This is a genomic window from Luteimonas sp. S4-F44, assembly GCF_022637415.1.
Taxonomy (GTDB): Bacteria; Pseudomonadota; Gammaproteobacteria; order Xanthomonadales; family Xanthomonadaceae; genus Luteimonas.
Window position 1 is genome coordinate 1,983,662 of record NZ_CP093340.1, and the last position, 226,325, is coordinate 2,209,986.

Consider the following 226,325-nt stretch of genomic DNA (forward strand, 5'->3'; position numbering starts at 1 on the left):
ACCCGCCCATTCTAGGCCTTCCGACCGGCGACGGCAGCCAACCGCACGCACCGCCGGCGCAACGACCCGGCCCCGCGCGGCACCAATCCACCAGGCGTATCCTTGGCGGCTTCCGGCTGCAGCCTACGGCTGGCGCCGATCCACCACGTCCCGTTCTGATGACCGACACCCCGAACGACCCCGCCGCCGCGCTGCGCAGCCGCCTCGACGCGGTGCGCGCGCGCATCCAAGATGCCTGCCATGCCGCCGGACGCGACCCGGCGCAGGTGCGCCTGCTACCGGTCAGCAAGACCGTCGACGAGACGCGGCTGCGCCTGGCGCACGCGATCGGCCTGCGAGAGCTGGGCGAGAACAAGGTGCAGGAAGCGCTGGGCAAGGCCGAGGCAATGGCCGATCTCGACGACCTGCGCTGGGTGCTGATCGGCCATCTGCAGACCAACAAGGCCAAGTATGTCGCGCGCTTTGCCAGCGAGTTCCAGGCGCTCGACAGCCTTCGGGTCGCCGAGGCGCTCGACCGCCAGTTGCAGGCCAAGGGGCGCGCGCTCGACGTACTGGTCCAGGTCAACACCTCGGCCGAGCCGAGCAAGTTCGGCCTGGCGCCCGACGAAGTCGCAGGCTTCGTGCGGCAATTGGGTGCGTTCTCGTCACTGCGCGTGCGCGGCCTGATGACACTGGCCTTGTTCTCGCCCGATCCGGCGCTGGTGCGCCCGTGCTTCGTGCGCCTGCGCACATTGCGCGACCGGCTCCGCCAGGAGGCGCCGGCGGGCGTGGCAATGGACGAGCTGTCGATGGGCATGTCCGGGGATTTCGCACTGGCGATCGCCGAGGGCGCGACCACGGTGCGTGTGGGCACGGCGATCTTCGGCAACCGCGGCCTGCCCGACAGCCATTACTGGCCGGGGCTCGCCTCCTCGGCGCAGGCGCGATGAGCGCTCTGCTCCATGCGCCGGCGGTTGGCACCCGCATCATCGACGTGGTGTCGGTGCAGTCGCAGGTCGTCTACGGCAGTGTCGGCAACAGCATTGCAGTGCCGGTGCTGCAGGCGCTCGGGCTGCAGGTGGCGCCGGTGCCGACCGTCGTGTTCGGCAACACGCCGCACTATCCGACGATGCATGGCGCGCCTTTGCCGCTGGACTGGTTCGAGGGCCTGCTCGAGGACCTGGAGGCGCGCGAGGTGGTCACCCGCGCACGGCATCTGCTGGTCGGCTATCTCGGCTCGCCGGCCCAGGGCTTGGCGCTGGCGGCCTGGCTGGATCGCATGCGCGTGCGCAACCCGGCGCTGCGGATGCAGATCGACCCGGTCATCGGCGACCACGACACCGGCATCTACACCGATCCGGCCCTTGTCCCTGTCTGGCGCGATCACTTGCTGCCGCGCGCCCACGGCCTGACCCCGAACCACTTCGAGCTCGAGCAACTCGCCGGCCGTCCGCTGCGCACGCTCCACGACTGCGCACAGGCTGCGACCGATTTGCTCGGCCCGGTCACCGAATGGGTCGTGGTCACCAGCGCCGCGCCCGAGACCTGCCCGCCCGGCGTGGTGCAGGTCCTCGCGGTCTCGGCGCAGTGCTGGGAGACGTTCGAGCATCCCGCGGTCGCGCATGCGGTCAAAGGCACCGGCGACATGTTCGCCGCACTGGTCGGCGGCCGGATGATGACCGGAGTCGCGCTCGGCGATGCCGTGCGCCGCGCCTGCGACGACGTGGTCGCGGTGCTGCGGCATGTCCAGGCGCAGGGCTGGCAGGAACTGGCGCTGCCGCGCGACATCGGACGGCGCCTGGGCTGAGCGACGCGGCCCCAAGTCGATGCGCCGCCCTGCACGGCGCGCAGTCGTGCACGGCTCCTCGGCACTTCCGGCATCGCATTGGCTTCGCGCTGCGCGATCTGTCGCCGCCCGAGCCGATGGAACGCCGCCTCTCAACACGTGCCCGAACACTGGAAGGCGCCGCGCTCGGCGCGCAGCTGGTGTGCGCGTGGGGTTACCGCGGCCGCCGTGCTGTGGCCGACGTCGACACCCGCCGCCGACCTCGCCATGCGAGCCGCGCATGACGCAACGCTCACCTGCGCGCTGCGCTGCTCGCGGCCTGCGCGCCGGTTCGCAGACGCCGCGACGCGCGCGTCCGATCCGCCCCAGTCAGATCGAGCGTGTGGCCTCGGTGTGCTGCGGCGCCTGCAGCGGCTGATCGCGAGCCTGCGCCGCCGCTGGGGGCACTTCGCGCCTCCGGCATGATCGGGATGCGCAGGGCATGCCACCGCGTCGACGCCGTCGGCGCGACAATGGGCCATGTCCGCCTCCACTCCCGCCCCGGCTTCGGCCAAGCCCCACCGCACCGACGGCCGCCCCACCCTGCGCGAGCGCTTCGACGCGATGCGCAATCTGCGGCCGTTCCTGCGCATGATCTGGCAGACCAGTCGGCCGCTGACCCTCGCCAGCCTCGGCCTGCGCCTAGTGCGCGCGTTCCTGCCGGTGGCGATGCTCTACGTCGGCAAGCTGATCATCGACGAAGCCATCCGCGTCGTTGGCCTGGATGGCGGCTTCACGACCCTGGCCCAGGCCTGGTCGAGCGGCGCGCTCGATACGCTCGCCGGGCTGCTGGCGCTGGAGTTCGCGCTGGCGATCGGCTCGGACCTGCTCGGGCGGTTGGTCAGCTACGCCGACAGCTTGTTGTCGGAACTGTTCACCAACGCCACCAGCGTCCGGCTGATGGAGCATGCGGCGACGCTCGACCTCGAGGACTTCGAGGACCCCGAACTCCAGGACAAGCTCGACCGTGCCCGCCGCCAGACGATGGGCCGCATGAACCTGATGGGCCAGCTGTTCGGCCAGGTGCAGGATGCGATCACCGTCGCCAGCTTCGCGGTCGGCCTGCTGGTCTACGCGCCCTGGCTGATCCTGCTGCTGGCCGTTGCGCTGGTGCCGGCCTTCATCGGCGAGTCGCATTTCAACGCACTGGGCTATTCGCTCAACTTCCAGTGGACGCCCGAACGCCGGCAACTGGAGTACGTGCGCCAGAGCGGGGCCAGCGTCGAGACGGCGAAGGAAGTGAAGATCTTCGGCCTGCACCGGTTCCTGATCGACCGCTACCGCACGCTTGCCGACCGGTTCTTCCTCGCCAACCGCGCGCTCGCCAGGCGCCGGGCGCTGTGGGGCACATTGCTGGCCGCACTCGGGTCGCTGGGCTACTACGTCGCCTACGGCTACATCGCCTGGCGCACGGTCCGCGGCGACTTCAGCATCGGCGACCTGACGTTCCTGGCCGGCAGCTTCCTGCGTCTGCGCCAGCTGCTTGAAGGCCTGCTGGTCGGCTTCTCGCAGGTCGCCGGCCAGGCCCTGTACCTGGACGACCTGTTCTCGTTCTTCGCGATCGAACCGGAGATCGCCTCGCCGCGTGATCCGGTCCCGTTCCCGCAGCCGATCCGCCAGGGCTTCACGTTCGAGAATGTGGGCTTCCGCTATCCGGGCAGCGAGCGCTGGGCAGTCCGGCACCTCGATTTCACCCTGCACGCCGGCGAAGTCCTGGCGCTGGTGGGCGAGAACGGCGCCGGCAAGACCACGCTGGTCAAGCTGCTGGCACGCCTCTACGACCCCGACGAGGGGCGGATCCTGCTCGACGGCCACGACCTGCGCGACTACGACCTCGACGCGCTGCGCGCCAACACCGGCGTGATCTTCCAGGACTTCGTGCGCTATCACCTGACCGCCGGTGAGAACATCGGCGTGGGGCGGATCGAGGCGATGGACGATGACGCACGGATCGCCGATGCCGCGCGCCGGGCGATGGCCGATGAGATCATCGCCGGTCTGCCCGACGGCTACGACCAGGTCATCGGCCGGCGTTTCCGCAACGGCGTCGACCTGTCGGGCGGCCAGTGGCAGAAGATCGCGATCGCACGCGCCTACATGCGCGAGGCCCAGGTTATGATCCTCGACGAACCGACCGCCGCGCTCGATGCGCGCAGCGAGTATGAGGTGTTCCGCCGCTTCAAGGAGCTGTCGCACCAGCGCACCGCGGTGTTGATCTCGCACCGGTTCTCCAGCGTGCGCATGGCCGACCGCATCCTGGTGCTTGAGCAGGGCCGGATCGAAGCCAGCGGCTCGCACGCCGAGCTGATGGCCCAGGGCGGCCGCTACGCCGAGTTGTTCGAGCTGCAGGCCGCGGGCTACCGCTGACGCGGCGGGCGGTCGAAACGGCGCACGTCGCCCGCCGCCGCTGCCGTGAGACGGCGTTGACGCGGCGCTGCGTAGGCTGCCCGCATCAACGGAGTTCCGCGATGACCGATACCCGCCAGGCGCTTGCGCGCAACGCGCAGATCCTGCGTTTCCTGATGAAGTACCGCAAGGCCGGCGTGCTGACCGGCTTTGACCTGGACGCGACCACGACCGAGGTCGACGAGGCCGACGTGGTCGGCCAACCGGAAGCCTTCGTCAACGATCTTGAGGCGCTCGGCCCGACCTTCATCAAGATCGGCCAGGCGCTGTCGACGCGTCCGGACATGGTGCCGCCGGCTTATCTCGCCGCGCTGGAGCGGATGCAGGACGACGTCGCGCCGGTGCCGTTCCAGGTGATCCATGCCGCGGTCGAGGACGCGCTGGGCGTGCGCATCAACAAGGTCTTCGACGGCTTCGACGAGACCCCGCTGGGCAGTGCCTCGCTGGCGCAGGTGCATCGCGCGACGCTGCGCGACGGCCGCGCCGTTGCAGTCAAGGTGCAGCGTCCGGGCATCGTGGAGCAGATCCGCGACGACCTCGACACCCTCGCGCGGTTGGCCGGCGGCATCGACCGGGTGACCGATCTGGGCCGCCGCCTGCGCTTCGCCGACTGGGTGCACGAATTCCGGCGCGCGTTGCTGGCCGAGCTCGACTACCGTGTCGAGGCCGAGAATCTCGACCGCTTCGACGCGCATTTCGCCGCCTATCCCTCGCTGTTCGTGCCCAAGCCGATCTGGGACCTGACCCGGCCGCGGCTGCTGACGATGGAGCTGGTCGAAGGCACCAAGGTCACCTCGATCAGCGGTCTGCAGCGCACCGAGCGCGACATGGCGCCGCTGGCGACCGCGCTGCTGCACGGCTATCTCGACCAGGTGTTCGTGCACGGCGAGATCCACGCCGACCCGCATCCGGGCAACCTGCTCTACACCCGCGACGGCCGTCTGGCCCTGCTCGACCTGGGCATGGTCGCGCACGTGCCGCCACGCACTCGCGAGCGCCTGCTCAAGTTGTTATTCGCCGCGGTCGACGGCCGCGGCGAACAGGTCGCCGCCGAAGGCATCGCGATGGGCACGCGCCTGGAGGATTTCGACGAGGAGCGCTACTACCGCGATGTCGGCCAACTGGTCGCGCGCTACGCTGCACAGTCGGGCGCCACCGGCCAGACCGAGGGCCGGCTGGTGCTCGACCTGGTCCGGCTGGCCACCGCCTGCGGTCTGCGCACCGCGCCGGAGATGAGCCTGCTGGGCAAGACCCTGCTGCACCTCGAATCGGTCGTGCGCACGCTGGCGCCCGACATGGACATGAAGCGCGTCGTCGAGGCACACCTCAACGACATGATGCGCCAGCGCCTGCGCAAGTCGCTCTCGCCGGCCAACCTCGCCAGCGAGATGATGGACCTGCAGGAGCTGGTCCGCGAGGCGCCGCGCAAGGTGTCCAACGTGCTGTCGCTGCTGGCCGAGAACCGCTTGCGCGTGCGCCTGACCGGGCTCGAGGAATCGCATCTGCTCGAGAGCCTGCACAAGATCGCCAACCGCATCGCCGCCGGCGTGGTCACCGCCGCGCTGATCCTCGCCTCGGCGCTGATGATGGACAACCCCGGCGGGCCGCGGTTGTTCGGCTATCCGGCGATCGCGCTGCTGCTGTTCCTGACTGGCGCGGGCCTGGGCATCGCGATCGTGCTCAGTGCCTTGCTCGGCGACCGTCGCGCGCGTCCGAACGAGGAAAGCGGGCCGCACTAGCCGCGGCCCGCATCTTCGCGTGCGCCAACTGCGACCGTATGTCGCAGATGAGAACCGGTCTCATCGCTCTGTTAAGATGGGCGGCTCCGCGCCTCGCCTTGCCTTCTATGTCCTCCGCCTTTGGTTCCGAAACGGTGCTCGACGTCCGCCACTGGACGGACGCGTACTTCAGCTTCACCACGACCCGCGACGACGGCTTCCGTTTCGACAACGGTCAGTTCGTGATGATCGGCCTGCAGGTCGAGGGCAAGCCGTTGCTGCGCGCCTACTCGATCGCCAGCGCGAACTGGGAGGAGCAGCTCGAGTTCTTCAGCATCAAGGTCGACAACGGCCCGTTGACTTCGCGCCTGCAGCACATCCAGCCGGGCGACCAGATCCTGGTCGGCCGCAAGCCAACCGGCACGCTGTTGATCCACGACCTTCACCCTGGCCGCAACCTGTATCTGTTGGGCACGGGCACCGGCTTTGCGCCGTGGCTGTCGGTGATCAAGGATCCGGAGACCTACGAGCGCTTCGAGAAGGTGATCGTCACCCACGGCGTGCGCTCGGCCCAGGACCTGGCCTATCGCGACTACATCGTCAACGAGCTGCCGCGCCACGAGTTCCTTGGCGAGCAGATTTCGCGCCAGTTGCTGTACTACCCGGCCGTCACCCGCGAGGACTTCACGTTCGACGGCCACAGCCACCGCGGCCGGCTGACCGAGCTGCTCGACAGCGGTCGCATGGCCGCCGACCTCGGCCTGGCGCCGCTCGACCCGGCCTTTGATCGCGCGATGATCTGCGGCAGTCCGCAGATGCTGACCGACTTCCGCGGCCTGCTCGATGCCCGCGGCTTCGAGGCCGCGCCGCGGATCGGCACGCCGGGGCAGTACGTGTTCGAGCGCGCCTTCGTCGAGAAATAAGGTCGGGCGGCGCGCGCGCAGGCGTTCACCGCCCGCACGGACGACCGCGCTCAGCGCCGCGCGGGGCTCGCGTCTTCGTCCAGGATCGTCTCGATCCGCCCGCGCAAGGCGTCCGGCGCCGTCGACGGCGCATAGCGCGCCCGTACGCAGCCGTCGCGACCGACCAGGAACTTGGTGAAGTTCCACTTGATCCGCCGGGTGCCCAGCAGGCCGCGCTTCTGTCCGCGCAGCCAGGCCCACAGCGGATGCGCATTCGGGCCGTTGACCTCGACCTTGGCGAACATCGGAAAGTCGACCGCATAGTTGAGCGCACAGAAGTTGCGGATGGCGTCTGCGTCGCCGGGCTCCTGGTGGCCGAACTGATCGCAAGGAAAGCCGAGCACCACCAGCCCCCGGTCGCGGTAGTCCTGCCACAGCCCTTGCAGGCCGGCGTACTGCGGCGTGAACCCGCAGCGCGAGGCGACATTGACGATCAGCAGCACGCGATCGGCGAAATCCGACAGCGGCTGGTCGGCGCCATCGAGCGTGCGGGCAGTGAAATCGTGGACCGTGGTCATGGCGGTGACCGATGGAAAGGTGGTCCGCAGTCTGCCGCAGATCCAGGGTCGACGTCGTCGGGGAAGGTGTCGCATCGGCTGATCGCCATCACGCACCACGCGAACAGTGGCCCGCATCCCGTTGAATGGACTGCGCAAGTCCAGTGTGGACTTCCGGCATGGTCATCGCGATGCCCGATGGGCTAGCCTAGGCGGTCACGTCACCCGGAGAGTCACCCTTGCTCAAGCACCCGCTTGCCGCCGCACTGTGTGCGGCCCTCGCCGTGTCCGCCCTGCCCGTCTTCGCCCAGTCCTCGGACACCGCCGCGGCCGCGCCTGCGGCAAGCGCCCAGCGCCCGGCGGACAATCCGCTGTTCGTGGAGAGCACGCTCGACCTGCGCTACCCGCGCTTCGACCTGATCCAGGACGCGCACTTCGGCCCCGCATTCGACGCCGGCATGGCTGAGAACCTGCGCGAGATCGAGGCGATCGCCAACAATCCCGAGCCACCGACCTTCGACAACACGATCGTCGCGCTGGAGAAGTCGGGCGAGCTGCTGTCGCGCGCACGCCGGATCTTCGGCAACCTCAACGGCACCGACACCAACGACACGCGCAAGCAGATCGACGCCGACTATGCGCCGAAGTTCGCCGCACACCGTGACGCGATCATGCTCAATCCCAAGCTCTTCGCCCGCGTCGACACGCTGTACAAGAACGTCGGCTCGCTCGGTCTGGACGCCGAGGGCCAGCGTCTGGTCGAGCGCTACCACACCATGTTCGTCCGCGCCGGCGCCAATCTGAGCGACGCGCAGAAGGAGCAGATGCGGCGCATCAACGCCGAGTCGGCCAAGCTCTCGACGACCTTCAGCCAGAACGTGCTCAACGAGGTCAACGACTCGGCCGTCGTGGTCGACACCGTGGCCGAGCTCGACGGCCTGAGCGACGCACAGATCGCCGCCGCGGCCGAAGCCGCCAAGTCGCGCGGACTCGAAGGCAAGTACGTCATCACCCTGCTCAACACCACCGGCCAGCCGCCGCTGCCGCAGATCAACAACCGCGCGCTGCGCGAGCGTATCCACAAGGCCTCGGTCGCACGCGGCAGCCGTGGCAACCAGTACGACAACACCGGCGTGATCGCCCAGATCCTGAAGCTGCGCGCCGAGCGCGCCAACCTGATGGGCTACCCGAACCAGGCCGCCTTCATCCTCGAAGATTCGACCGCAGGCACCGTCGAGGCCGTCAACGGTATGCTCGGCCAGCTGGCGCCAGCCGCCGTCGCCAACGCCAAGCGCGAAGCCGCCGAACTGCAGGCGATGATCGACCGCGAGCAGGCGGCCAAGGGCGAGCCCACATTCCAGCTCGAACCGTGGGACTGGGCCTACTACTCGGAGAAGGTCCGGCAGGACAAGTACAGCTTCGACGATGCGCAGCTCAAGCCCTACTTCGAGATGAAAAACGTGCTCGAGAACGGCGTGTTCTTCGCCGCGACCAAGCTCTACGGCATCACGTTCAAGGAACGCACCGACCTGCCCAAGTACCACCCCGACACCTGGACCTACGACGTCTTCAACGAGGACGGCAGCCAGCTGGCGATCTTCATCTACGACCCCTACGCGCGCCCGTCCAAGCGCGGTGGCGCGTGGATGAACTCCTACGTCTCGCAGTCCGAGCTCGACGGCACGCTGACGGTCACCGCCAACCACCAGAACATCCCCAAGCCGCAGGCCGGCCAGCCGACGCTGCTGACCTGGGATGAGGTGACCACGATGTTCCACGAGTTCGGCCATGCGCTGCACGGCATGTTCTCGGACGTGAAGTACCCGTTCTTCAGCGGGACCAGCGTGCCGCGCGACTTCGTCGAGTTCCCCTCGCAGGTCAATGAGATGTGGGCCGACTGGCCGGAAGTGCTGGCCAACTACGCCAAGGACTACCGCACCGGCGCGCCGATGCCGGCCGAACTGCTGCAGAAGGTGCAGGCCGCCGCCAAGTTCAACCAGGGCTTCGCGACCACCGAATACCTGGGCTCGGCGATGCTCGACCAGTACCTGCACCAGTTGCCGGCCGACCAGCTGCCGGAGGCGTCCGAGGTCATGACGACCGAAGCCGCCGCGCTCAAGGCCGCCGGCCTGGACTACCCGCCGGTGCCGCCGCGCTATCGCACGCCGTACTTCAGCCACATCAACGGCGGCTACGCGGCCGGCTACTACGCCTACATCTGGTCGGAAGTGCTGGACGCCAACACCGTGCAGTGGATCGAGCAGAACGGCGGCCTGACCCGCGCCAACGGCGATCGCTTCCGCAGCACCCTGCTCTCGCGAGGCGGTAGCAAGGACGCCAAGCAGCTGTTCGTGGATTTCACCGGCCACGAGCCGCAGATCCAGCCCCTGCTGATCAAGCGCGGCCTGGCGCCCGATCCGAAGGACGCGACCAACTGATCGCGCACCGCGACGCTTGACCAGAACGCCCGGCCCCGCGCCGGGCGTTCTTCTTTTTGGCCCACCCCAATACGGGATGGGCGCTGCGCTTCGGATAGACAGCGGCCTGCCAGCCGAAAGCCGCTCTCCCCTCGGTCAAGGCCGCTTCGCGGTCCGGCTCGCACGGCGTTCGCGCGGATGCACGGCACGCACGAGACCGAACGCGTGCGACTTCTTCCAGCGCATGGCTTGGCCGCTCTAGTTGAAGGCAGTGATCGAAACGGCCCCGGCAGCGGACTGCTGGCCGGTGGCCGCGTCAAGCGCGCCATGGATGGTGCGCGCCCAAGTCAAGGCAGGATGCCTTGCCGAGGGGGGAGCGGCTTCCGGCCAGCAGGCCGCTGCCCATCCGAAGCGGACTCGTAACACCGTACTTAATAGAAGGGCCCTGGTTCTTGGCACCTCGTTCAAGGACAGGTTTTTCAGGCGAAGCCACTTCACGCGTGAGCGCGCCACCTACGCAGAGCAGAAGCCCGGAGTAGCATGGCCGCATGTCCGCGATCCGTCTCGACGCCACCCAAGCCACCGACGCCCCCGAACGCCTGCGCGACTGGCTCGACGGATTCCGCCGCGTCTTCGTGCTCACCGGCGCCGGCATCAGCACAGGCTCGGGCATTCCCGACTACCGCGATACCGACGGCGCCTGGAAGCGCCCCGCGCCCGTCACCTGGCAGGCCTTCACCGGCGACCCCGCGATCTACCGCCGCTATTGGGCACGCAGCTTCGTCGGCTGGCCGCGATTCTCCATTGCCCGCCCCAACGCCGCGCATCGGACACTGGCCGCCCTCGGCAATGCCGGCCCGATCACGACACTGCTGACCCAGAACGTCGACGGCCTGCACCAGGCCGCCGGCAGCCGCTCGGTGATTGATCTGCACGGCCGGCTCGACCGCGTCGTCTGCCTGGGCTGCGGTGCCACGATGCCGCGCGATGCGCTGCAGCCCAGGCTCGTCGCCGACAACCCCGGCTGGCATCCCGGCGCGGCCGCGATGGCCCCCGATGGCGACGCCGACATCGCCGCCGAGTCGGAATCCGTCTTCATGCCGCCACGGTGCCTGCACTGCGACGGCCTGCTCAAACCCGATGTGGTGTTCTTCGGCGAGAACGTGCCGAAGGCGCGCGTGCAGGCGGCAAGGACGGCCCTGGCGGCAAGCGATGCGATGCTCGTCATCGGCTCGTCGCTGATGGTCTACTCGGGCTTTCGTTTCGCGAAAATGGCCCACGAGGCGGGCCTGTCGCTGGCGATCCTCAACCGCGGCGTCACACGCGCCGACCCACTGGCGACCTTGCGGCTCGATGCCGAGATCGGCAGTACGCTGGGCGCCCTCGCGCGCGAAGTCTCAGCCGGCGACGAATAGATCGCGATACGCCGGCGCCACATGCGGCACCAGCACCGAGGCCGGCACCTCGACGGTCTGCACGCCGTCCGAGTATGGCCCGACCTGGTAGGGCGGAAACACGAAGCGCAGCCCTGCCAGTTTGCCGCCCGGGCCGGCGATCGGCTCGAACTGCTGGAAGTTGGCCACATCCGGCCGCGCGCCTTCGTCGATCATCCGGCCTGCGGTCTGCATCATCCGACTGCGCTCGGCGGGTTCGAGCTCGTCGGCGTCGATGCGCTGGGACAACGCGGCATGCAGTTGCTCGCGCACGTAATCCGAAATCGCCTGCCAGTCGCCCGCGCCGACGACAAGTTCGTCGGCGGTGAGCAACCGCTCCTCCCGGACGAGCCAGAAGAAGCGCGCGATGATCGGGTTGTCGTGCGCGCCCCCGGTGTAGCTGCCGCCATCGGCGGCGATGGCGAGCACGCGCGGGGTGTCGAGCAGCGTGGTGAAACTCAGCGACAGATCGTAGGTCACGCCCGGCTGCAGCTCGGCGCCTGGCAATGCCTGCTTGAGCTCGTCGCGCGCCGCCTGGGCAAAGCGATGCAATTCGGCGGCAAGCCCCGGGTACTTGTTGGCTTCGGGCGGGTAGCTGATGCCGACGATGTAGCGCGGGTCCATCTCGACCACATCCTCGAGCTTGACCGGCACTTCGGCCAACGGCTGCACCGCTTCGGGATCGGCCCCGGCCGATCCGGCCGCCGGCTGCGCCGGCACGGGCGCCTCGCGCTGGCAGGCCAGCAGCAACAGCGGCAATACGCACAGCACCATCCGTCTCATCATCGATCCTCGGGCCGCCCACGCGGCGTGGAGCTCACGAAACGCTAACGACATCGACGTGGCCTTGTCGTGAACGACGGGCGCCAGGCCGACGCATACGAAAAAGCCCCGGACGTTACCGTCCGGGGCCGGATCTCGCAGACGCTGCGGGCGATTAGATCGCCTGCACCTCGTCAGCCTGCAGGCCCTTCTGGCCCTGCACAACCTTGAAGGAGACCTTCTGGCCTTCCTGCAGCGACTTGAAGCCGGTGCCCTGGATCGAGCGGAAGTGGACGAACAGGTCCTGGCCGCTTTCCGGGGTGATGAAGCCGAAGCCCTTGGCATCGTTGAACCACTTGACGGTTCCGGTCTGGCGCTCTGACATGGTGTTACTCCTTGAAGCAGTGTGGTCATTGGAACACGACGTCCGGCGTTGTTTGGATGGCCGGCTGCCGCGACTGTCTAGCAAGGGGTAACGCGAAAGCGATGGAGCGGATCGTCCCGACCGGAAAGCCCGGCCGTCTTGAGATTGGATCTACCGCATCGGAGCCACGATGTACCGTGATCCCGCCTTGAACAGTCCGCGCACGATACCGCAATTATCGACCGAAATGTGAATAGGGGGACGACGGTGTCGCCCTTCCCCTTGGGCCCAAGGGTGCGGCCGATACTGCCCAGCGTCACATGGCGCAACGCCGGTCATACCGGTGCGGACGTGGGAGGGCGAACACCGCCGGACCAGCGAGCGGGCGGTCAGTCCGTCGCCGCACGACGATCGCGCTTGCCCTGGTTCTTGCGGTCGCGCGTACTGCTGCTGCCATGGATCGAGGCCTGCCGGCTTTCGGCGGCGTGCAGCTCCAGCGCCTTGGCCCGGGCCTGCGGCGACTGGAATCCCGGCGTCGCCGACGCTGCGCCGTCATTGCCGATCTCCTCCCAAGGCTTGGCTGCGCGCGCCTGCGCTTCGTGCTGCTCCAACAGCTGTCGCGTGTTGTCGAGTGCGCGCTCGGGCGAAATGCGCGCTCGGCGCTGCGATTTGCGCGCGGGCGCCGCCGGCTTGTCCTCAGACGCCGACTTCCGTGCCGCAGGCGTGGTCGCCTTGCGCGACCGGGCCGATGCCGACTTGGCGGGGACCTTGCCGACGGCGGCCGATGTCGTCGCAGACGCTGTACGCCGGGACGTGGCCGACTTCGCCGCGGTCTTGGCTGTCTTGGCTGTCTTAGCAGTCTTGGCGGTCTTGGCAGTCTTCGTCCGCGAGCCTGTCGAACCGGCGACAGTCACCGACTTGGTGGCTGACTTGGCGGCCGGCTTGCGTGCGCTCGACGCGCTCCTCGTCTTCGTCTTCGCCGACTGACGTGCCGCCGTCGCCGCCGCCTTGGCCGCCTTCGTGTTGTCCTTCTGGCGAGTTTCGAAGCGGCTCAGGATGTCGGCGAGCAGTTCGGCCTTCTCGCCGGTGCGCGCATTCGCCTGCCCGGTCCGCCCGGTCTTGCTGCCGGTGGACTTGCGCGAGGCCAGACGCTGGCGCTTCTCCAGATCGCGCGCACGATCCCGCGCGGTGCGCGCGCGGGTCACCAGCTTGGCGAGTTGAGCGTCGCTCAGGCCGCGTACTGCGTTGGCACGGCTAGCGTCGTACAACCCCATCTCGGTCTTGTTGAGCAGGCTAGTGGCTTTCGCTCGGGTCACGGCCATGGACACGCACTCCATTTGTTGGAAGTGCTTGCAGGGATACCACGCCTCGCATGCAAGGCTGGTGAGCGCGGACGCGACCCGCGTCCCGCACTCGCCGCTAGAAGAACGACGGCGACATCAGGCGATCGACGAAACTGCCGAGCACGCGCGGCTCCATCATCACGGTGAACAACACGCCATAGCCCGCCCCCCACAGGTGGGCACTGTGATTGATATTGTCGCCGCCGCGGCGGTCCATCCAGATGCTGTAGCCGACATAGCACACGCCGAACACGATCGCTGGCATCGGGATGAAAAACACCAGCAGCATCGACCACGGGCTGAGCAGGATGGATGCGAACAGCACCGCCGACACCGCGCCCGAGGCGCCCAGGCTGCGGTAGTGCGGGTCGCGCCGGTGACGCAGATAGGTCGGCAGGATCGCGACCAGGATCGCCGACAGGTAGAACATCAGAAAGCCGACCGGCCCGATATACGGCGCGAATGCGCGCTCGATCCCGCCGCCGAAAAAGAACAGCGTGAGCATGTTGAAGATCAGGTGCTGCCAGTCGGCATGGATGAAGCCATGCGTCAGCAGCCGGTCGTACTGGCGATAACGGTCGACCGCCGGCGGCCACAGGATCAGCCGGGCGAGCAGCTGCGGCTTCTCGAACGCCTGCCACGACACCACGGCGGTGACGACGATCAGCAGCAGCGTGACGGGAGCGAGGTTCATCGGGCGGGCTTCCGGAAGGAGGAATCAGGCGACACGGTAGTGGTCCTGCATGGGATAGCGCCGTGCATAGGCCGCGAACGCCAAGGCCGCCAGGAACGCGAATCCGGCGAAGAAGAACATCAGGAAGGCGTTCTCGCTCAGCCCCGATGAGGCAATGTACGCGGTCACCGCCTCGTTGCGCACGCTGGCATTGGTCAGCAGCACCCACAGGCTGCCGAAGGTGCTGGTCAGGTACCAGAACGCCATGATCACGCCCTTCATCGCCTGCGGCGCCTGGCTGTAGGCGAACTCCAGCGCGGTCGCCGACACCAGCACCTCGCCGAAGGTCAGCAGCAGGTAGGGCAGCGACTGCCAGGCCAGCGAGACCTGCTCGCCACCGTCGATCCACAACTGGATCGCGCCAGCGGCGATCCACGCCACGCCCGAGAACGCGATGCCCCAACCCATGCGGCGCAGCGGCGTTACCGACAGCCCCATCGCGCGCAGCGCCGGATACAGCACCAGGTTGTTGAACGGGATCAGCAGCATCACCAGCAACGGGTTGAGCGCCTGCATCTGCGCCGCGTCCTGGATCAGCCAGCTCGGCCACCACCAAGCCGCGTGCGGGATCACCATCTCGCGACCCTGGATGATCCAGGTCGAGGCCTTCTGGTCGAACAGCGACCAAAACGGCGTGACCAGCGCGAACACGATCAGGATCCGCAGCACCGCGCGCACGCCATCGACCGCGGCATCGGGGTGTGAGCCGCGCGCCCGCTCGAGCTGCATCGAAGCGCCGACGCCGCCGGCTGCGATGATCACACCCAGCGCCAGGCAGGCCGAGATCACGAAGTTGAAGGACTCGGCCCAGGCCGGCGACACCACGCCCACCGCCGACAGCGCCCACAGCACCAGCAGCAGCACCGCGACCGCGATGCCGAACAGCGCGACCAGCAGACCAGGGCGGCCTGCGCCTGGGCGCTCGGCGCGCAGCGCGGTCTTGACCACCTCGAAGAAGGCGTGCGGATCGCGACCGGCCGGGGGCACGTCGACGTAGCGCCGACGCCCGAGCCAGAACACGAATGTGGCGATGAACATCAGGATGCCGGGGATGCCGAAGGCGACCGCCGGCCCGAAATGGCGCAGGAACAGCGGCGCCAGCAGCGACGCGAAGAACGAACCGAAGTTGATGATCCAGTAGAACGCGTCGAAGACCAGCTTGGCCTTGTCCTTGTTGCTCTGGTCGAACTGGTCGCCGCAGAACGAGACCACCAGCGGCTTGATGCCGCCCGAGCCGAGCGCGATCAGGAACAGACCGGTATAGAACCCCGCAGCGTTGTTCTCGAACAGCGCCAGGCACGCATGACCGGCGCAGTAGATCAGCGAGAACCACAGGATGGTGTGGTACTTGCCGAAGAACCGGTCGGACAACCACCCGCCCAGCAGCGGAAAGAAGTACACGCCGATCACGAACATGTGGAAGATGTCCTTGGCCGCGCCGTCGCGCTGCGGCCCCTCGGGCAGGTAGGCCAGCAGCACCGAACTGATCAGGAACGGCACCAGGATGTTGCGCATGCCGTAGAAGCTGAAACGCTCGCAGGCTTCGTTGCCGATGATGTAGGAGATCTGGCGGGGCATGCGGCCCGCAGTGGTCTGGACGGTCGTCATCGGCGCGTCGAAGGCAGTCTGGGAACCCCACAGCCTACCCGATCCTCGCGCCCGGCCCGCGACTGCCATGCCGGCCGAACGAGGGCAAGTGCCGGGCGCTGGGCCATCAATCTCGATACCGCCCTTGGGGGCGTGCGCCCAGCCGGGCATCATGCACAGTCGCTCTTTTTCCGGACCGCCGCCATGTTCCGCCGCCCGCTCCTGCCGCTGTTACTCGCCGCCGCACTCGCCGTGCCACTGTCGTCCACGGCCAAGACCGACGATCCGCGCATCACCGTGTCCGAGCGCAGCGGATTCATCGAGACCGGCCGCTATGATGAGGTCGTGCGCCTGTGCGCCACCTTCGCCCGCCTGCATCCCGATGCGGTGCGCTGCACGCAGTTCGGCACCACGCCCGAAGGCCGGCCGATGCAGGCACTGATCGTCAGCCGCAGCGGCATCCTCGACCCTGCCCAGGCGCGCGCGCAGGGCATCCCGGTCGTACTGATCCAGGGCGGTATCCATGCCGGCGAGATCGACGGCAAGGACGCCGGTTTTCTGGCGCTGCGCCAGGTGCTCGACGGCGACGCCGCGCCCGGCGCGCTCGACGCGCTGGTCTGGGTGTTCGTGCCGGTGTTCAGCGCCGATGGTCACGAACGCTTCGCGGCCTGGAACCGGCCCAATCAGCGCGGCCCGCGCGAGATGGGCTGGCGCACCACGGCGCAGAACTACAACCTCAACCGCGACTACGCCAAGGCGGATGCGCCGGAGATGCAGGCGATGCTGGCGCTGGTCGAGGCCTGGGATCCGATCGCCTACGTCGACCTGCATGCGACCAACGGCGCGCAATTCGAGCACGACATCGCGGTGCAGGTCGAGCCGGTGCATTCGGGCGATGCGCAGATGCGCAATGCGGGACGCGCATTCCGCGATGCGGTCATCGACGACCTCGCGCGCCAAGGCGCGCTGCCGCTGCCCTATTACCCGTCGTTCGTCGAATCCGACAATCCGGCCTCGGGTTTCGAGGACGGCGTATCGCCGCCGCGCTTCTCGACCGGCTACTTCCCGCTGCGCAACCGGGTGGCGATGCTGATCGAGACCCACTCGTGGAAACCCTACCCGGTCCGCGTGGCCTTGACCCGCAACACCGTGATCTCGGTGCTCGAACAGATCGCCCGCCATGGTCGCGACTGGAGGCGCGTGGCGGCCGACGCCGACACCCGCGCCGCCGCACTCGGCGGCACCCCGCTGCCGCTGGACTGGCAGGCCACACCACGCGCGCGAATGGTCGACTTCCGCGGCTACGCCTACACCCGCACGCGGTCGGAAGTCTCGGGCGCGCTGATGACGCGCTATGACGAGACCACGCCACAGATCTGGCGGGTGCCGCTGCGCGACGAGATCGTGCCGTCGCTGACCGTCACGTTGCCGCGCGCAGGCTATATCGTGCCCGCCGCCCACGCGACCAGCGTCGCCCAGGCGCTCGACCGCCATGGCATCACCTATTCAACGCTCACGCGCGCCCATCCCCAGCTCGCCGTCGACACCTTCCGCGCCGAGCGCACCGCGTTCGGCACCGCCCCAGTCGAGGGCCACCAGCGGCTCACGCTCGAGGGCCGCTGGCGCGCCGAGCCGCAGGACATCGGTGCCGGCGCGCTGTACGTGCCGATCGCGCAGCCAAAGGCGCGTCTGGTCGCCGCACTGCTCGAGCCGCAGGCGCCCGACTCGATGGCCGCCTGGGGTCGCTTCAACACCCACTTCGAGCGCAAGGAGTACATGGAGGACTACGTCGCCGAAGCGGTCGCGCGCGAGATGCTGGCCGCCGACCCGGCGCTCGCCGAGGATTTCCGCACCCGGCTGCGCGACGATCCGGCCTTCGCCGCGGACCCGAACGCGCGCCTGACGTACTTCTACCGTCGACACAGCGCCTGGGATGCGCGCTACAACCTCTACCCCGTCGTCCGTACCGACGTCGCCCCCGAATGACCGGAGCCGCCATGTCCCCATTGTCCCGCCTGATGCGTCATTGCCTGCCCGCAGCGTTGTCGCTGCTCGTCCTCGCCGCCTGCACCGGCACCGGCGGCGCGAAGCCCGAACCGGCACCGCCGCGCACGCTCGACGTGGTCACGCTCAACATCTACCACGACAAGGCCGACTGGCCGAAGCGGCTGCCGCTGATCGTCGAGCAGTTGCGCGCGCTCGATCCCGACATCATCGCTCTGCAGGAAGTGCTGCAGACCGAGGCCCTGCACAACCAGGCGCAGACCATCGCCACCGAACTCGGCTATACGGTGCAGTTCGTCTCCACCGATCCGGCCGACCAGGCGCACCGTTACGGCAACGCCCTGCTCACCCGGCTGCCCGTCAAGGCGCAGGACTGGCACCGGCTGCAGCCGCACGACGACTCGCGCAGCATCGGCCACGCGCGCCTCGAGCTCGATGGCCGCCCGCTCGATGTCTACTTCACCCATCTGCACTGGACCCTGGAGGGCGGCGCGATCCGCGCAGTGCAGGTCGCCGACGCGCTGGACTTCGTGGCGCGTACGTCTGGGGATGTGCCGTCGCTGATCCTGGGCGATTTCAATTCACCGGCCAGCGCACCCGAGTTCGCGGCGCTGCGCGCACGCTACATCGACGCCTATGGCGCGCAGCACCCGGAGGCCGACGGCGCCGGCGTGACCACGCTCAACCCGCACTTCTTCGACTACCGCTCGCGGATCGACCTGGTGTTCGCGCAGCAGGGCCGGTTTGAGATCGAGGACGCGCGGGTGGTGCTCGACACACCGGACGCCGAGGGCACCTGGCCGTCCGACCACTTCGGCACCTGGGTCCGGCTGCGCCTGCGCCCGTGACCGCCGCCAGCCGAGCATTGCGCCCCCATTGCGCCGAAGGCGCGCATGCTGGGCGGCATCAACGCCGTGGAGTCCATCCGATGTCCCCGACCCGTCCGCTCCCGTTGCTTGCCCGCATCGCTGCCGCAGCGCTCCCCGTGGCCCTGCTCGGCGCCTGCCAGACCCCCGCCCCGACCGTCGCCGCAGGAGCACCGCCGATGACCGACAGCGTGCCGCAGCCATCGCTCACCCTGCAGGGCGAGGCCGTCTACTTCGAGAAGATCCTGATGCCCGAAGGGTCCCGGCTCGATGTCCGCCTGGTCGACCCTGCCCGCACGGGCGAGGCGCGCGTGCTGGCCGAACGCAGCACGACCGTCGGCGCCGGGCCTTACGAGTTCGCGCTCGACGTGCCACGCGCGCGCCTGACGGGCGCGGTCGCGCTGGAGATCGTCGTATGGATGCCCGACGGCACCGTGCGCTTCCGCACCGAGGATGCCGTGCCGGTCGCGATCGATCCGTCCAGCGCCGGCCTGCACGTCGGCCGCGTCCGGCTGCATCACGTCCAGCCGTAAAGCGATGCCGGACACGAGCTGCGCGCCGCCTGACCGGCGGCGGCCTCGCCACCGGCGCCCCTGCTGCATGCGTTCGCCCTACCCGGCGCGCGCGACACGGCCTCGCGCGCCCCCGCGTCGCAATGACGACGCGACTGCCGCGCGTTACTCGAAGCTGCCGATCGAGTCGTGCGAGAGGTTGTCGAAGCGGGTGTACTCGCCGAAGAACTTCAGCTTCACCGACCCCGTCGGGCCGCTTCGCTGCTTGCCGATGATGATCTCGGCCAGTCCCTTGTCCGGCGAAGTTTCCTTGTTGTAGTAGTCGTCGCGGTAGATGAAGATGATGATGTCGGCGTCCTGCTCGATGGCGCCCGACTCACGCAGGTCGGCCATCACCGGACGCTTGTCGGCGCGGGTTTCCAGCGAGCGGTTGAGCTGGGACAGCGCGATCACCGGCACGTTGAGCTCCTTGGCCAGGCCCTTGAGCGAGCGCGAGATCTCGGAGATCTCGGTCGCGCGGTTCTCGCTGTTGCCCGGCACTGACATCAGCTGCAGGTAATCGATCACCACCAGCCCCAGGTCGTGCTCGCGCTTGAGGCGGCGACACTTGGCGCGCAGCACGTCCGGACCCAGGCCCGGGGTGTCGTCGATGAAGATCTTGGTCTCCTTGAGCATGCGGATCGCACTGCTCACCCGGCTCCAGTCCTCGTCCTCGAGCTGGCCGGTGCGCAGGCGCGTCGCATTGACCCGGCCATTGGAGGAAATCAGGCGCAGCGCGAGCTGGCTGGCTGACATTTCCATCGAGAACACGCCGACCGCCTTCTTGGTCTTGATCGCCGCGTACTCGGCGATGTTGAGCGCGAACGTCGTCTTGCCCATCGCCGGGCGCGCGGCCAGGATGATCAGGTCGGTCGGCTGCAGGCCGGCGGTCATCTCGTCGAACTCGGTGTAGCCGGTTGGCAGACCGGTGACGCCGCCGCCGTTGTTGTAGCGGGTCTGCAGCACGTCGAAGGCATCGGCCATCGCCTTGTTGATCGCGGTGAAGTCGCTGCGCCCCTGGGCACCGGCCTCGGCGATCTTGAACACCTGCTGCTCGGCCTTGGCCAGGATCTCGCTGCTGTCACGGCCCTCGGGCTGGAAACCGTCGTTGACGATCTCGGTACCGACATCGATCAGCTGACGCAGGATCGCCTTGTCGCGCACGATCTCGGCGTAGGCGCGGATATTGGCGGCCGACGGCGTCGTGCTCGCCAACTCGCCCAGATACGCGCCGCCAGCGACCAGCTCCGACAGCCCGTTGGACTCGAACCACTCGCCCAGCGTCACCGCATCGAACGGCTTGTTCTTCTCGGCCAGTTCCTGGATCGCGGCGTAGATCTTCTGGTGATCGCGCCGGTAGAAATCCTCAGACACCAGCAGGTCGGCGATGCGGTCATAGGCATCGGGCACCAGCATGAGGCCGCCGAGCACGGCCTGCTCGGCCTCGACCGACTGCGGCGGGATGCGCAGTTGTTCGACGCGCGCATCGGCACGGTGGTCATTGCGGTACTCGGGACGTGCGGACATGGCGGTCGACTTCAGAAAGAACGGACTACGGCGAGTGACATGCTAGAGCGCGGGCCTGTGGACACGCGACCCCATAACCTGTGGATAAGCCTAACGATGCGCAGCTTCACAGCGGGTTATCTCGCGGACTGAGACGACTTCTTCGGAGGCTGCGAGTGCCCGGCCGGGATTGCTCCTCGGCTCGGTCAGTCATCCCTGACTGACTCGCCGCCGCGGACCATCCATGGTCCGCTCTCCGCAACGCCCGGCCGAGCCCTCGCCCGCGATCCGGAACTTGGCCGCTCTGAAGCCGTGGAAGGCCTTCCACTGGGCGAAAGACTAGCCGCCCGAACACCAACCCGGTGCGCGCGCGCCCTCGTCGAGGCGCCACAGAAGTCGCACATCCGGACGCTCGCGAGCGGCGGACTGGCGGGCAGTGGCCGCGCCAAGCGCGCCATGGGTGAGCCCGCTCCGCTTGCGCGGCATGCCCGCGCGAGTGGGCGAACGCCCGGCGCGCTGCGCCGGGCCGGACCGATCCGCAAAGCGGAGCCGGCGCGCGCCCGAGTCAGGACAGGATGCCCTGACCGAGGGACAAGCGGCCACTGCCCGCCAGGCCACCGCCCAACCGAGGTCCGCCGTGGAGCTGCCACTAGCGAACAGTGGTTGGGCAAGCAGCCCAAACGAAAACGGGCGCCTTGCGGCGCCCGTCCAGGACCACCCGATCCGATGGATCAGGCAACCTCGCCTTCGATGATCACCTTGACCGTGGTCTCGGCGTCGGCGTGCAGATGCACGACCACCTCGTACTCACCGGTGTTGCGGAACGCGCCCTCACCGAGCACGACCTCCGACTTCTCGACCGGCGCGACCGCCTTGGTCAGCGCATCGGCGATCTCGCGCGGACCGACCGAACCGTACAGCTTGCCCTCGGTCGACGCGTTCGCGTAAACGGTCACGCTGGCACCTTCGAGCTTGGCCAGACGCGTCTGCGCCTCGTCGAACTGCGCCTTGGCCTTGGCCTCGTACTCGGCACGGCGGGTCTCGAACTCGGCCAGATTGGCCTCGGTCGCCGGCACAGCCTTGCCCTGGGGCACCAGATAGTTGCGGCCATAGCCCGGCTTGACGTTGACCTTGTCACCCAGATTGCCGAGGTTGGTGACCTTCTGCAGCAGAATCAGTTGCATGGTGTAACTCCGTATTCGTTAGCGGCGCCCAAGGCGCCGCAACGAGTGCTGTCCGAACCGGACGAAAATGATGGTGCAGAACGGTGTCGCCATCCGCTTTTTTTAAAGTCCGGCCACGGAGGGCCGGGCTTCGGCGGAGGGACCCGCCTACCTCACACGTTGTGGTTGTCGGTGTACGGGATCAGCGCCAGGAACCGGGCGCGCTTGACGGCCGTGGCCAGCTGGCGCTGGTAGCGCGATTTGGTGCCCGTGATGCGGCTGGGCACGATCTTGCCGTTCTCGGTCAGGTTCTGGCGCAGGGTGTTGAGATCCTTGTAATCGATCTCCTTGACGCCCTCGGCGGTGAACTTGCAGAACTTGCGGCGGCGGAAGAACTTGGACATGGACGTGCTCCTCAGGCGGCTTCGGCGTTGGTGTCGGGCTTGTCGGACTTGTCGCCGTCGGCATCGCCGCCGGTGGACTCGCCCTCGTCATCGCGACGACGACGCTCGCCACGCTCGGGCTTGTCGCCCTTGTCGTCCTTGTTCTTCATGATCAGCGACTGCTCGGTGTCGGCCTCTTCGCGGCGGATCACCAGGTGACGCAGCACGGCATCGTTGAAGCGGAACGCCTCGACGAGCTCGTCGAGACCGGCCTGGCCGACCTCGATGTTGAACAGCACGTAGTGGGCCTTGACCAGATTGTTGATCGGGTAGGCCAGCTGACGGCGACCCCAATCTTCCAGACGGTGGATGGTGCCCTCGGCGCCTTCGATCATCGACTTGTAACGCTCGATCATCGCGGGCACCTGCTCGCTCTGGTCCGGGTGGACCAGGAACACGACTTCGTAATGACGCATAGTGGTTTCCTTTCGGATATCGACCGCGCCGGTCGGCGGCGGCCCGGATAGCCCCCCGCGTGCGCGGTGGAGCAAGGGGTCTCCCGGCGCCTGGGCGCAGGGAGCCGGCAATTCTCACAGATTCGCCGCCCCTGGGCAAGCGCGGGACATGCGCAGGCGGGCCTGCGCACAGGTGCGACACTCGGTCGCAGCCCTGTCGCAGGCAGGCATGGTGAAATGGACCCCCGGCCACCGCGACAACGGAGCGCACCCCAGCGGACGCGCCCGAGTCGAGCCGCAGGCCCCTCCCCCGCCTCTCAATGCCCGGATGTTTCGGGCCCGGACGACCGCATCGTGCAGACCACCGCCCATCGCCGACATGACCGCGCGCCCCGCAGGGCGCACGGTCCGTGGCGGTCAGCGGACGGTTTCCAGTGTCCGGCTGAAGCCCAGCGCGACCAGCGTCACGACCGCGCCCGAGAGCAGGTAATAGCCCACGTACTCCAGCCCGAAGCGGCTGCACACGCCCAGCGCGACCAGCGGCGCGAAGCCCGCGCCCAGCAGCCAGGCGATGTCGGACGTGACCGCCGCACCGGTGTAGCGGTAGATGCTCTCGAAACGCGAAGCGATCGCATTGCTCGCCTGCCCCAGCGACAGCCCCAGCAGCGCGAAGCCCACGACGACGTATGTCGTGCGGCCGGCGGTCGTGTCGTCGCCCAGCAGATCGGACGCGAAGAAGCTGAAGATCGCGATCAGCACCGCCGCGATCGCCAGTTGCCCGCGGCGGCCGACACGGTCGGCCAGCAGGCCCGACAGCACGATGCCCACCCCACCGACCACCGCGCCCATCAGCAGGCTCTCAAGGAAATCGCCGGCGTCGTGATCGGTGTACAGCGTGGCCCAGCTGAGCGGGAAGATCGTCACCAGATGGAACATCGCATAGCTGGCCAGCGGGATCAGCGCACCGAGCAGCACCTGGCGCGGATGCGTGCGGATGGTCTCGCCGATCCGACGAGGCTGCAGTTCCTGCTGCCGGAACAACTGCACGAATTCCGGCGTGACCACCAGGCGCAGCCGCGCGAACAGCGCGACGACGTTCAGCGCCAGCGCCACGAAGAACGGGAAGCGCCAGCCCCAGGCCATGAAGTCCTCATGGCCCAGGAATCGGATGAACACCAGGAACATGCCCGCCGCGAGCATGAAGCCGAACGTCGCACCCAGCTGCGGCACCATGGCGTACCAGCCGCGGCGTTCGCTCGGCGCGCTGAGCGACAGCAGCGACGGCAGCCCGTCCCAGGCGCCGCCCCAGCCCAGGCCCTGGCCGAAGCGGAAGACCGCCAGCAGCACCGGCGCCAGCAGGCCGGCCTGGGCGTAGCTGGGCAGAAACGCGATCGCCATGGTCGAGCCGCACAGCAGGAACAGCGCCACGATCAGCTTCGCGGCCCGGCCGAAGTTGCGGTCGATGGCCATGAACACCGCCGAGCCGATCGGCCGGGCAATGAACGCCAGCGAGAAGATCGCGAACGACTTGAGCGTGGCCTGCACCGGGTCGCTGTCGGGAAAGAACAAGTAAGGGAAGACCATCACCGACGCGATGCCGTAAACGAAGAAGTCGAAGAACTCCGACGTTCGGCCCATCACGACCGGGAAGGCGATCTTTCCTGGCGAGATGTCCAGGTCGTCGGTTTCCGGCGCGTCGTCCAGCCCGGTGGTGGCTTGCTGTGCGGTTCCGCTCATCTGCGCGCTGTCTCCGGTCGTAATGGGGGATAATGCACCGCATTGTGAACCCCAAACGGGCCCACCACGCAAGGTGCGCAGCAGCACGCGCCCGCGCCCTGCCCTGATTCCACGCTAGCCGCCCAGACGTGGCGCTTCCGTCAAGCCGTTTTCCTTTATCAGTCGTCGATCTCCCGCCAATGAAATCCTTCCTCCGATTCTCGGTCCTGTTCGGGACTGCCCTGCTGCTGTCCGGCTGCGACTGGGTGCTCATGCGGCCGTCCGGCGACATCGCCGTGCAGCAGCGCGACCTGATCCTGCTGTCCACCGGCCTGATGCTGCTGGTCATCGTCCCGGTGATCTTCCTAACGTTCTTCTTCGCCTGGAAGTACCGCGCGTCGAACAAGGACGCCGAGTACGCGCCGGATTGGCACCACTCCACACGCCTGGAGCTGATCATCTGGTCGGCACCACTGGCGATCATCCTGGTACTGGGCACGGTGACCTGGATTGCCACCCACAAACTCGACCCCTATCGCCCGCTCGACCGGATCGACACGAACACGCCGATCGCCGAGGGCGTCGAGCCGCTGGTGGTCGAAGTGGTCGCGCTCGACTGGAAATGGCTGTTTCTCTATCCCGAGCAGGGCATCGCGACGGTCAACGAGCTCGCCGCGCCGGTGAACGTGCCGGTCGAGTTCAAGATCACCTCCGCGTCGATGATGAATTCGTTCTTCATCCCGGCGCTTGCCGGCCAGATCTACGCCATGGCCGGCATGGAGACCAAGCTCAACGCCGTGATCAACGCCGAAGGCGTCTACAAGGGCTTTTCCAGCAATTACAGCGGCGACGGCTTCTCGCACATGCACTTCGACTTCCACGGCATGAGCCAGGACGGCTTCGACGCCTGGGTGCGCAAGGTGCAGGCCGACCAGACCCCGCTGGGTCGCCAGGAGTATCTGGTGCTCGAGAAGCCGTCCGAGCGCGAGCCGGTGCGCTACTTCGGCAACGTCGACCCGGCGCTGTACGAGGCAATCCTCAACATGTGCGTGGCGCCGGGCTCGATGTGCGTCCACGAGATGATGCATATCGACCGCTCGGGCGGCGGCGGCGTCGACAGCCACGCCAACTATGCCCGCCTGCGCTACGACAACCGCCACGCAGACGAACCGGTGGCCGCGCCCGGCGCGACCTTCCCCGAGGCCGGTCGCGAGGCGCGCGGGGACGAGCCGCAGGGCCATCAGCCGCGGGCCGTCTCGCCCGGGGAGCCCACGCCGCAGCCGACACCGTCGAGCGAAGGCGCCGACGACAAGGGCGTGCAGCCGATCCCCCCGGGACAGGCGCCGCAGCAGCAAGGCGCGCCCGGCAAGCCGGACGACGACGGCGGCCCCTCGGGCCGCTGATCCCGGATCGCATCACCGAATTCAGTACGAGGCAGGAACCCCATGTCCGCACCCCAGGACCAGCTCAACTCACCGTGGCTCGGGCGTCTTTCGCTCGAGTCCCTGGCCTTCCTTCACGACCCGATCCTCGCGGCGACCTTCATCGGCACTGCGCTCGGCGGCATCGCGCTGCTCGTGCTCGTCACCCGATACCGCCTCTGGGGCTACCTGTGGAAGGAGTGGTTCACCAGCATCGACCACAAGAAGATCGGGATCATGTACTGCATCCTGGCGCTGGTGATGCTGCTGCGCGGCTTCTCCGACGCAGTGCTGATGCGCGCCCACCAGGCCTTGGCCTCGGGTGGCGGCGAGGGCTTCCTGCCCCCGCACCACTACGATCAGATCTTCACCGCGCACGGGGTGATCATGATCTTCTTCGTGGCGATGCCGCTGGTGACCGGCCTGATGAACTACATCGTGCCGCTGCAGATCGGCGCGCGCGATGTCTCGTTCCCGTTCCTCAACAACTTCAGCTTCTGGATGACCGCCGCCGGTGCGGTGCTGATCATGCTGTCGTTGTTCGTCGGTGAGTTCGCGCGGACCGGCTGGCTGGCCTACCCGCCGTTGTCGGGCGCCGACTACAGTCCAGGCGTCGGCATGGACTATTACCTATGGGGGCTCCAGGTCGCGGGTGTCGGCACGACGTTGTCGGGCATCAACCTGATCGTGACGATCGTCAAGATGCGCGCGCCGGGCATGAAGTACATGCGCATGCCGATCTTCACCTGGACCTCGCTGTGCACCAACATCCTGATCGTGGCGTCGTTCCCGATCCTGACCGCGACGCTGGCGCTGCTGACGATGGACCGCTACGTCGGCACCAACTTCTTCACCAACGACTTGGGCGGCAGCCCGATGATGTACGTGAACCTGATCTGGATCTGGGGCCATCCGGAGGTCTACATCCTGGTGCTGCCGGCATTCGGCATCTTCTCCGAGATCGTCTCGACGTACTGCGGCAAGCGGCTGTTCGGCTACACCTCGATGGTCTACGCGACCGCGGTGATCACGATCCTGTCGTACCTGGTGTGGCTGCACCACTTCTTCACGATGGGCTCGGGCGCAAGCGTCAACGCGTTCTTCGGCATCACCACGATGATCATCTCGATCCCGACGGGCGCGAAGATCTTCAATTGGCTGTTCACGATGTACAAGGGACGGATCCGCTTCGATGTCCCGATGCTGTGGACGATCGGCTTCATGTTCACCTTCGTCATCGGTGGCATGACCGGTGTGCTGCTCGCGGTGCCGCCGGCCGACTTCGTGCTGCACAACAGCCTGTTCCTGATCGCCCACTTCCATAACACCATCATCGGCGGCGTGGTCTTCGGCCTGTTCGCCGGCATGGTGTACTGGTTCCCGAAGGCGTTCGGCTTCAAGCTCGACGAGTTCTGGGGCAAGGTGTCGTTCTGGTGCTGGCTGACCGGCTTCTGGGTCGCGTTCACCCCGCTCTACATCATGGGCCTGATGGGCGTGACTCGCCGTCTGAGCCAGTTCGAGGACACCTCGCTGCACCTGTTCTTCGTGGTCGCGGCGATCGGCGCGGCGCTGGTCGCGGCCGGCATCGGCGCGTTCATCATGTCGATCGTCCAGGCTGTGCGGAAGCGCAAGGCGCTGCGCGACGTCACCGGCGATCCCTGGGACGGCCGGACGCTGGAGTGGTCGACCTCGTCGCCGCCGCCGGCCTACAACTTCGCCTTTACGCCGGTCGTCCATGAGATCGACGCCTGGGCGGACATGAAGCGCCACGGCTACAAGCGTCCGCTGGCCGGTTTCGTGCCGATCCACATGCCGCGCAATACCGGTGCGGGCGTGGTGCTTTCGGCGATCAGCGTCGCCCTGGCCTTCGGTCTGATCTGGCACATCTGGTGGCTGGCGGGCGTGTCGTTCGTGGCCCTGGTGGTCGCGGCGATCGCGCACACCTTCAACTACGACCGCGAGTACTACATCCCCGCCCAGGATGTGATCGACACCGAGGAACAACGCACGCGCGATCTCGCGCAGCAGGCGCTCTGACATGGCACATAGCATTCAATCCACATCCGGCGATACCGCCCGCGTCTACCACGTGATCGAAGACCCGCATGCCCATGACGGGCATGAGCATCACCCCGAGACCGGGACCAACCTCGGCTTCTGGATCTACCTGATGAGCGACTGCCTCATCTTCGCGATCCTGTTCGCCATTTACGCCGTGCTCGGCCGCAACTACGCGGCCGGCCCGTCGCCGGCCGACCTGTTCGATCTGAAGCTGATCCTGGTCGCGACGTTCATGCTGCTGTTCTCGTCGATCACCTACGGGTTCGCGATGCTGAACTCGTACAAGCAGAACATCCGCGGCACGATCGGCTGGCTGCTGGTGACCGGCCTGTTCGGCCTGGCATTCCTGGGTATCGAGCTCTACGAGTTCCACCATCTCGCCCACCTGGGCGCGACCCCGCAGCGCAGCGCGTTCCTGTCGTCATTCTTCACGCTGGTCGGCACACACGGCCTGCACGTGACGTTCGGCCTGATCTGGCTGGTGACCCTGGTGTTCCAGCTGCGCAAGCATGGGCTCAACGCCGCCAACCACCGCCGCCTGATGTGCCTGTCGATGTTCTGGCACTTCCTGGATGTGATCTGGATCGGCGTGTTCTCGTATGTGTATCTGATGGGAGTCGTGGGATGAGCACCGAAACCAACCACCACCCCGCCCACGAGGCGGCGCACGATGCGCACGGCCACGGCAGCATGCGCGACTATGTGATCGGCTTCGTGCTGTCGGTGATCCTCACCGTCATTCCGTTCTGGCTGGTCATGGGCGAAGTGATCGAGAGCCGCGTCTGGACGGTGGCGCTGATCATGGTGTTCGGCGCCATCCAGATCGTCGTGCACATGATCTACTTCCTGCACATGAACCGGAAATCGGAGGGCGGCTGGATTCTGATGTCGCTGCTGTTCACCGGCATCATCATCGTCATCGCGCTCGTCGGCTCGTTGTGGGTCATGTATCACCTCAACTACAACATGATGCCGATGTCGCCCGAGCAGATGCGCGTCGCGCCCTGACCACCTCCGACGCTCCGTCATGACTGCGCAACGCGCCCCGCAACGCCCGGCCCGACGCTGGGCGTTACTGGTGTTCCTGATCGCGGCCACTGCCGGCTTCATCGCGCTGGGCCTGTGGCAGGTCGAACGCTTGGGCTGGAAGCGCGGGCTGATCGCCCGGGTCGAGGCGCGGATCCATGCGGACCCTGTTGCCTTGCCGGCCGCGGCCGACTGGGCCGACCTCGATCCGGCCGATGCAGAGTACCGGCGGGTCACCGCCCGCGGGCGGCTGCTGCACGACCAGGAAGTCGCGGTCTACGCCTCCACCGAGCGCGGGCCGGGCTACTGGATCATGACCCCGATGGCGACCGCGGACGGGACGGTGTGGATCAACCGCGGCTACGTCGACACTGCGCATCGCCGGCGCGACAGCCGCGCCCGGGTGGACGCCGCAGATGTCGTCGAAGTGACCGGCCTACTGCGCCAGCCCGACCGCGCCGGCCTGTTCGTGCGCGCCAACGTGCCCGCCGAAGACCGCTGGTATGCGCGCATGCCAGCGGAGATGACCGCCGCGCGACGCGTCGCGGCGCCGGTGGCGCCGTTCTTCATCGACGCCCAGACCTCGATCGACGGCGCCAATTGGCCGGTGCCCGGACTGACGATCGTGCAGTTCCGCGACAACCACCTCAGCTATGCGCTGACCTGGTTCGGCATGGCGCTGCTGACGCTTCTGGCGATCGGTTTCGTTTGGCGCAACGAGTTCCGGCGCGGCGCGCCCGACACGGCCGCATAGCGGCACGGCTGCGACCCACCCGTCCGTCCCGACGGCCAAGGCCGCCGGTTCGATGCCGTCAGGTCTTGCCCGGATGATGTACCCCATGGCATCGACCTTCCAGGAAACATTCGGTCATCGATTCGGGCCTATGGGATCGTGCCCGTTGGACGGACACGGCCTTCGTGACCGGTCCGATCGGCATGCCGCCCGTGCTCGCGCTGACGTTCGGGCATCACGACGCGGCGCGATCCACATCGGCATCGTGCAAGGCATTCGCGATGCCGCCCCGGCGCACTATCGCCTGGTTCTGACATCGCTGCCACCGAGCGATGAGGAAAGATCCGTCGGAGGGGCCGTCGTCGTCGCGACCCGCTCGAAAGTCATGGAGTCGGAGACAGACCAGAACCTCTCCCGCTTCCTGTCCGCCTATCAACGGGAGGGGCGCTACCTACTCATTCCGGCGATCTTGCGCGACGCCAAGGCCCCCAACTTCCTGATGGATCTTGGCATTCTCAAGCGGGAATTGAGCATTGGGATGGGAAAGGACCTCCATCCGGACGATCTCAAATCCGCACTGTTGCGGCACCCATCGCCCTCAATCGACAGCGCAGACTCTGCAAGCGATGGCCCGGGGCGATAGCGCAACGTCCGCAGATCGCCGCCATGGCACCGGCCCCGGCCAACTCCATCAACGCGGCGCGACGTAGCCCCCAAGCACGCCACTGGGCGATAGCACCAGCTGCCAAAGCTGGATCAGCCGCGCGCGGAAGCTCGCCATCGACCCGGCGAGGTAGTAGCGCCACATGCGCCGGAAGCGCTCGTCGTAGCGTTCCGACAGCAACGGCCACGCCGCCTCGACGTTGTCGCGCCAGACCTGCAACGTGCGGTCGTAGTCCGCGCCGAAGTTGTGCCAGTCCTCGATCACGAAGCGGCCTTCGAGCGCGCGCGTCAGCTGCGCCGCCGAGGGCAGCATCGAGTTCGGGAAGATGTACTTCGCAATCCACGGATCGGTGTGCGTGCGGCTGGTATTGCCGCCGATGCTGTGCAGCAGGAACAAGCCGTCGTCCGCAAGGCAGCGGCGCGCGACGTCAAAATAGGTTTCGTAGTTCTTCACCCCGACGTGCTCGAACATACCGATCGACACGATGCGGTCGAACCGCTCGCCCAGTTCGCGATAGTCCTGCACGCGGATCTCGACCGGCAGCCCGTCGCACAGGAGGCTGGCGAACGCGGCCTGTTCGCGCGAGATGGTGATGCCGACGCCCGACGCACCGTAGCGCTCGGCCGCGAACTTCAGCATCTCGCCCCAGCCGCAGCCGATGTCGAGCAGGCGCATGCCCGGGCGCAGGCCGAGCTTACGGCAGCACAGATCGAGTTTCGCTTCCTGCGCGGCGTCCAGGTCGCCCGAATCACGCCAGTAGCCGCAGCTGTAGACCAGCCGCCTGCCGAGCATCGCGGCGTAGAGGTCGTTGCCGATGTCGTAATGACGCTCGCCGACGGCGTAGCTGCGCTGCCCACGCTGCAGGTTGAACAGGCGCGCCAGCACCGCGATGCGCAGGTCGGCGAAGCCGTGCACCTTGCGGTCGATCCCGGCGTCGAGCAGGCGAAACAGCAGTCCGTCGAGCGAGCCGGCGTCCCACCAGCCATCCATGTACGCCTCGCCCAGTGCCAGCGAGCCGCCTAACAGCACGCGCGCGGGCAGCCGGTCGTCGCAGACTTGCATGTCCCAGGCGCGATCGCCGTCGACGCGGACGTCCGCGTCCGAGAGCAGTTGCTCGAGCCGAGAGTGGAAACGATCGTCGCGCATGCCCCGGTTTCGCGCCGCCGGAGGCCAGGTTCCGGCATCTCGGGTCCAGTCTACTCCACGGCCGGAGAAGCGGAGAACAGAGTCCGCCACTTCGCGTCCAAGACCATCACGAGCGCCCCCGGAAGCCCGGAGCCTGAGCAGGCGCGGCGTCCGATGGGGCAAGATGAAGTCATCATGCCCCGTCAAGGCATGAAGCTCGCGAAACAACTTCATCACTTAAGGAGCGAGCGAGACGATATGTTCCCTATGACCTTTCATCCGCCCAGCGAAAATCGTCCACAACCGCACCGGTCACCAGTGGCGTCCAGGAATCCGTCCTCGAACTCCGACCAAGTCGCTTGGCGCAGCTCGCCACTGCGAACGAAGGTCAGCAGGATGAGATGACCAGACGCGAGACGTCAGGAGCCTTCCTGACACCCAATGACAAGAAAAGCCATTAATATTCAATAAATTACAGAATGACTAGGACTCAGTGTCACGATGTGAATCGTCCACGGTAAAGCTCTCGCCGCAGCCGCACTCGGCGGCCGCATTGGGGTTGCGGAACACGAACTCCTGGTTCAGTCCCTTCTGCGCGAAGTCGATCTCGGTCCCGTCGACCATCGGCTGGCTTTGCGCATCGACGTAGATCCGCACGCCGTCCTGCTCGGAAATCGCATCACCGGGCCGTTCCTCATGCGCCAGGTCGACGACGTAGCCCCAACCCGAACAGCCGGTCCTGGTCACGCCGAAGCGCAACCCCAGCGCATCGGGGCTGGCGGCGAGGAAACGGCGGGCCCGTTCGAGGGCGGCGGGAGCGAGTGCGATGGCCATGGAACGAGTGTACTCCTGCGGTCGACAGCGGCAGCTGAGCGGGCATCCGCGGCGTGGCGGCGGCACGGTAGACTGTGCAGCCATTCATCGGTGCGGATTCCCGGGATTCAAGGCATGACCACGACCAGCGTCCAACAGGCCCTCGCCGGCCATCTTCCCGAAGGCGGCGACGTCACCGTCCGTGGCTGGGTCCGCACCCGCCGCGATTCCAAGGCGGGCCTGAGCTTCGTCAACGTCAGCGACGGCTCGTGCTTTGCGCCGATCCAGGTCGTGGCGCCGCAGACGCTGGCCAACTACGAGTCGGAGATCCGGCGGCTGACCGCCGGCTGTTCGGTGATCGCCACTGGCACGCTGGTCCGCTCGCAGGGCCAGGGCCAGAGCTTCGAGATCCAGGCGCGCGAGATCGAGGTTGTGGGCTGGGTCGAGGACCCGGAAACCTATCCGATCCAGCCCAAGGCGCATTCGCTGGAATTCCTGCGCGAGGTCGCGCACCTGCGCCCGCGCACCAACCTGTTCGGCGCGGTCACCCGCATCCGCCACTGCCTGGCGCAGGCGGCGCATCGCTACTTCCACCAGAACGGCTACTACTGGATCAACACCCCCATCGTGACCACGTCCGATGCCGAGGGCGCGGGCCAGATGTTCCGGATCTCGACGCTGGATCTGGCCAACCTGCCGTTGCGCGACGGCAAGGTCGACTTCTCGCGCGACTTCTTCGGTAAGGAGGCGTTCCTGACTGTGTCGGGCCAGCTCAACGTCGAGGCGTTCTGCCTGGCGATGAGCAAGGTCTACACCTTCGGCCCGACGTTCCGCGCCGAGAACAGCCACACCACCCGCCATCTGGCCGAGTTCTGGATGATCGAGCCGGAGATCGCGTTCGCCGATCTGGCCGAGGATGCGCGCGTGGCCGAGGACTTCTTGAAGTTCCTGTTCCGTGCGGTGCTCGATGAGCGCGCCGACGATATGGCGTTCATCGCCGAGCGCGTGCAGAAGGACGCGGTCACACGCCTGGAAAAGTTCATCAATGCGCCGTTCGAGCGCATCGAGTACACCGAGGCGGTGGAGTTGTTGCGCAAGTCCGGGCAGAAGTTCGAGTTCCCGGTCGAATGGGGTCTGGACCTGCAGACCGAGCACGAGCGCTGGCTCACCGAGCAGCACGTCGGCCGGCCGGTCGTGGTGACCAACTACCCCGAGCACATCAAGGCGTTCTACATGCGCCTCAACGACGACGGCACGACCGTCGCGGCGATGGACGTGCTGGCGCCGGGCATCGGCGAGATCATCGGCGGCGCGCAGCGCGAGGAGCGGCTCGACGTGCTCGACGCGCGCATGGACCAGTTCGGTCTTGACCGCGAACACTACGGCTGGTACCGCGACTTCCGCCGCTACGGCACCGTCCCCCATGCCGGCTTCGGCCTGGGCTTCGAACGCCTGATCGTCTACGTCTGCGGCCTGTCCAACATCCGTGACGCGATCCCCTACCCCCGCGCACCGGGGCAGGCGGAGTACTGAGTACGGAGATCGAAGAGGCGTAGACCGTGCGTCTCAAGTCAATACCGGCCTCAGCACTCATTGAAGAGTGCTGAGGCCGCGCAACGCGTTGCCTTACTCGTCGACGCAACGCTCATTGCGCCAGCGACACGCCATGTTCAAGAGGCAAGACTGGCGATCGCGAATCCGCATGCAACTCATCTCTTGATCACTGGCGACGTCTGCAAGCAACTTGACGGGAGCCGCAAGCGAGGGCGAAACCAGCGCGACGGCCTCTGGCGCATTGCGGTCTTCGGTCGCGAGGCTGGAAGCCTGGACAGACGCAACCGTCAAGCCGGCGACAAGACACATCAGTGCGCCGGCCCATAATCTGATCCTCATACATCCTCCTTGAATGGTGTCCGAGGGTCATCCCTCCCATGCGACGCTAGTGCCGTGCGCGCGTCAAGGTCAAGCGCGATCTCCACGAACACATTATCCTTTCGCTGTGTCCACGTGCCGGAAGCGTCGTGATCCTCTTCCTCGCCCTGTGCTTCTTCGGCGTCGCGATCGGCGGGGTGACCGCGTTCGTGATCTTCTGGCCGCTGTCGCTGGTGCACCTGCGCGACCGCCATCCGCAGGTGCGGGCGCGGTTCGCGGAGGGCGCATTCTTGCAACCGGCTGCGCTGCGCTGGCTGCTGACCGGCGGCTACTACGAAGTCTCCGACCGCCAGTTCACCGGCTTGGCCACTCCGGCGCGGATTTCGTTGATCGTGATCCTCGGCGCACTGACCGCCTGTGCGGTGCTGTGGCTGTGGTCGATCGCCCCCTGACCTTGCAAGGACGTTTTTCGATGACCCGCGATGAGTGGTGGCTGGCGACAATCGGACGGACGGTGATCTGGGCGCGCCTGCGCGTGCTCGAGGCCGGCACCGCCGAAGTCTTTGACAGCGACGGCAATACCCTGCCCTACGACAGCGAGGACACCGCGCGCTCGATGCTGCTCGACGCCGAGTTCGTGGCCTGGGACGGTCTGGACGCCGAGGACGCGCTCGAGCGCGGTTTCGCGCCCGGCGAGATCGCCCCGCCGCGGGCCGAGGACGACACCCGGCTGCGCGACCACATGGTGCAGTCGCTGGGCGCGCGCGCCTGACCCGGCCCCGGCACGGCGGCCTCGACGTCGGACGCAAGCATCTCCGACCGTCGTTCTCGCTTGCATCCGGCGGCCACCATGGCAGCCTGTGGCCCGACCTCGTTCACTCACAGGAAGCCGCCCATGGACCTCGACCTGACCGGCCGCCACGCGCTCGTCTGCGGCGCCTCCGAAGGCATCGGACGCGCCACCGCGCATGAACTGGCGCTGCTGGGCGCCGGCGTGACGGTGCTCGCCCGGCGCGGCGAGGCGCTGCAGGCCGTGTGCGAATCGCTGCCGACGCCGGCGGGCCAGGCACACCAGGCGCTCGTCGCCGACATGGACGACCTGGAGGCCCTGCGGACCCGTCTGGAGACGCACGTCGCCACGGTTCCGGTCCAGATCCTGGTCAACAACACCGGCGGTCCGCCCGGGGGACCGGCGCATACCGCATCGGCCGACGCTTATCTGAGCGCATTCCGGCGCCATCTGCTCGCCGGGCAAGTCCTGGTCCAGACGCTGCTGCCGGGGATGCGCGCCGCCGGCTGGGGGCGGATCGTCAACGTGGTCTCGACCTCGGTGCGTGAGCCGATCATGGGCCTGGGCGTGTCCAACACCGTGCGCGGTGCGGTGGCCGGCTGGGCCAAGACGCTCTCCCGCGAACTGGCTGCGGACGGGATCACGGTCAACAACGTGCTGCCCGGTTACACGCGCACCCAGCGCATCGCGCAGATCGTGGCCGATCGCGCCGCACGCAGCGGCCAGTCCGAGGACGCGATCATCGCCGCGATGCGGGCCGCGGTGCCGGCCGGGCGTTTCGCCGAGCCCGAGGAGACCGCAGGGGTGATCGCCTTCCTCTGCTCGCCGGCCGCCGCTTACATCAACGGGGTCAGCCTGCCGGTGGACGGCGGGCGCATGGCCTCGATCTGAGCCACACAGACGCGCGCACGCGCCTTTACGCCAAGTCGGAGTCACGAGACCGCGACGCGCGGGCTGCTCCGATGCACACATGCCCGAAGGTCCGGAAACCCACGCCCTCGCCGACCGCCTATCGCAGTTGCTCGTCGACGAGACGCTGACCCGCGTGCGATTCGTCGATCCGGCGCTGCAGCGACGCCGCCGCCTGCTCGAAGGCCGCCGGGTACTGGCGGTCGAAGCCCGCGGCAAGGCACTGCTGACCGCTGTCGATGGCGGCTGGACCCTGTACACGCACAGTCACCTCTTCGGCTTCTGGCGGTTTGCCGACGCGCCCGAGGCCCTGCCCGGTGAAACCCGGCCGCGGGTGCTGCTGGTCACGGTGCGCGGCGTCGCCGCGCTCTATGCCGCGCCGTCGGTCTCGCTGTGGCGCACCGACGCGCTCGGCGAGCAGCCTTACCTCGCCAAGCTCGGCCCCGATGTGCTCGATCCGGCCGTCGACGCCAAGGCGCTGCTGGCGCACATGCGCGACCCGCGTTTCGGCAAGCGCACGCTGGCGGCGCTGCTGCTGGCGCAGGACTTCGCGGCGGGGATGGGCAACTACCTGCGCTCGGAGGTGCTGTTCCAGGCGCGGCTGTCGCCGCATCGCATCCTGCAGGATCTGACCGCCCGCGAGCGGCGGCGGCTGGCCAACGCGCTGCTCGACGTGCCCCGGCGCGCCTACCGCGCCAAGCTTGACGACGCGCTGCCACCCGGCAAGGACTACCTGGCACAGACCCGCGCGAGCTTCGGCTTCGCGGTGTTCGAGCGCGCCGGCGCACCCTGCCCGCGTGGCGACGGCACCATCGCCGAGATCCGCCTGGCCGACCGCCGGCTGTACTGGTGCCCAGGCTGCCAACATTGACCTCGATCCCGGCCTGCGACCACCGCCCCGGTCTCGGCGCGCACTCGGGTAAGCTTGCGCCATGCAGCGGCTGACCCACTGGATCGACGGCGCGGCACGGGACCCGGCGGCGGATCGCTGGTTGCCGGTGTACGCCCCCGCGACCGGCCGGGTGTACGCCGAGGTCGCCGCAGGCGATGCCGCCGACGTCGATCTCGCCCTGCAGGCCGCCGGACGCGCCGCCCCCGGCTGGGCGGCGCTGCCCAACAGCAGGCGCGCGGCCATGCTCGAGCGTCTGGCGTCGCTGCTCGAGGCCCGCAACGACGACGTCGCCCACGCCGAGTCCCTGGACGGCGGCAAACCGTTCGCACTGGCGCGCGACGCCGAGATTCCGCGCGCGGTCGCCAACCTGCGCTTCTTCGCACATGCGGCGACCCAGTTCGCCAGCGAATCGCACCATGGCGAGGTCGGCCTGCACTACACCCTGCGCCAGCCGCTGGGCACGGTCGCGACGATCTCGCCGTGGAACCTGCCGCTGTACCTGTTCACCTGGAAGATCGCGCCGGCGCTGGCGGCCGGCAACACGGTGGTCGCCAAGCCGTCGGAGATCACGCCCGCAACGGCGACGTTGCTGGCTGCGCTGTCGGCCGAGGCCGGATTGCCGCCGGGCGTGCTCAACCTCGTCCATGGCAGCGGCGCCGAGGTCGGCGAGGCGCTGGTCGTCGATCCGCGGGTGCGGGCGGTGTCGTTCACCGGCAGCACCGCGGTCGGGCGGCGAATCGGCACGCTTGCCGGCGGCCTGCTGAAGAAAACCTCGCTCGAGCTCGGCGGCAAGAACGCGACGCTGGTGTTCGCCGACAGCGACTGGGAAGACCGGCTCGATATCCTGGTGCGTTCGGCATTCCAGAACAGCGGCCAGATCTGCCTGTGCGGCTCTCGGATCCTGGTCGAACGGCGCATCGCGGTGCAGTTCGCCGAGCGCTTCGTCGCCGAGGCCTCGGCGCTCCGCATCGGCGACCCGATGGACCCGGACGTGCGCATGGGCCCGCTGGTGTCGCAGGCGCATTTCGACAAGGTCCTCGCCGCACTGCAGCGCGCCCGCGACGAAGGCGGCCGGGTGTTGTGCGGCGGCCACGCGCTCGACCGTCCCGGCTGGTTCGTCGCGCCGACGGTCATCGACGGCCTGGGTCCGGACTGCGCGACCAACCAGGAAGAAATCTTCGGGCCGGTAGTCACGCTGCAGACCTTCGACGACGACGCCGAGGCGCTCGCGCTCGCCAATGCCGGCAGCTACGGCCTGGCCGCCACGCTGTGGACCCGCGACCTGGCGCGTGCGCACCGCCTGGCGGCCGCGCTGCGCGCCGGCATGGTCTGGATCAACGGCTGGATGCTGCGCGACCTGCGCACCCCGTTCGGCGGCAGTGGCGATTCGGGGTTGGGCCGTGAAGGCGGGCTGGAGGCCATGCGCTTCTTCACAGAAGCGAAGAATATCGGCCTGTCTCTGGAATAATGTCGCGATGGGCGAACTCGACAACCTCCTGCAACGCAACCGTGACTGGGCAGAACGCGTCTCGCGCGACGACCCGGATTTCTTCCACCGGCTGTCCAGCCAGCAGACGCCGAAGTACCTGTGGATCGGCTGTTCCGACTCGCGGGTGCCGGCCAACCAGATCCTGGGGCTCGACCCCGGCGAGGTCTTCGTGCATCGCAATGTCGCCAACGTACTCTCGCACGGCGACCTCAACGCGCTGTCAGTGATCCAGTTCGCCGTCGATGTGCTCAAGGTCGAGCACATCCTGCTGGTCGGCCACTACGGCTGCGGCGGCGTCCAGGCCGCCCTCACCGGCACGCGGGTCGGCCTGGTCGACAATTGGCTGCGCCACGTCTCCGACCTCGCCTACAAGCATGAAGACCTGCTCGCATCGGTCCAGGACGAGACCCAGCGCCAGGCGCGGATGTGCGAGCTCAACGCGATCGAGCAGGCGCTCAACGTCTGTCAGACCACGGTGGTCCGCGATGCCTGGGCGCGTGGACAGCCGCTGGCGGTCCACGGCTGGGTGTACGCCCTGGGCGACGGCCGTGTGCGCGAACTGTCGATGGACGTGTCCGGCCCCGAGCAGATCACCCCCGCCTACCGCGCCGCCGTTGCCAAGGTCGCCGCGGTCGCCGCGCGTGGCGAGCGCGATGACTGACGCGGTCCACGCCGCCTCCGCGCCCTACCCGGTCGGGCGCTACCCGCATGCGCGTCGCGCCGGCGGCCTGCTGTTCCTGTCGGGCATCGGCCCGCGCGATCCGGCAACCGACGCGGTGCCGGGCAACGTGCTCGATGCCGATGGCCGGGTGGTCGCGCACGACATCGCAGCGCAGACCCGTGCCGTACTTGCCAACGTCCGCGCCGTGCTCCAGGCCAGCGGCGCGTGCTGGGAAGACCTGGTCGACGTGACCGTCTACCTGACCGACATGGCGGACTTCACCGCCTACAACGCGGTCTGGGCCGAGTATTTCCCCGACGCCGCCGCCGCGCCCTGCCGGACGACGCTCGGCATCGATGCACTGCCGACGCCGATCGCGATCGAAATGAAGTGTGTGGCGGCCATTGGCCGCCATCCCACGTCCCTCTCCCGCCCTGCGGGAGAGGGGGGGACCATTGGCGGAACCGATGGTGGGGTGAGGGCCACGGACGCCAACGCACCTGCATCCAAGAAGGAATAAGCCAATGATTCCGGGACCGATCAATCTGCAGGCCTGGATCGACGCGCATCGCGAACTGCTCAAACCGCCGGTCGGCAACAAGTGCATCCACGATGGCGACTTCATCGTGATGATCGTCGGCGGCCCCAATGCGCGGACCGACTACCACTACGACGAGGGTCCCGAGTGGTTCTTCCAGCTTGAGGGCGAGATGGTGCTGCGCATCCAGGAGGACGGCCGCCCACGCGACATCCCGGTCCGCGCCGGTGAGACCTTCCTGCTGCCGCCCAAGGTGCCGCATTCACCGCAACGCAGCGCAGGCTCGGTCGGCCTGGTGATCGAGCGAAAGCGTCTGCCGCACGAGCGCGACGGTCTGCTGTGGTTCTGCGAGCGCTGCAACCATAAGCTGTTCGAACACTACTTCACGCTGCACGACATCGAGCAGGACTTCCCGCCGGTGTTCGACCGCTTCTACGGCGCCATCGACCTGCGCACCTGCGAGGCCTGTGGGCACATCAACCCCAGGCCCGCGCGTTACGACCAGGCCGCCGGCCCAGCTGCGGGATGACCTGCGGCCTGCCGCGCCGCAGCGGGTGCACCTGACCGACAGTGCCTACAATCGGGCCATGCTGAAGATCGACATCCACGCCCACTACCTGCCGCGCGACTGGCCGGACCTGGCAGCCAAGTACGGCGAGGCGCGGTTTCCCGTCATCCACCACACCGCCGACGGGCGCCACCGGATCTACAAGGACGGGCGGTTCTTCCGCGAGATCTGGTCGCGGACCTGGGACGCGCGCGAGCGCATCGACGACTACGCGCGCTTCGGGGTGCAGGTCCAGGTGATCAGCACCGTGCCGGTGATGTTCGGCTACTGGGCCAAGCCCGCGCACGCGCTGGAACTGCACCAGTCGCTCAACGACCACATGGCCGCCACGGTCGCCGCCCATCCGCGGCACTACGCCGGCATCGGCACCGTGCCGCTGCAGTCGCCGCGGTTGGCGATCCAAGAGCTGGAACGCTGCGTCGATCAGCTCGGCCTGCAGGGCGTGCAGATCGGCAGCCACGTCGGCGACTGGAATCTCGACGCGCCGGAGCTGTTCCCGTTCTTCGAGGCCGCCGCCGACCTGGGCGCGGCGATCCTGGTCCACCCCTGGGACATGATGGGCAGCGAGTCGATGCCCAAGTATTGGCTGCCCTGGCTGGTCGGCATGCCGGCCGAACAGGCACGTGCGGCCTGTTGCCTGGTCTTTGGCGGCGTGCTCGAGCGGTTGCCGAAGCTCCGCATCTGCATGGCGCATGGCGGCGGCAGTTTCCCGTACACGATCGGGCGCATCGAGCACGGGTTCAACATGCGTCCGGATCTGGTCGCCACCGACAACCCGCACAATCCGCGCCGCTACCTCAAGCGGCTGTACTTCGACTCCTGGGTCGCCGACCCGCGGGCGCTGCAGTACCTGCTCGACACCTGCGGCGCGGACCGGGTGATGCTCGGTACCGACTATCCCTTCCCGCTCGGCGAACAGGAACCCGGCGCAGGGATCGAGCAGCTCGCGCTCGACGACGCGGCCCGCGCCCGGCTCTACCACGGCACCGCGCTCGATTGGCTGGACCTGCCGGCCAACCGCTTCGCCTGAGTCCCCCTTTTTCGCGTCGCTTCGCGCGACACCACCGGCTTGCCATGATGACCGATACCCACGCTCTGTTCACCGACGACTACGCCGCGACCGCCGACGCCGCCGACCCGCTCCGGCACTTTCGCGCGCAGTTCCACATGCCGCGCTTTGGCGAGGTCGAACAGGCCTACTTCGTCGGAAATTCGCTGGGCCTGCAGCCACGCGGCGCCCGCGCGCAGGTTGAGGACGTGCTCGAGAAGTGGGCGATGGAGGCGGTCGAAGGCCATTTCCGCGGCAACTCGCAATGGATGACCTACCACGCGCTGGTCGGCGCGCAGTTGGCCGAGGTCGTGGGCGCGCAACCGGAGGAAGTGGTCGCAATGAACTCGCTGACCGCGAACCTGCATTTTCTGATGGTCGGCTTCTACCGCCCGAGCACCGAACGCCCGGCGATCCTGATGGAAGCCGGCGCGTTTCCGTCCGACCGCTACGCGCTCGAATCGCAGGTCCGCTTCCACGGCTTCGACCCGGCGACCGACCTGATCGAAGTGCAGCCCGGCGCCGACGGCCTGTTCGGCATGGACGCGATCGCTGCGGCGATTTCCGAACACGGACACCGGCTGGCGCTGGTGCTGTGGCCCGGGGTCCAGTACCGCACCGGCGAGGCGTTCGACTTGGCGGAAATCGTGCGCCTGGGCCACGCGGCCGGCGCGGTGGTCGGCTTCGACCTGGCGCATGCCGCCGGCAACCTGCCGCTGCGGCTGCACGACAGCGACGCCGATTTCGCGGTGTGGTGCCACTACAAGTACCTCAACAGCGGCCCCGGCGCCGTGGCCGGTGCCTTCGTGCATGCGCGCCACGCCCATACCGATCGCCCGCGCTTCGCCGGCTGGTGGGGCCACGACGCGGCGACGCGCTTTCGCATGGGGCCGGACTTCCAGCCCACGCCCGGCGCCGAGGGCTGGCAGCTCAGCAATCCCCCGATCCTCGGCCTGGCACCGCTGCGGGCCTCGCTCGACCTGTTCACCGAGGCCGGCATGCCGGCGCTGCGCGCCAAGTCCGAGCGCCTGACCGGCTACCTGGAAGCGCTGATCAACGCGCAACTGGCGAACGTGCTCGAGATCGTCACGCCCGTCGATCCCGCACAACGCGGCGCCCAGCTGTCGCTGCGTGTGCGCGGCGGTCGCGAGCAGGGCCGCGCGCTGTTCGACTACCTGTCCGAACACGGTGTGCTCGGCGACTGGCGCGAGCCCGACGTGATCCGCATCTCACCCGCGCCGCTCTACAACCACCACGGCGACGTGTTGCGGTTCGTACGCGCGGTGATGCGCTGGCGCGACGCGTGAGCGGCGCGGCGCGCCAGCTGACCATCATCGGCGCAGGCCTGGCCGGCGCGCTGTTGGGCATCCTGCTCCGGCGCCGGGGCTGGGAGGTCGACCTGTACGAGAAGCGCGGCGATCCACGGCGGCTCGGTTACGCCGGCGGGCGTTCGATCAACCTGGCGCTGGCCGAGCGCGGCCGGCACGCGCTGCGCGCGGCCGATGCGGACGAGGCGGTGATGCGGCACGCGATCATGATGCGCGGGCGCATGGTGCACACCGGCGACGCCGACCCGCGGCTGCAACGCTATGGCCGCGACGATGGCGAGGTAATCTGGTCGGTGCATCGAGGCGATCTCAACGTCGTGCTGCTCGATCTGGCGCAGGCCGCCGGCACAAGATTGCATTTCGATGCCGGCCTGGAGGCGGTGAACTTCGACTCCCGGCACGCGGTGTTCCGCCATCCCACCACCGGCGAAACGCGCGAGGTCCCGTTCCAGGCGCTGGTCGGCGCCGACGGTGCCGGCTCGGCGCTGCGCGCGGCGATGCAGCGTGTGCGCGACCTCGGTGAGCGGGTCGATGTGCTCGATCACGGCTACAAGGAGCTGGAGATCCCCCCGTCAGCCGACGGCGGTTTCCGCATCGAGCCGCACGCACTGCACATCTGGCCGCGTGGCCACTACATGTGCATCGCCCTGCCCAACGACGAGCGCACCTTCACCGTCACGCTGTTCCTGCCGCACCGCGCAGGCGCCGACGGCGGCCCGGCGTTCGACCAGATCCACAATGTGGATGCGGCGCAGGCGTTCTTCGCGCGTGAATTCCCCGACGCGCTGGCGCTGATGCCCGAGTTCCGCGCGCACTGGGCCGCCAATCCGGTCGGCCAACTGGCGACGCTGTATCTCGACCGCTGGCATCTCGACGACCGCGCGGTGCTGCTGGGCGATGCCGCGCACGCGATGGTGCCGTTCCACGGCCAGGGCATGAACTGCGCGTTCGAAGACTGCGTGGCGCTGGCCGGTCAACTCGATGCGCATGCCGATACCGCCGACGCATTCGCCGCGTTCGAGGCGCAGCGCCGACCCGACGCCGCCGCGATCCAGCGCATGGCGCTCGACAACTACCTGGAGATGCGCGACCGGGTCGACGATGCCGACTACCTGCTGCAGCGCGAACTCGAGCTCGCCTTGCAGGCGCGCCACCCCGGCCGCTTCGTCCCGCACTACGCGATGGTGACCTTCATGCGCATTCCCTACTCGCTGGCGATGCACCGCACGGATCTGCAGCGCGGCATCCTCGAACGCGCGACGGTCGGCCACGCCGCCCTCGACACGCTGGACTGGCCGGCGATCGACGCCGAGGTGCACGCGCAGCTGACGCCGTTGGAGGACGCGCCCGCATGATCGTGCCACCCTCGCAACGGCTTGCAGCCACGAGGCGCCAGTCGCACCGCTTATGACCGATAGTGTTCTCTTCTACGATTGCGCCTCGACGAGCCCGCCACACCCAGTTGGAATAAGGCCGTCGCAACGGCTCGCAGCAACGAAGGGCCGATCGCACTGCCTATGACTGATAGTTTTCTCTTCTACGACTTGGAAACCTTCGGCGCCGACCCGCGCCGCAGCCGGATCGCCCAGTTCGCGGCGATCCGCACCGATGCCGATCTGGTGCAGATCGAGGACCCGATCGACTTCTTCGTGCGGCCGGCCGACGACCTGCTGCCCTCACCGGTCGCCACGCTGATCACCGGTATCACGCCGCAGCAGGCGCTACGCGACGGCCTGTCCGAGGCCGAGGCGTTTGCGCGGATCTTCGAGGAGATGGCGCGCCCGCGTACCTGCACACTGGGCTACAACTCGCTGCGCTTCGACGACGAGTTCGTCCGCTTCGGGCTGTTCCGCAACTTCCACGATCCCTACGAGCGCGAATGGCGGGGCGGCAACTGCCGCTGGGACCTGCTCGATGTGATGCGCTTGTGGCATGCGCTGCGTCCCGACGGGCTGGTCTGGCCCACGCGCGACGACGGCGCGACCTCGTTCAAGCTCGAGCATCTGGCCTTGGCCAACGACGTGCGCACCGGCGATGCCCACGAAGCGCTGTCGGACGTGCGTGCGCTGATCGGCCTGGCCCGGCGGATGCGCAGCGCCCAGCCGCGGCTGTGGGACTACGCCGCGAAACTCCGCGACAAGCGCCATGCGGCCGCGATGCTCGACCCGGTCGCGATGACCCCGGTGCTGCACGTGTCCCAGCGCTATCCAGCCTCGCGGCTGTGCGCAGCCCCGGTGCTGCCGCTGGCACGACACCCGACGATCGACAGCCGCATCGTGGTGTTCGATCTCGACGCCGAGCCCGATGCCCTGCTCGATCTCGACGCCGACACGATCGCCGCGCGCGTGTTCGTGCGCGGCGCCGACCTGCCCGAGGGGATCGCCCGCATCCCGCTCAAGGAAGTGCACTGCAACCGCTGCCCGGCCCTGGTCGCCTGGTCACACCTGCGTGCGGAGGATTTCGCGCGCCTGTCGATCGATCCGGCGCTCGTCGAGCGCCGCGCCGCGCAGCTGCGTGCGGCCGGCCCCGCACTCGCGGCGAAGATCCGCGCGGTCTTTGCGACCGAGCGCGCGCACGGGCCGTCGGATGCCGACGGCTCGCTGTACGACGGCTTCCTGGGCGACGGCGACCGCCGCCGTGTCGCCCGGGTCCGGGCCACGCCGCCGGCGCAGTTGCACGGGGCGGATTTCGGCTTCGAGGACCCGCGCCTGGACGAACTGCTGTTCCGCTACCGCGCCCGCAACTGGCCCGACACGCTGTCGCCAGACGAGCGCCACCGCTGGGACGAGTACCGTCGCCTGCGACTCGGCCCCGGGACGACCGCGTCCGAACAGGACTTCGACGACTACTTCACACAGATCGACGCCCTGCGCGTCGACCATGCGCAGACCCCCACGCACCTGGCCTTGCTCGACGCGCTCGTCGACTGGGGCCGTGGCCTGCATTCGCACCTCTACCCCACCTCCCCCGCATGACCGCCTACTTCAGCGAGAAGAGCTTCCGCTTTCTGCGCGCGCTCGCGCGCCACAACGACAAGGCCTGGTTCGAGGCCCACCGCAAGGACTACGAGGCGCATGTGCGCCAGCCGTTCCTGCGGCTGGTCGGCGACCTGCAGCCCGATATCGCTGCGATCAGCCCGCATTTCCGCGCTGACACCCGCACCGTCGGCGGCTCGCTGTTCCGCATCCATCGCGACGCCCGTTTCTCGCACGACAAGTCGCCGTACAAGACCTGGCAGGGCGCGCGGCTGTTCCACGAGCGGCGGCGGGAAGTCGCCGCTCCCTCGTTCTACGTGCACCTGGAACCGGGGGCGAGCTTCGTCGGCGCGGGACTCTGGCATCCCGAACCACACACGCAGCTTAAGGTGCGCCAGTTCATCCTGGAGAACCCCGGCGGCTGGAAGGCGGCTGCGCACGCACCCAAGTTACGGCGCCGCTTCGCACTCGACGACAGCCAGATGCTGGTCCGCCCGCCGCGCGGCTTTCCGGCCGACTTCGCCTACATCGACGATCTGCGCCATCGCAATTGGGCGTTCCTGCGACCGCTCGACGATGCGGTGATGGCCGGCCCTGGCCTGGACCGCACGATCGCCGCCGACCTCGCCGTACTGGCACCGTTCGTCGACTATCTGTGCGCGGCGCTGGACCTGGAGTTCTGAGCCTGGCACGGCAGTGTTCAGCCGCTCGGTGGCGTGCGGTCCCACAATGGCGACGCCCCCCTGCTCGGCCCGTGGCCCGATGAAGAAACTCGCCTGGCTGTCCGCCCTGATCGCCGCCCTGCTGCTGGCCTACACCGCGGCCGGGCCGTTTCTGACGATGCACGCCATCCGGGACGCGGTGCAACGCGAGGACTCCAGGGCGCTCTCCAAACAGGTGGATTTCCCGGCATTGCGCCAGAGCCTGCGTCTGCAGCTGTCCGACGCGCTGGTCCGACGTGCGGGTGTCGACGTGCAATCGAGCCTGCTCGGCGCGCTCGCGTTGCAGGCGGCTGGCGGCACCGTCGGCACGGGCGTGGACATGATGGTCACGCCGGTCGGACTGAGCGCGCTGATGCGCGGCCGACGGCTGTGGGACCTGTCGAGCGGCGCCACGCCGCCAGTCGGTGGGGAGCGCGCGCCGGCGTCCGACCCCCTGGCCGATGCGCATTGGCGCTATCACTCGCCGTCGCGCTTCACCGCGACCGTGCGCGACGAGTCCGGCCGGCCGATCGTCTTCGTGCTCACGCGCAAGGGCCTGCGCTGGCGGCTGTCGGACATCCAGTTGCCGCTGTAGGCCCGCCCCTTGGCGGCGACGCGTCGCACGGCTGCCCCCGGCCGCGGCGTGCGCTGTCTGTCTAACGGCCCGAAGGCTCGATGCGCCCGCCGCGACCCAACGGCGGGTGGTAGAGCAGCAGGTACACGCCGACCCCCCAGACCGAGGCCGCGGCCCAGCCGGCGAGGATGTCGGAGGGGTAATGCACGCCCAGATAGATGCGCGACAGCCCGACCATCGGCACGAACACTGCCATCGCCGCGATCGTCCACCAGCGCGCGCGCGTCGGCCAGGTCAGCAGCACCAGCACCAACGCCAGGGTCATCGAGCCCATCGCATGGCCGCTGGGAAAGCTGTAGGTCGCCTCGGGCGCGATCGACTCCCACAGGCTGGGCCGGTCACGCGCGAACAGCTGCTTGGTTCCCAGGTTCAGCAGCGCCGAGCCGCCGGTCGCCAAGGCTGCGAACAGGCCATCGCGCCAGCGCCGCAGCGCCAGCAGCAGCACGACCAGACCGATGTCGACCGGCACCACGCCGCGCGCATAGCCGATCTGCGAGAAGAACAGGAAGACCCGGTCGAAGCCGTCGCGCGCCATCTGGTTGGCGTACAGCAACAGCGGCTCATCGAACGGGATCGCCTCGGCCTCATGGACCTCGTCAGCCAGTTCCATGAAGCCCCACATCGGCAGCAGCACGCCGACAAACAGCAGCGTCAGCTTCCAGCCGTGCCGGCGCAGCAGGCCACCGGTTTCGTGCGCGGCCTCGCGCGCCAGCGCGTGGTCAGCCGCCATCGGCACCGCGACCGTAGGTCCGGTGCACGTAGTCGTCGACCAGTGCGACGAAGTCCTGGGCGATGTTTTCGCCGCGCAGCGTGACGGCCTTCTCGCCGTCGATGAACACCGGCGCCGAGGGCGCCTCGCCGGTCCCTGGCAGCGAAATGCCGATATTGGCGTGCCGCGACTCGCCGGGGCCGTTGACCACGCAGCCCATCACCGCGAGCGTCATGTTCTCAGCCCCCGGGTGGGTGATCTTCCACTCGGGCATCTTCTCGCGCACATGGTCCTGCACCACGCCGGCCAGTTCCTGGAAGAACTCCGAGGTCGTACGGCCGCAGCCCGGGCATGCCGTGACCATCGGCGTGAACGCGCGCAGGCCCATGGTCTGCAGCAGTTCCTGCGCGACCACGACTTCCTTGGTGCGCGATGCACCCGGTTCGGGGGTCAACGAGATGCGGATCGTGTCGCCGATGCCTTCCTGCATCAACAGCGCCAGCGCAGCGCTGGAGGCGACCATGCCCTTGCTGCCGATGCCGGCCTCGGTGAGCCCGAGGTGCAGCGCAAAATCGCAACGCGCCGACAGGTCGCGATAGACCGCGACCAGTTCCTGCACGCCGCTGACCTTGGCCGAGAGCACGATGCGATCGCGCCCCAGCCCTAAGTCCACGGCGCGTTCGGCCGAATCGACCGCCGAGCGGATCAACGCCTCGCGCAGCACGCGCCCCGCGTCCCAGGGCACGGCGCGGCGGGCATTTTCGTCCATCAGCGTCGCGGCGAGCGACTGGTCGAGCGAGCCCCAGTTCGCACCGATGCGCACTGGCTTGCCGTAGCGGATCGCGAACTCGATCAGCTGCGCGAACTGCAGGTCCTTCTTCTTGCCGAAGCCGACATTGCCCGGGTTGATCCGGTACTTGGCCAGCGCCTGCGCGCAGGCCGGCTCGCCGGCCAGCAGTTGGTGACCGTTATAGTGGAAGTCGCCGATGATCGGCACTTCGATGCCCTGCATCGCCAGCCGCTCGACGATCCGCGGCACCGCGGCGGCCGCCTCGGGCGTATTGACGGTGATGCGCACCAGTTCGGAACCGGCACGCCACAGCTCGCCGATCTGCCGCGCGGTGGACACCACGTCGGCAGTGTCGGTGTTGGTCATCGACTGCACGACCACTGGCGCATCGCCACCGACGGCGACGCCGCCGACCCGGACCTGGCGCGTGGCACGGCGCGGCGCGGGCCCGAACGGCGGCGCGGCCGTGGGTTCGGGACCGGGATCGGAAAACGTCGGGGCGTCGGGCTGGGCGGACATCCGCGCAGTTTACCGGCTTGGCCCGAGCGACGCTGACGCCAGCCGAAACGTGGTCGCAGCGCCGCCGCGATAGGCGCCCGCCCGCCGGTGCACTACGATGGCGGCCCATGCAGTCGCAACCCCCCGCCACCGCCCTGCTGCGCACCCTCTACGGCCTGCGCTGGGCGGCGGTGGGCGGGCAGTCGCTGACTATCCTGTGGGCGACACGCGGCTTCGACATGGGGCTGCCGGCCTGGCCGCTGTGGACCGCGGTGGCGGTGCTGGCGGTGTTCAACGTCGCCGTGTACCTGCGCCTGCGCAGCAGCCGCGACGCGGCACCGGCCGAAGCCTTCGCGCACGTGCTGGTCGATACCGCGGTGCTGACCTGGCTGGTCGCCTGGACCGGCGGCATCGCCAACCCCTTCGCCTCGCTGTTCCTGCTGCCGATCGCGCTGACGGCGATGGCGCTGCCGCCGGCCTGGGCGGTCGCCGCGGCGCTGTCGTGCGTGGGTGGCTACATGCTCTCGGTGCACTTCGGTCAACCCTTGCCCCACCTGCACGACCGGTTCGACTTGCACCTGGCCGGCATGGCGGTCAATTTCTTCGTCTCCGTGGCCCTGGTGCTGTACTTCCTGACCCGGCTGGCGAGCGCCCGCGACCGCCGGGAACGCGAACTTGGCGATCTGCGCGACCGCTTCGTCCGCAACGAGGGCATCCTCGCGCTCGCCACCCACGCCGCGTCGGTCGCCCACGAACTCAATACCCCGCTGGGCACGATGACGCTGGTGCTCGACGATGTCGACACCGCGTCCCTGCCCGCCACCACTGCCGAGGACATCGCGATGTTGCGACGGCTGGTGGACACCTGCCGCGATCGCGTGCGCTCGCTCGCCAACCCCGCCGACCCGGCCGCCAGCCGGCTGGTCGATATCGGTCGGGTGCTCGACCACTGGCAGCTGGTGCGCCCGACCGTGGTACTGATGCGCAGTGGCAACGTCGAGCCGCAACTGCGGGTGGACCGCACGATCGGCCACCTGCTGCTGGCGCTGCTCAACAACGCCGCCGATGCCAGTGCGGCCAACGGCAGCCAGCAGGTCGATCTGCGCCTGCAGCTCGACGACGGCATGCTCGATGGCGCGATCCGCGACTACGGCACCGGATTCGACGCCCAGGCGCCGTTCCTGCCGGTCCTGTTCCGCAGCGGCAAGCCCGACGGCCTCGGCGTCGGTCTGGCGCTGTCGCATGCGGCGATCGAACAACTGGGTGGCGAGCTCGACCTGGAGGAGGCGGACGGCGGCGGCGCAGTGCTGCACTTCCGCGTCCCGGTTGACGCGCGCCATGCCGACGCTACCAAGGAAACGACACGATGAAAGGCCTGCTGGTCGATGACGACACCCTGTATCTGGAAGCACTGCGGCGCGCTCTGACCCGCCGCGGAATCGACTGCGAAGTCGCACCCGACATCCCGACCGCGCTCGAACTCGCCGGACGCATCGCGCCCGACTTCGCGCTGGTCGATCTCAAGCTCGCCGATGCCTCCGGGCTGTCGTTGATCGAGCCGCTGCGCGCGATCCGCGCCGACATGCGCATCCTGCTGGTCACCGGCTATGCCAGCATCGCGACCGCGGTCGAGGCGATCAAGCGCGGCGCCGACGACTACCTACCCAAGCCGGTGTCGGCCGACACGTTGCTGCGAATCCTGCACAACACCGATCCGGTGCCGGCCGGCGCGACGAGCGACATCGACGATGGGCCGAGCGTCGAAAGTCCGACGATGATCCCGCTGCACCGCCTGGAATGGGAGCACATCCAGCAGGCGCTGGCTGAAACCGGCGGCAACATCTCCGCGACCGCGCGGCTGCTCGGCATGCATCGCAGGTCGCTGCAGCGCAAGCTCGCCAAGCGGCCCGGCCCGGAGCGGCGCCCGCTGTCGGAGTGAACCGGCGGCCGCGTGCCGCTATCGCCTCGAACCGACGCCGCTACGCGCGAGCCCTGCGTTCCGTGCGCGGATCAGTCGCCCGGCGAGGCCGCCAGCCGATAGACCGTCGATGCCCGCTGTTCGCCCTGCCAGGGATCGAACACGCGCACCTCCACCCGATGCGCGCCGACGGGCAGATCGGTCGCGAGCGCACCGCGCCACAGATGCGGCGACAGGTCCGCCTCCGGCGAGCGGTCGCGTCCGCGCAGGCCGTCGGCGAGATCGTCGCGCGCATTCTCGAGCACCAGCCGCGGGTCGGCGCGTTCGACCCGGCGCATCGGCCGCCAATCGCCGTCACCGATGCGGTATTCGACCCGCGTGTCCGGCTGGCCCATATAGACATTGGCGTAGACACCCCAAGCCGGATACGCGCCCTGGCGCAGCACGCGCGGCGCGTGCAGCGCCATCGCCGCGGTGCTGGCCGGCTCGTCGGCAGGCACACGCGCTGGGTGCCAGGCCAGCCGGTAACCGCCGTCGGCGTCGATGCGCAACGTGGCGAAGCCGTTCGGTGTGCCGTCGGCCATCGTCGCTGCCGGAATGCCATCGGCATCGGGCGCGCCGCTCCAGAACGCCCCGCTCGCCGCGCCGACGTTGTACTCGTGCAATAGCCTCGCGCCCTGCCAGCCCTGCGCCGCGCCGTGGCGCACGTGGCGCTGGGTGTGGCGGTGGCCGGAGAGCAGCAGCACGCGCGGGAATCGCGCCAGCAACCCGAACAGCCGCGCGCGGTCGGCACTGCGGATGGTCTCCGGCGCACCTTCGGCGGCGGTGTCGAACCACGGAATGTGCGCGCCGACAACCAGCAGCCGGTCAGTGCGGGCCCGCGCCAGATAGGCCTCGACGAACGCGAACTGGTCCTCGCGCAAGCCACCGACGTAGGCCGGACGCACGCCGGGCTGGTGGATGACGTTGTCGAGCATCAGGAAACTGGCCTGCGGCTCCTCCCAGGCATAGCTCTCGGGCCCGTAGACCGCACGATAGGACGCCGTCGAGCCGGGGTCATCGGCCGCCTCGACATCCAGGTCGTGGTTGCCCGGCACATGCAGCCACGGCACATCGAGCTGCGCGGTCGCGGCATTGATCGCCGGATACAGCGCCGGCACGTCGTTGCCGACATCGCCCAGCACCAGGCCGAGCGCCGCCGGTGCCCGCGCTGCCGCGGCAACCACGCTGCGCGCGTAATAGTCGACCTCCGCCTCGCGGCCGGCCTGCGGATCGGCGAATACCAGCACGTCCAGCGCATCGGCGGCCGGCGCCTGCGGGCGCAGCGCGAACCGGCAAGTGTCACCGCGGTCCGGCGACGCCCAGTGCCGCGGCAGCGCGCCGTCGCGAGCGAGCGCGTAGCCGGCCGGCTTGATGACGAAGGCCGAGCCACCGGCCAGGCCGCCGAATCGACCGTCGGCACCGGTCTCGACGATCCGCACGCCATCGGACACGCCGATGCCCGCGATGCCGGGCTCGTCCGCATCCTGTCGGCCGTCGCCGTTGCGGTCTTCGAACACGACGCCGGTGTCGCAGGCCAGAGCGGGCGCGGACGCCGCGCCCAGCAGCGCGAGCAGGACGGGCAACGGCAACAACGAACACGAGCGCGACATGGCGGACATCCGGCAGCATATAAGCGCGTCGATTATGCACCGCGCCCCTGACCGTCGATTCCGAACCGCCTCATCGCTGCAGGCGCAGCTGCGAATCGAAGCGACGGCGGCGGCCGTCGAGCGGATCGTCGAACGCCAACGACGCGGCGAGCAGCTGCAGCGCAGGCGCACCGTCGTCGACCTCGCGCAGAGCCGGATACCAGGGATCGTGCAGAATCGGCGCGCCGAGCGCGGCAAGATGCACGCGCAACTGGTGCTTGCGGCCGGTGACCGGCTCGAGCCGATAGCGCCAGCAATCGGGCATGCGCTCGCGCACGTCGATCCGGGTCTCGCTGTTGGGCGCGCCTGCGCATTCGCGCATGCGGAAGAACGGCACCCCGCGTTCGATCCGGCTGCGATGCACGTACGGGAACACCAGATCCGGCAACGGCGGCGCCAGCGCCTCGTAGCGTTTGTCGATGCGCCCCTCGCGGAACAGTGCTTGGTAGGCCGCGCGCGTTTCTGGCTCGGCCGAGAACAGCACCAGCCCGGCGGTTGCGCGATCGATCCGGTGCAGCGGCACCAGATGCGGGTTGTCCAGCCGTTCGATCAACCGGTGCAGCAAGGTCTGCCGGACGAAGCCGCCCGCCGGCACCACCGGCAGGTCGTGCGGCTTGTCGGCGATCACCAGATGCGCATCGACATGCACGATGCGCTCGATCGCCGCGACGACCGGCTCCTCATCGACCTCGCGGTAGTAGGCGATCTCCAGGCCCACGCGATAGGCCGCATCCGGCGCCAGCGGCATCGCATCGTCGGCCGCCAGCACCCGCCCGCGCGCGAAGCGCGATTCCCAGATCGGCCGCGGAATCTGCGGGAACCGCGCGCACAAGGCCTCGAGCACCGTGCGCCAGGGTCCGGGCGGCAGCTGCAACCGGCTTGCGGGCACGCCGTCGCACAGCGGCAGCGGCCGCCGCGTCATGCCCGCGTCCCGGACAGGATCATCGCGTCGGCAGCCCCATTTCCTCCAGCAGTGCCGGTGCCGGGTAGACCTTGGCCATCAACCATCGCATGTAGCGCATGTCGACATGGATAGCGCGCTTGGTGCGCGGGTCGAACCACCAGCTGGCACTGACCGACTCCCAGTTGCTGTCGAAGTTCAGCCCGACCAGCTCGCCACGGGCATCGAGCACCGGCGAGCCGGAGTTGCCGCCGGTGGTGTCGAGGTTGGTCAGGAAATTGACCGGCTGGCTGCCCAGCGTCGGCTCGTCGGTACCGGCGAAATCGCCGCGCGCGATCGCGTCGAGCAGCGGCGCCGGGGCGTCGAACGGCGTCTGGCCCGTGTGCTTTTCGACGATGCCGGCCACCGTGGTGACCGGCGCGTAGGCGACCGCGTCGCGCGGGGCCAGCGGTTCGACCCGCCCGAAGCTCACGCGCAAGGTGCCGTTGGCATCCGGATACACTGCCCGCCCTTGCGATGCCCGCCAGGCGACCAGGGCGCGCATGTAGGCCGGGCGCAGCCGCAGTTGCTCGCCCTCGCGGGTCTTGCGGGCGTCCTCGGCCTGCAGTTGCGCGGCGACCAGCGGCCCGGCCAGCGCGACCAGTGGATCGTCAGCCAGCGCCTGGGCGGCGCGCGCGGCCTCGAAGCGCGACAGCCGCTGCGCTTCCTCGCCCAGCGTGGTGCCCGCATAGAGCGCGTCGAGCGCGCTCGCCAGGGCGGCGGGCGTGCGTCCGAACGCCGCGTCAAACGCCGGCAGCCGCTGCGCGTCGGGCAACTGCTGGTAGCGGCCGAGCAGCACTGTCAGCAGCGCCTTCTCCCCTTCGGGCGCGTAGCGTCGCTGCGCCTGGCGCAGTACGCCTTCGATCAGCGCGTGGTCGCGCTGCTGGTAACCGCGCTCGCGCTGCGCGTCGGGCTTGGCCGACTCGATGCGCAGGCGCTCGAGCAGGAGCGCGCTGCGCAGCATCTGGGTCTGGCTGGCGATCAGCTCGAGCAGTTGCTCGCCCTCGCCGGCTGCGTTGCCCTGGGCCAGCACCATCTGCAGCGCCGCGATGTCGCGCGCGTCGTCGCCGCGGGTCGCGGCGAGCATCGCGTCCTCGTCGGCGCGGCGCTGGCGCACCGCATCGCTGCGCACCAGGCCTTCAAGTTCGCCGGCGGCGCGCTTGCGGCGGTTCTTCAATGTCTGCAACTGCGCAGCGTAGCGCGTGCGGACCTCGGCATCGTCGCGACCGACCGCCTCGACGGCCGCGATCAAGGCATCGAACACCGCGACCCGCTGCGGCAGCACCTGCCGGACCTGCGCGTCGAACTCGGCCGCCGTGCGATGGCGGAACGTCGTGCCCGGATAACCGGCGAGCATCGCGTAGTCACCGGCATGCAGGCCGTTGCGAGCGACCTGCAGATGCGCCGGCGGCGCGTAGGGCACATTGTCTGGACTGTAGTCGGCCGGACGCCCATCGCGCCCGACGTAGGCGCGCAGCAGCGTGAAGTCGCCGCTGTGCCGGGGCCACATGAAATTGTCGATCTCGTCGCCGTAGTTGCCGATCGCGCGCGGCGGTGCATACACCAGGCGCACGTCGCGCAGTTCCAGTTGCCGGATCAAGTAGAAGTCGCTGCCGTAATCCATGTTGGCGACGCTGCAACGGACCTCGTCCCCCTGTTCGCAATCGGCGACCAGGCGCTTGCCCGCCGCCTCGACCGCATCGTAGTAGGCGCGTCCGTCCAGACCGCGCGCCTCGGCGAGGACCTCGTCGGTCACCCGGTCGAAGCCGACGGTCACCAGCACGCGGAAATCCGGATTCGACGGACGCTCGTCGGCCCGGCCGTCGGCGATGAAGCCGGCGTCGATGATGTCGCGCTCGGGCCGGCTGTTGTACTGGATCACGCCGTAGGCGACGTGGTGATTGGTCAGCAGCAGGCCATCGCTGGAGACGAAGGCACCGGTGCCGCCGCCGACGCGGACCACTGCATTGAGCGGCGGGCGGGTCACGTCGGCCAGCGCCCGCGCGTCGCCGCGAAAACCGGCCTGGCGCATCTGCTGGGCGATGTCGGGCAATTGGCCCGGCAACCACATGCCCTCGTCGGCATGGGCGGCGGCGGACAACAACAGGCCGGCCGCGAGCGCGGCAGTCAGCGGGCGTTTGCAAGGCATGGCGAAGATCCAAAAAAGCGCACGACGGCACAGCCGGCGACCATAGCCAGCCCGGCGCCCGCCGACAACATCCATCGGTCGCGCTCGCGGTTAATGTGCCGTCAAGCGCAGCCGCCTGTGCGGTCACGTCCGCATCATAGGCCGCTTGCGAGCATGCGCGTCATGCCAGTCGCTCCCGATCCACGTCGCCCCCATTCCGAAACTTTTCTCACCCCGAGCACCCCGCCTGCGCTGCGGCTGCGCGAAGACGCTTGGGATCTGGTCGCTGCCGATGGCCCGGTCATCACGACCGCGATCCACGACGGTCACCTGCTGCGGCCTGCGTTGCACGACCGTGTCGCGCTCGATGAGGATGCGCGATGGCGCGAAGAGGACCCGCTGACCAGTCTGCTCGGACAGGTCGGCGATGTGCGCCTGCGTGTGCGCACGTCGCGCTTCGAAGTCGACCTCAACCGGCCGCGCGAACAGGCGATCTACGCCGCGCCCGAAGCCGCCTGGGGCCTGCAGGTCTGGGCGTCGCCACTGACCGAAGCCGAACGCGCAGCGTCGCTGGCGCTGTACGACCGCTTCTATGCGATGGTCGGCGAACTGATCGATCGCACGGTCGATCGCTGGGGCTGCGCCCTGTTGATTGACCTCCACAGCTACAACCATCGCCGCGATGGCGCCGACGCCGATCCGGCGCCCCAGGCCGACAATCCGGATATCGAGCTGGGCGTGACCACGCTCGACCACGCCCGCTGGGGCGGCACCGCGCGATGCTTCGCCAATGTGCTGCGCCGGCATCCGGTGCGCAGCGTGCTGCCCGACGTGCGCTGCAATGTGCGGTTCCCGACCGGTGGTCATTTCCCCGAGTGGGTCTACGCACACTGGGGAGACCGCGTCTGCACGATCTCGCCCGAGTACAAGAAGATCTTCATGGACGAGTGGAGCGGCCAGGTCGACATCCCCGCGCTCTATGCCCTGCGCGACGGGCTGCAGCAGGCCGTGGAGGCGGTCCGACCGGAGTTCCTGGCATGAGCGCCGAGGTCGTTGCGCGCGCCCTGCCACGGGCGCGCGCCCTGCCCCCGGTGGCCGCGCAGATCGATCAGACGCTCGCGGACATGGACGCGCAACTCGATTGGTTGATCGCGCTGTCGCCGCTCGACGGCGAGGCCTTGTGGCGCCAGTTCGATGCCAGCGGTCGGATGGTCGAACCCCCACTGCGCTATGTGGATCTGGAGACCGATCTGGCGGCGGCCCGCCGCACGCTCGATGCGCTGCCGATCGGCGAGGTCGCGCCGCCCGCACTGCAGGCGCTGCTGGCCGAGAAGCAACGCGAACTCAGCCGCATGATCGACCTGGTGCAGGCGCGCGACCAACCGGACTTCATCGCCGCCAGCATCGCCCTGTTCGGGGACGTCGAGCCCGACCTGCTGGCGCTGGCCCGACGCATCCTCATCGACGTGCCGGCGGGCGAGCCGCTGGTCGCCGATGCTGGCATCGACGAGGTCCGCGCCGCGGTCGAGGCGGAGATCGACTGGTATCGCGCGCAAGCGCCCGACTTCCATATTGAAGTCGTGGTCGATACCGACATCAGCTCGATGCTGATGGTGTCCCACGGCACGTTCTACATCGACGGCAACATCCGCCTGCCCCATGCGCGCGTCGATCCCTTGATCCAGCACGAGATCGGCACCCACGTGGTGACCCGTCACAACGGCCAGCAGCAGGCGCTGCGCCAGTTGCAGGTCGGCCTGGCGCAGTACGACCCGACCCAGGAAGGCCTGGGCGTGCTGGCCGAGTATCTCGCCGGCTACCTGCCCGGCGAACGCCTGCGCGTGCTCGCCGCGCGCGTCGTCGCCGCGGCGATGGCCGCCAACGGCGAAGGCCTGCCGGCAATCTTCGACCGGCTGCATACCCACCATGCGCTGCCGACCGACGATGCCTTCGATGTCGCGCTGCGTGCGCGTCGCGGTGGTGGCCTGACCAAGGATGCGGTCTATCTGCGCGGCGTGCGCGACCTGCTGGCCTACCTCGCCGCCGACGGTGAGTTCGATGCGCTGTTCCTGGGCAAGTTCGCCCTGTCGCAGCTGGACCTGCTCCAGACCCTGATCGACGACGGCTGGGTCGTGCCGCCCGCCCTGCTGCCCCACTACGCCGCCGCCGACGACTTTTCCACCCGCCTCGACGCGTGCCGCCGCACGCCGGTCGAATGCCTCCACCAGACCCACCGTCCCCCGGAATCCACCACACCATGAGCGCCAGCGAGCACGCCCCGATGCGATTGGGCTTCGTCGTCAACGACGTCGACACCGAACAGGACCACTACACCACCATTCGGCTCGCCCGGCAGGCGGTCCATCGCGGCCACCGGGTCGCGCTGATCGGACTGGGTGACTTCACCTACGATGCCGGTGGCACCATCCGTGCCTGCGCGCGGATTCCGCGCCTGGACCGCTACGAAGACGACCGCGTCCTGCTCGCCGACCTCCAGGGCCCCGAGCGCCAGACCGAACGGATCTCGGTGCAGGATCTGGATGTGCTGATGCTGCGCAGCGATCCGGCCGAAGAGCTGGTCGAGCGCCCCTGGGCACCGAGTAGCGCGCTGCTGTTCGCCCAGTTGGTGGCGCTGCACGATGTGCTCGTCGTCAACGACCCCACGCATCTGACCGACGCGTCCAACAAGACCTATTTCCAGCATTTTCCCGAAGACGTGCGCCCGGTCACCTGCATCAGCCGCGATGCCGAGGAGATCAAGTCGTTCATCGCCGCCCATGACGGGCGCGGCGTGATCAAGCCGCTGCAGGGCTCGGGTGGCCAGGGCGTGTTCGTCGTCGATGGCAACGGCACCGGCAACCTCAACCAGATGATCGACGCGGTAACCCGCGACGGCTACGCGATCGCGCAGGAATATCTGCCCGGCGCCAAGAACGGCGACCTGCGGCTGCTGATGCTCAATGGCCGGCCGCTGGAGGTCGATGGCACTTACGCCTGCATCCACCGCTACAACGACAGCGGCGACGCACGCAGCAACATCAGCGCCGGCGGCAAGTACGAGATGGCCGTGCCCGATGCCGATGCGCTGCGCCTAGCCGAACTGGTGGCGCCGAAGCTGATCCGCGACGGCATGTATTTCGTCGGTCTGGACATCGTCGGCGACAAGTTGATGGAAGTGAACGTCGACACTCCCGGTGGCATCAACATGGTCGAAGAACTGACTGGCCTGGACTTCAGCGGCGCGATCCTCGACGACCTGGAGCGCAAGCTGCGCCTGCGTCGCCATTACGGTCGGACGCTCGGCAACGCCGAACTGGCGATGCTTTAACACCTCGCGCCGAACGGTCACAGGACCGTGCGGCGCGTGCCGTCTAACGACAGCCGATCACCCCGGCGCCGGGCCTGCGGGCACCGGCGCGTCGCTGTGTCCCCGCACGATCCGGACCGGCACCGATTTCGCGGCCGGCACGTGGCTGTCGATCGCGTGGTGGGCGACCGGGATCAGCGGATTGCATTCGGGGTAATAGGCGGCGATGCACCCGGCCGGAATCAGATACGGCACCACGCGCAGCCCACCGACCTCGCGGCGGACACCATCGTCGACATCGGTGGCCAGCGCGATCTCCTCGCCCTCCTGGATGCCGAGCGCACGGATGTCCTCGGCGTTCATCAGCACGACGCGACGCGTCCCTTCGATCCCGCGGAACCGGTCGCGATAGCCGTAGACTGTGGTGTTGAACTGGTCGTTGCTGCGCACCGTCAGCAGCCGGTAGCGCCCCGGACGATCCTCAAATCCAGTCGCCGACAGCACCTCCGGCACGTGGAATTCGGCCTTGCCGCTTTCGGTCTGCCAGCGCCGCTCGCGCGCCGCGACCGGGCGCGGGAAACCGCCGGGCACGTGCAGCCGCGCGTTGAAATCCGGGAACTGCTCGGGATACGTCGCCTCGATCGCGTCGCGGACCTTGGCGTAGTCGTCCACCCAGGCCTGCCAAGGCACCTGCGATGCGTCCGCGACCGTCGCCAGCGCGATGCCGGCGACGATCGCCGGCTCCGAGCGCAGCTGCGCACTGGCCGGGCGACTCGTGCCGAACGAGGCATGGATGCAGGTGGTGCTGTCCTCGACGGTGACGCGCTGCGGGCCAGTCGCCTGCACATCCTCCTCGATCCGGCCCAGGCACGGCAGTAGCAGCGCGGTGCGACCGCACAGCAGATGGCTGCGGTTGAGCTTGGTGGCCACCTGCACCGTCAGTGCCATGTCGCCCCAGCGCGCCTCCAGCGGCCCGGTCTCGGGCGCGGCGCGTGCGAAGTTGCCGCCCAGCCCGATGAACGCATGGACCGAGCCGTCGAGAATGCCCTCGACGGTCGAGACCGTATCGCGGCCCTTCTTGCGCGGCGCCTGGAACCCATACTGCGCCTCGAGGCGGTCGAGCGGCACCAGCTCGGGCTTTTCGGAGATGCCGACGGTGCGCTGGCCCTGGACGTTGGAATGCCCGCGCACCGGGCAAATGCCGGCGCCCGGCCGGCCGACGTTGCCGCGCATCAGCGCCAGGTTGCACAGCATGCGGACGTTGTCGACGCCGTGGCGATGCTGGGTCAGCCCCATGCCGTAGATCAGGATGGTCGCCTTGGCCCGGGCGTAGACGCCGGCGGCGGCTTCCATATCGGCGCGCGACAGGCCCGATTCGCGCTCCAGGTCCGCCCAGTCGCTGGCGCGCAGCGACGCGGCGAACGCCTCGAAGCCGTGGGTGTGCTCGGCGATGAAGTCCACGTCGAGCACCCGCGGCTCGCCGGCGGCCACGGCGGCATCGTCGAGCGCCAATACGGCCTTGGCGATGCCCTGCAGCACCGACAGGTCGCTGCCGGCGCGCACCTGGAAGTAGGCATTACTGATGCGCGTCGACTGGCCGGTCGCCATCGCCAACGGCTCCTGCGGATTGGTGAACCGCTCCCAGCCGCGTTCGTACAGCGGGTTGAAGGTGATGATTTCCGCGCCGCGCCGGCTGGCGTCCTGCAGCGGGTGCAGCATGCGCGGGCTGTTGACGCCGACGTTCTGGCCAAACGACAGAATGCAGTCGCAGTGCTCGAAGTCGTCCAGCAGCACCGTGCCCACCGGCACGCCGATGCTCCGGGGCAGCCCCACCGACGTGCTCTCGTGACACATGTTGGAGCTGTCGGGCAGATTGTTGTTGCCGTACACCCGCGCCAGCAGTCCGTACATGTACGAGGTCTCCAGCGAGGCGCGGCCGGACGCGTAGAACACCACGCGCTCACGCTCGAGCGCACGCAGCTCACGGCCGATCAGCGCGAAGGCCTCGTCCCAGGCGATCGGGACGTAGCGATCGCGCTGCACGTCGTAGCGCATCGGCTCGACCAGCCGGCCTTGCGCTTCGAGATCGTAGTCGGCCCATTGCCGCAGTTCGGACACCGGGTGGGCCTCGAAGAACGCAGCGTCGGCGCGCGCTTCGTCGAGTTCCCACATCGTCGCCTTGGCGCCGTTCTCGCAGAACTCGAACGCGTGGGCCTCGGCCGGCTTGGCCCACGAGCAGCTCACGCAGGCGAAGCCGTCGACCTTGTTCTGTCGCGCCAGCTGCCGCGCGCCTTCGATGCTGGGGGCGTCGGGCCCCAGGCCGTACCGCGCCAGCGACTGGACCGAGCCCCAACCACCTGCGGGGCCTTCATAGCGGCCGATCCGGATCTGTGCCATCGTCCGTCCTTACGAGCGAATGACGTCGGACGCTAGCGCGTCAGCGCTCACGCATACGTGAACACATCGATGTGAACACGCGGATGTCACCCGGACAGCAGGTTGCCATGGCAGGCACGCCCTCAATCGGCAAGCTCCCAAAAGGCCCGGATCAACGGTTCGGCATCGTCCCAGGCCACCGAGTGATCGCGGCGCAGGCGCAGCCATCCGGCCTCCAAGCGCGCGGCGCACGCCTCCCAGGGGACCGAGCCCAGGTACTCGCGCGCCATCTGTCCATAGATGCAACACAGTTCGACATCATCGGTGTCCATACGACGCTCCTGTCGGTTGTGATCCTGCAGGTCGAGCCATCCGAGGCGGCCTGCCACGAGCCTGCGACGGCACGTTCCGATGGTCTGTGCGATACCGAACGTATTCATCTGACGTATGCGCGGTTTCGCACATACGACACCCCATTCAGCAACGAGAATCCATCGTTGACTGAACGTTTCGGATCCAAGTGCACCGCATGAACAGGAATGCGCCCTGGGCGCCCCTCAATGGACTGCTTCAGGACCTCCCGCCGGAGGTCTGCGATCGGATGGGCAAGGATTTGCAGTTGGTCGAACTGCCGGTGGGCAAGGTCCTGCATGAGGCCGGGGCGAACCGCTCCACGCTGTATTTCCCGCGCGAGGGCATCGTCTCGATCCTGTATGCACTGGAGAACGGCGACACCAGCGAAGTGGCGATGATCGGCAACGAGGGCGTCGTCGGTGCCGGCTTGCTGGCCGGCTCGCGCAGCGTGCCGCTGCGCGCTGTGGTCCAGGTCGGTGGCGAGGCACTCGCGCTTCGCGCCGAGCTCGCGCAACGCGAGTTCCAGCTCGGCGGCGCGTTCCAGGCCATCGTGCTGCGCTACATGCAGGCGCTGCTGACGCAGACGGCGATGACCGGGGTCTGCAATCGCCACCACACGGTGGACCGGCAGCTGTCTCGCTGGCTGTTGCTGGTCAACGACCGTATCGGCACGACCGAGATCAAGATGACGCAGGAGCAGATTGCACACCTGCTGGGCGTGCGCCGCGAGGGCGTGACCGAGGCCGCGCGCCGGCTGCAGGAGGAAGGGTGCATCCGCTATAGCCGCGGGCTGATCCAGGTCCTCGAACCGGCCTCGCTGCTCGACCGCGCCTGCGAGTGTTACGAGGTCATCCGTAGCGAGTACGACCGCCTGTTGCGCGAACCGCTGGAGTCCGAACGTTGAGGCTGGCCGTCCTCACCCGACCTTGGCCCGGCACTGCGCCATCATGCGGCCTCCCGACCGGAGGTTTTCAATGAGCCAGACGCCGCCGCGCATCCACGTCGCGCGCACCGAGATCGAGGCGCTCGAACGCAACATCGGCCTGCTCAATGACGAGGCCATCGTTCAGGTCATCCTCACCGACGGCACGCAGGTCGAAGGCGTGGTGTCGGCGCGCCCGACCTTGGAAACGTTCCGCACCGCCGCCGGCGACGAAGGCCACAACGCGCGGTTGCGGCTCGACGACCTGGAAGACCCGGCGGTGCCGCACTACGTCTGGGTCGGCGACATCGTCGCGATCGAACAGATCGGCAGCGCCTGATCCATCGGGTACGGGGCCCGCACGCTCAGCGAGCGTGGGGACCGGCGCTTGCGCCGCGTGAGGCCATCGAGTCGACGCTATTCGCACCACCAGCTCGCGCCGACACGGGCCGCCGCCGTCGTTCAGCATCTGCCGGCAGTGACCTTGCCGCAACGTCGGACGGCCGCGGCGGCGGCATCGATGCGGGCCTTGCACACCCGTGATGCGGCCCGTCGCCGTCGAGCGTCAACAACGCCGTCAGCGGAAACCGCGCGCCGGACATGTCGTCCTCGCAGCGCATGCGGCGGACGATGAGCACCACATCGCCCGCCTGATCGCGGGCCGCGATGCGCCGCCCATCCGCCGTCATCGACGACGATGCGTTCGCGAATCGGCGTGCCGGCCCATCGACTCCAGTGACCAGGACCGTGTCGCCCTCGATCCGGGCTTGCCAGAACGGCTCATTGGTCGATACGACGACATCGCCATCGAGGGCCGCGCCGTCGACCGTTACGGGCTCGCCACGCTCGCCGCCGCCGTCTGCCGCGACAGACGCGCCGGGACGCGCGGCAGTTTCGCCGCTCGGCTGGCAGGCGGCCAGCGAGACCGCGCCCAGCGCGAGGGAACAGACGAAGATTCGATGGATGCGCATGGCAGGCCTCGTGGGAATGGCCGCACGATGGTGCCCACCGGACTGTTCGCATCCGGTTACGGCGCCATTGACGCCTGCGCACTCGGCATTGACGCACGCCGGTCCACGATGGTGGCACGTCACGCCGGCCACGCCCGGCGGCTTTCGATCACGAACGAGGACTTGCCATGCGCCATGCCGCCCTGCCCGCCGCCTTGATCGGATTGGCGCTTGCCGCCTGTTCCAACGAGCGCGAGACATCCGCCCCGCCCGCATCGCCGCCCCCCGCCCCTGCGACGATGGAGGCACCGCCGCCCACCGGCTCGCTCGCCGCCCGCGAAGCGGAGAGTGCGCCACCATCGACGGTTCGCTATCGCTGCGGCGACCACACCTACACCGTCGCCTACGAGGATGACGGCGACACCGCGCTGATGCAGGTGGACGGCCGCACTCTGAGCTTGCGTACGACGCCGGCCGCGAGTGGTGCCCGCTACGCAGACGACGCGGGCAATGTGCTGTGGACCAAGGGGTCGGACGAGGCCGACATCACCGTCGACGGTGCACCGGCGCAGGCGTGCAGGACATCGGTGGAGGACGCTGGCTGATGCGGCACCCACGCTGTCTTCACACCCCACGCGCGGGGGACGGGTAGCCTGCGACACGCGCCTCCCCCCATGTCCGTCCCAGGTGTCCACACGCAAGGAGACGATCATGCGCCACGCCCCACCCCTGCTCATCGCAGTCCTGGGTTTCGCTTTCGCTGGCTGCTCGCCTGCCCAGGCGCCGGCCGACGACACCGTGCCGCCGCCTTCCCCTAATGCGGCGTCCGGGGCAATGACGCCGCCCGCCCCCGAAACCCCGTCCACTGACGCTGCACCCATCGCGCGCGTGGTGCATTACGACTGCGAAGGCACGCCGGTCGATGCGACCTTCGATGGTCGCGGTCAGGCCAGCATGGCCATCGACGGCGGCCATGTGGTGCTGCGTACCGCGAGCGACCCGGCAATGCAAGGCGCCCGTTACGCGGACGACCAGGGCACTGTGCTGTGGACCCGGGGCGCACACGACGCCATCCTGCTGCGCAACGGCCAGCCGGATCGCGTGTGCACCGGGACACCCGGCGCGTCCTGATCCTGACGGCTTGTGGGCTCGACGACGGGTTCACACACCACACCCCATGCGCCCCATCGCCCCGCACACGGCTTGCGTGCGGGGCGACCGCGCTCAATCTCGCTCGGCGTTGCGTGCGGCGATCGCGTCCAGCGCGGCCTGCAGCTGCGCGCGCGGCCACCACTGACCGCGCGCCATCACCCCGACCGGATCACGCGCGTGCGCCAGGTCTTCGCGCGGATCGCCGTCTAGCAGCAGCAGATCGGCACGTCGCCCCACCGCGATGGTGCCGAAGGCCTCTGGTGTGCCGAGCGCGCGCGCCGGATTGCGGGTGCCGGTGACCAGGACCTCGTAGGGCGTCAGGCCCGTGGCCTGCATCATGGTCATCTCGCGATGGAGCGAAAAGCCCGGCACGTTGAAGAATTGCGGCGCATCCGAGCCCAGCGCGATCGGCGCCCCACCGTCGTGCAGCGCCTTGAGCAGTTGCCGACGCAAAGCCACCAGTCGCGCGGCCGCCTCTGGTTGGAAGTCGGGGCGCTGGGCGTACTCGCGCTTGGCGCGCAGCCAGCGCGCGCGTTCGGTGGCAGGCATGTAGCGCATCTCCGGCCACGCGATCATGCGCTCGGGCGCCTCGGTCGAGGCCATGTGCTCAACCAGGCTCAGCGTCGGCACATTCCAGGTGCCGGCCGCAACCGTGCGGCGGACCGCCTCGTCGATGCGCGCCGGATCCACGCGGTCGATCCAGGCGCTGCCGAACCAGCCGGCCTGCGCATCGGCGATCGGCGCGCTGGGCACCAGGAACTCGACGTAGCGGTCGAGGTGATCGATCGACGCCTGGCCGGCCTCGAGTGCGGCCACCAGGCCGACCCCGGATGGGATATGCCCGGCGAACGGCAGGCCGAGCGCATCGGACGTACGCGCCATCGCCGGATAGGCGTCGGCGGGAATGCTGCCGAGCTTGATCAGTTGCGCGCCCGCAGCGTGGTGAGCACGCACCTCGGCCTCGACCGCGGCGATGTCCTCACCGCGTAGCCAGGGGCTGGCAACCACGAGCGTCGGTCCGGGCACCTCGCCCGCTTCGATCCGCGTGCGCAACGCCGGATGCGACGGATCCCCGGACATGTTGCGCACCAGGGTCACGCCATTGGCCAGATACAGCAGCAACGTGTCCTCGACCGCTTGCGGCCGATCCGCGCCGGGCACATGGCCATGCATCTCTGCCAGGCCCGGCATCAGCACCCGGCCGGTACCGTCGATGCGCTCGGCATCGGCCGGCACGTGCACCTGCGCCGACGGCGCAACCTCGACGATCTGGCCGTCGCGCACGACGACCGTGTGGTCCTCGAGCCGGCGATCGCGATCCATCGGCAGCACATCCACGCCGACGAAGGCGACCGTGCGCGCCGCGATGGGGGTGGACTCGACGGCCTGCGCGGCGCACGCAGCGAACGCGGTCGCCAACAACAGCGTCGGCAACCTCCGGCCGCGCCGGCTCATGGGTCCGGCGTCGCATGCATCGCGACATTGAGTTGGTCGATGACGATGATCCAGTCCGCATCCTCGAGCCGCTCCTCACGCAGCAACTGCGCCTGGGCGGGCGTCCAGAACGGCGCCTCCTCCAGTCGCACGGCGTCGGGCAACGGGGCATGGCGGGCAATGAAGGCGCGGATCGACGCTTCGTCATCAGGCAGCCCGAGCTGGGCGAAGAGTTCGGAGAACGGGTGCACGGTCGGGTCCACGGACATCCTCGGTCGGGCAAGCGGTGCACCTACCCTAGCGGCACCGGCGTCAACGTGACTTGAGTTCTAGCGAGCTTCGCTTGATTCGAAGTCTGGCTGCAGGCGTCCGCAGCGGCGGACTGACGGCCGGTAGCCGCGTCAAGCGCACCATGGATGGCGCGCGCCCGAGTCAAGACAGGATGCCTTGACCGAGGGGAAAGCGGCTTCCGGCTGGCAGGCCGCTGCCCATCCGAAGTGGAGTTCCCCTTCCCGCACTTAGGAGAAGAACCAAAAAAAACCGCCGGCAAGCCGGCGGTCATGGCACTGCGATCGACAGGGTCGTCAACTCGTCACTTTCTTGGCGACCGTCAGGCCGAGCACGAACAGCACGATGGCGATGATGATCGCTGCCCAGAACAGGAACTTGGCAATGCCCATCGAGGCACCGGCGACACCGCTGAACCCGAGGGCACCGGCGATTAGGCCGATGACGGCGAAAATAATGGCCCACTTGATCATGTCGTTCTCCATACGTCGGTAGTTGCACGACGTGGCATTCGTCGCGTCGGCGGACCGCAGTCTGTGACCGGGGCGGTGCGGCTGGCGTGAACGCGCCCCGCTGCCCTACGGTCGCGCCGTCCGGCGCCACAAGGCCATCGAGACCGCGGTCAGCCAGCCCAGGATCGACACCACCACGGTCTTCTGCGCCAACCCGCGCGGTGCGTCGCGCCAGAGCGCCAGCACCCAGATCGATGCGAAGCACAATAATGCCCACGGCAGCGCCCAGCGCGCGGTCGCACGCCAGGCGGCGTCGCCGCGCAGGCGGAAGGCCTGCAGCACCATGCCGGCGGTCGCGAACAGGAACGCGCCCTGCGCCGAAACGCCATGGATCAGGCCTTCGAGCGTGCTGTCGATGCCGGGTAGGTCCATCCAGGCGTAGGCGGTCGTCGCCAACGACAGTCCACCGAGCGCGAACAGCAGCAGCGGCGCCGTACTGCGCGCGCCCTCGCTGCTCGCCTGCCACAGCCCCCAGCCCAATGCGGCCATCCCGATCGCGAGCGCGACATACGCCGCCTGCAGCAACGGCCCCCAGTCGCCGATCAGATACAGGCTCAGCTGGCTGTGCACCGGATCGAGGTCGGGGCGCAGGCCATGCAGCGCGCTGGCGCTCGCGCCGAACGTCGCCAGGCTCACCAACGCCACCCGCGCGCAGGTCCGGGCACGGCGCTGGTCGATGGGCGTGTCTATGACGGCAGCGGGCTGGGACATGACAGAACGATCGCGCGGCGGGCCGCCATTCTAGGCGCGCCCCATCGTCACGCCGCGCGACGCTATGCCGGGCACGATGGGTGCTTCTGTCCGGCCGACCCGACCCGATGGCCGCCCACGCGACGATCGCAACCGCCACGCTGCCGCAAAGAGGTCGATCTGGTGTTGGTCGGCAGCGATCCCGATGCGGCGCATCTGGTCCACGCGGCCATTGAGGACCACGCCGAGCGGCTGGCCGGGGTGATCCGCTGCTTCCTCGCGCAACCCGAATGTGCCGGCGTCAAGCGGATCATCATCGGCGGCGGCTTCCCCGGCAACCGCACTGGCGCGTTGTCGGTGCGCCGTGCCGCGCGTCTGCTCAAGCTCGCGCGCGCAGTGGCGGCATGCCAATGATGCGCCCGATCGCGAGACCGCGATGACCCGGACCGCGGCGGTGCTCAACGGCCTGATCGCGCATGCACGCACACGCGATCTGCGACTGGCCCCGTTCGTCGCGGTGGCGGCCGGGCGAGATCGCGCCCGATGGCGCCATCCTGCACGGCGCACACAATTTGCCCGGCGACTGGGAGGCAGTCGATTTTCGGGTCGACGACGCGTTGCAGGCACGCCTGGACCGAATCGGCGGCCGCACGCCGCTGGTGCGATTGCACAACGACGCCGTCGTGCAGGGCCTGAGCGAGCGTCCGCGCATGCGCGGTGTGCGCGGGTGGGGCGTGCTGACGATTGGCACCGGTATGGGCAACGCCAGTTACACGAACCGGCGTTCCTGAACCGACCGGCCCATCGCCGACGGCTCCACAGACGGGCGGTGTTATGCTAGGCGCCGGGCCCTCGCCCATCCGTGCGTCCCGTGCGACCGCCTCGGCCGCCGCCTCGCTTCCCCCACGTGTGACCGCCCGCTCCGGGCGACGCTCCCCAGGAAGCGTGATGAACCGCTGCGTCCCCACCCCATTCGCGTCTGCCCCGATCCGCCGCCCGGTCTTGGACCGATGACCGCGCCTGATATCGACTGCGCGCGCTGCGACGCGGTCTGCTGCCGGTTGACGGTGGTGCTGCAGAGCGACGACGACGTACCCGCCCGGTTCGTCGACGTCACCGAGGCCGGCCTGCAGGTCATGGCCCGCGACGAGGAAGGCTGGTGCGTGGCGATCGATCCTGCGCGGATGTGCTGTTCGATCTACGACACCCGGCCCCAGATCTGCCGACGCTTCGAGATGGCCGGCCCCTACTGCCGCTCGGTCCGCGACGACTACGAAGATCGCGGACGACGCGGCATCCCCCTGGCGATGTACTGAAAGGAGCGTTCGATGTCCCGTACCAAGAAGACAGCGGCCCCGGCCGCAACGGCCACCCCGACAACGGCGTCGAGCACCGGCCACCTGTTCGCCGGCCCGCGCAAGCCCGGTGACCGCGGCGCGAGCGTGACCAGCGACCGGATCGCAGCCGACCTGGCGCGCTTCCGCGCGGCGGGCGGTCGGATCGAGGTGCTGGGTGTCACCCGGACGCTGATGCGCGTCGACGCCGAGGCACCGAAGGTCGCCGCCAGCGCGCCGAAGAAGGCCCGCGGCGGCTGAGGCCTGCACCCGGCCGCGATGCCGGGCGTGCGACCCTGCGGCCGATCTCGCCATGGAGGCCGCCATGTCCCTGACCCCACCCGTGCTGCCGTTTGATGCGTCGCCGCTGCGCGATCGCGTGGTCGCGATCACCGGCGGCGCGCAAGGCATCGGCCGCGGGATCGCCCAGGCGGTGCTCGGTGCCGGCGGTCGCGTGGCGATCGGCGACCTGGATCGCGACGCCGGCGTTGCCTGCCTGGCCGAGTGGGATGTCGGCGATCGCGCCTGTTTCTTCCCGCTCGATGTCGCCCGCGAGGCGTCGGTGCGCGGTTTCTTCGCCAAGGCCATCACGCGCCTAGGCGGCCTCGACGGCCTGGTCAACAATGCCGGACCGGCCGATCCGCACGTCTCGGACCTGACACGTCTGCCGTTGTCGCAGTGGCGGCGATTCCTCGACGCCCACCTCACCGGCGCCTTTCTGTGCTGCAAGTCCGCGCTGCCCGCGCTGCGCGCGCGACAGGGCGCAATCGTGTCGATCGCCTCCAGCCGCGTGCTCCAGTCCGAAGCCCACACCGAACCCTATGCGGCCGCCAAAGGCGGGCTGGTGGCGTTGACCCACGCCTTGGCGATCAGCGAAGGGCCCCGCGTGCGCGTCAATGCGATCAGCCCCGGTTGGATCGCGACCGACGACTGGCAGCGTCCCGCGGCGCGCCGTCGCCCGAAGCTGTCCAGGCGTGACCACGCGCAACATCCGGTCGGTCGGGTCGGCACGCCGGAGGACATCGGGGCCCTCGCGGTGTATCTGCTCTCGCCCGCGTCGGGGTTCGTGACCGGGCAGCACGTCGTCATCGACGGCGGCATGGGCCGCAAGATGCAGTACGCCTGAGCAACGACGCGAGCATCACGCGACGTGCCGGCGGCTGAACCACGATGCGCAAAAGTGTCGGGTTTCATGTGCGGTTGCCCGGAGTGCTGCAAGCATCGCAGCATCACCCCCGTGGAGATCGTCATGAACACGTTGCGCACACTTGCCTGTCTCGGCCTGTTTTCGCTGGCTGCGGCCGGAACCGCCCACGCCCAGCACTACGGCCCGCAGGACGAAGGGCGCCGTTTCAACGACGGCAGCCGCGTGGTCTGCAAGGATGTCGAAGTCCAGCGCAACAGCTCCGACCCCAATCGCATCGGCGGCACGGCCGCAGGCGCGGTCATCGGTGGTCTGCTCGGCAACCAGATCGGCGGCGGCAACGGCCGCAAGCTCGCGACCGTGGGCGGTGCCGTGGCCGGTGGCGCGATCGGCCGCAACGTCCAGGGCAACCGTCAGGAGACCCGCGGCGACCGCATTGTCGAAACGCGCTGCGATCGCGTCTATCGCTGAGTTCCACCTCGTCGCGCACGCACGCCGGCATCCCGTTTGGGGTGCCGGCTTTTCTTTGCGCCTGAAACGATCCTTTCCGTCCCGCGCGCTACCGTAGCGCGCGGCTGACGCCACACTTTCCCGGTTGCCGCATCGCGGCCTGTCTCTCTCTCTCAACCAGGAAAGCCCAGCATGTCCAGCAATCCGTTCCTCGAAACTTCGCGACGTCGCCGCAGCCAGTACAGCCTCGGGCGCAACCTTCCGATCTCGCAGCAGGCGACCACCGACCTCATCCAGGAAGCGGTGCGCCTGAGCCCGTCGTCGTTCAACTCGCAGAGCTCGCGGGCGGTGATCCTGTTCGGCGATCAGAGCCAGACGTTCTGGGACATCGTCAAGGACGCACTGCGCGCGATCGTGCCGGCCGACGGCTTCGCCGCCACCGAAGCGAAGATCGACAGCTTCGCCGCCGGTGCGGGCACGGTGCTGTTCTACGAGGACCAGGACGTGGTCCGCAGCCTGCAGCAGCAGTTCCCGCTGTATGCGGACAACTTCCCGGTGTGGTCCGAACATGCGAGTGCGATGGCGCAGTTCTCGGTCTGGACCGCGCTCGCCAATGCCGGCATCGGCGCCAGCCTGCAGCATTACAACCCGCTGCCCGATGCCGCAGTGGCTGCGCAGTGGTCGCTGCCGGCAAGCTGGACCTTGCGCGCGCAGATGCCGTTCGGCTCGAACGAAGCGCCGTTCGGCGACAAGGACCACATCGACGACGCCGTGCGGTTCCGCGTGCACGGCTGAGTCGCCACGCCGCGGCGCCGTCCGACGGCGCCGCGCCGGGCGCGCGCGATCGCCGCGGTGATCGCAACGCGGCGGGTATCGACCATCGTCCCAAGGCGTCGCATCGCCCATCCGGGGTATCTTCGACGGCTTTTCCGTGTTCCGGAGCCGCCCGCATGTTCCAGCGCGCCACGCGCCTGTCCGTTCGCCTGGTCGAACGCTACCTGCCCGACGCCTACGTCTTCGTACTGATCTTCACCGCGATCGCCGCCGCGGCTGCGCTCGCGATCGAACGCACGCCGCCCCTGGAGCTCGTGCGCCATTGGGGCAACGGCTTCTGGGAACTGCTGGGGTTCTCGATGCAGATGCTGCTGGTGCTGGTCACCGGCTTCATCCTCGCCCGGACGCCGCCGGTCGCGCGGCTACTCACCGCGCTGGCCTCGCGCTGCCGCACGCCGCGCAATGCGATCGTCGTGGTCACGTTGGTCGCGCTGGTCGCCAACTGGATCAACTGGGGCTTCGGACTGGTCATCGGTGCGCTGTTCGCGCGCGAGGTCGCCCGCCATGTGCGCGTGGACTATCGCCTGCTGGTCGCCAGTGCCTACTCTGGCTTCCTGGTCTGGCATGGGGGGCTGTCGGGGTCGATCCCGTTGACGATCGCGACCGAGGGCCACTTCCTGCAGGAGACGATGGGGCTGATCCCGACCAGCGAGACCATCTTCGCCCCGTTCAACCTGATGATCGTCGCGCTGCTGGCGATCGCGGTGCCGTTGATCAATCGCGCGATGACGCCCGACGACGACGAGGCGGTGCTCTTCTCGCCGCCCGACGACCCGGCGCCGCCGACGCTCGCGCACGACGCCACGCCGGCGGTGCGGCTCGAGCATGGCTGGATTCTGTCGCTGGCAATCGGCGCGTCCGGCCTGGTCTATCTGGTCGACCATTTCGCCACCGGCGGCGGTCTCAATCTCAACATCGTCAACTACGGCTTTCTGATGCTGGGCATCGTGCTGCATCGCACGCCTGCCCGATTGCTCGCCGCGCTGCAGGAGGCGATCAAAGGCGGTGCCGGCATTGTGGTGCAGTTCCCGTTCTACGCCGGCATCATGGCGATCCTGGTCGGCTCGGGACTGGCGACCACGTTGTCGGAGTGGTTCGTCTCGTTCGCGAGCGCGTCGACGCTGCCACTGTGGACGTTCCTGTCGGCCGGTCTGATCAATATGTTCGTGCCATCCGGCGGCGGCCAGTGGGCGGTGCAGGCGCCGGTGATGGTGCCCGCTGCGCAGGCGCTGGACGCCGACCTTGCGCGCGTGGCGATGGCGGTCGCCTGGGGCGATGCGTGGACCAGCATGCTGCAGCCATTCTTCGCGTTGCCGCTGCTGGCGATCGCGGGGCTGAAGATCAAGGACATCATGGGTTACTGCCTGATGCTGCTGTTCGCATCGGGCGTGATCATCGGCGCGGTGCTGCTGCTCGCCTGACGTCGGCGCCCCGCAGCAGGCCGGAACGGACACGACAAAGCCGCCGGGGATCGCCCGACGGCTTTGGGTCCGTCATCGTTGGTGAGCGGTCACCAGATTCGCACACGGTCCTCGGGCGCGATCCACAGCGCATCGCCCTCGCGCACGTCGAACGCGTCGTACCACGCATCGACATTGCGCAGCGGCGCGAACGCACGGATGTGGCCCGGCGAATGGGTGCCGTTGACCAGCTGCTGGCGCAGCGCATCGTCGCGCCACAGCGTGCGCCACACCTGCGCCCAGCCCATGAACAGCCGCTGCTCGCCGCTGAAGCCGTCGATCTGCGGCGCAGGGTTGCCGTCCAGCGAACGGCGGTAGGCCTCCAGCGCGATCGTGATGCCACCCAGGTCACCGATGTTTTCGCCCATCGCGACCTTGCCGTTGATATGCATGCCCGGCAGCTGCGGGAACGTATAGGCCTCGTACTGCGCGCCGAGCTTGGCCGCCTGCGCCTCGAACTTCGCCGCGTCCTCGGCCGTCCACCAGTCGCGCAGCACGCCCTCGCCGTCGGACTTGCGGCCCTGGTCGTCGAAGCCGTGGATGATTTCGTGGCCGATCACGCCGCCGATCGCGCCGTAGTTGACCGCCGGGTCGGCGTCGGGATCGAAGAACGGCGGCTGCAGGATCGCGGCCGGGAACACGATCTCGTTCTTGACCGAGTTGTAGTAGGCGTTGACCGTCTGCGGGGTCATGCCCCACTCGCCCTTGTCGACCTCCTTACCCAGACGGTTGCGGCGGTAGTCCCATTCGAACGCCATCGAGCGCTCGGCGTTGCCGAACACGTCGCCGGGCTCGACCACCAGGCCGCTGTAGTCGCGCCACTGGTCCGGGTGACCGATCTTCAGGCCGAACCCATCGAGCTTCCTGCGCGCCTCGGCCTTGGTCGCCGGGCCCATCCAGTCGAGCTGCTCGAGCCGCGCGCCCATCGCCACCTTCACGTTGGCGACCAGCGCGTCCATCTTGGCCTTGGCATCGGCCGGGAAGTACAGCGCGACGTAGTCGCGGCCGATCGCCTCGCCCATTGTGCTCTCGGCGAACGCCACGCCGCGCTTCCAGCGCTCCTGCTCCTCGGGCTGGCCGGACAGGAACTTGTTGCGGAACTCGAAGCGCGCATCGGAGAACGGCTTGGACAGCAGCGGCGCAGCGTTGTCGATGGTGTGGAACGCCTGCCAGGCCTGCAGCGTGGCGACGTCGGTCTGGCCGAAGATCGCGGCCAGTTTCGGAATCGCGGTGCTCTGGCGCACGACCGCGCGCGGTGCCTGCGGCACGCCGGCCGCGGCGAAGTACGTGGCCCAAGGGAAGCCCGGCGCGGTGGTCGCGAACGCCGACAGTTCGACCGGGTTGTAGGTCTTGTCGCGGTCGCGGCTCTCGGCGCGGGTCCAGTGCGCCTCGGCGATCTTGGTCTCCAGCGCGAGGATCGCTTCGGCATTCTGCTGCGGGTTCGCCCAGCCGCCCAGTTCGAGCATCTGCGCGATATAGGCCTGGTAGCGCTCGCGCTGCGGCGCGAAGGTCTCGCGCAGATACATCTCGCGATCGCCCAGACCCAGGCCCGACTGGCTCATGTACAGCGTGTAGCGGTCGGGGTCGCGCTGGTCGTCGGACACGCCCAGGCCGAAGAAGCTGCGACCGAAGTCGCCCTGGCTCTGGCCCATCAGCCGGGCCAGCGCGTCCTTGTCGCCGGCCGCGCGGATCGCGGCGAGCTTGGGCGCGAGCGGCTGGGCGCCCAGCGCGTCGATCGCGGCCTGGTCCATGAAGCCGGCATAGAGGGTGGCGACCTTGGCGCGGTCGGGATGCGCGGTGTCGGCCACGTCATAGCCCTCCACCAGCTGACGCACGCGCGCCTCCGACAGATCGCGCAGCACCAGGAATGCGCCGTAGCTCGACTTGTCGGACGGGATCTGCGTGGTCTTGGCCCAGTTGCCGCTCACGTAGCCGAAGAAGTCCTCACCCGGCCGCACCGAGGTGTCCATGCCGGCGGTGTCGATGCCCCAACTGCCCATGCGCTGCGCGGCGACGGGATCGCCCGAGGTGGAGGCGCCACCGGCGCCGGGCTCACTCGCAAACAAGGCCTGCAGCGTGCAGGTCTCCTCGAGACAGCGGTGATCGTGGGCAGCGGCGGTGGCCGCCATCGTCATCGCCACGGCGGTCGCCGCGGACAGCAGGGTCTTCTTCAAGCGCGATCTCCATCGAAACACGGTCGGAAAGCCGTCAACGGCGACTGCCTGGCGGCCAACTGCCAAGCATACCGGGCACGCTGCGGCCGCGCCCCGGCCATTGGTCACCCGCGTGCTCAGCCGCCAGCGAGCACGCGCACGGTCTGGGTCAGCCGATGCGTGGAACCGGGCGCCAGCGCGACGACATCCGGCCCGGCATTGGCCGCCTCCAGGCACAGAAAGCCGCGCCAGGCCTGACCGATGTCGTCCATGCGCGCGGCGGCCGTCGCGCCCGGATTCCAGACCACCAGCGACCGGCTGCCGGCGACGTCGAGCGCGATCCGGCGGCCCAGGCCTGGATCGTCGAGAACGTACCGCCCGGGCGCATCGGTGTAGATGTAGTCGCTGCGACCGGGGTCGCGTGGGTCGTCGAGCGTCCAGTCCCCGGCCTGCGCATGCGCGGCGTAGCCGTCGTTCTTGTCGAGATAGGTCAGTCCGTCGAGACCGCGGACGCGGACCTGGGCGACGTCGGAGACACGGAAGTAGGTATGCAGCGCCTGGGTGATCGCGACCGGACGCGCGCCGGTGTTGATGGTCGTCAGCGTCTGTTCCAGCGCCTGGCCGATGCGCAGCGTCATCCGCAGCTGCAGGCCCAGCTCCGGGAAATCCGGCGGTGCCAGTTCGATGGCGACACTGCCGTCGTCGGCACGCGAGGCCGCGAGCACGTGCCAGCGCACCGTGCGCACGAAGCCGTGCGCCGGCACTTCGCCGGTCTGCCCCTGCCGGCCAAAGTACGGCCACACCACCGGCGTGCCGCCGCGGATCGCGTCCGGTGGCCGCTTGAGCGACGGCGAGAGCCACAACGCATCGTCCTGGCCGGCCGGCACATAGGACAGCAGATGTCCGCCGTGCAGCGCGATCGCAGCCGTCGCCAACGGGGTCTCCACCACCAGCGCCTCGATGCCGGCATGACGTCCCAGCCGCAGGCCTTCGACATCGGGCAATGCGGGCGGCGCGATCGCTGTCGCCGCAGCGGCGAGAGCGGCCCGGTAGCCGCTGGGCACGGCGAACGCGGTCTCGGAGATGGACGGTGTCGTAGGCAAGGCGGTCTCCTGCGCCGGCCGCGGGTCGCGCGGCGTACTGCCGCCAGCGCATCCGGCGAGCAATCCGCAACACAGCACCAGCAAGCGAATCGGCATGGGGGGCAACGGGTGGAAAGTCGGATCGCCCAGCTTAGCCGGCTGCGTGCCGGACGTGCAGCGCAACGCGCGCCTGCGTGCGCAGCGGCCTGCCCTTGAAGCCGTGCGCACCGGCGCATCTGCGTGCTGCCGCGCAACATGCTCGCTCCATGCACGCTGGCGATTTCACCCGACGCAGACGCCAATCCGTGATCCCGTTCGCGGAACGCGACATCCCGGGTCCAAGGTGGCTGACAGCGCTGTCAAGCACACGCAGGCTCGGAGCCGGCCGTCCCCACCGCGCCGCTTCCCCTTTCGAAAGCAAGGAGTCCGTCATGGATCGCGTACGCCTGTTCGCCCTGCCGCTCGTCGCCTGCCTGGGCGCGGCCGCTACATTCGCCCCCGCCGCGCATGCCCAGACCCCCGTCTGGCAGGAGAACTTCGACGGCCCGTCGATCGACGGCAACACCTGGACCTACGACGTGGGCACGGGGTGCCAGATCGGCCTGTGTGGCTGGGGCAATGCCGAGATGCAGTACTACACCAGCCGCCCGGAGAACGCGCGCATCGAGAATGGCCGCCTGATCATCGAGGCACGCCGCGAAAACTTCGATGGCAGCCCGTTCACGTCCGCGCGACTGAAGACCGAGGGCCGTGTGCAGTTCAAGTACGGCACGCTCGAGGCGCGGATCAAGATCCCAGAGGCCGGCAACGGCGTGTGGCCGGCCTACTGGATGCTCGGTGCGGTCGGTGTGTGGCCGGCACGCGGCGAGATCGACATGATGGAGGCCGGCTCGGCGCAGGCCATCGCCGATGGCGTGGTCAATCGCCGGATCGGCGCGGCGGTGCACTGGGACTACAACGGCTCGTACGCCTCACACGCCACGGTCTACAACAGCCCGGTCGCGCTGCATGACGACTTCCATATCTACAAGCTGACCTGGGACCCGAACTTCATCCGCGTCTCGATCGACGGCCAGCAGTACTTCGAGTTCGACATCTCCGATGTCGAGGGGCCGCAGGTGCACGAGTTCCACGCCCCGCACTTCCTGCTGCTCAATATCGCCGTCGGCGGCACCTACACCGGCGTGCACACGCCGCAGGACGTCACCGCGCCGCTGCCCGGCCGCATGGAAGTCGACTGGATCCGGCTCTATCAGGACCATCCCGACAGCGAGCTGTACCTGGGCAGCAACAACGCCGCCCCCGCCGGCCAGTTCGGCGTGTACACCGAGCGCAGCGGCCTGGCCGGCGCTTTGGACTTCGGCAGCAACACCGACCTGTTTCTGTGGAACAACCTCACCCCGATCGCCGCCGCGCCGTACGAGGGCAGCGAGCTGATGGCCTTCCGCGCCAATCCCGGCAACTGGTTCGGGCTGGGCATCATCACCGACGTGCGCAACATGGGCGCCTACGCTGGCGGTAGTCTGAAGTTCCGCATGCGCACCGCCAGCCAGGCACCGTTCCGCGTCGGCATCAACACCTCGTTCGGCGACAGCTGGATTCCCTTCGCACCGGGCGGCCAGCAGTACGGCCTGGTCCGCGACGGCGCCTGGCACGAAGTCAGCATTCCGTTCTCCGCGTTCCACGATCTCGACCTGCACGCGGTCAAGCAGTTCTTCATGCTCGCCGGCGATGCGCCCGGCCAGCCGGTCGACCTGTTCATCGATGACGTCTACTATCAGAGCCCGTGATCGCAGCCGCGCGCACCGTCCACGGGCGGTGCGCGCGATGCCCTAGAACACCGACAGCCCGGTCATCCGCGTGAAGCGGTGCAGCGCATAGGCGCCGAGCAGCGAATTGCCCTTGTCGTCGAGCGGCGGCGACCACACGCACAGGCTGAGCACGTTGGGCACCACCGCGACGATGCCGCCGCCCACGCCGCTCTTGGCCGGCAGGCCGACGTGGAAGGCGAACTCGCCCGCAGCGTCGTAGGTGCCGCAGGTCATCATCACCGCATTGATCCGCGTGCTGCGCTCGATGCTGGTCACGCGTGTGCCTGTGCCCGGGCACACCCCACGACCGGCCAGGTAGCGCACGCTGCGCGCCAGATCCACGCAGTTCATGCGCAGCGCGCACTGGAAGAAGTACAGGTCGAGCACGGCGTCGACCTCGTTCTCGATGTTGCCGAAGCTGCGGATGAAGTTCGCGAGTGCGATGTTGCGATAACCGCTGCGCCGCTCCGAGGTCCAGATCTCCTCGTCGCGGCCGACCTCGGCATTGCCCGAGCGCTCGCGCATGAAGGCCAGCAGCGCGGCTTCCGGATCGTCGTAGTGCGACAGCAGCACATCGGCCACGACCAAGGCGCCGGCATTGATGAACGGATTACGCGGGATGCCGCACTCGTGTTCGAGCTGCACCAGCGAGTTGAACGGATCGCCCGACGGCTCGCGTCCGACCCGCTTCCACAATGCATCGCCGGCCGCGTCGAGGGCGAGCGTGAGCGTATGCACCTTGGAGATGCTCTGGATCGAGAACGGAACCTGGGCATCGCCGACGCTGTAGACGTCGCCGTCGAGCGTGGCGATCGCCATGCCGAAGCGCTCGCGCGGCACCGAGGCCAAGGCCGGAATGTAATCGGCAACCTTGCCCTCGCGCGCATCGAAACGCGCGCGCACCTCATCTTCGATCGTCGCCAGGATGCCGGGGAGGTCGTGACGCGAGAGGTCGTGCGGGTTCTGCGGCGGGCTGTGCATCGGCAGGCTCGTGGTGATGACGGACGGGCAGTCTGCGCATGGAGGCGTCAAGCGCGGGTCGCAGTGATTCAGCCACGCGCGCTTGATGCCGCAGCCGGCACACTGCAGGCCTCACCGCTTGGAGACGCCGCACGATGGGCATGCTGATCGAAGGCCGCTGGCATCGCGACGACGACGGACTGGTCGATGACGACGGACGCCTGGCCCGGCCGCAGACGCAGTTCCGCAACTGGATCACCGCCGATGGCCGCGCCGGCCCCACCGGCGAGGACGGGTTCGCCGCGCAGCCCGGCCGCTATCACCTCTACGTGGCACGCGCCTGCCCCTGGGCGCACCGCACAACCCTGTTCCGCGAGCTCAAGGGCCTGCAGGACAGCATCGGGCTGTCGGTCACCCACTGGCTGATGGCCGACGACGGCTGGACCTTCGCGCCGGGGCCAGGCGTCGTGCCCGACCAGGTCAACGGCGCGGACACGGTGTGGCAGCTCTACACCGCCGCCGATCCGCGCTACACCGGTCGGGTCAGCGTGCCGGTGCTGTGGGACACCCAGCGCGCCACCATCGTCAGCAACGAATCGGCCGACATCATCCGCATGTTCAACAGTGCCTTCGACGATGTCGGCGCGGCCGAAGGCGATTACTACCCGCCCGATCTGCGCGAGGAGATCGACACGGTCAATGCGCGCATCTACGACGGGCTCAACAACGGCGTCTACAAGGCGGGCTTCGCGACCCGCCAGGCGGCCTATGACGAGGCCGTCGAGGCGGTGTTCGCGACGCTCGACTGGCTGGAGCTGCGGCTGTCGGGCGAACAGTTCCTGTGCGGCCAGCAGCTGACCGAGGCCGACTGGCGGCTGTTCACCACGCTGCTGCGCTTCGACGCGGTCTACCACGGTCACTTCAAATGCAACCTGCGGCGGCTGATCGACTATCCCGCCCTGCTCGCCTACACCCAGCGGCTGTACCGCCACCCGGCGGTCGCGCCGACCGTCGACTTCGACCACATCAAACGGCATTACTACCAGAGCCACCGGCAGATCAATCCGACCGGCATCGTGCCCGCCGGACCGGTGCCGCCATTCGGGCGCTGACGCGGCCGACGTGTCGCGGCTACAGCGGCGGCGGCACGCAGCCGATCGCCGACAACGGCCCATGCAAAGCCGGCACCTGCATCAGCCACGGGCCGGCCAGCGTCAACAGGCCGGCCGCCAGTACCAGCGACGCCACCAGCGCGCGCAGCCGTGGGCGCTGCAACCAACGGCCCACGCGCTGGCCCGACCAGGTCAGCGGCAGCATCACCGGCAACGTGCCCAGGCCGAAGGCGGCCATCGTCAGCGCGCCGCCCGGCACACTGGCCTGCATCCAGGCCACCGTGAGCAGGCTCAGGCTGAGCCCGCAGGGCAACCAGCCCCACAACATTCCCAACGCGATCCGGCGCGGCGCCGTCTCGGCCGGCAACAGGCGTCGCTGCAGCGGCTGCAACCAGGCCCACAGGCGTGCTCCCGGCCGGCGCAGCAGGTCGAAGCCGCCGCGTCCGAACAGCCGCAGCGCCACCAGCACCAGCGCCGCGCCCAGCAACATGCGCAGCCCGAAGCCGATCCACGGGTTGCCGAACACGCCGACCAGCCCGTGGCCGAAGCCACCGACGATCGCACCGGCCAGCACATAGCCGCCCACGCGGCCCAGGTTGACCTGCAACGCATGCGGCCAGCCGCCGGCCGGCGATGCGGCCGAGAACCCGGTCGCGATGCCGCCGCACATCGCCGCGCAGTGCAGACCGCCGAGCAGGCCGCTGGTCAGCGCGGCCAGCACTACCAGCCAGTCAATCGGCACGCGGCCGGTCCTGCGGCGGTGCCGCCGGCGGCGCCTGCGTGGACCGCGCGCCCAGCAGGTGCCCGGCCTCGTCGCGGCCGTCGTCGTCGACCAGGATGTCGAGCGCCGGGGTATCCATGTCGTCGAACTGGCCGCGCCTGACCGCCCAGACGAAGGCGGCGATCGCGATGCCGAGCAGGACCAGGCTGATCGGCACCAGCAGCAGCAGACTTCTCATCTCGGTTCTCCGGTCGCCGGCACCCGCGTCAGGCGCAGCGCATTGGCGGTGACGAGCAGCGACGACAATGCCATGCCCAGCGCCGCCAGCCACGGCGTCACCAGTCCGGCCGCCGCCACCGGAATCGCCAGCAGGTTGTAGACCAGTGCCCAGCCCAGATTCTGCCGGATCACCCGCCTGGCGCGCCGCGCGACCGCGATCGTCGCCGGAATCCGCCGCAGGGTCGGCCCGGTGGTGACCAGATCGGCGGCGCGCTGGGCCAAGGACGCGCCCTCGCCCATCGCGATCGACACATCGGCGCCAGCCAGCACAGGCGCATCGTTGAGGCCGTCGCCGATCATCGCCACGGTGCGGCCCTCGGCCTGCAGCGCCCGCACCCGCGCCAGTTTGTCCTCGGGGGTCTGGCGCGCATGCGCATCTTCAATGCCCAGTCGCGTGCCCAGCGCCGTGACCGGCGCCTGCGCATCGCCGCTGGCCAGATGCAGCACCAGCCCCAGTTCGCGCAGGCCCTGCAGTGCGGCCGCCGCGTCCTCGCGCACGTGCTCGCGCAGCGTGAACCGGGCCATCGCGCGGCGGCCGTCGCCGAGCCACAGCGCGCCATCGTCCGCGCGTCCGGCGGCGAACGCCGCCTGGCCCAGCCGCCAGCGCACGCCTTCGACCGTGCCCTCCACGCCCTGCCCCGGCACCACCGCCATCGCGTCGGCGGTGGCGTCGGCCGCGACATGCGCGAAGGCCTGCGCGATCGGATGATTGGCGTCGCGTTCGAGCGCGGCCGCGATCCGCAGTGCCTGCGCCGGATCGAAGCCGTCGAGGCCGGTGACGTCGTCCAGTTCGGGGCGCGTGTCGGTCAATGTGCCGGTCTTGTCGAAGACCATATCGGTCGCGCTGGCGAGCGTTTCCAGCGCATCAGCCCGGGTCGCAAGCACCCCGAGCCGGGCCAGCGCGCCGTGCGCGGTGGCCAGCGCCGTGGGCACCGCCAGCGACAGCGCACAGGGGCAGCTGACCACCAGCAGCGCCAGCGTCACTTCGAACGCGCGCGCGGGGTCGTGGATGCGCCAGCCCACATACACCGCCAGCGCGGTCAGCAGCAGGCCGGCGACGAAGCGACTGCCGACGCCGTCGGCCAGACGCGCCAGGCGCGGCCGATGCGATTGCGCCTGTTCGACCAGCCGCGTCAGTTGCGAGAGCCGCGTGTCGACGCCGGTGCAGGTCACGCGGACCCGCACCGGCCACTCGCGGCAGACCGTGCCGGCGTACAGCGCTTCACCGGCGATGCGGCGCACCGGCGCCGACTCGCCGGTCAGCAGCGATTCCTCGAACACCGCCTCGCCATCAAGCAACACGCCGTCGGCGGGCAGGACATCGCCGGCCGCGACACAAACGATGTCGCCGGCGACGAGTTCGGCGGCCGGCACCGACTCGCGCATGCCGTCGGCGCGCTCGCGCACCGCCAGTGACGGCCGCGCGCGCGCCAGTGCATCGACCTGGGCGGTGGCGACGTTGCGCGCGCGTTGCTCGAGCATCCGCGCGGCCAGCAACAGGAATACGAACATCACCGCCGCGTCGTACCAGACGTGGGTGCCGCCGCGGATCGTCTCCCACAGGCTGGCCAGGTAGGCCAACAGGGTCGAGGTCGCGATCAGCGTGTCCATGCCGACGTGGCGCTGGCGCAGTTCGCGCGCCATGCCCGCCAGGAACGGCCAGCCGGCGTAGAACACCACCGGGGTCGACACCAGGAAGGTGATCCAGCGGAAGAAGTCGCGCGTGGCGAGCGGCATCTGCCGGTCGAAATCCAGGTACAACGCCTCGGCGAACATCATCGCCTGCAACGTGCCCAGCCCGGCGATGCCCAGGCGCAACAGCCAGCGCCGACGCTCGCGGACCCGGGCGCGCTCGCGCGCCTCGCCGCCGGCCAGGTACGGGCGATACCCCAGCGCGGCCAGCCGCTGCAGCACCTTCGAGAGCGCGGTCCGTGCCGGGTCCCAGGCGATGCGGATGCGGCCGGTCACCGCATTGGCGGTGACATCGAGCACACCGTCCTCGCGGCGCAGCGCGCTGTCGATCAACCACGCGCACGCGGCGCAGCGCATGCCGTCGGTCAGCAGGGTGAGCGCGCGTCCGCCGGGTACCGGGTTGGCGTGCTCGCGCAGCAGATCCTCGCGATCCCAGATCCCGAAGTCGATCGCCTCGTTGCCGACCGGTGCGGGCATCGCACTGCGCAGGCGGTAGTAATCGCCGAGATCGGCGTGACGGATCCACTGCGCCGCGGCCGCGCAGCCGTCGCAACAGAACGTCTGCGTGGCGCTATCGATCGGCGCCTGCACGGCATGCGCGGTCAGCGGTTCGCCGCAATGGAAGCAGCCCGCGGACGCGGGATGCGCAGTGGCGTTCACGTCTGCATCAGGGCTGCAGCGACGGCGCCAGACGGGCGGCGTGCTGCTGCTTGGGCAGGCGGCCTTGCAGGCGCCAGCTGCCATCCATGGGTGCCAGCTGCACGATCCAGTCGTGGCCATCGTCGATCGGCGTGGTCGAGCGCCAACCGGTCTGCGTCGGTACCAGTTCGAGCGTCAGGTCGTCCTCGGACTGGGTCGGATGCTGCAGCAGCAGCCGCAAGGTCGCCTCGCGCGGGAACTCGCCTGTTGCCGGGATCGCCTCGACCATCGTCTCGTCGATCCGCACGATCGCGCTCAGCCCCAATTGCCGCGCCTTCGCATCCGCGCCCAGATCGGTGGTCTGGATCTGCGACACACGGCGGACCTCGTCATTGACGACATCGTCGCCGCCGGTGCGGGCGGCGACGATCAACAGCCCCACGCCGGCGACGATGGAGGCCAGCGGCAGGCCGATGACCAGCCACATCACCGGGATCCGCCACAGCGGGCGCTTGTTGTCATTCATCACATCGGTCCAAAGAAACTGCTGTCGACTGTCTTGCGCGTGCCGTCGTCGTCCTCGACGACGAATCGCACCTCGTGGCGACCCCGCACACCCTCAGGTGCCACCAGCACCAGCGGGAACGAAACCACCTCTTCCGCACGCGCCGGCACGGCCTGGGCATTGTCGCGCAGTTCAATGCCCGGCGTCGGGGATTCGACCAGGATGCGGAACTCGCGCGCCGCGTCGGACTTGTTGACCAGCTTGAGCGTGTAGGCGTTCTCAGTACTGCCGTCGCCGGCTTCGCGGTAGAGCGCGTTGCGGTCGCGCAGCACTTCCACGATCAGATCGCTGCGGGTGCTTACACCGACCGCCCAGGCCACGCACAGCGCCACCAGCAGCGCGCCGTAGACGACGATGCGCGGGCGCAGCACCTTGGTGGCCTTGCCGTCGATCGCGTTCTGCGTGGAGTAGCGGATCAGACCACGCGGATAGCCCATCTTGTCCATGACGCCGTCACAGGCGTCGATGCAGGCGCCGCAGGCGATGCACTCGTACTGCAGGCCGTTGCGGATATCGATGCCGGTCGGACAGACCTGCACACAGATCGTGCAATCGATGCAGTCGCCCAGCGCCTCGGCAGCGAACTTGGGCAACGGTTCGATCGCGCCCAGATCGCCGTCCCAGGTGATGGTGCCGCGCGCCTGCGCGTTCTGGCTGGCGGCCGACGGGTGACGAACGGCGCGGAACACGTAATCGTAGGCGACCAGCTTGTCGAGCAGGCCACGGCCGCGCTCAAGCACACTGCCCAGGCCACGCTTGCGCGGACCGCGCGGTTCGCCGCGCATCGGGTCGTAGGCGATGATGAGGGTATTGCGGTCGAACATCGCGCTCTGGAAGCGCGCATAGGGGCACATGTACTTGCAGACCTGCTCACGCAGGAAACCGGCATTGCCCCAGGTGGCCAAGGCGTAGAACAGCACCCAGAACGTTTCCCAGCCGCCCCACGACAGCGTCGTCGCGCGCGCGCCCAGTTCGGTGATCGGGGTGAAGAAGCCGACGAAGGTGAACCCCGTCCACAGCGCGAACACCGCCCAGATCAGGTGCTTGCCGCCCTTGCGCATCACCTTCTCACCGGTCCAGGGACCGGCGTCGAGCTTCAGGCGCTTGGAGCGGTCGCCTTCGGTCCAGCGCTCCATCCACAGGAACACCTCGGTCCACACCGTCTGCGGACATGCATAGCCGCAGAACAGGCGCCCGGCGAGCGCGGTAAAGAAGAACAGCGCCAGCGCCGCGATGATCAGCAGCAGCGCCAGAAACAGGAAGTCCTGCGGCCAGAAGGTCAGGCCGAAGACATGGAACTTGCGTGCCGGCAGATCGAACAGCACCGCCTGGCGTCCATCCCAACGCAGCCACGGGAACACGTAGAACATGCCCAGCAACCAGAACACCGCGGTCACCCGCAACCGGTTGAGCCGGCCCGACACGTCGCGCGGGTAGACCTTGCGCTCGCTCTGATAGACAGAACCGCCGTCGTCGACGACTTCGAGCGGGATCGCGCCCGTCACGTCGCAGCTCCCGGATGCAGGACGATGGACGAGGAGAACTTGGGCTGGATGCGATTCATCTGGCTACCGATGGAGGTGCGACCGACGTGCGCGTTCGGTATGAGCGCTATTGTCCGCCTGGTTCAGGGCGTCGGAATGCGACCCGGTGTCGCAGCGCGGACAACGCCGCGCTACGCCGATGGCGGCCGCCGGCTCAGTCCGGCGACAACGGTCGGTTGAAGCGGCTCGCAGGCCGCAGAAGGATCCAAGTGAACAGGCTGGAAGCCGCAGTCGCCAGCCAGAACATGAAGAACCCGAGGGTGTATCCCAACTCACGCGACAGCGGCAGATCGGGGAAGGTCATGTCGCGAAGCGCGAGGGGATCGACGAGGGCGAAGAACACCATGGTGCACACGCCCGCCGCGAAGAAGCTCGGCCACAGAATCGCGCCCACCCGCTGCGCCAGCGGACGTGGCGGGTGGTCGAAGCGCGGTTCCGTAAAGTCCGTCATTGGCGTGCCGTGGTGTCCGCTGCCGGCTGATTGGACAACGACCAGACATAGGCCGCAACCAGGCGCGAGCGGGTCTCGCCCAGCAGGTCGCGGTGCGCGGGCATGACCCCGTGCCGCCCTTCGTTGATCGTCTGGCGGATGCTCTCGAGCGTGTTCGGATACAGGGTGTTGCGCGCCGTGAGGTTCGGGGCGCCCAACGCCTGGTTGCCCTTGCCGTCGACGCCATGGCAGGCCACGCACAGGCCCTGGAAGTGCTGCTCGCCGCGCGCCGCCATGTAGTCTGTGCTCAGCGTCTGCTCCAGATCCGGCGAACGCAGCGCCCGCACGTAGGCGGCCGTCTGGGTCACCGCGACATCGCCGCCGATCCCGGCCAGCACCGACCCCAGCGGCGGCATGATGCCCTGGCGGCCATCGAGTACCGTTTCCAGGATGCGCTCCGGCTCACCGCCCCAGTTCCAGACATCATCGGTCAGGTTCGGATAACCGGATGCGCCTTGCGCAGTCGAGCCGTGGCAGGCCGCACAGGTGTTGGCGAAGATCGAACGGCCCAGTTCCATCGCCCGCGGGTCGCCGGCCAACTGTGGCAGGGGCTTGCCGGCGAATGCACCGAAGGTCTCCTCGAGCTGTGCATCACGACGGGCCTTGTCGGCATCGTGCTCGCGCGCCGAGGTCCAGCCGCTGGTGCCTGCGAAATTGCCCAGGCCCGGATACCAGATCAGGTAGCCGATCGCGAACACCACCGTCAGGTAGAACAGGTTGATCCACCACTTGGGCAACGGCTTGTTGTACTCGGTGATGTCGCCGTCCCAGACATGGCTGGTGTCATCGGGCTTCGGGTCGCCGGGGCGGCGCCGCGACGTCCAGATCAGCAGCCAGACGCAGCCGACGATGTTCAGCGCCACGATGGCGATGACATACCACGACCAAGCGTTGCTCATGCCCCCTGCTCCTCGTCATCGTCCAGCGGCAGTTGCGCGGCTGCCTCGAATTCGGTTTTGCGCTTCGGGCTCCACGCCCAGACCCAGCCGCTGATGAAGCACAGCAGCAGGATCGCGGTGACGATTCCGGAAATCATTGGCTGTCCCCTCCCTTGGGAGCGTGGCGGCCGAGGCCCTGCAAGTAGGCGACCACGGCATCGAGTTCGGTCTTGCCCGACACGTCCTCGGCGGCCTGCGCCACCTGCTCGTCGGAGTAGGGATCGCCGAGGCGCTGCAGCGCGCGCATGCGACGGCTGACCTGTTCGCCGTCGAGCGTGGCCTTGGCCAGCCACGAGTACGCCGGCATGTTCGACTCGGGCACCACGTCGCGCGGGTTGTTCAGATGCACCCGGTGCCAGTCGTCGGAGTAGCGGCCACCGACGCGGGCCAGATCCGGCCCGGTCCGCTTGCTGCCCCACTGGAAGGGCCGGTCGTAGACCGACTCACCGGCCAGCGAGTAGTGCCCGTAGCGCTCGGACTCGAAGCGCAGCGTGCGCACCATCTGTGAGTGGCAGTTGTAGCAGCCCTCGCGGACGTAGACGTCGCGTCCGGCCAGCTCCAGCGCCGGGTACGGTTCCACCCCCGGCAGCGGCTCGATCGCCTCGGCCTGGTACATCAGCGGCACGATCTCGGCCAGACCGCCGAACGACACCGCCACCGCGATCAGCACCGCCATCAGGCCGACGTTCTTCTCGACCTTCTCGTGTGCGTTCTTGTTCTCGCCGCTCATGCCTGGCCTCCTGCGGAGACCTGCGCGGCCACCGGTGCGGGGGGGTGGGAGATGTCGGGCGGAAGCACCGGCTGGTCGGCCGTGACGACCTGACTCTGACGGTAGGTCTTCCAGAAGTTGTAGGCCATCAGCAGCATGCCCGACAGGACGACGATGCCGCCCAGCAGACGCACCAGGTAGTACGGATAGGTCGCGTTGAGGCCTTCGACGAAGCTGTAGGTCAGCGTGCCGTCCTCATTGGTGGCGCGCCACATCAGGCCCTGCATGACGCCGGCGATCCACATCGAGGCGATGTAGAGCACCACGCCCACGGTGTGCAGCCAGAAATGCAGGTCGATCCACTTGGTCGAGTACATCTCTTTGAGACCCAGCAGGCGCGGCATCAGCGCGTAGATCGAGCCGATCGAGATCATCGCCACCCAACCCAGCGCACCGGCGTGCACGTGGCCCACGGTCCAGTCGGTGTAGTGCGAGAGCGAGTTGACCGTCTTGATCGACATCATCGGCCCCTCGAACGTGGCGATCATGTAGAACGAGATCGCGACGATCAGGAACTTGAGGATCGGATCGGTCCGCAGCTTGTGCCACACGCCCGAGAGCGTCATCACGCCGTTGATCGCACCGCCCCAGCTGGGGGCCAGCAGGATCAGCGAGAACACCATGCCCAGCGACTGCGCCCAGTCCGGCAGCGCGGTGTACTGCAGATGGTGCGGGCCGGCCCACATGTAGACCGCGATCAGCGCCCAGAAGTGCACGATCGACAGCCGGTAGGAGTAGATCGGGCGGCCGGCCTGCTTGGGCACGTAGTAGTACATCATGCCCAGGAAGCCGGCGGTCAGGAAGAAGCCGACCGCGTTGTGGCCGTACCACCACTGCACCATCGCATCGACCGCGCCGCTGTAGACCGAGTAGGACTTCAGCGGACCGACCGGGATCGCGATGTTGTTGACGATGTGCAGCAGTGCCACGGCGATGATGAACGCCGCGAAGAACCAGTTCGCCACATAGATGTGCTTGACCCGGCGCTTGGCGATCGTGCCCAGGTAGAGCACCGCGTAGGCGACCCAGACCACGGTGATCAACAGGTCGATCGGCCACTCGAGCTCGGCGTACTCCTTGCCCTGGGTCAGGCCCAGCGGCAGGGTGATCGCCGCGGCGACGATGACCGCCTGCCAGCCCCAGAACACGAAGGCGGCGAGCTTGTCGGACAGCAACCGCACATGGCAGGTGCGCTGCACCACGTGCAGACTGGTCGCGAACAGCGCGCAGCCGCCGAACGCGAAGATCACCGCGTTGGTGTGCAGCGGGCGCAGACGGCCGTAGCTCAGCCACGGAATCTCGAAATTCAGCGCAGGCGCGTAGAGCTGGGCGGCGATGATCACCCCCACCAGCATGCCCACGATGCCCCAGACCACGGTCATCACCGCGAACTGGCGGACTACTTTGTCGTTATAGGTTTCAGTGATGGCGTGCATTCGCCGCCCCCTTTCTTGGATAGAGGAATGTTAGGCGCCCGTGATGCCGCTCCACCTTGATCTGAATCAAGGTGCCCCCTTAGGCAATGTGCCGTTCCACCATGCCGCGCTGACCGGCGAACATGAACGCGTCCAAATAGAGCGTCGATCTTTCGTTTGCCGGCGCTGCCCGCGCCGCCGGGCTGCGACCGATCAGCGCACCTGCCCAGAAACCGAGGATCTGGAGAGGGCCCTGCCGCTGATGGGTCCCGGCGGCGTCTCGGAACATGGGCACTGCCGACGCTGTTCAGCACACAATGGGCTTCTACCCGGGCGGCGTATGCCGGCTGGCCATGCCAATGCCGAGAATAGGGAGGTTCAATCGCATGAGGTCCTTCACCGCGCGGATTGCGCTTGCGCTACTGATTCCGCTTCCGGCCTTCTCCGCGGCGCCCCAGGCCCCCTCGGTCGCCGACAACTACGTCAGGGCCGCCCAGGTGCTCGATGCAACCTTGGCAGGCGCCGTCCGCAACGGCTCGGTCACCGCGCACTGGATCGAGGGCTCCCGCCGCTTCTGGTACCGCCGGGATGCGCAGGGCGGGATCGAGTACCGCATCGTCGATCCTGAAGCGCGCACATCCGAGCCTGCCTTCGATACCCGCAATCTGGATGCCGCCATGGCTGCATCGAACGGAGCACCGGTGCGCTACACCGTCGTGGACATCGCGCCGGCTGGGGACCGGGTGCAGGCCGAACTCGACGATGGCCGCCTGGCTGAGTGTTGGCTGCTCGATTTGCCGCGATGCACGCTTCGGGATGCGTTGCCGATCAACGAGCTGCCCTCGCCCTCCGGCGAGCGTACGCTTTACATCGCCGGACACGATCTGATGCTTCGCGAGGCCACCGGTGCGCGCAGGCTGACGCAGGACGGTGTCGCCCATTACGCATACGGCAAACTGCCGGATGCGTCGCAACGCGCGCTTGCGACACCGGCGCCCGTACCAGTGGGCGTCGCCTGGACGCCTGACGGCGCTCGCGTGTTCGGGATTCGTCTCGACGAGCGCCCTGTCACGCCTTACCCCTTCCTCGAATCGGTTCCCCGCGACGGCAGCGTCCGTCCCAAGCTCCACACGCTGCGCCTTGCGCTGCTCGGCGAAGCCCCACCCGCACAGGAGGTCTTCGTCATCGACGTGGCCACCGGGCAAAAGCGCGTCATCGATCTCGGCGAGGGATGGCGTCTACACGATGCGGATCTGGGATGGTCCCGCGATGCCCGCAGAACCTGGCGCATCGCGCATACCGCGGGATGGAAATCGATGGCACTGGTGGAGATCGACCTCGTCTCGGCACGCGTCCGGCGCATCATCGAGGAAACCGCCCCACGGACCAGCCTGCTACCGCACAGCATGCCCTTCATGCCGCCGAACGTCCGGATTCTCGAAGACAGTGGCGAAGCGATCTGGTTCTCCGAACGCGATGGTTGGGGGCACCTGCACCTTTACGATCTGGGCACCGGACGCCACAAACGGGCATTGACGCACGGCGACTGGGCCGTGCGCGACCTGATTGAGGTCGATCATCGTCATCGTGTGGCGTTCGTAACCGGCACCGGCCGCGAGCCTGGCCGCGATCCCTACCTCCGCCACCTCTACCGCGTCCCGCTGGACGGCGGCGAGCCCGTGCTGCTGACACCGGAAGATGCCGAACACGACATCCCCACGCCTAGCGCCACGCTGCTGCCTCCGAGTCCTGGAAGACGCGCCTTCTCGGCGGACTTCTCGGTGTTCATCGACAGTTGGTCCACGGTCGACACTCCGCCAGTCACGGTCCTGCGCAGGGCCGACGATGGCGAGATCATCATGCCTCTTGAGGTCGCCGACACTGAGGCCGTCCAGGCCGCCGGTTGGCGCGCACCTCGGCGTGTCTCCGCCCTCGCCGCGGACGGCGTGACCGAACTGTATGCCACAGTGTGGCTACCGCCGGGCTTCTCGCCGGAAAGTCGCTATCCGGTCATCCATGCCACGTACGGCGGCCCCTGGACGCTGAACGCGCCGCGCAGCTATCAAGAAGCCGTCTCGACATTCAACCCGGTATCGCGCGCGAGCCTGGCAGAGTTGGGCTTCATCGTGGTGACCATCGATGCGCGCGGCACGCGGGGGCGCTCACGCGCCTTCACCGACGTGGGCTACGGCGACTTCATCGGGCCCGCGATCGAGGACCATGTGGCGGTCATCCGTCAACTTGCTGAACAGTTTGGCGGCTTCGATCTCGACAGAGTGGGCGTCTACGGTCACTCGTTTGGTGGCTACGTGGCGGCGCGTTCGCTCCTGACCCGCCCCGATTTCTTCAAGGTCGCCGCGGCATCCGCCGGTCCGCATAACTACCAAGGTCTTTATGGCATGGAGCACCTGCTGGGGCTGGCAACGGACGGGACAGCGGCCGATCACTATCAGCATCTGGATAACGCCCACCTGGCGCACAGGCTGCGTGGGCGTCTTTTGCTGGCCTACGGGGATCTGGACGAGAGCGCCTATCCGGCCCTGACGCTTCAACTGGCGGCCGCACTGATCCAAGAGAACAAGCGGTTCGACCTGCTCTATCTGCCCAACCGGACCCACGACTTCTTCCGCACGGACACCTACTACACCCGGCGGCTCTGGGATCACTTCGTGGAACACCTGCAAGGCATAGAGCCCCCGTCGGATGTCGACCTGAATTGAGCCAGCCAAAACCGGGGTCAGAGTGCACTTCTCGGTGATCGAGAAATGCACTCTGACCCCGGTTCTGGGACCCGGTTTTGGGTGGGGCGGTACACTGGGGGCTCCTCCAACCACGAAGGCCCCATGGCAAAGCCCAATTACTCGTTCGAAAAACGCCAGCGCGAACTCGCCAAGAAGAAGAAAGACGAGAAGGACGCCAAGAAGCGCGCTGAGCGCGACGCGACCCGCAGCGACACGCCGGCCACGCCCGACGCCGCCGAGTGACCCCGCCGGCCGCGGATCCCGCGCGGATCTGGGTCGATGCCGACGCCTGCCCGGGCCCGGTCAAGGAGATCCTGTTCCGCGCCGCCGACCGCGCGCAGATCGCGGTCACGCTGGTCGCCAACCAGTGGCTGCGCACCCCATCCTCGCGCCACGTGCGCGCGCTTCAGGTCGAAGGCGGCCCCGATGCCGCTGACGATGCCATCGTCGCCCGCGTCACGGCCGGCGATCTGGTGGTGACCCAGGACATCCCGCTGGCCGCCCGTGTGCTCGCGCTGGGCGCGCAGGCCATCGACCCGCGCGGCCAGCCGTTCACGTCCGACAGCATCGCCGAGCGGCTGTCGATCCGCGACTTCATGGACGAACTGCGCGGCGCCGGCGTGCAGACCGGCGGGCCCACCGCGTTCCACGCCCGCGACCGCCAGGCGTTCGCCGGCCAGCTCGACCGATGGCTGGCCAGACGGCGCTGACCGGCCCCCCCCCCCTGATGCGTTACACCGAAGCGTCCGCGATGCCGTCGAGGGTGGCGACCGCAGCCGCCGGCAGCACCAGATCCGCGGCGGCCAGGTTCTCGCGCAGATGCGCGAGCGATGAGGTGCCGGGAATCAACAGCAGATTGGGCGCGCGGCGCAGCAGCCAGGCCAGCGCGACCTGCATCGGCGTCGCGCCCAACTCATCGGCAACCGCCGACAGCGTCGAGGACTGCAGCGGGGTGAATCCGCCCAGCGGGAAGAACGGCACGTAGGCGATGCCGTCGGCGGCCAACGTGTCGATCAGCGCGTCGTCGTCACGGTGCGCGATGTTGTACAGGTTCTGCACGCACACCACCTCGACCATCCCGCGCGCCTGCGCCACCTGGGTCGCAGTGACGTTGCTCAGGCCGATGTGCCGCACCAAGCCTTGCCGCTGCAGCTCGGCCAACACCGCAAGCGGTGCCTCGATCGAGCCTTCCGCCGGGCCGTGCGCGGACAGCATGATCCTGAGGTTGACCACGTCCAGCACGTCGAGGCCGAGATTGCGCAGGTTGTCGTGCACGGCCTGGGTCAGTGCATCGGCCGAGAACGCGGGCAGCCAGGAGGCGTCGTCGCCGCGACGGGCGCCGATCTTGGTCACGATCGTCAGATCGTTTGCATACGGATGCAGCGCCTCACGGATGAGCCGATTGGTCACATGCGGGCCGTAGAAATCGCTGGTGTCGATGTGGTCGACGCCCAGGGCGACCGCCTCACGCAGCACCGCAAGGGCGGCAGCGTGATCCTTCGGCGGTCCGAACACCCCCGGGCCGGCGAGCTGCATCGCGCCATAGCCCAGCCGCTTCACGCGGCGATCGCCCAGGCGGAAGGTACCAACGTTGTCGATCGGGGACATGCGGCGCGCTCGGGTCGGAAGGCGCCAGTATGCGCCGCTGGACGTGCTCGGCGACCGGATAGCGCTGGCGATACAGCCGTTCGGGCAAGTCGTGCAGCACCAGCGCCGGCACGAGAGTCCGCCGGTTCGGTCATGGCGCGGGAAGGCGTCTGCCCTTTCGCCTGGCGGGGAGACGGACCGGTGAGTCAAGCACGGCCTCGACACCGGAGGCGCTAGCCTGCCTGCATGCACACGCCCCGGTTGTGGACGATCGGCCATTCGACACGGCCGATCGAGGTCTTCATCGCCATGTTGCGCGCCGATGGCATCACCGCGCTGGTCGACGTCCGTCGCCATCCTGGCTCGCGCCGCCATCCGCATTTTTCCGCGCAGTCGCTCCTGCACAGCCTGCCCGAGGCAGGCATCGACTTCGTGCCGATGCCCGAACTGGGCGGTCGTCGTCAGGCCGTACGCGACTCGCCGCATACGGCCTGGCGCAACGCGGGTTTCCGCGGCTACGCCGACTACATGGACACCGCCGAGTACGCCCAGGCACGCGCACGGCTGATGGACCTGGCGCATGCGCAACGCACCGCCTGCATGTGCGCCGAAGCGATGTGGTGGAGTTGCCATCGCAGTCTGATTGCCGACGACTTCAAGGCCCGCGGCTGGGAGGTCGTGCATCTGATGGGACCGGGCAAATCGCAGCCGCATCCCTGGACCGCGGCCGCGCGCATCGTCGACGGACGACTGGATTACAGCGCGCCAGAGCCGCCGCAGGACGACTTGTTCGGGCGAGAAACGTAAAGCCTCGCCCCCACGCGGCGCGCCAGTCGCGCCGACCTCACCCGCAGGCGGGGGAGGTCATTCCGGCCTCGCACTCGGAGGAGGTCATCCCCGGACTTGCCAGTCCTTATCTCCGCAATCGGCACCGTAGCGACGTGTTCGCAAGCGCCCTCCCCGCCCAAAGGGCATTGCGCCCCTGATGGGGAGGGTTGGCGCGGGAGCGACGCACGCATCGCCCCCAAACTCGCCTCTGTGAATCCGGCTCAGGACGCGGGTTTCTGCAGCGCCTGGGCCTGCTCGAGGTGGCCGGCGATCGTCTTGCGCGTGCGCTCCAGGTGGCTGCGCACGTCCGCCGCGCTGGCCTGCGGGATCAGCTCGCGATCGAGCTTGTCCAGCGCGGCCTGATGGCCCTTGACCATCGCGTCGATCCACGCGGCCTCGAAGGCCTCGCCGCTGAGCCCGTCCAAACGCTGACGCTCGGTGTCGTGCTGGCGACGTTCCGCGGCCAGCGCCGGGTCGTCGGAGTCCGCGGCCTGCGGCGATGCCCCTGCGGTCCCGCTTGTGCCGTCGAGCAGCGCCTCAGTGGCCTGCATGCTGCGCTCATGGTCGGTGCGCAGTTGATCGGCGTACGCACGCGCGCGCTCGCCGACGCCCTTCTTCAGCGCGTCCTGGGCAGCTGCGATCTCGTGGCGATCGACCTCGATCACCGCGAGCAACGCCTTGCGATCCGCCGGTGCCAACGCACCCGCAGCGCCGGTTTGGGCCGCGCCCGGGGTCATCGTATCGGCAGGAACGGTGCCACTGGCCACGTGGCCCTCGGCGGGTGGTACGGCGGCGGACGGCGTCTCTGGTGTGGCGGCGGGCCGATGATCGTCGGTGCGCTCGCCGCATGCCGACAGGGCAAACGCGAGCGAAGCCACCAACAGGGTCGGACGAAGATTCATGGTCGCACTCCGTGAGAGGACAGGAAACGCGAGACTGGACGCCGCGCCCGCCGTAGACGGTGAAGCCGCGCGCCATCGCCACGGCACTTTCTTCGCACCCGCGTGCCTCGCCCCTGTTCATCTCGCGCCGCACGGTCAACGCAGCGCGCAGGCCTTACGCTCGCATCGCCCGCGCGGTTCTTGCCACGATGCACGCCCCGGCCCTGCATGGCGGCATCGCCTGGGCTAGCATCGTCTCGCCATGGCCCAGCCCGCCCCGCCCCTGCCAATCGCCATCCGCTCCTATGGCGCGAACAGCCAGGTCGATCGCCACGACTTCGCACAACTCGTGCTGCCGCTCGACGGCTGGCTGCACATGGACATCGCCGGGGCCGGGGCGCGGCTCGACCGCAATCTCGGCGCCTTTGTCGAGGTCGGCGCCCGGCACGACCAGATCAGCGATGCCGCGAATCGCTCGATCATCCTCGACCTGCACGCCGGTGAGCTCGACCCGCGCATCGCCGACTGTCTGGCGCGTCGGCCCTATGTCGCGCTGACCGCTGAAGCCCGCAGCCTCATCGACTACATGGAAGCGCTGACGCTGCGCAGCGGCGTGTCCGCGCACCGGCTCCGGTTATGGCTCCCGCTGCTGCTCGACACCTTGCTCGGCGCGCCGGCGCCGTCGCAAGCCCGGCTCGCGCCGCTGCTGGCAAAGATCGAGGCGCAGCCGGCGCGCGGATGGACCGCCGAGACGATGGCCGCGCAGGTCGGCGTGAGCGCCAGTCGTCTGCACGCGCTGTTCCAGCAGGAACTGGGCACCACGCCACGCGCCTGGTTGTCGGCCCTGCGGCTCGCGCGGGCCCGCGACCTGCTCGTGCGGACCGCGTTGCCGATCGCCGAGATCGCCTACTGCTGCGGTTACGCCGATCAGAGCGCGCTGACCCGTGCGATGCGGCGCGCAGACGACCAGACGCCCGCGCAACTCCGCCGGCAGACGCGCGGCTGAAAGACGCGAGTCCCGGCCCAGAGCCACGCGAGACCGGGTCAAGACGGCACTGTCGATCGCACCTATCGTGCGGCGCATGGACACGATGCACACGCGCCCGCGACACGACACCCTCACCGGCGTCACCTGCGGCGTCGGCGCCGGCGCGCTGTGGGGCCTGGTCTTCCTGGCGCCGGCCCTGGTGCGCGACTTCAGGCCGTTGGACCTGACCATCGGCCGCTACCTGTTCTACGGCCTATTCTCGATCCTGCTCATCGCACCGCACTGGACCCGGCTGGTCGGCCTGCTCGGGCGCAGGGAATGGCGCGGGTTGGTGGGGCTGGCGTTCACCGGCAACGTCCTCTATTACCTGCTGCTCGCGAGCGCGGTGCAGTTGGGCGGCATCGCGATGACCTCGCTGGTGATCGGCTTTCTGCCGGTCGCCGTCACCCTGGTCGGCAGCCGCGACCGCGGCGCAGTACCGCTGCGTCGGCTCACGCCGTCGTTGCTGCTGGCCGCAGCCGGGGTGTTGTGCATCGGCGGGCAGGCGCTGTTGATGCCAGCGGCGGAAACGATCGGGCGGCAACTGCTCGGGCTGGCGTGCGGCGTCGGCGCGCTGGCCGCGTGGACGTGCTTTGCGGTAAGCAATGCACGCTGGCTGACCCGGCTACAGCACGTCTCGGTCCACGAGTGGAACCTGCTCATCGGCGTGGTCACCTGCGGTTTGACCGCGCTGCTGCTGCCGTTGGCGTGGGCCCTGCCCCGCGTACCGCAGCCACCCTCGGCCTGGGCATTGCTGATCGGCGTGTCGGCCGGCGTGGCCTTGCTGGCGTCGATGGTCGGCAACGCACTGTGGAACCGCATGAGCCGGCTGCTGTCGCTGACCCTGGTCGGGCAGATGATCCTGTTCGAGACGCTGTTCGCCCTGCTCTACGGCTTCGTCTGGGAACGCCGCCTGCCCACGCTGCTGGAAGCCATCGCCTTCGTGCTGGTGGCGCTGAGCGTGGTCACGTGCCTCGCCGCGCATCGGGCGCCGCCGGCCGCGATCAGCGACGCGCCCGCCCGCTGAGCCGTCCTTAATGCCGGTCGCCGCGCCGCCGTAGGCGCCACGATGCCAGGGCGACCGCGACCACCCCGATCGCGGCCCCCGGCCACGCGCCCAGCGCCAGCGCAGCGCCCAGACCGACATACAGCGCCACGCCGCCGAGCATCACATCGACGCGCCGATCGGTCGCCGCCACATCGCGGTCGCGCCGCAGCTCGAAACGCACGACCAGTGCGATCAGCGGCGCGACCATCGTCACGCACAGCGCGATCCAGCCTGCGCGCCCGAGCCAGAAGCCCGGAGCGCCGGGCAGTCCGGCGTCGATCGGCAAGCCCAGCCGCTCACCCAGCCAGGCGGCCGGCAGCTCGGCGAGCTTGTGCCACAGGTACAACGGCATGCCGAGCGCGCCGAGCACCGCGATCGCCTTCGCCGACGCGCGGCCTGCGAGCACCCGCCGCGCCAGCGGCTCGCACAGCAGCACCAGGCCCACCTGCAGCCACATCACCCCGATCAGCGCCAGCGTGGGCGGCAACATGTTGTTACCGGCCAGCGTCACGCCTACCATCGCGACCGGATAGCCGGCGGCGATCGCCAGCGCCAGCCAGACCGCGCCGAGCAGCAGCAGACCGGCACCGGTCGCCGGGCCGCGGAAGCGCCCGCGCTTCCACGCGATACCCAACTGCTGCGGAATCAGCCACACCACCAGCATATTGAGCCAGGCGATGCCGGCAGGCCGCTCGGTCGCCAGCTGACCGAGTGTGCGCAGCGCACCGGTCGATGTCGCCCCGGCGCGGACCATGTCGAGAACGCCGGCCACCACGACCAGCGCTGCGACCGCGCGCAGGCCCAGACGCGCATCCAGGCGCAGACTCCAGGGCAGCAGCGCCTGCACAGTCAGCAGCATCAGCAGGAACCACAGGTGGATCGTCAGCGAGCCATCGAATACCGCCAACAGATGACCGCCCGACAGCCACGACAGCGCCGCGATCGCGGCGAGCACCACCAGGTAGGTCAACGTCGGCCGCGCCAGCCCCAGCGCCCGGCCTGCCCACCATTGCACCTGCGCGCCTTGCTCCGCCCGCCGGGCCACGCTGTCGGCACTGACCGCCGCCGAGACGAACACGAACAGCGGCACGACCTGCACGATCCAGGTCAGCCAACCGGCCGCATCCCAGGCCGCGAGCAGATGCTCGGTGTCGACCAGCACGCCGTCGACCATGCGCGGCAAGGTCGCGATCCAGTGCCCGAACACGACCAGTAGCAAGGCGCCAGCGCGCAGCGCATCCGGGTACGGGTCACGGGAAGACGGCGTCATCGGCGGCGCAGATCCTGGGCTCGGTACGCAGACGAGCATACCCGGGCACCGCGGCGCGAGGCGTCACGCCGGCCACGCACCGCCCGCGCGGAGGCGACCGGTGCCCGGCGCCGGGCACGCCGCCTACAATGCGCGCCCCTCGTCGCCCCCGGAGCTGCATGAACATCGTCGTCGTCGACGCCCTGAAGGCCTACATCGATCCGCTGACGCCCGACGAGCACGAGGCGTTGGAGCGCAGTCTGCTCACAGAGGGCTGCCGCGATGCCCTGGTGCTGTGGGGCAACGTGCTCGTCGACGGCCATAACCGCTATGGCATCTGCCAGAAGCACGGCATCCCATTCGAGACGGTGCAGAACACCCGTTTCAAGTCGATGGACGATGTCCATCTGTGGATGATCGAGCAGCACCTGGGCCGACGCAGCGTGTCGGACTACCAGCGCGGCGTGCTCGCGCTGCGCAAGCGCACGATCCTGGAGGCGCGCCAGCAGGCCCGGCTCGAATCGCCGCCGCCTGCGAGCGACGATGACGAAGCCGCCGCGCCCCAGGACGACGACCGTCCACCGTGGGACGACACGCCCGTACCCGCCACCCGCGCCGATCTGGCGCGCGAAGCCAGGCTCAGCGCCAACCAGGTCATGATGATCGAGCGCATCCACGCCCAGGCGACGCCCGAGGTGGTCGAAGCGCTGAAGGCCGGCGAGATCTCGATCAGCGCCGCCGCCGCGGTCGCCAGCCTGCCCGAGGACGAGCAACGCAGCGCAGCGCAAGCCGGCAAGGCCGAACTCAAGCAGGCCGCCAAGCGCGCGCGCGATGCGAAGAAGCGTCCGCGCACGCCCCGCGAAGGCGAGGACGGCGAGACCGCCGAGGGCGACGCTCCCGATGCGCGTGCACTGCAGCGGCGCGTCGATGCGCTCGAACGCGAGAACGCGCAACTGCGCGCCCAGGTCGAGACGCTGCAGGCGCAGTTGCTGCGCCTGCGCAGCTGAGCGCCGCGGCCGGCGCCGACGCGCTTTGCGGCCGCCTGCTCAGGCGGCCGCGATCGCACCGGGCAGCGGATGCCCGGCCAACCGCATCGCATACAGCGCCGCGCCGTGGTGCGGCGCGTAGCACGGCGCACGCAGCTCGAAGTCGCCCCCGGTCGCCTGCAAGGCCGCCGCCAGCGGTGCCTGCAGCAACGTGCCCGCACCGAAGGCACCGCCCGAGCAGGTCACCGGCACCCGGGCGGCGTCGCCGAAACCGAGGGCGCGGCGCACGGCATGGACGATCGCCGCCAGTTCCTGCCCCGCCCGCTCAAAGATCGCGCGCGCCGCCTCGTCGCCAGCCTCGGCCGCCTGGGCGACCTGCAACGACAGCTGCGCGATCCGGTCGCGCGTCAACGCCTGCGGACCGTAGATCCGCGCGCACAGATCGAGGTCATCGACGAGATCGAAATGCGCACGCAGCGCCGCATGCAAGGGCCCGCGCGGCAGCCGGCCGTCGCTCATACGCGAGAACGCGTTGAGGCCCTGGACCGCGATCCAGTACGCCGACCCCTCGTCGGAGAACACCTCGCCCCAGCCGCCGGCCCGCGCCTCGCGCCCCTGCCGCTGGCCGTAGGCGATCGAGCCGGTGCCCGCGACGATGTTGATGCCGTCCGCGCAGGCCAGCGATCCCGCCCAACCGCAGACCATGTCGTTGCCACAGCGATAGCGCTGATGGCCGAGCAGCGCTTCAGGCATCGCATCGAGCTGCGGCGTGGCCGCGTCGTCTTCGCCGTGCGCCGGCAGCCCGAAAAACGCGTAGGCGATCTGGCGCGGTGTCGCCTGTGCCTGCCGGGTGACCGCGTCGATGCCGTCGGCGAGCAGCGCACGTACGCCGTCGAGCCCGATCTGCGGGTGGTAGGCGGTGCCGCGCTGGACCTCGGCGTGTACGCCGCCTTCGGCATCGAGCAGCACGAAGCGGGTCTTGGTGCCGCCGCCATCGACACCCAGGTAGTAGGACGCGCCGCTCATGGCACCAGCGGGTACAGGCGCACGCCCTGGACGACCCGGTTCACCGTGCCCTGTGCGTTCGGGCTGTCGGGCCGCACGCCCAGCGCTCGCGAGGCGTGGAAGGCGAACAACTGCGCCACGGCGACATAGGGCCATAGCAGGTCGAGATCGTGGGCGCGTTCGAGCCCGGCCACGCACACCGCATCGCGCGCTGGCCCATGCGGCGCGGCGGCGGTGACTTCGATCACGCGTGCGGCCACGCCGTCGCCGCGCAGTTCGTCGAGCAGGTCGAGATCGTAGCGCCGGGTCAGCGGGTCGTTGGACACGAACACCACCACCAGCGTGCGCGCGGTGACGAAGGTCTTGGGGCCGTGGCGGAAGCCCATCGGCGATTCGAAGCAGGTTGCGATGGCGCCGTTGCTCAGTTCGCCCAGCTTGAGCGCGGCCTCGCGCGCCAGGCCTTTGAACAGCGCGCTGCCCAGATACACCACACGCTCGAACCCGCACAGCGCCAGCTCCTGGGTCAGTCCGCGCGCCTGCTGCAGTACGCCCTCGGTGGCGGCGGCGATCGCGGGCACGCGCGTCGCCAGTGTGTGCGGCCCGCTCAGCGCGGCCAGCGTCGCGAGCATCATGCAACTGAAGCTCGAGGTCATCGCGAAGCTCACATCGTGGGTTTCGGGCGGCAGCAGCAACGTCATCGACTGCCGCACCGCGACCCGGCCCAGCGCGCCGTCGGCGTTGCAGGTCACCACCAGATGGCGCACGTCGCCGACCAGCGCCTCGGCCAGTTTCACCGCCGCAACGCTCTCGGGGCTGTTGCCCGAACGCCCGAACGACACCAGCAGCAGCGGGCGCTCCGGATCGAGGTACAGCTGCGGCGCGCTGACCAGATCGGTCGTGGGCACCGCATCGACGCGCGCAGCGAGGCTGCGGTCGAGCCACGGCGCCAGGCATTCACCGATATAGGCCGAGGTGCCGGCGCCGGTCAGGATCACCCGCGCCGTCGGGTCGCCCGACACCGGCGCGATAAAGGCCGCAAGCGACTCGGCCATCTGCGCGACCAGCGCATGGGTGCGCACGAGCATGCGCGGCTGCTGCTCGATTTCGCGCGCGGTCCACAGCGCGCCGCTGGCGGCCAGGTCGGATTCGGGCAGGCCGAGAATGTCAGGGCTGGGCATCGGGGACGCAGGCATGGTGGTAGTCGTCGAGAGCGATGGCGATGTGGGCCATCACGAGGGCGGCGGGATCGAGCGGGGCGCGGTCGGCGCGCAGCGCACGCAGCGCCTGCGGCAGGTATTGGCCGACCAGCGGCATCGGCGGCGGGCTCTGGCGCAGGTTGGCGAACAACTGCTGGCAGGCCGCCTCGATCGCCGGGTCCGGCCAGTAGTAGCGGATGCGGTCGCTCAAGCTGTACTGCAGGTCGATCGTCAGCGCCTCGCCCTGGGCGTGGTAGTAGCGCTGCCAGTGGCCGGGCTCGGCGCGCATCCGCGCCAGGGCGGTCTCGCGCAGCTGCGCACGCCGGTCCGGCGCGATCCACTCGCGCTCGATCGCATCGAGCGCCCACAGCGCCTCGCGCAGCGCGAAGGTCAGGCCGGGACCGACCTTGAGGATCGCGAAGTGATCGCGCACCAGCGCGGCCAGCGCGTCCGGGGTCTGGTAGTCGGTCGAATGCGCCTCGAACACCAGGCCCTTGACCTGTTCGATCGCGGCGCTGAGCGCGCGCGCGGCCGCCGGCACGTAGTCGATGACCTGGTGGTGGTCGAACTCCACGCCCGGCTGCACCACCGAGGCGATCACCCGCGTCCACGCGGCCTGCAGGCCGGCGGCCGCGAACGCGTCGCGGTGGGCTTCGATCGTCGCCAGCGCGGCCTCGGGCGCGGTCACCGCCAGGCCCTCGATGGCCTCGGTCGCGCCGCCGGGCACCGGCACTTCGGTGCCGATCACATAGACCGGCGGCTCGCCGCCGGCCTGGGCATGCGCGGCCTCGGCCGCGCGGCACAGCCGCACCGCGCGTTCGACGATCGTCGCCTCGGGCAGCGGCACCGGATCGTCGGCGCAGGCCATCGAGCAGTCGAGGTGGAGCTTGCGGAAGCCCGCGGCGACGTAGGCGGCGACCATCGTTTCGGCCTTGGCCATCGCCGCCTCGGCCTCGAGCGCGGTCCAGGGATTGGGGCCCAGGTGGTCGCCGCCGAGCGCGATGCGCGCCGGGTCGACGCCGACCTTGCGCGCGATGTCGCCGACGAAGGCGACGAAGTCGGCCGGGGTCATGCCGGTATAGCCGCCATCCTGGTTGACCTGGTTGCAGGTCGCCTCGACCAGCACCAGCGGCAGGGCGTGGCGCCGGGCATGGCGCAGCGCGGCTTCCAGCACCAGGGGATGGGCGCAACAGATGGAGGGGATGCCGGCGGCGTCGCCACGCGTGTGGCGGGCGACCAACTCGAGCAGGGCGTGCATCGCGGTCCTCGTGTCGTCGGAAAGTGCGTCAGTCGGTCGAGGTCGGGCGTTCGGGCTCGAGCGCCAACAGCACCGAGGCGACCAGTGCCATCGCCAGCCCCACCAGCTTCAACGGCCCGGGCACCACGCCGGCCAGCAGCAACGACAGCGCGGCGGTGATCAAAGGGCCGCCGGCATTGGTCAACGGCGCGACGACGATCGCCTTGCCGTAGCGGAAGGCATAGACCAGGCACAACGCGCCGATCGCATTGAGCACCTGGATCGCAGCGACCAACCACGGCCCCTGCAGGCCGGTGGCGATCGGCTGGCCGAAGTCGGTCATCCGCCAGGCCACCGGGACCAGCGCCAGAGCGCCGATCATCATGTAGAAGAAGATGCTCTCGGCGCGCACCACGGTGTTGGCGCGCTTCATGAAATAGGCCTGCACGCCCCAGGCGAGCATGATCAGCAGCGACAGCACGAACCAACCCACACCCTCGCCTTCCGCGCTGCCCAGCGACAGATCCAGCAACGGCAGCGCCAGCAACGCCAGCACCACGCCGATCGCACCGACCCGTGTGGTGCGCTCGCGCAGCAGCGTGAACGACAGCGCGATCGTGATCACCGGCGACAGCGAGATGATCGGGAAGATGAAGTACGCCGGCCCGCCGGCCAGCGCCTTGAACAGCAGCATCTGGCCGCCGGCACCGAGCAGGCCGATCAGCAGCCCGTAGACGATCGCCCGTGGACTGCGGTCCACACGCCAGCCGTTGCGCCACAGCACGAACAGCGCCGGCGGCACCATCGTCAGCGCCCACACGCAGTACACCAGCGTTTCGGGAAATGCGGGGCTGGCGGTCAGGCCCGACAGCGCGCCCCACACGCCCCACAGCACCACCGTGGCCATCGCAAAGCCCAGCCAGGCGCGACCACCGGGCACCGCTGCGGCGACCGCGCTCATGCCGCGCCGTCCGGCGTGGCCTGCAGCAGCGCGAAGGTCTCGAACGGTACCGAGGCCAGCGTGTCGCTGCGTGCGTCGACCGTGCCAAGGTCAGTCCCGTCGAACAGGTTATGCACCCGATAGCGGCCCCGGCCGAGCCCACGCAGTTGCAGCGGGCCGTCCCAGCGCTCGGCGTAAAATGCGTAGTACAGCGCGCCGTCCTTGCCGATGACATGCGTCTCCGGCCGGTCGAAGCCGATGTCGTACAGCGTGCCCAGATAGTCGCCCTGGGGCAGCATGTGCGCGCGATACAGGTCGATCCACTTGCGCCACAAGGCTTCCTTGTCGGCGCCCAGCACCAGCCCGCCCGGCGGCATGTCGAGCTTCGGCTCGGGGATGTCCGCCGGCCATGTGAACTTGGTCGAGATCACCGCGCCGATGCCGACGCTGGACGCGAAATCCGCGCCGCCGTCCGCCAGTTCGACGTGGTCGCCGGCGTAGCTGCCGCGCTTGCCGATCAACGCCTTGATCGTCTTGCCCTTGTGGCGCACCTGCCACGACGACAGCGGATCGGACGAGGGGTACTGGTCGGTCGCCGGCAGATTGTGGAACGCGAACGCGGTGCCGCAGGGACACAGTTCGACCACCGCATCGGGGTTGGCCGCGTGCGCGGCGTCGTAGATCGCCTGCCAGAACGTCGCGACCCCTTCGCACGACTCCATCGGGTCGGCGTGGTGGTGCGCAGGGTTGTAGCAGGGCGCGACCGCATTGAGATGCTGGCCGTCAAGTTTGAGGCCCTCGAAACCCCATTCGCCGATGATCTTGGTCACCAGCGCGACGTAGAAATCGACCGTCGGCTGATAGCCCGGGCACTGGGTGAAGGCGTTCCACCAGGTCACGTTCTGGCTGGCGCCATCACGGTCGAGCAGCAACATGTCGGTGTGGCGGTAGAGCACTTCGCTGCCCGGATCGGCGGCCAGCGGCGCCAGCCACAGCCGCGGGCGCAGGCCCTGGGCCTTGATCGCCTGCACGAAGGCGATCATGTCCGCCTCGCCGCGCGGGAACTTGCGCGTGTCGATCTGCCAGTCGCCCTCGTTGGTCTGCCAACCGTCGTCAAGCACCACCCACTCCAGGCCCAGTTCCTTCACCTTCGGCAACGTGCCCAGCACCTGCTCGGTGGTGAAGTCGCGCTCATAGCCCCAGGCGCACCAGATCGGCGCGAACGCCGAGGCCGGCACCTCCGGCGCCGCGATGCCTTCGTCGGCCATCCAGCGGCTGTAGTGCTGCAGCACGCCGAAGTAATCGCCGGTGTGGACGGCCACAAAGCAGCGGTCGCTCTCCAGCGTCTCGCCTGGCGCCAGCGTGGCGGCGCGCGTGCTTTCGATCGCGATCTGCGCCCCGCCATCGGCATTGCGCACCACCGGCAGGTCGAGCAGCCGCGGCTTGGGCTCGACATGCCCCACCGCCAGCCCGATGTCCCGGCGCCAGATGTTGGCGACCGGCGTGCCGCCGCCGTAGTCCGAGGAATCCATCGCCAGCGTATTGCGCTGCGCGAAACCCTCGGTCAACGGCTGCACCCAGTCGCGACGGTCGGTGTGCGTGGCACCCGAGAAACTCCAGAAGCCGTCACCGGCGTCGGCCATCGCATGCGCCGCGTTGCGCCAACCGGCGACCTCCAGCGGCGTCTGGCCGCCATTGCGGTAGCGCGTGCGCAGCACCGCCAGCCCCGGATGGCGTTCATGGAAGCTCAGTTCCACCGTCTTTTCGATGCCTTGCGCCGAGCGGCCGCGCACCACGTGCCGCCGCCCCGGGCCATGGCGTCCACTGCGGACCCGCTCCACCCGCTCGTCGACGAACGCGAACTGTTCGATCGCGCTGCCGTCGGCGAGCAGCAGGGCCTCGCTGGCGTCGAAGCCGGTGATCGGCTCACCGCGCGCCAGCACCCGGCTGCGCAACGCCGCATCGAACTCGAGCGATAACAGGCTGTCGTGCGCGAGTGCGCGGACCTCTGCGGCGGTGGCTGGTGTGGCGGCCTGGACCAGCGGCAGTGCAGCGGCATAGGCCGCGGTGCCGGAGACGAGCTTGAGCACGGTACGACGTCGGACGGGCAGCATGTGCCGGGTTCTCCCCTTTCGTTCGGTTTCGCCGAGTCTGCGACAAAGCGGCCGGAGACCGCAACACATTTGTTTCGTTATGTGATAAAAAAGTTTCGCTATCGAACTGGAGATCGGCATGTCCATCCCGTCACGGCTTGCGGCGCTCGTCGCCGCCTGCGCGCTCGGCGCCTGCGCCGCCCCTCGCCCCGACACCGCCCCCACCGCGGCGCTCTATGCGATGGACGATTTCGCCGCGGTCCGCAAATTCGACGCCCATGTGCACGCCAACGCCGACTCGACCGCGTTTGTCGAGCAGGCGCGCGCCGACGGCTTCGAACTGCTGTCGATCAATGTCGACTATCCCGCATTCCCGCCGGTGGAGACCCAGCACACGATCGCACTGAAGCAGGCGGCCGCCGATCCCGCGCGGTTCCATTGGGCGGCGACTTTCCGCATGACCGGCTTCGACAGCCCCGGCTGGTCGGAGGCGGTCGGCGATGCGCTGGCGGCCGAGGTCGCGCGCGGCGCGCTCGCGGTCAAGATCTGGAAGAACGTCGGCATGGTGGAGACCGACGCGCAGGGCCGGCCGATCATGCTCGACCATCCCGCGCTGTCGCCGATTGCCGAACGCATCCGCGCGCTCGATGTTCCGCTGATCGGCCACCAGGGCGAGCCGCACAACTGCTGGCTGCCGCTCGAGGAGATGACCACCGACAACGACCGCGAGTACTTCGGCAACCATCCCGAGTACCACATGTATCTGCATCCCGAACAGCCCGGCTATGAGACCCACATGGCGGTCCGCGACCGCTTTCTGGACGCGCATCCGCAGTTGCGCTTCGTCGGCGCGCACATGGCCAGCCTGGAATGGGATGTCGACCGGCTCGCCGCCTTCCTCGACCGTTATCCCGCAGCCACGGTCGACCTCGCCGCGCGCATGGCCCAGGTGCAGTACCAGGCCGTGCGCGACCACGACAAGGTGCGCGCGTTCTTCATCGCCTACCAGGACCGCCTGCTCTACGGCACCGACCTGACCCAGGAGCCGGACACCGACCCCGACGCGTTCCGGCAGGCCGCGCATGCGACCTGGCGCTCGGACTGGATGTTCCTGGCGACGGCGCAGTCCCAGCGCATCGAGACCATCCGCGCCGACGTACGCGGACTGGCGCTGCCGCGCGAGGTGATCGACAAGGTGTACTACGCCAACGCGATGCGCGTGTTCGCCCCGCACCGGCGCTGAGCCGCGGGGCGCGGGTCAGGCCAGCAGCAGCTCGAAGCCGAGTTGCCGACTGGCCTCGCGCACGTCCTCAGGCGCCCCCGAATCGGTGATCAGCGTGTCCAGGTCCGCGACCGGCATGATGCGGTGCAGGCAGATGCGCCCGAACTTCGAACTGTCGGTGATCGCCACGACCTTGCGCGCAGCCTCGATCATCTTGCGGTTGAGCATCGCCTCGGGTTCGTAGTGGGTCGTGATCCCACGTTCCAGGTCGAAACCGTCGACCCCGAGAAACACCACATCCACGTGCAGGGCGTCGATCGCATCCACCGTCATGCCGCCGTAGAAGGCCATGTTCTTGCGGCGCAACTCGCCGCCCAGCATGACGATGTCGACGTTGTTCTTGGGCGTCAGCGCCGTCAGCACACCGAAGTCGTTGGTGACCACGGTCACCTGGATGTTGGGCAGCGCTTCTGCCAACTGGATGGCAGTGGTGCCCGAGTCGATCGCGATGGTGTCGCCGGCCTTGATCAGCGTTGCCGCCAGCCGACCGATGCGGCGCTTGGCGTCCAGGCGCTCGCTGCGCTTGACCTCATAGGCCGGCTCGGCCGCCGGGCCGCCGACCACGCTGCTGTCGATCGCGCCCCCGTAGGCCCGGGCCATGACCCCACGCTCTGCGAGGTAGCGCAGATCCTTGCGGACGGTCTGCACGCTGACCCCGAACAACTCGGCCAGCGAAGCAACCTGCACACTGCCGTGCTGACGCACCAGTTCGCTGATCCGCAACCTGCGCTGGCTGGTATCCCGGCTTCCTGACATGGACGTTCTCACAATGCGGCGGAGTATGCCCCTTTTCGTTAAATTTCGCCATTGAGCGAATAACGAAACATCGGGCCGAAGCGGCGATGATCGCAGGCGCCATGCGCTGCCGAATCAGCGCCGCCGAATTCCCAGAACATTCGTCCCAGCGCATGGCGCCGGCACACATCGCTCAGGCCAACACCGGCGCCAACAGGCGGAACACGCCTTCGTCGGCATCCAACTCGACCCGGCCGCCCACCGGCACGATGAACTGTTCGCGCACATGCCCGATCATCGCGCCGCGATAGGCCGGAATGCCCAGCGGCCGGACATGGTCCTCGAGGATCTGCGCCAGCGTCAGCGAGCCGTAGCCCGGCCCCGGGTCGCAGTCAGTGCACTGGCCGAAGATCAGGCCTGCGATCCGGTCGAGCGCGCCCATCAGCTTGAGCGTGCTGAGCATGCGGTCGATCCGGTACGGCGCTTCGTCCACGTCCTCCAGGAACAGGATCTTGCCGTCGAAGTCGGGCAGATACGGCGAGCCGGCGAGCGCGCTGAGCACGGTCAGATTGCCGCCGAACAGCGCGCCCTGGGCCCGCCCGCCGGTGATGGTCGTGGTGCGGTTGCGGCGCGGCACCAGCTCGTCGGCGTCGTCCACCGCATTGCGATAGACCATCGCATCGCGCGCGAAGAACAGCCGCCGGAACTGATCGGCGTTGAAGCGGTTCCAGCTGCCCGTGCCGTTGGGGCCGTGGAAGGTCACCAGCCCGGTGCGGGCGTGGATCGCGCTGTGCAGCGCGGTGATATCCGAGTAGCCCAGCAGCACCTTGGGATTGCGCGCGATCGTGTCGTAGTCGAGCAACGGCAGCAGCCGCGCGGCGCCCGAGCCGCCCCGCACGCAGATCACCGCCCGCACCTGGGGGTCGGCGAACATCGCATTGAGGTCCCCTGCCCGCTCGGCATCGGTACCGGCCAGATGACCGCGTCGGCCGGCGAAATGCGCACCGGTCTTGACCTTGAAGCCCAGCGCGCGCATCACCTCCTGCGCCAGTTCGAGGTCGAACGGCTCATCCACCGGCGACGACGGACTGATCAGGCCGACGGTGTCGCCGGGTCGCAGTGCGGGGGCGAGCAGCGCGCCGGCCGAAGCGGCCTGCGTCTGGGCGAGCGCATCCAGCGGCAACGCGGACGCCATCGCGGCCAGCGCAGCGTGGGTGAGGAAGTGTCGCCGGTCCATGTCGCACCTGTCGCTCAAGTGTTGCGGCAGACTAGCAACTTCTTCGGCAGTTCCGATTGCAACCCTTTGCGTGCCGATCTCGCCGAGCACGCGCTCGACGACGTTGGCGGTTGTCGAATGCCCCTGCGCCTCGCACAGGGTCGCGCCAGTCCGAACCCTCACGCTCGTGCCCATGCCGCGCCCGGCCCGCCTCCTGTTCCATATGCGACCGCATCAGCGCCACCTCGGCGCACACGCCCACGTCGACGTACGACATGCCCCGACGCATTGCGGCGCGGCATCGCGACGATATCGTCCGCCCGCTGCGGGCCGCCGATGCGCATATCGCTTGTCGGACCCGCGCTGCGTCAGTCGTCGACCGTGCAGCCCAGCGACACGCGCATGTGGATATAGCCGGTGGCCGGATCGACCCACTCGGCCAGCACCGTGAGCTCCTGGCCGGCCTGGCCCCAGTTGTTGTAGCACTGCTCGTAGGCCGCACGCTCGGCGTACTCGAGCGCTTCCTGCTGGGTCCGGCCATAGCCTTCGCCGACGACATCGTAATGATGGCGTGCGGCGAACGCCGCCGTGCTCGACAGCGCCGCCAGCAGCAGAACCCCGGTGATTGTCCGCGTCTTCATCCTGGTCTCCATTCGCTTGGGGGAGCCCGCATCATGCACGCGCTGCAAGACCAGGAGATTGAATGCGGGTGTCGCGCCGATGACAACGCCCGCCGCAGCGCGACCGGCTCGACACGTGGTTGCAGACCGAGCGCACAGTTTGCTGCCGACCACTGCATCGGCATCACATCAATGTCGGAAAAGGAGCGCTGGTTGGCATTCAGTCAGTGCATTCGCGCTTGACCGCAGTCGTTTGACCGCCCTAGGGTCGAAAGGCGCCGGGAACACGCGGCAGAGGCCTTGCGATCGCGGCGCGTCGTGTCCAGCAAGCCCGTTCCGGAGCAGGATGCCGGACGGCAATCGCAGTGTTCCGCGCCCAACGCATGCGTCGCCATTGGGCCATCGACATCGATCCGCGCGGTCGTGTCGGATCTCCTGGCGCATCACGCCCACTGCCCTGCGGCATGGGCGGCTGGGCGAGGCGGTCGCACTGCGTTGCCCTCGACATCGGCCCCGAGGCGGACCGCTGGGACGACCCACTTCGAATGCGCCAAGGAGGAAGCACCTATGCACACCCTGCACGCAGCGGTTCGCCGCACTCTCGCCCTCGCCCTGCTTTCGGCTGCTGCCGCAAGCGGCAGTGCCCTGGCCGCGCAACCCGGCCTGCCGAGTCTGGACCCTGGCATGGTCGCCGCGCTGGAACGCGACCTGGGCATGACCCAGGACCAGTACCGCGTGACCGTGGATACAGAACGCAAGGTGCCGGCGGCCGAAGCCGCGGCACGCCAGTTGTATGGCGACAGCTATGCCGGCACCTGGATCGAACACGATGCCGACGGGCATCCGCGTCTGGTGGTGGGTACCGCAGTGCAGGGCCGCCAGCGGTTGCCTGCGGTAGAAGGCGCCGATGTTCGCCAAGTGCGCTACAGCCTGTACGAGCTCGAGCAGGCGGTGCACGCGCTCGACCAGTCAGCCACCTCGCGGGTCATGCGTCGTCTCGACGGTGTGCAATCCTGGGGCGTCGACCTGCCCAACAACCGCGTCGTCGTCACCCTGTCGCCCGGCGCCGGCCGCACCGACGCGGTGATGGATTTCCTGGCGCGCAGCGATGTCGAGACCGGCGCGCTGCACTTCGAGGTATCCGAGCAGATCCCCTCCACGCTGATCAATATCTATGGCGGCATCCAGTACAACGGCTGCTCGATCGGCTTCCCGGTGACCCGCGGCAGCACCAAGGGCTTCGTGACCGCCGGCCATTGCGGCAGCGCGGGCACGGCCGTGCGCATCGGCGGCACGACCGTCGGCAGCTTCCAATCCAGCACGTTCCCGGGCTCCGACGCCGCGTGGGCCACCGTGCGTCAGCAGGACGCGTTGTTCGGTCGCGTGTGGCAGCACAGCGGCAGCAGCACCACGCCGGTCGTCGGCAGTGCGGAGGCGGCGGTCGGTTCGGCGGTGTGCCGCTCCGGCTATCGCACCGGTTGGCGCTGTGGCACGATCACCCGCACCAACGTCAGCGTGAACTACGCCCAGGGCACGGTGAATGGCTTGCGGGAATCCAACGCCTGTGCCGGCCAGGGCGATTCGGGCGGCTCGTGGATTTCTTCGGCGGGCCATGCGCAGGGCGTCACCTCGGGCGGCGCACTCGGCAGCGACGGCACCAATTGCGGCATCGCGCAGAATCAGCGCCGCAGCTGGTACCAACGGGTGACCCCGATGCTCAGCACCTACGGCGTCACCCTGGTCACGAACTGACGCGCGCGTGCGATGCTGCGCCCCGGTCCGCCGGGGTGCCGCGTTTGCGATACCGCAGATATCCGGCTCAGCGCGTTTCGTGCGCGCGCTCGAACGTGATGATGCTGCGCGTCTCGCCCTTGTCGGCCCAGTTGGGCATCAACCGCCACGGCGTGAGCACCTGCAGCCGATCGCCCTCCAGCTTGAACTGCCGACGCTGTTCGGTCCCGACCCATGCCGGGTTCCATGCGACATCCACCGCGGTGATCCAGGCATCGCCTTCGATCCGGTACCGGCCGGTGTAGGCGATTACGGTCTCCAGTAGACGCGCCTTTTCGCGCTCGCTTTCGCCCGGCTCGCGCCCCTGCGCGGTGAGCACGAACCACACCCGCCCCTCGGGCGAAAAGATCGTATAGCCCGTCGGCTTCTCGCCCATCGGCGGGAACAGCTCCCCGGTGGCCTTGACCTCCACCTCGTAGGACACCAACCGCCAGGTGCCTTGGATGGCCGATGCCGGGTTCGCAGGGCTGGCGTGGGTCATCGGGGCATCTCCTGGGGCGGGCTGCGACTGGGCATGGGCCGCCAACGGTGTGGCGATCGCGAACAGCAGCGGCGCAAGGGATACGAAACGCATGGCCGGTTTCTCCGTAACGAAGGGGTCGACGCCGCGATTTTGGCACTTCCCCGTCACTGTCAGTCGGCGACCGCGCCGCGCATGGCGCCGCGGCCCGACGATGCGCCATCCGCGGTTCTCGGCCGCCCTGCTCCGATGGATGGCGCTTCTGGGCTGTCATCGGGCACGCGCACGCCACCTTAACCTCGCTTTCCTACCCTGACGCCCGTCCACGACTCCGGGGCTCGACATCCCCGCACCGTCGTTCTTCCCACACGCCCGACAAGGAGATCGCTATGAGGCACGTGCCCGCCATGCTGTTCGCCGGTTGCCTGCTGGCCCTGAGCGCCCAGGCTGCCGCCGAGGTCGTCAACCTGACCAACAGCGCCGAAGGCGCCAATCGCGACGCCGGTATCGCCGCCGTCAAAGACAAGCTCCAGGCCGCCTGTACCGAGCGCAAGGGCACGCCGAATGCCGATTCGTTCGAGGTGGTGTTCGAGCGCACCAGCGAGAATCCCGACGTACCCAAGCCCTACTCCGTCGACGCCAAGATGCAGTGCGACCTGCCGTAAACCGGCGACGTCCGAAAGCCCCCCGCTCGGGCGGGTTTTTTCTTGTCCGCGCACGACAGCCGCCATACTGACGCCCGCCGTCCGTCCCACCGAGTGTCCGCATGCCCGCTTCTCCCGGCGCCGCCCGCACCGCTGCGCGCAGCGCCCCCGCCTTGCACCCGCGCAATCGCCATCAGGGCCGCTACGACTTTCCCAGGCTGGTCGCCGCCAGTCCAGAGCTTGCCGCCCACCTGCTGACCACCCCGCGCGGCGACACCAGCATCGCCTTCGACGACCCCGCCGCGGTGCGCGCGCTCAACCGCGCGATCCTGCGCAGCGATTACGGCATCGCGCATTGGGATCTGCCCGACGGCGCGCTGTGTCCGCCGATCCCCGGCCGCGCCGACTACCTGCATGGCCTGGCCGACCTGCTCGCCGCCTCCGGCGATGGCACGATCCCGCGCGGCGCCTCGGTGCGCGTCCTCGATGTCGGCATCGGCGCCAGCTGCATCTACCCGCTGCTCGGCCATGCCGAGTACGGCTGGCGCTTTGTCGGCAGCGACGTCGACGCCACCTCGCTGCAGGTCGCCACCGCGATCGTCCATGCCAACCGACTCGACAAGGCCATCGCGCTGCGCCACCAGTCGGCGCGCAACCGCATCTTCCAGACCATCGTGCACGCAGACGAGCGTTTCGACCTCACTTTGTGCAATCCGCCCTTCCATGCCTCCGCCGCCGAGGCCGCCGGCGCGCACCAGCGCAAGCGCCGCCAACTCGGCAAGGTGCCGCCCGCCGGGCGCGGGTCGTCGCCGGCCCCCAACTTCGGCGGTCACGACCACGAACTGTGGTGCCCGGGCGGCGAAGCCGAGTTCCTGCGCAAGATGGTCCGCGAAAGCGCCGGCATCGGCCGCCAGGTGCTGTGGTTCACCAGCCTCGTCGCGCGCGCCGAACACCTCTCGGGCCTGCGCCGGCAACTGCGCCAGGCCGAGGCCGTCGAGGTGCGCGAGGTCGCGATGGCCCAGGGCAGCAAGCAGAGCCGCTTCGTGGCCTGGACCTTCCACGACGCCGCCGGCCGTGCGCAGTGGCGAACCACCGGCCGGTCCTGACGCCGGCCGGCGCCTCCGGCGGCCGCGACCTGCGGCCCCGCTGAACTGCGGGCGCTCCCAACGCGCCACAGCCCCGCGCGCGGGTATAGTCCGGCGATACGGCGGGCGCGGTGCCCGCCGTCGAACGCAGGAGTGTCCATGGGTCTTGTGCAGGCAGTGAAAGGCGCGGTCGGCGGCGTGTTCGCGGACCAGTGGAAGGACTTCCTCACGGTGCCGGCGGGCCTGCCCCCGACCGCCGCGCTGTTCGCCGCCGTGCCCCAGGGCACCAACGCCGGGCGTGGGTCCAACACCCGCGGCTCGGACCACGTCATCACCAACGGCTCGAAGATCGTCGTGCCCGAGGGCTACGGCCTGCTGCTGATGCAGGACGGCGCGATCACCGGCTTCGTCGCCGAACCGGGCGGCTATGAGTGGCGCTCGGACGAGGTCAACTCGCAGTCGATCTTCGCCGGCGATGGCATCGTCAGCCCGCTGATCCGCCAGAGCTGGGAGCGCTTCAAGTTCGGCGGCCAACCCGGCGCCCAGCAGGCGGCGTTCTTCGTCTCGCTCAAGGAATTGCCGGACAACCGCTTCGGCACCCAGTCGGAGATCTACTGGGACGACGGCTTCCTCGGCACCCAGGTCGGCGCGATCACCCGAGGCTCCTACACGCTCAAGATCGTCGACCCGATCCTGTTCGTGAAGAACTTCGTGCCCGCCAGCTACCTGCAGCCGGGCCAGGTGTTCGACTTCACCGACATCGACAACGCCGCAGCCAGCCAACTGTTCAACGAGGTCGTCGGCTCGCTCGCCCCGGCCTTCAGCCTGTACACCAACGATCCGGCCAAGGGCAATCGCATCACCAAGCTCCAGCAGGATTCGCTGGGCTTCGCCCAGAGCCTGTCGGCCGCTGTGGAACAGGGCTATCAGTGGAAGTCAGACCGCGGGCTTGCGATCGTCAAGACCGCCATCGTCTCGATCGAGTACGACGCCAACACCCGCGAACTGCTCAAGACCGTGCAGCGCGCCGACGCGCTGGCCGGTACACGCGGCAATTCCAACCTGCAGGCCAGCGTCGCGCAGGGCATGCAATCAGCGGGCGAGCACGGCGGCGCCGCGGGCCTGGTCGGCCTGGGCATGGCCTCCGGCATGGCCGGCGGGCTCGGCAGTCTGCAGCAACCCGCCACGCCGCCTGCGGCCGCCGCTCCGGCGGCCGACGACCCGGTCTCCAAGCTCACCAAGGCCAAGGAGATGCTCGACCTCGGCCTGATCACCCAGGCCGACTACGACGCGCTCAAGGCCAAGGCACTGGGCCTGTAAGACCACCGGCGCCGCGCCCATGTCCGATCCCAAGCTGCCCCCGCCGTTACCGGCCCGGCCGGTCGACGGCCCGGGCTCGCCGCGCGATGTCCCGCCGCTGCCCGGGACGCATCCCATCGACCCGGCCACGCTGCCGGGCGCGATCCGCGACGAACTCGAGGCGCCCGACCCAGTCGCCATCGACACCGCGTCGGCCGAACTGCGCGACGGTATCAACCGTTGCCCCAAGTGCGGCTCGACCGATATCCGCCACAAGCCCGGCACCGACCTGCTCGTCTGCCAGTACTGCCGCAACGAATGGCATGGCGAGCGCGTGGAGGAAGTCTTCGGTTTCGGCGAAGGCATCGACACCCTGACCGGCACCGTCGTCGCCTCCGGCGCCCGCGACATCGCCGCCGACGCCGCGGCGCTGATGAGCTTCAAGTGTAGCGGCTGCGGCGCCGAGGTCACCATCAACACCGAAAACGCGATGACCGCGCGGTGCCACTGGTGTCGCCACGTGTTCGGCATCAACGAGCAGGTGCCCAACGGCGCCGTGCCCGACGCCGTGCTGCCATTCCACATCAAGAAGGACGATGCGGTCGCACGCATCCGCCAGTTCGTCGACAAGCGCCGGCTGTTCGCGCTCAAAGCATTCAAGGACCAGTTCAAGCCCGAGAATGTCATCGGCGTCTACCTGCCCTACATGATCGTCGATGCCCGGGCCAGCGCCGCGGTGGCCGGCGAAGGCGAGATCGAAACGCGCCGCTACACTCGCGGCACCGACAACAACAAGAAGACCTACTACGACGCCGACGTCTATCACGTCGAACGGCAGGTGGACTTCACCGTCGACGACCTGCCGCTGGAGTCCTCGGCCGAGCGCGGCAACCTGGATATCCAGGCCAACACCAACAACATCATCAACACGATCCTGCCGTTCGACACCAAGAATGCCGTGCGCTGGAACGCCTCGTACCTGAGCGGCTTCAGCTCCGAAAAGCGCAACCGCAACATCGAGCACCTGCGCCCGCGTCTGGAAGACCAGCTGCTGTCGATCGCCCGCGCCCAGGTCGAAGGCTCGGCGCGTCGCTACGACCGCGGTGTGCGCTGGGAACACGAGCGCCTGGACGTCCACGGCACGCGCTGGGTCTCGATGTACCTGCCGGTCTGGCTGTACTCCTATCACCAGCCCGGCAAGAACGGCGGCCTTCTGCACTACATCGCCGTCAACGGCCGTACCGGCGAGACCATGGGCAGCGTGCCCGTGCAGCAGTGGAAGCTGCTGCTGGCCGCGCTCACCGTCGGCACGATCCTCGAAGGCCTCGCCATCGCAGCCCTGGTGACCATGGCATGAGCGACGAGAACGGACTCTGGCTATTGCTCGCCGGCCCCGCCGGCGCCACCGCGCTGTACTGGGCGCTGTACCGCTACTACCGCAACACCGACAAGTCGCACGCCTTCGAGCGCGAGACCACCATCGAGGCAACGCCCGTCACCGGCACCGACACCAAGGTCGGCACGGTGAAAGGCACCCAGGCCACCCGCATCCGCGGCGACAACCTGCGCGACTACCGGGCGCGGGTGCGGCGGGTGGAGAGTGCGGACACAGGCACCGCGCAAGACGATCGACGCGACGCCCACGACTGATCCGCGACGGATGGCACAATCGGGGCATCCGCAGATCCGACCGGTCGGATCACGACCGGCCGGATCGCCGTCCCCTATCGCCGACCTGGCTGCGCCGACGCGCCCCCACCACGCGACGACGACACAGCGCTGCAGTCAGGGCTGCGATCGATCGCGCGGGTCGGCAATGATCCTGGCCGGACTTCCGTACAGCACCAGGACCTTGCTTCCCGGGGGCAACGCCGGATCGGCTCCCTGAACCACCGTCATGAGATTCCCGTTGCTGGTCTCGACGACGTACTCAATGCCGTGCTGCGTGGATGCACTGCGTTCGACAGCGGCACCTGCGATGGCGCCCACCACCAGCCCCCCGATCGCGCCGACAGCCCCGGCGGCATCGCTGCCCCCGATCTGAGACCCAGCAACGGCACCGGCCGCGCCACCGGCAGCCGCACCGCCCCCGCGCGAACCGTCGATGATGACCGTCCTTGCGCTGATGATGGTGCCTTCGGTCGTCCGGTTCACTTGGCCGACGCTACCGATCGAATAACTGTCAGGTCTGACGTTCGGCACGCAACCTGCCGTCATCAGCGCCATCGCGATCCAGGCCGCCTTCATGGCGACGATTCGGTCCGGGACGCTTCGGTCCGGCCTGACGGGAACATCGGCCGCGAGGCATCCACCGTTTCCAGCGCCTGCAGGAACTGCGTGATGTTGTTCTGGACGGACCGATTGATCGACTCGCGCGCCCGGATGACGCCCGCGAAGGCATACCCGGCAGGCACCACACCATCTGCGCTGATGTCCTGGGTATAGATGATCGCGCCGGTAGCGCGATCGATGAGCTCGTAGCGCGCGGTGGTCGAGGTCGTCATCGAGGCACCGAACGCCGGGATGTCCAGTTCGAGCACCTTGACCGACAGGCTGACCTTGCGAAGCGAGTTGTCATCGAACACGGCCATTCGATTCAGGGCTTCGGTGAGCGCGTTTTCCCACATCTGCGGAATCTCATGCTGCGCTCCCGCCGGGATCTTGCCCTTCGCCTCATCCGGACGCGCGAGCGTCACCGTGAGCGACCGCATGTCGGCATCGACCTTGTTCTGGCTGACCCCGACATTCGGAACCGAGAAATTGAGCGGCGGATTCGATGCACACCCGACGAGACCAAGCGCGATGAACATCGCGCCGACGAACTTCTTCATTGCTTCCCCCTGATTGCCGTGACCGGCGTGATTGATAGACCTAACGAACGGCGAGCGACAACAACGTCTCGCCGCCCACATCGAGCGTGTACTCGAAGTTCTGATGCATCCCGCCATAGCCGGTGTCGCCAGGCGCCTAGTTGGCACCGATGCTGAGCGTGTGCCGGCCACGTGGCAGCGGCGCGATCATCAGCCAATAGCCATCGGCGGCCGACAGCGCGGATGGCGCGTCGGGATCGAGCTGGAAGCAACCGTCGCTGGGCACACGCAATGCCCGGACATCGCCAACGGGCCGACCATCGAGCATCGCCACCGCGCTGCCAGTTGATCGTTGTTCACCGCCACCCAGCCTTGCGCCGGCGCACAGACCTCTTCTTCCACGGCACCGCTGCCCTGGAAGTACGTATTGATGACGGGGACCAGCAGATACTTGCCTTCAGGCACCACGCAGCGCCGCTTCGGCGTGAAACTGCCACCGGTGCCGGCGAGGAACCAGACCGGGCTGTCGGGATCCTGGCCCATGGCGCACCAGCGCCCGTCCGGATCGAGATACGGCGCGATCCACTTGCCCATGGCCCAGCGCCACCACCGGACGGTCCACTCTCCCTGACTCGTCCCGGCCACCATGCCCTCTACCAGCCGCGCATCGCGCAACGGCATCGGCTCGCCGGCAGCAGGCTCCACAGGAGCCGCCGCCACACTGCCCAGGCTAAAGATCGACGCGCACAGCGCCGCGAACAGCACCCCTAAACTCCGCATTCCCTTGCCCCCACCGGCATTTGCCGGACGGCGAAGTCTATCGCGTGGGCGCAGAATTGACGAGAGTGCTCGCAGACGTCGACACAGCGCGCAGCGTACATGCGTGCCCCAGTCGAACTGCCGGCATCGCGGCAACGGCGCGCTAAGGGCGCAAGCCGAGCGCGTCCAACCAGCGCAGGGCATCGTGCGTCCAACGGTCGCTGCCGGTGCCTTGTCGGCGCACACCGAACGCGTGCCCGCCCGTTTCGTACCGGATCAGCGTCACGTTCGCCCCCGCGTCACGCAGCGCCGTTTCGTAGACCTCGGAATATTCGACCGGATCGATTGGATCATCCTTCGCATGGATGAGCAGCGTCGGTGGCACCGCCGCGGACACCACGATGTCGGTATTGAGCGCACGGGCTGCCAGCGAGTCCGAGGGGCGCAGATTCTTGTGCGCCATGGTCATGTGCCCGGGATAGACCGGAATCGCGAAATCGGGCCGGAGGCGCATCCGATCCGCGCCGTCGACAGGTTCGTACGCGCGGGCCCCATAGGCGGTACTCGACAGGACCGCCAGATGACCGCCCGCGGAAAATCCCATGACGCCGATGCGATTCGGGTCGATACTCCAGGCCTCGGCGTTGTAGCGCACCAGCGACATCGCCCGTTGCGCGTCCTGCAGCGCCATCGGAATGGCGGGCGACTCATGCCGCTTCGTTTCGGGGTTCCAGTTGCAGCCCGTATTGGGCACGCGGTACTTCACCAGCACACAGGTGATGCCGGCATCGGTGAGCCACTTGCAGACATCCGAGCCGTACAACCCCAGCGCGCTTTTCGGCCCGATGCCCAGCCCCTTATAGCCGCCGCCCGGAAAGACCAGCACCGCAGCGCGCGACGAAGGAAGCGCAGGCCGGTAAACCAGCATGCTGGGATGAGTCAGCGCCCATGCCTCGTGCGCCAGCGCTTGGATGCCCGCCTGTAGCACGGGGGAGTCCTCCGGCCACAGGGAGATCTCGCGCCAATAAGCCATCGAGGGCTGGGCTGTCGGTGCATCGTCCGATGACGGTGTCTCGGGGGTGGGCTGCTTCGGTGTCGATTGGGCGATCACGGCCACCGGCAACACGCCCGAGGTGATCAGCATGGAGAGTCCAAGCAGGCCACTCATCATTCGACGCATCGTTCCACCCTAACGCTCCCGCGAGCGCAGATCTTGAGCGGTCACACTAGCGCGGCTCGGTGCCACCCTCAATCAGAGCCCGGCATAAGGCAATTCACGGGCACTGACACATGCAAGACAAGGCCATCAGGTGTTCTTTCGCGAAGGAAACTTAGGCCGGTTATGACGTTCCCGTCCCTTGACCTGTGCGTTTACGCTCTGCAAGCGATTCGGCTCGGTGGTGTTTGGCTATCAGGTTTGGCTACCTGGATCACCGCGGCGCCTCCCACCCATCGGTCATTCATCCGAACTGCGCCATTCAGCGCTCATGACAGCCGCCCCCGCCTCCTGCATGAATATCCCCAGCGTCACCGGCCCGACGCCCTTGAACGCGAGCAGGCGATGCTCGAAGTCTTCGCGGCTGCCGGCGGCCTCGGCAATGCCGAGGATGCGGCCATCGTAGTCGTCGATCAGCGTGCGGCACAGCAGCGAGAGACGGGTCGCGGTGGACTCGTCGTAGCGTCGGTAGCCGCCTTCGCCGAGCATCCGTACCAGTTGCGCATGGCTGCAGGCGCCGAGCTTGCGGGGCGTGTCCCGGCCGTGCACCTCGACGATCACCCGCCACGTCTCGGCTGCAATGCTCTGCGAGATGCGGTTGCCGAACAGGAAGCTGGCCAGGAACCACTTGAACAGGGCCGACTCGTCATGGGGTTTGATCTCGAAGCCGAGATCACGCGGCAGCAACTGGCGACGCATGCGTCCTCTTCTCCAGATGCGCGCTGGACGGGCCCAGGCGCTTGGTCACAGTTCGCCACGGCCGCTGCGAACCCGGCGCGGTGAGCGGTGCTTGGCGCTATGCTGCCCGACTCGCCTCGCACTGCCAGACATCATGTCCAACCGCGCACTTCGCCATGCCGCCCTGCTCTCCGTGTTGCTGCTTGCGGCGTGCGGCAGCCCGGCGCCCTACACCGGTGGCGATGTGACCGAGTTGCAGCGCATCGACATGACCGAGGGCGACGGCGCACCCGCGACAGCCGGCGACGACGTGGCCGTGCATTACACCGGCTGGCTCTACAACGAGAACGCGCCCGATAAGCGCGGGGCCAAGTTCGACAGTTCGCACGATCGCGGCCAGCCCTTCGTGTTCGAACTGGGCGCCGGCCGCGTGATCCGGGGCTGGGACGAAGGCGTCGCCGGCATGCGACCCGGCGGCACGCGGGAACTGCACATCCCAGCCTGGCTCGGCTACGGCGATAACGGCGCCGGCAAGGTGATCCCGCCGGGCGCATCGCTGGTGTTCGAGGTGGAGCTGTTGGAAATCCGACCACAGGGGAAGTAAGGCGGAACCTGATAGAGCCGGTGGCAGTTCAGAAGCTTTCAGTGCTTGCATCACGAGCCGCCTCCGGCCAGGACGCGCAGCGGGCGATCAATCGGCGGACACCCACGCCCTTGCGTCATCGCATCATTCCGGCCGCCCGTTCGCGCCCAGCATTGCGATAGCGCCGGCCAAACACGGTTCGAAGGCAACGCGCAGGCAGCAAGACATTAATGCCGTCTTCGCCGCCTCAAAGGCGGCCAATGTCGCGGCCAGCCAGTACAGCGCTGGTCAGGACCGCGTCTTCTCGAGCCTCGCCTTCAAATCCGCAAACGGGTTGGAGGTTGCCGCGGCGGGCACGTCCTCTGCATTGCGCGCGCTCACGCCCGTGTGGTCGAGTTGGCGGGCATGCTCGTTGTCGTGGCAGTAGATGCAGAGCAACTCCCAGTTGCTGCCATCGGGCGGATTGTCGTCGTGGTTGTGATTGCGGTGATGCACGGTCAGCTCGCGCAGGTTGGCGCGGGTGAACTCACGCGCACAGCGGCCGCAGATCCACGGGTACAGCTTCAACGCGCGCTCGCGGTACCCGTTGTTGCGCTGTTCGGCGCTGCGGCGGGCCTCGGCGACAATGCGGTCGAGCTTGGACGGGTCGGGTGTCGGCATGGGCAGAGTCTAGCGCCCCGTGACAGCAGCAGGTCCACGTGCCTGGGCACCACGACTTGTATCAGTCGGCGCCCTTCGCCGCGCGGCTTTCCGCAAACTCCGGAAAGGTTTCCGCGATCGAATCCTTGTCAGGCAGGATGTAAAACACGCCGCCCTTCTCGAACGTCGAGCGCACGACCTGCTCATAGAAGTCTGAAGAGACGTTGATGCACCCGTGGGTGACGCGGTTGTCGTCCGGCGAAGGTGAGGCCAGGCGTTCGGCACGTCGCTCGGCGGGCGTGCCACTCGCAGTCGGGTGCAGCGAGACCGCCGAATCGTAATCCACCCAGAGCACCCGCCCGGCGTCGATCGATGGACCATAACCGCCCACGAAGCGACCGGCAGGCGTGGTGCGATCGCGGCCCGGAATCTCACGCAGCGCAAGACCGGCGATGCCGGGCGCCGCATGGTCGCCGATCGCAGACCCGAACAGCCCGGGGGCTGCGCCACGCAGTCGGCCATCGCCGCCGAACACCAGGACCTGCGCGGCCGCCTTGTCGATCACCGCGAACGGATAGCCGTGGTTGTCATTGGCCGCGATGACCCAGCCCGCCAGCTCGATCACCATGTCCGAGACCTCTTGCCCAGGCGGAAGCTGGTCGACCGAAGCGGCAGGTGTCGTCACGGCATCTTCTGCGATGGCGACGCCCACACTCGCGGATGCCAACGCAAGCAGCAGCACACTGTGGAAGACCCGCCTTGCAGCGTGTGTGGACTGGGCCATGGGGCAACTCCTCGACAAGGACGGTGAAACACCGGGACCCGCGGCTCGCAGGCCCGCAGGTCCCGGTTCGATCAAATCAACCGCGCGGCGTGCGGCGCGGCGCCGTTTCGAGCTGCTGGACGCGACGCTCCATCTGATCCAGGCGCTGGTTGGCCTGCGTCGCGGACTGGTTGGCGGATTCCGCACTCTGGGCCGCACCCTGCACGCGCGAGTCCAGGGAGTCCAGGCGCGAGTCGATGCGTGCGAAGTCTTCCTTGTAGGTGGCGCAGCCACCCAGTGCCACGGAGGCGACGAGCGCCACGCCGATCACTTGCGCCGTTCTACGACGCTGAGGGGTGAGCAACATTCCGGTTCTCCTGCTTCGGGGGAGTCCGGAATATAGCGGCGTTCGTGCCGCTGGCACCGTGAGCCTTCAGGCGAGATTGGACTACGTAAATGGCGCGTGAAAGGCCGTTGATTTCCATATCTAGGGCTGCCCCTAGATGGCAGAAAGACCTTCTTATGCTGCGCCCATCAGACGTGATCTGACGAGCGAGGTCTGCATCCGCGTGTCTTCAACGTACCGGCGCCCGTGACGCACGGCAGCGCAATGCCTTTGCCGTTGACCAAGCGGCGGGACACCAAGCGACTGACGCAAACAGAAGCGAGTGAACTCAGACACCGATGCGGCCCGCAGCACGCAAGCGGCTGCGGACCGCGTTCGCTCAATGCAACTCGCTGCGATGGTCACGCCGCCGCTCGATGGCCCGACTCGCATTCACGTTGTACAGCGGTGGCCCCTCCCGGACCCGAAGCCCCGGCGCGGGCACTTCGTCGAGGGGTTGCGAGCCCACCTGCGGCATGCTTCATGAAGACAGCACCGGAGAGCCAAGGGTCGGACTTTGCTCTCCGGCGCTGCCGCAATCAGGCTCAAGTGTCACTCGGCAAGCGCGCGCCTCACGTTCTCGATCGCCTGTACCTGAAGGGGGTCGTTCGAATCCGCCACTTCAAGGAAATTCTCGAACCACCGCCTCGAAATGGGTTGACCCAGGGACTCACGACGCGACCAGTCCAAGATATGCGCGCGACCGTCGCGAGGATACTTCTCCAAAAGCGCATCGAGATACGGACTTGCCTTCGCCATTGCGTCTTCAGTAGGCAACCCGGCGTCGTACATCCACATCGTCACCAGTTCGCGCAGGACCACCTGCTCCTGGCTCGGGTCCTTCCGGGCCAGCTGATAGTGCGCTTCGGCAAGTTCAAACCGACCGATGTTGTAACTGGCTGCGGCAAGGAGATACTGGCCGTACGCATCGTCCGGGCTGCGCGCTACTGCATCCGCGGCCGTCGCGAATGCCCATTCGGGTTCCCCGCGCACGAGCCGACTTGCAACCTGTCGCGCCTGCCAGGGCGTCAACAGAGCAAAACGTTCACGTTGCAGAAGCAAAGCAAGGCCCTTGATCTCGTCTACGGACGTTCCGTCGGACCGATGAAAACTCAGCTGCGCCGCTCTTGCGAGCGCATCCTCATTCGACGCCATCCGGACGGCCTCGTCGATGACGTCCGCAGCGCCCTGCGTGTAGCGATCTTCTGCCATCTCGATACGCACCGCTTCGACGTAAGGCGCTGCGAGCTGGTTGGCCTGTAGCGGATACTTCTCCACATTCGATGCCAAAGTCTGCGCGTACTGCGCCATTGCCTGCAATGCCCCACCCCATCGCGGTTGTAACGCCCCCATGCGCGACAGCGCGACCTCGGCGCACGCTGGCCCTGCGAGCTGAGCTTGTGCGAATGCCCATGCCTCTAGATCCCTGTCGGACACTGCCTTCGCTATTTCCATCATGCCGATGTAGGCCTGCGTCAACGCAGGATCCAGTTCGATGGCCCGGCCATAGAGCTGTACAGCCTCGACGAAGTGGCTTTCCATCGCTTCGATCTGGGCAGGGGTGGTCTCCGACGCCCATGCTAAGCCTCGCGCCGCCCACCCCATTTTGGAGTGGTGGTGCCCGCGCATCATCACCGCAAACGCGCTATCAGGCGCGGCTTCGATCCATTGTGCCGTGAGCGCATCGCGCTCATCCTCCGGCAGCTTGGTCACGTCGTGGACAAACGTATGGATGCGCTCGGCCTCCTCGCGCTGCCCATGGCCCGCCGAGACCGCGGCGAGTTGCGCTTCAAGCACGTCTACCTGCCCGGCATCGAGCAGCGCCTTCGTCTGCGCGGGCGAAGGCGCATTGGCAAAGTGATAGTGACAATGCGCCGCTGCGTGACCGGAAGGCCAAGCGTTGTCTGGCAGATCGGGCCATGCCAGACAACGGGCAAGCGGGTCTTTCATCTGCCTCGCGGCGCGCACGGCGATCAGATAGTCGCGCCATGGCGCCCCTACACCCACAAACTGTTCGCCTTGCGGCTTGTCCGGTATTGCAGGCAGGTCCAGTACGGCGGCAGGCGCGCTACCGGCAGCCGTCACCAGAGCGCTGAGCAAGGCCACTGACCCAAATGTACGCCTGCGCTGGGAATCAAACAGCATCTTCGGCGCCGACGTAAAAAACACCTTGCTTTGCATGTCTACTCGCTTTATCAAAATTTCTCGGCTTTGTTATTACGAAACGTCGAAGAAGGCGCTTGGCTCCCCGACTTGGAGCTACTGACATAACCACTAACGCCAACCGGAACAAGAAGCCCGCCCCTACATTTCCGGTGTCGAAGCGCGCAGCACCTCCATCGCCGCATCCGCCTTGCGCTGCGACTCACGGACTTCGGCGAGCGTCGGCTTGGGCCGTGTGGCGTGCTCCACGCAACGATCTACAGTCGCGCCTGTGCGTGGGTCGCGTTCGATACAGAAGTTCTGAGCCGCGGGTACCAGCGCGATCGCAGCACGAGGTGGCGCGACCGACGGCGCCGCCTCGTAACGCGGTGGCGTAACGACAGCAGATCGACCGACGTTCTGGAGGCTCAGGTTCAAGTTCCGGCTCAGGCCTTGGATCACCTGATAGGCGACCAGCAACAGCAAGCAAAGCGCGATGAACTTCAACAGCAGCGCAATGCCGGTGGCTTTGGCATACGACTTCGCGGCCCTGCGTCCAGCAGGCACAGCGCGATTGAGCGCGGTATTCAGTAAGTGCTCGCCGACCTGGGCGGCCAGCGTGTCGGCGGTGCGGGTTGCGGCAGGCGGCGCGTCCGGCAGTGGGCCGAGCATGGCGCGGAGTTCGTCGCCGTCGATCAATTGGACGTGGCCATTGCGGACGGCAGCTTCAATCGCAGCGCGAGTGAACTCGCCGCTGGTCACGACAATGGCGCCGTCGGCCTTGGCGTTGACCATCACGCCAATTAATTGGTGCACATCGTTGTGAGGCACCTTGTAGGCATTCCAGTGCTTGACCTGCACCAGCAACAACCGCCCGTCGCGCCGCAGTTCTAGATCGACACCACCATCGAACCGGCCAGCCGACGCGCCCGTCCCCACGTGCGTGACCTGATAACCCGCGTTGCGGTAGTGCGCGGCGAGCAGATGCTCCAGCCGGTCCCACCGCACCCCAGTCAGCGCATCGTCGCGACGATGCGCCACCCGCTTCAATCCCTGTCGCATGCCGTCCCCCTGACTGGCCTACGTCACCGCTCGCGCGGTTTCATCCTAGATAAGTGAACCTGGAACGGTTAGCTACCACTCTGTTGAGCTCATGGAGCGGCAAGGGCTGAATAAGCGAGGTAATCGCCTCTCTCCTTCGGCGTGGTGAAGGCTGAGCCTGAGTAGGATACCGTCTCACTGCGCCAGCGCACAGGCAACGCCCAGCCACTGCAGCACCGCCCATCCCGCCGTGTTGACCCTGCCCGCGGTAGCGTCGGCGGCCCTTACATCCCCTAGTTCGCCATGACCCCACTCGACAAACCCCTCAAGCGCGAAGTGCAGATCGATGACGCGCCGTATGTGCTGACCATCGATCCCGACGGTCTGAAGCTCGTGCCCAAAGGCAAGCGCAAGGGCCTCGAACTGCGCTGGACAGAACTGGTCAGTGGCGATGCGGCGCTGGCCGCGGCGCTGCAAGCGTCGCTGGAAACGCGCTGAACGCCGATTTTCGGCCAAGAAGCTTACTTTTCGCGACGAGTACCCCCCTATCAGGCGACGAGCACGCCGCGGCGCGTGATAACGCCGCCGAGCTCATGGCGCGTACTGCGCCTCGCCATCCCCGAACGACCAGTTTTCCTTCTTGACTTCGACCAGGTTGATGAAAACATCCTCGGGGCGTAGACCGACCTGGGCGTGCAGGCCGTCGGCAATCGCGCGATACAACGCCCGCTTTTGCTCCAGGCTGCGGCCTTCACTCCAGGTGATCTGGATGGCGATGAAGTCATCGGTCCTCGCGATTCCAAGATAGCCCCGATCGAATACCAGGCCGTCCTCGTCATGTTCCTGGATGATCTGGAAGCGGTCGTCGCTGGGCACGCCCGCCCCAGCCAGCGCGTCCTGGACCGCCTGCCCCACCCGCTCGCGATACCCGGCGTCCTTGCCTTTACGCAGATCGATACGAACAAGCGGCATGGAGGCCTCCGGAAACCTTCGATGACAAGAGGTGGGAGTATGCGCTCGACGAGGTTCGGATGCGCTGTGCCCCGCCTGCAGCGCCGCAGGCGCGCCACCATGATCGCGGCGGATTGGGGATCGCCGACTTGGCCCATCGGCCGGTGCCATACGGGGTGACGTCTGGCCAATACCCCGCATCCGCGGGTGCCTCCGGCGCCCGCGCGCGAAGTGATTGCAAGCGACCAAAAACTGTGCCTAGACTGCCGGCGCGGATCGCGGCGCTTGCAGGGGAAAATGCGCAGACGCATCGGTTCGCGCTAAGACAGTTGGAACGCAACGGGTGTCGGCATGTCCCGCGGTTCTTTTTGCGGTCGTATCGGCGGCTTGCCCCGTTGTTCTCGATCTCATGACGACAAGGAGATAAGATCATGAAGCGTTTCGTGCGTTCGGTGCTGCGTACCGGGTCTGGCCGCCAGAAGGCCGTGTGGAAGTACGCTTACCTCTGGCCGAGTATCTATCTGGGCTGAGTCGCGCGTCGACACTGCGCCGCGCAGCTTCGTGCTGCGCGGCGTTTGTTTTATGGAGAAGGAGATCCATGCTCGACAAGCTCCCCGTCGTGGGCCGATTCCTGGGCGGCCGCGTCGCCGACGACGCCGGTTGGCGGCGCATGGAGGCATTGCTGCGCAAGTGCGAGCGCCGTCCGGTCTACCGCGCCTGGATCGGTGATGTGGTGGTCTGCGATGCTGCGCTGGCGCGCCGGGCCTTGCTCGACAGCGACAACTGGCTGGCGCGCGAGCCGAGCGTGTGGCAGTTCGGCGACAAACAGCGGGTGCCCGCCGCCACCGTCACCGAACTCAATCGCTGGCTGCACGGCGCGGCCGCCCGGCACGATGTCGATGCGGCAGCGCGTATCGCCGTTGTGGCGCTCGCGGCGGCATCGGGCGATCTGCATCGCGCCGCCCTGCTGGCCGCGCTCGACTCGGTCGCCGACATGCTGGGCTTCGACTGCAATCCCGAGTTGGCGGCTGCGGTCCGGGTGTACATCGGCGATGTCTTCCACGCCAAGCTCGTCCACGCGCACCTCGACGATGCGCAGATCGCACGCGCGCAGGGGCTGGCCTCGCGGGTCGCGGCCTTGCTTACCACCTGCGATGCCGAGCTGCCGGCGGTGCTGCGCAGCGATGGCGTCCTGAGCGGCGCGGCGCGCGGCGAGGTCTATCTGCACGCCGTGCTGTCGGTGGTCGGCGCCTCGGGGGTGATGCTGGCGTGGCTTGCGTGTGTCTTGCACATGGACACCGTGGCCGGCGTCGACACCTCAGCGGACAGCCGGGCGCAGGTGTTCACCTGCAAGCCCGAGCATGTCGCGCTGGAATTGCTGCGCCTGTGGCCACCGGCCTCGGCGCATGGTCGGCGCGTGCTCAAGGACCATCAGGTCGGGCCGGTCAAAGCGCTGCGCGATGACGACCTGGTGATTCCGGTGTTCGTGCTGCACCGGCATCGCGACGCCTGGCCCGATGCGCGCGCATTCGCGCCCCAGCGATGGCAAGAAGACCCGCGGCCGACGGCGTTCATGCCGTTCTCGGCGGGCCCGGGCGCCTGCATCGGCTCGCAGTTCGAGATCCGCTGGTTGGCGGCCGTGGTCCGGCATGCAGCCGCACTGGGCAGCTTGCAGCTCGTCAAGGTCGGCAGGTCGCCGTGCGCGAACACGATGTTCTCCCCGCCGCGATGCCGGCTCGAGGCGCCCTGAGCATCACTGGCCCGCGGTGCACGACGCGATGATGCGGCCCGCCCTCGCCTAACCTCGCGGCGGCGGGGTCTCCAGCGCCTCGCACAGTCGGTTGCGGCTGTCCTCTAGTCCGGACTCGGTGCGGTGGATGCGCACCGGGGCCCGGCCGTCGCGACGGCCGAGAATCCGGCACACCGTGGCCTGCAGGGTTTCGGGGTCGTTGTCGAAATCGCCGTGCCGGGTCGCCGCGCTGCCGTCGGCAACGGTGGCGGGCGGCTCGCGGGCCGGGGACTGGATCCAGTCCAGGCGATCGGTGGCCAGCAGGTCGCGGATGCCCGGATGGGCCTCGATGAAACGGGCCATGCCCAGCAACGGGGTGCCATGGCGATGCTCGCTGCGCACCCAGCTGCGCGCACGCACCTCGAAGGCGTGGGCCACGAGGTACAGCAGGGACTTGTTGTAGATGCGGGCGCAATGGTCGTCCTGCTCGGCGCGGTCGGTCAGCGTGAACAGCGCGCCGTGGCCGATGCGCTCACTCTGCAGTGCCGGCAGGAAGGTCTGCTCGAACAGGTCCATGGTCATCGCCGGCGCCCACAGCGTGAGGCTGGCGATGCGCTGGCCGATGCCCTGCATTGTGGCGGCCGGGCCGTCGGCGACGCGGCCCTCGGTGGTCAGCAGTTGCGCCAGTGGCGCAAGCAGCACGGCCCCGGCGCTGTGGCCGACCAGGTGCAGTTCGACGTCGGGGTCGGCCTGCATCCACTCGCCCAGGAGGCGTGCGACCTGGGCCGCGCCGCCGGCTTCGGTGATCGCATCGCCGCTGCGCACGACCGCATTGGTCGCCAGCAGCGCGTTCTCCTTCATCTCGTCCCACAGTGCCTTGCCGCCCAGTGCGCGGGCCAGCGGTTCGATGGTGTCGTCGACGCGGTCGAGCAGCAGGCCCTTGGCGCGGTCCATCAGGCCCTCGGTGCGCGGGCGCACGGCATCGCGCAACAGGTTGCCCAGCGTGCTCCAGAAGCCGGTCTTCCAGACGAAGCACAGCGGATAGACCTGCTGCGGCAGCATCAGTTCGCGCAGGTCGGCGACGCGCTGGATGGCGGCCTCCTCGGGCACCAGGCCGCCGTGTGCATAGAGCGCGATACGCTTCTTCGGCCAGTCGCGGGTGATGCGCGGAAGATCGTCGCGCACCAGGTGGCGCACGGCCTCCTGGCTGGTGCCGAAGCGGCCGGTCGTGCGCAGGCGACCATCGTTGCCGAGGCTGACGATGTGCGGGCGGAGGTCGGCCTGGGCGTAGCTGTTGGACTGGCGGGCCAGGAACGAATTGCTGGTGGCCGTGGCCTGCACGCGCTGCAGGCGCACCGGCACGGCCAGCCGCGCGACCCAGACATCGGTGCCGCGCTGCAGCCACTCGTCGTAGCTCACCCAGCCGTAGCCGCGTCGGCCCCAGCGCGTGCCCCAGGAATTCTGCAGCCAGAAGCCATCGCGGTCGTAGCCGACGATGGCGAACGCATGCCAGCCAGCGACCGGCTGCTCGGCCCAGGCGATGACGCCGGAGGCCGGCGGCACCAGCCAGCCGTCATGCACCGCCGCCGAGGCGTAGAGCACGCCGGCCTCGGCGAAGGCGGCGTGCATCGCCACCAGGTCCTTGTGGTTGACGCGGTAGTAGGCGCCGAGCGGGTGCTCCTGCGCGGCCCGGGCGCGTTCTTCGGTGTAGACCTCGTGCAACGGCCCGGAGCGGGCCGGCCAGCACTCCTCGGCGCAGACGCCATGGCGATGCCAGCCTTTCATCGCGCCGCGGCAGCTCGAGCCGCTGTAGTCCTCGCCTTCCCATTCGTCGTAGCGACGGGCCATGTCGTAGAGCATGCGCGTGCTCACGCGCCGGGTGACCGGTTCGGGCCGGCGGCGGCGCAGCAGCGTATGGGCCACGGTCGCCAGACCGTAGGCGGTGCAGGCGCCGTCGCTGCGCTGGTCGAGCACGGGGACCTTCAGCGAGAGGAAGTGCTCGAGCGGCATCTCCGAGGGCACGTCGACCAGCGTGGGCTCGAACATGCGGTCGCGGAAGTCGGCGGTGTCGGGCCGGGCGTCGAACAGCCGCGGCGTGGCCGCTGTCGTGCGCGGCGCCTTGCCGGTGCGGGGGGTCGTGGTCGCCATGCTGCCTCCTGCGTGCCTGCGTCGAACGCGGCCGGTGCCTGCCACCGGCCTTGGCGGATGCCCGCATGCAGTGTGCACCGGTTGCAGGTCGCCGTCGCGGCAGCGTGCGCGGAGGCTGTCGCAGGAGCCGCGACCGCTCAGTCCTTGACCAGGCCGCCGTCGACGACGAGGTTCTGGCCGGTCACAGCGCGGGCCCATGGCGAGGCGAAGAACAGCACCGCGTCGGCGAACTCGGCCGGGGTGGTCACGCGGCGCAGCGGCGTGCTGGCGGCGATCAGGTCGAACACGGCCTCGGGGGTCGCGGCGCTCGCATCGGTGGTCCGCAGCAATCCGCCGGACAGCATGTTCACGGTGATGCCGTGCGGGCCGAGGTCGGCGGCCATCGTACGCGTGAGCGAGAGCAGCGCGGCCTTGGCCGCGATGTAGTCGTGGTACGGGACGACCGGGTTCTGGAACAGGTTGGTGCCGATGTTGATCACGCGCCCGAAGCCGCGCTCGCGCATGCCGGGCACGGCGGACTGGATCGTATTCAGCGCCCCGCGCACGCTGCCCTCGAACTGCGCCGAGAACCGCGCCCACTCGATGGTCTCGCCCTGTGGGCGCGCATCGCCATCGAAGGCGAAATCGACGAGCGCATTGTTGGCCACGGTGGTCACCGGCGCACCGAACCGGGCGTGCGCCTGCTCGAACAATGTGGCGACCTGCGCCCGGTCGGTGACATCGGCCCGCAGCGCGAGCGCGCGTTCGGACCCGAACTCCTCCACCAGCGCCTGGGCGGCCGCGGCACTGCGGAAATGATTGACGACCACGCGCGCGCCCTGGCCGAGGAACGCGCGCACGATCGCGGCCCCCAAGCCACGCGCACCACCGGTGACGAGGACGATCTGGTCGGAGAGCGGGAGCGACATCGGCACATCCATCAAGGCGAGAACAGTCGGCAAGCATGCCATTGCTGGATGGGTTCGAGGCGCTGCTGGCCAGCCAACTCGGGCAATCAGTGACATCGGCCTCCGGCCTCTTGACGGGGCCTTGTGCACCTGCCCGTCCATGCCCGCGGCTCGCTTGCCACGCGACCTTCCCCCGGTATCCGGGCGTGTACGCGCTATTCGGGGGGGACACGATGGTCGCTTGATGGCGCCCCGCCTTTGTCCCCATGGCGGTGCCATGCGACTCTGTGCGCGCATCTTCCGCCAGCAGTCGCAGTGAGTACGAGCAAGTTGTCCGACGCGTCCTTGAGTTGGCGTCATGAAAGGAATGAACCATGCCGCGTTTCACCATCCTCGTGTACTCGGACTCACTCACCTGGGGGATCGTGCCCACGACAAGGCGCCGGCTTGCGTTCGATGATCGTTGGCCAGGGATTCTGGAGTTCGAGCTGAATGCTCTGGGACTCCCCAGGCCACGCGTGATCGAGGACTGCCTCAATGGTCGCAGGACTGCGTTCGACGATCCTTACAAGCCAGGAAGGCGTGCACTTGACGGTGTGCAACAAGTCATGGAGGCGCATGCGCCTCTCGATCTTCTTATATTGCTACTAGGCACTAACGACTTTCAGTCGATGCACCGGCACTCGCCATGGCATTCCGCTAGCGGTCTTGCGGCTGTCGTTTCTGCTGCGCGCCTGGCCCCTATCGAGCCCGGAATGCCCGTTCCGCCGATTCTGATCGTCGCCCCTCCGGCGTTGGATACCCCCCGCGGGCCGATCGCGCCGAAATTTGCCGGAGGAGATGTGGCTTCTGTCGGATTGGCCAGTGCTCTACGCCAGGTCGCTGATGAGTCCAACTGTTATTTCTTCGATGCGAATTCGGTGACGACCAGTAGTCGTATCGACGGGGTGCATCTCGATGCCGATCAGCATGCGCAACTGGGGCGCGCCCTGGCTCCGGTCGTCGCCTAGATCCTTCGTACAGGGCCGGCGACCAACAGCTGCGAGACGATCTGACGCCGTATCGCCTTCGAAGCAAACGAAGAAGCGCGAGAATCTCAACCTCACTGCGCTTCGCGTCGGCGACGTGCGCGGGCTCTTCGCGCTACTGATCGTATTCCTGTCGTTCCGGCGCAAGTTCAGGGATGCCGGAGCGTCTGCTCGAGGCCACGTTTGGCGACGCCTATCGGCGCTATCGCAATCGCACTGCGGCACTGATTCTGGGGGTCTGGTAACCGATTTGCCCGGATCATTGCGCCCGCGCGCGTCCAACGCCCGGACTCCTGCGCCAGACCTCGGCTTATGGCCGTGCGGCCTGCGCTTCTTGTGTGGCCCCCGCGTCTCCCGCTTCCCGCTTTGCCTGCGCCGCGATCTGCCCGTCGACCATCGCATCGAACGGGACGAGCAGCGCCTCGAAGCCGCCACCGGGCTCGAGCATGTCGAGCGCGGCGGCGATGGCCTCGACGGTCGCCAGTGCATTCGGCTCGCGGGCGCGGCGCACGCGGTAGCGCGATAGCCGGTCCGGCGCAAGCGCCAGGCGCGGCAGCGCTGCGAGCGCGGGGTTCAGGCGCAACAGGCGACGGGCCGTGCGCCAGGTGCCGTCCGGCACCACGAGCAGCGTCTGCGCGCCCTCGCCTGCCGCCGTCCAGGCCTCGGGATCGACAGCCGTTTCGCCCGGAAACAGCAGCAGCGCACGCACACCAGGCGCCTCGAGCCAGGCCGGCAGGTCGGCGAAGCGCTCGCCCACCCACACGGTGGCGCCGCGCAGACCAAGCACCGCCAGCCGTGCGGTGTTGAGTGGATGCGCGGCCTCGTCGGGATGCTGCAGCACGAGGACCCGGCTGCGACTGGGCAGATCGGGGATCCACGCGCACAGGCAATGCGAGACCGGGCGTAGGCAGCGGGGGCAACGGATGCGGGCCATGGCAAGAGGCGGCGTCATCGGTGAAACGTCGAGCGGACGCGCCGCCCGCCGTCTCAGTCCGGGATCGCCAGCGCCAGCGTCTCCTTGATTTCCTCCATCACGATGTAGCTGCGCGATTCGCGCACATGCGGCAGCGTCAGCAGGCTGCTGCCGAGCAGTTCGCGATAGGCGGCCATCTCCGGGATGCGCGCCTTGATCAGATAGTCGAAATCGCCTGACATCAGGTGACATTCGAGCACATTGGGCACGCGCAGGGCGGCGCGGCGGAATTCCTCGAAGATGTCGGCCGACTTGTAGGCCAAGCCGATCTGCACGAACACCAGCAGCCCGGCCTTCAACCGCGCGGGGTCGAGCCGGGCGTGATAGCCCTGGATGACGCCCTCGCGCTCGAGCCGGCGGACGCGTTCGGTGCACGGTGTGGTCGACAGCCCGACGCGCTCGCCGAGCTCGGTAAACGAGATGCGCGCATCCTCCTGCAGGATGCGCAGGATGCGCGCGTCGATGCGGTCGAGCGGGCGGCTGCGGGTGGTGCGCGGGACGGGCATGAAAACTCCGGGCAAGAGCGGCGCGCGGCAGGACAATCCGCCATGAACCACGCTTCAAAACAGCGGAATCGACTATCGAACCGCCACTATACTGCGCGGATTGCGTGCCGGCCGCGCCTTGCGCCGGCAAAATGTCTTGCGGAGTCGCGCACATGCGGGTGCTGGTGCTGGGGAGCGGTGTGATCGGCGTAACGAGCGCCTGGTATCTGGCGCGCGCCGGGTTCGAGGTGACGGTGGTCGACCGGGCGAGCGGCCCGGCCTGCGAGACCAGCCATGCCAACGCCGGCCAGATCTCGCCCGGCTACGCGTCGCCCTGGGCAGCGCCGGGCGTGCCGTTCAAGGCGATCCGCTGGTTGATGCAACGGCACGCGCCGCTGGCGATCCGACTCACCTCCGATCCGCAGCAGTACCTGTGGCTGGCGCAGATGCTGCGCAACTGCACCGCCGCGCGTTACGCGGTGAACAAGGAGCGCATGGTGCGGCTGGCCGAGTACAGCCGCGACTGCCTGGACGCCCTGCGCGCCGAGACCGGCATCGCCTACGAGGCGCGCCAGCTGGGCACACTGCAGGTGTTCCGCACCCAGGCGCAGCTCGACCACGCCGGCCGCGACACCGCGGTGCTCGACGAGGCCGGCGTGCCCTACGAACTGCTCGACCGCGCCGGCATTGCGCGCGTGGAGCCGGCGCTGGCCGGCGTCGCCGACCGCTTGACCGGCGCGCTGCGCCTGCCCGACGACCAGACCGGTGACTGTCGGCTGTTCACCGAGCGACTGACCGCACTGGCCGAGGACGAAGGCGTGACGTTCCGCTTCGGGCAGACGATCGAGCGCATCGAAGGCAGCGGCGACCGGATCGACGGCGTGCGCATCGATGGCCGCCTGGAGCGCTTCGACCGCTACGTGATGGCGCTGGGCAGCTGGTCGCCTGCCTTGCTGCGACCGCTGGGCCTGCACGTGCCGGTATACCCACTCAAGGGTTATTCGCTGACGATCCCGATCCGTGACCCGGCGATGGCGCCGGTGTCCACAGTGCTCGACGAAAGCTACAAGGTTGCGATCACCCGCTTCGACACCCGGATCCGTGTCGGCGGCATGGCCGAGGTCGCCGGCTTCGACATGCGACTGGATCCGCGTCGGCGCGCGACGCTGGAAAAAGTGGTCGGCGACCTGTATCCGCATGGCGGCGACCTCGCCGCGGCCGACTTCTGGACCGGCCTGAGGCCGGCCACGCCCGACGGCACGCCCGTGGTCGGTGCCACCCGCTACCGCAACCTGTTCCTCAACACCGGCCACGGCACGCTGGGCTGGACGATGGCCTGCGGCTCGGGCCGCTACCTGGCCGACCTGATGGCGATGCAGCCGACCGCGATCCGCAGCGACGGACTCGACCTCTCCCGCTACGGACATGCACGGGACACTGCGTCGCTGGCGGACACGCGCAGCGTCGCAGGCGCGACAATGGCTCGCTGATTTTCCCCGCAGCAAGGACACCCGCAATGCGCCCCGCTCGCGCGCTGATCGACCTCGAGGCTCTGCGCCACAACTACAGACTCGCCCGCCGCCTCGGCGGCGGCAAGGTCCTGGCGGTGATCAAGGCCGACGCCTACGGCCACGGCGCGGTGCGCTGCGCGCAGGCGCTGTCGAGCGAAGCCGATGGCTTCGCGGTCGCGTTCCTAGAAGAAGCGCTGGCGCTGCGTGAGGCCGGCATCACCGCGCCGATCCTGCTGCTCGAGGGCGTGCTCGCCGCCGACGAGCTGCCGTTGGTTGCCGAGCATGACCTGTGGATGGTCGTGCACGCGTCCTGGCAAGTCGAAGCGCTCGCGCGCACGACGGTGTCGCGGCCGCTGGACGTGTGGCTCAAGCTCGATTCGGGCATGCACCGCGTCGGCATCGATCCGGGCGCCTATGCCGCGACCTGGCAACGGCTGCGCGCGCTGTCGCAGGTCGGGCGTTTGCTGAAGATGACCCACTTCTCGCGCGCCGACGAGCCCGAACATGACCGCACGCGCGAGCAGATTGCCACGTTCGCCGCGGTCACCGCCGACCTGCCAGGCGAGACCAGTCTGTGCAACTCCCCCGCCCTGCTCGCCTGGCCGCAGGCGCGCGGCGACTGGGCGCGCGCGGGGCTGATGCTCTATGGCGCATCGCCGTTCGCGCCCGGGCATCCGGCCGCGGCGCAACTGCAGCCGGTGATGACGCTGCAATCGCAGGTCATCGCGGTGCGCGAGCTGCCGGCCGACGAACCCGTGGGTTACGGCGGGACTTTTGTGACGCCGCGGCCGACGCGCGTCGGCGTGGTGGCGATGGGCTACGCGGATGGCTACCCGCAGTTCGCCGCCACCGGCACGCCGGTTGCGATCGACGGGCGCCCGGGTCGGCTGATCGGCCGGGTGTCGATGGACATGCTCACCGTCGATCTGACCGAGCATCCGCAAGCGGGCGTCGGCAGCCAGGTCGAACTGTGGGGCCGCCAGGTCCCGGCCGGCGAGGTCGTCGCGCGCAGCCAGACGAGCGCGTACCGGCTGCTGTGCGGCGTCAGGCGCGTGCCGCTGGTGTCGATGGCGGAGACCTGACGGCGCCCCACCCGGCGCGCGATGCGCGCCGACCTCCCCCGCGGGCGGGAGAGGTGATCACGCGAGGCGTCCGTGCTTACGCAAATTGCGCTTCAGCCCTCGCACCCCAGCGCGCGGAGGGTGCCGCGGGCCTTGGCGCGGGTTTCGTCGAGTTCGCGCGCGGGGTCGGAGTCGGCGACGATGCCGGCGCCGGTGCGGAAGCGCGCGGTGTTGCCTTCGATCTCGGCGCTGCGGATCAGGATGTTGAGATCGAGATCGCCATCGCGGTTGAGCCAGCCCATCGCGCCGGTGTAGGCACCGCGGCCCTGCCCTTCGAGCTCGGCGATGATCTGCATGCAGCGGACCTTCGGGCAGCCGGTGATCGTGCCGCCGGGGAACACCGCGGCAATCGTCCGTCCCGGCGTCGCATCGGACCGCAACCGGCCACGGACGTTGCTGACGATGTGGTGCACATGCGCGTAGCTCTCCACGCACATCAGCTCGTCGACCTCGACGCTGCCGGCCACGCATACACGCCCCAGGTCGTTGCGCTCCAGGTCCACCAGCATCACATGCTCGGCGCGTTCCTTCGGGTGGCCCACCAGTTCCTGCACGCGGGCAAGGTCATCGTCGCCATCGAAGCGTGCGCGGGTGCCGGCGATTGGCCGGGTCTCGACGAGATCACCACGCACCGACACCAGACGCTCGGGCGAGGCACTGGCGACCGCCCAGCCCGCGCCCTGCAGCAAGCCGGCGAACGGTGCGGGATTGTGCTCGCGCAGGCGGGCGTAGAGCGCGGCGGGGTCGAGCGCGCCTTCGAAGCTGGCGCGCCAGCCGCGCGAGAGGTTGGCCTGGAACACGTCGCCGGCGGCGAGGTAGTCAAGCACGCGGCGCACGCCATCGGTGAAACGCGCCGGGGCGTCCTCGTCGAGCGCAATCGGTTCACGCCAGGCCGGCAACGGCGCAGCCGCTACCGAAGCTGCCTCTGTCAAGGCGTCGAGCAGCGCGGCGTGGCCGGGTTCGGCGACCGCGACGACCTCGCCGGTGGCATGGTCGCGCAGCACCGCGGCCGGACAGCGCCAGGCCATCGCGACCGGCAGATGGCCGACAGCGGCGGGCAGGTCCAACACCGGTTCGACCTGCGCGGCCAGTTCATAGCCCAGATACAGCGCCCAGCCGCCGCGGAACGGCCAGCGCGGTTCGTCGCGATCGATGCGTGCGGCGTGCCACTGCGCATCGAGAAGATCGAGAAACGCACCGTCGAGGTGGTGATCGTCGGCGTCGCGGGTGGTGCCGTCGGCGTCCAGTCGCAGCGAGGCGCCGTCGGTCGCCAGCAGCAGGTCCCAGCGCGATTGTGCGGTGCCGTGCGCGACCGACTGCAGCAGCAGCGGATGGCGCGCGGGCGCGGCGCGCTGCAGCGCGAGCAGGTCGGTGTCGGCGGGCAGCGGTCGAGTGATCAGCACGGGGGCGGCCGTCGCGGGTGAGGGTCAGGCGTCGAGTTCGGTCCAGCGCAAGTACGCGGCATCGAGCGCGTCCTGCGCCTCCTGCAACGCCTGGCCGTGCGCGGCGATCGCCGAGGGATCGCGCTGATAGAAGGCCGGCGTGTTCATCTCCTCGGTCATGCGCGCGATGACGCTCTCCAACTGCTCGATGCGACCGGGCAATTGCTCGAGTTCGCGCTGGTCCTTGTAGCTGCGCTTGCGCTTGGCTGCGACCGGCGCCTCGGCCACCGCCGGCGTCGAGGCGGCCTGCACGGCGCTCGCTGCGGATTTCGCCGCGAGCGTCGTCGCGGGCAGCGCCTCGCCCGGCTGCGGGCGCTGGCGCAGCCAGTCCTCGTAACCGCCGATGTACTCGCCGACGCGACCCTCGCCTTCCATCACCAGCGTCGAGGTGACCACGTTGTCGAGGAAGTCGCGGTCGTGGCTGACCAGCAGCAGCGTGCCCGGATACTCGCCCAGCAGTTCTTCGAGCAGTTCCAGCGTCTCGACGTCGAGGTCGTTGGTCGGTTCGTCCATCACCAGCAGGTTCGACGGCTGCGCGAACAGCTTGGCCAGCAGCAGACGGTTGCGCTCGCCGCCCGACAGGCGGGTGATCGGCGCCCGCGCGCGCTCGGGCGTGAACAGGAAATCCTGTAGATAGCCGATCACGTGCTTGCGGGTGCCGTTGATCTCGACGAAGTCCTGGCCCTCGGCCACGTTCTCCAACGCGTTCCAGTCCTCGCGCAACGTCGCGCGGTACTGGTCGAAGTACGCGATCTGCAGCTGCGTGCCCGCGCGCACCTCGCCGGTCTGCGGCTGCAGTTCGCCCAGCAGCAGTTTGAGCAGCGTGGTCTTGCCGGTGCCGTTGGCGCCGATCAGGCCGATGCGGTCGCCGCGGAAGATCGTGGTGGAGAAATCGCGGATCAGGGTGCGCTCGCCGAAGCCGAAGCTGATGTCCTTGAGCTCGACGACCTTCTTGCCGGAATTGCCGGCCGAGGCCGCGGCCATCCGTACGTTGCCGGTGAGATCGCGGCGCTGCGCGCGTTCGAGGCGCATCGCCTTGAGCCGGCGCACGCGGCCTTCGTCGCGGGTGCGGCGGGCCTTGATGCCCTGGCGGATCCACGCCTCTTCCTGCGCCAGCAGCTTGTCGAAACGCGCCTGCTCCTGCGCCTCGGCGTTGAGACGTTCTTCGCGGCGGCGCACGTAGTTGTCCCAGTCGCCGGGCCAGCTGGTCAGCTTGCCGCGGTCGATCTCGATGATCCGCGTCGCCAGCGAGCGCAGGAATCGGCGGTCATGGGTGACGAACACGATCGCGCCGGACCACTGCTTGAGGAAGCCTTCGAGCCAGTCGATCGCGGCGATGTCGAGATGATTGGTCGGTTCGTCGAGCAGCAGGATGTCCGGCGCCGAGACCACCGCGCGCGCCAGCAGCACGCGGCGCTTCATGCCGCCCGACAGCCGCGTGAATGCCGCATCGCCGTCGAGCTGCAGGCGTTCGAGGACCTCGGTCACGCGCTGGTCGATGCGCCAGCCGTCGAGGGCGTCGATGCGCGCCTGGACGTCGGCGAGTGCGTCGTAGTCCTCGGCGTGCAGCAGGCGGTGGTATTCAGCCAGCGCCGCGCCCGCCTCGCCCAAACCGCCGGCCACCACGTCGAAGATGCTGCCGTCGGCGCCCGCGGGCACTTCCTGCTCCAGGCGTGTCACGCGCACGCCCTGCTCGCGGCGGATCTCGCCGTCGTCGGGCTTCAGCTCGCCGTCGATCAGGCGCATCAGGGTGGACTTGCCGGCACCGTTGCGGCCGATCAGCGCGATCCGCTCGCCACGCTCGATCGCCAGCTCGACACCGTCCAGCAGCAAAGGGCCGCCGACGCTGTAGTCGACGGCATTCAAGGTCATCAAAGGCATCCGCACAGTGTAGCGGTCCGCGCCGCGGACCGGACCGCCGTCGCAGTCCTGGACATCGGACGCACCTGAAGCCGCGCCCTTAGGGTGATCCCTAGTTGGACCGGTGCCGGCACCGGGGTATCCAGAAGGCACCCCGGATCGCCCGCCCGCCTCGCAGCGCGATCCGCCCCCGAAGGAGACGTCGATGAACGCCATTTCCGCCGTCGGTCCGCAGACCGCCCTTCCCGCCTCCGATGCGCCCAGCGGGCGCGCGCTGACCGTCCAGCACGGCGATACGCTGTCCAGCCTGGCCGCGCAGCTCGGTGTGCCGCTCGACCGGCTGCTGGCAGCGAACCCGCAGGTGCTGAACCCGGATGTCATCTATCCCGGCGATGCCATCCACGTCCCCGGCGGCGCCACGCAGGCCGCGAGCGGCGCCGGTGGCAGCTACACCGTGCAGCCCGGCGACACGCTGTCGGGCATCGCCTCGGCCAATGGCACGAGCGTGCAGGCGCTGCTCGAGGCCAATCCGCAGATCCGCAATCCCGACCTGATCGGGGTCGGCGACCGGATCCAGTTGCCCGGCAGCAGCGGCGGCGGGACCGGCGGCGACGGGGCCGGCCCGGTCGAGGGCCCGGACCCGACCGCACCGCCGGCGACCGGCGGCGCGGGCGGGGTCACCGCGGCCGAATTGCAGCAGATCGTGCCCACGCTGGACACCGCGACGGCCGAAGCTGTCGCGCCGCACCTCAACGCCGCGATGGCCGAGGCCAATATCGACACACCGCAGCGCCAGGCGATGTTCATCGCCCAGTTGGCACACGAGAGCGGCGGCTTCCGTTACATGGAAGAGATCGCCAGCGGCGCGGCGTACGAAGGCCGCGCGGACCTGGGCAACACCCAGCCCGGCGACGGCGAGCGCTACAAGGGCCGCGGCTACATCCAGGTGACCGGCCGCGCCAACTACACCGAGGCCGGGCGCGCGCTGGGTCTGGACCTGGTCAACAATCCCGAGCTCGCCGCGCAGCCGGAGAATGCCGCACGCATCGCCGCCTGGTATTGGGAAAGCCGCGGCATCAACGCCGCCGCCGATGCCGGCGACTTCACCCAAGTCACGCGCCTGATCAATGGCGGCACCAATGGCCTGGCCGACCGCGAGGCCTACTACGCGCGCGCCAGTGCGATCCTGAACTGAGCCCCGCAACGCCACCGGTGATGGCCGGTGGCGTGCATGACGCTCGACAGCGGCGCGGTCGTCCGGTTGCACTTCGACCGGACTGACGCGCGGCGCCCGACACCGGACCGCGCGCGTCGCACTCAGGGAATCTCGAAGCCTGCCGGGTCGGTGGGGATGCCGGACCGCGCGAACAGTGCGGGCCCGATCTGCGAGACCACGTCACCGTCGCAACTGCGTTCGATCGGAGCGTCGCCAGCCGACGCAATCACCACACCCGCTTTTTCCCAGCCACGGCCGATGCCGGTGTACAGCGTATGCACCTGCCCCTGATGGTCGAATCGCAGGAACGCACCGCCGCCGCCCGAGTACATCAACGTGCCGCCACGAAATGCCTGCGACGGCGCGGTGTCGTCGGACGGATAGACCGCGGGTGGCGCCGCGCCCTGCGCTGCGCCGCTTCGGTAGGTCATGCGCGCGCCGTCGGGCGACCCGCACAGCGCATCGACGCCCGCCGAGTTGCGGCAGCCGAACACGACGGTCTCGCCGTCCGGACAGAATGGGGCGTTTTCCGGCGCCGTGACCGTGTCGCCGGTCGTGGCGGGCGGCGCAGCGGCGGTGGTGCGGGCGTCCGACGCCGGCGCAACGCCGGGGTCGGACGCAGCGCCCGGAGACGTCGGTGCACGATCTGCATCAGTGCACGCGGCGAGCAGCAGCAGCGAGAGCGCGGCGGCGAGCGGTTTCATGGGACCTCCAGGCAGTCAGAGACAAGGCCAGCCTGCCACGCCCGGTGTCGGCAGGCCGCGACCGCGGTCACGACCGGCGCCACATCCCCGCGCGACCACCCCGGCCAGCACGCGCCGTCAGGAGCTACACGACAGCATCGAGCAGCCCGGCTTGGTGCGCGCCCAGTCCGGGCGGCGGCCGGCGAAGGCGTCGCGACCCGGCTGATCATCAAAGGGGCGGCGCAACACGTCAAGCAACTCGGCGATACCCGTCGCGTCGCCACCTTCGGCGCGGTCGATCACCTGCTGGGCCAGGTAGTTGCGCGGCACATAGCGCGGATTGGCGACGTGCATGCGCGATCGTCGGTCCGCAGCGGGTTCGGCGCTGTCGGCCAGGCGCGCGGCATAGTCGCGCAGCCACGCAACCAGCCCCTCTTCGACCGCCGCGCGCCGCGCCGGGTCGTAGAACGCCTCGTCGATCGTATCGAGCGACGGCGCGGCGAGGTCGAGATCGGCCAGCCCGCGGAAGAACAGCGTCATGTCGACTTCGCCGGCCTGCAGCAGTCCGTGCAGGCGCTGCATCAGCGCGACGTCGCCCTCGCGCGTATCCGGCAGGCCGAGCTTGGCGGCGGTATTGCGGCGATCGGCGGCGCCGTAGGCGGCGACATAGGCGTCGAGCCCGGCCTGCAGCGGCGCGACCTCGCCGAACAGCGGCGCCAGCGCCTGCGCCAACCGGCCCAGGTTCCAGTGCGCGATGCGCGGCTGCCAGCCGAAGCGGTAGCGTCGGCCCTGGGCGTCGGTGGTATTGGGGGTCCAGTCCGGATCGTAGTCGTCGATCCAGCCGTAGGGACCGTAGTCGATCGTCAGGCCCAGGATCGACATGTTGTCGGTGTTCATGACGCCGTGCACGAAGCCCACACGCATCCAGCCGGCGATCATCGTCGCGGTGCGGGTGCAGACCTCGGCGAACCAGTCGCCGTAGCGCGTCTCGCCGTGGCCGGCCAGATGCGGGAAGTCGCGCGCGATCGTGAAGTCGGCCAGGCGCTTGAGCAGCGCGAGGTCCCCGCGCGCCGCCGGCAGTTCGAAATGCCCGAAACGCACGAACGACGGCGCGACCCGGCACACCACCGCGCCTGGCTCGGCGGCGGGATGGCCGTCATAGAACATGTCGCGCACGACCGCATCGCCGGTGGCCACCAGCGACAGCGCGCGGGTGGTCGGGATGCCCAGGTGATGCATCGCCTCGCTGCAGAGGAATTCGCGGATCGACGAGCGCAGCACCGCCCGCCCATCGGCCGTGCGCGAGTACGGCGTGGGGCCGGCGCCCTTGAGCTGCAACTCCCAGCGCTGGCCGTCGTCGGCGACGCCCTCGCCCAGCGTGATCGCGCGGCCATCGCCCAGCTGCCCGGCCCAATGGCCGAACTGGTGCCCGCCGTAGTTGCCCGCGTAGGGCATCATCCCCGGCGCCAGCGCATTGCCGCCGAAGACCTGCGCGAACGCTGGCGAGGCGACGGTGTCGGCATCGAAGCCCAGCGCCTGCGCCATTTCGGCCGAATGGGCGAGCAGGCGTGGCGCGGCGACCGGCGTCGGCAGCACCGGCGACCACAATGCGCCCTCGACCTGGCGTCGCCGGCTACCGGCCTCGGCATCGCCCGGCAGTTCGCGCGCGAAACGGTTGTCGAAGCGCAGGCCATGCGCCAGCACGACCTGCGGCAGGACCATCGCGCTCATCGCCCCAGCTCGTACGGACCACCGACCTCGAGCGCGCGCCGGTAGGCGGGCCGCGCATGGATCCGCTCGACGAAGTCGCGAATGCGAGGACCGACGTACTCCCCGGCGCGCGCCACCGCCGCCTCCAGCGGAAAGCTCATCTGGATGTCGGCCGCGCTGAAGCGCTCGCCGAGCAGCCACGGCTGCGCCTGCAGTTCGCGCTCGACGTAGCCAAGATGCGTCGCCAACTGCGGGCCGACGAAGGCCTTCATCGTCCGGTCGGCGATGCCGCGCGCGACCGGTCGCACGAAGAACGGCATCGGCGCGCTGCGCAGGCGCGCCATCACCAGGGTCAGCAACAGCGGCGGCATCGCCGAGCCTTCGGCGTAATGCAGCCATTGCCGGTAGCGCAGCCGCGCGTCCTCGTCGCCCGGTTCGGGCGAGAGCGTATGCGTGGGGTCGAAGCGTTCGACCAGGGTTTCGACGATTGCCCCCGACTCCACCAGCACGCGGCCGTCGAGCTCGACCACCGGCGACTTACCCAGCGGATGCACTGCGCGCAGCGACTCGGGGGCGAGCATCGTGCGGGCATCGCGCTGATAGCGCACGACCTCGTACGGTTGCCCCAATTCCTCGAGCAACCACAGCACGCGTTGGGAGCGGGAGTTGTTCAGGTGATGCACACGGATCGTCGCCATCGGGTCCTCTGCGTTCGGCTCGCGGTCACCATGATGGGCCAGGGCATGACAAGACGCAGAGAACCGGGGCGGCGTGCGCGCCGAGGGCCGGCAATCGCTGCACGGACCGCAGCCCGGCATGATCGAGCATGCCCTGATGCGCCTGCCGCGAATCCCGGGGCCATCGCGGGTTACACTATGCGGTTCCCCCGACCGGCACTGCGCCGGCGCTACGAGAGACCGCAGCATGAGCGCCGAGACGCCCATTCCCAACGCTTCCACCCCCAAGTTCACCGACCTCGCCCTGCCCGAGCCGCTGCTGCGCGCGCTGGCCGGCGTGGGGTACGAGTCGCCGTCGCCGATCCAGGCCGCGACCATTCCGCCGCTGCTCGAGGGCCGCGACGTGCTCGGCCAGGCCCAGACCGGCACTGGCAAGACCGCCGCGTTCGCGCTGCCGATCCTGGCGCGCATCGACCCGGCCGCCCGCAAGCCGCAGGCGCTGGTGCTCGCCCCGACCCGCGAGCTGGCGATCCAGGTCGCCGAGGCGTTCCAGAAGTACGCCGCGCATATGCCCGGCTTCCATGTGCTGCCGATCTACGGCGGCCAGGGCTACGCCCAGCAGTTATCGGCGCTCAAGCGCGGCGTGCAGGTGATCGTCGGCACGCCCGGCCGGGTGATCGACCATCTCGAGCGCGGCTCGTTGGACCTCTCCGAACTGCGCGCGCTGGTGCTCGACGAGGCCGACGAGATGCTGCGCATGGGCTTCATCGACGATGTCGAGGCCGTGCTGAAGAAGACGCCGGACTCGCGTCAGGTGGCGCTGTTCTCGGCGACGATGCCGACGCAGATCCGGCGCATCGCGCAGACCTATCTGCGCGAGCCGATCGAGATCGCGATCAAGGCGACCACCACGACCGCCGCCAACATCCGCCAGCGCTACTGGATGGTCAGCGGCACCAACAAGCTCGACGCGCTGACCCGGATCCTGGAAGCCGAGCCGTTCGACGCGATGATCATCTTCGCGCGCACCAAGCTGGCGACCGAAGAACTGGCCGAGAAGCTCTCGGCGCGCGGCCTGGCCGCGGCCGCGATCAACGGCGATCTCGACCAGAAGCAGCGCGAGAAGACCATCCAGCAACTCAAGGACGGTCGCATCGACGTGCTCGTCGCGACCGACGTCGCCGCGCGCGGGCTGGACGTGGAGCGCATTAGCCACGTGCTCAACTACGACATCCCCTACGACACCGAGAGCTACGTGCACCGGATCGGCCGCACCGGCCGCGCCGGGCGCAGCGGCGAGGCGATCCTGTTCGTGGCCCCGCGCGAGCGCGGCATGCTCGGCGCGATCGAGCGCGCGACCCGGCAGAAGATCGAGCAGATGCAGCTGCCGACGGTCGAGATCGTCAACGAGCGCCGCGTCGACCGCTTCCTGGAGAAGATCACCGGCGCGCTGGAGAGCCCGCAACTGGCGCAGTTCCGCGACCTGGTCGACCGCTACGAGCGCGAACACAACGTGCCCGCCGCCGAGATCGCCGCGGCCCTGGCCACGCTGGTCCAGGGCGACACGCCGCTGCTGCTCGACCCGCCGCGCAAGCCCGAAAAGCCGTTCGAGCGCGAGTTCGTCGAGCGGCCCGGCGGCCGCGAGGCCTCGCGCGCCGCACGCGAGCCGCGGGAACCGCGCGAGCCCCGCGCGCCGCGCGCCGACCAGGGTCCGCGCGAGCCCGACGTGGGCATGGAGACCTTCCGCATCGAAGTCGGCTATGTCCACGGCGTGCAGCCGGGCAACATCGTCGGCGCGATCGCCAACGAGGCCGACCTGGAAAGCCGCTACATCGGCCGGATCGACATCCGCGACGACTACAGCCTGGTCGACCTGCCCGAAGGCATGCCGCGCGAACTGCTCGAGCACCTGAAGAAAGTCCGCGTCGCCGGCCAGTCGATCCGCATGCGCCGCGCCGAGGATGCCGACATGGCCGCCGCGCCGCCGCGTACCGGCAAGCGTCCGTTTGCCGGCAAGCCGCCCGGCAAGCCCGGCTTCCGTCCCGGCGGCCCGCGCAAAGGCCCCCGCCGCGACTGACCCACATCAAAACCGGGGTCAGAGTCGAATTTCGCCTGACCTGCGCTCGACCCGGCGTTTCGTAGCGAAACTCGACTCTGACCCCGGTTTTAGATTTGCCTAGAATCGGGGGATGCCCCGCATTCTTGTCTTCCAGCATGTCGCCGCCGAACCGTTGGGGACGCTCGATCCGCTGATCCGCCGGCGTGGGCACCGGATCCGCTTCGTCAACTTCGAGCGCGAGCCCGATGCGCAGCCCAATGTCGACCGCTACCGCGGCCTGATCGTGCTGGGCGGTCCGATGAACGTCGAGGACCGGCATGCGCGGGCGCACCTGCTGACCGAGTTGCGCGCGATCGAGCGCATGCTCGAACTCGGCCGTCCGGTGCTGGGGATCTGCCTGGGCGCGCAGTTGCTGGCGCACGTGCTCGGCGCGCCGGTGCGGCGCATCGCGCGGCCGGAGATCGGCTGGTACCCGCTACGCAGCACCGAGGCCGGGCTCGGCGACCCCGTGCTCGCCCCGCTCGGCGCTGGCGCGCCGGTGTTCCAATGGCACGGCCGGCATTTCGAAATCCCCAGCAGCGCCGTGCACCTGGCGCGCACCGACAGTTGCGAGCAGCAGGCCTTCCGCTACGGCGACAACGCCTACGGGTTCCAGTTCCATCTGGAGATGGACGCGCCGCTGATCGAACGCTGGCTCGGGACGCCGGCCTATCGCGACGAACTCGCCACCGCCGGCCTGCCACACGATGCCGAGGCCATCCGCGCACTCACCGCCCAGCACATCGCGCCGATGCAGGCGCGTGCCGAAGCGGTGTTCAACACCTTCCTCGACCTCGTCGGCCGGCCCGACCGCCGCTTCGTGCTGCCGTCGCGGGAGTTCGGCTGAGCGGACACGACCGCGTGGAGATACCGGGCCGCCCCAGACGCGCCCCCATCCCAACCTTCCCGTAAAGGGTGCAATGCCCCGCTTCGCGGAGGAAGGCGCAGAGCGACTCCGTGCGTTATGGAAGGACGGTCAGGCTCGCACCTCCCCGCCTGCGTGGGAGGTCGACGCAATGCGCGTCGGATGGGGGCACCGGCGCGTCGCTTACAGCCGACCCCCGATCTCCGGCAACGACACGTCCGGCAGCCGCACCTCCGGCCCCAGCACGTGCCAGACCTCCGCCAGCGGCGGCCAGCCGAAGTATGGCGCCAGCCACCAGTAGGCCGCGACCAGGATCAACACGGTCACCAGCAGACGCAGCACCACGCCCGCGACCTTGAAGGCGAGCCAGATGCCGACGATGACCAGGACGAAGCCGAGCCAGCTCACGCGGCCTCCGCGCCGTCGTGCAGCGGGCGCAGCGCGGGATCGAGCGCGACGCGGTCGTCGAACACGAAGCAGCGGCCGTCGTAGCCGAAGCCACCCACGCGTTCGAAGTAACCCAGGATGCCGCCATCGAGTTGCAGCACGTTGTCCATGCCGTCGGCGCGCATCCACAGCGCCGCCTTCTCGCAGCGGATGCCGCCGGTGCAGAAGCTCACGACGGTCGCATCGCGCAGCCCGTCGCGGTGGGGCGCCAGCGCGTCGGGCAGTTCGGTGAAGTTGTCGATCGGCAGGGTCAGCGCGCCGGCGAAGCTGCCGTGGGCGACCTCCTCGCGGTTGCGCGTATCAAGCAGCACCAGCCGGCGGCCGGCATCGTCGTGACCCTGGGCGATCCAGCGCGCCAGGTCTTCGGGCGCGACGTCGGGCGCGCGTGCCGGTGCCGCCAGCGGCATCGCGTCGGGCCGGCGGAAGCTGATGATCTCGGGCTTGACCTTGACCTTCAGCCGCGCGAAGGGCACCGCCGCACTGCGGCTGCGCTTGATCTGCAGCGTGGCGAAGCGCGGGTCTGCGCGTACGCCGTCGACCAGCGTGTCGATGGCCTCGACGCGGCCGGCCAGGAACAGATTGATGCCCTCCGGCGCGACGAGCACTGTGCCGCGCAGGTCGCCGGCTTCGGCCAGTCCCCGCAGCCAGTCGGCGACGGCCGCCGGGTCGTCGATGGCGGCGAAGTGGTAGGCGGCGAGGTTGTCGATCATGGGCGCAATTGTAGCGGGGCCTGCCCTGGCCCCGGCGTCGACGCGCGCGCTTGCGAAAAACAGGTAGGGCGCGCGCGAATGAGCGAGCCGCCGAAGCGCCGGAGCGCGGCGTGTGCGCCGATCTCGGGGGCGAGACGTTCCGCCAGCGGCCCCATGCCCCCACCCCAGCCCTCCCCCGCGCCGCGGGGGAGGGAGCGCGATCGCCGTGGCGCGCAGCGGCTGCAGGACCGGCCGTCTCCGCGTCGCGGAGCGGGAGTGTGATCGCCATGGCGCGTGATGGCTGTGGGACAGCCCCCCCGCTCCTTACGGGGAGCGCCAATCCTAGGACCCGGGGCCCAAGCCGCCAGTACAGAAACACCGAACGTGAGGCGCGAGCTCAGCGCTCGTAGTGCTGCCGCACCAAGCGGTCGAACAGACGCACACCGAAGGCCGAGGCGCCGGCCGGGGTTGTCGACAGTTCGTTGCCGTCGCGCCAGGCCATACCGGCGATGTCCAGATGCGCCCAGGCGCGGCCCGGATCGATCCACTCGCCGATGAAGTGCGCCGCCGTGCCCGAACCCGGGCGGCCGCCACCGTTGCGCAGGTCGGCGATCGGCGATTCGAGCAGCTTGCCGTAGCCCGGATGCATCGGCATGCGCCAGACCGGCTCACCGGCGGCCTGGCCGGCGGCGGTCAACTGTGCGGCCAGCGCATCGTCGCGGGTGAACAGGCCGGCGTAGTCGTTGCCCAGCGCGGTGACGATCGCGCCGGTCAGCGTGGCGATGTCGACGATCACCCGCGGGTTGTCCTGACGCTGGACGTACCACAGCGCATCGACCAGCACCATGCGCCCTTCCGCGTCGGTGCTGATGATCTCGTAGGTCTTGCCGGACGCGGTACGCACCACGTCGCCGGGGCGCGCGGCGGTCCCAGAGGGCATGTTTTCGGCCAGCGCGGCAACGGCCACGGCGTTGACCTTCGCGTTGCGACCGGCGAGCGCGAGCACGGCGCCGGTCGCGCTGGCCGCGCCGGTCATGTCGTACTTCATGCGCCACATGTTCTCGCTGCCCTTGATCGAGATGCCGCCGGTGTCGAAGGTGATGCCCTTGCCGACGAATGCGACCGGGGCCTCGCCGCGCGCACCCCCGTGGTAGCGCACGACCATCAGCCGCGGCGGCCGCACACTGCCCTGCCCCACGGCCAGCAGGCTGCCCATGCCCAGCTTCTCCATCGCCGGCACGTCGAGCACCTCGATGCTGACGTTCGGCTTGCCGGCGAACGCCTCGCGCGTCCGCGCGACGAACACCTCTGGATACAGCACATTGGCCGGCTCGGTGACGAGGTCGCGCGCGAACGCCACACCCTCGGCCACCGCCTTCCAGTCGCCGTCCCAGTGGCGCGCGGCCTCGGCGCCGGCCGGGCTGCGCACGACCAGCGTGCCGGTGCCGGCTGCCTCGCTATCGCCACTGCTGCGGTACTTGTCGAAGCGGTACTGGCCCAGCGCGGCGCCGAATGCGAGTTGCGCGGCCGCGCCCGGTTCGGCGCCCTCCCACAGCACATCGACCTGCGGCGCCCGGCTGCGCGCGGCGAACCGTCCGACGAGGCCACCGACGTCCTCGATCCGGCGCGCATCGGGCGTGCCCGCACCGGTCCCGACCAGCAGCACGCGGTCGTAGCCGGCGATGCCCGGCAGGTCGAGCTGGCTGTCTGCCTTGCCGCTGAAGCCCGCCGCAGCGATGGCTCGCGAGAGTGCACCCTGGCTGGCGGCGTCGATCCGCGCGAACGCACCGTCGCGCGCGGCGCCCTCGGTCACTTCCGGGACCGCCAGCACCAGCGTGCCGCCGGCCGGGGCCTGGGCGCTGTCGAAGCGGATGTCGCGCTGCGCGGCGGCAGGCAGGGCGAACGTGGCGATCAGGCTCGCGAGCAGCAGCGGCTGCAGCGGTCGGGGTCGGCGCATGGAATCTCCGGAAAGCGATGGACGGGCCCGCACGCGCGGGCAACCGTCGACCTTAACAATCCCGGCGCACTCGACGCCGTGCCGATGGTCATGTCGGCCGGACCGCGCTCACGCTTTCGGCGCGCCGTCCTTCGTGAGATGGCGGCTGGCCCACATGTTGTCGACGAGATTGGGATAACGCCGGCCGTGCTCGTCGGCACGCTGCTGCGCCGCGTCCTTCTGCGCTGTGCTCAGCCGACCGCGGGCGGCTCGCGGCTTCGGATTCGGCCGCGTCCAGGGCTTGGTCTTGGGCTTGGGCTGCGCGCGGGTCGGTGTGCCGGACATGGCGATGCGCTCATCGGGTGCGAAGAATCGCCCGTCCCCGTCCGCCGGCAGCGATGCCGGCCAGGACGACGACGGGACAGCACGAGCTTGCAGCGCGCCGCGTCGCCCCGGCATGACGCGGACTCAGCGCGAGAGCATGTAGCCGGGCACCGCCATCAGCCCGATCAGCACCACGATCGCGACAACGATCAGCACCACCCGCACCGGATCGGCCCGCACGATGTCGGCGAAGGTCTCGGCGGTCCCCTCGCGCTCGGCCTGCGCCTGCGCGGCGCGCGCCTGCGTCTGGCGCTTGGCCTGGTAGTCGGCCATCAACGCCTTGGCGCGCGGCAGGTCGTCGTTGTCGCGCAGCCAGATCCCGCCCTGCGAGATCCCGAACGGGCTGGGCCGGGTCTGGTACCAGTCGATGCGCGCCTCGTCGAGGAAGGCGCGCACCTCGGCGGCCTCGTCTTCGGGCACGTAGCGCAGGTTGAGCAACAGTTTGGCCATGGCGATCGGAGAAAACGGAGACGGCGGCGCCGCCGCAGCGGCAGCGTGCAGCGATGATAGCCCGGCCTCAGCGCTTGGTCGTCACCGCACGGCGCAGATTGCGGCGCGCCTGGGCATCGAGCCGGGCATGGAAGCCGTCGTCGAGATACAGCCGGTCGCGCGCCAGCAGCGACTTGAGAAAGCGTCGACGGTTGAGCGCGTAGAGCCAGCGCGGCACGTGGCGGTACTCGGACGCGATGCCGCGGTCATAGACATCGAATGCGGCCGGCTCGGCGCCGAGGATCGCCATGTCGCAGTCGAGAAACCGCCGGGTATCGTCACCGTGCGCATCGGGCGGGAAGTCGTTCGGCGCGAGACTGCCGTGGCGCGCGGTGAGCTCGATCAGTTCGATCACGCGCGCGACGTCGACGCCCGCCTCGGGCAGCCAACGCGCGATCGCGTCGGCCGCCAGCTGCGCCGAACGTGCCTCGTTGTCGCTGCGGCCGGCCTCGTAGATCGCATCGTGATAGAGCACCGCCAGCCACACCTCGATCGGCTGCGCCCAGCCCTCGCCCGCGGCGACGGCGTCGTAGTGGCGCAACAGTTCGGCCACATGCGCGAGGTTGTGATAGGCGCGCGGCGGTGTGGCGTAGGCGGTCTCCAACGCCGCCCGCATTGGCGGCGGCAACGCGATCGGGGCCGGCCGGGTCATGTCGCCACCCGCCACGGCCGCACCACCAGCAATGCGCCGATGCCCACCAACACCGCGCCGACCACCCGCATCGCATCGATCGGACGCGGCTGCGAGAGCACGCCGAAGTGATCGACCAGCAACGAGCCGACCAGTTGTCCGGCCACGATCAGACAGATCATCCCAGCCGCACCTAGCCGCGGCACCAGCAAGGTGCCGCTGTACACGAACACCGCGCCGATCAGCCCGCCCAGCCACAGCCACGGCGGCAACGCGGCGAGTTCACGCAACGTCGGCCAGGGCGTGCGGCTGGCGGCCAGCGCCAGCCCGAGCGCGCAGGTACCGACAGCGAACGAGACGAAGGACGCGAACAGCGCCCCATGGGTCAGCGCACCCAGGCGCGCATTGAGCAATGCCTGCAGCGGCAACGCCATGCCCACGACCGCGGCGAGCGCGATGCTGGACCACAGCCAGATGTTCATGCGGGACTCCGGCACGGCGGCGGATCAGTCTACGTGCCGCGGCCGGCGTCTGCGCGCGCGCCTGTGGCCGGGCGGTCGCGCGGCAAGGCCAGCAGTGCGCCCAGACTCAACAGCGCCGCCACCGCGAGGTAGGCGCCGACCGCCTGCAGGCCAAAGCGCCCGCCCAGCCACGTCGCCAGGTACGGCGCGAGCGAAGCGCCGAAGATACCGGCCAGATTGAACGCCAGCGATGCGCCGGTGTAACGCACGGTGGCGGGGAACAGTTCGGCCAACAGCGTGCCGACCGGGCCATAGGTCAGGCCCATCAGCGCCAGGCCGAGCATCAGGAATGCGAGCGTGGCGCCGGGGCTGCCGGCGACGAACAACGGCGCAAAGCCCAGCAGGCCGAACAGCGCGATCGCGATGCTGGCCAGGATCATCGTGCGACGACGGCCGACGCGGTCGGCATACAGCGCCGATACCGGAATCGTCACGGCGAAGCACAGCACGCCGACCAGTTGCAGCAGCAGGAACTGCTCGCGGGTGTAATCGAGCTGCGCAGTGCCCCAGCTCAGCGCGAAGACCGTCATCAGGTAGAACAGCACGAAGGTCGCCAGTGCCAGCAGCGTGCCCAGCAGCACACCGCGCCCGTGCCGCAGCAACACTTCGCGCATCGGCAAGCGCACCCGCGCATGGCGGTCGAGCACGCGCTGGAAGTCGGGCGTTTCGGTGATGCGCAGGCGCACCCACAGACCGACGAGTACCAGCAGGGCGCTGGCCAGGAACGGAATGCGCCAGCCCCAGGCCAGGAACGCGGACTCGTCCATCAGCCGGCCGAGCAGCAGGAAGGTGGAGGTCGACAGGAAGAAGCCCAGCGGCGCGCCGAGCTGCGGAAACATGCCGTACCAGGCGCGCTTGCCGGGTGGCGCATTCTCGGTCGCGAGCAACACCGCCCCGCCCCACTCGCCACCCAGGCCCAGGCCCTGGCCGAAGCGGCACAGCGCGAGCGCGATCGGCGCGGCGATGCCGATCTGCGCGTGCGTGGGCAACAGGCCGATGACGACGGTGGAGATGCCCATCGTCAGCAATGCGGCGACGAGCGTGGCCTTGCGGCCGATCCGGTCGCCGTAGTGGCCGAAGACCGCCGAGCCGATCGGGCGGGCGATGAACGCCAACGCGAACGTGGCCAGCGACTGCAGCGTGGCCGCGGCCGGATCGGCGTCGGGAAAGAACAACGCCGGAAACACCAACACAGCGGCGGTGGCGTAGATGTAGAAGTCGAAGAACTCGATGGTGGTGCCGATCAGGCTGGCGAACAGCACACGGCCTTTCGAGTTGGGCGGTGTCGGGGACATGGCATAGACGACGCGGGGGGAGCCGGCATTCTGGACACGACGGGCCGTGGCTTGCAAAGGGATGGGCTGCGCGGCAGCCCCTCCCCCCGCGTGCAGGGGAAGTCGACACGCGCGGCGTGTCGGGTCGGGGCGCGGGCCCGCCCGACACGCCACCCGATCAGAACGTCGTGCGCAGCGACAGCGTGACGTTGCGCGGTTCACCGTAGAAGTTGCCGCGGCCGGTGGCCGAGATACGGGTGTAGTAGACCTTGTCGAACAGGTTACCGACGTTCAGGCGCACGGTCAGATTGTCCCGCACCCGGTAACCCACCAGCGCATCGAACACGGCATAGCCGCCCTGCCGCACGACGGTCGGTACGGCCGTCTCCGCAATGCCGCCCTCCACCGGCGAATACCAGTTCACGCCCGCCCCCAACTGCAGCCCCGCCAGCACGCCGGTGGTCACGTCGTAGTGCGTGAACAGCTTCAGGCCATGCTTGGGCGAGATCCGCGTGAACGGCCGGTTCTCGTTGGTGGTGTCCTTCGCATAGGCGTTGGTGTTGTAGGCGTAGCCGCCGAAGATCGACCAGTTGTCGGTGATGCGACCGTTGGCTTCGAGTTCGACGCCCTTCGATTCCACCTCGCCCTCGGCGACGTAGAAGCCCTCGTTGTCGGGATCGGGCTGCGCGCGGCCGACCTGGTCGATGCGGTAGGCGGCCGCGCTGAGCAGCAGGCGACCGTCCATCAGCGCGCCCTTGACGCCGCCCTCCCACTGCTCGCCGCGCGAGGGATCGATCAACCGGCCGTCGGCGGTGCGACTCTCCTGCGGTTGCAGGCTCTCGACGTAGCTGCCATAGGCCGTCCACTGCGTGCTCAACGCGTAGGTCAGGCCGGCGAACGGCGTGACTTCCGACGGCATCCGGTTCTCGGTCCACGGCCCCAGGCGCACCGGCTGCGGATTGCTCAGGCTGGGACGGTCGCGGGTGAAGCCGTCGCGCTGTTCGATCTGCCACTGGCTCAGGCGCGCGCCGGCCAACAGGTGCAGGTACTCGCTCAGGCTCAGGTTGGCGTGGCCGTACACGCCCCACTGGCGGGTCTTGCTCAGGCCGCCGCTGTTGGGCTGGTAGGCCGGGCGCGGGATCGCGGTATCGGGGTTGAACACGTCGATGCGCGCAAACGCGCTGTCGCGCCACTCGACGTAGCTGTAGTCGCTCTTCTGCAGATCGGCGCCGATCAGCACATCATGTTCGCGGCCGAACAGGTCGAACGCACCGCCGACATTGACATCGACACTGGTCCAGCGCTCAGTGGTGTCGCCGTAGTAGGCGATCTGGCTGACCCAGCCGTTGTCCGGCCGGACCGCCCCGTTGCCGACATAGGCGTAGTAGTTCTCGGACTCGTCGCGGGCGCGCTGGAACGTGACCTTGGCGCGCCAGTCCTCGCCCAGGCGCCAGTCGAGTTCGGCGAAGCCGACGAGGCTCTGGCTGTCGAGTGCGTTCCAGTCGGCGCCCAGGTAGGTGGACCGGCGGACCGGCAGCAGACCGCCGCCCACGTAGCCCGGCAGGCCGGTCTGGATCGGCGCCAGATAATCCTGGTAATGCGCACCGACGGTCAGCGTGGCGGCATCGCCCAGGTCCAGCGAGGTCACGCCATAGGCGACATAGCGCTCGCGGCGGCCGACGTCGTAGAACATGTCCGATTCGTGCGCCGACGCGGCGAAGCGGCCGCGCAGTTGCCCACCCTCGACCAGCGGTCCGCCGACATCGATCTCGGCGCGGGTGTTGTCCCAACTGCCGGCCAGCAGCGCGCCGCTGGCGTGGAAGGTGTGTTGCGGGCGCTTGCGCACGAGGTTGATCGCGCCGCCGGGCTGCGCTGCGCCGGAGAACAGGCTCGAGGCACCGCGTAGGACTTCGACGCTCTCGTATACGGTCAGGTCCGGACGCGGCCCCGGATAGCCGGTCGAGGGCACGCCATCGATGAGATAGGTGCTGATGTTGAACCCGCGCGAGATGTAGGTCTGCCCCTCGGAGCTGACGCCCGTCACCGTGATGCCGGGCGTCTGCATCAACGCGTCTTCAAGCGTGTAGAGATTGCGCAGTTCGATCTGCTCGCGCGAGATCACCGAGATCGTCTGCGGGATGTCCTTCAGGTCCACCGCCTGCTTGATCCCGGCCGCGTAGCGCGTGCCGTGCACGTCCACCTGATCGAGCGAAGTAGCATCCGCGTACCGGCCGCTGTCGTTGTCCTCGGCCTGCGCAAACAGTGGCGCGGCCGCCACGAGCATCCCGAGCGCCAGCGCCAATGGGCGGCGGGCCGGCGGCGCAGTGGCGGCGACGGCGCAGCCGAGCACGAGAGACGTGGTGGGGCGGACAGGTCGAGCGGTACAACGGGACATGGGGGTTCCTTGGACGACGGGCAAAAGGCGGCACGCGTCGCGCGCCAAAGCGACGCGACGGGTGGCAGGGAGGGCTGGCCGGTGCGAGCGGTCTCGCACGGGTGGCGACTGCGGCGGATCAGCGCGGTATACGTGCGCCGATACGAGAATGATTATCGTTCGTTAACGAGCTGTCAACGTTTCACTTCACTTCTAAGCGAACCCGCGCACGTAAGCCGGCAATCCGTCCCTGACCTGCCCGGCCGGCTGCAGGCGATCCGATCGTTGGCCGACGACTCGCACTTCGGCGTGCGCACGTGGACATGGCGCGCCGCTCGCCCGCATCTGGGCCAGGTGCTGGAAGCCGACCCCGTGAACCGCGTCGCCCTCCGGGCGATTGCGTCCGCCCGTCAGACCATCTCGCCTGTCCGCGCATTGCATCCGCGCAGGCGGACGCTGCCCCACAGCGCGAACAGCAGCACCGCGGCGCCCGCCACCCATCCCATGGTAAATCCGGCGCGCGTGCCGCTGTGATCGACGACCTGCCCGGACGCCGCCGCCCCCAGCGCCACGCCGATATTCAAGCCGGCCAGCAGCCACGTCATGCCTTCGGTCAATCGATGCGCGGGCACCACCCGCTCGATCAACGACATGGCCACGATCATCGTGGGTGCGAAGAAGAGTCCGGCAACGAAGACCGCGCCAGCGAGTGCGCCGATGCTGTCGACCAGCAGCAACGGCAACGTCGTCGCGGCCGTCGCCAGCCCGCCTGCCAGCAGTTGCCGATGCAGCGGCATCGGCACGCGCACGGCACCGAACAGCAATCCGGCCAGGCAGGAGCCAAAGGCGTAGGCCGACAGCACCAGGCTCGCGGCAGCGGGTTGGCCCATCTGCCCGGCGAACGCCACGCTGACGATATCCACCGTGCCGACGATGACGCCCATCGTCAGCATCAGCAGCGCCAGCAACCGCACCTCAGTCAGGCGGATCACCGATGCCGAACGATCATCGCCGCACGCCTGCCCGGCGGCTGGCGGCTCGGTGCCGCGCTGCACGACCAGAGCCGCCGTGCCCAGGGCCAGCAACAGCGCCGTCGCCAGCAGCCCGGCCTGGGGCCAGACGACCACCGCTAGGCCCACCGACAGCGGCGGCCCGGCGATGAAGACGACCTCGTCGAGCACCGTTTCCAGCGAGTACGCGGTCTGCAGCCGCGGCTGCCCACGATAGATCGCCGTCCAGCGCGCCCGCACCATCGCCGACATGCTCGGCATGCAGCCGGCCAGCAGCGCGCCAGGAAACAGGGCCCAGTCGGCGACGGGCCAGTGGGCGCCTGCGATCAGCAGCGCGAAGCCGGCAACGCTGATCGCGGTCGCGACCGGCAAGACGCGGTGCTGCCCGTACTGGTCCACCCACCTCGAGATCTGCGGCGACAGCAGCGCATAGGTCAGCACGAACGTCGCCGACACCGCGCCCGCGAGCGCATAGCTGCCGCGCAGTTGCGCCAGCATGGTGATGATGCCGATGCCGGCCATCGGCAACGGGAGTCGGGCCAGCGCTCCGGCCAGCACCAGTCCCCGGGTGCCGGGCGCGGCGAACAGGTCGACATAGGGATTGCGCACACGGGCCTCCTGGATGCGCTTGCCGCGGCCGAGCGGCAGGCAGACAATACATACGTCTCGTATGAATCGAATCGTAGATTCATACGCTCCGTATGTAAACACTGCTGTGCAGTCTCGAGGAGATGGCGATGGCGCGCCGCACCCGCGCGGAGATGGAGAAAACCCGAGCGGCCTTGCTGGCCGCCGCCCGCGACGCGTTCGCCCGCCATGGCTATGCCGAGGCGTCGATGGATGCGCTCACCGCTCAGGCCGACCTCACCCGGGGCGCGCTGTACCACCACTTCGGCGACAAGCCGGGCCTGTTGGCCGCCGTGGTCGCGCAGATCGATGCCGAGATGGACGCGCGCCTGCACGCGCTCTCCGCGGCGGCCGACACGCCCTGGACCGGACTCACCAGCCGCTGCCGCGCCTATCTGGAAATGGCCCTGGAGCCGGAGATCCAGCAGGTGGTGCTGCGCGATGCCCGGGTCGTGCTGGGCGGCGCATCGGCACAATCGCAGCGCGCGTGCATCGCATCGATGCAGGGCCTGCTCGAATCGCTGATGGCACAGGGCGTCGTCGCCACGACCGACCCGCAGGCGCTGGCTGCGCTGCTCCACGGCAGCCTGACCGAGGCTGCGTTCTGGATCGCGACTGGCGACGACGACGACAAGGCGCGACTGGCACGGAGTCTCGACGCGCTGGACCTGCTGTTGCGCGGGCTGTTACGCGTCGACCAAGGGCCGAGGGTGTAAGCGCTTGCGAACGCTGGGCGCGGACACAAAAAAGCCCCGGCACAAACCGGGGCTTCGAAGCAACGCTGTCAGCCGGTCCTAGACACCGGCCGAGACATCAGCCGCGATCCTTGAGTTCCTTGAGCGCGTGCTTGCGGGTGCGCAGTTCGTCATGGGTCGCACGGACCTCCGGCAACAGGCGGGTCACGACATCGCGCGCGGCCGGCGGCGTGTCGGCATCGCGGGCGGCTTCATCGAACGCCTCGAGCAGGCGGTCTTCCGACTCTTCCAGCTCGGCGACATAACCGTACTCCTTGTCGCCGAACGCGGCGCGGACCTTGCCGTAGAACTGCTGCAGGGTGCCGACCATCGTGCCCGAAGTCTCCGGCTTGCCGCCGACGGCCTGCACCGCGGCGCTCAGGTCGGTCACCAGCTGCGACTTGTGCGCGGCAATGCGCGAAAACAGTGTCTTGAGTTCGGCGTGATCGACCTTCTGCGCCGCCTCCTCATAGAAATCCTTGCCGTCGCGGGCGATCGCGATGAGGTCGTTGAGCGTATGCGCGGACTTGTTGGTCATCTGGGTCTCCGATCGAATGAGGGGATGGCGCGGCGCGATCAGGGTCGCGGGCCGCATCGTCCAGGCGGGCAATGACTGCGCGTGGCCGTGGAGCGATGGGACCTACCCTAGCCACGCGCTGGGCAAGGACACGTGACGCGCGAGCGACGATCTTGTGAAAGCGCGGCGTCCGACATGCGCGTGCGCTGCGGCGATATCCCGACCGGGACTGCGCCCTCCCGTCACCTCGGGATAGCGCCGTATCGATACCTCGCGCGCACTGAGCTGATGCGACGGAGCGAGCGAGTCCTGCTGGAACGCCCCGCGCGTCGATTGCCCACCACCATGGCCCCGGCCGAGACACGGCCGGGGCCTGCGTCTCAGCCTGCGGCGTCGGCCTTCGGCAGTGCGTAATCGAGTTGGTAGGCCGGCGGCTCGCCGCCCGGTCCGGTCAGGTAGTGGGTCATCCACTGCACCAGGCGCAGCGAGTAGTCGTAGCGCGAGGCGCCGCGGCTGTTGCCATGGCCTTCGCCGGGGTACAGCACCAGGCGCACCGGCGCTTGGCCGGCCAGCTTGAGATACCGGTAGAGCATGTAGGACTGCATCACCGGCACGCGCGGGTCGGCCTCGCCGTGCAGGATCAGCGTCGGCGTGCGCGACTTCTGCGCGTGGGTAATCGGGCTGGCCTGGCGGTACATCTCCGGGCTCTCCCACGGCCAGGTCTGCATGTGCACCTGGTACTGCTCGCGCGGGATGTCGCCGGTGGTGACCAGGCTGGCCTGGTCGGAGATGCCGACGAACATCACCGAAGCCGCGAAACGCTCGCTGTAGTACGTGGCGCCCCAGGCGCTGGCGTAGCCGCCGTAGGAGCCTCCGGTGATGCCGACCTTGTCGCGGTCCACCAGGCCGATGTCGACCAGGTGATCCACGCCGTCGACCAGGTCGTCGAACTCCTCCATGCCCGGCCGACCGTGGTCGAGCTTGGAGAACGCCACGCCGCGGCCGGTGCTGGCGCGGTAGTTGGGGAAGAACGCGGCGAAGCCTTGCGCGGCCAGCGTCTGCGCCGGCTGCGCGTAGCTGTTGAGCCAACCGTTGACGTTGTGCGATTCGGGGCCGCCATGGACGACCACCACCAGCGGCACCCGGGCATTGCCCCGACGCTCGAGCGGATGCACCAGCAGGCCTTCGAGTTCCAGGCCATCGCGTGCGGTGTAGCGCACGACCTCCTGCTGGGCCAGACGCACGTCGGCGAGCCACGGGTTGCTGTCGGTCAACCGCCGCGGCTCGGCGCTGCCGGCCGCCAGGTGGAAGATCTCGGAAGGATGCGCCGGCGTGCTGCCGACCAAGGCGACGTCGCCATTGCGCGCCACGCTCAGGCCCATGTGCACGGGGCCTGCGGCTGGCAGCAGCGTGCGCTGGCCGCTGCCGTCCACGGCGATCTCGGCCAGCCGGCTCTGCACGCCTTCCTGGCTCAGGAACACCAGCGTCGACGCATCGCGCCATGCCACGTTCCAGACATGGCCTTCGAGCCCGGGCAGCAGGTCGCGCTGCGCGCCGCCGGTCTTGCCGAGCACGGTCAGCCGGCCTTCGCTCGGGTCGTTGGCATCGGCGGCCGAAATGATCGCCAGGTGCTCGCCGTCCGGGCTCCAGGCGATCTCGCCGAGCTTGCCGGGGTTGTCCACACGGCCCAGTTCGCGGCCTTCGAGCGAATAGATGCGCACGCGCGCGTCGACCATCATGTCGTCGGTGAGCTGGCGCGGGGCCACGACCACCGCGAGCCGGTCGCCGGCCGGGCTCCAGCGCACGGTGCGCACGCTGCCTTCGATGGCGAGCTTGCGCGGCGATGCGCTACTGCCCAGTTCGGCGATCCACACCTCGACCGGGCGCCAGTCCTCCTCGTAGACCTTCTGCGAGAAGCCCTGCTCGCGCAGCTGCTTGCGCGCCGCATCCTCGGGCTGCGCGGCCAGCAGCACAGCGCGACGGCCGTCGGGCGAGAGATCGAAGCTGCTGATGTCGCCGGTCAGATGCGCGACCGCGGTGGATTCGCCGCCACGCAGCGGAATCGTGTACAGCCGCCGGGTCGCGTCGCCTTCGCGCTTGCTCAGGTACGCGATCGACTGGCCATCGGGCAGCCAGCGCGGCGCGGACACATCCACTTGCCCAGTCACGAACCCACGGTCATGGCCCGCACGATCGACCACGTGCAGCTCGCTGCGCGCCGGACCATCGGGGTCTTTGCCCAATGTACGCGGCACCGACAGGACGTAGGCCACTTCGCTGCCGTCGGGGCTGATCGCGGCCTGATTCGCGGCCCGCGTCTGCGCCACCTGTTCGAGCGTCATGCCCGCGCTCTGGCGGGCGGCGACGGCCGGCGTCGCGGTCGCCAGCACCAACGCGCAGGCGATCCCCATGATCCAACGTTGCATTCGGGTTCCCCGATCGAAAGACAGCCCCGGACTTTGACCGGCTTGGGCAAGGGGCGCAACGACGCGCGGGCCAAGCGGCATCAAGACGCCAGGCGCAGCCGCGCCTGTGCGCCGACACGCGTGGGATGCTGCGCGATCGCGTGCGGCGAGCAGCGCTCAGATGGCGCGCTTTCTAGTTCCTGCTGCTCGCCGTGCCGGCGGCCATCGTCCGGTGCCGCACCACACGCGCGGCGATACGCGCGAACACGTCCGGCAACAATGCGCGCACCGGGCCGGGCACCCGCGCCACCAGTGCCTCGGCCTCCAGTGCGGGCAGCGGGCCCCGCCACGCGAACGCGACCCGGTTGCTCATCTTCGGCTCGTCGACCACCAGCACCTGCGCCTGGCCGAAGGCCTGCCGCAGCCGGGCCACGTGGGTCTCGGGATCGCGCACGTACAGATTGCAGGCCAGCACGCCGTCGGCGGCCAGCGCGTCGCGACAGGCGTCGTAGAACGTCTGGCTCGACAACGCCGCGGGAATGCCGTGTTCGTCGTAGCCGTCGACCAACAACAGGTCGAAATGGGCCGGACGCGATGCGACGAACCGCGCCCCGTCATCGATCACGACCTGAAGCCGCGCATCGTCGGCCGGCACGCCGAACTCCGCGCGCAGCGCGACCACGTGCGGGTTGTTCTCGACCACCTCGATCCGCGTGCCCGGAAGATGGCGATAGGCGAACTTCGCCTGCGAGCCCCCGCCCAGGCCGATCATGCCCAGCATCGCCGGCGCCGGTTGCCACAGCAGCGCGGCGAACATCGTGCGCGTGTAGTCGACCAGCAGCCGATCGGGATCGCCGCTGACCATGCGGCTCTGCGTCTGTCGGCGCACGAACTGTAGCGAAGTGAAACCATCGTGCCGGCGCACGTAGGGCCGCTTGGGTGCGCCGCGGCCACGCCAGTGCGCCTGCCATCGTGCCCACCACGGCCGCATCCCAGTGTCGTCCCCCTGCCCCATGCCGGCGCTCAGCGGTTGGACCAGCCGTGCGGCACATGCCCGGCGGCGACGTGCGGCCGCGCCGAATCGATGTTGTGCTGCGAATCGTCGAAGAAGATGTCCGCCCCGAACGCATCCAGGAACGGCCCCTTCGGCCGGCCACCCAGGAACAAAGCCTCGTCCAGGCGCACGCCCCAGGCGCGCAAGGTGCGAATGACCCGCTCGTGCGCCGGCGCCGAGCGCGCGGTGACCAGGGCCGTGCGGATCGGTGCATCCTTGCCGGCCGGATACGCCGCCTGCAGGTCGTGCAGCGCCGCCAGGAACCCGCGGAACGGGCCGCCGGTCATTTCCTCGCGCGCACGCTCGCGCTCGTGTTTGTGGAACGCGTCCAGGCCGCCTTCCTGCGACAGCCGCTCGCCTTCGTCGCCGAAGATCACCGCATCGCCGTCGAATGCGATCCGCAACTGGTCGTTGCGATGCGCCGGCGCGCGCGCCGGAATGATCGTCGCCGCCGCGATGCCGTTCTCCAGCGCCCGCCGCACCGAATCGGGGTTGGCCGACAGGAACAACTGCGTGCCGAAGGGCTTGATGTAGGGCCAGGTCGGCTCGCCCGAGGTGAACGTCGCCCGGATGATCCCCAGGTTGTGGTGCTGGATCGAATTGAAGATCCGCAAGCCCGTATCGGCCGAATTGCGCGACAGCAGGATCACCTCCACGCGCGGCGCGTCGGGCGGCGCGTCCACGTTCAGCGCCAACAGCTTGCGGACCAAGGGAAACGCGATCCCCGGCTCCAGCACATCGTCCTCGTGCGCCCGCTGGTGCTCGGCGTAGGCATCGATCCCCTCGCTCTCGAACAGCGTGTGGCTGTCCTCGAGGTCGAACAAGGCCCGCGAGGAGATCGCGACGGTCAGCGTGGGGACGAAGGTGTCGGGCATGGCAGGGTCGTGAGCTCGAAGGGGACGGCGCCTCCGCGCCAGCGGGGATCGTCGGACCGGCGGCAGGACCGTGCCACCGAACCACACCGCGGGCCGACCGCGCATTATGCCAGCCCAGTGCTGTGCCCCGGCCCCGCCGCCCTACCCGCTTGCTTCCTGGGGACATGCCGCCCTGACGTGTCGGGATGGTGGGGCCTCGGATCGGCCCCCGCTCGCTCCGCTCAACGCGCACCGGCCGACAAGCCGGCGCGCGCGGCGCGCACACAGCGATCGTTTTCGCTGCACCGCATCATGAATGCTGGGCGTTTTCAGCCCGCAATCCGCACAAGCGTGACTGCCCTCGCATTCCGGACATTCGGCGTTGACAACGTTGTCTTGTAGGGGGCAGATGAGGCCCGAGATCCTCTTGTCCCGACCTTGTACCGGTTTCCGCCGCCCCCTGGCTTGCAGGAGGCGGCGGAAAGGGCATCCGGTCGGCGCTGCGCTCCGCTCTCGGTTCACCGACGGCGGCTGGGCGCCGGCTTCACTCGGCATCGGAAAGGGAGACTTCATCATGATGCATCGCAGACTCGCCGCACTGTCGCTGTGCCTGCTGGCTTCGGCCGGCATGGCCACCAGCGCACAGGCGCAAACCGCCGCTTGCGCCGGCGTTCCCGCGTGGAACGCCGGCACCATCTACAACCCGGGCGACCGCCTGACCTACCAGAGCCGGCTCTACGAGGCCCGCACCCAGATCTGGAACGCGGCCCCCGACTACTGCACGTCCTGCGGCTGGTACCAGGACCTGGGGTCCTGCAGCGGCGGCACCGCCAACCAGCCGCCGACCGTTTCGCTCACCGCCCCGGCCCAGGGCGCGACATTCGCCACCGGCGCCAACGTCACGATCTCTGCAAATGCCAATGACAACGATGGCACGATCGCCTCGGTGCAGTTCTTCCGCGGAGCGGTGTCGCTGGGGACCGATACCAGCGCGCCCTACTCGTTGACCTGGCAGAACGCGACCGCCGGCCAGCACGTGCTGACCGCCGTGGCCACCGACAACAAGGGCGCGACGACGACCTCCAGCGCGGTGACGATCACTGTCGGCGGCGGCACCGGCACGGACACCACGGCACCCAGCGTCCCGACCGGACTGCAGGCGACGCAACAGACAGCCGCCAGTATCACGCTGTCGTGGTCTGCCTCGACCGACAACGTCGGCGGCAGCGGCGTGGCCGGCTACGACGTCTATCGCAATGGCCAGATCGTCGGCTCCCCCACCGCGACCGGCTACACCGACAGCCCGCTGTCGGCCAATACCGCCTACACCTATCGGGTTCGCGCACGCGACCGCAGCGGCAACGCATCGGCGTCCTCGCCCGAGATCGTGGCGCGCACCGTGGCGGCCAACGCCGGCGGCGGGGAGAAGCGCGTGATCGGCTACTTCACCCAGTGGGGCATCTACGGCCGCAATTACCGCGTACGCGACATCGAAACCAGCGGTTCGGCCGCCCGGCTCACGCACATCAACTACGCGTTCGGCAACGTGCGCAACAACCGCTGCGAGGTTGGCGTCACCCAGCCGGCCGACCCGAACACCGGTGCTGGTGGTGATGCCTTCGCCGACTACACCAAGGCGTTCTCGGCTGCCGAGAGCGTCGACGGCGTGGCCGATACCTGGGATCAGTCCCTGCGCGGCAACTGGAACCAGTTGCGCAAGCTCAAAGCCCGCCACCCCGGGTTGAAGGTGCTGATCTCGCTGGGCGGATGGACTTGGTCGCGCGGGTTCTCGCAAGCCGCGCGGCCGGAAAACCGGCAGGCGTTCGTGGCCTCGTGCATCGATGCCTATATCCGCGGCAACCTGCCGGTGACCGATGGGGCGGGCGGCGCAGCGGCCGCGGCCGGCGTGTTCGACGGCATCGACATCGACTGGGAGTATCCAGTGGCCTGCGGAATCGACTGCGGCACCGCAGAGGACCGGCAGAACTTCACCGCACTGCTGGCCGAGTTCCGCCGCCAGCTCAACGCCGTGCGGCCGGGCTTGCTGCTGACGGTGGCCGTGGGTGCGGGCGTCGACAAGATCCGCGTCACCGACCCGAACCTCTACCACCCGTCGTTGGACTACATCAATGTGATGACCTACGACTTCCACGGCGGCTGGGAGCCGCGCACCAACCACCACACGGCACTGTTCGCATCCCCGAGTGACCCGTCCACGGGCGATGTGCGCCGGTACAACACCGACGACGCCATCCAGGCGTTCCTGGACCTGGGCGTGCCGGCGTCCAAGCTCAACCTCGGCATCGGCTACTACGGGCGCGGCTGGACCAACGTCCCCAATGCCAATAACGGGCTGTACCAGACAGGCACTGCGGCGCCGGGCACGTATGAAGCCGGCATCGAGGACTGGAAGGTGCTCAAGACGCTCGGCTGGCCGCGCTTCGTCGATTCGACCGCGCGCGCGCAGTGGATCTACAACGGCACGACGTTCTGGTCGTTCGATGATCCAGCGCTGATCGCCGAGAAGATGGCCTACGTGAAGGCGCAGGGCCTGGGCGGCGCGTTCTTCTGGGAGTTCAGCGGCGACGACAGCAGCGGCACGCTGACGCGGGCGATCGAGCAAGGCCTACGCTGAGGCTGCGTCCGGCGGGTCCAGGGACGGACCCGCCGCACACAAGGGGCGCACTGCGCGCCCCTGTGGCTCACGCCACAAACTGCTCGCTGAGGATGCGTTCCTCGAGATTGTGCTCGGGGTCGAACAGCAACGTCACCGTGCGCTCGGATTCGCGCACGGTGACCTGCACGACATCGCGGACCTCGTGCGAGTCGGCGGTCGCACTGACCGGCCGCTTGTAGGGGTCGAGCACGCGGAAGCGGACCTCGGTCTCGGCGCGCAGGATGGCGCCGCGCCAGCGGCGCGGACGGAACGGGGCGATCGGGGTCAGCGCGACGATGCCCGCGCCCAACGGCAGGATCGGACCGTGCGCGGAGAAGTTGTAGGCCGTGCTGCCGGCGGCGGTGGACAGGATCACGCCATCGCCGACCAGTTCCTCCAGGCGCGTGACGCCGTTGAGTTCGATGCGCATGTGCGCGGCCTGGCGCGTCTGGCGCAGCAGCGAGACCTCGTTATAGGCCAGCGACGAGACGGTGGCGCCGGACTCGGTCTCGGCCAGCATTTCCAGCGGGTGCAGCACCGCGGGCTGGGCTGCAGCGATGCGCGCCAGCAGGTCGCCCTGCCGGTGCTGGTTCATCAGAAAGCCCACCGTCCCCAGCTTCATGCCGTAGACCGGCTTGCCGAGATGGCCGTAGCGATGCAGCGTCTGCAACATGAAGCCGTCGCCGCCGAGCGGCACCAGGACGTCGGCGTCCGCCGGATCGCACTGGCCGTGTTCGGCGCCAAGCACCTGCAGCGCCTCCTGGGCATCGGCGGTCTGGCTGGCGACGAAGGCGAGGCGGGGCGTTGCGGTCATCGGCGGGCCGGTGCGGAAACGTCGGCGCGCAGCTTAGCGCAGGTCATGGGGTGGCGGGTCGATACCGCAGCAGCGGATCGATCCCGCCTATTGAAAGGGAGGGCGCCTGTGCGCCCTCCCGCTGGCCTCAGCTGCGCTGGACGAGCTGGGAGACGCGCTGCACCGCGACCGACACGGTCGGGTAGTCGAGCGTCTTCTGCGCGGCGAGTTCGGCCAGCATCGCCAGCGTGAAGCGCAGTGTCGGATCGTCGCGCTCGAGCCAGGTGCGCACCTTCTCCTCGGGCGTGTCGCCGGGCATCGCCAGCACCTGGCCGACGAGCAGGCGATGCTGCTGGCCGAGATCCTCGCGCAACACGCCGCGCGCTACCGCGTGCCAACGGCCGTCGACCTCGAGCGCGTCGATCTGCGCAGTCAGCCACGGCAGGTTGAGCGCTTCGCCGAGGCGGAAGTGCACGCGCGCGACGTCGATCGGCTTGCGCCGTGTCTCGCTGGCGACCTCGATGATGTCCCAGGCCGCTTCCAGGTACGGCAGTGCCGCAAGCTGCTCGGCCAGGTCTTCCGGCACGCCCTTCTCGCGCCAGGTCTGCAGGCTGGCGTCGTGTTCGGCACGCTGGCTGTCGGCGATGATCTGGCTGCCGATGCGGATGGCATGGAAGCCGTCGTGGTAGCGCGCCACGGCCGTGGTGATGTCCGGGATCGCACCGGCGCGCGCCAGCAGCCAGCGGGTGAAGGCGCGCTGCAGGTTCCAGATCACCTGCAGGGCGTCAACCTGCACCGACTCGGGCACGCTGCCGTCGAGCGCATCGATGCTGTTCCATAGCGCGCGCGCCTCGATCGTCTCGCGGGTGATCGTGAACGCCTTGGCGACCTCGCCGGGCGAGCGCCCGCTGTCTTCCTGCATGCGCAGCAGGAACGTCGCGCCCATGCGGTTGATCATCTGGTTGGTCACCGCGGTGGCGATGATCTCGCGCTTGAGGCGGTGCTGCTCCATGGTCGCGGCGTACTTCTTCTGCAGCGGCACGGGGAAGTAACGCTGCAGTTCGCGCGACAGGTACGGGTCTTCGGGGATGTCGGAGGCGAGCATCTGGTCGAAGGCGACGAGCTTGGAATACGACAGCAGCACCGCAAGCTCCGGCCGGGTCAGGCCCAGGCCCTTGGCTTTGCGCTCCGACAGCTCGGCGTCCGAAGGCAGGAACTCGATCTGGCGATCGAGCAGACCCTGCGCTTCGAGCGTGCGGATGAAGTGGCGCTTGGAGCCCAGCCGCGAGACGCTCATGCGCTCCATCAGGCTCAGCGCCTGGTTCTGGCGGTAGTTGTCCCACAACACCAACTCGGCGACCTCGTCGGTCATCGAGGCCAGCAGCTTGTTGCGCGCGGGCACCGTCAGCTTCTTGGCCTGCACCACGTCGTTGAGCAGAATCTTGATGTTGACCTCGTGGTCGGAGGTGTCCACGCCGGCGGAGTTGTCGATGAAGTCGGTGTTGAGCAGCACACCGGCCTGCGCGGCCTCGATGCGGCCGAGCTGGGTCATGCCCAGATTGCCACCCTCGCCCACGACCTTGCAGCGCAGCTCGCGGCCGTCGACGCGCAGCGCGTTGTTGGCGCGGTCGCCGACATCGGCGTGGCTCTCCGACGACGCCTTGACGTAGGTGCCGATGCCGCCGTTCCACAGCAGGTCGACCGGCGCGCGCAGGATCGCCGACATCAGCTCGTTGGGGCTGAGCGCGGCGGTGTCGCCGTCGATGCCCAATGCCTCACGCGCCTCCTTCGACAGCGGGATCGACTTGGCGCTGCGCGGCCACACGCCGCCGCCCTTGCCGATCAGCTTGGGGTCGTAGTCCGCCCAGCTCGAACGCGGCAGCGCGAACAGCCGCTTGCGCTCGGCGAACGAGACCGCGGCATCGGGTGCCGGATCGATGAACACATGGCGGTGGTCGAACGCCGCCACCAGCCGGATGTGCTCAGACAGCAGCATGCCGTTGCCGAACACGTCGCCGGACATGTCGCCGACGCCGACTGCGGTGAAGTCCTGGGTCTGCGAGTTGCGGCCCATCGCCCGGAAGTGGCGCTTGACCGATTCCCAAGCGCCGCGTGCGGTGATGCCCATGCCCTTGTGGTCGTAGCCGACCGAGCCGCCCGACGCGAACGCATCGTCGAGCCAGAAGCCGTGCTCGCGGGCGATGCCGTTGGCGATATCGGAAAACGTCGCGGTGCCCTTGTCCGCCGCGACGACCAGGTATGGGTCGTCGTCATCGTGACGGACCACGTCGCGCGGCGGCGCGATCTTGCCGTCGACGATGTTGTCGGTGATGTCGAGCAGGCCGTTGATGAACAGCGTGTAGCAGGCCACGCCTTCGGCGAACAGCGCGTCGCGGTCGCCGCCGGCCGGCGGGCGCTTGACAATGAAGCCACCCTTCGAGCCGACCGGCACGATGACGGTGTTCTTGACCATCTGTGCCTTGACCAGGCCCAGCACCTCGGTGCGGAAGTCCTCGCGGCGATCCGACCAGCGCAGACCGCCGCGCGCGACCGGGCCGAAGCGCAGGTGGATGCCTTCCACGCGCGGGCCGTAGACGAAGATCTCGCGGTACGGACGCGGCTTGGGCAGTTCGGGCACGCGCGCCGAATCGAACTTGAAGGCGATCGTGTCGCGCACCGCCCCTTCGCGGGTGCGCTGGTAGTAGCTGGTGCGCAGGGTCGCGTCGATCACGCCCAGGTAGCTGCGCAGGATGCGGTCCTCGTCGAGACTCGCGACGCGGTCGAGCAGCCCCTTGAGCGCGGTGCGGGCCGCATCGTATTGCGCGTCGCGGTCCTGCGCGCGGGCATCGAGCACCGGCTGCAGCAGCGCCAGCGTGGCCTCATCACCCGACAGCGCGCCGAGCTGGTCCGACAGCGCCTTGACGCCGGCGGCGACCTGCGCGCGGCTCTCGCGGCCGGTGGCCGGATCGAAGCGGGCCTCGAACACTTCCACCAGCAAACGTGCAAGCAGCGGATAGCGGCCGAGCGTATCTTCGACATAGGACTGCGAGAACGGCACGCCGACCTGCTGCAGGTACTTGCAGTACGCGCGCAGCATCGCCACCTGACGCCAGTCGAGATCGGCGGCGAGGATCAGCCGGTTGAAGCCGTCGTTCTCGGCGTCGCCGCGCCAGACCCGATCGAACGCTTCGGTGAACGCGGCCGCGCGCGCGTCGATGTCGACGTTGGCGGCCAAGGTCTCGACGAAGAAATCCTGAATGAACAGCGTGGTGCCGTCGACGGTCAGGCGCGTCGGGTTCTCGGCGATGACCCGCAGGCCGAGGTTCTCCATCACCGGCAACACGTCCGACAGCGGCAGGTGCTGGCCGCTGCGGTAGAGCTTGAAATGCAGCAGCACATCGCCGGCCGACGACGTGGCCTGGGTGTAGAAGCTCAGCTGCAACGCGCCGCTGGCCTGGGCGGCGGCGAGCTTCTCGACATCGGTCGCGGCCACGGCCGGCGATGCGAACTCGATATAGGCAGCCGACAGGCCGCGGCCCAGGTGACCGGCCAGACGCAGGCCTTCGCCCTCGCCGCGGCGGCGCACGAGTTCGTCGCGCAGGTCGTCGTGCCAGTTGCGCACGATCTTCTGCAGCGCCTGCTCGAGTGCGGCCTGGTCGACATCGCCCTGCACGCCCGCGCGCGGGCGCACGATCAGGTGCAGCTGCGCCAGCGGCGACTCGCCCAGCACCACATGCGCATCGACGTGGTCGGCCTGCATCGTCTCGCGCAGCATGTCCTCGACACGGTGGCGCACGTCGGTGTTGAAGCGGTCGCGCGGGATGTAGACCAGCACCGAGTAGAAGCGACCGTAGCGGTCGCGGCGCAGGAACAACCGGCTGCGCACGCGCTCCTGCAATCCCAGAATGCCGGTGCCCAGGCGGAACAGCTCATCGGGCGTGGACTGGAACAGCTCGTCGCGCGGCAGGGTCTCGAGCAGATGCTTGAGGGTCTTGCCGCTGTGGCCGGTCGGCTTGAGGCCGGACTCGCTCATCACGTGCTCGAACCGCTCGCGCACCAGCGGGATGTCCCACGGCCGGCGGGTGTAGGCGCTGGACGTGTACAGACCGAGGAAACGCTGCTCGCCGATCACCTGGCCTTTGGCGTCGTAGCGCAGCACGCCGATGTAGTCCATGTAGCCGGGACGATGCACGGTGGAACGGGCGCTGGTCTTGGTGAGGATCAGCGCATCGACCTCGCCCGCGCGCCGCAGCGCATCGGCACCGAGCTCGCTGAGCGGGCGCGACTTGACCGTGGCCGGCGTGCGCAGCAGGCCCAGGCCGCTGTCGGCGACCGGCTCGAGCACGCCGTCGGCGCCCTTGCGGCGCACCTTGTACTCGCGATAGCCGAAGAACGTGAAGTGGTCGCTGGCGGCCCAGCGCAGGAATTCCTGCGCCTCGCGCCGGTTGGCGTCGGCGACCGGCATCGGCCGGGCGACGAGATCGGCGGCGACCTCCTGCATCTTCTCGCGCATCTGGCCCCAGTCGGTCACGATCGCGCGCACGTCGTCGAGCACGCGGCGCACCACCTGTTCGATCTGCGCGCTCGCTTCGGGCGTCTGGCGATCGATCTCCAGATGCATCACCGATTCGGCGTCGCCCTCGCCCACGCCGGTCAAACGGCCGTTGCGGTCGCGCGCGATGTGCAGGACCGGGTGCCCCAGCACGTGCACGCCGATGCTGCGCTCGGCCAGCGCCATCGTGACCGAGTCGACCAGGAATGGCATATCGTCGTTGACGATCTGCAGCACGGTGTGCGGCGATTCCCAGCCGTGGCTGTCCTGGGCCGGATTGAACAGCCGCACATTGGCGGTGCCCGGCTTGCGACGCGCGGCGAACTCGAACAGGTCGGCGGCCAGCGCCGCCCAGCCATCGGCACTGTGCAGCGGAATTTCGTCCTCGGTCATGCGCCGGTAGAAGCCTTGCGCGAACGCATCGGCGCCGCGGGCCGCAGCCTTGCCAGTGCGACGCCGCACCGCCGCGAAGATCGGGTCCAGCAGGCTGGCGCCGGCGGGCCGGGACGGCGCCGGCATGACGCTGGCGTCGCCGCCCTGCGGCTTGGCGCGCTTGCGCGGTGCCGGGGTCGCGGCGGCCTTGCGTTTGGAGGAAGGGGTACCGGTCTTGCGGGATGTGCTCATGACGACGATAGGTCCGATGCAATGAGGCCCGCGTTCTCACGCGGGCCGACAGGGAACAAGAAAACGACGGATGGCGGGCTGCACGCAGTGCGGCTGGCGTCGGGGTCGGGGACGACGGAAGCGGCCGCGCAGCCGTCGGGGCGGCGCGGACCGGTGGAGCAAACGACGGGCTTGGGGCGACGGATCACGAGGGCGCTCAGCGCAGACCGGTCTCGTTGCGGGCGATGACCAGCCGCTGGATCTCCGAGGTGCCCTCGTAGATCTCGGTGATCTTGGCGTCACGGAAATAGCGCTCGATCGGCATTTCCTTCGAATAGCCCATGCCACCGTGGATCTGCAGCGCCTGGTGGGTGATCCACATCGCGGTCTCGGACGCGGTGAGCTTGGCGATTGCTGCCTCGTTGCCGAAGCGCTGGCCCTGGCCCTTCGTCCAGGCTGCGCGCAAGGTCAGCAGCAGCGCGGCATCGAGCCGGCACTTCATGTCGGCGATCTTGGCCTGGGTCATCTGGAACGCGCCGATCGGCTGGCCGAAGGCCTTGCGCTCCTTGACGTAGGCGATCGTGGCCTCGTACGCGGCGCGCGCAATGCCGATCGCCTGCGAGGCGATGCCGATGCGCCCGGCATCGAGCACGCCCATCGCGATCTTGAAGCCCTGCCCTTCTTCGCCCAGCACCTCGTCGGGCTGGACGACGTAGTCCTGGAACTCGATCTCGCAGGTGGCCGACGCGCGGATGCCGAGCTTGGGCTCGGTCTTGCCGCGGTGGAAGCCGGCGCGCTCGCCGTCGACCAGGAACGCGGTGACGCCGCGGGCGCCCTTGTCAGGCTCGGTCATCGCGAACAGTACGAAGTACTTGGCGACCGGGCCGGAGGTGATCCAGCTCTTCTTGCCGTTGACCACGAAGCTGCCGTCGGCCTGCTTGACGGCGCGGCACCGCATCGCGGTCGCATCCGATCCCGATTGCGGTTCGGTCAGCGCGAACGCACCGATCTCCCGGCCCTCGGCGATCGCCGCGACGTACTTGTGCTTCTGCGCCTCGGTGCCGTGGGTGAGGATGCCGTTGCAGAACAGCGAGTTGTTGACCGACATGATCGTCGAGTGCGCACCGTCGCCGGCGGCAATCTCGATCATCGCCAGTACGTAGGCGATCGGATCCATGCCCGCCCCGCCGTACTCGGTCGGCACCTCGATGCCCATCAGGCCGTTCTCGCCGAGCAACTGGATGTTCTCCAGCGGGAACTCGCCGGTGCGGTCGAAGTGCCCGGCGCTGGGCACGATTTTTTCCTGTGCGATCCGGCGCGCGACGTCCTGGATCATCAACTGCTCTTCGCTAAAACCGAACTCCACGGCCGCTCCGCTTCTGCACCAAGGTCAGCGGGCAATTGTAGCGACGAACGCATCCCGACTGTGGGAGCGGACATTGCGCACTGCAGCATGAACCGCCCCGAATCCGTCCAGGACCGAGGGCCAGGCCGCCGCGCCCGTCCAGATCGAGATGCCTCGCCGGGCGGGCCGCACGGAATGCACCGCCGTTGCTTGTGCCGGAACGCTGCGTTTGGCAAGGTACGGCGATTCGCGGGGCGCATCGGGAAAAGGGGGTATCGGCAGGGAGCCGCCCGTTCGTGTGCCCGACCGACCGTCCAACCCGGGGAACCCGATGCTCAAGAACCTGCTGATCACCAAGCCCATCCAGGCCCAACCGCATGTCGACGCCGGGGAGCCGGTCGAAGGCGGCCTGTCGGGCGAAGCCAGCTTCAAGCGCACGCTCACCGCCAAGCATCTGGTGATGCTCGGGCTCGGCGCGGTCATCGGCGCGGGCATCTTCGTGATCACCGGGACTGCGGCCGCGAACCACGCCGGGCCGGCGATCATGCTCAGCTTCGTCATCGCCGCCTTCGCCTGCGCGATGGCGGGGCTGTGCTACGCCGAGTTCGCGGCGATGATCCCCGCTTCGGGCAGCGCCTACAGCTACACCTACGCCACCCTCGGCGAGGCCCTGGCCTGGTTCGTCGGCTGGAGCCTGGTGCTCGAGTACCTGTTCGCGGCCTCGACGGTCGCGGTCGGCTGGTCGGGCTACACGGTCAGTTTCCTGGAGTCGTTCGGGCTCCATCTGCCCGCGGCGTTGACCCAGGCGCCGATCAACTTCTGTACCCACGAAGCCGCACAGGCCGGCGCCTGCGAGTTCGGCCGGTTCGTGCTGACCGGCGCGTTGTTCAATCTGCCGGCGCTGTTGATCGTCGGCGCAGTCGGCACGCTGTGCTACGTCGGCATCACCCAGTCGGCCACCGCCAACGCGATCATCGTCTCGATCAAGGTCGTGGTGATCCTGTTGCTGCTGGCGTTCGGCGCCCAGTACGTGAATGTCGACAACTGGCTGCCGTTCATTCCCGAGAACCAGGGCGGCGACCGCTTCGGTTGGGAGGGCGTGCTGCGCGGCGCCTCGATCGTGTTCTTCGCCTACATCGGCTTCGACGCGGTCTCGACCGCCGCCCAGGAGGTCAAGAACCCGCAGCGCGACATGCCGATCGGCATCCTCGGCTCGCTGGTGCTGTGCACCCTGATCTACATCGCGGTCTCCGCGGTGCTGACCGGCATGGTGCCCTACACCGCGCTCGGTACCGCCAAGCCGGTGGCGACCGCGCTGGAGGCCTACCCCGCCCTGGCCTGGCTCAAGATCCTGGTGGAGATCGGCGCGATCGCCGGCCTGACCACGGTGATCCTGGTGATGCTGATGGGCCAGCCGCGCATCTTCTTCTCGATGGCCCAGGACGGTCTGCTGCCGCGCTTCTTCGGCGCGGTCCACAAGCGCTTCCGCACCCCCCACAAGGGCACCGTGCTGGTCGCCGCGGTCGCCGCGGTCATGGCCGCGCTGCTGCCGATCCAGTTGCTGGGCGATGTGGTGTCGATGGGCACGCTGGTTGCGTTTGCGACCGTGTGCCTGGGCGTGATGGTGCTGCGGCGCACGCAGCCGGGGCTGCACCGCCCGTTCCGCACGCCGGCCGTCTATGTCGTCGGCACGCTGGGTGTCCTGGCGTGTCTGGGGCTGGTGGCGATCATGCCGATGCTCAACTGGATGGTGCTGCTGGGCTGGACGGTGATCGGCTTCACGATCTACTTCGCCTACGGCTACCGGCACAGCAAGCTGCGCAACGCTGAGTGACTTCCACGGCCCGCATCGCGCGGGCCGTGTCGTTTCCGCCCCGGCGCCGCGCGCCACTGCGAGATCCCGCGATGTCCATTCCCTCCACGGCCAGGAAGATCGGACCGGTGCTGGCGACGTTCATGGTCGCCAACAACATGATCGGCTCGGGCTTCTTTCTGCTACCGGCCACATTGGCGCGCTCGGGTGCGGTGACCGCACTGTCGTGGCTGCTCGGCACGCTACTGGCCGTCGCGCTGGGCGGCGCATTCGCGCGCCTGGCCCGCCAGTACCCGAACCTCGAATCGCCCGACGACTACATCCGCCCGACGCTGGGCCGCGACATGGGCTTTCTGGCCTCCACGCTGTACTGGCTGTCGTCGTGGATCGGCAACAACGCGATCGCGGTCGCTGCATTCGGCTACCTGATCATCCTGCTGCCGATCGACGCGACCCCAGTCGCGCAGGTCGTCGGCCAGGTCGTGCTGATCTGGTCGATGTTCGCGCTGAACCTGTTCGGGCCGCGCACCATCGCGCGGTTCCAGTCGTTCTGCGTGGTGTTCGGCCTGCTGCCGGTCGCCGCAATCCTGATCGCCGGTTGGGCGCACTTCGATCCCGACCTGTACCTGGCCGGCTGGAACGTCAGCGGGCAATCGGACGCGGCGGTCGCGATCGGCTCGCTGTCGGTGGTGTTCTGGGCGTTCATCGGCCTGGAGACCGGGGCGATGGTCGCCGGCGTCGTCCGCGACCCCGACCGCAACGTGCCGATCGCCACGCTCGGCGGCATCCTGCTGGCCGGCGTCGTCTACCTGGTCTCCTCGGTGCTGATGATGGGCATCGTGCCGGTCGCTGAACTCGCGCAGTCGAGCGCGCCATTTGCGATGGTCGCCGGGCAGATGTTCGGCGCCTGGGCAATCCCGGTGATCGCCGCGGCCGCCGCGCTCAAGGCCACCGGCACGCTCGGCGGCTGGATGCTGGTGACCGGCGAGTCGGGCGCGCGCGCCGCCCAGCGCGGCTTTCTGCCGGCCATCTTCGGCCGCCTGCTGCGCAATGGCGCGGCCGCCACCGGCCTGCTGTTCGTGGTGATCTCGATGACCGCGATCGCCCTGACCACCTTCTCCGACTCGGTGGCGGGCCAGTTCGAAACGATCATCAACATGGCGGTGACCCTGGTGGTGATGGCCTATGCCGCCGCGGGCCTGAGCCTGCTGCTGGGCAACCGGACGCATGTCTCGGGCACGCGCGAGCGTCTGCTTGGCATGGGCGCCCTGCTCGCCTGCGGGCTGCTGGTCTGGTCGACGCCGATCGAGACGCTGATGGGCGCGGCGATCATCGCGCTGCTGGCCTGGGCCGGCTATCGCGGCTTCGGCCGCCGCGCACGGCCGGAGGCCGCACCGTGACCGCACCCCGCAAGGACGACTACTGGTTTCCGGCCAAGTCCTTCGGCTGGGGGTGGGGCCTGCCGCGGCGCTGGCAGGGCTGGGCGGTGCTGGCGGTCTACGCGATCAGCGTCGTCGTCGTGCTGCTGCGGTTTCCGCCCCAGCGCGACCCGGCGGCTTTCTTCGGCTGCCTGTCGCTGGCTACCGCGCTGCTGATCGCGACCTGCGCGCTCAAGGGCGAGCCAGCGCGCTGGCGCTGGCATCGGTGAACGGGACGGCCGCGCGGTAGACTCTGCGCCATGCCCGATCCGACGCTCCCCTTCGATGCCCACCGCCTGCGCGAACTCGCTGGCGAGTTGATCGTCAACGTCCGCGAACTCGCCCAGGCCGGCTGGACGCCTGCGACCAGCAGCAACTTCTCGCAACGCCTCGACGACCGCCACGCGGCGATCACCGTGTCGGGGCGCGACAAGGGCCGGTTGCAGGAAGACGACATCATGGTCGTCGATTTCGACGGCCAGGCCGTCGGCAGTGACCATCGGCCATCGGCCGAGACGCTGCTGCACACCCAGCTCTACCGCCGCTTCCCCGAGATCGGCTGCGTCCTGCACACGCATTCGCCCAACCAGACCATCGCTTCGCGGCTGTACGCCGGCGCCGGACATGTGCGCATCGAAGGCTATGAACTGCTGAAGGCCTTCGCCGGCAATGCGACCCACGAGACCGCGATCGACGTGCCGGTGCTGCCCAACAGCCAGCACATGCCCACGCTCGCCGCGCAGGTCGAATGCCTGCTCGATGCCGGCCCGATGTGGGGTTACCTGATCGACGGCCACGGTCTGTATGCCTGGGGCCGCGACATGGCCGAGGCGCGCCGGCATCTGGAAGCCTTCGATTTCCTGCTGCACTGCGAGCTGGCGCTGCATCGTCTGCGCGGTCGCTGACCTCACGATCAACGTGCGCGTGGAACGCCTGCGTTCCGCGCCCGTCAACGCCGGCGTCGGGACCAGCTGCTAGTCTGGCGCGCTCCCCTCTCGCCCGAGTCAGACCGCCATGAGCCGCCTCCGCATCTTCGCCGACAACGCCCCCGACACGCCGCTGTTCGACAGCCGCGACGGCGAGGAGATCGCCCGCGAGCTCGGCAAGCTCGGCGCGACCTTCGAGCGCTGGGAAGCCGCGCAACCGGTCGCCGCCGGTGCCTCGCCCGAACAGGTGCTGGCCGCCTACAAGGCCGACATCGACCGCATCAGCGCCGAGCGCGGTTTCACGACGGTCGACGTCATCAGCATCGCGCCGGACAACCCCAATCGCGACGAGCTGCGCAAGAAATTTCTCGACGAACATCTGCACAAGGAAGACGAAGTCCGCTTCTTCGTCGACGGCTCGGGACTGTTCACGCTGCACGTCGAAGACAAGGTCTACGAGATCGAATGCGTCAAGGGCGACCTGATCAGCGTGCCGCACGGCGTGACCCACTGGTTCGACATGGGCCCGGAGCCGCGCTTTGTGGCGATCCGTTTCTTCCAGCAGCCCGACGGCTGGATCGGCCATTTCACCGGCTCGGACATCGCCCAGCAGTTCCCGCGCTACGAGCCGGGCGCGCGCGACTGACGCGCTTCCCGAAGGCCACCGTCGCCCCGACGCGCGGCAGCCGGTGGCATCATGCCGCGTCCGTTTTGTCCGGGTGAGCGCGCAGCGCTGCGGTCGCCGTCCAGGCGGACGCAATGCGAGTGAACGCCCGGCCAGGGATGGCCGGGGCGGTGCAAACGGCAGGCGCAGATGTCACGCCAGGGACGGCCTCCTTCCAACACGCGCGCCAGGAGCGACAAGTCGCATGATCCTCACCGACATCGAAGGCACCACCAGCAGCATCTCGTTCGTCAAGGATGTCCTTTTCCCCTATGCCCGCCGCGCCCTGCCCGGCTTCGTCGCCGCACATGGTCAAGATCCCGAGGTCCGGCGCTGGCTGGATGCGGTGGCGACCGAACACGGCGCGATGTGCGATGACGCGATGATCGTCGAGACGCTGCAAGGCTGGATCGACGAGGATCGCAAGCACACCGCACTCAAGGCCTTGCAAGGCAAGATCTGGGAAGCAGGCTACCGCGAGGCCGACTTCACCGCGCACATCTACCCCGACGCGGCGCAGGCCCTGCGCCGCTGGCATGCGGCCGGCGAACGCCTGGCGGTGTACTCGTCGGGCTCGGTGCCGGCGCAGAAGCTGTTCTTCGGCCACAGCGATGCCGGCGACCTCACCGGCCTGGTCTCGGCCTGGTTCGACACCGAGGTCGGCGGCAAGCGCGAAGCGGCGAGCTACACGCGCATTGCCGACGCGTTGCACGAGGCACCGGCGGCGATCGTGTTCCTGTCCGATGTCGTGGCCGAGCTCGACGCCGCACGCGAGGCCGGCCTGCGCACGGTGCTGGTCGACCGCCTCGACGATTACCCCGAACCGCGCGATGCCGCCGCCGCGAACGGCCACCGCCGCGTGACGTCGTTCGACGCGATCGATCCGGCGGCCTGATCGCCTTCGTCTTGCGTCGGCGTACTGCGCGACGCAAGCACGTCGGGGGACGTTTGTTCGCGGCGGAGATAGAGATCGGACCCGATCGCTCCACCTGCAATCGCCACGTCCGCAGACAGACGCAGTGTCGTGGTCACCGCGCCGCGCTGTAACGCGAGCAATTCTCATTCCGTCACGCGTTGCGTGCGCTCGCTAGAATCGCTGCGCGCCGCAAGCCCGCTATCGCCAGCCAGCCGCGCACGACCCGCCCGCCAGCCCTCGCTCGCCAGCCGGTCCTTTCAGAAGAACCCGCGCTTGCGCGGGTTTTTCGTTTCGATCGACTGCACGCTGATCACGCGACTGCGTGGACGCCGCCATTGCGACTGGCGCCGGGTGGCTGGCCGATGACGCGCTTGAACGCCCGGCTGAAAGCCGCCTGCGACGTATACCCCAGACGCTGCGCCACGGTCTCGATCGGCAGCCTATCCTCGACCAGCCACTGGTTGGCCAGGCGCATCCGCAGTTCGGTGGCATAGCGCAGCGGCGGCGTGCCGAGCGTGGCCTGGAAACGCTCGGCGAACACCGAACGCGAGGTGTGGCATTGCGCCGCCAGATCGGCCACGGTCCAGTCGCGCCCCGGCTGGCGATGCAGGGCCAAAATCGCGCGCGCCAGCCGGGGATCGCGCAACGCGGCCACCAGGCCCGACGCGTTGTCGCAGCCGCATTCCACCCACCCCCGCACGATCATCGCCGCCACTGCGTCGGCCAGCCGCGCGAGAATGCCTGAAAAGCCGATGCGCGCAGCGCAGACCTCGCGCTGCATGGCCGCCAAGATGGGCATGAGGTCGGGGTAACGTTGGCCTGTGGCGTCGACCCGCATGACCTCGGGCATCAGCCGTCCCAGTCCCTGCATGCCCCCCAGATCGAACTGCATGCAGCCGTGGAACAGGACGGTGCCGGACCCGGTGTCGGACCCGGTGCCGGTGCCAGTGCCGGAACAAGCGACCACCGCACCAACCGCCTCGCCGAGCGGAATGGCATCGAGACTGCCGATGTCCTGCGTCGCAACGTCGGGACCGGACAGCAACTGGTGGCGGCTGCCCTGGGGCAGAAACACGGCATTGCCGGCAGACAGCGGATGCAGTCCGCCGTCCGCGGTGCGCAGCGCGGCCGAGCCGACGGCCAGGAAATGAAAGTAGGCATGCCCGGGGCTGGCGACGAAATCCAGACCGAACGGCGCCATCGCCTGGATGCGGCGGTACTGCACCCCCCGCAGCCGTATCCCGGTCAGTAGTTCGCTGATCAGTTCGGACGAAAGCGCGAATGGATCCTGCGTCGACATGCTGGGGTTTTGATCAAAGATTCGAGACTGAGCATCATAGATCATCCAGAACCCCGTCCCTAGACTGCGCGCTGACCCGATTCCCCAGGAAAAGTGCGAAATGAGCAGTTGCAGTTGCGAGCCCCTGGCCGACGCCGGCCCGGAGGACGCGGTCCCGACCTCGCCGGCCTGGATGGCGGTGTTCTCGCTTGCGATGGGGGTATTCGGTCTGCTGACGGCCGAGTACCTGCCGGCCAGTCTGCTGACGCCGATGGCCGCCGAACTGGGCGTATCCAAGGCACTGGCTGGGCAGGCGGTGACAGTGACGGCGGTGGTGGCGCTGTTCTCCGGACTGCTGGTGCCGGGCCTGACGCGCGGCATCGATCGTCGGCGGGTCCTGTTGTGCTTTTCGATGCTGATGATCGCCTCCAACCTCCTGGTGGCGGTTTCGTCGAATCTCACGGTCCTGTTGCTGATGCGCATCCTGCTGGGCATCGCGCTGGGCGGCTTCTGGAGCATGGCGGCAGCGGTGGCGATGCGCCTGGTCCCGGCATCGCTGCTGCCCCGCGCGTTGTCGATCATCTTCAGCGGCATCGCCGTGGGGACCGTCGTCGCGGTGCCGCTGGGCAGTTACCTGAGCGGCCAGTACGGCTGGCGCACCGCCTTCGTGGCGGCCGCCGTGGTCGGCGTGGCGACCTTGATGTTCCAGTGGTTCACATTGCCGCCTTTGGCGCCGCACAGGCCCGCGCGGCTACGCACGGTGCTCGAGGTGCTGCTGCGGCCGGGCATCGCGGTAGGGATGCTGGGATGCGTGTTGGTGCATACCGGCCATTTCGCGCTGTTCACCTACGTCCGGCCATTCCTCGAAGGCAGCACCGGTGTCGGCGCGAACGGACTGGCGTTGATACTGCTGGGGTTCGGCGCGGCCAACTTCGCGGGCACTCTGCTCGCCGGACGACTGCTGGCACGACGCCCGCGCGCGACGTTGGTGGCGATGCCGGCGCTGATCGGCATCGCGGCCCTGGCCCTGGTCCTGCTGCCGGCCTCGCTCGCCGGACAGACAGTGCTGGTGGCCATCTGGGGCGTGGCGTTCGGCGGCGTACCGGTGGCCTGGTCGAACTGGGTGACGCGCGCGGTGCCCGACCAGGCGGAAAGCGCGGGCGGCATGGTCGTGGCCTCGGTGCAATCGGCGATCGCAGCGGGCGCGGCAACGGGCGGCGCGATCTTCGGCCTGGGCGGCGCCAACGCCGTGTTCGTCGCCGGAGGCGCGCTGATGCTCCTCGCCGCAGCGTTCATTGCGCTGCGGGTACGGGTGGACGCCGTCGCACCCGGCATGGACGCCCGAGCGCCGATGCATCTGTGAATCGCGCCCGATCCCCCTGCCGACGCGAACTACAGGGCAGTCAGTACGTACCGACCGTCGCAAGGACGGCTCGCGCGAACAGCGCGCCCCGCTCTGCTTGCCGGGGCGCGCGACCGGGCGGCGCGGTCAGTGACCGCCGTGCGTGCCGGCCTCTACTTCGCCGGCCAGCGGGCGGACCTCGAAGCGAACCTGCTGCGTAGGTGCGTGCTCGAAGTGCAGCGTCGCCTCGACCGTGGCGCCGGCGCGCAGCGGCTCGACCGGGTCGATGAACATCAGGTGGTAGCCACCGGGGCGCAGCTCGACGTCCGTGCCGGCGGCCAGCGGGACGCCGTCGGGCAGTTCGCGCATGCGCATCATGCCGCCGTCGTGGCGCATCTCATGGATCTCCACCGCAGCGGCGGCGGCGCTCTCCACCGACACCAGCCGGTCGTCGGCGGCGCTGCGCAGGGTCAGATAGCCACCGGCCACGGCCGCATTGGGCGGGGTCTCGCGGATCCAGGGGTCGGACACCGCGACCTGGGGGGCATCTGTCGCGGCCGCCGGCGCGGCGGCATCGGGCGACGAAGGCTGGCAGGCGGCCAGGGCCAGGGCGGTCAGGCCGACGGCAAGAAGACCGAAACGGGAATGGCGCATCCGAGTACTCCGCTGCGACGCCTGCGGCGCCTGGCCGGCCATTATCGCTGGCGACGCGTATCGCGCCTGCGACCGGGTGTCGCAGCCCCGCGCGCCGCATGCCGGTATCCTTGTGCGCATGCACGATTCCGCACGCGATGTCCTGACCCCGAGCCAGCTCAACACCCTCGCCCGCGGGCTGCTGGAGGACAGCTTTCCCCAGGTCGCGGTCGAGGGCGAGTTGTGCAACGTCTCGCGCCCGGCGTCGGGACACATGTACTTCACGCTCAAAGACGCGCGCGCCCAGGTGCGCTGCGCGCTGTTCCGGCAGAAGAGCCAGTGGCTGCGCTTCGTGCCGCGCGACGGCATGCTGGTGCGCGCGCGCGGCCGGGTGACGCTGTACGAGGCGCGCGGCGACTACCAGTTGATCCTCGACACGCTCGAGGAGGCCGGCGAAGGCGCGCTGCGCCGGGCGTTCGATGCGCTCAAGGCCCGCCTGCAGGCCGAAGGCCTGTTCGAGGCCGAGCGCAAGCGTCCGCTGCCGGTGTTTCCGCGGCGGTTGGGCGTGATCACCTCGCCCTCCGGCGCGGCGGTCCGCGACGTGCTCAGCGTGCTGGCGCGCCGGTTTCCGCTGCTCGACGTCGAGGTGCTGCCGACGCTGGTCCAGGGCGTCGATGCGCCGGCGCAGCTGCTGCGCACGCTGCAGCGCGCCGGCGAGAGCGGACGCTACGACGTGCTGCTGCTGACCCGCGGCGGCGGTTCACTCGAGGACCTCTGGGCGTTCAATGACGAGGCGCTGGCGCGCGCGGTGGCGGCCTCGCCGGTGCCGGTGGTCTCGGCCGTCGGCCACGAGACCGACTTCAGCCTGACCGACTTCGCGGCCGATCTGCGCGCGCCGACCCCGTCGGCCGCGGCCGAGCTGCTGACACCGGACCGCGCCGACCTGCTCGGACGCGTGCGCCAGCTGCAGCGTCAGATCGATACCGTGCAACTGCGCACGCTGCAGACCTGTGCCCAGCGGCTCGACCGCGCGGCGCTGCGCCTGCAGGCGACCCGGCCACAGGCGCGGCTCGACGCCCTGCGCCAGCGACAGGACGCGGCGCTGCGCAGGTTGCAGGCCGCCCATCGGCAGCAACTGCAACAACGCCAGACGCGGCTCCAGCATGCCGGCGCGGTGCTGCGCGCGGCCTCGCCGCAGCGCCGACTCGCCCAGCTGCACCAACGCCTCGATGCGCTGCAGGCGAGGCCCCAGGCCGCGGTGGCGCGGCGACTGCAGCGCGACGCGCTGCATCTGCGCGGGCTGGTGCGTTCGCTCGAAGCGGTGAGTCCGCTGGCCACGATCGCCCGCGGCTACAGCATCCTGCAGCACGACGACGGCCGCATCGTGCGCAGCACCGCGGACGCCGCGCCCGGCGACCGGCTCGATGCGCGTGTCGGCGATGGCACGCTGCGGGTCGAGGTGCAGTAGCGCGACGCGGTCCGCCGTCGCCCGGCGATCACGCCCGGGCTGGCACCATACCCGGCGATCTGTCGCTGGAGTACGCGGACTGATGACCAAGGCCTCCGACCTGTTCGTCTCGGCCCTGGAGGCCGAAGGCGTGACCCATGTCTTCGGCATTCCGGGCGAGGAGAACCTCGACCTGCTCGAATCGCTGCGCGCGTCGTCCATCGAACTGGTGCTCACCCGCCACGAGCAGGCCGCCGGCTTCATGGCCGCGACCTGGGGGCGGCTGACCGGGCAGGCCGGGGTCTGCCTGTCGACGCTGGGCCCCGGCGCGACCAACCTCGTCACGCCGGCCGCCTACGCCCAGTTGGGCGCGATGCCGATGTTGATGATCACCGGCCAGAAACCCATCCGCACCAGCAAGCAGGGGCATTTCCAGATCGTCGACGTGGTCGACATGATGCGGCCATTGACCAAGTCGACCCACCAACTGGTCTCCGCCGACGCCATCCCCGCGCGCGTGCGCGACGCGTTCCAGCGTGCGATGGAGGAACGTCCCGGCGCCACCCATCTCGAACTGCCGCAGGACATCGCCGGCGACGACACCGATGCGCGCCTGTTGCCCGCCCCCTACACGCGCCGACCGCTGGCCGAGCACAAGGCGATCGCGCATGCCGCGGAGGCGATTCGCAACGCCCGGCATCCGCTGCTGATGATCGGCGCCGGCGCCAACCGCAAGACCACCGCCAAGATGCTGCGGGCCTTCGTCGATCGGCTCGGCATCCCGTTCTTCAGCACCCAGATGGGCAAGGGCGTGCTGGACGAGACGCACCCGCTGTGGCTCGGCACGGCTGCGCTGTCGGATCACGATTTCGTGCACCGCGCGATCGATGCTGCCGACTGCATCGTCAACATAGGCCATGATGTCATCGAGAAACCGCCGTTCTTCATGCACCGCGGCCGGCGCACGGTGATCCACGTCAACTACGAAAGCGCCGTCGTCGATCAGGTGTACTTCCCGCAGATCGAGGTCGTCGGCGACATCGCCAACACGGTCTGGCAGCTGGCCGAGGCGCTGGATGCGCCGCAGCCACATTGGGACTTCACATTCTTCGATCGCGTGCGGACCGCGCTGTGCCGGAACATCGCCGAACTCGCCGCCGACGACCGTTTCCCCGTACACGTCCCGCACCTGGTCAAGACGCTGCGCGATGCGATCGACCCGCACGACATCGTCTGTCTCGACAACGGCCTCTACAAGCTGTGGTTCGCGCGCAACGACCGTTGTCGCGCGCCCAACACCCTGCTGCTGGACAACGCGCTGGCGACAATGGGCGCCGGCTTGCCCTCGGCGATTGCGGCCAGATTGGTACACGGCGACCGGAAGATCGTCGCCGTCTGCGGCGACGGCGGTTTCATGATGAATTCGCAGGAGCTCGAAACCGCGGTGCGCCTGGCGCTCGACCTGGTCGTCATCGTGCTGCGCGACGATGCCTACGGCATGATCAAGTGGAAACAGCGGCACGAGGATTATCCGGTGTACGGCATGGACTACGGCAATCCCGACTTCGTGCATTACGCGCGCAGCTACGGCGCGCGCGGCCACCGCCCCGCCAGCGCAGCCGCCTTCGCGCATGACCTGCGCACGGCGTTGGACACGCCGGGCGTGGATCTGATCGATCTGGCGATCGACTATCGCGACGACGACGCCCTGCTCAACACCGAGATTCCCGCGCGAAGCGCTGCGATCGACTGATCGGCGCCGCGTCCTTTTCCGCCTTCGACCCCGGAGCGCCCAATGGCCAAGCACAAGACCGCCCCCAAGACCGACGGGCTCGCCCGCCACTATCCCTACTACCTCGCCAATGTCGCGGTCGCCGCCAACACCGACCTCGAAGTCCGCGACAAGTACAGCGGCGCCGTCGCCACGCGCGTGGCGATGGGCGATGCCACCGCGATCCGCAAGGCGATCGTCGCCGCGCACAAGGCGCGCGAGGCGATGGCCGCCTTCGCACCCGACCAGCGCCGCGATGTACTCGAACACTGCGTGCGCCGATTCGAAGAGCGCGCCGAGGAGCTTGCGCTGGCGCTGTGCATCGAGGCCGGCAAGCCGATCAAGGACGCGCGCGGCGAAGTGACGCGCCTGATCGATACCTTCCGCATCGCCGCCGGCGAGGCGACCCGGCTAGATGGCGAGGTCGTCGAGTTGCAGATCTCGCCGCGCACCCGCGGCTATCGCGGCATGGTCAAGCGCGTGCCGGTGGGCGTGTGCAGCTTTATCACCCCGTTCAACTTCCCGTTGAACCTGGTCGCGCACAAGGTCGCGCCGGCGATCGCGGCCGGCTGCCCGTTCGTGCTCAAGCCCGCGGCCAAGACCCCGGTCGGCGCGCTGATCATCGGCGAGATCCTGGCCGAGACCGACCTGCCCAAGGGCGCGTTCTCGGTGATCCCCTGCAGCAACGAGGACGCCGCCGCGCTGACCGAGGATGCGCGCATCGCGCTGCTGAGCTTCACCGGCGGCCTGGTCGGCTGGGACCTGAAGGCACGCGCGGGCAAGAAAAAGGTCGTGCTGGAACTGGGCGGCAACGCCGCCTGCATCGTCGACGAGGACCCGGGCGCGAGTCTGGACCATGTGGTCGAGCGGCTGGTGTTCGGCGCCTACTACCAGTCCGGGCAGAGCTGCATCGGCGTCCAGCGCATCTATGCGCACCGCGCGATCCACGACGCGCTGCGACGCAAGCTCAAGAAGGCCGTTGGCGCACTGCGCATGGGCGATCCGCGCGACGAGGCCACGTTCATCGGTCCGGTGATCGACGCCGATGCGGCCGACCGCATCCAATCGTGGATCGAGGCCGCGCGCAAGGGCGGTGCCAAGGTCATCGCCGGCGGCAAGCGCGAGGGCAACCTGATCCCGGCCACGCTGCTGGAGAAGGTACCGCGCGATGCCGACCTGCAACGCAAGGAAGTGTTCGGCCCGGTCGCGCTGCTCGAACCGGTGGACAATTTCGACGAGGCGATCAGACGCGTGAACGACAGCGATTTCGGCCTGCAGGCCGGTGTGTTCACCGGCAACCTCGCCCACGCGATGCGCGCCTGGGACCGGATCGAAGCCGGCGGCGTGATCGTCGGCGACGTCCCGAGCTTCCGCGTCGACAACATGCCCTACGGCGGCATCAAGGACTCGGGTATCGGCCGCGAAGGCGTGCGCTACGCGATCCGCGACATGTGCGAGGACCGGCTGCTGGTGATCCGCGACCCCGTCTGAGTCGACCGTCGTCGCCGCCGTTGCAGAACGTCCGGCGCGCGCGGCCCGCTGGGCGCGGCAGACGCGCCGGCGCTAGCCGCCGCGCGCCGCCAGTACGCGTTCGACATCGCGCAGCGACAGTCCGCGCGCGCGCAGCAACACCAGCAGGTGATACAGCAGGTCGGCCCCCTCGCCCAGCAGTTCGTCGTCGCCTTGCGCGACCGCCGCGAGCGCGGTCTCCACGCCTTCCTCGCCGACCTTCTGTGCGATCCGGCGGATGCCGCCGTCGAACAGCCGCGTCGTGTAGCTGCCGTCCGGCCGCTCGCGTGCGCGCTGCGCGACCAGTGCATCCAGCTCGGCGAGCACGCCGCCGGGGGCGGACGGGAAACAGCTGGGTCGCTGCAGGTGGCAGGTCGGGCCCTGCGGCCTGGCCAGCACCAGCAGCGTGTCGGCGTCGCAGTCGGCATCGATGGCGACCAGTTCGAGCACATGGCCCGACTGCTCGCCCTTGGTCCACAGCCGCCCCTTGCTGCGGCTGAAGAACGTCACCTGGCCCAGCTGGCGCGTGGCATCGAGCGCGTCACGGTCCATGTAGCCGAGCATCAGCACGCGCAGCGTGTCGGCGTCCTGGACGATCGCCGGCAACAGGCCGTCCCCTTTGGTCCAGTCCAGTGCCGCCGGGTCGAAAGGAAGGTCGGTCATGGGATCGTCCTGGGGCACATTGGGGGGAGCGGCCGACGGGTCCTGGTGGCGAGGATCAGACATCGCGCACCGCCACGCCAGCCGTGCGCAGCTCGCGCTTGAGCTCGGGAATCGCGATACGGCCGCTGTGGAACACACTGGCGGCCAGGGTGCCGTCGACGTCGGCCTGGACAAACGCATCGATGAAATGCGCGGTCTCGCCCGCCCCGCCCGAGGCGACCAGCGGCACCTCGCACAACGCGCGCGCCTGGCGCAACTGCGCGATGTCGTAACCGCGGCGCACGCCGTCGTTGTCCATGCAGTTGAGCACGATCTCGCCGGCGCCCAGCCGCTGCGCCTCGACGATCCAGTCCAGAGTGCGCACCGCCAGCGCGCGGGTGCGGTCCGGATCGCCGGTGTGGCTGCGCACCCGCCATTGCCCGTCCGCTTCGCGGATCGAATCGATGCCCACGACCACGCACTGCACACCGAAGGCGTCCGCCAGTTCGGCGATCAGTGCCGGGCGCTCAAGCGCCGGGGTGTTGATCGAGATCTTGTCGGCGCCGGCATGCAGCACCGCACGCGCGGTGTCGACATCGCGGATGCCGCCGGCAACGCAGAACGGAATGTCGATCAGCCGCGACACCCGCTCAACCCAGCCACGGTCGACTGAACGGCCCTCTGGACTGGCGGAAATGTCGTAGAACACCAGTTCGTCGGCGCCGGCATCGCGATAGCGCAGCGCCAGCTCGGCGATGTCGCCCATGTCGACGTGATCGCGGAAGCGCACGCCTTTGACCACGCGGCCCTCGCGCACATCCAGGCACGGAATGATCCGCCGGCTCAGCATGCCAGTGCGTTCCGCAGTGCGAAGCGACCTTCCAGCAGTGCGCGACCGAGCACGATGCCGGCGCAGCCCTGCGCACGCGCCGCGGCGATGTCGTCCAGGGCGCGCACGCCCCCTGAGGCCTGCACCTGCAACGCCGGCGCCAGCGCGCGCAGGTGCGCGTACAGCGCGCTGTTGGGACCGGACAGCATGCCGTCGCGGGCGATGTCGGTGCTCAACAGATGGCGCAGCCCGGCCTGTGCGTAGTGCACCGCGAGCGTGTCGAGCGTGACCTCGGCGGTCTCGGTCCAGCCGTGCACCGGCAGGCGCCAGACGCCGTCGGCGTCCTGCCGTGTGTCGAGCGCGACGGTGATGCGCTCGGCGCCGAAGCGCGCGATCCAGCCGGTCACCGCATCGGCATCGCGCACCGCGAGCGACCCGACGACCACGCGAGCGGCGCCGGCCTCGAGGATGCGCGCGACGTCGTCAGCACTGCGCACACCACCGCCGGTCTGGACCTGCAGGCCGGTGGTCTGCCGGATGCGCGCCAGCAACGGCGCGAGCGTGAAGCCACCTGCGCGTGCGGCGTCGAGGTCGACCAGGTGCAGCCAGGTCGCGCCCGCGTCGGCGTAGGCCTGGATCTGGGCCAACGGATCGTCGCCGTAACGCGTCTCCCGTGCGTAGTCGCCCTGCGCCAGCCGGACCACGCGGCCGTCGCGGATGTCGATGGCGGGATAGACAGTGAAACCGCTCATGCGCGGACTCCGGAAACGAACGGCGGCGACAGGAAGTTGCGCAGCAACTGCGCGCCGACCGCCGCCGAGCGCTCGGGATGGAACTGCGCGCCGGCGACCAGGCCCCGCTGCACCGCGGCGGCGAACGGTTGGCCGTGATCGCAGGCCAGGATGCAGTCGTCGGTCACCGGCGCGGCATAGCTGTGCACGAAGAAGGCCTGCGCGTCGTTATCGATGCCGGTCCGCAGCGCGCTGTCCGCCCGTGGTTGCAGCCGGTTCCAGCCCATGTGCGGCACCCGGATCCCGGCCCCGCCGTGCAGCCGGGCGACGACACCGGGCAACAGGCCCAGGCCCTCGACATCGCCTTCCTGCGAGCGCTCGAACAGCAACTGCATGCCCACGCAGATGCCCAGCAGCGGCCGGTCCAGCGTGCGCAGGACCTCGACCAGATCGAGCGCCCGCAGCCGCGTCATGACCTGGGCCGCGGTCCCGACTCCGGGCAGGATCACGCGGTCGGCGCCGCGGATCGCCTCGGCGTCGGTGACCAGCGCAGCGGTCACGCCCAGGCGCTCGAATGCGTAGCGTACCGAACCGGTGTTGGCGCCGCCGGCATCGACGATCACCACACGCATCACAGCACACCTTTGGTGCTGGGCAGCGCGTCGCCGTCACGGCGCACCGCCTGGCCCAGCGCACGGGCAAAGGCCTTGAAGCAGGCCTCGACCTTGTGATGGTCGTTGTCGCCCTCGACCTTGAGGTGCAGGTTCAATGCGGCCGCGTCGCAGACCGAGCGGAAGAAGTGTTCGACCAGTTCGGTCGGCAGATCGCCGACGCGCTCGCGCCGGAAGGTGCCATCGAACACCAGGTACGGCCGGCCGCCGAAGTCGAGCGCGGCACTGGCGAGGGTCTCGTCCATCGGCAGTGTGAACCCGTAGCGCGCAATGCCGCGCTTGTCGCCGAGCGCTGCGCGCAGTGCCTGGCCGAGCGCGATGCCCACATCCTCGACCGTGTGGTGCTCGTCGATCTCCAGGTCGCCCTCGGCCTGCACGGTCAGCGCGATGCCGCCGTGCTTGCCGATCTGGTCGAGCATGTGATCGAAGAACGGCAAGCCGGTCGAGACCTGCGCATCACGCGCGGCATCGAGGTCGAGTTCGACCCGGATGCGCGTTTCGCGGGTGTTGCGCACGATGCGCGCCTGGCGCGGTGCATCGCTCAGCGCGTGCGCGATGCCGGGCCAGTCCCAGTCGCCGCCGAACTGCGGCGTGCGCAGCTTGAAACCGCGCACGCCCAGGTTGTCGGCGAACTGCAGGTCGGTATCGCGATCGCCGACCATCGCCGAGGCATCGAGATCGATGCCGCGGTCACGCAGGTAGTGCATCACCAGCCCAAGACCCGGCTTACGCGTGGGCGCGTTGTCGGCCGGCCAGCTGCAGTCGATCAGCACCTCACGGAATACGATGCCCTGGCTCTCGAAGATCTGCAGCATCAGGTCGTTGGGGCCGTCGAAACTGGCGCGCGGATAGGCGTCGGTGCCCAGGCCGTCCTGGTTGCTGACGATGACGAACTCGAAGCCCGCATCGCGCAGCCGTAGCAACGCCGGGATCACGCCGGGCACGAAACGCAGCTTCTCGTAGCCGTCGATCTGGTAGTCGGCCGGCTCCTCGATCAAGGTGCCGTCCCGATCGACGAACAGGATCTTGGTCCCACTCATGCTGCGATCTCCAATGCCTGCAACGCCTCGATCACGCGCGCGTTCTGCGCCGGCGTACCGACCGTGATGCGCAGCGCGTCGTCGAGTCCGGGGGCGGCGCGCTGGTCGCGCACGACGATGCCGGCGGCCAGCAGCGCCGCGAACGCGCGCGACGCATCGACAAAGCGCACCAGCAGGAAGTTGCCGGCCGACGGATACACCCGGCGCACACCCGGCGTCACGGCCAGCGCAGCCGCCAGGGCATCGCGCTCGGCGATCGTCTGCGCCACCCGCGTGCGGGTCTGCGCGAGCGCCGCGTCGGCCAGTCCAGCCAGCGCCAACTCCGCGCACGGCGTGGGCACCGGATACGGCGCCTGGCAGCACCGCAGCACCGCGATCAGCGCCGGGTCGCCGATCGCCACGCCGATCCGCGCCGCCGCCAGGCCATGCGCCTTCGACAGTGTCCGCAGCACGACCAGGTTGACGTGGGCGTCGAGCCGCGTGGTCGCCGACGGCGCGTCGGCGAACTCCACGTAGGCCTCGTCGACGACGACGAGCGCGCGCCCATCGAGTGCCGTGGCCAGCGCCGCGACGTCGGCAAGTGGCACCAGGCCGCCGGTCGGGTTCGACGGCGAGCACAGGAACACCAGCCGCGCGCTGCGCGCGAGCGCGCTCTCGCGCACGGCAGCGACATCGAGCGCGAAGCCGTCGACGGTATCGTGCAGCGGCACTTCGACGAACGGCGCACCCTGCAGCCGGGCGCTGACCGCGTACATGCCGAACACCGGCGGCGTGGCAAGCACCGCGTCGCGTCCGGGCACGCACAGCGCGCGCACCAACAGGTCGATCGCCTCGTCGCTGCCGCGGCCGATCAGCAGCCGCGACGTGTCCACGCCGTACAGCGCGGCGAGCCGGGCTTGCAGCGCCGGTGGCTGCGGCGCCGGATACCGCCGGCACTGGCCGTCGGCATCGCCGGGATTGGGCCACGGCGCCTCGTTGGCATTGAGCCAGACCTCGCCCTCAAGCGCCTGGGTCCGGGCCGAGGCGTAGCCGGAGAAGGCACGCAGGTCCTCGCGCACCAGATCGAGTACCGAGCTCATGCGCCCGCCCTCGCCAACCGCAGCGCGACCGCGTTGGCGTGCGCGTCCAGGCCTTCGGCGCGCGCCAGCGTCACCGCGTCCGGGCCGATAGCGCGAATGCCCGCGGCATCGGCCGCTTGCACGCTGACCAGGGTCTGGAAGCTCGACACACCGACCCCGCTCCAGGCGCGTGCGGCGCCGCCGGTCGGCAGCACATGGTTGGTGCCGCTGCAGTAGTCGCCCAGCGCTTCGGGCGTCCAGTCGCCGAGGAACACCGAGCCGGCGACCTCGACCCGGTCGAGCCAGTCGCGTGGCGCGCGCAGGGCCAGGATCAGATGCTCGGGCGCATAGCGGTTGCTGATGTCGAACGCGATGTCCAAGGTCGGCACCCGCAGCAGCCGCGAGCGCGCCAGCGCCCGACGCGCGATATCGGCGCGTGGCAGCGCCGCCAACTGGGCCGCCAGCTCGACACGCACGCGGCGCAGCAGCGCCTCGTCGTCGCACAGCAGCAGCACCTGCGAGTCCGGCCCATGCTCGGCCTGCGACAGCAGATCGGCGGCAATGAACGCCGCGTCGGCGCCCGCATCGGCGATCACCAGCACCTCCGACGGGCCGGCCGGCATGTCGATCGCGACCGTCCCCGACTGCGCCGCCTGCTGTTTGGCTTCGGTGACGAACGCATTGCCCGGTCCGAACAACTTGTCGCAGGCCGGCACCGAGGCGGTGCCGAAGGCCATCGCGGCGATCGCCTGTGCGCCGCCGAGCTTGAACACCCGGTGCACGCCGGTCAGCCGCGCGGCGACCAGCACCGTCGGATCGGCGCTGCCGTCCGGGCGCGGCGGCGTGCACAGCACGACCTCGCGGCAGCCGGCAAGGCGCGCCGGCACGCCGAGCATCAATGCGGTCGAGGGCAACGGCGCGGTGCCGGCCGGCACGTACAGTCCGACCCGCGGGATCGGCCGCACGATCCGCGCGCACTGCACGCCATCGGCGGTCTGCACCGCGTAGCCGGCAACCCTGCCCGCGGCATGGAAGCGTTCGATTCTTGCGGCGGCATTGGCCATCGCCTCGCGCAAGCGGGGTGAGACCTCGGCCTCGGCCGCGGCGAATTCATCGGCGCCGACCTCGAAATCGTCGAGCGCGACCCGGTCGAAGCGCTCGGTCAACGCGCGCAGCGCGGCGTCCCCGCGGGCCTGCACATCGTCAAACACCTCGGCGACGGCCGCGCGCGTCTGTACGGCGACGGTCTGCGTGGGGCGACGCAGCAGTTCGACCTGCGCCGCGGCGTCCGTGGCCGCCCAGTCGACGATTGCCGGGATCGCGCCGTCCAGCGAGGAAGGATCGGTTGCGTTCATGCCAGCATCCGCTCCACCGGCAGCACCATCAATCCGGCCGCGCCGGCCTGCTTGAGCGCCTCGAGCCGCGGCCAGGTCAGCTCGCCATGACACAGCACCTGCAGCGCGACCGTCTCGCTGCCGTCGACCTGCAGCAACGTCGGCGGTTCGGCGTCGGGCAGGAGCTTGAGCAGCGCATCGACGCCGTCGCGGCGCGACTGGAACATCAGCAGGCGGCTGTCGCGCAGCCGCATCACGCCATCGAGCCGGCGCAGCAGCAGGGCGGCCAGGTCGCCGCGCACATCGGAGAACGGCTGCACCGGGCCGGCCAGCACCGCCTCGCTGGTCATCAGCGTGACCGCGGGCTTGAGCTGGTTGGCGGTCAGTGTCGCGCCGCTGGACACCAGGTCGCAGATCACGTCGGCCTGGCCCAGCCGCGGCGCGATCTCGACCGAGCCTGACAGCGTGACGATGCTCGCCTGCACACCCTGCGCGTCGAGCCACTGCTGCAGCAGGCCGGGATAGCTGGTCGCGATGCGGCTGCCCTGCAGCTGCGCCGGGCCCGCCCAGTCCTGCGACTCGGGAATCGCGATGTCCAGCCGGCAGCCGCCGAAGCCGAGCGCACGGACCGCCTTGGAGACCTGTGGCAGACCGCGCAACGCGCGATCGGCCGCGACCTCATCGAGCACGTTGCGGCCGACGATGCCGTAATCGCAGACGCCATCGGCAAGCAGCCCGGGGATGTCGTCGTCGCGGACCAGCAATAGGTCGACCGGCAGCGTCTCGCCGTAGCAGAACAGCTTGTCGCGGCTCTCGCGCCACGACAGACCGCACGACGCGAGCAGTCCCCGCGCCGGCTCGCTGAGCCGACCGGACTTCTGGATCGCGATACGCAGGCGGTCGCGCGCGGCGCCGCCGGTGACAGGACTCATGGGGGAACCTCAGTGGGAATCGGGGGACGCGGGCGACGCGGCACGCGCCACCCGGCGCGCGGCGATCGCATAGCCGCCGGCGCCGCGGTCGAGCGTGCGCGCGACGCGGCCGACAGTGGTCACGCTGACGCCGGTGCGCTCGTGGATTTCGCGATACGGCACGCCCTGCTGCAGCAGCGGCACGACCCGCCAACGGTCGACCAGCGCCTCGAGCTCGGCCGGCGTGCACAGGTCGTCGAGGAACCGCGCGACCTCGTCAGCGGTCTTCAGCGCCGCGAACGCACGCGCCAGTGCCTGCAGCGAGGCGCTGGCTTCGTGGTCCGGCAGGGGTTCGGGGCGTTGCTTCACGGGTGTCGTTGAACGTATCAATGTAATAGCGTGCTAGTACATTACGCATTCCCGGCGCCAAGTCAACCGGGACGGCAACGCCAGACAGCGGCGATACAAGCGCGCACCGACGCGAGCGCCGCGGCGGCCCGCAGGCCGTCCGCAGAGGTCGTCAACCAGATTGCAGCGTTCCACCACCCTCGCCCGCCGATCCGCGAACATCCCGCATCGACCTTCCAGATCCGGAGGCACCATGCGCGAACGATTGCAGGCCCTGCTCGACGCCGGGCGCGATGACGCGCTGTTGCGCTTCGGGCTGGGCAATGCCTGCCTGCAGGCAGGCGACCCGGCCGCGGCCGCGACCCATCTGGCCGCCGCGACACGGCACGATCCGGACTATTCGGCGGCGTGGAAGCTGCTCGGCAAGGCCTTGCTGGCGCTGGGGCACGACGACGACGCCGAAACAGCGTGGCGCGTCGGGCGCAACGCCGCGGTGCGGCGCGGAGACGTGCAGTCGTCCAAGGAGATGAAAGTGTTCCTCCGGCGGATAGAACGCACACGGCATTCGAAGGCCTGATCACCCACCAAAAACAAAACCGGGGTCAGAGTGGATTTCTTCGAAGAAAATCCACTCTGACCCCGGTTCTCTTGTAAGGCGCGCGGTGCCATGACGTCGCGCGAGACAGGCGCGATCAGTCAGCGCGCGCGCGGGCCTGCATCCCCAGCCAGGCCATCGCGACACCCGAAAATGCGGCGATCGAGGACAGGAACACGCGCGTGGCGAGGAAGTCGGGGTTGTGGATCTTCTGCAGCGCGATGCGCGCGTAGACCGGCGACTCGAGCTTGACCACGCCCATGTAGAACAGGTGCCAAGCGTCGATGCCGACCGCGATCGCGAGCGCGCCCAGGCTGCTCCAGGCGATCGAATGCCCGTGCGCCCAGCGGTAGCGCGCGCCCAACCAATGGAACAGCAGGTAGCACAGCGCGCCGACCGCCATCGCGATCAGCGCGGCCTCCAGCACCCCGAGCCAGCCGAAGTGCAGCGGCAGGTTCACGCCGCAGGCCCGGTGGCCGGCACCCGCCAGCGCGGCAGCACGCCCAGCAGCTTACCGTCGGCGACCAGGCGCACCGCGACGGCGACCTCGCCGTCGAGCGCTCGGTCGCGGTCGAGGAACGGGATGGCCTCGCGGATGCGCGCATGCGCGTCGGCAACAATCGCGCCAGGGTGGAACGGCGCACATGCGGCCAGCTCGCCGCGCAGCGCCTCGACCTCGTCGAGAAATCCGGCGTGCGTGGCGCGGTCCTGCGCCGGGCCGCCCTGCACCTTCGTCGCCAGCGCCTGGGCATCGGCCCGACGCGCGAGATCGCGCGCAGCGTTGATCATGTCCATCCGCAGGTCCAGCGCCTGCGCCGCAGTGTAGAGCTCGAGTGCGAGCACCTTGCCCAGGTCGTCGGCCATCGCCAGCACGTGGCGCGCCTCGTTGGTGCCCATCGAAACATGGTCTTCGGCGTTGGCGCTGGTCGGCACCGAATACACGCTGGCAGGGTGCGCGCGGGTGGCCAGGTCGTTGACCAGCGCCGCCGCGGTGTACTGCACGATCATGAAACCCGATTCGGTGGCGTCTTCGTTGCCGATCAGGAATGCCGGCAGCCCGTCGTTGGTCGCCGGGTCGACGAGTTTGGCCAAGCGGCGCTCGGAGATCGACGCCAGCACCGGGATCGCCGCCTTGACGTAGCTCATCGCCAGTGCCAGTGGCATGCCGTGGAAATGGCCGGCCGAGATCACCTGCTGCTCGACGTGCTCGGCTTCGCGGCCGGGAAATACCAGCGGGTTGTCGGTGACCGCGTTGAGTTCGACGTCGAACACGCGCTTGGCCTGCTCGACCGCGTCGCGCACCGCGCCGTGCACCTGCGGGATGCAGCGCAGCGAATAGGCGTCCTGCGGCTGGTGCTTCTTGCCGCCGCGGAACGGCCGGAACCGGGCGTAGAACTTCTCGCGGCCGTGGCGCTGGTCGCTCGGCACCCAGTCCCAGCCGATGTCGAAGCGCAGCGCCTGGGCTTCTTCGGTGTCCCAACTCGACGGCAGCCACGGCCGGAACTTCGGCACCAGGTGATAGGCGATGTCGGCCAGCGTCGAGCCGTCGAGCAGTTCGCGCAGGTGCGCGGCGACCTCGATCTGGCCGGGGTGCGGACGCAACGCGTGGACATCGGCGTCGAACGCGCCGAGCCGGCCGGCGAAGGCATCAATGGTCATCGCCGCGGCAAGATCGGCGGTGTCGAGCAGCGCATCGAGCCGGTGCAGCGCCAGCACACCGGTGGCGAGCATTTGCGCGGTGCCGTTATTGAGCGCCAGGCCCTCCTTGTACGACAGCGTGACCGGTGCCAGGCCGGCGCGCCGCAGTGCCTCCGCGCCGGGCATGCGCTCGCCCTCGAAGAACGCTTCGCCGCCGCCCAGCAGCACGATCGCCAGGTGCGACAGCGGCGCCAGGTCGCCCGAGGCGCCGACCGAGCCGAGCCCCGGAACCACCGGCACGATGCCGGCGTTGAGCAGGTCGGCCAGCGCCTGCAGCGTCGCCACGCGGATGCCCGAATGGCCCTTGAGCAGCGTGTTGATGCGGATGCACAGCATCGCGCGCACCACCTCGGACGCCAGCGGCTCACCGACGCAGACCGCATGGGTGACGATGAGGTTGTGCTGCAGTTCCTCGTGCAACGCGCGGCCCGAGGGCGAGGCGCCCGGCAGATCGTCGCGCAGCGGGCGCGCGCCGAGCAGGCGGTCGGCATTGCTGCCAAAGCCGGTGGACACGCCGTAGATCGGTTCTTCGCGGCGCACCTGCTCGGCGAGGAAGTCGGCCGCGTTGGCCACCGCGCGCAGCGCCTGGTCGTCGAGTTCGACCGGCGCGCCGTGCGCGACGATCACCAGTTGCGCTCGGGTCAGCGAGCGGCCGTCAAGGCGGATGGCCTTCATCGGGTGGACTCCATGCAGGTCACCGTCGTGGTGACATGAGCAGCCGGGCATTCACCGAAGACACTGCCGCGGATGCCCAGTGGCGATGTCACAGTCTCGTCGAGGCGATGGCCGCCTCGGCAGCGGCGTTCGGCCTCGGCAGCGATATCGGCCAGCACCTCGGTCGGGTCGCCGGACGCCGCGCACTGGACACTCTCGACGCGATAGAGGCCGGGCGCAACACGCTCGAACCGGGTGCCGAACGGCGAGCAGGCAGCCAACGACAGAAGGGTCGGCAGCGACAGGGCCGCAGGCCCCAGCGACCGCAGGTTCATCGCATCGCCTGCCACTGCTCGCGCTCGACCAGCAGCGTGCGCGGCAGGTCGTCGTCGGCGACCTCGAACTGCTCGCCGCGGCGCAGGTCCTTGACCGCGACCACCCCGCGGGCCGCTTCCTCGTCCCCGCGGATCACCACAAAGCGGATGCCGGCGCGGTCGGCGTACTGCATCTGCTTGGCGAGCTTGCGCGGCTCGAGCTGGGTCTCGACGTTGAGCCCGGCGCTGCGCAAGCGCTGCGACAGCGCCAGCGCCGCCGGCAGACCGGCATCGTCGAACAGCGTCACCAGCACATCGACTGAGCTGTCGGCGGTCTGCACCAGACCCGCCTCGCGCAACTGCCAGAACAGCCGGGTGAGGCCGATCGAAATGCCCACGCCCGGCAGCTTGGACTTGGTGTAGTGGCTGGCGAGGTTGTCGTAGCGGCCGCCCGAGCAGATCGAACCGATCTGCGGATGCGCGTCGAGCACGGTCTCGTAGACCATGCCGGTGTAGTAATCGAGCCCGCGCGCGATCGACAGGTTCAGCGCGTAGCGCGACTCGGGCACGCCGAGCGCACGCAACTGGTCCAGCAACGCGCGCAGTTCGTCGCGCCCTTCTTCGAACAGCGGCGTGCCGGCGCCGAGCGCATCGAGCTTGGCCAGCGCATCGTCGTGGCCGGTGGAGCGCACGCGCGAGAACGCCAGCAGGCGCTCGACGACCGCATCCGACAGTCCGAACGCCTCGCCGGTCAGCGTCGCGCGCACTGCGTCCTCGCCCCGCTTGTCGAGCTTGTCGATCTCGCGCAGCACAGTCATCTGCTGCGCGTCGTCGATGCCCTGCCCTTCGAAATAGCCGCGCAGCAGCTTGCGGTGGTTGAGCTGGATCGTGAATTCGCCGATGTCGAGCGCGGCGAACACCGCACTGATCACCGCCGGCACCTCGGCGTCGTAGCGCGGCGACAGCGTGTCTTTGCCGATCACGTCGATGTCGCACTGGTAGAACTCGCGGAAACGCCCGCGCTGCGCGCGCTCGCCGCGGTAGACGCGCTGCATCTGGTAGCGGCGGAACGGGAACGCCAGATCGTGCTCGTGCTCGGCGACATAGCGCGCCAGCGGCACGGTCAGGTCGAAGCGCAGCGCCAGTTCGGGCAGGCCGTCGGCCTGCCCGCTTTCCGACGACTTGGCCAGCGCCCCGGTCGACTGCACGAAATAGACCTGCCGCTCGGTTTCGCCGCCCGATTTGGTCAGCAGCGACTCCGACAGTTCGAACACCGGCGTTTCGATCGGCAGGAACCCGAAGCCCTCGAACGTGCGGCGGATCGTGTCCAGCATGCGCTGGAATGCGATCTGGTCGCGCGGCAACAGTTCCATGACGCCGGGCGGGGTCCGGGGCTTGATCATGCGGGCAGCTCGTCGGTGGTGCGGAGGGAGAGCGCCATTCTAGGGCGTGTCGGCCTGCAGGTGCCCGTCGCGCAGCCACAGATGGCGGTCCGCCAGCCCCGGCGGCACCGCGCCGTGGGTGATCAGCAGCAGGCTGCGGCCATCGAGCAGATCGGGCAGTTCGCGCAGCAGCGCATCGGCGGTGTCGTGGTCCAGGCCCTCGGTGGGCTCGTCGAGCACCACCAGCGCAGCATCGCGCAGCAGTGCCCGGGCCAGCGCCAGCCGCCGCGCCTGCCCGCCGGACATCGTGATCCCGGCCTCGCCGACCCAGGCATCGAGCCCGCCCAGCGCGCGCGTCCAGTCGGCCAGCCGCACCCGCGCCAGCATCGCCCACAGCTGCGCGTCATCGGCCTGCGGCGCGCCGAAGACCAGGTTGTCGCGCACGCTGCCGGCGAAGACCGGAGCGTTCTGCGGCAACCAGGCGATCCGCGCGAACCAGTCGCGCTGGCGCACTGTGCGCAGGTCGACGTCGCCAAACGACAGCACGCCTGCATCGGGCTCGGCACTGCGCAGCAACAGCGCGGCCAGCGTGGACTTGCCGCCGCCGCTGTCGCCGCCGATCGTCACGCGCTCGCCCGGCGCGATCGAAAGCGTCAGGCCACGCAGCACCGGCCGGTCCTGGCCCGGCCAAGCGAAGGTCACGTCGTCGAACCGCAGCGCGCCGGCCGCCGGCAAGGCCACCGGCGCCGCGGGATCGACCACCATCGGCTCGGTGCCGGCCACCGCGTCGAGCCGCGCGATCGACGCGCGCGCGGCCAGCAACGCCTGCCACGCCAGGCCCGCCCCGGCCCAGGCCTCGAACAACCCAATCGCGAGGAAGAACAGCGCCGCTGCATGTGCAGCTGGCAATGTCCCGTCCAGTGTCGGCACAGCGACGATCCACAGCGTGCCGACCAGGCCGATACCGGTCGCCAGGCCGTGCCACAGGCCGGCATCGGCCAGCTGCCGTCGGCGCACGCGCTCGGCAGCGCCCACGGCCTTCGCCTCGCGAGCGACCCGGTCCAGCCAGCCATCGGCCACGCCCAGCGCCGCCAGATCGGCATGGCCGTCGTAGAGCTCGTGCAGGCGGGCGCGTAGTTCGGCGCGGCGCCGGGCCCGCTCGGCCTCGGCGGCCGAGCGCCCGCGCGCGACCAGCCACGGCACCCCGAGCCCGGTGGCCAGCGCGACCAGCGCCAGCCAGGCCGCGGTCGGCGAGTGCAGCCAGGCGGCGACGCCAAAGCCCGCCGCGCCAAGCGCGAGCAGCGCCAGCAGCGGGCCGGTGGCGCGCAGCAGCAGACCGTCCACCGCGTCGATGTCGCCCAGCAGCCGCGCCAGCAGGTCGCCGGTGCGCAGCCGCCCCAACTGGCCGGGCGTGAGTCGCAGCGCGCGCGCGAAGAACCAGCTGCGCAGGTCGCGGGCGATGCGCAGCATCGCGTCATGGCCGGCGAGCTTTTCGACATAGCGCGACGCGATGCGCGCGAAGGTCAGCGCCCGGATCCCGGCCGACGGGGTGAAGAAGTTGAAGCTGCCGAGGGTGCCGAAGGTCAGCGCGCTCGCGGCAATGAAGCCGCCCGACAGCCCCAGCAGCGCGACGCCGGACACCAGGGTCAGCGCCAGCAGGCCGATCGCCGCGGCCACGCGCCCGCGATGTCGCCGCAGCAGCGTACGGGTGCTCGCGATGTCGCGATCGGAGACCGCGCTCATCGCGTCGGCTCCACGGCGGGTTCGACCGAGGCCACCAGCGGCCCCGGCAAGCGCCAGACCGCATCGGCCCAGTCCATCACCGCCTGGCTGTGGGTGGCGACGATGACCGTGCAGTCCCGCAGCGAGGCGCCGAGTGCGGCGAGCAGGTCGGCTTCGGTCGCAGGATCGAGAAACGCCGTCGGTTCGTCGAGGAGCAGCAGCTGCGGACGTAATAGCAACGCGCGTGCCAGCGCCACACGGCGCGCCTGCCCGCCCGACAGCCCGAAGCCGTGTTCGCCGATGGGCGTGTGCAGGCCGTCGGGCAGGCGCGCGGCGAAACGCGTGACCTGCGCGATCTGCGCCGCCTCGCGCACCGCGGCATCGTCGGCCTGCGGCGCGCCGATGCGCAGGTTGTCGAGCAGGCTGCCCTGAAACAGCCACGGCCGTTGCCCGGCCAAGGCGATCCGAGTACCGGCCGGCACCTGGATACTCCCGGACTCGGGCGGTAGCCAGCCGGCGAGCGCGTCGAGCAGCGTGCTCTTGCCGCCGCCGCTGGGCGCAACGATCGCCAGCCGCTGCCCGGCCGGGATGTCGCGCGAGGCGCCGGCCAGCGCCGGCACCGCGGCGCCGGGATGACGCAGCGTGACCGCCTCGATCCGCACCGCCGGCGCACCGGTCGCGATCGGCGCCGGGTCGTCCATCGGCGCCGCATCGAGCGCGGGGCGGCTGTCGTCGAACGCGGCCTCGACCTCGGCGACTGCGGCCAGCGCGTTCGCACGATCGTGGTAATGCCCGGCCAACCGGCGCATCGGCCCATGGAACTCCGGTGCCAGCAGCAGGCAGAACAGCCCGGTCGCCAGTGTTGGGGGCGCGTCGCGCAGCGCGATCAGCCCCAGGTAGCTGAAGCCGAAATACAGCGCCACCAGCGCGACGCTGACCGAGGCGAAGAACTCGAGCACGGTCGAGGACAGAAAGGCGATGCGCAGCACGCGCATGCTGCGCACACGGATCGTTTCGGCGGCCTCGCCGACCTGCGCCAGTTCGGCCTCGCCGCGGCCATAGACGCGGATCAGGTCGAGCCCACGCAAGCGGTCGGTGAACTGCGCACCGGCCCTGGCGAGCGCCGACAGCTGCGCGCGACCCGCGGCTTCGGCGCGCATGCCGATCAGCGCCATGAAGAACGGCGCCAACGGCGCGGCCGCCAACAGCAACAGACCGACGATCCAGTCGGCGGCGAACACCGCGGCCAGCAGCACCGGCGGCACCAGCATCACCTCGGCGCGCGCGATCAGATAGCCGCCGAAGTACGGCGCGGCGGCATCGACATGACCGGTCGACAGCGCGACCAACTCGCCGCTGCGCCGCCCACGCAGCCACACCGGGCCACGCACGATCGCCGCACGCGCCAGCCCCACGCGCATGCGCGTCAGCGTGTCCTCGACCGCATCGGCGGCCGCACGCTGCCCGAGCCATCCCAGCAGCGTGCGCGCCAGCAACGTGACCGCCAGCAGCGCGAGCGGCGCACGCAGCGCACCTGGCCCGCGCCCATCGATCAGCGCCGCGTCCAGCCCCCAGGCGATCGCCGCGGCCTGCGGCACCAGCAGCCAGCCGGCAAGCACCTGGCTGGCCTGGGCGACGCGGTGACGCGACCGGCTCGGCAGCAGTTGCGCATCGAGCCATTGCAGGCGAAGACGACGAGGACCGGCACGGTCCTTCCCTTGCGGCGGCGAGGTCATGAATCGGAAACATCCAGCAGCGGATGACGGCGACCCATTGTCGGTATCGCGTCGTGCCCGCTATTATCGCAGCCCGCCGCGCCGACGACGCGACCGCCCTCCGCCCGGAAGCCGATTGCCCCGTCGAACACGACCCCCTTGCCCTGATGACCGGTGCATCGGTAGAATGCGCGGCTCACCTGTCGGGGTGTAGCTCAGTCTGGTAGAGCGCTACGTTCGGGACGTAGAGGTCGCAGGTTCGAATCCTGTCTCCCCGACCAATCTGGTGATCCGAAACCGGCCGTCGCGCCGGTTTTCGTCTATTGAAGGCCGTGCCCGGTTCGCGGCATGCGATGCCGCCCGCCATGACCTCCACGCCCCACCCCGCCCGTCCACCGATCGCCCTGCGCACGGTGCGCCTGGTCGTGCTGCTGGGCATCGCGCTGTCGGCCTTCAACCTGCGCACCGCGGTGACCTCGCTCACCCCACTGCTCGACCTGCTCGGCACGCAGTTCGGTTTCGGCTCGGCCACCGCTGGCGTGCTCGGCATGCTGCCCACCGCGGCCTTCGCCCTGTTCGGCGTGACCACACCGATGCTCGCGCGCCGCGTCGGCATCGAGCGCACCGCCTTGCTGGCGATGCTGCTCGCCACCGCCGGCCTGGCGCTGCGCTCATGCGCCGGCGGCGTGGGCCTGCTGATGGCCGGGTCGATCGTCGCGCTGGCCGGCATGGGCATCGGCAACGTGGTGCTGCCGCCGCTGGTCAAACGCTACTTCCCCGATCGGGTCGGTGCGGTCTCCACGCTCTATATCACCGTATTGCAGTTGGGCACGATGTTGCCCGCGCTGCTTGCCGTTCCGCTGGCCGAGGCCGCCGGTTGGCGCGTGGCGCTCGGCGCCTGGACCTTGACCGCGCTGGCTGCGGCGCTGCCGTGGGTGGGCCTGTTGGCGATGGCGCGCCGACGCGGCAGCGGCGTGCGCGTCGACGGCCCGTCCACCGCCCTGCCCAGTACGCCCGCCAGCGGGGTACGCGGCCGGGCGTGGCGCTCGCCGGTCGCCTGGGGCATGGCGATGATGTTCGGCACCACCTCGCTGATCACCTACGCGATGTTCACCTGGCTGCCGACCCTGCTCAGCGAGGCCGGCGCCTCGCCCGCGTTCGGCGGCACGATGGTGGCGTTGTTCTCTGCGCTCGGCCTGGTCGGTGCGCTGGGCATGCCGGCGCTCGCGGTGCGGGTGCGCAATCCGTTCGCGATCGTGCTGCTGTGCGCCTGCTGCCATATCGCGGCGTTCTCAGGCCTGCTGTTGGCGCCGATGGCCGCGCCGGTGCTGTGGGTGGTGCTACTGGGGCTGGGCCCGTCGACGTTCCCGCTGGCGCTGACGCTGATCAATCTGCGCACACGCACGCCGGCCGGTTCGGCCGCACTGTCGGGCTTCATGCAGGGCGTGGGCTACACGCTCAGTTGCGCCGGCCCGCTGCTGTTCGGCGTGCTGCACGGCGCGACCGGCGGCTGGCGCTGGCCGTTCGCGATGCTCTACGCCTTCGTCGCCGTGCTGCTGGTCGGCGGCTGGCTGGCCTGCAAGCCGCGCGCGCTCGAGGACAGCTGGTAACGGTGACGCGCGCCCGGCGCCGCCCTGCCATCAGCAGGTCCCGCCGAACAGCTGGAAGAGAACCCCCAAAGCGCTCAACTGACAGCGTCCCGTGTCCAGCAAGGCGAATCGCAACCATCGGCGCTCGCGGACGGCGACGGATACCTGCCTTTGCGCATCGCGCCGGCCGTGCCGCAGCGGCGACGCCGTGAACTTCTCGAGCGAGCCTCGTATCCTGCGCACTCACAATAGCGCAGCCGATTGCCATGCACGACACGCCCAGCCACGTCACCGGCCCCACCGATTTCCCCCTGCTCGAGGAGACCGTCGGCGCGATGCTCGCGCGCGTGGCGGCCCGGTACCCCGATCGCGAGGCGCTGGTCGTCCCGTCGCAATCGGTGCGGCTGCGCTACCGTGCATTCGATGCCGCGGTCACACGGCTGGCCGCCGGCCTGCTCGCGCTGGGGCTTGAACCAGGCGATCGCATCGGTATCTGGTCGCTCAACCGCGCCGAATGGGTGCTGATGCAGTTCGCGTCCGCGCGTGCCGGCCTGGTGCTGGTCAACATCAATCCCGCGTATCGCACCCACGAACTCGAGTACGCACTGACCCGGGTCGGCTGCCGCGCGCTGGTGCTGGCGCGCGCCTTCAAGACCTCCGACTACCTTGGCCTGCTGCGCGAGCTCGCACCCGAGCTTGACAGCGCGGCACCCGGCGCGCTGCATGCCGCCCGCTTGCCCGAGCTGCGGCATGTGTTGGTACTGGGTGACGGCGACGACGTGCCCGGCACGCTGCGCTTCGACGCCGTCGCCGCCTGCGACGACAGCGATGCGCACGCGCGGTTGGCGGCACTGCAGGACCAGCTGGCCCCGGACGATGCCATCAACATCCAGTTCACGTCCGGCACCACCGGTGCGCCGAAGGGCGCAACGCTGAGCCACCGCAACATCGTCAACAATGGCTGGTTCGTCGGCGAAGCAATGCGCCTGACCGCGACCGACCGACTGTGCATCCCGGTGCCGTTCTACCACTGCTTCGGCATGGTGCTGGGCAACCTGGCCTGCGTGACCCACGGGGCGTGCATGGTCGTGCCCGGCGAGGGCTTCGACCCGCTGACGACCCTGCAGACGGTCGAGCGCGAGCGCTGCACCGGCCTGCACGGCGTGCCGACGATGTTCATCGCCGAACTCGACCATCCACGCTTCGGCGAGTTCGACCTGTCGTCGCTGCGCACCGGGATCATGGCCGGCTCGCCCTGCCCGGTCGAGGTCATGAAGAAGGTCGTCGAGCGCATGCACATGACCGAGGTCACCATCGCCTACGGCATGACCGAGACCAGCCCGGTGAGCTTCCAGACCACGCCCGACGACCCGCTCGACCGGCGGGTCGATTCGGTCGGCCGGGTGCATCCGCATGTCGAGGTACGCATCGTCGACAAGGACGGCGCGGTGGTGCCGCGCGGGGAAACCGGCGAACTGCAGACCCGCGGTTATTCGGTTATGCGCGGCTACTGGGGCGAGCCGGCGCGCACCGCCGAGGTGCTCGACGCCGATGGCTGGATGCACACCGGCGACCTGGCCACGCTCGATGCCGACGGCTACTGCCGCATCGTTGGCCGGCTCAAGGACATGCTCATCCGCGGCGGCGAGAACATCTACCCGCGCGAGATCGAGGAATTCCTGCACACCCACCCGGCCGTGGCCGACGTCCAGGTGTTCGGCGTGCCCGACGCGCGCTTCGGCGAAGAGATCTGCGCGTGGATCCGCCTGGCCGACGGCGCCACCTCCACCGCGGATGAGATCCGCGCGTTCTGCCGCGGCCGCATCGCGCACTACAAGATTCCGCGCTACATCGACTTCGTCGACGGCTTCCCGATGACGATCACCGGCAAGGTGCAGAAGTACCGGATGCGCGAGATCGCCGCAGGCCAGCGCGCCACGTCGGACTGACTCCGCGCGCCGCGCTGTCCGCTACGGGCGCCGCACCTGCCCTGCGCCCTCGACCACGAAGCGCTCGATGGTCAGCGCCTCCAGGCCCATCGGTCCGTAGGCGTGCAGGCGCGTGGTCGAGATGCCGATCTCCGCGCCCAGGCCCAGCTCGCCGCCGTCGCTGAAGCGCGACGACGCATTGACCATCACCACCGCAGCACGCAGCGCGGCGACGAAGCGGGCGGCGTTGGCGTCATCGCGCGTGGCGATGACCTCGGTGTGGTCGGAACCGAAGCGTTGGATGTGCGCGAGGGCGTCGTCGAGCGAGTCGACCACGCGTGCGGCGATGATCAGGTCGAGAAACTCGGCGGCGTAGTCGTCCTCGCTCGCCTCCATGACATCGCCGGCCAGGGCGCGGATGCGTGCATCGCCGCGGACCTCGACGCCAGCCGCCTGCAGTGCCTGTACCGCGCGCGGCACGAACGTCGCAGCGATGTCGGCATGCACCAGCAAAGTCTCGAGCGCATTGCAGGCGCTGGGGCGGCTGGTCTTGCCGTCGATCAGCAGCCGCAATGCGACCTCGGGGTCGGCGCTGGCATCGACGAACAGATGGCACACGCCCTTGTAGTGTTTGATTACCGGCACCCGCGCGTGCTCGGCGACGAAGCGGATCAGCCCTTCGCCGCCGCGCGGGATGGCCAGATCGACGACGTCCACGAGCTGCAGCAGCGCAAGCATCGTCTCGCGTCGCAGGTCGGTCACCAGGGTCAACGCATCGGGACCGACGCCGTGCGCGGCGATCGCCTCGCGTAGCGCGGTGGCGATCGCGGTGTTGGAATGGATCGCCTCGCTGCCGCCGCGCAGGATCACGCCGTTGCCGGCCTTGATGCACAGCGCCGCGGCATCGGCGGTGACGTTCGGGCGCGCCTCGTAGATCATCGCGATCACGCCCAGCGGCACGCGCACCTTGCGCACGTGCAGGCCATTGGGGCGCACATCGTCACGGGTCACCTGCCCGACCGGATCGGGCAGCGCGGCGACCTCGCGGACCGCGGCCGACACGCCCGCCAGCCGCGCCGCGTCCAGGCGCAGCCGATCGAGCAACGCGCCGGTGGTGCCGCGCGCCTGGGCGGCGGCGACGTCCCGCGCATTGGCCGCGAGGATCGCCTCGGCATGCGCGTCGAGCGCATCGGCCATCGCGCGCAGCAGTGCATCGCGCGCGGCGGTGCGCAGGCCCGCCAAGGAACGGGCGGCATCGCGGCACGCCAGGGCCTGATCGCGGAGAGACTGCATGCCGGCTCCTGTGCCGAGGAAACAGGGCGTCACCGTAGCACCGCGACGGCGCCCGTGGGATGTGCGGCGCCCCTAGTCCAGCGTCGGCAAAGCGATCCGCGTCGGCTGCGCGGGCAGATACAGCAGCTCGAGCGTCCGCGCGCTCTCCACGCGCGCCAGCCGCAGCGGCGCGATCGCACGCTTGGCGACCACCGTGTGGGTGACGCCCGCACGGTCGACGAAGCGCAGGTGCAGGGCGATCACCGGCGCGTCGTTGATCACCGTGCCGGTGTGCTCGGCCGACAGCACCTCGGCCACCGCCGGCACGCCGCCGTAGCGCAGCTCGGCCGGCACGGTCGCCACATGGCGCCGCAGCACCCGGGCGACGAACACCAGCACCGCCACCAGCAACAGCACCGCGATGGCCAGCCCGAACTCGGCCTGACCATGCCCGAACATCTCCGACCACTCGCCGCCGGCCTGGTAATGGCGCAGCCGCAGGCGCCAGGCGCACAGGGCAGCGATGCCCAGCGGCAGCAGCGGCAAGGCCCAGACCCAGCGGGCCGGGCGCGAACGCCCGCCTTCGATGACCAGTTGCGGCGCGCGACGCGGGTCCGGCGCCAGCCGCACCGACAGGTGCGCACCGGGCGCGAACCGGCGCAGCTGCGGCCGGGTGTCGACCAGCGTCACCGCCTCCTGGATCCGATGGCCGCCCAGGTTGTCGAACGCCAAGGTCACCGTGGTCTCCGCGCCCGGCCCCGCGGTCGCCGCCAGCACCTCGGCCTCGCGACGCACGCCAGCGGTGGCGATCCGGCGCACGCGTCGCCAGTGTCGCAGCGGCCACACGGCAGCCCACACCGACGCCAGCACCACCAGCGCCATCGCCGCGAGCACCAACCCCAGTTCGATCATCGCGTCGCCTCCGGCGCCAGCGGCTGCGTGTCGCGTGTCCGCGCCAGGTAGCGCCAGCCGGTGCCGCGGCCCGGGTCCACCCGCAACAGCACATCCGAACGCGCATCGTCGCTGCGACCAGCGGCCAGCAGGGCGCCGTCGCGCGTGCGCCAGATCGCATCGAGCCGCTCCACGCCCAGCGCCAGCGTCCAGCTCACGACACCGTCCTCGCCGACCGCGCTGAGCAGTTGCGGCGCACCGCGCGCCGCGTCGCGGGCGTGCAGGACCAGACGATCGTGCCTAGCACCGACCGTCCACAGCGCATCGTCGGCCGCGAGCGGGGCACGCCGCAGCAGGCCACGCATTGCCCTGATATAAGCATTGCGCGCATCGCGCGCCTGCCGCGCACGCGCATCGGCCTGCTGCCGCTGCTCGCGGTAGGCCGCCATCGCGCGTCGGTAGTCCGCTTGCTCGTCGTGGAACCGGCGCAGCGCCGCCGGGAGCTGCGCGCGGTAACGCGCCCGTGCCTGCCGATAGGCGGCCTCGCTGGGGAAATCGGACGGCTCGCGCCCGAAATGCGGCATGCGCGGCGACTCGGGCGTCGGCACTTCGTCCTCGGCACCGACCTGCGAGAGCACCGTCTCGACGTCCAATGGCGCCCGCGCCGGGTCGCGCAGAAACACGCCGCGGATGAACACCGCCTCGCCCACAGGCGCAACACGGTTGGCCTCGGGCGATCGCCAATCCAGCCGCCCACGCAGCCATTGGCGGCGCGCATCGAGCATGTCGTCGCCGCTGCGCTCGCGCCCAGCGGCCAGCGCCTGCGCCTCGGCGGGTGCCGCCAGCAGCGTCCAGAGGCCGTCGGCGTCGACCGCGGCCGAGGCCAATGCCAATGCAGGCGCGGACGTGCTCGGCTGGGCCTCGTCGAACAGCGTCGCCGGATCGATCTCGTCTGCCGCCGTCGTCGCCAGCGTGTCGCCGTCGACGCGCCAGGCGCGGCCCTGCCCGTCGACGATCGCCAACTGTCCGGCCTGCACGTCGTAGTGCGCGCGTTGCACCGGCGAGGCCAGTGGGCCGTCCGGCGTCACCCGGCGGCCATCGGTCCGATCGAAGGCGTAAACCGCGTTGCGCCATGCGAATAGGTTGCGCTGCGATGCACCGAGCAATGTGCCGCGGCCCCAGTCGCGACCCTGCGCATCCTCGGCGTCCAGGCGACGGCTCCACAGCAGCCGGCCGTCGCGCATGTCGACGACTTGCGCGTACTGGCGCGAGCGGCTGCGCACGAGGCCGTTCTCGACCGCCTGTGCACGGGTGTCTTCGAGCACGAACGCCATCTGCGGTGCCTCGGTATCGTCGAGCAGCAGCGGGCCGGACTGGATCCGACTGTCGGCATGGCGCGACAGCATCCAGGCGATCAACAGCGGGATGCCGACGACCATCGCCAGGCCCAGGCCCACCGCCAGCACGGCCTTGCCCCGCTGGGCGCCGGTCATGTCAGCACCAGATCGTCGCGGTGGACGATGTTGCCGCCGTAGCTGTAGCCGAGCACCGACTCGATGTCGCGCGTGTGACGGCGCAACAGGCGCCGGATGTCGTCGGCCGAGTACTGGCTGACACCGCGCGCGATCGCGTCCTGGCCACCGCCATCGCGCGACACGATCTCGACCAGGTCGCCGCGGCGGAATGTCCCTTCGACCGCGACCACGCCACCGGGCAGCAGCGACGCCCCCTTCTCCACCAGCGCGTGGGCGGCGCCGGCGTCGACGACCAGTGCGCCAGGCTCGGCCGGCGCGTTGCGCAGCCAGTGCTTGCGCGCCGCCAGCCGCGTGCGCAGCGCATGGATGCGTGTCCCGGTCAGCCGGTCGTGGGCCAACGCCTCGAGCACATCGGCGCGACGGCCGTTGAACAGCACGGTCGCGATGCCGGCCGAGGCCGCGCGCTGGGCGGCTTCGAGCTTGGTGCGCATGCCGCCGGTGCCGACACTGCTGCCCGCACCGCCGGCGACCGCGAGCAGCGAGCCGCTCATCTGGGCGACCACCGGCATCGGCCGGGCAAACGGCTCCACCCGCGGGTCAGCGTCGTAGAGGCCATCGATATCGGTGGCGATGAACAACACGTCGGCATCGACCAGCGCGGCGACGATCGCAGCGAGGTTGTCGTTGTCGCCCAGCTTGAGTTCGTCCACCGACACGGTGTCGTTCTCGTTGACCACCGGCAATGCTCGGTGGCGCAGCAGCGCCTGCAACGTGGCGCGCGCATTGAGATAACGGCGACGATTGCGCAGGTCGTCGTGGGTCAGCAGCACCTGGGCGACGGGGCGCTCGAAGAAGCCCTGCCAGAACCCGGTCAGCCGGGCCTGGCCGAGCGCGGCCAACGCCTGGCGTTCGGCCATCGGTGCGCCCGGTTCACCGCCGGCCTGCAGGATCGCGCGGCCGGCGGCCACTGCCCCCGACGAGACCAGCACGACCTCGCGCCCGGCGGCATGCACGGCGCGCACGAAACCGGCGAGCGCGGCGGCGTACTGCGGCGACAGCCCGCCGCCATCGGCGGCCAGCAGACTGCTGCCCACCTTGAGCACCGCGCGGCGCCACGGCGGCAGCGCCTGCTCGGGAAAGGCCTCGGTGCGGGGAGCGGGCATGGGGCGCGGCTCAGCGTGTGTGCCATTCACGGACGACGAGATCGCTCGTGCGCTGCAGTGCGAGCGGATCGGCCGCGACGATGGCCTGGACATCCTCGAGCGAGGCGACATTGCGCAACACGTAAGCCCCACCGCTGCCGTCGCCGAAGCCGCCGGTCATCTCCAGCAGGCCGCGGGCGCGCAGGTCGTCGAGGAACGCCAGATGCGGCGCGATGACCGAGGGGTCGAAGTCGGGCCGCCGCATCGCCAGCACCAGGTAGCGCGTCGTCGTGCTCATGCGAGCGCCTCCCAGCGCGCGCGCAGACTGTCGAGCCGCAGATCGGCGGCGCCGCCCGGCGAAGTCCGTGCGGCCAGGCTGTCCTCGGGGGTGCGGCCCTGACCGGCGGTGTCGGCGCTGGCCGCAGCCGCTTGGTAGGCCTCGCGGAACGGCACGCCGGCGATCGCCGCCTCGACCGCAACATCGGTCGCGTACATGCCCGAATCGACCGCCGCGCGCAGCCGGTCTTCGCGCCACTCCAGATTCGCCAGCAAGGCCGGCAGCAGTTCCAGTGCCGCCAGGCCGCGACCGAACCCGTGGAAGATCGCGCCCTTGGAGCTCTGCAGGTCACGGTGGTAACCCGACGGCAGCGACAGCAGTTGTTCGATCTCGGTGCGCGCCGCCGCAACACTGGCATGCGTAGCGCGCATCAGCTCGACGACATCTGGATTGCGCTTGTTGGGCATGATCGAGCTGCCGGTGGTGTACTGCGCCGGCAGCGCGACGAAGCCGTATTCGGCGCTGGTGAACAGCGACAGGTCCCAGGCCAGGCGACGCAGGTCGAGCGTAGCGCTGCCCAGGGCTTCGAGCGCGGCGAGTTCGAACTTGCCGCGCGAGAGCTGCGCGTAGACCGGCGAGACCTGCAGCCGCGCAAAACCCAACGCGGCGGTCGTGTGATCCCGGTCAAGTGCCAGGTTGACGCCATAACCGGCCGCGGTGCCCAACGGATTGCAGTCGATCAGCGCCAGGGTGTCGGCCGCACGCACCGCATCGTCGATGAAGGCCTCCGCCCAGCCCGACCACCACATGCCGCCCGAGGACAGCACGGCGCGCTGGATGTGGGTGTAGCCGGGAATCGGCAGGTCGCGTTCGGCCTCGGCACGATCCAGCGCGATCTTCGCGACCTCGCGCGACAGCGCGGCCAGACGCGTCAGCTTGTCCTTGAGCCACAGACGGGTGGCGACCAGCACCTGGTCGTTGCGGCTGCGACCGGTGTGGATGCGCCGGCCGGCATCGCCCAGGCGCTCGGTCAGCCGCGACTCGATCGCCGAATGGCCGTCCTCGAAACGGTCATCGAGCACGAACACACCGCTGCGGAAGTCCTCAGCCAGCGTCGCCAGCTCGCGCTCCAGGCCGGCGAGTTCGTCGGCCGACAGGATGCCCACCCGCTGCAGGCCTTGTGCATGTGCGGCGCTGGCGGCGATGTCGTGCAGGAAAAACTCGCGGTCGAGGATCACGTCGTCGCCGGCCAGGAACGCCTGGATCTGGGTGTCGACGGCGACGCCGGGCTTCTGCCAGAGGAGATTGCTCATCGTAGTGCGTCTCGGAATGGACTTGTGAATCCCCGCACAGGCAGGTGCGGGCTTTTGCGAGGGATTCGCATCAATGAATTGCGGTCAGCTCATCGAATCCCAGCGCGCGGTTGAGATTCTGCATCGCCTGGGTCGCCGCGCCTTTGAGCAGATTGTCGAGCGTGGCGACCACGACCACGCGGCCATTGCCCTGGGCCATCGCGAAGCCACCGACCTGGGCACCGTGCTGGCCGGCGATGCGGCTCACCCACGGCGCCTCATCGACCACCTCGACCAGCGGCTCGCCCGCGTAGCGGGCCTCGAAACGCGCCTTGACCGCATCGCGCGACATCGGTGCGCGCAGCCACAGGTTCACGGTCATCGTGATGCCGCGGAAATGCGGTGCCACGTGCGGCATGAACTCGACCGGCACACCAAGCCGGGCGGAGACCTCGCGCTCGTGCACATGGCCGGTCAGTGCATAGGGCATCAGATTGTCGGCCAGCAGCGCGACATTGTTCTTGTCCGACGGCGTGGTGCCCGCGCCCGAGTAGCCGGACACGCCGAAACACTGCGGGGGGCCGGCGAGCTGATCGAGCAGCGGCGCGATCGCCAACTGCATCGCGGTGGCATAACAGCCGGGATTGCTGATGCGCCGTTGGCCGGCGTAGGTGTCGCGGGTCAGCTCCGGCAGGCCGTAGTACCAGGCCGGGTCGAAGCGGTAGTCGGCCGACAGGTCGACGATCACCGTCTCGGGCCGGGCCGCGTCGAGCGCGGCGACGAACGGCGCTGCCTTGCCGTTGGGCAGCGCCAGGATCACCGCATCGGCGCCCTTGGCCGCCACCGCGTCGGCATCGAGATTCTCGAAGCGCAGCGCACCCTGCCAGGCGTCGTTGTGGTCGGCCACGCGCTGGCCGTCGAGCTCGCGCGAGGACACGAACAGCAGTTCGAGCCCCGGATGCGCGGCGACGAGGCGGATCAGCTCGCTGCCGGTGTGGCCGCGCGCGCCGACGATACCGATGGTCTTCTTGTCCTTCATGTTGGAGTCCTCAGCCCGCCAGCGTGGCGGCGCGTGTTGCGCAATGGGCCACGCAGCGCTGGATCTGCTCGAAGCCGTCGAGGCCGTACCAGAACACCTTCCACTTCTCCTGCTTGATGCAGCCGTCGGACTCGGCGTAGTAGAAGATGTTGACCGGATTGTGGTGACGCGAACGCCAGAACAGCTGCGGCGTCTCCTCGCGCATCACCTGCCAGACCGCGCGCCCCAGGCCTTCGCCCTGGGCGTCGTCGAGCACGGCGAACTTGTCGAGATAGGTACTGCCCTCGGCGGCGCTCAGCACGACCGCGGCCCGGTAGTTCTCGCTGACGTAGGCGCGCAGCAGCGGCGTACGTTCGAAGTAATCGTCGGCCAGTGTGCGTCCGAAGCTCGACTCGATCAACGTGCGCAGCCGTGGCAGGTCGAGCGCGTCCCAGGAGGTGACGCGCAGCACGCGCTCGCCGCGCCGCACCAGCGTACCCGAGCCCTTGTGCGTGAACAGTTCCTTGGCCAGATCCGCAGGCCGGGTGATCGATACCGACGAGGCCAGCGGCAACCCTTCGAGCAGGTCCTTGATCTGCTCGATCTTGACCTTCATGCCGCCGTGCAGCCAAGGCTGCCGGATCAGGTGGTCGTACTCGGTCGACAGGTTGATCGAGTCGATGACCTTGCCGCTCTCATCGAGCAGACCGCCGGTGCCGGTCAGGAAGATGATCTTGTAAGGCTGCAGCGTGCGCACGAGTTCGTTGGCGGCGAAGTCGGCGTTGACGTTGAGGATCTGGCCCGAGGCGGTTTCGCCCAGGCTCGTGATCACCGGGATCGAACCGGCCTGCAGGCTGGCCTCGATCGGCGCCAGATTGACGCGCTCCACCTCGCCCACCAGGCCGTAGGTTTCGCGATCGAGGTAATGCGCCTCGAACACGCCGCCGGTGATCGAGGTCGCCCGCGCCCCGTTCTTCTGCAGCGCCTCGACCAGGCGCAGGTTCGCGGCCTGGAACACCCGGCGCACGATCGCCAGCGCTTCGGGCGTGGTCACGCGCAGGCCGTCGACGGTCGTCTTCTCGATCCCGGCCGCCGACAGTTCGGCGTCCAGCTGCGGGCCGGCGCCATGCAGCACGATCGGGGTCAAGCCGACCTCCTGCAGGAACGACAGCGACGAGGTCAGGTCGTCGAGTTCGTCGCGCAGCACCGCGCCGCCGACCTTGACCACGGCGAAGCGCTTGGCATCGAGCTGCGAGAAGCGCTTGAGGTACTGGCTGATCTCTTTCGCGCTGGCCATGCTCGAGAGCAGGCGCACGATGGTCTGGCGGGTCTGTTGGTGTGCGTGCATGGGTCTGGGCTTATGCTGTGCCGCGCACCGGGCGCGGACGGGAAGGAGGACGATCGGCCGCTGCGTCAGGTCGCGGCGGCGCGACGGTGCGGATCGGGTGACGCACTCATGTGCGCGAACCGCCGTCGATGACCCGGTACACCGCATCGGCGTAACGCTGCAGCTGGTCGAGGGTCACGAACTCGTCGGCGGTATGTGCCTGGGCGATGTCGCCCGGCCCGTACACCAACGCAGTATGACCGGCGGCCGAGAACAACGAGGCCTCGGTCCAGAAGTCCACCGCATTGCCGATCGGCAGGTCGAACGCATCGGCGATGTCGCGCGCGGCGAGCCGCCGCTCTTCGGCGCGGGCGACATCGCCGGACGGCAGGCTCGGCCCACGGAAGGTCTCCTCGAAATGCGCGGCCGCAGGCTCGGCAAAGCCGGCGAAGGTCGCCAGCAGCCCATCGACGTCCATCGACGGCAGCGGCCGGAATCCGAAGCGCAATTCGGCCTCGGGCGCGATCATGTTGGCCTTGATGCCGCCGTCGATCCGTCCGATGTTGAAGCGCAGACCGGTCAGCCCGCCGAAACGCTCGGCGTCGAGCGAGGCGACGTAGTCGAGCGCGCGATCGCCCCAGCGTACCGCCTGGTGCAGCGCGCTCGCGGCCGGGTCCTGGCGTCCGGAGGCGTGCCCGGCACGGCCGGCGAAGCGCATCAGCACCGAGCTGATACCGCGATGCGCCAGCACCGCCTCGCACTGCGTCGGCTCGGCGACCAGCACCGCGTCGAACGTCAGCCCACGCGCCAGGAACGCGGCGATACAACGCGGATCGTTGGCTTCTTCGTCGGACGAGAACAGGAAAGCCGCATCGCCGTCGCAGGCGTTGGCCGCAGCAATCAACGCCGCGGCCGCGCCCTTGATGTCGCAGACGCCCAGCCCGACCACGCGGTCGTCCAGGCGCCGCATCGTATGCGGATCGGCCGACCAGGCCGGCGAGTCGGGCACGGTATCCAGATGCACGTTGAACAGAACCTTCGGCGCGCCGCGCACCGCGTACAGGCTGACCGCACCCGCGCCGTGGTCGACCACCTCGACTGCGAAACTGGGCAGCTGCGCACGGATGTAGTCGAAAATGCCATCGGCGCCGATCGCGCGCGGCGGGTTGCGGGTGTCGAAGGCCACCAGCGCCTGCAGGTGATCGAGCGTGGAGGTGAGCAGATCGGTCATGGTCATCAGGCCACCGTGGTGGGGCTGCGATAGAGGTCGGGATGGGCGATTTCCATCAGCGTCTGCGGCCGTGCCGGCGCGGCGAAGCCGTACCGGGCGTACAGCGCATGCGCATCGGACGTGGCGAGCATGAAGCGGCGCAGGCCCTGCAGCTGCGGATGGGCCATGATCGCCGCCACCAGCTGCTTGCCGTAGCCGCGACCGCGATGCGCGTCGAGCACAAACACGTCGGCCAGGTAAGCGAAGGTCGCGCCGTCGGTGATCACCCGTGCGAACGCCACCTGCGATGCCCCCTCGACATAGCCACCGAAGCACAGCGAACCGGCGATCGCCCGCCGCACCGTCTCCAGCGGGATGCCGGGGGACCAATAGGCCTGCTCGCTGAGGAAGCGATGGATCAGCGTCAGATCCAGTTCCTGCTTGTCGGTGCTGATGCGCAGTGCGTGCATGAGGTCCATCACGACATTTCCATCTCCCATCGGGAGACGGTGCCCACGAAGGGGCGGATGAGGGGCGCCTCACGACACGTCGAGAAGCGCCTGGGTCGGTTCCGAAGGCTTACTGCAGTGCCCCCTCTCCCGGAGGGAGGGAGCCAACGTCAGCGGTTGACTTGCGCGAACAGCGTGGAGCTCATGCCGAACAACTTGATGAACCCTTCCGCCTCCTCGACGCCCCAGTCGGCCGACTGTGCATAAGTCGCACCCTTGGCGTTGAGGATGTGCGGCGACGCCACCGCCACCGCATCGACGCGGCCGCCGCGGGTCTCGAGCACGACCTCACCGGTCACGTTCGCCTGCGACGAGGTCAGGAACGCCTCGATGTCGGTCTTGAGCGGATCGTGGAAGAAGCCTTCGTACACCAGCTCGGTCCACTTGCGCGCGACCTCGGGCTTGAAGCGGTTCTGCTGCTTGGTCAGCACGGCGTCTTCGAGCGCGCGGTGCGCGGCCAGCAGCGAGATCAGACCCGGTGCCTCATAGACGATGCGGCCCTTGAGCCCGATCACAGTGTCGCCGGTGTAGACGCCGCGTCCCACGCCGTAGGGCGCAAACAGGGCGTTGAGCTTGGCCAGGATCTGCGCGCCCGGCAGCGTTTCGCCATCGAGGGCGACCGCCGTGCCCTGCTCGAAACGCAGCGTGACCTGCAGCGGCGCTTCCGGCCACTGCGCACGCGGCGCGCACCAGCCGCGCGCGCCCTCGCCCGGCGCCTCCCAGCGATCGATCTCGCCGCCGGACATGGTCACGCCCAGCAGGTTCTCGTTGATCGTGTAGGCCTGCTGCTTGGCGCGCACGCCAAACCCCCGTTCTTCCAGATACGCCTGTTCGTAGGCACGGGTCTGGGTGTGTTCTTTCTGGATCTCGCGGATCGGCGCCACGATGCGGTAATCGCCCTGCGCCTTGACCGCCAGGTCGAAGCGCACCTGATCGTTGCCCATGCCGGTGCAGCCGTGCGCGATCGCATTCGTGCCCAGTTCGGCGGCGCGCGCAAGCGCGGCATCGACAATCAGATACCGGTCCGACACCAGCAGCGGGTACTGGCCCTGGTAGGCCTCGCCGGCCCAGACGAAGGGCTTGACGAAGCCGTCCCAGATCGCCGGGCCCCCATCGATGGTGACGTGGCTGGCGACGCCCAGTTCGGCCGCACGCTGCTCGATGAACGCACGCTCTTCGGCATCCACGCCGCCGGTGTCGGCGAACACCGTGTGCACGGTCCAGCCCTGCTCTTTGAGGTAAGGCACGCAGAAGCTGGTGTCGAGGCCGCCTGAGAAGGCGAGGACGATGTCGCGGGAGGTGCTGGCGCTGGTCATGGGGCGTGGTCCGTGGAGAGGCGAAAAAGGGGTTGGATGAGGATGCGGCGCGGGTCAGCGCATCAGGGTCGCCATGACCGCCTTCTGCACATGCAGGCGGTTCTCGGCTTCATCGATGGCGATGCACTGTGGCGAGTCCATCACCGCGTCGGTCGCCTTGACGTTGCGCCGCAGCGGCAGACAGTGCGAGAACACGCCGTTGTTGGTCAGCGCCATCTTCGCCTCGTCGACGATGAAGTGCTGGTACTGGTCGCGGATCGGCTTCTCCGGCCCCCAGTTGCCGAAGAACGGCAGCGCGCCCCAGCTCTTGGCGTAGACCACGTCTGCGCCGGCGTAGGCACTGTCGATGTCGTGGCTGACGGCCAGCGAGCCGCCGCTCTCGACGACGTTCTGCCGGGCCCAGTCCATATAGCGCTCGTCGAGCACGTAGTCCGGCGTCGGGCACAGCAGGGTCACGTCCATGCCCAAGCGCGTGGCGATGGTCAGCGCCGAGTTGGCGACTGCGGTGTTGAGCGGCTTGGGGTGGTAGGTCCAGGTCAGCACGTACTTCTTGCCGCGCAGGTCGGTCGTGCCGAAGTGCTCCTGCAAGGCCAGCGCGTGCGCCAGTTCCTGGCAGGGATGGGTGATGGTCTCCATGTTGATGACCGGCACCGGCGAGTACTTGGCGAAGGACTTGAGCACGATGTCCTGGCGGTCGTACTGCCAGTCGACGAACTTCGGGAACGCGCGCACGCCGATCATGTCGACGTAGCGGCCCAGCACCCGCGCGACTTCGGCGATGTGCTCCTCGGTGTCGCCGTCCATCACCGTGCCCAGGTCGAACTCGATCGGCCAGGCGTCCTTGCCGGGCTGCAGCACGATGGCGTGGCCGCCGAGCTGGAACGCGCCGAGCTCGAAGCTGGTGCGCGTGCGCATCGACGGGTTGAAGAACACCAGCGCGATCGACTTGCCCTTGAGCGCGTCGCCAAGCCTCTCGCGCTTGAAGCGCGCAGCATCGGCCAGCACGGCGTCCAGGTCGGCGCGGCTCCAGTCCTGGGTGTTGAGGAAATGGCGGATGGCGGTCATCGGCAATGGGCTCGTGGGAAGGCGGGAAAGGAGTGGCCGGCGCGGAAACGAAAAAACCCGGCATGGGCCGGGTTTGGTCGGATACCGCGCGGACGCGCAGGCAGGTTCCGTCTAGCCCGGGAGGATGTGGGCTTGCGGTCGACGCGCGCGCGAGGTCATGCCCGACGCCATACGGGCGGAGGTCAGGATATCGGCGTCGGCGCGGCATGCGGTCATGGGCGCGCATCCTCGCACGCGCCGCGCTGCGCTGCAACAGGCGCGAGACCTCCCCCTCACCTGGGCTCGACGACCGGTGTCACCGAGACGCGCACGCGCAAGCGGTTGCCGGGATCGTAGGGCAGCCGGGAGCGGTACTTGACGCCTTTGTGCACGTAGTCGACGTCATAGGCGATCGGCCGGCGGAACTCGCGTTCGACCGGCACCATGCGGCAGTCGCCACCGGCCGAGCGGTCGACCTCCTCGACCTTGTCGTCGTCCGAACGCAGCACGTCCTTGACCGCCCCCACCACCCGGGCGAAGCCGCGACGCTGCGCCTCGGCCGTCACCGGCGTGGTCGCCTCGCAACGCTCGACCATGCTGGTGGCGCGCAACGTCTGGTACACCGGCTCGGCGCGCAGCACCTGGGCGTACTCGATGCGTGCGTTCTCGATCTGCTGCGGCGTCGGGGACACGGGCGGCGCCGATTGTGCGAACGCCGCCCCGGGCGCAGCCACGGCCAGCAGGGCCAGAACGGGCACCGGCATGGACGAGCGGCGGATTCGACGGGCGAGCGTGGGCACCGAACCAGTGTAGGCGCCCCCTGGCGACCGGGGCTGAATCCTCGCTGTCGTGATCCGGCCCGATTGGCCGGTGTCCAAAGGCTGTGGCGCGGCCTGTCACCGGCGGCGCCTCGCCGCTAGAATCGAGCGGTTATCCGGCGAGCGCGCAATGTCCCTGCACCTGTACAACAGCCTGAGCCGTCAGGTGGAGCCCTTCGCCCCACTCGACCCCGCGTGCCCGACGATGTACGTCTGCGGCCCCACCGTCTACAACTACGTGCACATCGGCAATGCCCGCGGCCCGGTCGTGTTCGGCGTGCTCGCCGACCTGCTGCGCCGGCGGTACGGCGCGCTGCGCTACGCGCGCAACATCACCGACGTGGACGACAAGATCAATGCCGCTGCGGCCGCCCAGGGCGTGCCGATCTCGGCGATCACCGACCGCTTCGTCGCCGCCTACCGCGAAGACATGGCCGCGCTCGGCGTCGCCCCGCCGGACATCGAACCGGCCGCGACCGCGCACATCGACAGCATCATCGCGATGATCGAATCGCTGATCGCCGCCGGTCACGCCTACGCCGCCGAAGGTCACGTGCTGTTCGCGGTCGACACCTTCGCCGGGTACGGCAAGCTCTCGCGCCGCGACCCCGACGACATGCTCGCCGGGGCCCGCATCGAAGTCGCACCCTACAAGCGCGGCCCCGGCGACTTCGTGCTGTGGAAGCCCTCGACCGATGCCCTGCCCGGCTGGGATTCGCCGTGGGGTCGCGGTCGCCCGGGCTGGCATATCGAGTGCTCGGCGATGGCGGCCGCGCATCTGGGCACCACGATCGACATCCACGCCGGCGGCGTCGACCTGCAGTTCCCGCACCACGAGAACGAGATCGCGCAGAGCGAATGCGCGCACGGCGGCGCACCGTTCGCGCGCGTGTGGCTGCACAACGGCATGCTGACCTTCGCCGGCAGCAAGATGTCCAAGTCGTTGGGCAACATCGAGCGCGTGCACGACCTGGTCCGCGCCCACCCGCCCGAGGCGCTGCGCTACGCGCTGCTGTCGGCGCACTACCGCCAGCCGCTGGACTGGTCGGACGCGCTGATCGAACAGTCGGTGCGGACGCTGGACCGGCTGTATGGGACGCTGCGCGATCTGGCCGACATCGATGCGACGCCGCGGATTCCCGAGGCAATCGAGCGTGTGCTTGACGAGGACCTCAACACGCCGGCGGCGCTGGCCGAGATCGCGCGGATCGCCGGCGAAGCCCGCAAGGCCGACGACGAGGCCACGCGCGCGGCGCTGAAGACCGAGCTACTCGGCGCCGGTCTCGCCCTGGGCCTGCTGCAGCAGGCGCCGGCCGACTGGTTCGCCCGCGGCGCCAGCGAAGACGACGACGCCCGCATCCAGGCCTTGATCGACGAACGCGTGGCCGCCAAGGCCGCCCGCGACTTCGCCCGCGCCGACGCCATCCGCGACCAGCTGGCCGCCGAACGCATCGTGCTCGAGGACACGCCGCAGGGCGTGCGGTGGAAGCGGGGCTGAGCTCAAGGAATACCGCATGCACAGAAGGCCCGCTTTCGCGGGCCTTCTGCTTTCCAATGCAACGCAGCGTCAGACCTTGCGGAACACCAGCGAACCGTTGGTGCCGCCGAAGCCGAACGAGTTCGACATCGCGTACTCGACCTGCACCTGCCGCGCGGTGTGCGGGACATAGTCGAGATCGCAGCCCTCGCCCGGATGGTCGAGGTTGATGGTCGGCGGAATGATGCCGGCGTGCAGCGCCATCGCCGAGAACACCGCTTCCACGCCGCCGGCCGCGCCGAGCAGGTGGCCGGTCATCGACTTGGTCGAGCTGACCATCACCTTGCCGGCCTGGTCGCCGAGCACGCTCTTGATGCCCATCGTCTCGGCCAGATCGCCGGCCGGCGTCGAGGTGCCGTGCGCGTTGATGTAGCCGATCTGCGAGGCGTCGATGCCGGCATCGGCGATCGCCGCGCGCATGCAGCGGGCGCCGCCCTCGCCGTTCTCGCTGGGCGCGGTCATGTGGTAGGCGTCGCCGCTCATGCCAAAACCGGCGACCTCGGCATAGATGCGCGCACCGCGCGCCTTGGCGCGCTCGTACTCTTCGAGCACCAGGATGCCAGCGCCATCACCCATGACGAAGCCGTCGCGGTCGCGATCCCACGGCCGCGAGGCCGCGGTCGGGTCGTCGTTGCGCGTGGACAGCGCCTTCATCGAGCAGAAACCGCCGACCGAGGTGGGCGTGGTCGCGAACTCGGCGCCGCCCGCGATCATCACGTCGGCATCGCCGTACTGGATCATGCGCATCGCCAGGCCGATGTTGTGGGTGGCCGTCGTGCACGCGGTGACCGCGGCGATGTTCGGTCCCTTGGCCCCGGTCATGATCGAGACCTGGCCGGAAATCATGTTGATGATCGTGCTGGGCACGTAGAACGGCGAGATCTTGCGCGGGCCGCCCTCGTGGTACTTGATCGCGGTCTCCTCGATGCCCTTCAGGCCACCGATGCCCGCGCCGATCGCCACGCCGATACGCTCGGCGTCCGCCTCACGGATCTCCAGCCCGGCATCGGCGATCGCCATCAGGCCGCCGGCCACGCCGTAGTGCACGAACGGGTCCATCTTCTTGATGTCTTTCGGTCCGATCCACTGCGCGGGATCGAAGCCCTTGACCTCGCCGGCGATGCGCGTGGCGAAGTTGGAGGCGTCGAAATGCGTGATCGGACCAATGCCCGAACGCCCGTTGACGATACCGTCCCAACTCGAAGCCAGGTCGTTGCCCAGCGGCGAGAGAATGCCGATGCCCGTGATGACGACGCGGCGCTTGGCCATGGTGAACTCCTGACGTGATGCGGCGCAGATCGCGGCCGCCGATACGCACGAGGCCGCAGTGCGGCCTCGTGACAGATTCGGATCGGGTAGCCGACCGGCGGACCGGTCGGCACCTGCGCGCACCGCGAAGCGGCGCGACACAGGACGCGGGCATCAGCCCTTGGCGTGTGCCTTGATGTAGTCGATCGCCTGCTGCACCGAGGTGATCTTCTCGGCTTCTTCGTCCGGGATCTCGCACTCGAACTCTTCTTCCAGCGCCATCACCAGCTCGACGGTATCCAGCGAGTCGGCGCCCAGGTCGTCGACGAACGAGGCGTTGTTGCTGACCTCGTCTTCCTTGACGCCCAGCTGCTCGATCACGATTTTCTTGACGCGCTCTTCGATGTTGCTCATAGGTCTTCTGCTCCGGGGAGGCGATTTGCGGTGGATAGTGTAAGGGAAAGCCGGGCAGCGGGCGCACCACCATCAAAGCCCTTGCCATTCAATGACTTGCCCTCGAAATCAGGACGACGGTGACGGCCGTCTCAGGGCATGTACATGCCGCCGTTGACATGCAGGGTTTCACCGGTGATGTAGGCGGCGGACGGGCCGGCCAGGAACGCCACCGCCTGCGCGATGTCGTTCGGCTCGCCCAGGCGGCCGAGCGCGATCTGCTCGGTCAGCGCGGCCTTGGAGGCCTCGGGCAGGTCGCGGGTCATGTCAGTGGCGATGAAGCCGGGCGCGACGACGTTGACCGTGACCCCGCGCGAACCGATCTCCTTGGCCAGCGACTTGCTGAAGGCGATGATCCCGGCCTTGGCTGCGGCGTAGTTGGCCTGGCCGGCGTTGCCGGTCACGCCGATCACCGAGGCGATGTTGACGATGCGGCCGCGGCGCGCCTTCATCATGCCGCGCATCACCGCCTTGGAGCTGCGGTAGACGCTGGTCAGATTGGTGTCGAGGATGGCCTGCCAGTCCTCGTCCTTCATGCGCATCAGCAGATTGTCGCGGGTGATCCCGGCGTTGTTGACGAGGATCGAGATCGCGCCGAACTCGGCGGCAATCGACTCGATCAGCGCCTCGATCGCGCCGGCCTGCGCCACGTCCAGCACACGGCCATGGCCGCCATGCGCGGCCAGACGCTCGCCGATCTTCGCAGCGCCGGCCTCGCTGGTCGCGGTGCCGATCACGGTCGCGCCCTGCGCGGCCAGGGTGTCGGCAATCGCGGCACCGATGCCGCGGCTGGCACCAGTGACGAGGGCGATCTCGCCCGAAAGCGTTGTGCTCATGGAATGCTCCGTAAAAAAGACGTCGGGGTGCGACGGATCTACAGCGGGGTCACGGATCGATCAGGCCAGCGGCGCGCAGCGCGATACCCCCCCTGCCCGCGATCCGCCGGCCGCCTGATCCGCCGCCCGGGGATCAGGCGGCCCAATCGGCCAGGGCGGCGTCGAAATCGGCCGGCTGGCCCAGCGCACGCGCCTCGATCGACTTGTCGATGCGCTTGACCAGGCCCGCCAACACCTTGCCCGGCCCGCACTCGGCGATGCGAGTGGTGCCGCGCGCGGCCAGCGCCTCGACGCAGCGCGTCCATTGCACCGGCAGGTAAAGCTGGCGCACCAACGCATCGCGGACCGCCGCGACCTCGTCGTGCACGGCCGCATCGACGTTCTGCACCACCGGCAGCGCAGGCGCCTGCCAGGCAATCGCGCTCATCGCGTCGGCCAGCCGGTCGGCGGCCTCGCGCATCAGCGGGGTATGCGACGGCACGCTGACGGCCAGCTTCACCACCTTGCGCACGCCGCGCTCGCCCAGCAGCGCGATCGCCCGGTCGACGGCGTCGGCATGTCCGCCAATCACCACCTGGCCCGGGGAATTGAAGTTGGCCGGCACCACCACCGAGGTGTCGGCAGACACGTCGCGGCACAGGGCCTCGACCATCGCATCCTCGGCGCCGATGACCGCGGCCATCGCACCGGTGCCGGCGGGCGCGGCGTCCTGCATCAGTTGACCACGCAGGCGCACCAGCCGCGCACCGTCGGCCAGCGACAGCGCATCGGCCGCGACCAGCGCGGTGTACTCGCCCAGGCTGTGGCCGGCGAGCACTGCCGGACGCGCGCCGCCACGCTGCTGCCACGCGCGCCACACCGCGACACCGGCGGCCAGCAGCGCCGGCTGGGTGAACTCGGTGCGTCCCAACTCGACCTCGGGCCCCTGCTGGGCCAGCGCCCACAGGTCCACGCCGGCACCATCGGAGGCTTCGGCGAACGTGTCGACCACGATCGGGTACTGCGCGGCCAGTTCGCCGAGCATGCCCAGCGACTGCGAGCCCTGCCCGGGAAACACGAATGCGAGGTGCGATGCGGTCACACGATCTTCCAGCGGAAAAAACCGGGGCGATGATAAGGGCCCGGGTACGACATTGTCTGTACTCAGGCGTATGCAGGACGGCGACGCGTGCGCGCGGTCACGCCCTGGGCGCAACAGCGCAGCGGCCAGTCAGCCGGCTCAGAACAACATCTGCAGTAGATCGATCTCACCGTCGTCGATCCAGTCCCACAGCACGAACGCCAGCACCAACAGCGGCAGCAGCGTCGCGGCATGCACCACGAGGATCGAGTGGGCGACATGCCGCGCAGAGCGCCCCAGCCACTGCATGCGCCGCGCCAGCCCCTCCAGGCGTCCCACCTGCCCGGCATGGCGTGCGACCTCGCCGGGCTCGCCGCGCAGCGCCGGCGCGAGCAGTTCGACCAACGCCTCGGTGCGCCCGTCGTAGTACTTGGCGATGCCGAAGGCGAACAGCAGCCAGTCGCGTGCCTGCGCCTGCGGCAGCGACATGACCTCGAGTGGATCTTCCTCGAAGTCGATGAAGCCCACGCGGCCGGCTTCGTCGATCGTAATGTTGCGCGGGACCATCTGCCCGAAATAGGCGCCCCGCGCATGCGCGTCGGAAATCGCGGCGATCACCTGCCGGGTCAGCGCATCGATCGTGGGCGCATCGCCATCGGCCGCACGCAGGCGCGCGGCCAGCGTGGTCCCGATGTCGCTGAGCAACAGCGTCGACTCGCCTTCCCCGAGCACCCGTGGCACGCGGATCCCCAACGCCTCGAGCTCGGCCAGGCGGCGCGACTCGATGGCCTTGGCTTCCTCACCGCCGGGATGCGGCGGCGGGCGCAGCGCATCGATTTCCAGCGCACGGACGATGGCGTCGAGCAGTCCGAGGGTCAGCTTGCGGCTGTCTCCGGCCTCGTAGGCTTTGAGCCAGGCCTCGCGCCCGGCGATGACGATCGATTGCACGCCCATGGCGGCATCCTCCATGCGATCGCAGCCGGTCCGCGCGGGCCGGACCGGTCACGCGCGCGCCACGATCTGCACTCAGTAGCGCAGCAGCGCCGAACCCCATGTGAATCCGCCGCCGAAGGCTTCCAGCAGCAGCAACTGGCCACGCTCGACGCGACCCGACCGCACCGCCTCGTCCAGCGCCAGCGGCACCGACCCCGACGAGGTGTTGCCATGCCGGTCCACGGTCACGACCACCCGGTCCATCGGCATCTCCAGCCGCTTGGCGGTCGCTTCGATGATGCGCAGGTTGGCCTGGTGCGGGATCAGCCAATCGATGTCATGGCGATCCAGGCGATTGGCGTGCAGCGCCTCGTCCACCGCTGAGTCCAGCGCCTTGACCGCGTACTTGAACACCTCGCTGCCGGCCATGCGGATGCGCACGCCGGCATTGGGCTCGTCGGGCTTGAAGCCGGCCGACACGCCGACCGGGTTCCACAGCAGTTCTTTCTTCGCACCATCGGCGTGCAGGTGGGTGCTGAGAATGCCGGTCTCGCGATCGGCTTTGAGCACCACC

At 69.1% G+C, this 226,325-nt stretch carries 213 protein-coding genes, 1 tRNA gene and 1 pseudogene (1 of these 215 cut by a window edge); 91 read left to right on the forward strand and 124 right to left on the reverse strand.

Annotated features, from left to right (window positions below):
• Positions 1–158: 158 nt before the first annotated feature.
• The 5 genes from MNO14_RS09065 (at position 159) to MNO14_RS09085 (ending at position 6,851) form a co-directional block, all read left to right on the forward strand.
• Positions 159–929: a YggS family pyridoxal phosphate-dependent enzyme gene (locus tag MNO14_RS09065; protein ID WP_241943440.1), complete on the forward strand. Its 771-nt coding sequence runs from the start codon at positions 159–161 to the stop codon at positions 927–929.
• Positions 926–1,786, forward strand: coding sequence for a pyridoxine/pyridoxal/pyridoxamine kinase (gene pdxK / locus MNO14_RS09070; RefSeq protein WP_241943441.1), 861 nt, complete (start codon positions 926–928; stop codon positions 1,784–1,786). Before MNO14_RS09065 ends, pdxK begins: the two co-directional genes overlap by 4 nt.
• Before the next feature lie 498 nt (positions 1,787–2,284).
• On the forward strand, positions 2,285–4,171 hold the full coding sequence (locus tag MNO14_RS09075; protein ID WP_241943442.1) for an ABC transporter ATP-binding protein: 1,887 nt from the start codon (positions 2,285–2,287) through the stop codon (positions 4,169–4,171).
• Between the two features lie 101 nt (positions 4,172–4,272).
• On the forward strand, positions 4,273–5,949 hold the full coding sequence (locus MNO14_RS09080; protein ID WP_241943443.1) for an AarF/UbiB family protein: 1,677 nt from the start codon (positions 4,273–4,275) through the stop codon (positions 5,947–5,949).
• A 107-nt stretch (positions 5,950–6,056) separates the two neighbouring features.
• Positions 6,057–6,851 carry a ferredoxin--NADP reductase gene (locus tag MNO14_RS09085; RefSeq protein WP_241943444.1) on the forward strand — a complete coding sequence of 265 codons (795 nt, stop codon included), beginning with the start codon at positions 6,057–6,059 and terminating at the stop codon, positions 6,849–6,851.
• 50 nt (positions 6,852–6,901) lie between these two features.
• On the opposite strand, the gene MNO14_RS09090 is transcribed toward MNO14_RS09085, so the two are convergent.
• Positions 6,902–7,408, reverse strand: coding sequence for a glutathione peroxidase (locus MNO14_RS09090; protein WP_241943445.1), 507 nt, complete (start codon positions 7,406–7,408; stop codon positions 6,902–6,904).
• Between the two features lie 263 nt (positions 7,409–7,671).
• Here MNO14_RS09090 and MNO14_RS09095 point away from each other — a divergent pair, with 263 nt between their 5' ends.
• Together MNO14_RS09095 and MNO14_RS09100 are read left to right on the forward strand one after the other, a co-directional pair.
• Positions 7,672–9,825, forward strand: coding sequence for a M3 family metallopeptidase (locus MNO14_RS09095; protein ID WP_241943446.1), 2,154 nt, complete (start codon positions 7,672–7,674; stop codon positions 9,823–9,825).
• 527 nt (positions 9,826–10,352) lie between these two features.
• Positions 10,353–11,219, forward strand: coding sequence for an NAD-dependent protein deacetylase (locus MNO14_RS09100; protein WP_241943447.1), 867 nt, complete (start codon positions 10,353–10,355; stop codon positions 11,217–11,219).
• On the opposite strand, the gene MNO14_RS09105 is transcribed toward MNO14_RS09100, so the two are convergent.
• The 5 genes from MNO14_RS09105 to MNO14_RS09125 form a co-directional block, all read right to left on the reverse strand.
• Entirely contained in the window at positions 11,202–12,074 is an 873-nt protein-coding gene (locus MNO14_RS09105; RefSeq protein WP_241943448.1) for a DUF3298 and DUF4163 domain-containing protein, read from the reverse strand. The two genes, MNO14_RS09100 and MNO14_RS09105, sit on opposite strands and share 18 nt — an antisense overlap.
• 100 nt (positions 12,075–12,174) lie before the next feature.
• Positions 12,175–12,384, reverse strand: a complete 210-nt coding sequence (locus tag MNO14_RS09110) for a cold-shock protein (RefSeq protein ID WP_047135789.1) — start codon at positions 12,382–12,384, stop codon at positions 12,175–12,177.
• Positions 12,385–12,752: 368 nt separating this feature from the next.
• Positions 12,753–13,568: a hypothetical protein gene (locus MNO14_RS09115; RefSeq protein ID WP_241943449.1), complete on the reverse strand. Its 816-nt coding sequence runs from the start codon at positions 13,566–13,568 to the stop codon at positions 12,753–12,755.
• Positions 13,569–13,782: 214 nt separating this feature from the next.
• Positions 13,783–14,400, reverse strand: a complete 618-nt coding sequence (locus MNO14_RS09120; RefSeq protein WP_241943450.1) for a rhomboid family intramembrane serine protease — start codon at positions 14,398–14,400, stop codon at positions 13,783–13,785.
• 24 nt (positions 14,401–14,424) lie between these two features.
• Positions 14,425–16,017: an oligopeptide:H+ symporter gene (locus MNO14_RS09125; protein ID WP_241943451.1), complete on the reverse strand. Its 1,593-nt coding sequence runs from the start codon at positions 16,015–16,017 to the stop codon at positions 14,425–14,427.
• 213 nt (positions 16,018–16,230) lie between these two features.
• On the opposite strand from MNO14_RS09125, the gene MNO14_RS09130 reads away from it, so the two are divergent.
• From MNO14_RS09130 to MNO14_RS09140, 3 genes are all read left to right on the forward strand, one after another.
• The gene (locus MNO14_RS09130; protein ID WP_241943452.1) at positions 16,231–18,012 is read left to right on the forward strand and encodes a M14 family metallopeptidase; all 1,782 of its coding nucleotides are present in this window, start codon (positions 16,231–16,233) and stop codon (positions 18,010–18,012) included.
• A gap of 11 nt (positions 18,013–18,023) precedes the next feature.
• Positions 18,024–18,878, forward strand: coding sequence for an endonuclease/exonuclease/phosphatase family protein (locus tag MNO14_RS09135; protein ID WP_241943453.1), 855 nt, complete (start codon positions 18,024–18,026; stop codon positions 18,876–18,878).
• Between the two features lie 80 nt (positions 18,879–18,958).
• Entirely contained in the window at positions 18,959–19,429 is a 471-nt protein-coding gene (locus tag MNO14_RS09140; RefSeq protein ID WP_241943454.1) for a YbaY family lipoprotein, read from the forward strand.
• Between the two features lie 144 nt (positions 19,430–19,573).
• Here MNO14_RS09140 and MNO14_RS09145 read toward each other — a convergent pair whose 3' ends face one another.
• The 5 genes from MNO14_RS09145 to MNO14_RS09165 all read right to left on the reverse strand — a co-directional run bounded on the left by MNO14_RS09145 (position 19,574) and on the right by MNO14_RS09165 (position 24,691).
• Entirely contained in the window at positions 19,574–20,974 is a 1,401-nt protein-coding gene (locus MNO14_RS09145) for a replicative DNA helicase (RefSeq protein WP_047135784.1), read from the reverse strand.
• Between the two features lie 710 nt (positions 20,975–21,684).
• Positions 21,685–22,137: a 50S ribosomal protein L9 gene (rplI, locus tag MNO14_RS09150; protein ID WP_241943455.1), complete on the reverse strand. Its 453-nt coding sequence runs from the start codon at positions 22,135–22,137 to the stop codon at positions 21,685–21,687.
• Between the two features lie 152 nt (positions 22,138–22,289).
• Positions 22,290–22,520 (reverse strand): 30S ribosomal protein S18, encoded by a 231-nt coding sequence (gene rpsR, locus MNO14_RS09155; protein WP_096208774.1) that lies wholly within the window; start codon positions 22,518–22,520, stop codon positions 22,290–22,292.
• 11 nt (positions 22,521–22,531) lie between these two features.
• On the reverse strand, positions 22,532–22,975 hold the full coding sequence (gene rpsF / locus MNO14_RS09160; RefSeq protein WP_183425435.1) for a 30S ribosomal protein S6: 444 nt from the start codon (positions 22,973–22,975) through the stop codon (positions 22,532–22,534).
• A gap of 396 nt (positions 22,976–23,371) precedes the next feature.
• Positions 23,372–24,691, reverse strand: a complete 1,320-nt coding sequence (locus MNO14_RS09165; protein WP_241943456.1) for an MFS transporter — start codon at positions 24,689–24,691, stop codon at positions 23,372–23,374.
• Between the two features lie 179 nt (positions 24,692–24,870).
• Here MNO14_RS09165 and cyoA point away from each other — a divergent pair, with 179 nt between their 5' ends.
• The 6 genes from cyoA to MNO14_RS09195 all read left to right on the forward strand — a co-directional run bounded on the left by cyoA (position 24,871) and on the right by MNO14_RS09195 (position 30,554).
• Positions 24,871–26,073 carry a ubiquinol oxidase subunit II gene (cyoA, locus tag MNO14_RS09170; protein ID WP_241943457.1) on the forward strand — a complete coding sequence of 401 codons (1,203 nt, stop codon included), beginning with the start codon at positions 24,871–24,873 and terminating at the stop codon, positions 26,071–26,073.
• A gap of 42 nt (positions 26,074–26,115) precedes the next feature.
• Positions 26,116–28,128: a cytochrome o ubiquinol oxidase subunit I gene (gene cyoB / locus MNO14_RS09175; protein WP_241943458.1), complete on the forward strand. Its 2,013-nt coding sequence runs from the start codon at positions 26,116–26,118 to the stop codon at positions 28,126–28,128.
• A 1-nt stretch (position 28,129) separates the two neighbouring features.
• Positions 28,130–28,780, forward strand: coding sequence for a cytochrome o ubiquinol oxidase subunit III (gene cyoC / locus MNO14_RS09180; RefSeq protein ID WP_241943459.1), 651 nt, complete (start codon positions 28,130–28,132; stop codon positions 28,778–28,780).
• Complete coding sequence (gene cyoD, locus MNO14_RS09185) at positions 28,777–29,160, forward strand: cytochrome o ubiquinol oxidase subunit IV (protein ID WP_183425440.1); 384 nt, start codon at positions 28,777–28,779, stop codon at positions 29,158–29,160. The genes cyoC and cyoD overlap by 4 nt, the downstream gene beginning before the upstream one ends.
• 19 nt (positions 29,161–29,179) lie before the next feature.
• Entirely contained in the window at positions 29,180–29,932 is a 753-nt protein-coding gene (locus tag MNO14_RS09190) for an SURF1 family protein (RefSeq protein ID WP_241943460.1), read from the forward strand.
• 85 nt (positions 29,933–30,017) lie between these two features.
• Complete coding sequence (locus MNO14_RS09195; RefSeq protein WP_241943461.1) at positions 30,018–30,554, forward strand: hypothetical protein; 537 nt, start codon at positions 30,018–30,020, stop codon at positions 30,552–30,554.
• Positions 30,555–30,602: 48 nt separating this feature from the next.
• On the opposite strand, the gene cfa is transcribed toward MNO14_RS09195, so the two are convergent.
• Positions 30,603–31,721, reverse strand: a complete 1,119-nt coding sequence (gene cfa, locus MNO14_RS09200; RefSeq protein WP_241943462.1) for a cyclopropane fatty acyl phospholipid synthase — start codon at positions 31,719–31,721, stop codon at positions 30,603–30,605.
• 462 nt (positions 31,722–32,183) lie between these two features.
• On the reverse strand, positions 32,184–32,534 hold the full coding sequence (locus MNO14_RS09205) for an iron-sulfur cluster assembly accessory protein (protein ID WP_241943463.1): 351 nt from the start codon (positions 32,532–32,534) through the stop codon (positions 32,184–32,186).
• 114 nt (positions 32,535–32,648) lie between these two features.
• Between MNO14_RS09205 and asnS the strand changes: the two genes are divergently transcribed.
• From asnS to MNO14_RS09280, 15 genes are all read left to right on the forward strand, one after another.
• Positions 32,649–34,046: an asparagine--tRNA ligase gene (gene asnS / locus MNO14_RS09210; protein ID WP_241943464.1), complete on the forward strand. Its 1,398-nt coding sequence runs from the start codon at positions 32,649–32,651 to the stop codon at positions 34,044–34,046.
• A gap of 488 nt (positions 34,047–34,534) precedes the next feature.
• Positions 34,535–34,837, forward strand: a complete 303-nt coding sequence (locus tag MNO14_RS09215; protein WP_241943465.1) for a hypothetical protein — start codon at positions 34,535–34,537, stop codon at positions 34,835–34,837.
• 20 nt (positions 34,838–34,857) lie between these two features.
• The gene (locus MNO14_RS09220) at positions 34,858–35,157 is read left to right on the forward strand and encodes a hypothetical protein (protein WP_241943466.1); all 300 of its coding nucleotides are present in this window, start codon (positions 34,858–34,860) and stop codon (positions 35,155–35,157) included.
• A gap of 123 nt (positions 35,158–35,280) precedes the next feature.
• Entirely contained in the window at positions 35,281–36,066 is a 786-nt protein-coding gene (locus tag MNO14_RS09225; RefSeq protein ID WP_241943467.1) for an SDR family oxidoreductase, read from the forward strand.
• A 79-nt stretch (positions 36,067–36,145) separates the two neighbouring features.
• A complete protein-coding gene (locus MNO14_RS09230) occupies positions 36,146–36,955 on the forward strand; it encodes a DNA-formamidopyrimidine glycosylase family protein (protein ID WP_241943468.1) in 810 nt (269 codons plus the stop codon).
• A 61-nt stretch (positions 36,956–37,016) separates the two neighbouring features.
• Positions 37,017–38,444: an aldehyde dehydrogenase gene (locus MNO14_RS09235; RefSeq protein ID WP_241943469.1), complete on the forward strand. Its 1,428-nt coding sequence runs from the start codon at positions 37,017–37,019 to the stop codon at positions 38,442–38,444.
• 7 nt (positions 38,445–38,451) lie between these two features.
• Positions 38,452–39,126, forward strand: coding sequence for a carbonate dehydratase (can, locus tag MNO14_RS09240; RefSeq protein WP_241943470.1), 675 nt, complete (start codon positions 38,452–38,454; stop codon positions 39,124–39,126).
• Entirely contained in the window at positions 39,107–39,646 is a 540-nt protein-coding gene (locus tag MNO14_RS09245) for a RidA family protein (protein ID WP_241943471.1), read from the forward strand. The genes can and MNO14_RS09245 overlap by 20 nt, the downstream gene beginning before the upstream one ends.
• A gap of 4 nt (positions 39,647–39,650) precedes the next feature.
• Positions 39,651–40,193 carry a 3-hydroxyanthranilate 3,4-dioxygenase gene (locus tag MNO14_RS09250; RefSeq protein ID WP_241943472.1) on the forward strand — a complete coding sequence of 181 codons (543 nt, stop codon included), beginning with the start codon at positions 39,651–39,653 and terminating at the stop codon, positions 40,191–40,193.
• Between the two features lie 58 nt (positions 40,194–40,251).
• Positions 40,252–41,262, forward strand: a complete 1,011-nt coding sequence (locus MNO14_RS09255; protein ID WP_241943473.1) for an amidohydrolase family protein — start codon at positions 40,252–40,254, stop codon at positions 41,260–41,262.
• A 47-nt stretch (positions 41,263–41,309) separates the two neighbouring features.
• Positions 41,310–42,587 carry a kynureninase gene (kynU, locus tag MNO14_RS09260; protein ID WP_241943474.1) on the forward strand — a complete coding sequence of 426 codons (1,278 nt, stop codon included), beginning with the start codon at positions 41,310–41,312 and terminating at the stop codon, positions 42,585–42,587.
• Positions 42,584–43,963, forward strand: coding sequence for an NAD(P)/FAD-dependent oxidoreductase (locus tag MNO14_RS09265; RefSeq protein ID WP_241943475.1), 1,380 nt, complete (start codon positions 42,584–42,586; stop codon positions 43,961–43,963). The genes kynU and MNO14_RS09265 overlap by 4 nt, the downstream gene beginning before the upstream one ends.
• A 162-nt stretch (positions 43,964–44,125) precedes the next feature.
• Positions 44,126–45,583 carry an exodeoxyribonuclease I gene (gene sbcB / locus MNO14_RS09270; RefSeq protein WP_241943476.1) on the forward strand — a complete coding sequence of 486 codons (1,458 nt, stop codon included), beginning with the start codon at positions 44,126–44,128 and terminating at the stop codon, positions 45,581–45,583.
• Entirely contained in the window at positions 45,580–46,266 is a 687-nt protein-coding gene (locus tag MNO14_RS09275) for a DUF2461 domain-containing protein (protein ID WP_241943477.1), read from the forward strand. Before sbcB ends, MNO14_RS09275 begins: the two co-directional genes overlap by 4 nt.
• Before the next feature lie 79 nt (positions 46,267–46,345).
• On the forward strand, positions 46,346–46,879 hold the full coding sequence (locus MNO14_RS09280) for a DUF2939 domain-containing protein (protein WP_241943478.1): 534 nt from the start codon (positions 46,346–46,348) through the stop codon (positions 46,877–46,879).
• Positions 46,880–46,940: 61 nt separating this feature from the next.
• Here MNO14_RS09280 and MNO14_RS09285 read toward each other — a convergent pair whose 3' ends face one another.
• Positions 46,941–47,648 (reverse strand): phosphatase PAP2 family protein, encoded by a 708-nt coding sequence (locus MNO14_RS09285; RefSeq protein ID WP_241943479.1) that lies wholly within the window; start codon positions 47,646–47,648, stop codon positions 46,941–46,943.
• On the reverse strand, positions 47,638–48,936 hold the full coding sequence (gene ispG, locus MNO14_RS09290) for a flavodoxin-dependent (E)-4-hydroxy-3-methylbut-2-enyl-diphosphate synthase (protein ID WP_241943480.1): 1,299 nt from the start codon (positions 48,934–48,936) through the stop codon (positions 47,638–47,640). The genes MNO14_RS09285 and ispG overlap by 11 nt, the downstream gene beginning before the upstream one ends.
• 107 nt (positions 48,937–49,043) lie before the next feature.
• Between ispG and MNO14_RS09295 the strand changes: the two genes are divergently transcribed.
• Both MNO14_RS09295 and MNO14_RS09300 read left to right on the forward strand, forming a co-directional pair.
• On the forward strand, positions 49,044–50,285 hold the full coding sequence (locus MNO14_RS09295; protein WP_241943481.1) for an ATP-binding protein: 1,242 nt from the start codon (positions 49,044–49,046) through the stop codon (positions 50,283–50,285).
• On the forward strand, positions 50,282–50,854 hold the full coding sequence (locus tag MNO14_RS09300) for a response regulator (protein ID WP_241943482.1): 573 nt from the start codon (positions 50,282–50,284) through the stop codon (positions 50,852–50,854). Before MNO14_RS09295 ends, MNO14_RS09300 begins: the two co-directional genes overlap by 4 nt.
• 71 nt (positions 50,855–50,925) lie before the next feature.
• Here MNO14_RS09300 and MNO14_RS09305 read toward each other — a convergent pair whose 3' ends face one another.
• The 3 genes from MNO14_RS09305 to MNO14_RS09315 all read right to left on the reverse strand — a co-directional run bounded on the left by MNO14_RS09305 (position 50,926) and on the right by MNO14_RS09315 (position 55,613).
• Positions 50,926–52,485, reverse strand: coding sequence for a calcineurin-like phosphoesterase C-terminal domain-containing protein (locus tag MNO14_RS09305; RefSeq protein WP_241943483.1), 1,560 nt, complete (start codon positions 52,483–52,485; stop codon positions 50,926–50,928).
• A 70-nt stretch (positions 52,486–52,555) separates the two neighbouring features.
• Positions 52,556–53,446 carry a pseudouridine synthase gene (locus tag MNO14_RS09310; protein ID WP_241943484.1) on the reverse strand — a complete coding sequence of 297 codons (891 nt, stop codon included), beginning with the start codon at positions 53,444–53,446 and terminating at the stop codon, positions 52,556–52,558.
• 19 nt (positions 53,447–53,465) lie between these two features.
• Entirely contained in the window at positions 53,466–55,613 is a 2,148-nt protein-coding gene (locus tag MNO14_RS09315; protein ID WP_241943485.1) for a S46 family peptidase, read from the reverse strand.
• A gap of 162 nt (positions 55,614–55,775) precedes the next feature.
• Here MNO14_RS09315 and MNO14_RS09320 point away from each other — a divergent pair, with 162 nt between their 5' ends.
• The 3 genes from MNO14_RS09320 to MNO14_RS09330 are packed head-to-tail and all read left to right on the forward strand — an operon-like array spanning position 55,776 to position 58,920.
• A complete protein-coding gene (locus MNO14_RS09320; RefSeq protein ID WP_241943486.1) occupies positions 55,776–56,633 on the forward strand; it encodes an N-formylglutamate amidohydrolase in 858 nt (285 codons plus the stop codon).
• Positions 56,630–57,853, forward strand: a complete 1,224-nt coding sequence (locus MNO14_RS09325; RefSeq protein ID WP_241943487.1) for a tyrosine/phenylalanine carboxypeptidase domain-containing protein — start codon at positions 56,630–56,632, stop codon at positions 57,851–57,853. Before MNO14_RS09320 ends, MNO14_RS09325 begins: the two co-directional genes overlap by 4 nt.
• A complete protein-coding gene (locus tag MNO14_RS09330) occupies positions 57,850–58,920 on the forward strand; it encodes a glutathione synthetase (RefSeq protein WP_241943488.1) in 1,071 nt (356 codons plus the stop codon). The genes MNO14_RS09325 and MNO14_RS09330 overlap by 4 nt, the downstream gene beginning before the upstream one ends.
• Positions 58,921–58,977: 57 nt before the next feature.
• Here the strand turns inward: MNO14_RS09330 and MNO14_RS09335 are convergent, their stop codons facing one another.
• Both MNO14_RS09335 and MNO14_RS09340 read right to left on the reverse strand, forming a co-directional pair.
• Positions 58,978–61,296, reverse strand: a complete 2,319-nt coding sequence (locus MNO14_RS09335; protein ID WP_241943489.1) for an FdhF/YdeP family oxidoreductase — start codon at positions 61,294–61,296, stop codon at positions 58,978–58,980.
• Between the two features lie 122 nt (positions 61,297–61,418).
• The gene (locus MNO14_RS09340) at positions 61,419–61,607 is read right to left on the reverse strand and encodes a hypothetical protein (protein ID WP_241943490.1); all 189 of its coding nucleotides are present in this window, start codon (positions 61,605–61,607) and stop codon (positions 61,419–61,421) included.
• Positions 61,608–61,876: 269 nt separating this feature from the next.
• On the opposite strand from MNO14_RS09340, the gene MNO14_RS09345 reads away from it, so the two are divergent.
• Both MNO14_RS09345 and MNO14_RS09350 read left to right on the forward strand, forming a co-directional pair.
• Positions 61,877–62,533, forward strand: a complete 657-nt coding sequence (locus MNO14_RS09345; RefSeq protein WP_241943491.1) for a Crp/Fnr family transcriptional regulator — start codon at positions 61,877–61,879, stop codon at positions 62,531–62,533.
• Positions 62,534–62,603: 70 nt separating this feature from the next.
• On the forward strand, positions 62,604–62,891 hold the full coding sequence (locus MNO14_RS09350) for a DUF3247 family protein (protein WP_241943492.1): 288 nt from the start codon (positions 62,604–62,606) through the stop codon (positions 62,889–62,891).
• Between the two features lie 25 nt (positions 62,892–62,916).
• Here MNO14_RS09350 and MNO14_RS09355 read toward each other — a convergent pair whose 3' ends face one another.
• On the reverse strand, positions 62,917–63,522 hold the full coding sequence (locus MNO14_RS09355) for a hypothetical protein (protein WP_241943493.1): 606 nt from the start codon (positions 63,520–63,522) through the stop codon (positions 62,917–62,919).
• Positions 63,523–63,689: 167 nt separating this feature from the next.
• On the opposite strand from MNO14_RS09355, the gene MNO14_RS09360 reads away from it, so the two are divergent.
• Both MNO14_RS09360 and MNO14_RS09365 read left to right on the forward strand, forming a co-directional pair.
• The gene (locus MNO14_RS09360; RefSeq protein WP_241943494.1) at positions 63,690–64,106 is read left to right on the forward strand and encodes an MliC family protein; all 417 of its coding nucleotides are present in this window, start codon (positions 63,690–63,692) and stop codon (positions 64,104–64,106) included.
• Between the two features lie 229 nt (positions 64,107–64,335).
• On the forward strand, positions 64,336–64,632 hold the full coding sequence (locus MNO14_RS09365) for an MliC family protein (RefSeq protein WP_241943495.1): 297 nt from the start codon (positions 64,336–64,338) through the stop codon (positions 64,630–64,632).
• A 93-nt stretch (positions 64,633–64,725) separates the two neighbouring features.
• Here MNO14_RS09365 and MNO14_RS09370 read toward each other — a convergent pair whose 3' ends face one another.
• From MNO14_RS09370 to MNO14_RS09385, 4 genes are all read right to left on the reverse strand, one after another.
• Entirely contained in the window at positions 64,726–66,108 is a 1,383-nt protein-coding gene (locus MNO14_RS09370; RefSeq protein ID WP_241943496.1) for an amidohydrolase family protein, read from the reverse strand.
• Positions 66,105–66,350, reverse strand: coding sequence for a DUF2789 domain-containing protein (locus tag MNO14_RS09375; RefSeq protein ID WP_241946312.1), 246 nt, complete (start codon positions 66,348–66,350; stop codon positions 66,105–66,107). Before MNO14_RS09375 ends, MNO14_RS09370 begins: the two co-directional genes overlap by 4 nt.
• 321 nt (positions 66,351–66,671) lie before the next feature.
• On the reverse strand, positions 66,672–66,848 hold the full coding sequence (locus MNO14_RS09380; RefSeq protein WP_241943497.1) for a DUF1328 domain-containing protein: 177 nt from the start codon (positions 66,846–66,848) through the stop codon (positions 66,672–66,674).
• A 105-nt stretch (positions 66,849–66,953) separates the two neighbouring features.
• Entirely contained in the window at positions 66,954–67,598 is a 645-nt protein-coding gene (locus tag MNO14_RS09385) for a DUF998 domain-containing protein (protein ID WP_241943498.1), read from the reverse strand.
• Between the two features lie 162 nt (positions 67,599–67,760).
• Between MNO14_RS09385 and MNO14_RS09390 the strand changes: the two genes are divergently transcribed.
• The 8 genes from MNO14_RS09390 to MNO14_RS09425 all read left to right on the forward strand — a co-directional run bounded on the left by MNO14_RS09390 (position 67,761) and on the right by MNO14_RS09425 (position 72,760).
• Positions 67,761–67,991, forward strand: coding sequence for a hypothetical protein (locus tag MNO14_RS09390; RefSeq protein WP_241943499.1), 231 nt, complete (start codon positions 67,761–67,763; stop codon positions 67,989–67,991).
• A gap of 62 nt (positions 67,992–68,053) precedes the next feature.
• Complete coding sequence (locus tag MNO14_RS09395; RefSeq protein WP_241943500.1) at positions 68,054–68,368, forward strand: hypothetical protein; 315 nt, start codon at positions 68,054–68,056, stop codon at positions 68,366–68,368.
• A 219-nt stretch (positions 68,369–68,587) separates the two neighbouring features.
• Complete coding sequence (locus tag MNO14_RS09400) at positions 68,588–68,893, forward strand: YkgJ family cysteine cluster protein (protein WP_241943501.1); 306 nt, start codon at positions 68,588–68,590, stop codon at positions 68,891–68,893.
• Positions 68,894–68,905: 12 nt separating this feature from the next.
• Positions 68,906–69,172 carry a hypothetical protein gene (locus MNO14_RS09405; RefSeq protein ID WP_241943502.1) on the forward strand — a complete coding sequence of 89 codons (267 nt, stop codon included), beginning with the start codon at positions 68,906–68,908 and terminating at the stop codon, positions 69,170–69,172.
• Positions 69,173–69,236: 64 nt separating this feature from the next.
• Positions 69,237–70,037 (forward strand): SDR family oxidoreductase, encoded by an 801-nt coding sequence (locus MNO14_RS09410; RefSeq protein ID WP_241943503.1) that lies wholly within the window; start codon positions 69,237–69,239, stop codon positions 70,035–70,037.
• 123 nt (positions 70,038–70,160) lie between these two features.
• The gene (locus MNO14_RS09415; RefSeq protein WP_241943504.1) at positions 70,161–70,526 is read left to right on the forward strand and encodes a glycine zipper 2TM domain-containing protein; all 366 of its coding nucleotides are present in this window, start codon (positions 70,161–70,163) and stop codon (positions 70,524–70,526) included.
• A 171-nt stretch (positions 70,527–70,697) separates the two neighbouring features.
• On the forward strand, positions 70,698–71,300 hold the full coding sequence (locus MNO14_RS09420) for a nitroreductase family protein (protein WP_241943505.1): 603 nt from the start codon (positions 70,698–70,700) through the stop codon (positions 71,298–71,300).
• Positions 71,301–71,455: 155 nt separating this feature from the next.
• Entirely contained in the window at positions 71,456–72,760 is a 1,305-nt protein-coding gene (locus MNO14_RS09425; RefSeq protein ID WP_241943506.1) for a TIGR00366 family protein, read from the forward strand.
• An 89-nt stretch (positions 72,761–72,849) separates the two neighbouring features.
• Here MNO14_RS09425 and MNO14_RS09430 read toward each other — a convergent pair whose 3' ends face one another.
• Together MNO14_RS09430 and MNO14_RS09435 are read right to left on the reverse strand one after the other, a co-directional pair.
• Entirely contained in the window at positions 72,850–74,973 is a 2,124-nt protein-coding gene (locus MNO14_RS09430; RefSeq protein WP_241943507.1) for a M13-type metalloendopeptidase, read from the reverse strand.
• A gap of 116 nt (positions 74,974–75,089) precedes the next feature.
• Positions 75,090–75,908: pseudogene (locus MNO14_RS09435) on the reverse strand (D-hexose-6-phosphate mutarotase); the annotation flags it as partial.
• A gap of 557 nt (positions 75,909–76,465) precedes the next feature.
• Here MNO14_RS09435 and MNO14_RS09440 point away from each other — a divergent pair.
• Positions 76,466–77,824: a glycoside hydrolase family 16 protein gene (locus tag MNO14_RS09440; protein ID WP_241943508.1), complete on the forward strand. Its 1,359-nt coding sequence runs from the start codon at positions 76,466–76,468 to the stop codon at positions 77,822–77,824.
• A gap of 42 nt (positions 77,825–77,866) precedes the next feature.
• Here the strand turns inward: MNO14_RS09440 and MNO14_RS09445 are convergent, their stop codons facing one another.
• Complete coding sequence (locus MNO14_RS09445) at positions 77,867–78,826, reverse strand: glutaminase (protein WP_241943509.1); 960 nt, start codon at positions 78,824–78,826, stop codon at positions 77,867–77,869.
• Between the two features lie 134 nt (positions 78,827–78,960).
• On the opposite strand from MNO14_RS09445, the gene MNO14_RS09450 reads away from it, so the two are divergent.
• The gene (locus tag MNO14_RS09450) at positions 78,961–79,917 is read left to right on the forward strand and encodes a glutathione S-transferase family protein (RefSeq protein ID WP_241943510.1); all 957 of its coding nucleotides are present in this window, start codon (positions 78,961–78,963) and stop codon (positions 79,915–79,917) included.
• A 19-nt stretch (positions 79,918–79,936) separates the two neighbouring features.
• On the opposite strand, the gene MNO14_RS09455 is transcribed toward MNO14_RS09450, so the two are convergent.
• The 11 genes from MNO14_RS09455 to MNO14_RS09505 form a co-directional block, all read right to left on the reverse strand.
• Positions 79,937–80,659, reverse strand: a complete 723-nt coding sequence (locus tag MNO14_RS09455) for a sulfite exporter TauE/SafE family protein (protein WP_241943511.1) — start codon at positions 80,657–80,659, stop codon at positions 79,937–79,939.
• Positions 80,649–80,876: a cbb3-type cytochrome oxidase assembly protein CcoS gene (ccoS, locus tag MNO14_RS09460; RefSeq protein WP_241943512.1), complete on the reverse strand. Its 228-nt coding sequence runs from the start codon at positions 80,874–80,876 to the stop codon at positions 80,649–80,651. The genes MNO14_RS09455 and ccoS overlap by 11 nt, the downstream gene beginning before the upstream one ends.
• Entirely contained in the window at positions 80,873–83,269 is a 2,397-nt protein-coding gene (locus MNO14_RS09465; protein ID WP_241943513.1) for a heavy metal translocating P-type ATPase, read from the reverse strand. Before MNO14_RS09465 ends, ccoS begins: the two co-directional genes overlap by 4 nt.
• Before the next feature lie 7 nt (positions 83,270–83,276).
• Positions 83,277–83,774, reverse strand: coding sequence for a FixH family protein (locus tag MNO14_RS09470; RefSeq protein ID WP_241943514.1), 498 nt, complete (start codon positions 83,772–83,774; stop codon positions 83,277–83,279).
• Positions 83,774–85,318, reverse strand: a complete 1,545-nt coding sequence (locus tag MNO14_RS09475) for a 4Fe-4S dicluster domain-containing protein (protein ID WP_241943515.1) — start codon at positions 85,316–85,318, stop codon at positions 83,774–83,776. The genes MNO14_RS09470 and MNO14_RS09475 overlap by 1 nt, the downstream gene beginning before the upstream one ends.
• 193 nt (positions 85,319–85,511) lie before the next feature.
• Positions 85,512–85,808 (reverse strand): hypothetical protein, encoded by a 297-nt coding sequence (locus tag MNO14_RS09480; RefSeq protein WP_241943516.1) that lies wholly within the window; start codon positions 85,806–85,808, stop codon positions 85,512–85,514.
• A complete protein-coding gene (gene ccoP / locus MNO14_RS09485; protein ID WP_241943517.1) occupies positions 85,805–86,746 on the reverse strand; it encodes a cytochrome-c oxidase, cbb3-type subunit III in 942 nt (313 codons plus the stop codon). The genes MNO14_RS09480 and ccoP overlap by 4 nt, the downstream gene beginning before the upstream one ends.
• Entirely contained in the window at positions 86,743–86,883 is a 141-nt protein-coding gene (locus tag MNO14_RS09490; RefSeq protein WP_241943518.1) for a CcoQ/FixQ family Cbb3-type cytochrome c oxidase assembly chaperone, read from the reverse strand. The genes ccoP and MNO14_RS09490 overlap by 4 nt, the downstream gene beginning before the upstream one ends.
• Entirely contained in the window at positions 86,880–87,515 is a 636-nt protein-coding gene (gene ccoO, locus MNO14_RS09495) for a cytochrome-c oxidase, cbb3-type subunit II (protein ID WP_241943519.1), read from the reverse strand. The genes MNO14_RS09490 and ccoO overlap by 4 nt, the downstream gene beginning before the upstream one ends.
• On the reverse strand, positions 87,512–88,990 hold the full coding sequence (gene ccoN, locus MNO14_RS09500) for a cytochrome-c oxidase, cbb3-type subunit I (protein ID WP_241943520.1): 1,479 nt from the start codon (positions 88,988–88,990) through the stop codon (positions 87,512–87,514). The genes ccoO and ccoN overlap by 4 nt, the downstream gene beginning before the upstream one ends.
• A gap of 79 nt (positions 88,991–89,069) precedes the next feature.
• Positions 89,070–89,258, reverse strand: a complete 189-nt coding sequence (locus tag MNO14_RS09505) for a hypothetical protein (RefSeq protein WP_241943521.1) — start codon at positions 89,256–89,258, stop codon at positions 89,070–89,072.
• A 97-nt stretch (positions 89,259–89,355) separates the two neighbouring features.
• Between MNO14_RS09505 and MNO14_RS09510 the strand changes: the two genes are divergently transcribed.
• The 3 genes from MNO14_RS09510 to MNO14_RS09520 all read left to right on the forward strand — a co-directional run bounded on the left by MNO14_RS09510 (position 89,356) and on the right by MNO14_RS09520 (position 92,420).
• Positions 89,356–91,689, forward strand: a complete 2,334-nt coding sequence (locus tag MNO14_RS09510; protein ID WP_241943522.1) for a prolyl oligopeptidase family serine peptidase — start codon at positions 89,356–89,358, stop codon at positions 91,687–91,689.
• A gap of 123 nt (positions 91,690–91,812) precedes the next feature.
• A complete protein-coding gene (locus MNO14_RS09515; protein ID WP_241943523.1) occupies positions 91,813–91,953 on the forward strand; it encodes a hypothetical protein in 141 nt (46 codons plus the stop codon).
• A complete protein-coding gene (locus tag MNO14_RS09520; protein ID WP_241943524.1) occupies positions 91,950–92,420 on the forward strand; it encodes a YaiI/YqxD family protein in 471 nt (156 codons plus the stop codon). Before MNO14_RS09515 ends, MNO14_RS09520 begins: the two co-directional genes overlap by 4 nt.
• Positions 92,421–92,442: 22 nt before the next feature.
• Here MNO14_RS09520 and MNO14_RS09525 read toward each other — a convergent pair whose 3' ends face one another.
• Complete coding sequence (locus MNO14_RS09525) at positions 92,443–93,318, reverse strand: aldo/keto reductase family oxidoreductase (RefSeq protein ID WP_241943525.1); 876 nt, start codon at positions 93,316–93,318, stop codon at positions 92,443–92,445.
• A 225-nt stretch (positions 93,319–93,543) separates the two neighbouring features.
• Here MNO14_RS09525 and MNO14_RS09530 point away from each other — a divergent pair, with 225 nt between their 5' ends.
• A complete protein-coding gene (locus MNO14_RS09530) occupies positions 93,544–94,104 on the forward strand; it encodes a DUF488 domain-containing protein (RefSeq protein ID WP_241943526.1) in 561 nt (186 codons plus the stop codon).
• A 242-nt stretch (positions 94,105–94,346) separates the two neighbouring features.
• Here MNO14_RS09530 and MNO14_RS09535 read toward each other — a convergent pair whose 3' ends face one another.
• A complete protein-coding gene (locus MNO14_RS09535) occupies positions 94,347–95,027 on the reverse strand; it encodes a DUF4142 domain-containing protein (RefSeq protein WP_241943527.1) in 681 nt (226 codons plus the stop codon).
• Between the two features lie 241 nt (positions 95,028–95,268).
• Here MNO14_RS09535 and MNO14_RS09540 point away from each other — a divergent pair, with 241 nt between their 5' ends.
• Together MNO14_RS09540 and MNO14_RS09545 are read left to right on the forward strand one after the other, a co-directional pair.
• Positions 95,269–96,012, forward strand: a complete 744-nt coding sequence (locus MNO14_RS09540) for an AraC family transcriptional regulator (RefSeq protein WP_241943528.1) — start codon at positions 95,269–95,271, stop codon at positions 96,010–96,012.
• Positions 96,013–96,088: 76 nt separating this feature from the next.
• Complete coding sequence (locus MNO14_RS09545; RefSeq protein ID WP_241943529.1) at positions 96,089–97,060, forward strand: DMT family transporter; 972 nt, start codon at positions 96,089–96,091, stop codon at positions 97,058–97,060.
• Positions 97,061–97,067: 7 nt separating this feature from the next.
• On the opposite strand, the gene MNO14_RS09550 is transcribed toward MNO14_RS09545, so the two are convergent.
• Complete coding sequence (locus tag MNO14_RS09550; protein WP_241943530.1) at positions 97,068–98,351, reverse strand: acyltransferase; 1,284 nt, start codon at positions 98,349–98,351, stop codon at positions 97,068–97,070.
• 158 nt (positions 98,352–98,509) lie between these two features.
• Here MNO14_RS09550 and MNO14_RS09555 point away from each other — a divergent pair, with 158 nt between their 5' ends.
• On the forward strand, positions 98,510–99,337 hold the full coding sequence (locus MNO14_RS09555) for a plasmid replication/partition related protein (protein WP_241943531.1): 828 nt from the start codon (positions 98,510–98,512) through the stop codon (positions 99,335–99,337).
• Between the two features lie 39 nt (positions 99,338–99,376).
• On the opposite strand, the gene MNO14_RS09560 is transcribed toward MNO14_RS09555, so the two are convergent.
• The 5 genes from MNO14_RS09560 to MNO14_RS09580 are packed head-to-tail and all read right to left on the reverse strand — an operon-like array spanning position 99,377 to position 105,808.
• Entirely contained in the window at positions 99,377–100,342 is a 966-nt protein-coding gene (locus tag MNO14_RS09560) for a BadF/BadG/BcrA/BcrD ATPase family protein (RefSeq protein ID WP_241943532.1), read from the reverse strand.
• Positions 100,339–101,499 (reverse strand): SIS domain-containing protein, encoded by a 1,161-nt coding sequence (locus MNO14_RS09565; protein WP_241943533.1) that lies wholly within the window; start codon positions 101,497–101,499, stop codon positions 100,339–100,341. The genes MNO14_RS09560 and MNO14_RS09565 overlap by 4 nt, the downstream gene beginning before the upstream one ends.
• Positions 101,486–102,775 (reverse strand): D-tagatose-bisphosphate aldolase, class II, non-catalytic subunit, encoded by a 1,290-nt coding sequence (locus MNO14_RS09570; RefSeq protein WP_241943534.1) that lies wholly within the window; start codon positions 102,773–102,775, stop codon positions 101,486–101,488. Before MNO14_RS09570 ends, MNO14_RS09565 begins: the two co-directional genes overlap by 14 nt.
• Positions 102,776–102,803: 28 nt before the next feature.
• Positions 102,804–103,715 carry a DMT family transporter gene (locus MNO14_RS09575; RefSeq protein ID WP_241943535.1) on the reverse strand — a complete coding sequence of 304 codons (912 nt, stop codon included), beginning with the start codon at positions 103,713–103,715 and terminating at the stop codon, positions 102,804–102,806.
• A complete protein-coding gene (locus tag MNO14_RS09580) occupies positions 103,712–105,808 on the reverse strand; it encodes a glycoside hydrolase family 36 protein (RefSeq protein WP_241943536.1) in 2,097 nt (698 codons plus the stop codon). The genes MNO14_RS09575 and MNO14_RS09580 overlap by 4 nt, the downstream gene beginning before the upstream one ends.
• A gap of 118 nt (positions 105,809–105,926) precedes the next feature.
• On the opposite strand from MNO14_RS09580, the gene MNO14_RS09585 reads away from it, so the two are divergent.
• Entirely contained in the window at positions 105,927–107,030 is a 1,104-nt protein-coding gene (locus MNO14_RS09585) for an amidohydrolase family protein (RefSeq protein ID WP_241943537.1), read from the forward strand.
• Positions 107,031–107,045: 15 nt separating this feature from the next.
• On the opposite strand, the gene agaR is transcribed toward MNO14_RS09585, so the two are convergent.
• From agaR to MNO14_RS09600, 3 genes are all read right to left on the reverse strand, one after another.
• Positions 107,046–107,825: a transcriptional repressor AgaR gene (gene agaR, locus MNO14_RS09590; RefSeq protein ID WP_241943538.1), complete on the reverse strand. Its 780-nt coding sequence runs from the start codon at positions 107,823–107,825 to the stop codon at positions 107,046–107,048.
• Between the two features lie 172 nt (positions 107,826–107,997).
• On the reverse strand, positions 107,998–109,041 hold the full coding sequence (locus MNO14_RS09595) for an LD-carboxypeptidase (RefSeq protein WP_241943539.1): 1,044 nt from the start codon (positions 109,039–109,041) through the stop codon (positions 107,998–108,000).
• Between the two features lie 347 nt (positions 109,042–109,388).
• Positions 109,389–109,661: a hypothetical protein gene (locus tag MNO14_RS09600; RefSeq protein WP_183425521.1), complete on the reverse strand. Its 273-nt coding sequence runs from the start codon at positions 109,659–109,661 to the stop codon at positions 109,389–109,391.
• 33 nt (positions 109,662–109,694) lie between these two features.
• Here MNO14_RS09600 and MNO14_RS09605 point away from each other — a divergent pair, with 33 nt between their 5' ends.
• Both MNO14_RS09605 and MNO14_RS09610 read left to right on the forward strand, forming a co-directional pair.
• The gene (locus tag MNO14_RS09605) at positions 109,695–109,883 is read left to right on the forward strand and encodes a hypothetical protein (protein WP_241943540.1); all 189 of its coding nucleotides are present in this window, start codon (positions 109,695–109,697) and stop codon (positions 109,881–109,883) included.
• A gap of 324 nt (positions 109,884–110,207) precedes the next feature.
• Positions 110,208–111,392, forward strand: a complete 1,185-nt coding sequence (locus tag MNO14_RS09610; RefSeq protein WP_241943541.1) for a S1 family peptidase — start codon at positions 110,208–110,210, stop codon at positions 111,390–111,392.
• A gap of 67 nt (positions 111,393–111,459) precedes the next feature.
• Here MNO14_RS09610 and MNO14_RS09615 read toward each other — a convergent pair whose 3' ends face one another.
• Complete coding sequence (locus tag MNO14_RS09615) at positions 111,460–111,912, reverse strand: lipocalin-like domain-containing protein (RefSeq protein WP_241943542.1); 453 nt, start codon at positions 111,910–111,912, stop codon at positions 111,460–111,462.
• A gap of 368 nt (positions 111,913–112,280) precedes the next feature.
• Between MNO14_RS09615 and MNO14_RS09620 the strand changes: the two genes are divergently transcribed.
• The 5 genes from MNO14_RS09620 to MNO14_RS09640 all read left to right on the forward strand — a co-directional run bounded on the left by MNO14_RS09620 (position 112,281) and on the right by MNO14_RS09640 (position 116,569).
• Positions 112,281–112,556, forward strand: a complete 276-nt coding sequence (locus MNO14_RS09620) for a hypothetical protein (RefSeq protein ID WP_241943543.1) — start codon at positions 112,281–112,283, stop codon at positions 112,554–112,556.
• Between the two features lie 101 nt (positions 112,557–112,657).
• A complete protein-coding gene (gene rlmF, locus MNO14_RS09625; protein WP_241943544.1) occupies positions 112,658–113,641 on the forward strand; it encodes a 23S rRNA (adenine(1618)-N(6))-methyltransferase RlmF in 984 nt (327 codons plus the stop codon).
• A 138-nt stretch (positions 113,642–113,779) separates the two neighbouring features.
• Entirely contained in the window at positions 113,780–114,940 is a 1,161-nt protein-coding gene (locus tag MNO14_RS09630) for an SPFH domain-containing protein (protein WP_241943545.1), read from the forward strand.
• A gap of 19 nt (positions 114,941–114,959) precedes the next feature.
• On the forward strand, positions 114,960–116,276 hold the full coding sequence (locus MNO14_RS09635) for a TFIIB-type zinc ribbon-containing protein (RefSeq protein ID WP_241943546.1): 1,317 nt from the start codon (positions 114,960–114,962) through the stop codon (positions 116,274–116,276).
• Positions 116,273–116,569 carry a hypothetical protein gene (locus MNO14_RS09640; protein WP_241943547.1) on the forward strand — a complete coding sequence of 99 codons (297 nt, stop codon included), beginning with the start codon at positions 116,273–116,275 and terminating at the stop codon, positions 116,567–116,569. The genes MNO14_RS09635 and MNO14_RS09640 overlap by 4 nt, the downstream gene beginning before the upstream one ends.
• A gap of 135 nt (positions 116,570–116,704) precedes the next feature.
• Here MNO14_RS09640 and MNO14_RS09645 read toward each other — a convergent pair whose 3' ends face one another.
• The 5 genes from MNO14_RS09645 to MNO14_RS09665 form a co-directional block, all read right to left on the reverse strand.
• Positions 116,705–117,166, reverse strand: a complete 462-nt coding sequence (locus tag MNO14_RS09645) for a hypothetical protein (protein WP_241943548.1) — start codon at positions 117,164–117,166, stop codon at positions 116,705–116,707.
• Positions 117,163–117,750, reverse strand: coding sequence for a UDP-N-acetylglucosamine acyltransferase (locus tag MNO14_RS09650; protein ID WP_241943549.1), 588 nt, complete (start codon positions 117,748–117,750; stop codon positions 117,163–117,165). Before MNO14_RS09650 ends, MNO14_RS09645 begins: the two co-directional genes overlap by 4 nt.
• 189 nt (positions 117,751–117,939) lie before the next feature.
• Positions 117,940–118,494 (reverse strand): hypothetical protein, encoded by a 555-nt coding sequence (locus MNO14_RS09655; protein WP_241943550.1) that lies wholly within the window; start codon positions 118,492–118,494, stop codon positions 117,940–117,942.
• A gap of 157 nt (positions 118,495–118,651) precedes the next feature.
• Entirely contained in the window at positions 118,652–119,632 is a 981-nt protein-coding gene (locus MNO14_RS09660; RefSeq protein WP_241943551.1) for an alpha/beta hydrolase, read from the reverse strand.
• 312 nt (positions 119,633–119,944) lie between these two features.
• Positions 119,945–120,403 (reverse strand): DNA methylase, encoded by a 459-nt coding sequence (locus MNO14_RS09665; RefSeq protein WP_241943552.1) that lies wholly within the window; start codon positions 120,401–120,403, stop codon positions 119,945–119,947.
• A 133-nt stretch (positions 120,404–120,536) separates the two neighbouring features.
• Here MNO14_RS09665 and MNO14_RS09670 point away from each other — a divergent pair, with 133 nt between their 5' ends.
• The gene (locus tag MNO14_RS09670; protein ID WP_241943553.1) at positions 120,537–120,986 is read left to right on the forward strand and encodes an FKBP-type peptidyl-prolyl cis-trans isomerase; all 450 of its coding nucleotides are present in this window, start codon (positions 120,537–120,539) and stop codon (positions 120,984–120,986) included.
• Positions 120,987–121,253: 267 nt separating this feature from the next.
• Here the strand turns inward: MNO14_RS09670 and MNO14_RS09675 are convergent, their stop codons facing one another.
• From MNO14_RS09675 to MNO14_RS09695, 5 genes are all read right to left on the reverse strand, one after another.
• Positions 121,254–121,625 (reverse strand): YajD family HNH nuclease, encoded by a 372-nt coding sequence (locus tag MNO14_RS09675; protein ID WP_241943554.1) that lies wholly within the window; start codon positions 121,623–121,625, stop codon positions 121,254–121,256.
• A 61-nt stretch (positions 121,626–121,686) separates the two neighbouring features.
• A complete protein-coding gene (locus MNO14_RS09680) occupies positions 121,687–122,388 on the reverse strand; it encodes a hypothetical protein (protein WP_241943555.1) in 702 nt (233 codons plus the stop codon).
• A 76-nt stretch (positions 122,389–122,464) separates the two neighbouring features.
• A complete protein-coding gene (locus MNO14_RS09685; RefSeq protein ID WP_241943556.1) occupies positions 122,465–122,734 on the reverse strand; it encodes a hypothetical protein in 270 nt (89 codons plus the stop codon).
• A gap of 570 nt (positions 122,735–123,304) precedes the next feature.
• Positions 123,305–124,933, reverse strand: a complete 1,629-nt coding sequence (locus MNO14_RS09690) for a DUF4034 domain-containing protein (protein WP_241943557.1) — start codon at positions 124,931–124,933, stop codon at positions 123,305–123,307.
• 123 nt (positions 124,934–125,056) lie between these two features.
• The gene (locus MNO14_RS09695) at positions 125,057–125,956 is read right to left on the reverse strand and encodes a restriction endonuclease (RefSeq protein ID WP_241943558.1); all 900 of its coding nucleotides are present in this window, start codon (positions 125,954–125,956) and stop codon (positions 125,057–125,059) included.
• A gap of 282 nt (positions 125,957–126,238) precedes the next feature.
• On the opposite strand from MNO14_RS09695, the gene MNO14_RS09700 reads away from it, so the two are divergent.
• A complete protein-coding gene (locus MNO14_RS09700; RefSeq protein ID WP_241943559.1) occupies positions 126,239–126,433 on the forward strand; it encodes a hypothetical protein in 195 nt (64 codons plus the stop codon).
• 93 nt (positions 126,434–126,526) lie between these two features.
• Here the strand turns inward: MNO14_RS09700 and MNO14_RS09705 are convergent, their stop codons facing one another.
• The gene (locus MNO14_RS09705) at positions 126,527–126,907 is read right to left on the reverse strand and encodes a tautomerase family protein (RefSeq protein ID WP_241943560.1); all 381 of its coding nucleotides are present in this window, start codon (positions 126,905–126,907) and stop codon (positions 126,527–126,529) included.
• A gap of 577 nt (positions 126,908–127,484) precedes the next feature.
• Here MNO14_RS09705 and MNO14_RS09710 point away from each other — a divergent pair.
• A complete protein-coding gene (locus MNO14_RS09710; RefSeq protein WP_241943561.1) occupies positions 127,485–128,636 on the forward strand; it encodes a cytochrome P450 in 1,152 nt (383 codons plus the stop codon).
• 48 nt (positions 128,637–128,684) lie between these two features.
• On the opposite strand, the gene MNO14_RS09715 is transcribed toward MNO14_RS09710, so the two are convergent.
• Complete coding sequence (locus MNO14_RS09715) at positions 128,685–130,763, reverse strand: C1 family peptidase (RefSeq protein WP_241943562.1); 2,079 nt, start codon at positions 130,761–130,763, stop codon at positions 128,685–128,687.
• Between the two features lie 137 nt (positions 130,764–130,900).
• Positions 130,901–131,683: a 3-oxoacyl-ACP reductase gene (locus tag MNO14_RS09720; RefSeq protein WP_241946313.1), complete on the reverse strand. Its 783-nt coding sequence runs from the start codon at positions 131,681–131,683 to the stop codon at positions 130,901–130,903.
• A 341-nt stretch (positions 131,684–132,024) separates the two neighbouring features.
• Between MNO14_RS09720 and MNO14_RS09725 the strand changes: the two genes are divergently transcribed.
• The gene (locus MNO14_RS09725; protein WP_241943563.1) at positions 132,025–132,660 is read left to right on the forward strand and encodes an SGNH/GDSL hydrolase family protein; all 636 of its coding nucleotides are present in this window, start codon (positions 132,025–132,027) and stop codon (positions 132,658–132,660) included.
• A 328-nt stretch (positions 132,661–132,988) separates the two neighbouring features.
• Here the strand turns inward: MNO14_RS09725 and MNO14_RS09730 are convergent, their stop codons facing one another.
• Positions 132,989–133,612, reverse strand: coding sequence for a DTW domain-containing protein (locus tag MNO14_RS09730; protein WP_241943564.1), 624 nt, complete (start codon positions 133,610–133,612; stop codon positions 132,989–132,991).
• A 53-nt stretch (positions 133,613–133,665) separates the two neighbouring features.
• Positions 133,666–134,157: an AsnC family transcriptional regulator gene (locus tag MNO14_RS09735; protein WP_183425550.1), complete on the reverse strand. Its 492-nt coding sequence runs from the start codon at positions 134,155–134,157 to the stop codon at positions 133,666–133,668.
• Between the two features lie 152 nt (positions 134,158–134,309).
• On the opposite strand from MNO14_RS09735, the gene MNO14_RS09740 reads away from it, so the two are divergent.
• Positions 134,310–135,626, forward strand: coding sequence for a D-amino acid dehydrogenase (locus MNO14_RS09740; RefSeq protein WP_241943565.1), 1,317 nt, complete (start codon positions 134,310–134,312; stop codon positions 135,624–135,626).
• A 26-nt stretch (positions 135,627–135,652) separates the two neighbouring features.
• Positions 135,653–136,729, forward strand: coding sequence for an alanine racemase (gene alr, locus MNO14_RS09745; protein ID WP_241943566.1), 1,077 nt, complete (start codon positions 135,653–135,655; stop codon positions 136,727–136,729).
• Positions 136,730–136,821: 92 nt separating this feature from the next.
• Here the strand turns inward: alr and MNO14_RS09750 are convergent, their stop codons facing one another.
• Both MNO14_RS09750 and MNO14_RS09755 read right to left on the reverse strand, forming a co-directional pair.
• Positions 136,822–138,171, reverse strand: a complete 1,350-nt coding sequence (locus MNO14_RS09750) for an aminodeoxychorismate synthase component I (protein ID WP_241943567.1) — start codon at positions 138,169–138,171, stop codon at positions 136,822–136,824.
• A 24-nt stretch (positions 138,172–138,195) separates the two neighbouring features.
• Positions 138,196–140,091, reverse strand: a complete 1,896-nt coding sequence (locus MNO14_RS09755) for an ATP-binding cassette domain-containing protein (protein WP_241946314.1) — start codon at positions 140,089–140,091, stop codon at positions 138,196–138,198.
• A 184-nt stretch (positions 140,092–140,275) separates the two neighbouring features.
• Here MNO14_RS09755 and MNO14_RS09760 point away from each other — a divergent pair, with 184 nt between their 5' ends.
• The gene (locus MNO14_RS09760) at positions 140,276–141,265 is read left to right on the forward strand and encodes a LysM peptidoglycan-binding domain-containing protein (RefSeq protein WP_241943568.1); all 990 of its coding nucleotides are present in this window, start codon (positions 140,276–140,278) and stop codon (positions 141,263–141,265) included.
• Between the two features lie 122 nt (positions 141,266–141,387).
• Here MNO14_RS09760 and MNO14_RS09765 read toward each other — a convergent pair whose 3' ends face one another.
• From MNO14_RS09765 to MNO14_RS09775, 3 genes are all read right to left on the reverse strand, one after another.
• Complete coding sequence (locus MNO14_RS09765; RefSeq protein ID WP_241943569.1) at positions 141,388–141,990, reverse strand: hypothetical protein; 603 nt, start codon at positions 141,988–141,990, stop codon at positions 141,388–141,390.
• A 117-nt stretch (positions 141,991–142,107) separates the two neighbouring features.
• Entirely contained in the window at positions 142,108–143,700 is a 1,593-nt protein-coding gene (locus MNO14_RS09770; protein WP_241943570.1) for a YdiU family protein, read from the reverse strand.
• Positions 143,697–144,377: a glutathione S-transferase gene (locus tag MNO14_RS09775; protein WP_241943571.1), complete on the reverse strand. Its 681-nt coding sequence runs from the start codon at positions 144,375–144,377 to the stop codon at positions 143,697–143,699. The genes MNO14_RS09770 and MNO14_RS09775 overlap by 4 nt, the downstream gene beginning before the upstream one ends.
• A gap of 226 nt (positions 144,378–144,603) precedes the next feature.
• Between MNO14_RS09775 and MNO14_RS09780 the strand changes: the two genes are divergently transcribed.
• A complete protein-coding gene (locus tag MNO14_RS09780) occupies positions 144,604–146,433 on the forward strand; it encodes a DEAD/DEAH box helicase (RefSeq protein WP_241943572.1) in 1,830 nt (609 codons plus the stop codon).
• Between the two features lie 112 nt (positions 146,434–146,545).
• Positions 146,546–147,301 carry a glutamine amidotransferase gene (locus MNO14_RS09785; protein WP_241943573.1) on the forward strand — a complete coding sequence of 252 codons (756 nt, stop codon included), beginning with the start codon at positions 146,546–146,548 and terminating at the stop codon, positions 147,299–147,301.
• Between the two features lie 201 nt (positions 147,302–147,502).
• Here the strand turns inward: MNO14_RS09785 and MNO14_RS09790 are convergent, their stop codons facing one another.
• The 10 genes from MNO14_RS09790 to MNO14_RS09835 form a co-directional block, all read right to left on the reverse strand.
• The gene (locus tag MNO14_RS09790) at positions 147,503–147,727 is read right to left on the reverse strand and encodes a hypothetical protein (RefSeq protein ID WP_241943574.1); all 225 of its coding nucleotides are present in this window, start codon (positions 147,725–147,727) and stop codon (positions 147,503–147,505) included.
• The gene (locus MNO14_RS09795; protein ID WP_241943575.1) at positions 147,724–148,476 is read right to left on the reverse strand and encodes a sulfurtransferase; all 753 of its coding nucleotides are present in this window, start codon (positions 148,474–148,476) and stop codon (positions 147,724–147,726) included. The genes MNO14_RS09790 and MNO14_RS09795 overlap by 4 nt, the downstream gene beginning before the upstream one ends.
• 376 nt (positions 148,477–148,852) lie before the next feature.
• Complete coding sequence (locus MNO14_RS09800) at positions 148,853–150,412, reverse strand: leucyl aminopeptidase (RefSeq protein ID WP_241943576.1); 1,560 nt, start codon at positions 150,410–150,412, stop codon at positions 148,853–148,855.
• A 108-nt stretch (positions 150,413–150,520) separates the two neighbouring features.
• The gene (locus MNO14_RS09805; RefSeq protein ID WP_241943577.1) at positions 150,521–150,736 is read right to left on the reverse strand and encodes a hypothetical protein; all 216 of its coding nucleotides are present in this window, start codon (positions 150,734–150,736) and stop codon (positions 150,521–150,523) included.
• 123 nt (positions 150,737–150,859) lie between these two features.
• Positions 150,860–151,225 (reverse strand): DUF6164 family protein, encoded by a 366-nt coding sequence (locus MNO14_RS09810; protein ID WP_241943578.1) that lies wholly within the window; start codon positions 151,223–151,225, stop codon positions 150,860–150,862.
• Between the two features lie 67 nt (positions 151,226–151,292).
• Complete coding sequence (locus tag MNO14_RS09815) at positions 151,293–151,916, reverse strand: hypothetical protein (protein WP_241943579.1); 624 nt, start codon at positions 151,914–151,916, stop codon at positions 151,293–151,295.
• Complete coding sequence (locus MNO14_RS09820) at positions 151,913–152,377, reverse strand: DMT family transporter (protein ID WP_241943580.1); 465 nt, start codon at positions 152,375–152,377, stop codon at positions 151,913–151,915. Before MNO14_RS09820 ends, MNO14_RS09815 begins: the two co-directional genes overlap by 4 nt.
• A 29-nt stretch (positions 152,378–152,406) precedes the next feature.
• Complete coding sequence (locus MNO14_RS09825; protein WP_241943581.1) at positions 152,407–153,711, reverse strand: MFS transporter; 1,305 nt, start codon at positions 153,709–153,711, stop codon at positions 152,407–152,409.
• A gap of 157 nt (positions 153,712–153,868) precedes the next feature.
• A complete protein-coding gene (locus MNO14_RS09830) occupies positions 153,869–156,085 on the reverse strand; it encodes a TonB-dependent siderophore receptor (protein WP_241943582.1) in 2,217 nt (738 codons plus the stop codon).
• 389 nt (positions 156,086–156,474) lie between these two features.
• Complete coding sequence (locus MNO14_RS09835; RefSeq protein WP_241943583.1) at positions 156,475–157,683, reverse strand: MFS transporter; 1,209 nt, start codon at positions 157,681–157,683, stop codon at positions 156,475–156,477.
• 128 nt (positions 157,684–157,811) lie between these two features.
• On the opposite strand from MNO14_RS09835, the gene MNO14_RS09840 reads away from it, so the two are divergent.
• On the forward strand, positions 157,812–158,417 hold the full coding sequence (locus tag MNO14_RS09840) for a TetR/AcrR family transcriptional regulator (RefSeq protein ID WP_241943584.1): 606 nt from the start codon (positions 157,812–157,814) through the stop codon (positions 158,415–158,417).
• Between the two features lie 97 nt (positions 158,418–158,514).
• Here MNO14_RS09840 and MNO14_RS09845 read toward each other — a convergent pair whose 3' ends face one another.
• From MNO14_RS09845 to MNO14_RS09860, 4 genes are all read right to left on the reverse strand, one after another.
• Positions 158,515–158,973: a PA2169 family four-helix-bundle protein gene (locus tag MNO14_RS09845; protein ID WP_241943585.1), complete on the reverse strand. Its 459-nt coding sequence runs from the start codon at positions 158,971–158,973 to the stop codon at positions 158,515–158,517.
• 359 nt (positions 158,974–159,332) lie between these two features.
• Complete coding sequence (locus MNO14_RS09850) at positions 159,333–161,378, reverse strand: S9 family peptidase (RefSeq protein WP_241943586.1); 2,046 nt, start codon at positions 161,376–161,378, stop codon at positions 159,333–159,335.
• 172 nt (positions 161,379–161,550) lie between these two features.
• Complete coding sequence (locus MNO14_RS09855) at positions 161,551–162,348, reverse strand: transferase (RefSeq protein WP_241943587.1); 798 nt, start codon at positions 162,346–162,348, stop codon at positions 161,551–161,553.
• A 32-nt stretch (positions 162,349–162,380) separates the two neighbouring features.
• Positions 162,381–163,286 (reverse strand): 5'-nucleotidase, encoded by a 906-nt coding sequence (locus MNO14_RS09860; RefSeq protein WP_241943588.1) that lies wholly within the window; start codon positions 163,284–163,286, stop codon positions 162,381–162,383.
• 607 nt (positions 163,287–163,893) lie between these two features.
• On the opposite strand from MNO14_RS09860, the gene MNO14_RS16685 reads away from it, so the two are divergent.
• Positions 163,894–165,900, forward strand: a complete 2,007-nt coding sequence (locus tag MNO14_RS16685) for a glycosyl hydrolase family 18 protein (RefSeq protein ID WP_343226420.1) — start codon at positions 163,894–163,896, stop codon at positions 165,898–165,900.
• 67 nt (positions 165,901–165,967) lie between these two features.
• On the opposite strand, the gene MNO14_RS09875 is transcribed toward MNO14_RS16685, so the two are convergent.
• The 3 genes from MNO14_RS09875 to MNO14_RS09885 all read right to left on the reverse strand — a co-directional run bounded on the left by MNO14_RS09875 (position 165,968) and on the right by MNO14_RS09885 (position 173,235).
• Positions 165,968–166,735 carry an NAD kinase gene (locus tag MNO14_RS09875; protein WP_241943589.1) on the reverse strand — a complete coding sequence of 256 codons (768 nt, stop codon included), beginning with the start codon at positions 166,733–166,735 and terminating at the stop codon, positions 165,968–165,970.
• Positions 166,736–166,862: 127 nt separating this feature from the next.
• A complete protein-coding gene (locus MNO14_RS09880; protein WP_343226421.1) occupies positions 166,863–171,785 on the reverse strand; it encodes an NAD-glutamate dehydrogenase domain-containing protein in 4,923 nt (1,640 codons plus the stop codon).
• Between the two features lie 301 nt (positions 171,786–172,086).
• Positions 172,087–173,235, reverse strand: coding sequence for an acyl-CoA dehydrogenase family protein (locus MNO14_RS09885; protein WP_241943591.1), 1,149 nt, complete (start codon positions 173,233–173,235; stop codon positions 172,087–172,089).
• 310 nt (positions 173,236–173,545) lie between these two features.
• Between MNO14_RS09885 and MNO14_RS09890 the strand changes: the two genes are divergently transcribed.
• The 6 genes from MNO14_RS09890 to mtnC all read left to right on the forward strand — a co-directional run bounded on the left by MNO14_RS09890 (position 173,546) and on the right by mtnC (position 178,930).
• Positions 173,546–175,048, forward strand: a complete 1,503-nt coding sequence (locus tag MNO14_RS09890; RefSeq protein WP_241943592.1) for an amino acid permease — start codon at positions 173,546–173,548, stop codon at positions 175,046–175,048.
• 71 nt (positions 175,049–175,119) lie between these two features.
• Positions 175,120–176,427 carry an amino acid permease gene (locus tag MNO14_RS09895; protein ID WP_241943593.1) on the forward strand — a complete coding sequence of 436 codons (1,308 nt, stop codon included), beginning with the start codon at positions 175,120–175,122 and terminating at the stop codon, positions 176,425–176,427.
• The gene (locus MNO14_RS09900) at positions 176,424–176,675 is read left to right on the forward strand and encodes a hypothetical protein (protein ID WP_241943594.1); all 252 of its coding nucleotides are present in this window, start codon (positions 176,424–176,426) and stop codon (positions 176,673–176,675) included. Before MNO14_RS09895 ends, MNO14_RS09900 begins: the two co-directional genes overlap by 4 nt.
• A gap of 30 nt (positions 176,676–176,705) precedes the next feature.
• Positions 176,706–177,350 carry a methylthioribulose 1-phosphate dehydratase gene (locus MNO14_RS09905; protein ID WP_241943595.1) on the forward strand — a complete coding sequence of 215 codons (645 nt, stop codon included), beginning with the start codon at positions 176,706–176,708 and terminating at the stop codon, positions 177,348–177,350.
• Between the two features lie 109 nt (positions 177,351–177,459).
• Positions 177,460–178,017, forward strand: a complete 558-nt coding sequence (locus tag MNO14_RS09910; protein WP_241943596.1) for an acireductone dioxygenase — start codon at positions 177,460–177,462, stop codon at positions 178,015–178,017.
• 223 nt (positions 178,018–178,240) lie between these two features.
• Positions 178,241–178,930 (forward strand): acireductone synthase, encoded by a 690-nt coding sequence (gene mtnC, locus MNO14_RS09915; RefSeq protein ID WP_241943597.1) that lies wholly within the window; start codon positions 178,241–178,243, stop codon positions 178,928–178,930.
• Positions 178,931–179,261: 331 nt separating this feature from the next.
• Here the strand turns inward: mtnC and MNO14_RS09920 are convergent, their stop codons facing one another.
• Positions 179,262–180,527, reverse strand: a complete 1,266-nt coding sequence (locus MNO14_RS09920; RefSeq protein ID WP_241943598.1) for an AraC family transcriptional regulator — start codon at positions 180,525–180,527, stop codon at positions 179,262–179,264.
• Here MNO14_RS09920 and MNO14_RS09925 point away from each other — a divergent pair.
• Positions 180,445–181,593 (forward strand): MFS transporter, encoded by a 1,149-nt coding sequence (locus MNO14_RS09925; protein ID WP_343226384.1) that lies wholly within the window; start codon positions 180,445–180,447, stop codon positions 181,591–181,593. The two genes, MNO14_RS09920 and MNO14_RS09925, sit on opposite strands and share 83 nt — an antisense overlap.
• A 126-nt stretch (positions 181,594–181,719) precedes the next feature.
• Here MNO14_RS09925 and MNO14_RS09930 read toward each other — a convergent pair whose 3' ends face one another.
• Complete coding sequence (locus tag MNO14_RS09930) at positions 181,720–182,226, reverse strand: copper chaperone PCu(A)C (RefSeq protein WP_241943600.1); 507 nt, start codon at positions 182,224–182,226, stop codon at positions 181,720–181,722.
• Positions 182,227–182,344: 118 nt separating this feature from the next.
• On the opposite strand from MNO14_RS09930, the gene xseA reads away from it, so the two are divergent.
• The 3 genes from xseA (at position 182,345) to MNO14_RS09945 (ending at position 186,914) form a co-directional block, all read left to right on the forward strand.
• Positions 182,345–183,673: an exodeoxyribonuclease VII large subunit gene (xseA, locus tag MNO14_RS09935; RefSeq protein WP_241943601.1), complete on the forward strand. Its 1,329-nt coding sequence runs from the start codon at positions 182,345–182,347 to the stop codon at positions 183,671–183,673.
• A gap of 82 nt (positions 183,674–183,755) precedes the next feature.
• Positions 183,756–185,405 carry an acetolactate synthase large subunit gene (locus MNO14_RS09940; RefSeq protein ID WP_241943602.1) on the forward strand — a complete coding sequence of 550 codons (1,650 nt, stop codon included), beginning with the start codon at positions 183,756–183,758 and terminating at the stop codon, positions 185,403–185,405.
• Positions 185,406–185,447: 42 nt separating this feature from the next.
• Positions 185,448–186,914 (forward strand): aldehyde dehydrogenase family protein, encoded by a 1,467-nt coding sequence (locus tag MNO14_RS09945; RefSeq protein ID WP_241943603.1) that lies wholly within the window; start codon positions 185,448–185,450, stop codon positions 186,912–186,914.
• A gap of 72 nt (positions 186,915–186,986) precedes the next feature.
• Here the strand turns inward: MNO14_RS09945 and hisIE are convergent, their stop codons facing one another.
• From hisIE to MNO14_RS09990, 9 genes are read right to left on the reverse strand one after another with little or no spacing between them, the layout of a single operon-like run.
• Positions 186,987–187,595: a bifunctional phosphoribosyl-AMP cyclohydrolase/phosphoribosyl-ATP diphosphatase HisIE gene (gene hisIE / locus MNO14_RS09950; protein ID WP_241943604.1), complete on the reverse strand. Its 609-nt coding sequence runs from the start codon at positions 187,593–187,595 to the stop codon at positions 186,987–186,989.
• A 55-nt stretch (positions 187,596–187,650) separates the two neighbouring features.
• Entirely contained in the window at positions 187,651–188,424 is a 774-nt protein-coding gene (gene hisF, locus MNO14_RS09955; protein WP_241943605.1) for an imidazole glycerol phosphate synthase subunit HisF, read from the reverse strand.
• Positions 188,418–189,155 (reverse strand): 1-(5-phosphoribosyl)-5-[(5-phosphoribosylamino)methylideneamino]imidazole-4-carboxamide isomerase, encoded by a 738-nt coding sequence (gene hisA / locus MNO14_RS09960; RefSeq protein WP_241943606.1) that lies wholly within the window; start codon positions 189,153–189,155, stop codon positions 188,418–188,420. Before hisA ends, hisF begins: the two co-directional genes overlap by 7 nt.
• A complete protein-coding gene (gene hisH / locus MNO14_RS09965; protein ID WP_241943607.1) occupies positions 189,152–189,769 on the reverse strand; it encodes an imidazole glycerol phosphate synthase subunit HisH in 618 nt (205 codons plus the stop codon). The genes hisA and hisH overlap by 4 nt, the downstream gene beginning before the upstream one ends.
• Positions 189,766–190,845: a bifunctional histidinol-phosphatase/imidazoleglycerol-phosphate dehydratase HisB gene (hisB, locus tag MNO14_RS09970; RefSeq protein ID WP_241943608.1), complete on the reverse strand. Its 1,080-nt coding sequence runs from the start codon at positions 190,843–190,845 to the stop codon at positions 189,766–189,768. Before hisB ends, hisH begins: the two co-directional genes overlap by 4 nt.
• Positions 190,842–191,924, reverse strand: coding sequence for a histidinol-phosphate transaminase (hisC, locus tag MNO14_RS09975; protein ID WP_241943609.1), 1,083 nt, complete (start codon positions 191,922–191,924; stop codon positions 190,842–190,844). The genes hisB and hisC overlap by 4 nt, the downstream gene beginning before the upstream one ends.
• Positions 191,921–193,258 (reverse strand): histidinol dehydrogenase, encoded by a 1,338-nt coding sequence (gene hisD / locus MNO14_RS09980; RefSeq protein ID WP_241943610.1) that lies wholly within the window; start codon positions 193,256–193,258, stop codon positions 191,921–191,923. Before hisD ends, hisC begins: the two co-directional genes overlap by 4 nt.
• Positions 193,255–194,169, reverse strand: a complete 915-nt coding sequence (gene hisG / locus MNO14_RS09985; protein ID WP_241943611.1) for an ATP phosphoribosyltransferase — start codon at positions 194,167–194,169, stop codon at positions 193,255–193,257. Before hisG ends, hisD begins: the two co-directional genes overlap by 4 nt.
• Positions 194,170–194,178: 9 nt before the next feature.
• The gene (locus tag MNO14_RS09990) at positions 194,179–194,517 is read right to left on the reverse strand and encodes a YerC/YecD family TrpR-related protein (RefSeq protein ID WP_241943612.1); all 339 of its coding nucleotides are present in this window, start codon (positions 194,515–194,517) and stop codon (positions 194,179–194,181) included.
• Between the two features lie 232 nt (positions 194,518–194,749).
• Here MNO14_RS09990 and MNO14_RS09995 point away from each other — a divergent pair, with 232 nt between their 5' ends.
• The gene (locus MNO14_RS09995; RefSeq protein ID WP_241943613.1) at positions 194,750–195,073 is read left to right on the forward strand and encodes a tetratricopeptide repeat protein; all 324 of its coding nucleotides are present in this window, start codon (positions 194,750–194,752) and stop codon (positions 195,071–195,073) included.
• Between the two features lie 115 nt (positions 195,074–195,188).
• Here MNO14_RS09995 and MNO14_RS10000 read toward each other — a convergent pair whose 3' ends face one another.
• Genes MNO14_RS10000 through cydD form a run of 6 tightly spaced genes read right to left on the reverse strand, consistent with a single transcriptional unit; the run spans position 195,189 to position 202,597 of the window.
• Positions 195,189–195,551 (reverse strand): hypothetical protein, encoded by a 363-nt coding sequence (locus MNO14_RS10000; protein WP_241943614.1) that lies wholly within the window; start codon positions 195,549–195,551, stop codon positions 195,189–195,191.
• Entirely contained in the window at positions 195,548–197,464 is a 1,917-nt protein-coding gene (locus MNO14_RS10005) for an aromatic amino acid lyase (protein ID WP_241943615.1), read from the reverse strand. Before MNO14_RS10005 ends, MNO14_RS10000 begins: the two co-directional genes overlap by 4 nt.
• Positions 197,461–197,778, reverse strand: coding sequence for a hypothetical protein (locus MNO14_RS10010; RefSeq protein WP_241943616.1), 318 nt, complete (start codon positions 197,776–197,778; stop codon positions 197,461–197,463). The genes MNO14_RS10005 and MNO14_RS10010 overlap by 4 nt, the downstream gene beginning before the upstream one ends.
• Positions 197,775–199,160, reverse strand: coding sequence for a histidine--tRNA ligase (hisS, locus tag MNO14_RS10015; RefSeq protein ID WP_241943617.1), 1,386 nt, complete (start codon positions 199,158–199,160; stop codon positions 197,775–197,777). Before hisS ends, MNO14_RS10010 begins: the two co-directional genes overlap by 4 nt.
• Before the next feature lie 39 nt (positions 199,161–199,199).
• Positions 199,200–200,882 carry a thiol reductant ABC exporter subunit CydC gene (cydC, locus tag MNO14_RS10020; protein ID WP_241943618.1) on the reverse strand — a complete coding sequence of 561 codons (1,683 nt, stop codon included), beginning with the start codon at positions 200,880–200,882 and terminating at the stop codon, positions 199,200–199,202.
• Complete coding sequence (cydD, locus tag MNO14_RS10025) at positions 200,879–202,597, reverse strand: thiol reductant ABC exporter subunit CydD (RefSeq protein ID WP_241943619.1); 1,719 nt, start codon at positions 202,595–202,597, stop codon at positions 200,879–200,881. The genes cydC and cydD overlap by 4 nt, the downstream gene beginning before the upstream one ends.
• Positions 202,598–202,780: 183 nt before the next feature.
• Here cydD and MNO14_RS10030 point away from each other — a divergent pair.
• From MNO14_RS10030 to MNO14_RS10040, 3 genes are all read left to right on the forward strand, one after another.
• Positions 202,781–202,857 (forward strand) — tRNA-Pro (locus MNO14_RS10030).
• An 84-nt stretch (positions 202,858–202,941) separates the two neighbouring features.
• Entirely contained in the window at positions 202,942–204,186 is a 1,245-nt protein-coding gene (locus tag MNO14_RS10035) for an MFS transporter (protein WP_241943620.1), read from the forward strand.
• A 245-nt stretch (positions 204,187–204,431) separates the two neighbouring features.
• Positions 204,432–206,114: an AMP-binding protein gene (locus tag MNO14_RS10040; RefSeq protein WP_241943621.1), complete on the forward strand. Its 1,683-nt coding sequence runs from the start codon at positions 204,432–204,434 to the stop codon at positions 206,112–206,114.
• A 21-nt stretch (positions 206,115–206,135) separates the two neighbouring features.
• Here the strand turns inward: MNO14_RS10040 and MNO14_RS10045 are convergent, their stop codons facing one another.
• The 13 genes from MNO14_RS10045 to MNO14_RS10105 all read right to left on the reverse strand — a co-directional run bounded on the left by MNO14_RS10045 (position 206,136) and on the right by MNO14_RS10105 (position 219,558).
• Positions 206,136–207,386 (reverse strand): glutamate-5-semialdehyde dehydrogenase, encoded by a 1,251-nt coding sequence (locus MNO14_RS10045; protein ID WP_241943622.1) that lies wholly within the window; start codon positions 207,384–207,386, stop codon positions 206,136–206,138.
• A gap of 72 nt (positions 207,387–207,458) precedes the next feature.
• Positions 207,459–208,277, reverse strand: coding sequence for a hypothetical protein (locus MNO14_RS10050; protein WP_241943623.1), 819 nt, complete (start codon positions 208,275–208,277; stop codon positions 207,459–207,461).
• The gene (locus MNO14_RS10055) at positions 208,274–209,749 is read right to left on the reverse strand and encodes a PA2928 family protein (protein WP_241943624.1); all 1,476 of its coding nucleotides are present in this window, start codon (positions 209,747–209,749) and stop codon (positions 208,274–208,276) included. Before MNO14_RS10055 ends, MNO14_RS10050 begins: the two co-directional genes overlap by 4 nt.
• Positions 209,746–210,894 carry a glutamate 5-kinase gene (proB, locus tag MNO14_RS10060; RefSeq protein WP_241943625.1) on the reverse strand — a complete coding sequence of 383 codons (1,149 nt, stop codon included), beginning with the start codon at positions 210,892–210,894 and terminating at the stop codon, positions 209,746–209,748. Before proB ends, MNO14_RS10055 begins: the two co-directional genes overlap by 4 nt.
• A 10-nt stretch (positions 210,895–210,904) precedes the next feature.
• Complete coding sequence (locus MNO14_RS10065) at positions 210,905–211,171, reverse strand: YciI family protein (protein WP_241943626.1); 267 nt, start codon at positions 211,169–211,171, stop codon at positions 210,905–210,907.
• A complete protein-coding gene (argH, locus tag MNO14_RS10070) occupies positions 211,168–212,463 on the reverse strand; it encodes an argininosuccinate lyase (RefSeq protein ID WP_241943627.1) in 1,296 nt (431 codons plus the stop codon). The genes MNO14_RS10065 and argH overlap by 4 nt, the downstream gene beginning before the upstream one ends.
• 70 nt (positions 212,464–212,533) lie before the next feature.
• A complete protein-coding gene (argC, locus tag MNO14_RS10075; RefSeq protein WP_241943628.1) occupies positions 212,534–213,481 on the reverse strand; it encodes an N-acetyl-gamma-glutamyl-phosphate reductase in 948 nt (315 codons plus the stop codon).
• 10 nt (positions 213,482–213,491) lie between these two features.
• Positions 213,492–214,808: an acetylglutamate kinase gene (locus tag MNO14_RS10080; protein WP_241943629.1), complete on the reverse strand. Its 1,317-nt coding sequence runs from the start codon at positions 214,806–214,808 to the stop codon at positions 213,492–213,494.
• Between the two features lie 106 nt (positions 214,809–214,914).
• Positions 214,915–216,018, reverse strand: coding sequence for an acetylornithine deacetylase (locus tag MNO14_RS10085; protein ID WP_241946315.1), 1,104 nt, complete (start codon positions 216,016–216,018; stop codon positions 214,915–214,917).
• Positions 216,019–216,023: 5 nt separating this feature from the next.
• Entirely contained in the window at positions 216,024–216,476 is a 453-nt protein-coding gene (locus MNO14_RS10090; RefSeq protein ID WP_241943630.1) for a GNAT family N-acetyltransferase, read from the reverse strand.
• A 140-nt stretch (positions 216,477–216,616) separates the two neighbouring features.
• Complete coding sequence (locus MNO14_RS10095) at positions 216,617–217,822, reverse strand: argininosuccinate synthase (RefSeq protein WP_241943631.1); 1,206 nt, start codon at positions 217,820–217,822, stop codon at positions 216,617–216,619.
• A 54-nt stretch (positions 217,823–217,876) separates the two neighbouring features.
• On the reverse strand, positions 217,877–218,887 hold the full coding sequence (locus MNO14_RS10100) for an N-acetylornithine carbamoyltransferase (protein ID WP_241943632.1): 1,011 nt from the start codon (positions 218,885–218,887) through the stop codon (positions 217,877–217,879).
• Positions 218,888–219,159: 272 nt separating this feature from the next.
• Positions 219,160–219,558, reverse strand: a complete 399-nt coding sequence (locus tag MNO14_RS10105) for a hypothetical protein (RefSeq protein WP_343226385.1) — start codon at positions 219,556–219,558, stop codon at positions 219,160–219,162.
• Between the two features lie 256 nt (positions 219,559–219,814).
• Between MNO14_RS10105 and cysS the strand changes: the two genes are divergently transcribed.
• Entirely contained in the window at positions 219,815–221,182 is a 1,368-nt protein-coding gene (gene cysS / locus MNO14_RS10110) for a cysteine--tRNA ligase (protein ID WP_241943634.1), read from the forward strand.
• Between the two features lie 69 nt (positions 221,183–221,251).
• Here cysS and fabF read toward each other — a convergent pair whose 3' ends face one another.
• The 6 genes from fabF to MNO14_RS10140 all read right to left on the reverse strand — a co-directional run.
• Positions 221,252–222,490: a beta-ketoacyl-ACP synthase II gene (gene fabF / locus MNO14_RS10115; protein ID WP_241943635.1), complete on the reverse strand. Its 1,239-nt coding sequence runs from the start codon at positions 222,488–222,490 to the stop codon at positions 221,252–221,254.
• Between the two features lie 153 nt (positions 222,491–222,643).
• A complete protein-coding gene (acpP, locus tag MNO14_RS10120; RefSeq protein WP_047137282.1) occupies positions 222,644–222,883 on the reverse strand; it encodes an acyl carrier protein in 240 nt (79 codons plus the stop codon).
• A 131-nt stretch (positions 222,884–223,014) separates the two neighbouring features.
• Positions 223,015–223,758: a 3-oxoacyl-ACP reductase FabG gene (gene fabG / locus MNO14_RS10125; RefSeq protein ID WP_241943636.1), complete on the reverse strand. Its 744-nt coding sequence runs from the start codon at positions 223,756–223,758 to the stop codon at positions 223,015–223,017.
• A gap of 133 nt (positions 223,759–223,891) precedes the next feature.
• Entirely contained in the window at positions 223,892–224,839 is a 948-nt protein-coding gene (fabD, locus tag MNO14_RS10130) for an ACP S-malonyltransferase (RefSeq protein ID WP_241943637.1), read from the reverse strand.
• A 138-nt stretch (positions 224,840–224,977) separates the two neighbouring features.
• Positions 224,978–225,772 carry a lipopolysaccharide kinase InaA family protein gene (locus MNO14_RS10135; protein WP_241943638.1) on the reverse strand — a complete coding sequence of 265 codons (795 nt, stop codon included), beginning with the start codon at positions 225,770–225,772 and terminating at the stop codon, positions 224,978–224,980.
• Between the two features lie 72 nt (positions 225,773–225,844).
• On the reverse strand, positions 225,845–226,325 hold the end of the coding sequence (locus tag MNO14_RS10140; protein WP_241943639.1) for a beta-ketoacyl-ACP synthase III. The gene runs 503 nt beyond the window's last position; only the last 481 of its 984 coding nucleotides appear in the window; the start codon falls outside the window, past its right edge — the gene reads right to left on this strand; it ends in the stop codon at positions 225,845–225,847.

Coding starts and splice junctions, on each gene's coding strand:
- MNO14_RS09065 (WP_241943440.1), top strand. CDS start 159: ATGACCGACACCCCGAACGACCCCGCCGCCGCGCTGCGCAGCCGCCTC.
- pdxK (WP_241943441.1), top strand. CDS start 926: ATGAGCGCTCTGCTCCATGCGCCGGCGGTTGGCACCCGCATCATCGAC.
- MNO14_RS09075 (WP_241943442.1), top strand. CDS start 2,285: ATGTCCGCCTCCACTCCCGCCCCGGCTTCGGCCAAGCCCCACCGCACC.
- MNO14_RS09080 (WP_241943443.1), top strand. CDS start 4,273: ATGACCGATACCCGCCAGGCGCTTGCGCGCAACGCGCAGATCCTGCGT.
- MNO14_RS09085 (WP_241943444.1), top strand. CDS start 6,057: ATGTCCTCCGCCTTTGGTTCCGAAACGGTGCTCGACGTCCGCCACTGG.
- MNO14_RS09090 (WP_241943445.1), bottom strand. CDS start 7,408: ATGACCACGGTCCACGATTTCACTGCCCGCACGCTCGATGGCGCCGAC.
- MNO14_RS09100 (WP_241943447.1), top strand. CDS start 10,353: ATGTCCGCGATCCGTCTCGACGCCACCCAAGCCACCGACGCCCCCGAA.
- MNO14_RS09105 (WP_241943448.1), bottom strand. CDS start 12,074: ATGTCGTTAGCGTTTCGTGAGCTCCACGCCGCGTGGGCGGCCCGAGGA.
- MNO14_RS09110 (WP_047135789.1), bottom strand. CDS start 12,384: ATGTCAGAGCGCCAGACCGGAACCGTCAAGTGGTTCAACGATGCCAAG.
- MNO14_RS09120 (WP_241943450.1), bottom strand. CDS start 14,400: ATGAACCTCGCTCCCGTCACGCTGCTGCTGATCGTCGTCACCGCCGTG.
- MNO14_RS09125 (WP_241943451.1), bottom strand. CDS start 16,017: ATGCCCCGCCAGATCTCCTACATCATCGGCAACGAAGCCTGCGAGCGT.
- MNO14_RS09130 (WP_241943452.1), top strand. CDS start 16,231: ATGTTCCGCCGCCCGCTCCTGCCGCTGTTACTCGCCGCCGCACTCGCC.
- MNO14_RS09135 (WP_241943453.1), top strand. CDS start 18,024: ATGTCCCCATTGTCCCGCCTGATGCGTCATTGCCTGCCCGCAGCGTTG.
- MNO14_RS09140 (WP_241943454.1), top strand. CDS start 18,959: ATGTCCCCGACCCGTCCGCTCCCGTTGCTTGCCCGCATCGCTGCCGCA.
- MNO14_RS09145 (WP_047135784.1), bottom strand. CDS start 20,974: ATGTCCGCACGTCCCGAGTACCGCAATGACCACCGTGCCGATGCGCGC.
- rplI (WP_241943455.1), bottom strand. CDS start 22,137: ATGCAACTGATTCTGCTGCAGAAGGTCACCAACCTCGGCAATCTGGGT.
- rpsR (WP_096208774.1), bottom strand. CDS start 22,520: ATGTCCAAGTTCTTCCGCCGCCGCAAGTTCTGCAAGTTCACCGCCGAG.
- rpsF (WP_183425435.1), bottom strand. CDS start 22,975: ATGCGTCATTACGAAGTCGTGTTCCTGGTCCACCCGGACCAGAGCGAG.
- MNO14_RS09165 (WP_241943456.1), bottom strand. CDS start 24,691: ATGAGCGGAACCGCACAGCAAGCCACCACCGGGCTGGACGACGCGCCG.
- cyoA (WP_241943457.1), top strand. CDS start 24,871: ATGAAATCCTTCCTCCGATTCTCGGTCCTGTTCGGGACTGCCCTGCTG.
- cyoB (WP_241943458.1), top strand. CDS start 26,116: ATGTCCGCACCCCAGGACCAGCTCAACTCACCGTGGCTCGGGCGTCTT.
- cyoC (WP_241943459.1), top strand. CDS start 28,130: ATGGCACATAGCATTCAATCCACATCCGGCGATACCGCCCGCGTCTAC.
- cyoD (WP_183425440.1), top strand. CDS start 28,777: ATGAGCACCGAAACCAACCACCACCCCGCCCACGAGGCGGCGCACGAT.
- MNO14_RS09190 (WP_241943460.1), top strand. CDS start 29,180: ATGACTGCGCAACGCGCCCCGCAACGCCCGGCCCGACGCTGGGCGTTA.
- MNO14_RS09195 (WP_241943461.1), top strand. CDS start 30,018: ATGGCATCGACCTTCCAGGAAACATTCGGTCATCGATTCGGGCCTATG.
- cfa (WP_241943462.1), bottom strand. CDS start 31,721: ATGCGCGACGATCGTTTCCACTCTCGGCTCGAGCAACTGCTCTCGGAC.
- MNO14_RS09205 (WP_241943463.1), bottom strand. CDS start 32,534: ATGGCCATCGCACTCGCTCCCGCCGCCCTCGAACGGGCCCGCCGTTTC.
- asnS (WP_241943464.1), top strand. CDS start 32,649: ATGACCACGACCAGCGTCCAACAGGCCCTCGCCGGCCATCTTCCCGAA.
- MNO14_RS09220 (WP_241943466.1), top strand. CDS start 34,858: ATGACCCGCGATGAGTGGTGGCTGGCGACAATCGGACGGACGGTGATC.
- MNO14_RS09225 (WP_241943467.1), top strand. CDS start 35,281: ATGGACCTCGACCTGACCGGCCGCCACGCGCTCGTCTGCGGCGCCTCC.
- MNO14_RS09230 (WP_241943468.1), top strand. CDS start 36,146: ATGCCCGAAGGTCCGGAAACCCACGCCCTCGCCGACCGCCTATCGCAG.
- MNO14_RS09235 (WP_241943469.1), top strand. CDS start 37,017: ATGCAGCGGCTGACCCACTGGATCGACGGCGCGGCACGGGACCCGGCG.
- can (WP_241943470.1), top strand. CDS start 38,452: ATGGGCGAACTCGACAACCTCCTGCAACGCAACCGTGACTGGGCAGAA.
- MNO14_RS09250 (WP_241943472.1), top strand. CDS start 39,651: ATGATTCCGGGACCGATCAATCTGCAGGCCTGGATCGACGCGCATCGC.
- MNO14_RS09255 (WP_241943473.1), top strand. CDS start 40,252: ATGCTGAAGATCGACATCCACGCCCACTACCTGCCGCGCGACTGGCCG.
- kynU (WP_241943474.1), top strand. CDS start 41,310: ATGACCGATACCCACGCTCTGTTCACCGACGACTACGCCGCGACCGCC.
- sbcB (WP_241943476.1), top strand. CDS start 44,126: ATGACTGATAGTTTTCTCTTCTACGACTTGGAAACCTTCGGCGCCGAC.
- MNO14_RS09275 (WP_241943477.1), top strand. CDS start 45,580: ATGACCGCCTACTTCAGCGAGAAGAGCTTCCGCTTTCTGCGCGCGCTC.
- MNO14_RS09280 (WP_241943478.1), top strand. CDS start 46,346: ATGAAGAAACTCGCCTGGCTGTCCGCCCTGATCGCCGCCCTGCTGCTG.
- MNO14_RS09285 (WP_241943479.1), bottom strand. CDS start 47,648: ATGGCGGCTGACCACGCGCTGGCGCGCGAGGCCGCGCACGAAACCGGT.
- ispG (WP_241943480.1), bottom strand. CDS start 48,936: ATGTCCGCCCAGCCCGACGCCCCGACGTTTTCCGATCCCGGTCCCGAA.
- MNO14_RS09295 (WP_241943481.1), top strand. CDS start 49,044: ATGCAGTCGCAACCCCCCGCCACCGCCCTGCTGCGCACCCTCTACGGC.
- MNO14_RS09300 (WP_241943482.1), top strand. CDS start 50,282: ATGAAAGGCCTGCTGGTCGATGACGACACCCTGTATCTGGAAGCACTG.
- MNO14_RS09305 (WP_241943483.1), bottom strand. CDS start 52,485: ATGTCGCGCTCGTGTTCGTTGTTGCCGTTGCCCGTCCTGCTCGCGCTG.
- MNO14_RS09310 (WP_241943484.1), bottom strand. CDS start 53,446: ATGACGCGGCGGCCGCTGCCGCTGTGCGACGGCGTGCCCGCAAGCCGG.
- MNO14_RS09315 (WP_241943485.1), bottom strand. CDS start 55,613: ATGCCTTGCAAACGCCCGCTGACTGCCGCGCTCGCGGCCGGCCTGTTG.
- MNO14_RS09320 (WP_241943486.1), top strand. CDS start 55,776: ATGCCAGTCGCTCCCGATCCACGTCGCCCCCATTCCGAAACTTTTCTC.
- MNO14_RS09325 (WP_241943487.1), top strand. CDS start 56,630: ATGAGCGCCGAGGTCGTTGCGCGCGCCCTGCCACGGGCGCGCGCCCTG.
- MNO14_RS09330 (WP_241943488.1), top strand. CDS start 57,850: ATGAGCGCCAGCGAGCACGCCCCGATGCGATTGGGCTTCGTCGTCAAC.
- MNO14_RS09335 (WP_241943489.1), bottom strand. CDS start 61,296: ATGGCACAGATCCGGATCGGCCGCTATGAAGGCCCCGCAGGTGGTTGG.
- MNO14_RS09340 (WP_241943490.1), bottom strand. CDS start 61,607: ATGGACACCGATGATGTCGAACTGTGTTGCATCTATGGACAGATGGCG.
- MNO14_RS09345 (WP_241943491.1), top strand. CDS start 61,877: ATGGGCAAGGATTTGCAGTTGGTCGAACTGCCGGTGGGCAAGGTCCTG.
- MNO14_RS09350 (WP_241943492.1), top strand. CDS start 62,604: ATGAGCCAGACGCCGCCGCGCATCCACGTCGCGCGCACCGAGATCGAG.
- MNO14_RS09355 (WP_241943493.1), bottom strand. CDS start 63,522: ATGCGCATCCATCGAATCTTCGTCTGTTCCCTCGCGCTGGGCGCGGTC.
- MNO14_RS09360 (WP_241943494.1), top strand. CDS start 63,690: ATGCGCCATGCCGCCCTGCCCGCCGCCTTGATCGGATTGGCGCTTGCC.
- MNO14_RS09365 (WP_241943495.1), top strand. CDS start 64,336: ATGACGCCGCCCGCCCCCGAAACCCCGTCCACTGACGCTGCACCCATC.
- MNO14_RS09370 (WP_241943496.1), bottom strand. CDS start 66,108: ATGAGCCGGCGCGGCCGGAGGTTGCCGACGCTGTTGTTGGCGACCGCG.
- MNO14_RS09380 (WP_241943497.1), bottom strand. CDS start 66,848: ATGATCAAGTGGGCCATTATTTTCGCCGTCATCGGCCTAATCGCCGGT.
- MNO14_RS09385 (WP_241943498.1), bottom strand. CDS start 67,598: ATGTCCCAGCCCGCTGCCGTCATAGACACGCCCATCGACCAGCGCCGT.
- MNO14_RS09395 (WP_241943500.1), top strand. CDS start 68,054: ATGCACGCACACGCGATCTGCGACTGGCCCCGTTCGTCGCGGTGGCGG.
- MNO14_RS09400 (WP_241943501.1), top strand. CDS start 68,588: ATGACCGCGCCTGATATCGACTGCGCGCGCTGCGACGCGGTCTGCTGC.
- MNO14_RS09405 (WP_241943502.1), top strand. CDS start 68,906: ATGTCCCGTACCAAGAAGACAGCGGCCCCGGCCGCAACGGCCACCCCG.
- MNO14_RS09410 (WP_241943503.1), top strand. CDS start 69,237: ATGTCCCTGACCCCACCCGTGCTGCCGTTTGATGCGTCGCCGCTGCGC.
- MNO14_RS09415 (WP_241943504.1), top strand. CDS start 70,161: ATGAACACGTTGCGCACACTTGCCTGTCTCGGCCTGTTTTCGCTGGCT.
- MNO14_RS09420 (WP_241943505.1), top strand. CDS start 70,698: ATGTCCAGCAATCCGTTCCTCGAAACTTCGCGACGTCGCCGCAGCCAG.
- MNO14_RS09425 (WP_241943506.1), top strand. CDS start 71,456: ATGTTCCAGCGCGCCACGCGCCTGTCCGTTCGCCTGGTCGAACGCTAC.
- MNO14_RS09440 (WP_241943508.1), top strand. CDS start 76,466: ATGGATCGCGTACGCCTGTTCGCCCTGCCGCTCGTCGCCTGCCTGGGC.
- MNO14_RS09445 (WP_241943509.1), bottom strand. CDS start 78,826: ATGCACAGCCCGCCGCAGAACCCGCACGACCTCTCGCGTCACGACCTC.
- MNO14_RS09450 (WP_241943510.1), top strand. CDS start 78,961: ATGGGCATGCTGATCGAAGGCCGCTGGCATCGCGACGACGACGGACTG.
- ccoS (WP_241943512.1), bottom strand. CDS start 80,876: ATGAGAAGTCTGCTGCTGCTGGTGCCGATCAGCCTGGTCCTGCTCGGC.
- MNO14_RS09470 (WP_241943514.1), bottom strand. CDS start 83,774: ATGAATGACAACAAGCGCCCGCTGTGGCGGATCCCGGTGATGTGGCTG.
- MNO14_RS09480 (WP_241943516.1), bottom strand. CDS start 85,808: ATGACGGACTTTACGGAACCGCGCTTCGACCACCCGCCACGTCCGCTG.
- ccoP (WP_241943517.1), bottom strand. CDS start 86,746: ATGAGCAACGCTTGGTCGTGGTATGTCATCGCCATCGTGGCGCTGAAC.
- MNO14_RS09490 (WP_241943518.1), bottom strand. CDS start 86,883: ATGATTTCCGGAATCGTCACCGCGATCCTGCTGCTGTGCTTCATCAGC.
- ccoO (WP_241943519.1), bottom strand. CDS start 87,515: ATGAGCGGCGAGAACAAGAACGCACACGAGAAGGTCGAGAAGAACGTC.
- ccoN (WP_241943520.1), bottom strand. CDS start 88,990: ATGCACGCCATCACTGAAACCTATAACGACAAAGTAGTCCGCCAGTTC.
- MNO14_RS09505 (WP_241943521.1), bottom strand. CDS start 89,258: ATGTTCCGAGACGCCGCCGGGACCCATCAGCGGCAGGGCCCTCTCCAG.
- MNO14_RS09510 (WP_241943522.1), top strand. CDS start 89,356: ATGAGGTCCTTCACCGCGCGGATTGCGCTTGCGCTACTGATTCCGCTT.
- MNO14_RS09515 (WP_241943523.1), top strand. CDS start 91,813: ATGGCAAAGCCCAATTACTCGTTCGAAAAACGCCAGCGCGAACTCGCC.
- MNO14_RS09525 (WP_241943525.1), bottom strand. CDS start 93,318: ATGTCCCCGATCGACAACGTTGGTACCTTCCGCCTGGGCGATCGCCGC.
- MNO14_RS09530 (WP_241943526.1), top strand. CDS start 93,544: ATGCACACGCCCCGGTTGTGGACGATCGGCCATTCGACACGGCCGATC.
- MNO14_RS09535 (WP_241943527.1), bottom strand. CDS start 95,027: ATGAATCTTCGTCCGACCCTGTTGGTGGCTTCGCTCGCGTTTGCCCTG.
- MNO14_RS09540 (WP_241943528.1), top strand. CDS start 95,269: ATGGCCCAGCCCGCCCCGCCCCTGCCAATCGCCATCCGCTCCTATGGC.
- MNO14_RS09545 (WP_241943529.1), top strand. CDS start 96,089: ATGGACACGATGCACACGCGCCCGCGACACGACACCCTCACCGGCGTC.
- MNO14_RS09550 (WP_241943530.1), bottom strand. CDS start 98,351: ATGACGCCGTCTTCCCGTGACCCGTACCCGGATGCGCTGCGCGCTGGC.
- MNO14_RS09555 (WP_241943531.1), top strand. CDS start 98,510: ATGAACATCGTCGTCGTCGACGCCCTGAAGGCCTACATCGATCCGCTG.
- MNO14_RS09560 (WP_241943532.1), bottom strand. CDS start 100,342: ATGAGCGGCGCGTCCTACTACCTGGGTGTCGATGGCGGCGGCACCAAG.
- MNO14_RS09565 (WP_241943533.1), bottom strand. CDS start 101,499: ATGCCCAGCCCTGACATTCTCGGCCTGCCCGAATCCGACCTGGCCGCC.
- MNO14_RS09570 (WP_241943534.1), bottom strand. CDS start 102,775: ATGCACGCCCTGCTCGAGTTGGTCGCCCGCCACACGCGTGGCGACGCC.
- MNO14_RS09575 (WP_241943535.1), bottom strand. CDS start 103,715: ATGAGCGCGGTCGCCGCAGCGGTGCCCGGTGGTCGCGCCTGGCTGGGC.
- MNO14_RS09580 (WP_241943536.1), bottom strand. CDS start 105,808: ATGCTGCCCGTCCGACGTCGTACCGTGCTCAAGCTCGTCTCCGGCACC.
- MNO14_RS09585 (WP_241943537.1), top strand. CDS start 105,927: ATGTCCATCCCGTCACGGCTTGCGGCGCTCGTCGCCGCCTGCGCGCTC.
- agaR (WP_241943538.1), bottom strand. CDS start 107,825: ATGTCAGGAAGCCGGGATACCAGCCAGCGCAGGTTGCGGATCAGCGAA.
- MNO14_RS09595 (WP_241943539.1), bottom strand. CDS start 109,041: ATGGACCGGCGACACTTCCTCACCCACGCTGCGCTGGCCGCGATGGCG.
- MNO14_RS09600 (WP_183425521.1), bottom strand. CDS start 109,661: ATGAAGACGCGGACAATCACCGGGGTTCTGCTGCTGGCGGCGCTGTCG.
- MNO14_RS09605 (WP_241943540.1), top strand. CDS start 109,695: ATGCACGCGCTGCAAGACCAGGAGATTGAATGCGGGTGTCGCGCCGAT.
- MNO14_RS09610 (WP_241943541.1), top strand. CDS start 110,208: ATGCACACCCTGCACGCAGCGGTTCGCCGCACTCTCGCCCTCGCCCTG.
- MNO14_RS09615 (WP_241943542.1), bottom strand. CDS start 111,912: ATGACCCACGCCAGCCCTGCGAACCCGGCATCGGCCATCCAAGGCACC.
- MNO14_RS09620 (WP_241943543.1), top strand. CDS start 112,281: ATGAGGCACGTGCCCGCCATGCTGTTCGCCGGTTGCCTGCTGGCCCTG.
- rlmF (WP_241943544.1), top strand. CDS start 112,658: ATGCCCGCTTCTCCCGGCGCCGCCCGCACCGCTGCGCGCAGCGCCCCC.
- MNO14_RS09630 (WP_241943545.1), top strand. CDS start 113,780: ATGGGTCTTGTGCAGGCAGTGAAAGGCGCGGTCGGCGGCGTGTTCGCG.
- MNO14_RS09635 (WP_241943546.1), top strand. CDS start 114,960: ATGTCCGATCCCAAGCTGCCCCCGCCGTTACCGGCCCGGCCGGTCGAC.
- MNO14_RS09640 (WP_241943547.1), top strand. CDS start 116,273: ATGAGCGACGAGAACGGACTCTGGCTATTGCTCGCCGGCCCCGCCGGC.
- MNO14_RS09645 (WP_241943548.1), bottom strand. CDS start 117,166: ATGAAGGCGGCCTGGATCGCGATGGCGCTGATGACGGCAGGTTGCGTG.
- MNO14_RS09650 (WP_241943549.1), bottom strand. CDS start 117,750: ATGAAGAAGTTCGTCGGCGCGATGTTCATCGCGCTTGGTCTCGTCGGG.
- MNO14_RS09660 (WP_241943551.1), bottom strand. CDS start 119,632: ATGCTGATCACCTCGGGCGTGTTGCCGGTGGCCGTGATCGCCCAATCG.
- MNO14_RS09665 (WP_241943552.1), bottom strand. CDS start 120,403: ATGCGTCGCCAGTTGCTGCCGCGTGATCTCGGCTTCGAGATCAAACCC.
- MNO14_RS09670 (WP_241943553.1), top strand. CDS start 120,537: ATGTCCAACCGCGCACTTCGCCATGCCGCCCTGCTCTCCGTGTTGCTG.
- MNO14_RS09675 (WP_241943554.1), bottom strand. CDS start 121,625: ATGCCGACACCCGACCCGTCCAAGCTCGACCGCATTGTCGCCGAGGCC.
- MNO14_RS09680 (WP_241943555.1), bottom strand. CDS start 122,388: ATGGCCCAGTCCACACACGCTGCAAGGCGGGTCTTCCACAGTGTGCTG.
- MNO14_RS09685 (WP_241943556.1), bottom strand. CDS start 122,734: ATGTTGCTCACCCCTCAGCGTCGTAGAACGGCGCAAGTGATCGGCGTG.
- MNO14_RS09690 (WP_241943557.1), bottom strand. CDS start 124,933: ATGCAAAGCAAGGTGTTTTTTACGTCGGCGCCGAAGATGCTGTTTGAT.
- MNO14_RS09695 (WP_241943558.1), bottom strand. CDS start 125,956: ATGCGACAGGGATTGAAGCGGGTGGCGCATCGTCGCGACGATGCGCTG.
- MNO14_RS09700 (WP_241943559.1), top strand. CDS start 126,239: ATGACCCCACTCGACAAACCCCTCAAGCGCGAAGTGCAGATCGATGAC.
- MNO14_RS09705 (WP_241943560.1), bottom strand. CDS start 126,907: ATGCCGCTTGTTCGTATCGATCTGCGTAAAGGCAAGGACGCCGGGTAT.
- MNO14_RS09710 (WP_241943561.1), top strand. CDS start 127,485: ATGCTCGACAAGCTCCCCGTCGTGGGCCGATTCCTGGGCGGCCGCGTC.
- MNO14_RS09715 (WP_241943562.1), bottom strand. CDS start 130,763: ATGGCGACCACGACCCCCCGCACCGGCAAGGCGCCGCGCACGACAGCG.
- MNO14_RS09720 (WP_241946313.1), bottom strand. CDS start 131,683: ATGGATGTGCCGATGTCGCTCCCGCTCTCCGACCAGATCGTCCTCGTC.
- MNO14_RS09725 (WP_241943563.1), top strand. CDS start 132,025: ATGCCGCGTTTCACCATCCTCGTGTACTCGGACTCACTCACCTGGGGG.
- MNO14_RS09730 (WP_241943564.1), bottom strand. CDS start 133,612: ATGGCCCGCATCCGTTGCCCCCGCTGCCTACGCCCGGTCTCGCATTGC.
- MNO14_RS09735 (WP_183425550.1), bottom strand. CDS start 134,157: ATGCCCGTCCCGCGCACCACCCGCAGCCGCCCGCTCGACCGCATCGAC.
- MNO14_RS09740 (WP_241943565.1), top strand. CDS start 134,310: ATGCGGGTGCTGGTGCTGGGGAGCGGTGTGATCGGCGTAACGAGCGCC.
- alr (WP_241943566.1), top strand. CDS start 135,653: ATGCGCCCCGCTCGCGCGCTGATCGACCTCGAGGCTCTGCGCCACAAC.
- MNO14_RS09755 (WP_241946314.1), bottom strand. CDS start 140,091: ATGCCTTTGATGACCTTGAATGCCGTCGACTACAGCGTCGGCGGCCCT.
- MNO14_RS09760 (WP_241943568.1), top strand. CDS start 140,276: ATGAACGCCATTTCCGCCGTCGGTCCGCAGACCGCCCTTCCCGCCTCC.
- MNO14_RS09765 (WP_241943569.1), bottom strand. CDS start 141,990: ATGAAACCGCTCGCCGCCGCGCTCTCGCTGCTGCTGCTCGCCGCGTGC.
- MNO14_RS09770 (WP_241943570.1), bottom strand. CDS start 143,700: ATGAGCGCGATGGTCCTGCCGCAGGTCGTGCTGGCGCATGGCCTGCGC.
- MNO14_RS09775 (WP_241943571.1), bottom strand. CDS start 144,377: ATGGCGACGATCCGTGTGCATCACCTGAACAACTCCCGCTCCCAACGC.
- MNO14_RS09780 (WP_241943572.1), top strand. CDS start 144,604: ATGAGCGCCGAGACGCCCATTCCCAACGCTTCCACCCCCAAGTTCACC.
- MNO14_RS09785 (WP_241943573.1), top strand. CDS start 146,546: ATGCCCCGCATTCTTGTCTTCCAGCATGTCGCCGCCGAACCGTTGGGG.
- MNO14_RS09795 (WP_241943575.1), bottom strand. CDS start 148,476: ATGATCGACAACCTCGCCGCCTACCACTTCGCCGCCATCGACGACCCG.
- MNO14_RS09800 (WP_241943576.1), bottom strand. CDS start 150,412: ATGCGCCGACCCCGACCGCTGCAGCCGCTGCTGCTCGCGAGCCTGATC.
- MNO14_RS09805 (WP_241943577.1), bottom strand. CDS start 150,736: ATGTCCGGCACACCGACCCGCGCGCAGCCCAAGCCCAAGACCAAGCCC.
- MNO14_RS09810 (WP_241943578.1), bottom strand. CDS start 151,225: ATGGCCAAACTGTTGCTCAACCTGCGCTACGTGCCCGAAGACGAGGCC.
- MNO14_RS09815 (WP_241943579.1), bottom strand. CDS start 151,916: ATGACCCGGCCGGCCCCGATCGCGTTGCCGCCGCCAATGCGGGCGGCG.
- MNO14_RS09820 (WP_241943580.1), bottom strand. CDS start 152,377: ATGAACATCTGGCTGTGGTCCAGCATCGCGCTCGCCGCGGTCGTGGGC.
- MNO14_RS09825 (WP_241943581.1), bottom strand. CDS start 153,711: ATGTCCCCGACACCGCCCAACTCGAAAGGCCGTGTGCTGTTCGCCAGC.
- MNO14_RS09830 (WP_241943582.1), bottom strand. CDS start 156,085: ATGTCCCGTTGTACCGCTCGACCTGTCCGCCCCACCACGTCTCTCGTG.
- MNO14_RS09840 (WP_241943584.1), top strand. CDS start 157,812: ATGGCGCGCCGCACCCGCGCGGAGATGGAGAAAACCCGAGCGGCCTTG.
- MNO14_RS09845 (WP_241943585.1), bottom strand. CDS start 158,973: ATGACCAACAAGTCCGCGCATACGCTCAACGACCTCATCGCGATCGCC.
- MNO14_RS09850 (WP_241943586.1), bottom strand. CDS start 161,378: ATGCAACGTTGGATCATGGGGATCGCCTGCGCGTTGGTGCTGGCGACC.
- MNO14_RS09855 (WP_241943587.1), bottom strand. CDS start 162,348: ATGCGGCCGTGGTGGGCACGATGGCAGGCGCACTGGCGTGGCCGCGGC.
- MNO14_RS09860 (WP_241943588.1), bottom strand. CDS start 163,286: ATGCCCGACACCTTCGTCCCCACGCTGACCGTCGCGATCTCCTCGCGG.
- MNO14_RS16685 (WP_343226420.1), top strand. CDS start 163,894: ATGGCCACCAGCGCACAGGCGCAAACCGCCGCTTGCGCCGGCGTTCCC.
- MNO14_RS09875 (WP_241943589.1), bottom strand. CDS start 166,735: ATGACCGCAACGCCCCGCCTCGCCTTCGTCGCCAGCCAGACCGCCGAT.
- MNO14_RS09880 (WP_343226421.1), bottom strand. CDS start 171,785: ATGCCGGCGCCGTCCCGGCCCGCCGGCGCCAGCCTGCTGGACCCGATC.
- MNO14_RS09890 (WP_241943592.1), top strand. CDS start 173,546: ATGCTCAAGAACCTGCTGATCACCAAGCCCATCCAGGCCCAACCGCAT.
- MNO14_RS09895 (WP_241943593.1), top strand. CDS start 175,120: ATGTCCATTCCCTCCACGGCCAGGAAGATCGGACCGGTGCTGGCGACG.
- MNO14_RS09905 (WP_241943595.1), top strand. CDS start 176,706: ATGCCCGATCCGACGCTCCCCTTCGATGCCCACCGCCTGCGCGAACTC.
- MNO14_RS09910 (WP_241943596.1), top strand. CDS start 177,460: ATGAGCCGCCTCCGCATCTTCGCCGACAACGCCCCCGACACGCCGCTG.
- mtnC (WP_241943597.1), top strand. CDS start 178,241: ATGATCCTCACCGACATCGAAGGCACCACCAGCAGCATCTCGTTCGTC.
- MNO14_RS09925 (WP_343226384.1), top strand. CDS start 180,445: ATGGGGGTATTCGGTCTGCTGACGGCCGAGTACCTGCCGGCCAGTCTG.
- MNO14_RS09930 (WP_241943600.1), bottom strand. CDS start 182,226: ATGCGCCATTCCCGTTTCGGTCTTCTTGCCGTCGGCCTGACCGCCCTG.
- xseA (WP_241943601.1), top strand. CDS start 182,345: ATGCACGATTCCGCACGCGATGTCCTGACCCCGAGCCAGCTCAACACC.
- MNO14_RS09940 (WP_241943602.1), top strand. CDS start 183,756: ATGACCAAGGCCTCCGACCTGTTCGTCTCGGCCCTGGAGGCCGAAGGC.
- MNO14_RS09945 (WP_241943603.1), top strand. CDS start 185,448: ATGGCCAAGCACAAGACCGCCCCCAAGACCGACGGGCTCGCCCGCCAC.
- hisIE (WP_241943604.1), bottom strand. CDS start 187,595: ATGACCGACCTTCCTTTCGACCCGGCGGCACTGGACTGGACCAAAGGG.
- hisF (WP_241943605.1), bottom strand. CDS start 188,424: ATGCTGAGCCGGCGGATCATTCCGTGCCTGGATGTGCGCGAGGGCCGC.
- hisA (WP_241943606.1), bottom strand. CDS start 189,155: ATGAGCGGTTTCACTGTCTATCCCGCCATCGACATCCGCGACGGCCGC.
- hisB (WP_241943608.1), bottom strand. CDS start 190,845: ATGAGTGGGACCAAGATCCTGTTCGTCGATCGGGACGGCACCTTGATC.
- hisC (WP_241943609.1), bottom strand. CDS start 191,924: ATGAGCTCGGTACTCGATCTGGTGCGCGAGGACCTGCGTGCCTTCTCC.
- hisD (WP_241943610.1), bottom strand. CDS start 193,258: ATGAACGCAACCGATCCTTCCTCGCTGGACGGCGCGATCCCGGCAATC.
- hisG (WP_241943611.1), bottom strand. CDS start 194,169: ATGAGTCCTGTCACCGGCGGCGCCGCGCGCGACCGCCTGCGTATCGCG.
- MNO14_RS09995 (WP_241943613.1), top strand. CDS start 194,750: ATGCGCGAACGATTGCAGGCCCTGCTCGACGCCGGGCGCGATGACGCG.
- MNO14_RS10005 (WP_241943615.1), bottom strand. CDS start 197,464: ATGAAGGCCATCCGCCTTGACGGCCGCTCGCTGACCCGAGCGCAACTG.
- MNO14_RS10010 (WP_241943616.1), bottom strand. CDS start 197,778: ATGAACCTGCGGTCGCTGGGGCCTGCGGCCCTGTCGCTGCCGACCCTT.
- hisS (WP_241943617.1), bottom strand. CDS start 199,160: ATGATCAAGCCCCGGACCCCGCCCGGCGTCATGGAACTGTTGCCGCGC.
- cydC (WP_241943618.1), bottom strand. CDS start 200,882: ATGAGCGCGGTCTCCGATCGCGACATCGCGAGCACCCGTACGCTGCTG.
- cydD (WP_241943619.1), bottom strand. CDS start 202,597: ATGACCTCGCCGCCGCAAGGGAAGGACCGTGCCGGTCCTCGTCGTCTT.
- MNO14_RS10035 (WP_241943620.1), top strand. CDS start 202,942: ATGACCTCCACGCCCCACCCCGCCCGTCCACCGATCGCCCTGCGCACG.
- MNO14_RS10040 (WP_241943621.1), top strand. CDS start 204,432: ATGCACGACACGCCCAGCCACGTCACCGGCCCCACCGATTTCCCCCTG.
- MNO14_RS10045 (WP_241943622.1), bottom strand. CDS start 207,386: ATGCAGTCTCTCCGCGATCAGGCCCTGGCGTGCCGCGATGCCGCCCGT.
- MNO14_RS10050 (WP_241943623.1), bottom strand. CDS start 208,277: ATGATCGAACTGGGGTTGGTGCTCGCGGCGATGGCGCTGGTGGTGCTG.
- MNO14_RS10055 (WP_241943624.1), bottom strand. CDS start 209,749: ATGACCGGCGCCCAGCGGGGCAAGGCCGTGCTGGCGGTGGGCCTGGGC.
- proB (WP_241943625.1), bottom strand. CDS start 210,894: ATGCCCGCTCCCCGCACCGAGGCCTTTCCCGAGCAGGCGCTGCCGCCG.
- MNO14_RS10065 (WP_241943626.1), bottom strand. CDS start 211,171: ATGAGCACGACGACGCGCTACCTGGTGCTGGCGATGCGGCGGCCCGAC.
- argH (WP_241943627.1), bottom strand. CDS start 212,463: ATGAGCAATCTCCTCTGGCAGAAGCCCGGCGTCGCCGTCGACACCCAG.
- argC (WP_241943628.1), bottom strand. CDS start 213,481: ATGAAGGACAAGAAGACCATCGGTATCGTCGGCGCGCGCGGCCACACC.
- MNO14_RS10080 (WP_241943629.1), bottom strand. CDS start 214,808: ATGCACGCACACCAACAGACCCGCCAGACCATCGTGCGCCTGCTCTCG.
- MNO14_RS10085 (WP_241946315.1), bottom strand. CDS start 216,018: ATGACCGATCTGCTCACCTCCACGCTCGATCACCTGCAGGCGCTGGTG.
- MNO14_RS10090 (WP_241943630.1), bottom strand. CDS start 216,476: ATGGACCTCATGCACGCACTGCGCATCAGCACCGACAAGCAGGAACTG.
- MNO14_RS10095 (WP_241943631.1), bottom strand. CDS start 217,822: ATGACCAGCGCCAGCACCTCCCGCGACATCGTCCTCGCCTTCTCAGGC.
- MNO14_RS10100 (WP_241943632.1), bottom strand. CDS start 218,887: ATGACCGCCATCCGCCATTTCCTCAACACCCAGGACTGGAGCCGCGCC.
- cysS (WP_241943634.1), top strand. CDS start 219,815: ATGTCCCTGCACCTGTACAACAGCCTGAGCCGTCAGGTGGAGCCCTTC.
- fabF (WP_241943635.1), bottom strand. CDS start 222,490: ATGGCCAAGCGCCGCGTCGTCATCACGGGCATCGGCATTCTCTCGCCG.
- acpP (WP_047137282.1), bottom strand. CDS start 222,883: ATGAGCAACATCGAAGAGCGCGTCAAGAAAATCGTGATCGAGCAGCTG.
- fabG (WP_241943636.1), bottom strand. CDS start 223,758: ATGAGCACAACGCTTTCGGGCGAGATCGCCCTCGTCACTGGTGCCAGC.
- MNO14_RS10135 (WP_241943638.1), bottom strand. CDS start 225,772: ATGGGCGTGCAATCGATCGTCATCGCCGGGCGCGAGGCCTGGCTCAAA.